General features: G+C 62.5%; 172 protein-coding genes, 2 tRNA genes and 1 pseudogene. 67 read left to right on the top strand and 108 right to left on the bottom strand.

The genetic code is table 11. The annotated features are described in order from the left end of the window. Positions 1-66 precede the first annotated feature (66 nt). Positions 67-2,004 (bottom strand): excinuclease ABC subunit UvrC, encoded by a 1,938-nt coding sequence (uvrC, locus tag KMAL_RS00260; RefSeq protein ID WP_275399300.1) that lies wholly within the window; start codon positions 2,002-2,004, stop codon positions 67-69. Positions 2,005-2,426: 422 nt separating this feature from the next. Between uvrC and KMAL_RS00265 the strand changes: the two genes are divergently transcribed. Next, a complete protein-coding gene (locus KMAL_RS00265; RefSeq protein WP_110093766.1) occupies positions 2,427-3,221 on the top strand; it encodes an exodeoxyribonuclease III in 795 nt (264 codons plus the stop codon). 122 nt (positions 3,222-3,343) lie between these two features. Here KMAL_RS00265 and KMAL_RS00270 read toward each other — a convergent pair whose 3' ends face one another. Then, the gene (locus KMAL_RS00270; protein ID WP_003620373.1) at positions 3,344-4,060 is read right to left on the bottom strand and encodes a response regulator transcription factor; all 717 of its coding nucleotides are present in this window, start codon (positions 4,058-4,060) and stop codon (positions 3,344-3,346) included. A gap of 232 nt (positions 4,061-4,292) precedes the next feature. Here KMAL_RS00270 and KMAL_RS00275 point away from each other — a divergent pair, with 232 nt between their 5' ends. Continuing rightward, positions 4,293-4,748 carry a L,D-transpeptidase family protein gene (locus KMAL_RS00275; protein WP_408887870.1) on the top strand — a complete coding sequence of 152 codons (456 nt, stop codon included), beginning with the start codon at positions 4,293-4,295 and terminating at the stop codon, positions 4,746-4,748. A 15-nt stretch (positions 4,749-4,763) separates the two neighbouring features. Here the strand turns inward: KMAL_RS00275 and KMAL_RS00280 are convergent, their stop codons facing one another. The 13 genes from KMAL_RS00280 to KMAL_RS00340 all read right to left on the bottom strand — a co-directional run bounded on the left by KMAL_RS00280 (position 4,764) and on the right by KMAL_RS00340 (position 21,944). Beyond that, positions 4,764-6,599 carry a cation:proton antiporter gene (locus KMAL_RS00280; RefSeq protein ID WP_110093768.1) on the bottom strand — a complete coding sequence of 612 codons (1,836 nt, stop codon included), beginning with the start codon at positions 6,597-6,599 and terminating at the stop codon, positions 4,764-4,766. A 143-nt stretch (positions 6,600-6,742) separates the two neighbouring features. Next, positions 6,743-8,038: an RsmB/NOP family class I SAM-dependent RNA methyltransferase gene (locus KMAL_RS00285; RefSeq protein WP_110093769.1), complete on the bottom strand. Its 1,296-nt coding sequence runs from the start codon at positions 8,036-8,038 to the stop codon at positions 6,743-6,745. A gap of 30 nt (positions 8,039-8,068) precedes the next feature. Continuing rightward, positions 8,069-9,571: an IMP dehydrogenase gene (gene guaB, locus KMAL_RS00290; protein WP_110093770.1), complete on the bottom strand. Its 1,503-nt coding sequence runs from the start codon at positions 9,569-9,571 to the stop codon at positions 8,069-8,071. Between the two features lie 153 nt (positions 9,572-9,724). After that, the gene (locus tag KMAL_RS00295; RefSeq protein WP_110093771.1) at positions 9,725-11,296 is read right to left on the bottom strand and encodes a SpoVR family protein; all 1,572 of its coding nucleotides are present in this window, start codon (positions 11,294-11,296) and stop codon (positions 9,725-9,727) included. Then, positions 11,293-12,603 (bottom strand): YeaH/YhbH family protein, encoded by a 1,311-nt coding sequence (locus KMAL_RS00300; RefSeq protein ID WP_110093772.1) that lies wholly within the window; start codon positions 12,601-12,603, stop codon positions 11,293-11,295. The genes KMAL_RS00295 and KMAL_RS00300 overlap by 4 nt, the downstream gene beginning before the upstream one ends. Before the next feature lie 26 nt (positions 12,604-12,629). Beyond that, on the bottom strand, positions 12,630-14,576 hold the full coding sequence (locus KMAL_RS00305; protein ID WP_110093773.1) for a PrkA family serine protein kinase: 1,947 nt from the start codon (positions 14,574-14,576) through the stop codon (positions 12,630-12,632). 333 nt (positions 14,577-14,909) lie between these two features. After that, positions 14,910-15,695, bottom strand: a complete 786-nt coding sequence (locus KMAL_RS00310) for an MBL fold metallo-hydrolase (RefSeq protein ID WP_110093774.1) — start codon at positions 15,693-15,695, stop codon at positions 14,910-14,912. Between the two features lie 3 nt (positions 15,696-15,698). Beyond that, positions 15,699-16,496, bottom strand: coding sequence for a TatD family hydrolase (locus tag KMAL_RS00315; protein ID WP_110093775.1), 798 nt, complete (start codon positions 16,494-16,496; stop codon positions 15,699-15,701). Next, on the bottom strand, positions 16,496-18,034 hold the full coding sequence (metG, locus tag KMAL_RS00320; protein ID WP_110093776.1) for a methionine--tRNA ligase: 1,539 nt from the start codon (positions 18,032-18,034) through the stop codon (positions 16,496-16,498). Before metG ends, KMAL_RS00315 begins: the two co-directional genes overlap by 1 nt. Continuing rightward, complete coding sequence (locus KMAL_RS00325; RefSeq protein ID WP_110093777.1) at positions 18,031-18,999, bottom strand: DNA polymerase III subunit delta'; 969 nt, start codon at positions 18,997-18,999, stop codon at positions 18,031-18,033. The genes metG and KMAL_RS00325 overlap by 4 nt, the downstream gene beginning before the upstream one ends. Next, a complete protein-coding gene (gene tmk / locus KMAL_RS00330) occupies positions 18,996-19,646 on the bottom strand; it encodes a dTMP kinase (RefSeq protein WP_110093778.1) in 651 nt (216 codons plus the stop codon). Before tmk ends, KMAL_RS00325 begins: the two co-directional genes overlap by 4 nt. A gap of 4 nt (positions 19,647-19,650) precedes the next feature. Beyond that, positions 19,651-20,931, bottom strand: a complete 1,281-nt coding sequence (locus KMAL_RS00335; protein WP_110093779.1) for a D-alanyl-D-alanine carboxypeptidase family protein — start codon at positions 20,929-20,931, stop codon at positions 19,651-19,653. Between the two features lie 23 nt (positions 20,932-20,954). Next, the gene (locus KMAL_RS00340) at positions 20,955-21,944 is read right to left on the bottom strand and encodes a lytic murein transglycosylase (RefSeq protein ID WP_110093780.1); all 990 of its coding nucleotides are present in this window, start codon (positions 21,942-21,944) and stop codon (positions 20,955-20,957) included. Between the two features lie 356 nt (positions 21,945-22,300). On the opposite strand from KMAL_RS00340, the gene KMAL_RS00345 reads away from it, so the two are divergent. Both KMAL_RS00345 and KMAL_RS00350 read left to right on the top strand, forming a co-directional pair. Next, a complete protein-coding gene (locus KMAL_RS00345; protein WP_110093781.1) occupies positions 22,301-22,876 on the top strand; it encodes a DedA family protein in 576 nt (191 codons plus the stop codon). Continuing rightward, a complete protein-coding gene (locus KMAL_RS00350) occupies positions 22,873-23,964 on the top strand; it encodes an ATP-grasp domain-containing protein (protein ID WP_110093782.1) in 1,092 nt (363 codons plus the stop codon). Before KMAL_RS00345 ends, KMAL_RS00350 begins: the two co-directional genes overlap by 4 nt. 42 nt (positions 23,965-24,006) lie before the next feature. On the opposite strand, the gene KMAL_RS00355 is transcribed toward KMAL_RS00350, so the two are convergent. Next, positions 24,007-24,471, bottom strand: coding sequence for an MlaD family protein (locus KMAL_RS00355; protein WP_110093783.1), 465 nt, complete (start codon positions 24,469-24,471; stop codon positions 24,007-24,009). Between the two features lie 93 nt (positions 24,472-24,564). On the opposite strand from KMAL_RS00355, the gene KMAL_RS00360 reads away from it, so the two are divergent. Continuing rightward, entirely contained in the window at positions 24,565-25,407 is an 843-nt protein-coding gene (locus KMAL_RS00360; RefSeq protein WP_110093784.1) for an undecaprenyl-diphosphate phosphatase, read from the top strand. Positions 25,408-25,416: 9 nt separating this feature from the next. Next, a complete protein-coding gene (locus KMAL_RS00365; protein WP_239019863.1) occupies positions 25,417-26,181 on the top strand; it encodes a GDSL-type esterase/lipase family protein in 765 nt (254 codons plus the stop codon). Here the strand turns inward: KMAL_RS00365 and KMAL_RS00370 are convergent. Next, entirely contained in the window at positions 26,172-27,398 is a 1,227-nt protein-coding gene (locus KMAL_RS00370) for a mechanosensitive ion channel family protein (RefSeq protein ID WP_110093785.1), read from the bottom strand. The two genes, KMAL_RS00365 and KMAL_RS00370, sit on opposite strands and share 10 nt — an antisense overlap. A gap of 166 nt (positions 27,399-27,564) precedes the next feature. Here KMAL_RS00370 and KMAL_RS00375 point away from each other — a divergent pair. Beyond that, positions 27,565-27,639 (top strand) — tRNA-Met (locus KMAL_RS00375). A 6-nt stretch (positions 27,640-27,645) separates the two neighbouring features. Here KMAL_RS00375 and KMAL_RS16830 read toward each other — a convergent pair. Further along, on the bottom strand, positions 27,646-27,861 hold the full coding sequence (locus tag KMAL_RS16830; protein WP_146044125.1) for a hypothetical protein: 216 nt from the start codon (positions 27,859-27,861) through the stop codon (positions 27,646-27,648). A gap of 82 nt (positions 27,862-27,943) precedes the next feature. After that, a complete protein-coding gene (locus KMAL_RS00380; RefSeq protein ID WP_239019864.1) occupies positions 27,944-28,177 on the bottom strand; it encodes a hypothetical protein in 234 nt (77 codons plus the stop codon). 304 nt (positions 28,178-28,481) lie between these two features. Between KMAL_RS00380 and KMAL_RS00385 the strand changes: the two genes are divergently transcribed. Continuing rightward, the gene (locus KMAL_RS00385; RefSeq protein ID WP_110093787.1) at positions 28,482-29,039 is read left to right on the top strand and encodes a hypothetical protein; all 558 of its coding nucleotides are present in this window, start codon (positions 28,482-28,484) and stop codon (positions 29,037-29,039) included. Positions 29,040-29,068: 29 nt separating this feature from the next. Here the strand turns inward: KMAL_RS00385 and KMAL_RS00390 are convergent, their stop codons facing one another. After that, positions 29,069-30,169, bottom strand: a complete 1,101-nt coding sequence (locus KMAL_RS00390; RefSeq protein ID WP_146044126.1) for a hypothetical protein — start codon at positions 30,167-30,169, stop codon at positions 29,069-29,071. Positions 30,170-30,302: 133 nt separating this feature from the next. On the opposite strand from KMAL_RS00390, the gene KMAL_RS00395 reads away from it, so the two are divergent. Then, positions 30,303-30,557, top strand: a complete 255-nt coding sequence (locus KMAL_RS00395; RefSeq protein WP_110093789.1) for a hypothetical protein — start codon at positions 30,303-30,305, stop codon at positions 30,555-30,557. A 273-nt stretch (positions 30,558-30,830) separates the two neighbouring features. Then, positions 30,831-31,277 (top strand): hypothetical protein, encoded by a 447-nt coding sequence (locus KMAL_RS00400; protein WP_146044127.1) that lies wholly within the window; start codon positions 30,831-30,833, stop codon positions 31,275-31,277. 69 nt (positions 31,278-31,346) lie between these two features. Here the strand turns inward: KMAL_RS00400 and KMAL_RS00405 are convergent, their stop codons facing one another. From KMAL_RS00405 to KMAL_RS00415, 3 genes are all read right to left on the bottom strand, one after another. After that, on the bottom strand, positions 31,347-31,616 hold the full coding sequence (locus KMAL_RS00405) for a hypothetical protein (RefSeq protein WP_110093791.1): 270 nt from the start codon (positions 31,614-31,616) through the stop codon (positions 31,347-31,349). Between the two features lie 296 nt (positions 31,617-31,912). Beyond that, a complete protein-coding gene (locus tag KMAL_RS00410) occupies positions 31,913-32,083 on the bottom strand; it encodes a CsbD family protein (RefSeq protein WP_110093792.1) in 171 nt (56 codons plus the stop codon). 135 nt (positions 32,084-32,218) lie between these two features. Beyond that, positions 32,219-33,616 carry a sugar porter family MFS transporter gene (locus KMAL_RS00415; RefSeq protein ID WP_110093793.1) on the bottom strand — a complete coding sequence of 466 codons (1,398 nt, stop codon included), beginning with the start codon at positions 33,614-33,616 and terminating at the stop codon, positions 32,219-32,221. Between the two features lie 217 nt (positions 33,617-33,833). Between KMAL_RS00415 and KMAL_RS00420 the strand changes: the two genes are divergently transcribed. After that, complete coding sequence (locus KMAL_RS00420) at positions 33,834-35,162, top strand: DUF6056 family protein (RefSeq protein WP_239019865.1); 1,329 nt, start codon at positions 33,834-33,836, stop codon at positions 35,160-35,162. 137 nt (positions 35,163-35,299) lie between these two features. On the opposite strand, the gene KMAL_RS00425 is transcribed toward KMAL_RS00420, so the two are convergent. After that, entirely contained in the window at positions 35,300-35,599 is a 300-nt protein-coding gene (locus tag KMAL_RS00425) for a hypothetical protein (RefSeq protein ID WP_110093794.1), read from the bottom strand. 161 nt (positions 35,600-35,760) lie between these two features. Here KMAL_RS00425 and KMAL_RS00430 point away from each other — a divergent pair, with 161 nt between their 5' ends. Continuing rightward, positions 35,761-35,946, top strand: a complete 186-nt coding sequence (locus KMAL_RS00430) for a hypothetical protein (protein ID WP_110093795.1) — start codon at positions 35,761-35,763, stop codon at positions 35,944-35,946. 108 nt (positions 35,947-36,054) lie between these two features. On the opposite strand, the gene KMAL_RS00435 is transcribed toward KMAL_RS00430, so the two are convergent. From KMAL_RS00435 to KMAL_RS00450, 4 genes are all read right to left on the bottom strand, one after another. Next, the gene (locus tag KMAL_RS00435) at positions 36,055-36,357 is read right to left on the bottom strand and encodes a hypothetical protein (RefSeq protein WP_110093796.1); all 303 of its coding nucleotides are present in this window, start codon (positions 36,355-36,357) and stop codon (positions 36,055-36,057) included. Between the two features lie 183 nt (positions 36,358-36,540). After that, entirely contained in the window at positions 36,541-37,569 is a 1,029-nt protein-coding gene (gene adhP, locus KMAL_RS00440) for an alcohol dehydrogenase AdhP (RefSeq protein ID WP_110093797.1), read from the bottom strand. Positions 37,570-37,683: 114 nt separating this feature from the next. Further along, a complete protein-coding gene (gene metC, locus KMAL_RS00445; protein ID WP_110093916.1) occupies positions 37,684-38,910 on the bottom strand; it encodes a cystathionine beta-lyase in 1,227 nt (408 codons plus the stop codon). A 32-nt stretch (positions 38,911-38,942) separates the two neighbouring features. Next, positions 38,943-39,797, bottom strand: a complete 855-nt coding sequence (locus KMAL_RS00450; protein ID WP_110093798.1) for a sulfurtransferase — start codon at positions 39,795-39,797, stop codon at positions 38,943-38,945. Positions 39,798-39,914: 117 nt separating this feature from the next. Here KMAL_RS00450 and KMAL_RS00455 point away from each other — a divergent pair, with 117 nt between their 5' ends. Beyond that, entirely contained in the window at positions 39,915-40,988 is a 1,074-nt protein-coding gene (locus tag KMAL_RS00455) for an AI-2E family transporter (protein WP_110093799.1), read from the top strand. Then, positions 40,985-41,689, top strand: a complete 705-nt coding sequence (locus KMAL_RS00460; RefSeq protein ID WP_110093800.1) for an endonuclease/exonuclease/phosphatase family protein — start codon at positions 40,985-40,987, stop codon at positions 41,687-41,689. Before KMAL_RS00455 ends, KMAL_RS00460 begins: the two co-directional genes overlap by 4 nt. On the opposite strand, the gene cls is transcribed toward KMAL_RS00460, so the two are convergent. Further along, positions 41,680-43,098 carry a cardiolipin synthase gene (cls, locus tag KMAL_RS00465; RefSeq protein WP_110093801.1) on the bottom strand — a complete coding sequence of 473 codons (1,419 nt, stop codon included), beginning with the start codon at positions 43,096-43,098 and terminating at the stop codon, positions 41,680-41,682. The genes KMAL_RS00460 and cls overlap by 10 nt on opposite strands. Positions 43,099-43,288: 190 nt before the next feature. Between cls and KMAL_RS00470 the strand changes: the two genes are divergently transcribed. Continuing rightward, on the top strand, positions 43,289-43,642 hold the full coding sequence (locus KMAL_RS00470; RefSeq protein ID WP_110093802.1) for a YraN family protein: 354 nt from the start codon (positions 43,289-43,291) through the stop codon (positions 43,640-43,642). Positions 43,643-43,657: 15 nt separating this feature from the next. Here the strand turns inward: KMAL_RS00470 and KMAL_RS00475 are convergent, their stop codons facing one another. The 10 genes from KMAL_RS00475 to purB form a co-directional block, all read right to left on the bottom strand. Continuing rightward, positions 43,658-43,990 (bottom strand): hypothetical protein, encoded by a 333-nt coding sequence (locus KMAL_RS00475; RefSeq protein ID WP_180999700.1) that lies wholly within the window; start codon positions 43,988-43,990, stop codon positions 43,658-43,660. A gap of 157 nt (positions 43,991-44,147) precedes the next feature. After that, a complete protein-coding gene (gene grxD / locus KMAL_RS00480; RefSeq protein WP_110093803.1) occupies positions 44,148-44,483 on the bottom strand; it encodes a Grx4 family monothiol glutaredoxin in 336 nt (111 codons plus the stop codon). A gap of 51 nt (positions 44,484-44,534) precedes the next feature. Continuing rightward, the gene (locus KMAL_RS00485) at positions 44,535-44,768 is read right to left on the bottom strand and encodes a BolA family protein (protein ID WP_003620177.1); all 234 of its coding nucleotides are present in this window, start codon (positions 44,766-44,768) and stop codon (positions 44,535-44,537) included. A gap of 28 nt (positions 44,769-44,796) precedes the next feature. Continuing rightward, positions 44,797-47,007: a phosphoribosylformylglycinamidine synthase subunit PurL gene (purL, locus tag KMAL_RS00490; protein ID WP_110093804.1), complete on the bottom strand. Its 2,211-nt coding sequence runs from the start codon at positions 47,005-47,007 to the stop codon at positions 44,797-44,799. Continuing rightward, the gene (purQ, locus tag KMAL_RS00495) at positions 47,004-47,705 is read right to left on the bottom strand and encodes a phosphoribosylformylglycinamidine synthase subunit PurQ (RefSeq protein WP_110093805.1); all 702 of its coding nucleotides are present in this window, start codon (positions 47,703-47,705) and stop codon (positions 47,004-47,006) included. The genes purL and purQ overlap by 4 nt, the downstream gene beginning before the upstream one ends. Beyond that, positions 47,702-48,091, bottom strand: a complete 390-nt coding sequence (locus KMAL_RS00500; protein ID WP_110093806.1) for a Rap1a/Tai family immunity protein — start codon at positions 48,089-48,091, stop codon at positions 47,702-47,704. Before KMAL_RS00500 ends, purQ begins: the two co-directional genes overlap by 4 nt. After that, entirely contained in the window at positions 48,088-48,333 is a 246-nt protein-coding gene (gene purS / locus KMAL_RS00505; RefSeq protein ID WP_110093807.1) for a phosphoribosylformylglycinamidine synthase subunit PurS, read from the bottom strand. Before purS ends, KMAL_RS00500 begins: the two co-directional genes overlap by 4 nt. Further along, positions 48,330-49,094: a phosphoribosylaminoimidazolesuccinocarboxamide synthase gene (purC, locus tag KMAL_RS00510; RefSeq protein WP_110093808.1), complete on the bottom strand. Its 765-nt coding sequence runs from the start codon at positions 49,092-49,094 to the stop codon at positions 48,330-48,332. The genes purS and purC overlap by 4 nt, the downstream gene beginning before the upstream one ends. A 125-nt stretch (positions 49,095-49,219) precedes the next feature. Next, entirely contained in the window at positions 49,220-49,981 is a 762-nt protein-coding gene (locus KMAL_RS00515) for an NRDE family protein (RefSeq protein WP_110093809.1), read from the bottom strand. Between the two features lie 89 nt (positions 49,982-50,070). Continuing rightward, positions 50,071-51,423, bottom strand: a complete 1,353-nt coding sequence (purB, locus tag KMAL_RS00520) for an adenylosuccinate lyase (protein WP_110093810.1) — start codon at positions 51,421-51,423, stop codon at positions 50,071-50,073. A gap of 650 nt (positions 51,424-52,073) precedes the next feature. Here purB and KMAL_RS00525 point away from each other — a divergent pair. Genes KMAL_RS00525 through KMAL_RS00540 form a run of 4 tightly spaced genes read left to right on the top strand, consistent with a single transcriptional unit; the run spans position 52,074 to position 55,722 of the window. Next, positions 52,074-52,673 (top strand): YjbE family putative metal transport protein, encoded by a 600-nt coding sequence (locus KMAL_RS00525; protein WP_110093811.1) that lies wholly within the window; start codon positions 52,074-52,076, stop codon positions 52,671-52,673. Positions 52,674-52,708: 35 nt separating this feature from the next. Next, positions 52,709-54,712: a lytic transglycosylase domain-containing protein gene (locus tag KMAL_RS00530; RefSeq protein WP_239019866.1), complete on the top strand. Its 2,004-nt coding sequence runs from the start codon at positions 52,709-52,711 to the stop codon at positions 54,710-54,712. Then, positions 54,712-55,173 (top strand): phosphatidylglycerophosphatase A family protein, encoded by a 462-nt coding sequence (locus tag KMAL_RS00535; protein ID WP_180999701.1) that lies wholly within the window; start codon positions 54,712-54,714, stop codon positions 55,171-55,173. Before KMAL_RS00530 ends, KMAL_RS00535 begins: the two co-directional genes overlap by 1 nt. 42 nt (positions 55,174-55,215) lie before the next feature. Next, positions 55,216-55,722, top strand: coding sequence for a CinA family protein (locus tag KMAL_RS00540; protein WP_110093813.1), 507 nt, complete (start codon positions 55,216-55,218; stop codon positions 55,720-55,722). A gap of 86 nt (positions 55,723-55,808) precedes the next feature. Here KMAL_RS00540 and KMAL_RS00545 read toward each other — a convergent pair whose 3' ends face one another. The 13 genes from KMAL_RS00545 to KMAL_RS00605 all read right to left on the bottom strand — a co-directional run bounded on the left by KMAL_RS00545 (position 55,809) and on the right by KMAL_RS00605 (position 69,720). Next, positions 55,809-56,141 carry a hypothetical protein gene (locus KMAL_RS00545; protein WP_110093814.1) on the bottom strand — a complete coding sequence of 111 codons (333 nt, stop codon included), beginning with the start codon at positions 56,139-56,141 and terminating at the stop codon, positions 55,809-55,811. A 34-nt stretch (positions 56,142-56,175) separates the two neighbouring features. Further along, positions 56,176-56,664, bottom strand: coding sequence for a type II toxin-antitoxin system RatA family toxin (locus KMAL_RS00550; RefSeq protein WP_110093815.1), 489 nt, complete (start codon positions 56,662-56,664; stop codon positions 56,176-56,178). Then, positions 56,664-57,656: a lipoyl synthase gene (gene lipA, locus KMAL_RS00555; protein WP_110093919.1), complete on the bottom strand. Its 993-nt coding sequence runs from the start codon at positions 57,654-57,656 to the stop codon at positions 56,664-56,666. Before lipA ends, KMAL_RS00550 begins: the two co-directional genes overlap by 1 nt. 170 nt (positions 57,657-57,826) lie before the next feature. After that, a complete protein-coding gene (gene lpdA / locus KMAL_RS00560; RefSeq protein WP_110093816.1) occupies positions 57,827-59,239 on the bottom strand; it encodes a dihydrolipoyl dehydrogenase in 1,413 nt (470 codons plus the stop codon). Positions 59,240-59,249: 10 nt separating this feature from the next. Continuing rightward, entirely contained in the window at positions 59,250-60,530 is a 1,281-nt protein-coding gene (locus tag KMAL_RS00565) for a pyruvate dehydrogenase complex dihydrolipoamide acetyltransferase (protein WP_110093817.1), read from the bottom strand. 12 nt (positions 60,531-60,542) lie between these two features. Continuing rightward, a complete protein-coding gene (locus tag KMAL_RS00570) occupies positions 60,543-61,904 on the bottom strand; it encodes a pyruvate dehydrogenase complex E1 component subunit beta (protein WP_110093818.1) in 1,362 nt (453 codons plus the stop codon). A gap of 6 nt (positions 61,905-61,910) precedes the next feature. Then, positions 61,911-62,870, bottom strand: coding sequence for a pyruvate dehydrogenase (acetyl-transferring) E1 component subunit alpha (pdhA, locus tag KMAL_RS00575; protein ID WP_408887872.1), 960 nt, complete (start codon positions 62,868-62,870; stop codon positions 61,911-61,913). Positions 62,871-63,005: 135 nt separating this feature from the next. After that, positions 63,006-63,506: a cyclic pyranopterin monophosphate synthase MoaC gene (gene moaC, locus KMAL_RS00580; RefSeq protein WP_110093820.1), complete on the bottom strand. Its 501-nt coding sequence runs from the start codon at positions 63,504-63,506 to the stop codon at positions 63,006-63,008. Beyond that, on the bottom strand, positions 63,503-64,354 hold the full coding sequence (gene trpC / locus KMAL_RS00585; protein WP_110093821.1) for an indole-3-glycerol phosphate synthase TrpC: 852 nt from the start codon (positions 64,352-64,354) through the stop codon (positions 63,503-63,505). The genes moaC and trpC overlap by 4 nt, the downstream gene beginning before the upstream one ends. Before the next feature lie 31 nt (positions 64,355-64,385). Next, positions 64,386-65,519, bottom strand: coding sequence for an anthranilate phosphoribosyltransferase (trpD, locus tag KMAL_RS00590; RefSeq protein ID WP_110093822.1), 1,134 nt, complete (start codon positions 65,517-65,519; stop codon positions 64,386-64,388). 6 nt (positions 65,520-65,525) lie between these two features. Further along, positions 65,526-66,128, bottom strand: a complete 603-nt coding sequence (locus KMAL_RS00595) for an anthranilate synthase component II (protein ID WP_110093823.1) — start codon at positions 66,126-66,128, stop codon at positions 65,526-65,528. An 86-nt stretch (positions 66,129-66,214) separates the two neighbouring features. Beyond that, the gene (gene trpE / locus KMAL_RS00600) at positions 66,215-67,729 is read right to left on the bottom strand and encodes an anthranilate synthase component I (RefSeq protein ID WP_239019881.1); all 1,515 of its coding nucleotides are present in this window, start codon (positions 67,727-67,729) and stop codon (positions 66,215-66,217) included. A gap of 71 nt (positions 67,730-67,800) precedes the next feature. Continuing rightward, positions 67,801-69,720, bottom strand: coding sequence for a peptidyl-prolyl cis-trans isomerase (locus KMAL_RS00605; protein WP_338043473.1), 1,920 nt, complete (start codon positions 69,718-69,720; stop codon positions 67,801-67,803). A gap of 324 nt (positions 69,721-70,044) precedes the next feature. Between KMAL_RS00605 and tpiA the strand changes: the two genes are divergently transcribed. The 4 genes from tpiA to kdsA all read left to right on the top strand — a co-directional run bounded on the left by tpiA (position 70,045) and on the right by kdsA (position 73,738). Beyond that, a complete protein-coding gene (tpiA, locus tag KMAL_RS00610; protein WP_110093825.1) occupies positions 70,045-70,788 on the top strand; it encodes a triose-phosphate isomerase in 744 nt (247 codons plus the stop codon). Positions 70,789-70,828: 40 nt separating this feature from the next. Next, positions 70,829-71,152 (top strand): preprotein translocase subunit SecG, encoded by a 324-nt coding sequence (secG, locus tag KMAL_RS00615; RefSeq protein ID WP_110093826.1) that lies wholly within the window; start codon positions 70,829-70,831, stop codon positions 71,150-71,152. Positions 71,153-71,276: 124 nt separating this feature from the next. Beyond that, positions 71,277-72,908, top strand: a complete 1,632-nt coding sequence (locus tag KMAL_RS00620) for a CTP synthase (RefSeq protein WP_110093827.1) — start codon at positions 71,277-71,279, stop codon at positions 72,906-72,908. Positions 72,909-72,916: 8 nt separating this feature from the next. Beyond that, positions 72,917-73,738, top strand: coding sequence for a 3-deoxy-8-phosphooctulonate synthase (kdsA, locus tag KMAL_RS00625; RefSeq protein WP_110093921.1), 822 nt, complete (start codon positions 72,917-72,919; stop codon positions 73,736-73,738). A 28-nt stretch (positions 73,739-73,766) separates the two neighbouring features. Here kdsA and KMAL_RS00630 read toward each other — a convergent pair whose 3' ends face one another. Then, positions 73,767-74,255: a DUF3429 domain-containing protein gene (locus tag KMAL_RS00630; protein WP_110093828.1), complete on the bottom strand. Its 489-nt coding sequence runs from the start codon at positions 74,253-74,255 to the stop codon at positions 73,767-73,769. 151 nt (positions 74,256-74,406) lie between these two features. Between KMAL_RS00630 and eno the strand changes: the two genes are divergently transcribed. Next, entirely contained in the window at positions 74,407-75,687 is a 1,281-nt protein-coding gene (gene eno, locus KMAL_RS00635; protein WP_110093829.1) for a phosphopyruvate hydratase, read from the top strand. 80 nt (positions 75,688-75,767) lie between these two features. After that, on the top strand, positions 75,768-76,097 hold the full coding sequence (locus KMAL_RS00640) for an FtsB family cell division protein (RefSeq protein WP_110093830.1): 330 nt from the start codon (positions 75,768-75,770) through the stop codon (positions 76,095-76,097). A gap of 95 nt (positions 76,098-76,192) precedes the next feature. Here the strand turns inward: KMAL_RS00640 and rpmG are convergent, their stop codons facing one another. Next, the gene (gene rpmG, locus KMAL_RS00645) at positions 76,193-76,360 is read right to left on the bottom strand and encodes a 50S ribosomal protein L33 (protein ID WP_025813389.1); all 168 of its coding nucleotides are present in this window, start codon (positions 76,358-76,360) and stop codon (positions 76,193-76,195) included. A 160-nt stretch (positions 76,361-76,520) separates the two neighbouring features. Between rpmG and KMAL_RS00650 the strand changes: the two genes are divergently transcribed. Beyond that, positions 76,521-77,723 carry a molybdopterin molybdotransferase MoeA gene (locus tag KMAL_RS00650; protein WP_110093831.1) on the top strand — a complete coding sequence of 401 codons (1,203 nt, stop codon included), beginning with the start codon at positions 76,521-76,523 and terminating at the stop codon, positions 77,721-77,723. An 88-nt stretch (positions 77,724-77,811) separates the two neighbouring features. After that, positions 77,812-78,516, top strand: a complete 705-nt coding sequence (gene lexA, locus KMAL_RS00655; RefSeq protein WP_110093832.1) for a transcriptional repressor LexA — start codon at positions 77,812-77,814, stop codon at positions 78,514-78,516. On the opposite strand, the gene bioD is transcribed toward lexA, so the two are convergent. Genes bioD through KMAL_RS00670 form a run of 3 tightly spaced genes read right to left on the bottom strand, consistent with a single transcriptional unit; the run spans position 78,510 to position 81,778 of the window. Next, positions 78,510-79,931 (bottom strand): dethiobiotin synthase, encoded by a 1,422-nt coding sequence (gene bioD / locus KMAL_RS00660; protein WP_110093833.1) that lies wholly within the window; start codon positions 79,929-79,931, stop codon positions 78,510-78,512. The genes lexA and bioD overlap by 7 nt on opposite strands. After that, a complete protein-coding gene (locus tag KMAL_RS00665) occupies positions 79,915-80,574 on the bottom strand; it encodes an alpha/beta hydrolase family protein (protein WP_180999702.1) in 660 nt (219 codons plus the stop codon). The genes bioD and KMAL_RS00665 overlap by 17 nt, the downstream gene beginning before the upstream one ends. Beyond that, entirely contained in the window at positions 80,567-81,778 is a 1,212-nt protein-coding gene (locus KMAL_RS00670) for an aminotransferase class I/II-fold pyridoxal phosphate-dependent enzyme (protein ID WP_110093834.1), read from the bottom strand. The genes KMAL_RS00665 and KMAL_RS00670 overlap by 8 nt, the downstream gene beginning before the upstream one ends. Before the next feature lie 71 nt (positions 81,779-81,849). Between KMAL_RS00670 and KMAL_RS00675 the strand changes: the two genes are divergently transcribed. Continuing rightward, positions 81,850-83,121, top strand: coding sequence for an adenosylmethionine--8-amino-7-oxononanoate transaminase (locus tag KMAL_RS00675; RefSeq protein ID WP_110093835.1), 1,272 nt, complete (start codon positions 81,850-81,852; stop codon positions 83,119-83,121). Positions 83,122-83,261: 140 nt separating this feature from the next. Continuing rightward, positions 83,262-83,534, top strand: a complete 273-nt coding sequence (locus tag KMAL_RS00680) for a hypothetical protein (RefSeq protein ID WP_110093836.1) — start codon at positions 83,262-83,264, stop codon at positions 83,532-83,534. Positions 83,535-83,592: 58 nt separating this feature from the next. Here the strand turns inward: KMAL_RS00680 and KMAL_RS00685 are convergent, their stop codons facing one another. Together KMAL_RS00685 and prmC are read right to left on the bottom strand one after the other, a co-directional pair. Next, entirely contained in the window at positions 83,593-84,129 is a 537-nt protein-coding gene (locus tag KMAL_RS00685) for a DUF4167 domain-containing protein (protein ID WP_110093837.1), read from the bottom strand. Between the two features lie 281 nt (positions 84,130-84,410). Then, positions 84,411-85,286: a peptide chain release factor N(5)-glutamine methyltransferase gene (gene prmC / locus KMAL_RS00690; protein ID WP_110093838.1), complete on the bottom strand. Its 876-nt coding sequence runs from the start codon at positions 85,284-85,286 to the stop codon at positions 84,411-84,413. A gap of 30 nt (positions 85,287-85,316) precedes the next feature. Between prmC and KMAL_RS00695 the strand changes: the two genes are divergently transcribed. Next, positions 85,317-85,778 (top strand): hypothetical protein, encoded by a 462-nt coding sequence (locus KMAL_RS00695; RefSeq protein ID WP_110093839.1) that lies wholly within the window; start codon positions 85,317-85,319, stop codon positions 85,776-85,778. A 14-nt stretch (positions 85,779-85,792) separates the two neighbouring features. Here KMAL_RS00695 and prfA read toward each other — a convergent pair whose 3' ends face one another. From prfA to KMAL_RS00725, 6 genes are all read right to left on the bottom strand, one after another. Continuing rightward, a complete protein-coding gene (prfA, locus tag KMAL_RS00700) occupies positions 85,793-86,854 on the bottom strand; it encodes a peptide chain release factor 1 (protein WP_110093840.1) in 1,062 nt (353 codons plus the stop codon). 2 nt (positions 86,855-86,856) lie between these two features. Then, complete coding sequence (gene hisS / locus KMAL_RS00705; protein WP_110093841.1) at positions 86,857-88,110, bottom strand: histidine--tRNA ligase; 1,254 nt, start codon at positions 88,108-88,110, stop codon at positions 86,857-86,859. Between the two features lie 120 nt (positions 88,111-88,230). Then, positions 88,231-89,391, bottom strand: coding sequence for a flavodoxin-dependent (E)-4-hydroxy-3-methylbut-2-enyl-diphosphate synthase (gene ispG, locus KMAL_RS00710; RefSeq protein ID WP_110093842.1), 1,161 nt, complete (start codon positions 89,389-89,391; stop codon positions 88,231-88,233). 176 nt (positions 89,392-89,567) lie between these two features. Then, positions 89,568-90,689: a helix-turn-helix domain-containing protein gene (locus KMAL_RS00715; RefSeq protein WP_110093843.1), complete on the bottom strand. Its 1,122-nt coding sequence runs from the start codon at positions 90,687-90,689 to the stop codon at positions 89,568-89,570. After that, positions 90,686-91,756 (bottom strand): NAD(P)H-dependent flavin oxidoreductase, encoded by a 1,071-nt coding sequence (locus KMAL_RS00720; RefSeq protein ID WP_408887871.1) that lies wholly within the window; start codon positions 91,754-91,756, stop codon positions 90,686-90,688. The genes KMAL_RS00715 and KMAL_RS00720 overlap by 4 nt, the downstream gene beginning before the upstream one ends. Before the next feature lies 1 nt (position 91,757). Next, complete coding sequence (locus KMAL_RS00725) at positions 91,758-93,011, bottom strand: aspartate kinase (protein WP_110093844.1); 1,254 nt, start codon at positions 93,009-93,011, stop codon at positions 91,758-91,760. A gap of 158 nt (positions 93,012-93,169) precedes the next feature. On the opposite strand from KMAL_RS00725, the gene ubiG reads away from it, so the two are divergent. Beyond that, positions 93,170-93,919 (top strand): bifunctional 2-polyprenyl-6-hydroxyphenol methylase/3-demethylubiquinol 3-O-methyltransferase UbiG, encoded by a 750-nt coding sequence (gene ubiG / locus KMAL_RS00730; RefSeq protein WP_110093845.1) that lies wholly within the window; start codon positions 93,170-93,172, stop codon positions 93,917-93,919. A gap of 56 nt (positions 93,920-93,975) precedes the next feature. Here the strand turns inward: ubiG and KMAL_RS00735 are convergent, their stop codons facing one another. From KMAL_RS00735 to KMAL_RS00755, 5 genes are all read right to left on the bottom strand, one after another. Beyond that, entirely contained in the window at positions 93,976-95,208 is a 1,233-nt protein-coding gene (locus KMAL_RS00735) for a lactonase family protein (protein ID WP_110093846.1), read from the bottom strand. A 46-nt stretch (positions 95,209-95,254) separates the two neighbouring features. After that, positions 95,255-95,782, bottom strand: coding sequence for a DUF2147 domain-containing protein (locus KMAL_RS00740; RefSeq protein WP_110093847.1), 528 nt, complete (start codon positions 95,780-95,782; stop codon positions 95,255-95,257). Positions 95,783-95,867: 85 nt separating this feature from the next. Beyond that, the gene (locus tag KMAL_RS00745) at positions 95,868-96,368 is read right to left on the bottom strand and encodes a DUF1178 family protein (RefSeq protein WP_110093848.1); all 501 of its coding nucleotides are present in this window, start codon (positions 96,366-96,368) and stop codon (positions 95,868-95,870) included. A gap of 44 nt (positions 96,369-96,412) precedes the next feature. Continuing rightward, a complete protein-coding gene (gene grxC, locus KMAL_RS00750; protein ID WP_110093849.1) occupies positions 96,413-96,673 on the bottom strand; it encodes a glutaredoxin 3 in 261 nt (86 codons plus the stop codon). 70 nt (positions 96,674-96,743) lie between these two features. Then, positions 96,744-97,562, bottom strand: a complete 819-nt coding sequence (locus tag KMAL_RS00755; RefSeq protein WP_110093850.1) for a ComF family protein — start codon at positions 97,560-97,562, stop codon at positions 96,744-96,746. A 64-nt stretch (positions 97,563-97,626) separates the two neighbouring features. Between KMAL_RS00755 and KMAL_RS00760 the strand changes: the two genes are divergently transcribed. Continuing rightward, positions 97,627-98,484: a methyltransferase domain-containing protein gene (locus tag KMAL_RS00760; protein WP_239019868.1), complete on the top strand. Its 858-nt coding sequence runs from the start codon at positions 97,627-97,629 to the stop codon at positions 98,482-98,484. 14 nt (positions 98,485-98,498) lie between these two features. Here the strand turns inward: KMAL_RS00760 and moaA are convergent, their stop codons facing one another. The 5 genes from moaA to KMAL_RS00785 form a co-directional block, all read right to left on the bottom strand. After that, positions 98,499-99,515 carry a GTP 3',8-cyclase MoaA gene (gene moaA / locus KMAL_RS00765; RefSeq protein WP_110093923.1) on the bottom strand — a complete coding sequence of 339 codons (1,017 nt, stop codon included), beginning with the start codon at positions 99,513-99,515 and terminating at the stop codon, positions 98,499-98,501. 12 nt (positions 99,516-99,527) lie between these two features. Continuing rightward, positions 99,528-99,713 (bottom strand): DUF3553 domain-containing protein, encoded by a 186-nt coding sequence (locus tag KMAL_RS00770; protein ID WP_110093852.1) that lies wholly within the window; start codon positions 99,711-99,713, stop codon positions 99,528-99,530. A 132-nt stretch (positions 99,714-99,845) separates the two neighbouring features. Continuing rightward, positions 99,846-101,258, bottom strand: a complete 1,413-nt coding sequence (pgmG, locus tag KMAL_RS00775) for a phosphoglucomutase/phosphomannomutase PgmG (RefSeq protein ID WP_110093853.1) — start codon at positions 101,256-101,258, stop codon at positions 99,846-99,848. 5 nt (positions 101,259-101,263) lie between these two features. Beyond that, positions 101,264-102,139, bottom strand: coding sequence for a UTP--glucose-1-phosphate uridylyltransferase GalU (gene galU / locus KMAL_RS00780; RefSeq protein WP_110093924.1), 876 nt, complete (start codon positions 102,137-102,139; stop codon positions 101,264-101,266). A 416-nt stretch (positions 102,140-102,555) separates the two neighbouring features. After that, a tRNA-Leu gene (locus tag KMAL_RS00785) sits at positions 102,556-102,641 on the bottom strand. Positions 102,642-102,698: 57 nt separating this feature from the next. Here KMAL_RS00785 and lipB point away from each other — a divergent pair. Then, a complete protein-coding gene (lipB, locus tag KMAL_RS00790; protein WP_110093854.1) occupies positions 102,699-103,403 on the top strand; it encodes a lipoyl(octanoyl) transferase LipB in 705 nt (234 codons plus the stop codon). Positions 103,404-103,515: 112 nt separating this feature from the next. On the opposite strand, the gene KMAL_RS00795 is transcribed toward lipB, so the two are convergent. Further along, complete coding sequence (locus KMAL_RS00795) at positions 103,516-104,139, bottom strand: LolA family protein (RefSeq protein ID WP_110093925.1); 624 nt, start codon at positions 104,137-104,139, stop codon at positions 103,516-103,518. An 8-nt stretch (positions 104,140-104,147) separates the two neighbouring features. After that, complete coding sequence (locus KMAL_RS00800) at positions 104,148-104,462, bottom strand: BolA family protein (protein WP_110093855.1); 315 nt, start codon at positions 104,460-104,462, stop codon at positions 104,148-104,150. Between the two features lie 79 nt (positions 104,463-104,541). Here KMAL_RS00800 and KMAL_RS00805 point away from each other — a divergent pair, with 79 nt between their 5' ends. The 3 genes from KMAL_RS00805 to cobT all read left to right on the top strand — a co-directional run bounded on the left by KMAL_RS00805 (position 104,542) and on the right by cobT (position 108,233). Continuing rightward, positions 104,542-105,156: a J domain-containing protein gene (locus KMAL_RS00805; protein WP_110093856.1), complete on the top strand. Its 615-nt coding sequence runs from the start codon at positions 104,542-104,544 to the stop codon at positions 105,154-105,156. Between the two features lie 120 nt (positions 105,157-105,276). Continuing rightward, entirely contained in the window at positions 105,277-106,305 is a 1,029-nt protein-coding gene (gene cobS / locus KMAL_RS00810) for a cobaltochelatase subunit CobS (protein WP_110093926.1), read from the top strand. Between the two features lie 35 nt (positions 106,306-106,340). Further along, entirely contained in the window at positions 106,341-108,233 is a 1,893-nt protein-coding gene (gene cobT / locus KMAL_RS00815) for a cobaltochelatase subunit CobT (RefSeq protein ID WP_110093857.1), read from the top strand. Positions 108,234-108,349: 116 nt separating this feature from the next. On the opposite strand, the gene KMAL_RS00820 is transcribed toward cobT, so the two are convergent. Together KMAL_RS00820 and KMAL_RS00825 are read right to left on the bottom strand one after the other, a co-directional pair. Then, a complete protein-coding gene (locus KMAL_RS00820) occupies positions 108,350-109,792 on the bottom strand; it encodes a pyridoxal phosphate-dependent decarboxylase family protein (protein ID WP_110093927.1) in 1,443 nt (480 codons plus the stop codon). Positions 109,793-109,917: 125 nt separating this feature from the next. Next, entirely contained in the window at positions 109,918-110,895 is a 978-nt protein-coding gene (locus tag KMAL_RS00825) for a bile acid:sodium symporter family protein (RefSeq protein ID WP_110093858.1), read from the bottom strand. Positions 110,896-110,993: 98 nt separating this feature from the next. Between KMAL_RS00825 and KMAL_RS00830 the strand changes: the two genes are divergently transcribed. Beyond that, complete coding sequence (locus KMAL_RS00830) at positions 110,994-111,944, top strand: hypothetical protein (protein WP_110093859.1); 951 nt, start codon at positions 110,994-110,996, stop codon at positions 111,942-111,944. A 201-nt stretch (positions 111,945-112,145) separates the two neighbouring features. Here KMAL_RS00830 and mfd read toward each other — a convergent pair whose 3' ends face one another. Both mfd and KMAL_RS00840 read right to left on the bottom strand, forming a co-directional pair. Beyond that, the gene (gene mfd, locus KMAL_RS00835; protein ID WP_110093860.1) at positions 112,146-115,619 is read right to left on the bottom strand and encodes a transcription-repair coupling factor; all 3,474 of its coding nucleotides are present in this window, start codon (positions 115,617-115,619) and stop codon (positions 112,146-112,148) included. Next, a complete protein-coding gene (locus KMAL_RS00840; protein WP_110093861.1) occupies positions 115,616-115,927 on the bottom strand; it encodes an FAD assembly factor SdhE in 312 nt (103 codons plus the stop codon). The genes mfd and KMAL_RS00840 overlap by 4 nt, the downstream gene beginning before the upstream one ends. Positions 115,928-116,032: 105 nt before the next feature. Here KMAL_RS00840 and recG point away from each other — a divergent pair, with 105 nt between their 5' ends. Next, positions 116,033-118,171, top strand: a complete 2,139-nt coding sequence (recG, locus tag KMAL_RS00845) for an ATP-dependent DNA helicase RecG (RefSeq protein ID WP_110093862.1) — start codon at positions 116,033-116,035, stop codon at positions 118,169-118,171. On the opposite strand, the gene acuR is transcribed toward recG, so the two are convergent. Continuing rightward, positions 118,155-118,847, bottom strand: a complete 693-nt coding sequence (acuR, locus tag KMAL_RS00850; RefSeq protein ID WP_110093863.1) for an acrylate utilization transcriptional regulator AcuR — start codon at positions 118,845-118,847, stop codon at positions 118,155-118,157. The genes recG and acuR overlap by 17 nt on opposite strands. A 119-nt stretch (positions 118,848-118,966) precedes the next feature. Between acuR and KMAL_RS16835 the strand changes: the two genes are divergently transcribed. Next, complete coding sequence (locus KMAL_RS16835; protein WP_146044128.1) at positions 118,967-119,305, top strand: hypothetical protein; 339 nt, start codon at positions 118,967-118,969, stop codon at positions 119,303-119,305. Then, positions 119,295-119,960 (top strand): cold-shock protein, encoded by a 666-nt coding sequence (locus tag KMAL_RS17760; protein ID WP_110093864.1) that lies wholly within the window; start codon positions 119,295-119,297, stop codon positions 119,958-119,960. The genes KMAL_RS16835 and KMAL_RS17760 overlap by 11 nt, the downstream gene beginning before the upstream one ends. 119 nt (positions 119,961-120,079) lie before the next feature. On the opposite strand, the gene smpB is transcribed toward KMAL_RS17760, so the two are convergent. From smpB to KMAL_RS00875, 4 genes are all read right to left on the bottom strand, one after another. Continuing rightward, entirely contained in the window at positions 120,080-120,577 is a 498-nt protein-coding gene (smpB, locus tag KMAL_RS00860) for an SsrA-binding protein SmpB (RefSeq protein WP_110093865.1), read from the bottom strand. 3 nt (positions 120,578-120,580) lie between these two features. Next, entirely contained in the window at positions 120,581-121,471 is an 891-nt protein-coding gene (dapA, locus tag KMAL_RS00865) for a 4-hydroxy-tetrahydrodipicolinate synthase (protein WP_180999703.1), read from the bottom strand. Positions 121,472-121,634: 163 nt separating this feature from the next. Continuing rightward, on the bottom strand, positions 121,635-122,531 hold the full coding sequence (locus tag KMAL_RS00870) for a prephenate dehydratase (RefSeq protein WP_110093867.1): 897 nt from the start codon (positions 122,529-122,531) through the stop codon (positions 121,635-121,637). Further along, complete coding sequence (locus KMAL_RS00875; RefSeq protein ID WP_110093868.1) at positions 122,528-123,274, bottom strand: 3-deoxy-manno-octulosonate cytidylyltransferase; 747 nt, start codon at positions 123,272-123,274, stop codon at positions 122,528-122,530. Before KMAL_RS00875 ends, KMAL_RS00870 begins: the two co-directional genes overlap by 4 nt. A gap of 135 nt (positions 123,275-123,409) precedes the next feature. Between KMAL_RS00875 and KMAL_RS00880 the strand changes: the two genes are divergently transcribed. The 3 genes from KMAL_RS00880 to serA all read left to right on the top strand — a co-directional run bounded on the left by KMAL_RS00880 (position 123,410) and on the right by serA (position 126,094). Next, positions 123,410-123,919, top strand: a complete 510-nt coding sequence (locus tag KMAL_RS00880) for a c-type cytochrome (RefSeq protein ID WP_110093869.1) — start codon at positions 123,410-123,412, stop codon at positions 123,917-123,919. Beyond that, positions 123,919-124,713: an inositol monophosphatase family protein gene (locus KMAL_RS00885; protein WP_110093870.1), complete on the top strand. Its 795-nt coding sequence runs from the start codon at positions 123,919-123,921 to the stop codon at positions 124,711-124,713. Before KMAL_RS00880 ends, KMAL_RS00885 begins: the two co-directional genes overlap by 1 nt. 115 nt (positions 124,714-124,828) lie before the next feature. Continuing rightward, complete coding sequence (gene serA, locus KMAL_RS00890; protein WP_110093871.1) at positions 124,829-126,094, top strand: phosphoglycerate dehydrogenase; 1,266 nt, start codon at positions 124,829-124,831, stop codon at positions 126,092-126,094. A 522-nt stretch (positions 126,095-126,616) separates the two neighbouring features. Here the strand turns inward: serA and KMAL_RS00895 are convergent. Further along, entirely contained in the window at positions 126,617-128,617 is a 2,001-nt protein-coding gene (locus tag KMAL_RS00895) for a M1 family metallopeptidase (protein WP_110093872.1), read from the bottom strand. 646 nt (positions 128,618-129,263) lie between these two features. Here KMAL_RS00895 and trhA point away from each other — a divergent pair. Beyond that, positions 129,264-129,920, top strand: coding sequence for a PAQR family membrane homeostasis protein TrhA (gene trhA / locus KMAL_RS00900; protein ID WP_110093873.1), 657 nt, complete (start codon positions 129,264-129,266; stop codon positions 129,918-129,920). Positions 129,921-129,930: 10 nt separating this feature from the next. Here the strand turns inward: trhA and KMAL_RS00905 are convergent, their stop codons facing one another. From KMAL_RS00905 to KMAL_RS00915, 3 genes are all read right to left on the bottom strand, one after another. Further along, positions 129,931-130,773, bottom strand: a complete 843-nt coding sequence (locus KMAL_RS00905) for an SDR family NAD(P)-dependent oxidoreductase (RefSeq protein ID WP_110093874.1) — start codon at positions 130,771-130,773, stop codon at positions 129,931-129,933. A gap of 117 nt (positions 130,774-130,890) precedes the next feature. Next, a complete protein-coding gene (locus KMAL_RS00910) occupies positions 130,891-131,544 on the bottom strand; it encodes a DedA family protein (RefSeq protein ID WP_110093875.1) in 654 nt (217 codons plus the stop codon). A 262-nt stretch (positions 131,545-131,806) separates the two neighbouring features. Beyond that, complete coding sequence (locus KMAL_RS00915) at positions 131,807-133,504, bottom strand: thiamine pyrophosphate-binding protein (protein WP_110093876.1); 1,698 nt, start codon at positions 133,502-133,504, stop codon at positions 131,807-131,809. A gap of 227 nt (positions 133,505-133,731) precedes the next feature. On the opposite strand from KMAL_RS00915, the gene KMAL_RS00920 reads away from it, so the two are divergent. Then, positions 133,732-134,559: a nucleotidyltransferase domain-containing protein gene (locus tag KMAL_RS00920; RefSeq protein WP_110093877.1), complete on the top strand. Its 828-nt coding sequence runs from the start codon at positions 133,732-133,734 to the stop codon at positions 134,557-134,559. 121 nt (positions 134,560-134,680) lie between these two features. On the opposite strand, the gene KMAL_RS00925 is transcribed toward KMAL_RS00920, so the two are convergent. The 11 genes and pseudogenes from KMAL_RS00925 to KMAL_RS00975 form a co-directional block, all read right to left on the bottom strand. Further along, the gene (locus KMAL_RS00925) at positions 134,681-135,991 is read right to left on the bottom strand and encodes a serpin family protein (protein WP_146044129.1); all 1,311 of its coding nucleotides are present in this window, start codon (positions 135,989-135,991) and stop codon (positions 134,681-134,683) included. A 23-nt stretch (positions 135,992-136,014) separates the two neighbouring features. Continuing rightward, the gene (locus tag KMAL_RS00930; RefSeq protein WP_110093879.1) at positions 136,015-136,338 is read right to left on the bottom strand and encodes a DUF4282 domain-containing protein; all 324 of its coding nucleotides are present in this window, start codon (positions 136,336-136,338) and stop codon (positions 136,015-136,017) included. A gap of 63 nt (positions 136,339-136,401) precedes the next feature. Then, positions 136,402-138,111: a DUF4852 domain-containing protein gene (locus KMAL_RS00935; RefSeq protein WP_110571022.1), complete on the bottom strand. Its 1,710-nt coding sequence runs from the start codon at positions 138,109-138,111 to the stop codon at positions 136,402-136,404. Between the two features lie 16 nt (positions 138,112-138,127). Continuing rightward, positions 138,128-138,934, bottom strand: coding sequence for a hypothetical protein (locus tag KMAL_RS00940; protein WP_110093881.1), 807 nt, complete (start codon positions 138,932-138,934; stop codon positions 138,128-138,130). A 392-nt stretch (positions 138,935-139,326) separates the two neighbouring features. Then, a complete protein-coding gene (locus KMAL_RS00950) occupies positions 139,327-140,367 on the bottom strand; it encodes a L,D-transpeptidase (protein ID WP_239019869.1) in 1,041 nt (346 codons plus the stop codon). Positions 140,368-140,552: 185 nt separating this feature from the next. Continuing rightward, positions 140,553-141,887, bottom strand: a pseudogene (locus KMAL_RS00955) (dihydroorotase); the annotation flags it as partial. 138 nt (positions 141,888-142,025) lie between these two features. Beyond that, positions 142,026-142,166, bottom strand: a complete 141-nt coding sequence (locus tag KMAL_RS17090) for a hypothetical protein (protein ID WP_167400036.1) — start codon at positions 142,164-142,166, stop codon at positions 142,026-142,028. 39 nt (positions 142,167-142,205) lie between these two features. Next, complete coding sequence (locus KMAL_RS00960) at positions 142,206-143,570, bottom strand: Nramp family divalent metal transporter (protein WP_110093882.1); 1,365 nt, start codon at positions 143,568-143,570, stop codon at positions 142,206-142,208. Positions 143,571-143,783: 213 nt separating this feature from the next. Continuing rightward, positions 143,784-144,554 (bottom strand): class II aldolase/adducin family protein, encoded by a 771-nt coding sequence (locus KMAL_RS00965; protein ID WP_110093928.1) that lies wholly within the window; start codon positions 144,552-144,554, stop codon positions 143,784-143,786. A gap of 19 nt (positions 144,555-144,573) precedes the next feature. Next, a complete protein-coding gene (locus tag KMAL_RS00970) occupies positions 144,574-145,752 on the bottom strand; it encodes a pyridoxal phosphate-dependent aminotransferase (RefSeq protein WP_110093883.1) in 1,179 nt (392 codons plus the stop codon). Between the two features lie 195 nt (positions 145,753-145,947). Further along, complete coding sequence (locus KMAL_RS00975) at positions 145,948-146,817, bottom strand: dimethylarginine dimethylaminohydrolase family protein (protein WP_110093884.1); 870 nt, start codon at positions 146,815-146,817, stop codon at positions 145,948-145,950. Positions 146,818-147,116: 299 nt separating this feature from the next. On the opposite strand from KMAL_RS00975, the gene KMAL_RS00980 reads away from it, so the two are divergent. The 3 genes from KMAL_RS00980 to KMAL_RS00990 are packed head-to-tail and all read left to right on the top strand — an operon-like array spanning position 147,117 to position 150,401. Beyond that, positions 147,117-148,088, top strand: coding sequence for a LysR family transcriptional regulator (locus KMAL_RS00980; protein WP_110093885.1), 972 nt, complete (start codon positions 147,117-147,119; stop codon positions 148,086-148,088). Beyond that, the gene (locus KMAL_RS00985; protein WP_338043474.1) at positions 148,085-149,647 is read left to right on the top strand and encodes an ABC transporter substrate-binding protein/permease; all 1,563 of its coding nucleotides are present in this window, start codon (positions 148,085-148,087) and stop codon (positions 149,645-149,647) included. The genes KMAL_RS00980 and KMAL_RS00985 overlap by 4 nt, the downstream gene beginning before the upstream one ends. Continuing rightward, positions 149,637-150,401, top strand: coding sequence for an amino acid ABC transporter ATP-binding protein (locus KMAL_RS00990; RefSeq protein ID WP_239019871.1), 765 nt, complete (start codon positions 149,637-149,639; stop codon positions 150,399-150,401). Before KMAL_RS00985 ends, KMAL_RS00990 begins: the two co-directional genes overlap by 11 nt. On the opposite strand, the gene KMAL_RS00995 is transcribed toward KMAL_RS00990, so the two are convergent. Together KMAL_RS00995 and KMAL_RS01000 are read right to left on the bottom strand one after the other, a co-directional pair. Beyond that, complete coding sequence (locus tag KMAL_RS00995; protein ID WP_110093929.1) at positions 150,398-151,882, bottom strand: peptide MFS transporter; 1,485 nt, start codon at positions 151,880-151,882, stop codon at positions 150,398-150,400. The two genes, KMAL_RS00990 and KMAL_RS00995, sit on opposite strands and share 4 nt — an antisense overlap. A 46-nt stretch (positions 151,883-151,928) precedes the next feature. Next, positions 151,929-153,920 (bottom strand): CocE/NonD family hydrolase, encoded by a 1,992-nt coding sequence (locus KMAL_RS01000; RefSeq protein ID WP_110093888.1) that lies wholly within the window; start codon positions 153,918-153,920, stop codon positions 151,929-151,931. 343 nt (positions 153,921-154,263) lie between these two features. On the opposite strand from KMAL_RS01000, the gene KMAL_RS01005 reads away from it, so the two are divergent. The 6 genes from KMAL_RS01005 (at position 154,264) to KMAL_RS01030 (ending at position 170,030) form a co-directional block, all read left to right on the top strand. Next, positions 154,264-156,903, top strand: coding sequence for a M1 family metallopeptidase (locus KMAL_RS01005; RefSeq protein ID WP_110093889.1), 2,640 nt, complete (start codon positions 154,264-154,266; stop codon positions 156,901-156,903). A 273-nt stretch (positions 156,904-157,176) separates the two neighbouring features. Then, a complete protein-coding gene (locus KMAL_RS01010) occupies positions 157,177-159,930 on the top strand; it encodes a TonB-dependent receptor (protein ID WP_239019873.1) in 2,754 nt (917 codons plus the stop codon). A gap of 1,009 nt (positions 159,931-160,939) precedes the next feature. Continuing rightward, positions 160,940-163,390: a TonB-dependent receptor family protein gene (locus KMAL_RS01015; RefSeq protein WP_180999704.1), complete on the top strand. Its 2,451-nt coding sequence runs from the start codon at positions 160,940-160,942 to the stop codon at positions 163,388-163,390. A gap of 261 nt (positions 163,391-163,651) precedes the next feature. Continuing rightward, positions 163,652-165,742 carry a M13 family metallopeptidase gene (locus KMAL_RS01020; protein WP_239019874.1) on the top strand — a complete coding sequence of 697 codons (2,091 nt, stop codon included), beginning with the start codon at positions 163,652-163,654 and terminating at the stop codon, positions 165,740-165,742. 167 nt (positions 165,743-165,909) lie between these two features. Continuing rightward, entirely contained in the window at positions 165,910-167,832 is a 1,923-nt protein-coding gene (locus KMAL_RS01025) for a M61 family metallopeptidase (protein ID WP_180999708.1), read from the top strand. Continuing rightward, the gene (locus tag KMAL_RS01030) at positions 167,829-170,030 is read left to right on the top strand and encodes a S9 family peptidase (protein WP_110093891.1); all 2,202 of its coding nucleotides are present in this window, start codon (positions 167,829-167,831) and stop codon (positions 170,028-170,030) included. The genes KMAL_RS01025 and KMAL_RS01030 overlap by 4 nt, the downstream gene beginning before the upstream one ends. Positions 170,031-170,199: 169 nt before the next feature. Here KMAL_RS01030 and KMAL_RS01035 read toward each other — a convergent pair whose 3' ends face one another. Genes KMAL_RS01035 through KMAL_RS01045 form a run of 3 tightly spaced genes read right to left on the bottom strand, consistent with a single transcriptional unit; the run spans position 170,200 to position 175,938 of the window. After that, positions 170,200-171,684 (bottom strand): efflux transporter outer membrane subunit, encoded by a 1,485-nt coding sequence (locus KMAL_RS01035; RefSeq protein ID WP_110093892.1) that lies wholly within the window; start codon positions 171,682-171,684, stop codon positions 170,200-170,202. Further along, on the bottom strand, positions 171,684-174,839 hold the full coding sequence (locus KMAL_RS01040) for an efflux RND transporter permease subunit (RefSeq protein ID WP_110093893.1): 3,156 nt from the start codon (positions 174,837-174,839) through the stop codon (positions 171,684-171,686). The genes KMAL_RS01035 and KMAL_RS01040 overlap by 1 nt, the downstream gene beginning before the upstream one ends. A 4-nt stretch (positions 174,840-174,843) precedes the next feature. Next, a complete protein-coding gene (locus tag KMAL_RS01045; RefSeq protein ID WP_239019875.1) occupies positions 174,844-175,938 on the bottom strand; it encodes an efflux RND transporter periplasmic adaptor subunit in 1,095 nt (364 codons plus the stop codon). Positions 175,939-176,185: 247 nt separating this feature from the next. On the opposite strand from KMAL_RS01045, the gene KMAL_RS01050 reads away from it, so the two are divergent. Then, complete coding sequence (locus KMAL_RS01050) at positions 176,186-176,872, top strand: TetR/AcrR family transcriptional regulator (RefSeq protein WP_110093895.1); 687 nt, start codon at positions 176,186-176,188, stop codon at positions 176,870-176,872. 64 nt (positions 176,873-176,936) lie between these two features. Here KMAL_RS01050 and pgm read toward each other — a convergent pair whose 3' ends face one another. After that, positions 176,937-178,598, bottom strand: coding sequence for a phosphoglucomutase (alpha-D-glucose-1,6-bisphosphate-dependent) (gene pgm / locus KMAL_RS01055; protein ID WP_110093896.1), 1,662 nt, complete (start codon positions 178,596-178,598; stop codon positions 176,937-176,939). A gap of 631 nt (positions 178,599-179,229) precedes the next feature. Here pgm and glgA point away from each other — a divergent pair. The 12 genes from glgA to KMAL_RS17095 all read left to right on the top strand — a co-directional run bounded on the left by glgA (position 179,230) and on the right by KMAL_RS17095 (position 198,156). Next, the gene (gene glgA, locus KMAL_RS01060; protein WP_110093897.1) at positions 179,230-180,840 is read left to right on the top strand and encodes a glycogen synthase GlgA; all 1,611 of its coding nucleotides are present in this window, start codon (positions 179,230-179,232) and stop codon (positions 180,838-180,840) included. Positions 180,841-180,885: 45 nt separating this feature from the next. Next, positions 180,886-183,057: a 1,4-alpha-glucan branching enzyme gene (gene glgB / locus KMAL_RS01065; RefSeq protein WP_110093898.1), complete on the top strand. Its 2,172-nt coding sequence runs from the start codon at positions 180,886-180,888 to the stop codon at positions 183,055-183,057. Next, entirely contained in the window at positions 183,054-185,183 is a 2,130-nt protein-coding gene (glgX, locus tag KMAL_RS01070; protein ID WP_180999705.1) for a glycogen debranching protein GlgX, read from the top strand. The genes glgB and glgX overlap by 4 nt, the downstream gene beginning before the upstream one ends. Then, positions 185,180-186,958: a malto-oligosyltrehalose trehalohydrolase gene (gene treZ, locus KMAL_RS01075; RefSeq protein ID WP_110093899.1), complete on the top strand. Its 1,779-nt coding sequence runs from the start codon at positions 185,180-185,182 to the stop codon at positions 186,956-186,958. Before glgX ends, treZ begins: the two co-directional genes overlap by 4 nt. Beyond that, positions 186,951-189,002: a 4-alpha-glucanotransferase gene (gene malQ, locus KMAL_RS01080; RefSeq protein ID WP_110093900.1), complete on the top strand. Its 2,052-nt coding sequence runs from the start codon at positions 186,951-186,953 to the stop codon at positions 189,000-189,002. Before treZ ends, malQ begins: the two co-directional genes overlap by 8 nt. Beyond that, on the top strand, positions 188,999-191,761 hold the full coding sequence (gene treY, locus KMAL_RS01085; protein WP_110093901.1) for a malto-oligosyltrehalose synthase: 2,763 nt from the start codon (positions 188,999-189,001) through the stop codon (positions 191,759-191,761). Before malQ ends, treY begins: the two co-directional genes overlap by 4 nt. Positions 191,762-192,128: 367 nt before the next feature. After that, positions 192,129-193,304 (top strand): acyltransferase family protein, encoded by a 1,176-nt coding sequence (locus tag KMAL_RS01090; RefSeq protein ID WP_167400035.1) that lies wholly within the window; start codon positions 192,129-192,131, stop codon positions 193,302-193,304. A gap of 101 nt (positions 193,305-193,405) precedes the next feature. Then, on the top strand, positions 193,406-193,933 hold the full coding sequence (locus tag KMAL_RS01095; RefSeq protein ID WP_110093903.1) for a DUF4142 domain-containing protein: 528 nt from the start codon (positions 193,406-193,408) through the stop codon (positions 193,931-193,933). Between the two features lie 36 nt (positions 193,934-193,969). After that, positions 193,970-194,326 (top strand): hypothetical protein, encoded by a 357-nt coding sequence (locus KMAL_RS01100; RefSeq protein ID WP_110093904.1) that lies wholly within the window; start codon positions 193,970-193,972, stop codon positions 194,324-194,326. Between the two features lie 35 nt (positions 194,327-194,361). Beyond that, on the top strand, positions 194,362-196,056 hold the full coding sequence (ybaL, locus tag KMAL_RS01105) for a YbaL family putative K(+) efflux transporter (protein WP_110093905.1): 1,695 nt from the start codon (positions 194,362-194,364) through the stop codon (positions 196,054-196,056). A gap of 10 nt (positions 196,057-196,066) precedes the next feature. Further along, a complete protein-coding gene (locus KMAL_RS01110; RefSeq protein WP_110093933.1) occupies positions 196,067-197,890 on the top strand; it encodes a glycoside hydrolase family 15 protein in 1,824 nt (607 codons plus the stop codon). 113 nt (positions 197,891-198,003) lie between these two features. Then, the gene (locus KMAL_RS17095; protein WP_167400034.1) at positions 198,004-198,156 is read left to right on the top strand and encodes a hypothetical protein; all 153 of its coding nucleotides are present in this window, start codon (positions 198,004-198,006) and stop codon (positions 198,154-198,156) included. A 26-nt stretch (positions 198,157-198,182) separates the two neighbouring features. Here KMAL_RS17095 and KMAL_RS01115 read toward each other — a convergent pair whose 3' ends face one another. After that, positions 198,183-199,034 carry a creatininase family protein gene (locus KMAL_RS01115; protein ID WP_110093906.1) on the bottom strand — a complete coding sequence of 284 codons (852 nt, stop codon included), beginning with the start codon at positions 199,032-199,034 and terminating at the stop codon, positions 198,183-198,185. Positions 199,035-199,118: the final 84 nt, after the last annotated feature.

Below are 199,118 nucleotides of genomic sequence, written 5' to 3' on the forward strand. Positions count from 1 at the left end.
GCGAAACAAAAACATCTATAACGCTGGTCTGCCCGCTCATTTGCTCACATCTGCATGACATGAGGGTCATTCCCCGGTCCACTCGGGATGGAAAAAACCGTATATTGTCCGTGCCGTATCCCGGCTGATGCCCGGTGCGGATTCCAGTTCCCCCAACCCCGCCTGACGCACGCCCCGCGCTGAACCGAAGCGGTTCAGCAAGGCACGCTTGCGGGCCGGACCGACACCGGGAATATCATCGAGTTCGGATTTGACCAATGTTTTTGACCGCCCCGCCCGGTGGGTCGTGATCGCAAAGCGGTGGGCTTCGTCACGCAGGCGCTGCAGATAGTACAGCACCGGGTCGCGCGGGGGCAGCTGGAACGGGGGGCGGTCTGCGGTATGGAACCACTCGCGCCCGGCATCACGGTCGATGCCCTTGGCAATCCCGACCAGCGTCACATCCGTCACCCCGAGTTCGTCAAGCACCGCGCGCACGGCCGAATACTGCCCCGCGCCACCGTCGATCAGCAGGATGTCGGGCCAGTCGTCAGGTCGCGTCCCCTCCTCGCGGTCGCGCATGGCGCGGCTGAAACGTCGCTCCAGCACCTCGCGCATCATGCCGAAATCGTCGCCCGGCGTGACCGGCCCCTTGATGCCGAATTTGCGATAGGCCCGTTTTTCAAAACCTTCCGGTCCCGCCACCACCATCACGCCATAGGCATTCGTTCCCATGATGTGGCTGTTGTCATAGGTTTCGATCCGGCGCGGCGGCGCGGGAAGATCAAACAGGTCAGCCACGCCCTGCAGCAGGCGGGCCTGTCCCGCTCTTTCCGCCAGCCTGCGTTCCAGCGCTTCGCGCGCGTTCAGTTCGGCATGTTCGAGCACCGCGCGTTTTTCCCCGCGTTGCGGATGGATGATCTCAACACGCCGCCCCCGGCGGAGTTCCAGCGCACGGGTCAGCAGTTCATTATCGGAAATGGCGTGGTTGACCAGGATCTGGCCCGGCGGGGGCTTGTCGTCATAAAACTGGGCAAGGAACGCGGCCAGCACGTCCGCTGCATCCTCGTCACGGGCATGGCTGGGGAAAAAGGCGCGGTTGCCGTTGTTGCGGCCGCCGCGGATGAAGAAGACCTCGATGCACGACTGCCCCGCGATCTGCCAGATGGCGACGATATCGGCATCCGACATCGTGGTCGGATTGATGACGCTGGCGTCCTGCTGCATGGCCGACAGGCCGCGGATACGGTCGCGGATGGCGGCCGCGCGCTCGAACTGCAGCGCCTCTGCGGCTTCTTCCATCTGCTGGACCAGTTCTTCGTGCATGCGCGGGTTCTTGCCGGACAGGAAGTCGCGTGCCTGCTGGACCAGGTCGCCATAATCCTCCTGGCTGATCATGTCGACGCACGGGGCGGAACACCGGTGGATCTGGTGCAAAAGGCAGGGCCGTGTGCGTGATTTCAGCACGGAATCCGTGCACGAACGCAGCAGGAACGCCTTTTGCAGCAGGTTCAGGGTCTGGTTGACCGACCAGGCGGAGGCGAACGGCCCCCAGTAGGATGCCCCCTTGACCGGCTTTCCCCGGTGTTTCGCGATCTGGGGGAATTCATGACGGTCGGTCAGGATGATCCATGGATAGCTTTTGTCGTCACGCAGCAGGATGTTGTAACGCGGCTGCATGCGCTTGATGTAATTGGCCTCCAGCAGCAGGGCTTCGGCCTCGGTATGGGTGGTCACGATCTCCATGTATGCCGTTTCCGACACCATCCGACGCAGCCGCTCCGGCAGGCGGTTGATCTGCGTATAGGACGTGACCCGTTTCCTGAGCGCCAGCGCCTTGCCGACGTACAGCACCTCCCCCTTCCGGCCGAGCATGCGATAGACCCCCGGTGACAGGGGCATGGTCTGCAGCGCCTTCTGGATTGCGGCAACGCCTGTCAGTGGCGGATCCGCAGGTGCATGGGCGTCCGAGGGAGGGGCAGCGGGGGCGGATGTCGTGGCGATGGTCTTCTCGTCCGGGGTCATTGAAAATCGTTCATCCACCGATCTTGTGGATAAGTCTGTGGAGCAGAGGCAGAAAAAATCATGCGCATGGCGGTTTTCCTCCCCTGCCCTTGGATTGCCCAAAAAAACATCACAACGCATAACCTATTGATATAAAACAACTATGGGTGGATGCTAGGCGCCGGGCATTCAACAGGGATCGCAACTTGCTGGAAAACAATGATGTCAAGCCCTCGGGTGAATAAAATTCACCCGAGCAGGCCCGTTCCGCGTATTTCGAGGTTTTTGCATGTGATTTCAAGGCTTCTTCGGGATCCGTTCTGCTTTCGTACGGTGCAGGATAGCCTGCGTGGTCGCGACCCATACGTTTTTTTCGGGACATGTTCGTCCCGCATATCGCGAATTGCCCTTGTCAGGGTCGGGGCAATGGGTAATGCACCCATATGCGTATCGTGACATGGAATATCAATTCGCTTCGCCTGCGGATGCCCCTGCTGGAACGGCTGTGCGGGGAAAACCGGCCCGACATTGTCTGCCTGCAGGAAACCAAGGTGACCGATGACCTGTTCCCGCTGGAAGCGGTGCGGGCGCTGGGGTTTGACCATGTGTGCTTTCGCGGGATGAAAAGCTACAATGGCGTCGCGATCCTCAGTCGCCAGCCGATACGGATGCTGACGGACATGCCGGACTGGTGTGGCAAGGGCGATTGCCGCCATCTGGCCGTGCAATACGGCGAAGGCCCGGATGCCATCATCGTGCATGATTTTTATGTGCCGGCGGGTGGCGATATTCCTGACCCGGTGGAAAACCCGAAATTTGCCCACAAGCTTGCATTCGTTGAGGAAGCCCGGGCCTGGTTCGCGCAACGCGATGTCCGACGGACGGTGGTGGTCGGTGATCTGAACATCGCACCGCTGGAGCATGATGTCTGGAGCCACCGGCAGCTTCTGAAGATCGTCAGCCATACGCCCGAGGAAACGTCACGCCTGCTGGCATGGCAGGATAGCGGGTTTGTCGACGCCATGCGGCATTTCGTTCCGCCCGGGGAGAAGCTGTATACATGGTGGTCGTACCGCAACCGGAACTGGAGTGTCTCCAACCGTGGGCGGCGACTGGATCATGTCTGGGTAACGCCCGACCTGGTGCCCGCGCTGCGTGACATGTCCGTGCTGCGCCCTGCCCGCGATTGGGAAAAGCCATCGGATCATGTGCCGGTGATGGTCGATCTGGCGATATAGGGGCGTAAAACGCGTATCCAGGGCTGACACGGTCATCCCGCGCGCCGTGTTGTGTGCCCATGACTGCGCCCCGTGCGGTGAAACGTCCGGGACATTTCACCGCATGGCATCAGGCGTAAGGCTCAGGCCGCGCTCTTGCCGCCTTCGGGATCAAGGCGATATCCGCCACCTTCGGTGACGAGCAGCGTGGCGTTGGTCGGATCGGGTTCGATCTTCTGGCGCAGGCGATAGATATGCGTCTCGAGTGTATGGGTCGTCACGGCCGCGTTGTAGCCCCAGACCTCGTTGAGCAGTACCTGGCGCGGCACGGGACGCGTTCCGGCGCGGTACAGGAATTTCAGGATCGCCGCTTCCTTTTCCGTCAGGCGGATGCGGCGGTTCTTTTCCGTCTCCTGCAGCAGCTTGGCCGAAGGGCGGAAAATATACGGACCAATGGCGAAAACGGCGTCCTCGCTGTTTTCGAAGATGCGCATCTGCGCCCGCAGCCGCGCCAGCAGCTCCGCGATACGGAACGGCTTTGCCACATAGTCGTTGGCGCCGGCATCAAGCCCGCGCACCACATCCGTTTCATCATCCGAGCCGGTCAGGATGATGATCGGGATGCGCTTGCCCTTGCGCCGCAGGTCGGCACAGAAATCCCGCCCATCACCGTCAGGCAGTGAAACATCAAGGATGATCGCATCGAAACGGGCCCCCGGCGCATTCAGCTTTTCCCATGCTTCAGCGACGGACCCTGCCTCGATTGCTTCAAATTCACTTTCAACCTGCAGCTGTTCAACGAGCATTTGACGTAACGTCTGATCGTCGTCCGCTATCAGAATGGGACGTGCACCCGCCATCGAACCCTCTTTTATAACTTTGTCCGTTCCGAGATTCGGAATCGGTTATTCGACTTTCATGATACGATAACATGTCGCATCAGGCTGTCGCCCAATGATCGCGAAACCATATCCAGCCATACGCAGGCCGGACATAACACACATGCGACCTTACACAGAGAAATTCATGATACGCGCTATTTTGCAATCGAATACCGGTCTGGACGCACAACTGCATTGCATGAACGGGCGGATGCCCGCCACCATCGGCGCGGCCGGCGTCGTCGCCCATAAAGTCGAGGGAGATCATGGCACTCCGGTCGGAACCCTTCCGCTGCGGCGGGTTTTCTACCGTGCCGACCGGGTCGCGGCACCTGCCTGCCACCTGCCGGTGGAGCCGATATCGCCGCATGACGGATGGTGTGATGATCCGGCCGATGCCGATTATAACCAGTATGTGATGCTGCCCCATGCCGGGCGGCATGAACGCCTGTGGCGTGAGGATCACGTTTACGACATCGTGGTCGTGCTGGGATACAATGATTCGCCGCCCGTGCGGGGACGCGGCTCCGCGATTTTCCTGCACCTTCCCCCCGCAGGCGGTCGCCCGACCGAGGGCTGCATCGCGGTGCCGGAAGCGGAACTGCGTCGCCTGCTGGCAATGGGCCTGTCGGAAATCGAGGTCCTGCCCCCTGGCGTGGCACCCTGACCCCGTATTCCCCTCCTATGCCGTCGTCGGGGGTAATGCAGGCGCTGCCGCGGGCTGAGGCTGGAGCATGATGACCATGTCGCCTTCCGCGGCTTCGGCCTCGATCTCATCCTCGGCGGAGACGATCCATATCGCCACTCCCTTGCGGATGACCATGAAAACCAATGACTGCCCGCCGGTGATGTCATTTTCCTGCAACGGGTCTGTTATAACATGGCAGTGAAAGCGCCATCCCCTGTCAAAAAGGGAATCGATCATGGAGAAATTCCATGACGGTTCCCCCAGCACCTTGCCCCGCGATTCCCGGCTGACGCCGCGGTACAGGTCCAGGCGCGCGATCCCCGGACTGACCTGGAATACGCGCTGGCGCCCGAAATCCGGTGCCAGTCGCGCGCAGACCAGTCCGTTATAGATTGCGTCGGGCGTCGCCGCGATCAGGTAGTCCGCCGGCCGTTCCTCCAGCCTTTCGAGCCCCTCTTCCGACAGGAGTTCCGCCTTCAGGGTCGGTACCCCCTGGCGATCGGCCTTCTCCAGCGCCCCGGAATAGGTATCGACCAGTACGACCGGTATGCCCTGCTGATGCAGGGTGGTGGCAAGGTTCGTGGACCAGGCATTGGCCCCCATGATCGCCAGCGCGGGCTCATTTGAAAGCGTCAGGCCCAGATAGCGCGCCAGCGGCCGCAGTGAAAAGCCATGCAGGATCATGGTCGTGGCGATGACGGCGAACACGGCGGGTGTGATCAGCGCGGCGCTGGGATCGCCCGCGTCACGCAGTTGCAGGCCCGCCGCCCCCGCGACGGCGGCGGCGACGATCCCGCGCGGCGCGATCCAGCCGACAAACAGGCGTTCCTGCCATGACATGTCGGAACGGATGGTGGAGAGGAAAATGCCAAGCGGCCGGACCACGAACAGCACCGTCAGCGTCAGCGCGATGATGGGCAGCGAGAGTTTCTGCAGCACGTCACGGTGAAGGTCGGCGGTCAGGATCACGAACAGGCATGACACCACGATGACACCAAGGGATTCCTTGATGCGGCGGAGTTCGGACATGCCCACGACATTCAGGTTCGCAAGCGCCATGCCAAAGACGGTTGCCGCCATCAGGCCCGTGCTGGCCATGACCAGGTTGCAGATGGCGGCCATGCTCATGGCGAACGTCAGGATGATCGGGATGCGCAGGATTTCAGGCAGGAGGTCGCGGCTGGAGAGGAATTTGACCAGCAGTGCGGGAAAGATGCCGCAGCCGATGGCGAACATGGTGCTGAACAGCAGATGCGGCCAGATCTCCATTGCCGCAAGGGAGACATCGCCCGTCGGTGATGGCTGCAGCAGCAGGAATTCCATGACCAGGGTGGCAAGGATCGCCCCGATCGGATCATTGACGATGGCTTCCCATCGCAGGAAGGCCGCGACCCGTGGCCGCAGCTTGGTATGGCGCAGCAGGGGCAGGACGACCGTTGGGCCGGTCACGACGATGATGGCGCCAAACAGCCACGACGTGCCCCAGTGCAGGTGACCGACGAAATGCGCGGCAAGCGTGCCCAGCACCCAGTTGATCGGCAGCGCCACCGCCGTCAGGCGCAGCACCCCTTCGCCCGAGGTGCGCCATTGCCGGACATTGAGCGCCAGCCCCCCCTCGAAGACGATGAAGGCGACCGCGAGCGAGATCACCGGATGGAAATACCCGCCGATCGTGGCGGACGGGTGCAGCAGGCCAAGGCCCGGGCCATAGATCAGCCCCAGCGCGAACAGCAGGACAATCGCTGGCAGGCGGAACCTCCATGCGACCCATTGCGCGGCAATGCCGCCGCCCAGAACGCATAGAAGTCCGATTGCCAGGTTATGCTGCATATCCGTGTCCCGTATCGTTATGTCCTGTCGGGAAGCCCAGTGGCGCAGCCGGAAACAAGACAGGGTTACGCCGTATCGGCGCGTATGAAGTCAGGCCGGCCGCATGGGGCGGGTGTGATATTATCAGGAATGAAAAAATCCCGTCAGGCGGTGCGTTCCATCACGGCGGTAAAAAAGCCGTCCGTTCCGTTGCGCAATGGTGAAAGGCTCATCTGCCCTTCCACCAGCAGGCCTTCGGGCATCCCCCCCTCGCCTGCCGGCGGCGTCGTCAGCCGGAACGCGGGATTGCGCTGCACGAAGGCTGCGATCTGGTCACGGTTTTCTTCATTCAGGATGGAACAGGTGGCATAGACCAGCCGCCCGCCCGGACGCAGCAATGTCGCGGCGCGGTCAAGGATGTCTGCCTGCTTTTCCATCAGTTCCAGCAGATCCGTCTCCCGCAGGCGCAATCGCGCATCCGGGTTGCGGCGCCATGTGCCCGTGCCCGTGCACGGTGCGTCCACCAGCACGCGGTCAAAGCTGCCCGCCCGCCTGCGCGCCCATTTGTCGCCCGTAATCAGCAGGTGACGCTCCGCATTATGGACGCCAGCGCGTCGCAGGCGTCGCACCGCGCCCTCCAGGCGCGGTTCGGACACATCGCAGGCGACGATATGGCCACGATTGTTCATTGTCATGGCCATCGCCAGCGTCTTGCCCGCCGCCCCGGCGCAGTAATCCAGCACCCGCATCCCCGGCTCGGCCCCCACGGCGGCGGCGACGAGTTGGCTGCCTTCATCCTGTATTTCGACAAGCCCTGCACGAAAGGCCGCCGTGGAAGTGACGGGCTGGCGTCCCGCGACCCGCAGCCCCCATGGCGACAGCCGGGTGTCTTCGGTGATGATCCCTTCTTCCGCCAGTGCGATGCGCGCGGCCTCCCGCGTGGTCTTGAGCAGGTTGGCGCGCAGGTCCAGCGTTGCCTCCCCCGCCATCGCCGCCAGTTCCGCATCGGTCTGCGCGCCGAAGGTCGCATCCAGTCGTGGCAGCAGCCAGTCGGGAACCTCCAGCCGTACGGCCCGCGACATTTCGGGATGTTCCATCGACTTGCCCCGCAGGAAGGCGCACAGGGCGCGTTCACGCTGGTCAAGGCGGGCGGGGGCATAACGCTCCCCGCTGAACAGTTCCTCTGGCGTCATCCTGTCCTGTCGCGCCAGCACGACAAGCGCCAGCACCAGGGCGCGTGGCGTGACCGGGACCTCCGCCCGTTCAAGCCACCAGCACAGGTGCCGCCAGTGGCGCAGGATATCCCAGACCCGGCCCGAAATGGCCCGGCGGTCCCCCCCGCCGATATAGCGGCGTTCGCGGAAAAACGAATTGGCGACAGCATCGGCGGGCCGGTACGGCGTGGCCTCCATCGCGGAAATAAGGTCGATGGCGGCCGACAGCCGTGCACTGGGGGTCATGGAACTGTAATCGCTTTTTTAATGATACTGTCAGTCCTGCCGGTAATTCGGCGCTTCGCGGGTGATGGACACGTCATGGACATGGCTTTCACGCAGGCCCGCCCCGGTGATGCGGCGGAAGCGCGCGCGCTGCTGCAGGTCGGTGACGGTGGCGGAACCGGTATAGCCCATGCCCGCGCGCAGGCCGCCAACCAGCTGGTGGATGACCGCGCCCATCGCGCCCTTGTAGGCGACGCGGCCCTCGATCCCTTCGGGCACCATCTTGTGGGTGTCCTTGATTTCCTGCTGGAAGTAGCGATCGGCCGAACCGCGCGCCATCGCGCCAAGGCTGCCCATGCCGCGATAAGACTTGTAGGTGCGTCCCTGATACAGGAACACCTCGCCGGGGGCTTCTTCCGTCCCGGCCAGCAGGGAGCCGATCATCACCACGTCGGCACCCGCGCCGATGGCCTTCACGATATCGCCGGAGGTCCGGATGCCACCGTCGGCAATGGCGGGGATGTCGAGTTCATGGCACGCGGCCGATGTTTCCATGACGGCGGAAAACTGCGGCACGCCCACGCCGGCGACGATGCGGGTGGTGCAGATCGATCCCGGCCCGATGCCGATCTTCACGCAGTCCGCACCCGCCTTGATCAGCGCGCGCGCGGCTTCCGGCGTTGCGACATTGCCCGCGATGATCTGGATATCCTCCCGGATGGCCTTGATCTTCTCGATGGAGGTCAGCACCCCGCGCGAATGGCCATGGGCGGTATCGACCACGATCACGTCCACACCGGCGTCAATCAGTTCGCGCGCGCGGGTCAGTCCGTCTTCGCCCACGCCGGTGGCGGCCGCGCACAGCAGGCGGCCAAGTTCGTCCTTGTTGGCGTTGGGGTGCATCACCGCCTTGTCCATGTCCTTGACGGTGATCAGGCCGACGCAGCGGTCCTCGTCATCAATGACCAGCAGCTTTTCGATGCGGTGGCGGTGCAGCAGTTGACGCGCCTGATCGCGCGCGACGTCCTGTCGCACGGTGATCAGGTTTTCACGCGTCATCAGTTCATACACGCGCTGCCCCGGGTCGGTGGCGAAGCGCACGTCGCGGTTGGTCAGGATACCCACAAGGCGGTTGGTGTCACGTTCGACCACCGGCAGGCCGCTGATGCCGTGGCGCGACATGATGGCGTTCACCTCCGCCAGGGTCTGGTCGGGAAAGACCGTGACGGGATTGACGACCATGCCGGATTCAAAACGCTTGACGCGACGGACCTGCTCGGCCTGCTGCTCGATCGTCAGGTTCTTGTGAATGACGCCCAGGCCGCCGTTCTGCGCCATGGCGATCGCCATGTTGTCTTCCGTCACGGTGTCCATGGCGGAGGACACAAGCGGGATGTTCAGTTCGATCCGGCGTGTCAGACGGGTTTTGGTCGATGTTTCCGACGGCAGGACGTTGGATTCGTCCGGCACCACCAGCACGTCATCAAATGCCAGGGCTTCGCGGATGCGATCCTCGATACGGGGAATGGAAACCGGTTTTGTCGTGGAAGACATGCTGCAGGAACCTCATCAGACAGTGGAGGGTCCCCAGTGCCGCGGGTACCCGACCGTTGGCGCACCCTCATAAGCCGTGAATCGGGGCCTTGCAAGCGTTGTGCGCTTCCTTCGGCCCGGATTCGGTCCAAAAAGAAAGATCACCCGGTGCAATCAGCGCCGGACGCCCCCGCGACCCGTCGCGTCATGGGTGGCGAGTACCGTACCGTCCTCCGTGTCGCGCTCGATCAACTGCACGCCATATCCCCACAGGTCCGCCATGTGCTGCAGGGTCCTGCGCGCATCTTCGGGATGGAACTGGTGCCCGCGCGTCGTGCGGTGTTCCATCGTCAGCAGTCGGTCGGTGTGCATGTTGGCGCTGACGATCTCGATTTCCGCATTCATGCTGGCGGGGTCATGGTTCTGCGCCACCGTGCGGCGGATGTCGCGATATCCCGCATCGTCATGGATCGCATCCACCAGCAGGTAGGGCGCGGACGTGTCGTCATGGATGCGGAACATGCGGAACCTGCGCATCACGGTGGGGGACAGGTACTGCAGGATGAAGCTTTCGTCGCGGAATTCGGCCCAGGCGTGCTTCAGCGTCTCGACGGGGCGGTTGTTGCCGGCGATATCGGGGAACCACGCGCGGTCTTCGTCGGTCGGGGACGTGCAGATGCGCGCGATGTCGCTCATCATCGCGAAGCCCAGCGCATAGGGGTTGAAGGACGGACCACCGCCCGCGTCAAAGTCGGGCTGGGTGATGACATTGCTGGTGGAATGGATGGCCTCCAGATACGATGCGTCGTCAATGCGGCCGTTTTCATGCAGGCGGCGCATGATGTAGTCATGCACCCATGTTGCACAGCCCTCGTTCATCATCTTGAGTTGCGGCTGGGGATAGAAATACTGCGCGATCATGCGCACGATGCGGATGACCTCACGCTCCCACGGGGCGAGCAGCGGGGCATGTTTTTCAAGGAAGTAGAGCAGGTTTTCCTCTGGCAGGCCAAGGCGGCGGCGCAGCGGGTCGTTCAGTGCCGTATCGGGCTGCTGCTCCTCGTCCACGGGCACGGTGCGCCACAGGTCGTTGAAGGTCGCCTCCTCATGCAGGCGGCGTGCCTCGGCCCGGCGCTGCTCGCCGCGCAGGTCTAGCCGCCTTGAGCCTGAATGGCGATGTACCCCCTGCCCCTGCAATGCGTGGGCGGCGTCAAGGATGCGCTCCACTGCCGCGATGCCGTGGCGTTCCTCGCACTGGTGGATGTAGCCACGCGCGAATTCGAGGTAGTCGAGGATCTCCGACGCGTTGGTCCATTCGCGAAACAGGCGGTTGTTGTGGAAGAAGTGGTTGTGGCCGAACGCGGCATGCGCGATCACCAGCGTCTGCATCGTGGCGGAGTTTTCCTCCATCAGGTAGCTGATGCACGGGTCGGAATTGATGACGACCTCGTACGCCAGCCCCATCATGCCCCGGCGATAGGCATTTTCATGGGCGATGAAGCGCTTGCCCAGCGACCAGTGGCGATAGCCAAGCGGCATGCCATGGGCGGTATAGACATCGAGCATCTGTTCGGACGTGATGATCTCCAGCCGGTTGGGATAGGTCGTAAGGCCAAGCTCCCCTTCCGCGATCTCCGCCACCGCATCGTAGCAGTCGCGCAGGATTTCGAAATTCCAGTCGTTTCCCTGATACAGCAGGCCAGGGCGTGTCCCCGCGGGCGGGGATATGGGGCGAAGGTCCATCATGCGTGTTCTCTTTCAGGCTGCTGCGAGAAGAGGTCGCGAAAGACAGGGAAGATGTCCTTGCGTTCGGCAACGCGCCGGACCGCAAGGTGGGGCACATGGGTAGAAATGTCGTGGTAGGCACGCCACAGGTCCGTCTGTCCCCGGATGACCGCGCCGGAGGCCGAGACCTCGATATAGGCGAAATACTGCACGTTCGGCAGGATCTCATCGCTCAGCAGCGTGCAGGCGCGCGCCATGTCCGAAGGCAGGTTGTCGCCATCGGACACCTGCGCGGCATAGATGTTCCAGCTATGGACCGGGTAGCGGCGTTTCTGGATTTCCGCCATCAGTTCCAGCGCGGAGGAGACCAGCGTGCCCCCCGTGCTCGGGTCATGGAAGAACGTGTTTTCATCCACCTCCTCCGCCCGTTCGGCATGGCGGATGAACACGATGTCAAGCGTGCGGTAGCGCCGTTCGAGGAAGACATGCAGCAGCGCGAAGAACTGCTTGGCAAGGTCCTTCATCCGTTCGGTCATGGAGCCGGACACATCCATCAGGCAGAACATCACCGCGCGCGTCACCGGCTGCGGCACGACGGCATGGCGGCGGTATCGCAGGTCCACCGGGTCCACCCACGGAATACGCGCAAGCCGGCGCTGCATGGTGGCGCGCTGCTCACGCAGCAGTTGCAGCTCCTCGAGTTCACCCACGCCCAGGGGGCGCTGTTCCTCCAGCGCCGCGATGCGCTGCTCGAGCCGCACCATGTCATCGGGGCGCGGGCGGCGCAGGCCGATGCGCCGGGCGATGGAACGGCGCATCGTGCGCGACAGGTCCAGTTGCGAGGGAGAGCCCTCGTTGCTCAGCCCTGCGCGCATCGGGGCCGTCGTCTCGGTTGTCGAGAGTTCACGCTTGATCAGGTCGGGAAGTTCGAGGTCATCAAGGAAAAGGTCGAGGAATTCCTCCCGGCTCAGGACAAAGCGGAAGCTGTCCTCGCCCTCCCCGCTTTCCGACGGGCTGCCTTCGCCGCCGCCATTCCCGCCCTGCCCCCCGGCCGGGGGGCGCTGCAGCTTGTCGCCGCGGCAGAATTCCTTGTTGCCCGTCAGGATGAAGTGACGGCTGCCCCCGCTGAAGACCCGGTGGAACGAGGGTTCGTGCAGGGCGTCCGCCGGGACGGTGACGCTTCTGTCATGTCCGGTCTCCTGTATGCTGCCGTGCGCGATGGCCTCGCGCACGGATTTCTGGACGGCGTCGCGGGCGCGTTCGATCACGCGGCGCCGGTTCTCGATATTTTTCCCATGGGGATTGGAACGTCTGTCAATGATGTCCACTGCGCATTACCACCATGTTCCATGTGTCAGGCGGACTGCTTGACCCGCATGTACCATTCAACCAATCGACGGACCTGGCGTTCCGTGTAACCACGCGCAATCATGCGCCCCACGAATTCATCGTGCTTGTGCCCGGTCTCCCTGTCCTTCTTCGACCCGAAGCTGATGACCGGCAGCAGGTCCTCCACCTGGCTGAACATCCGCTTTTCAATGACGTCGCGGATTTTCTCGTATGACGTCCATGACGGGTTGCGCCCGGCATTGTTCGCGCGTGCACGCAGGGCGAATTTCACGACCTCGTTGCGGAAATCCTTGGGGTTGGCGATGCCCGCGGGCTTTTCCGTCTTCGTCAGTTCGGAATTGAGCAGGTCGCGGTTGAGCATCTGCCCCGTGTCGGGATCCTTGAAGTCCTGGTCCTCGATCCACGCATCGGCATGTTCGAGGTAACGGTCGAACAGGTTCTGGCCATAGTCGTTGTAGCTTTCCAGATAGGCCTTCTGGATCTCGTGCCCCAGATATTCGGCATAGCGCCCGGCAAGTTCGGACTTGAGGGTGGCGAGGTACTGGGCCTCCACCTCCGCCGGGAACTGCTCGCGCCTGATGGCCTGTTCCAGCACATACATCAGGTGGACCGGGTCGGCCGCGATTTCCGTCGGGTCATGGTTGAACGTCGCCGACAGCACCTTGTAGGCAAAGCGGGTGGAAATGCCGTTCATCCCCTCGTTCACGCCGGCGGCGTCACGATATTCCTGCATCGTGCGGGCCTTGGGGTCGGTCTCGCGGATATTTTCCCCGTCATAGACCCGCATCTTGGCGAACTGGGTGGAGTTGGGATGCGGCTTCAGCCGCGACATGACGGCAAAGCGCGCCAGCATCTCCAGCGTGTTGGGCGCGCACGGGGCGGAGGAAAGGCTGGATGTGTCGATCAGCTTTTCATAGATCATCGCCTCCTCGCTGACGCGCAGGCAGTAAGGCACCTTGATGACGCAGACACGGTCGAGGAAGGCTTCGTTGGAGCGGTTGTTGCGGAAGGTCTGCCACTCGGCCTCGTTCGAATGGGCAAGGATCACGCCGGTAAAGGGAATGGCGCCGATATTTTCCGTGCCGACGTAATTGCCCTCCTGCGTTGCCGTCAGCAGCGGATGGAGCATCTTGATGGGGGCCTTGAACATCTCCACGAATTCAAGGATGCCCTGGTTGGCGCGGTTCAGCCCGCCGGAGAAGCTGTAGGCATCGGGGTCGTTCTGGCTGTAATTTTCCAGCTGCCGGATGTCGACCTTCCCCACCAGTGCGGAAACGTCCTGGTTGTTGTCGTCACCCGGTTCCGTCTTGGCGATCGCGATCTGGCGCAGGCGGGAGGGATGGAGCTTCACCACGCTGAAGCGTGACAGGTCGCCATCGAATTCCTCCAGCCGCTTGATGGCCCACGGGCTTGCAATGCCCGTCAGGAGGCGGCGCGGGATGCCATACTGTTTTTCCAGTGCCGGCCCCATGCGTTCGGGATCGAACAGGCCAAGCGGGCTTTCAAAGACCGGGCTGATGTCGCGCCCGGCCTTGAGCGCATAGATCGGCTCCTTTTCCATCAGCGCCTTGAGCCGTTCGCCAAGCGACGACTTGCCGCCCCCTACCGGCCCGAGGAGGTAAAGGATCTGCTTGCGTTCCTCCAGTCCCTGTGCCGCGTGGCGGAAGAAGCCGACGATCTGCTCGATCGTTTCCTCCATGCCGTAGAAATCTGAAAAAGCAGGATAGATCCGCACCGTGCGGTTCATGAAGATGCGCGACAGGCGTGGGTCGCGCGATGTGTCGATCGTCTCGGCCTCTCCGATCGCGCGCAGCATGCGTTCCGCCGCCGTGGCATAGCAGGAGGGATCGGCCCTGCAGTGTTCGAGGTAGTCGGACAGCCCCATTTCGACTTCGCGGTGTTCGTCGCGCATTGCCGTCGCAAGGGAGAAGACATTGAACTCATTGGCCATCAGCAGATTTCTCCGAAATCAGCAGGGTTCGGGGTGAACCGGAGGATGAGTATGCGTCGTATCTTTTGCGTGTACCCCTCTCATGCAGGGGGAAGTGTCAGCAACCTGTCATTGTGGTCTGGTGATGATGAACACGACCGATCGCCTGCATGGGCGTGGTATCGTGAGGCCGGGCGGTATTGCCCTGATATAACCTAGTGATTTCGTCACCCCGTAAACAGCGGGTCCCGATTTTCAGGATCGGCCCGTCTGTTTACGCTATCGCCGTGGATGTGCCGGATTCAACCTAAATCTTTGCAATGAACCGTCAGCGGTCCCTGCATCACGCGCGTATCAGGCCCGAAGGACCAGCCCGTCATGCGCGGCCTCGATCCCGTGTGGCAGGTGCTGCTGCATCCATGCCCAGTCCATGTCCGGCCCCATGTGGGTCAGCACGGTGCGGCGCGGGCGGATGCGTTCGCGCCATTCGATCACGCGTTCCAGCCATCCGTGGGAAACGTGGGTCGTGCGCTGGAAACAGCCAACCACCCAAGTATCGACACCGTGGAGGATGTCGAGGGCAGCGTCATCGAGTTCCGCGACATCCGTGCAGTAGGCCATCGTCCCCACGCGCAGGCCAAGGGTCAGGGTACGGCCATGCACCTGCCGGAAAACATGGACATCCATGCCCGCGATCGTAACCATGCTTCCGGCTTCGATGACATTGGGCGTCAGGACCGGGCGATAGAAAGACGGCGGCGTCCATGGGCGGAAGACGTAATCGAAGCGCGTCACCAGTTCGTCAATGACATCGCGCGTGCCATAGGCGGGAATCGGGCATCCCATGATGCGGTTGATCGCCCGCAGTTCATCAAGTCCCGCGATATGGTCCGCATGGGCGTGGGTATAAAGGACCGCATCGACGCGTGATATCCGCTGCGCCAGCAGCTGGGCGCGCAGGTCCGGCCCCGTATCGACCAGCAGCGCGTTGCCTGCGTCATCACGCAGCAGCACAGATGAACGCAGCCGCGTGTTGCGCGGCTCACACGGGTCGCATTCCCCCCACTCCCCCGCCCCGTCCGGCCCGCCGACCATCGGCACGCCAGCGGAGCCACCGCATCCCAGAATGGTCATTTCCATCGTTCAGGCCGCCTTGCTGAACAGGCGATGGAAATTGGCGGTCGTCAGCGCCGCGAACGCATCATCCTCCATCCCCCGCAATTCGGCCACGGCATGTGCCGTGTGGGCGACATAGCCCGGTTCGTTGCGCTTGCCCCGCTTTGGCACGGGGGCAAGGAACGGTGCATCCGTCTCCACCAGCAACCGTTCGGCCGGGACCTCCGTCGCGACGGCGCGCACCGACTCCGCACGCCCGAAGGTCGCGATGCCGGAGAAGCTGATATACCCGCCCAGTTCGACCGCCGCGCGCGCCAGTTCCGGGCCGGAGGAGAAGCAGTGCACCAGGAACGGGAACGCGCCCCTTTCCTCATGCTCGTGGCGCAGGATCGACATCATGTCCTGATCCGCATCACGGGTGTGGATCACCAGCGGCAGGCCCGTCTGCCGCGCCGCGTCGATATGGGCGCGGAAACTTTCCTGCTGGCGGGGGCGGATTTCAGGCTTGCCGTGGAAATAGTCCAGGCCGCTTTCACCAATCCCGATCACGCATGCCTCGTGCGTCTGGGCGATGATGTCGCGGGCCGTCGGCACGGGCGTTTCATCGACATGGTCGGGATGGGTGCCCACCGTGCACCAGACGCGCACGTTATCGGAATCAAGGCCCGCAAGGCGTTTCTGCTCGGCTGCGCGTGACAGGCGCGTGCCGATCGTGACAAGCCCGCTGACCCCTGCCGCGCGGGCGCGCGACAGAAGGTCCGGCAACTCCTCGTCCGAAAAATGGTCGAGGTGACAGTGGGAGTCCGTAAGTCCGGTGCGTGCCATCACTGCGCTTCCGGTTCGACAAAGCGGGGGAAGACACCCTTGGGCGCGGGCAGCGCACGGCCTGCCGGCAGGGGCGTATCAAGGGCGGCGAAGGTGCGCTCCGCCTCTTCCACGCCCAACTGGGTCAGCATGGCGTCCATGCTGCCGGGCATGTAGGGCTGCAGGACGGTGGCGATGGTCCGCAGGACATCGGCCAGCACGCGCAGGACATCGGCCATCCGCTGCGGGTCGGTCTTTTTCAGCGCCCATGGGGCCTGATGGTCGATATAGGCGTTGCTGGCGCGGATCACCTTCCACACTTCCTCCAGCGCATCCGTCAGCGCCTGCCGGTCGATCTGCCCGTGCATGATGTCCGGCAGCAGGCTGGCCTGCGCCAGCAGCGCCGTATCCTCTGCCGTGGGGGTGCCGCGTTCGGGCAGCACGCCGCCACAGTTGCGCGCGATCTGCGACAGGGTGCGCTGCGCAAGGTTGCCGAGGTCGTTGGCAAGCTCGACATTCATGCGCGTGATGATGGCCCTGCGGTTGATGTCGCTGTCTCCGCCAAAGGGCATTTCGCGCATCAGGAAGAAGCGGACCGGGTCAAGGCCGAATTCCGCAACCAGGTCACGCGGGTCCAGCACGTTGCCCAGCGACTTGCTCATCTTCTGCCCCGCGATGGTCCACCACCCGTGGGAGAACACGCGCTCAGGCAGGGGCAGTCCCGCCCCCATCAGCAGCGCAGGCCAGTAGATGGCATGGAAGCGCAGGATGTCCTTGCCCACCAGATGCAGGTTCGGCGGCCAGAAATCCCATCGTGGCGCGTCCCCGTCGGGATATCCAACGGCGGACAGGTAATTGGCCAGCGCATCGACCCAGACATACATCACATGCTTCGGGTCGCCCGGCACGGGAATGCCCCAGTTGAAGCTGGTCCGGCTGATGGACAGGTCACGCAGGCCGCCACGCACGAAGCTGATGACCTCGTTACGGCGGCTGGAGGGTTCCACGAAGCCCGGATGGGTTTCATACAGTTCCAGCAGCCTGTCCTGGAACTTCGACAGGCTGAAGAAGTAGGACGGCTCCTTCACCCATTCCACCGGCGCGCCGGTCGGTGCCGTGCGCGTGCCGTCAGGGCCGGTGACAAGCTCTTCTTCCTGATAGAAACATTCGTCGCGCAGCGCGTACCATCCTTCGTACGCGCCAAGGTAGATATGGCCGTTTTCCTTCAGCTTCTTCCACAGTGCGGAGGCACCCGCCGCATGGCGGGGTTCCGTCGTGCGGATGAAGTCATCATAGGAGATGGCCATCCTGTCATACATGTCGCGGAAGTCCGCTGCGACACGGTTGGCCAGTTCGATCGGGGCCACGCCTGCCGCCTGCGCCGCCTGCTCCACCTTCTGCCCATGTTCGTCGGTGCCGGTCAGGAAGAAGACGTCAAACCCCGCCAGCCGCTTGAAGCGCGCGATCACGTCCGCCGCGACGGAGGTGTAGGCGTGTCCGATATGGGGCGCCCCATTCACATAATAGATCGGTGTCGTGACGTAATAGCGCCGTGTCATATTGCATTCACCCGCGCAAGCGCCGAAAGGAGCGCCTGCTGCTTATCCAGATTGAAATTTTCGGTCTCCGCACGCAGCCGGACCAGATCCTGCCACGCGCCCGCCATGCGTTCGGGGCGCGTATCGCGTGGCTGCCCTTCGTGCGACGGCGCGCCAAGGAGTTCGCGTGTCCCTGTCGATATGGCATCGCATAACAGATCGAAAAAGACCGAAAAGCCATTTTCCGATTCCAGGATGCTGCCCGCGATACGGTAGGCCTCCGTGCCACGGGCCGCGCCGCGCATCACCTGCTCCACCAGCGCGGAGAGTTTTGTCGCATCCTTCTGCAGCAGCGACAACGCACGCCCTGCCGAACCGTGCGCCAGGGCGATGACATTGTCGATATCTTCCGCGCCGTACCCGTCCGCCACGATGTCCATCAGGACCGCGCGGACCTCGCGCGGCGACAGGGGGGCAAGGTCCAGCGTGCGGCAGCGGCTGCGGATGGTCGGCAGCAGGCGGCCCGGCGCCGCGCAGGTCAGGATCAGGATCGCGCCGGTGGGCGGTTCCTCGAGTATTTTCAGGATGGCGTTCGCGGCCGTGCGGTTCATGTATTCCGCGCCATCGACAATCACGACCCGCCATCCGCCCTCGGCGGCGGTGCGGCGCAGGAAGGCGCCGATCGGGCGGACGTCATCACCGACGATTTCGCGCCGGGGCCGCCGCGTCTTCTCATCCACGCCGCGCCCGACCACCAGCAGGTCGGCATGCGTCCCGGCGGTGATGCGGCGGCCGACGGGGCTGTCATGATCCTGCGCGTTGAGCAGGGCGCGCGCCATCATGAAGGCCATCGTCGTCTTGCCGATCCCCTCCACCCCGGTCAGCAGCCAGGCGTGATGCAGGCGGCCCGAACGCATCACCGATATGAACTGCTGCCATGCCGCCTCATGCCCGTGCAGGCGTGTCCGTTCGCGTGGGGTGGTCATGCGCCCCCCTGCGGCATCGGCAGGCGTGCGGCAACATGCCCCGCGATGGCCCGTGCAACGGTATCGGGCGGCAGGGTCGCGTCGATCGTGATGCACCGGCCCGGTTCGCGCCGGGCGATGGTGGCGAAACCTTCGGCCACGCGCGCATGGAACGCCTCGGTCGCGGCTTCATAGCGGTCGGGACGGTTGCCGCGCGCGTGCAGGCGTTCGCGTGCAACGGCGCGGGGCACGTCAAGGATGAAAGTCAGGTCGGGTATCACGCCCGTCTGCTGGCGAAGCGAGGCGATGAGGGAGAGGATCGCCTCATTGCCCTCCCCCCTGCCATATCCCTGATAGGCTTCGGTGGAATCGGTGAAGCGGTCGGAAATGACGATCTTCCCGCCCTCCAGCGCCGGGCGGATCAGGTGATCGACATGGTCGTAGCGCGCGCTGAAATGCATCAGCGTCTCGGCGCGCAGCGACAGGTCCTGCTTCCCGAACAGCAGGAAATCCCGCACGGCCTCGGCCCCCGGCGTGCCGCCGGGTTCACGTGTCATGACAGTCCGCCCCGGCGGCACGACTGTGGCCAGATGCTGTTGCAGCAGGCGGACCTGTGTCGATTTCCCGGCGCCTTCGCCCCCTTCGAACGTAATGAACATGCCCGCCATGGGTTCAGTGATGCCCCAGTTTCTGTCCCAGCACGGCGGATGCCCGGCCAAACAGGCCCAGGCGCGCCACATCGGCGCCGGCAACCAGCGGTACGGTGATGTCAGCCAGTCCGGTGTTGGAAATCACAAGCTGCCCCAGTTGCTGTCCCGCCACGACCGGCGCGGGCACCGGGCTTTTGTAATCCAGCACGATATGCACGCGGTTCTGCCATCCGTGCGGCAGCGTCAGCAGCACGTCGCGGGTGACCACCAGCGGCACGGTCGGGGCATGGCCCAGCCAGACCGGCGCGTTGTCGATGACCGCGCCGTTATGCGTCAGCGTGGCATTCTCGAAATTGACGAATCCCCATTCCAGAAGCCTTTCCCCCTCGAACGCGCGGGCGTTGCTGGATGGAAGGCCATTGATGGCCATGACGATCCGGTTCCCGTTGCGCTCCGAACTGGCGCACAGGCCATAGCCGCCCGCGTCGGTGTGTCCGGTCTTCAGCCCGTCGGCAATACCCTTGACCACCAGTGCATTGCGGTTTTCCTGAGAAATCTTGTTGTAGCGGAATCCCTTTTCCGCAAAGAAATGGTAATATTCGGGGAAATCGTGGATCAGGTGCATGGCGATGGTGGTCACGTCGCGCGCGGACATGTAATGCCCGTCGGCGGGCCATCCCGTCGCGTTCATGAAGTGCGAGTTGGCCATCCCCAACTGCGCCGCCTGCGCGTTCATCAGGGAGACGAACTGGGATTCCGAACCGGCGACGCCTTCGGCAAGGACAATGCACGCGTCGTTGCCCGACTGGATCACCATCCCCTGGATCAGGTCGGAAACCAGCACCTCGCCCTGCAGGGGGACAAACATCTTCGACCCCTGCATCCGCCACGCCTTTTCACTGACCGGCAGGGCCTGGTCGAGTTTGAGCCGTCCCGCGCGCAGCATCCCGAAGACGACATAGGCCGTCATCATCTTTGTCAGTGAGGAAGGCGGCATGCGTTCATCGGCCGCCTTTTCCAGCAGTACCGCGCCGGTGGTGTAATCCACGATGCAGGCCCAGCGCGCCGGCGTATCGACCGGCCCGATCAGGCTGTTGGCGGGGGATGCGGATATGGCGGCCGTATCCGCGCCCGCATTTTCGGCGGGGGCCGCGGCCGGTGCGGGGCGATGCCTGCGTGCCGCAAGTGCCGGCGCGGCAGGCAGCAGTGCAAGCGCGCTGGCCGCGCCCGACAGGATCGTGCGACGTGTGGGATGGCGGCCCGGCAATGTGCTGCCCGGTACCGCAGTCCGAAGCCTGTCCATGCGAAGCGGTGCGTGTCCTGATGTCATGTAATCTCGTTACCCAGAAGCCCTACGGCCAGTGCATAGAAATCCGACGGGTTGTAGCGGCGGATTGCGTTAAAATTACGATAGACCATGAAGGATTCCCCCCCCACCCCATCGGGGCGCAGGACCGCGCCACGCATGTCCGTGCGGGGGAACATGCTGCCGTCGGCCTGGCGCACCCCGGCGTCCATCCATTCCTGCAGCGTTCTGGTCTGCGTACGGCCAAGCATGGCCTGCGGCAACGTATCGGGCACCGTGACCTGCTGTCCCCACGGTTCGTCGCTGACCCATCCCGACTGCGAAAGGTAGCTGGCGATGGAGCCGAAGACATCGGCCGTGGAATGCCAGATGTCGCGTCGCCCGTCGCCATCCATGTCCACGGCATAGCGCAGGTACGCGCTGGGCATGAACTGCGGCTGCCCCATTGCGCCCGCGTAACTGCCGATCATCTGTTCGGGCGCGATATCCCCCATCCCGAGGATGTGCAGCGCCTTCATGAGTTCGTCGTGAAAGAATTTGGCCCGCCGCCCGTCATAGGCCAGCGTGCACAGCGCATCGATGACGCCAAACGTGCCCATATGCGCGCCATACCCGGATTCCAGCCCCCATATGCCCGCAATGGCCGCCTGTGCCACGTTGTAGCGTGTCAGCGCCTGGTCCAGCAGCGCGCGCTGCGCCATGACGGCCGCACGGCCATCGGCGATCTTGCGCGCGGTGATGACGCGCTGGCGGTACTGCGTCCATGTCAGGTGGAACTCCGGCTGGGCGCGATCCAGCCTGATCACCTGCGGGTTGGGGACGGACAGGTTCAGCGCCCTTTGCACAATCCCGGCGTCGATCCCCTGCCGAATCGCATCGGCGCGTATGCCCGCGACGAACGTGGCGTAATCCTGCGTCCGTCCGTGGGCGCTGCGTGGACGCAGCGCGGATGTGATGGCCCCGGTGGACAGGGCGGCGGCGGACAGCAGGAATGCGCGACGTACAAGCATTGTGATGCTCTGCCACGGAGGCGGGGTGGTTTCAATCCTCGACGCCCCATTCGGGGCCGTTTGTGCCGTGCGCTGTGGCCGGATGACACAATCGGACAACAACTTCGGGTTTGTCCGTATCGTCGAAGCATGCAACAAGGTCGCCACGGCGCGGTTATGCGCAGGGGCCGCTGTCGTAGGGGCCGCGCAATCGCCGCACGGGTGCCATTGCCGTCCCCTCCGGTTGTGGACCGCGGCAGGCCATGGCGTTTTCGTGGCGTGCACGGCCCGCATCGATCATGAGTTGAAAGAGGCTTGTCAGTTATTGGTCACACTCCCCCCCCTTTTCCTGTCATGTGTGCGTTAGCGGGCCGGAGATGTCCTTATCCCTGACTTCCATCCTTGCCGCGGCAGGGGCCTCCCCCCTGCTGCAGGGACTGGCCATCATCGTGGGCACGTTCATCCTTGAGGACGCCGCGACGATCGTGACCGCCATGCAGGTGCAGACGGGGCATGTGGACCTGCCGGTGGCGCTGGTGGCGCTGTATATCGGCATCGTGGTGGGGGATATCGGGCTTTACGGGCTTGGCTACCTTGCCGCGTGCTGGCCGCCTGCGCGCCGGTGGGTCACGCTGCCGAACGTGGAGCATGAAGGCCACTGGTTCGACCGCAATGTCTTTCGCATCGTCTTCATCAGCAGGTTCATCCCCGGCGCGCGCCTGCCGCTTTATACCGCCTGCGGTTTTTTCCGTGCGCGTCTTGGCCTGTTCAGTGTCGCCGCCGTGCTGGCGACACTGATCTGGACGACGCTGCTGTTTGCCGTTTCCCTGCGTGTGGGACAGTTCCTGATTTCCCACCTGGGGACCTGGAAATGGCTGGGGCTGGCGGGATTCATCGTGACCATCTTCCTCATCAGCCGTACCATTGCCCGATTGCAAGGCCAATCCCGATGACCGACATGTCCACCCTCTCCGCTCCCGCCCGCCCTGCGAAGGCGCCTTCCCCCCTCTCCATGTTCGAATTCTGGCCGGGATGGATCTTCTATACCCCGGTGGTGATGTACTGGATCCTCATGGGGCTTCGCTATCGCGACGTCAGCCTGCCCACGGCCGCCAACCCGCGTATCGAGACGGGCGGCCTGTGCGGGGAGAGCAAGAGTTCGATCCTCGACATGGCCGGGGAGACCGCGCGCCGCTGGATCGCGCCCTATACGATGGTGGAGACGGGACGCAACGACACGGCCCGCGCCCTGCAGGCGATGGAGCATGCGGGCCTGTCCTTTCCCGTGGTGCTGAAGCCCGACATCGGCTGCAACGGCACCGGGGTCAAGCTGGTGGCGGATGCCGCGGGACTGACGCAGGCGCTGGCCGCGTTCCCGCGCCGCGTGTCCCTGATGCTCCAGCGCCTCATTCCCTATTCATACGAGGCCGGGATTTTCTACATCCGCCATCCTGATGAGGCGCACGGGCGCATCACTTCCATGACCTACAAGGAAGTGCCGGTGCTGGTCGGTGACGGGCGTTCCACGGTGGAGGAACTGCTGCATGCGGACCCGCGCACGCGACTGGTGCCGCAGATCTATGTCCCGCGCCTGCGTGCGCGCCTGGCGGAAGTGCCTGCCGCCGGAGAGGCGCTGCCCCTCGTCTTCACCGGCAATCATTGCAAGGGTGCGATCTTCCATAACTGCACGGCCGATGTGACGCCCGAACTCGAGGCGCGGATCGACGCGATCATGCACGATATTCCCGATTTCCATTTCGGGCGCATCGACGTGAAGGCCGAATCCGCCGCCTCGCTGCTGCGCGGCGAGAGGTTCGAGATCATCGAGATCAATGGCGTAGGATCCGAAGCGACCCATATCTGGGATTCGCGCACGACCCTGCGTGAAGCCTATGCCGCGCAGTTCATGCATTACCGGGAGACATTCCGCATCGGTGCGAAAAAGCGCAGTGCGGGATGGAAGCCCAGTGGCGCGATGACCATGCTCCGCTCGTGGCTGCGCCAGCGCAGGCTGCTGTCTTCCTATCCCATGAACGACTGAATGGTGCCCCTGCCGAACTGAGCGGGCGGGTTCCTGCGTGGGTTACGAAGGGTCGGTCGGCAACCCGCCATTGCCGAAGATGTAATTGCTGACCTGCTGTTCCAGGCTGACCGGTTCATGGGTATCGGTGATGACGGCATTGGGCGCCAGCGTCGTCACGCTGTTGCCTGCGCGCACCATCAGCGCCATGTCAGCCGTCAGTGACGGGCTGCCGATGGAAAGGCTTGTATCCGCCGGAAGGCTGACGGCACGATCCACCGTAAATCCCACATTCGCCATATAGGTGGTGGGATCCAGCGTGATGGAGGTGACGCGCCCGACCGAGACGCCCCCCATCTCGACATCAGCGCCCACCTTGAGCCCGTTTGCGGAAATGAAGCGCGCCATGAGCGGGCGACCCGCCCTGTCCGGCCCCATCTGCGATGCGCGGGCATAGGCGCAGAACCCCGCAGCCACCAGCAGCACCAGGCCGCTGGAAATGATCGCGCCGCTTCTTTCCCTTGCCATGACGGTCCTTTGCCCATTTATGTATCGCGGCGATGGCACCGACCATCGCACCCAGACGTTGTACCAGTCTAATTCGCCACGGATATCCCGACAATGACACTCCTGCAGGCAATCATCATTGCAATCATCCAGGGGGCGACCGAACTGTTCCCTGTCAGCAGCCTTGGGCACGCGGCCATCGTGCCTGCACTCCTGCACTGGTCGCTGGACCTGCATGGGGACATGTTCCTGCCGTTCCTGGTCATGCTGCACCTGGGAACCGCCACGGCGCTACTGCTGTTTTTCTGGGGGGACTGGCGCGCCCTGCTGTCGGGGGCGTCAGGGCGCGATGGCGTGCAGCGGCAGATCGAAAGCGTGCGCATCTTCATCCTGCTCGGTGTCGCGACCGTCCCGGCGGTGATCGTCGGGGGCCTGTTCGAACACATGATCCGTCACCTGTTCGGCACCGCGCGCTATGCCGCGATCTTCCTGACGCTGAATGGCGCGATGCTGCTGCTGACGGAACGCATCAAGGGACGCGGGACGGAAAATGTCCTGAACCGTCCCATCGCGTCGCTGGGCATGGGGGAAGCCGTCGTGATCGGCCTGTGCCAGTGCCTTGCATTCTTTCCCGGCATCTCGCGTTCCGGGGCCTGTATCGTTGGCGGCCTGCTCAGCCGGCTGTCGCATGAGAATGCAGCACGGTTTTCGTTCCTCATGGCGCAGCCGGTCATCCTGATGGCCACGGTCAAGGAAGCGTTCGAGATGCGGCATGTCACGCTGGAACCCGGACAACTGGAGACAGCCAGCATCGCGGCGGTCGTGGCCGCCATTGTCGCGCTGTTCAGCACGGCCATCCTGATGCGGTATTTCCATGACCATGAAAAATGGGCGTTGCAGCCTTTCGGCTATTACTGCATCGCCATGGGGGTATTTTCCTTCATTTACCTGGGCTGAGGACGTTTCGTGCCGGGACTGCAGGACCATGACGTCAATCCGGCCATCCATGCCATACCGCGCATGGATGTCCCGTGGTGGCGGGAGCGTTTCTTGTGCAAGCAGCGTCAGGTGCGGCGCGACATCATCGACCTGGTCTGGTTCGGGGATTCCATCACCCATAACTGGGAACGTCACGGGCCACCGGCATGGCAGGATTTCGCCCCGGTATGGCAGGCATATTACGGCGACCGCCGGGCGCTCAACCTCGGTTTCCGGGGGGATGACACACGGAACCTCCTGTGGCGCCTGACGCATGGCGAACTGGAATTCCGTCATGCTCCACGCGTTTTCATCGTGATGATCGGGGTCAACAACCTCGGGCACCTTCGGCAGTGCGCCGGTCAGGCTGCGGGTGGCATCCGCCGTATTGTCGAACGCATACACCGCGCGTTTCCCGGCAGCACCGTTCTTCTGCCGGGTGTCCTGCCATCGCTGCGCTCCGCATGGGTGACATCGCAGACATCTGTGCTGAACCGGATGTTGCGTGCCTTTGCGGCCACGCGGGGACAATGGCTGCATTACGTCGACCTTGCCGGCTGCCTGCAAACGGATGGCAGGGTTGACGCAAACCTGTTCATGGATCCGCTGCTGTCACCGCCGGGCCTGCCGTTGCATCCGCTCGCCATGGCGCAGGCATGTATGGCGCAGCGTCTGGAGCCGCTCATATGCAGGGCGCTGGGCGATCATCCGCACCATTATTTCCCGTCCCGTCCGGCCGCTGCCTACTGGTAGGCGCCCTGACCCTGTCCCCGTGTGCCGGGCGCGGAACCGCCCTGCCCCGGACCGTGATAGGCACCCGGTGGCGGCCGGTCGATCGGAGGCGAGAGCATCATGCCTTCGTGCATGCCGCCCTGCCCGGTGGCCGAGGCGACATAGGCCAGACGTTCGCGCGGCAGGGCCTCGGGGCATTCATCGCGCAGGAAAGCAATGATCTGCTCGCGTATTTCGCAGCGCAGATCCCAGCTCTGCATCGCTGAGCGCGCACTTGCGATGACGCGCACGGTCATGACCTGCGCGGTGCAGTCTGCGACCTGTACGTCAAAGACCTTGCCGTCCCACAAGGGGGCCGCATGCACGATTTCACGCAGGCGTTCGCGGATACGGTCCATGGGCGCATGGAAATCCACATACAGGAACACCACCCCGATCAGGGCGGCGGAATTATGGGTCCAGTTCTGGAACGTGTTTTCAAGGAAGTATGAAATCGGCACGATATGCCGCCGCCAGTCCCATACCCGCAGCACGACATAGGTGGAGGTGATTTCCTCCACCCAGGCCCAGTCGCCGTTGATGATGATCAGGTCCTCCATGCGGATGGGCTGTGTCATGGCGATCTGCATGCCCGCGAACAGGTTGGTCAGCAAAGGGCGTGCGGCCAGACCCACCACAAGCGAGGCCGCCCCTGCCGAGGCGAACAGGCTCAGCCCGTACTGGCGCACGGGTTCGAACGTCATGAGCGAGGCGCCAACCGTAAGGAACCCGATCAGCAGGTCGGCCGTCCGGCGCAGCATCCGCACCTGCGTCATGTGCGTGCGCAGCAGGATGTCGTCCTTGTCATTCTTGTCATTGATCCGCGCGAGATAGGCTTCGGACAGGATGCGCGTCGCGACGACCGCCGCGTATCCCAGCATCAGCACGAACAGCACCAGCAGCGTGTGTGTCGTGGCCTGGATCATTTCATAGGGCAGGCCGGATGCCGGCAGCGCCGTGCCGACAAACAGCACGACCAGCATGATGCGCACCGGGCGCTGCATGGCCATTGTGAAGGTACGGATGAACGCGCCGCGTTTCTGTCCCGGGATTCGCAGGACAAGCTTTGTGAAGAAACGGCTGAACAGTTCCGCCATCAGTCCGGCGGCGCAGAGCATAAGGATGGAGGAGACGGGTCCAGGCAGCCACCCGAAAAGATTTTTTAGGTCAGTAAGTACGGTAATGAATTCGTTTTTCACGAATGAATCTCAGCTTCTCTCTTATATATTCGGGGGTATGCCACGCATATCGCGCACGCAGCGGCAATGCGACCCTGAGGCCTGAATTCTTTTGCAGGAGAATCATGGCGATAACGGGTTGACTTCTCCCTTCGGTGGGGATATTCCGCACACATCCTAACGCGATGGCGGCGTAGCTCAGCGGTAGAGCAGGGGAATCATAATCCCTTGGTCGGCGGTTCAAATCCGTCCGCCGCTACCATCTGCGTTAGGATTGATTCCAAGTATTCGGCGACACTACGCGGCCTTCCATGGTCGGTTTATGCTGGGCATTGGTATCTTCCCTTTCCTTGTCATTTTCCATCAGGTGCGTGACCCTCCCGCTTTGCAACGGCATTGATGGCCTGTGCCCCCTGCCCTGCCGCTTGTGGCTGACGGAAGCTGTTTCCCGATATTGGACCAAATCAGCAATTTTTTCCATCATGGCACAAAAGCGCACCTGAAGTTGCTTCAGGCGCGCTGAAAAAACGGGTGCGGGTCCGATGCTCTTTTCGCTCGTCGGGCGTTCAGGAAAGGCTGCTCCGGTCCGTCGTCGCCATCGCATGCGACGCCAGGAAGCGGAACTGCGCCTGTTCTTCGGGGTAGGCGGGAATACCCTGCAGGGCGTGGGCCATCTTTCTGTGGTTCCGGAAACGGCCCCGCCGTTCCCATGGACGATCGGGATGCTGCTGGTTCCATATGCTGATCGCCAGCAGTTCAATCTCCGGGTTGGTCGTTCCCTGATCAGACTTCGTCGTCATATCCACCTCCCTGTGCATGCGCGGTGTTGGGGCGTTGGAACTTTCACAAGGTATCTGTGATATTGCATCGCAGCCTGCCTTCAACGCATCATGCTTGTGTGGGTTCGACCTTCATGTTTTCGTGTCTGCCGGTGTCTGCCGGTGTCTGCCGGTGTCTGCCGGTGTGTGGCGGGGCTGTGGAAGGAAGAGGCCGGGCGCATGGATATTGACTGGTTGCGAAACGGCAGCAAAATCAGCGCGGTTGTCATCAACCACCATCATGCAGCAACCTTTTTGACGAGATGGGGCGAAGGAGCCCTCTGCCATGTCCTCTTTCTCTTTGTGCAAGATGTTTCTGGCGACCGCATGCAGCCTGCTGGTGACATGGGAGATGGCCAGCGTATCCCCTGCCGCAGCGCAGGAGGCGGCACGTCATGGCCCCACGGCGGAACAGAAGGCCGAACTGGAACGTGCGGTGCATGACGCGGTGAAGCATGACATGCAGACCGTGGCGCAGTATCCCCTGCCCAAGGATTTTTTCGCCCGCATACTGCCGCTGATGCAGCAGATCGAGCAGGCGCATCTTTCTCCCCCCACCAGTACCCCCAACACGACGCTGGCGATGACCATCCGGCGCACCGAAGGCATGCAGCAGCTTCAGCCGATCCTCCAGCGTTACGGCATGACGGCGCGTGATTTTGTCATGGGGATCACATGTTTCGGCATGACCGAAGCGGTCATGCAGGATCATTCCAAGGCGCACGGGGATCTGCCGCGCCTCAATCCGGCCAATATCAGCCTGATCAAGGAACATGATGGGCAGGCCCAGGAACTGATCCAGATGATGAGTGCCGAGGATGAGGAGGAAGAAAGCGCCCTCTGATCGCGGTGCAGGGCCATTGCCCTGCCCTGTCATGTGATGCTGCGGGCCTGATCCCCGGTCGGGACCTCCTCCGGCAGCAGTACGGTTCCGGCAGTGGATGGCGCGTCTTTTTTACGCCATTGCAGGTATTTCTCCCTCAGGCGGTCCTTGATGCGCCTGGCCCTGATGCAGAAGACAGGCGGCAGGCAGGACAGGGCATATTCAATCACGCCCATGTTTTTCACGAAACAGGATTGCCTGTGGAGCCATGGCATGAGGCCTGATGCCGTGACGGGTGTCAGCAGGTCGGCAGGAAGCCGGATTGCGACATCGCGGCCAAGCAGTAGTCTGCGAAGGAAGATGAAATAGGTATCATTGCTTGCCCCCTTCTCCTCCCATGGCTTGGATGTCAGTGCCGCATGGAGGATGAGTGGGGTATGTTCCTGGAAACGACAATCCAGCGTATGTGCATCCCGCGTTTCCAGAAAACGGAAATCCCAGCGATAGACCTGTTTTTCAACAGGGGCGAGCGAGACGGCATCTGTGGCGTATTCGCTCATCAGGATGGCATTGAGGGCATCCTGATCCGATTGGGCCGTTGGTGAGTCCCATTCGCTGCCTTCCTGGTAGGTTGGATGGGAATGTATGGCTTCACATGCCTGCCACCAGCGGGCCAGCAGGTCGGGCCAGTAGTCGGTGGAAAAGGCCACAAATCCGGAACAGACATATGTCTGGCGGCGTGGAGGGGATTGCAATGCAAAGATCTCTTCCCACTGGGCATGCCACCGGTCGTCGATCGGGTTGGGAAAGGCGCAGATCCCCCCCTGGCGTGCCTGTGCAATCAGCGGGGCGAGCGATCCGGTCACGATCATGTCGGAATCAATGATCACGGCAATGCCGGATGCGTTGGCGATATGGGCAAAGGCCTTGTACTGGCCCGGGTTCCTGATCTTCGCCGGATCGAGTTCCACAAGCTCCACCTGCCTGCATCCCGCCAGCACTTTCCTTTGCGCCGGGGTCAGTCCGCAGTCCCCGACCCGGATGGTCTGGGTATGGCCTGTAAGGATCAGCGAATTGATCAGCGCAACAAGTCCGGGGAAATACGGGGCATTGCTTATTGTATAAAAGCAGACATCACCATCCGTCGCCATGTCCATTCTCTTCTTGTATATTGACCTGAAATAAAAGAATCAGATTTCATAATTGTTTTGAGGTATCTATATTTTTGGCAGGGGTATATGTGGGGAAAACAGGCATCCCAGAATGATTCCTGTCAGGAAAAGGATGACCATCATTGTGGTCAGCATGGCGTTTCTTCGCTCCAGCGGCGTGCCGAACGGCGGCTTGAGGCTTTTATCGGCCAGGGGCGGTGGTTCGCCACTTTTCTTGAAATTATTGCTCATCGGACAGCCCTTTATTGGAAGTTTTGCCCGTCAACGTCACCTGTATCCTGAAAGTTTCCAGATATTCAGGAATATGATTGGGAAAATGACATTTAAATTAATTGAATACATTAAAAATTATTTGCATATATTATGACTCCCTTCCCTCCCGCCATGGGAAAAGACCGGGCGTCCGGTCACTGGAAAATGTTCCGGAAATCCGCATGCAGCCTTCCCTGCCGGTCATATGAGATGTCAGGAAACCGGTCCGTAACTGCAAGGGCCAACCCGCCTGCGATGCAGTCCGCACGCCCGATCCGTCCGGCAGGTGTTTTGTCGCGGATTCTAGGGGAGTGGTCTGGTTATTTTTCACAGAGACGGCTATGCCTCCTCTGTCGTTCCTTGCTTTATTTTTTCCATGGGCCTGTCAATGAAACACCGGTTACGCAACACCATTGTCACACCTTGTCGCACATGGATGACGGCCATCGGCATCATGGTGGCTCTTGCCGGTTGTTCGCATAAACCCTTCAATCGTGGGCCGTATCTGGCTTATGGACTGGGGCCGAATACGGCCTATGTCCCGGTCGAACCTTACGAGGCTGCTGAGAATATCAGGCGCGCACTGGCGTGCAACAACCTCAGCACCAAGCCTTTCATGCGTCACGACCTGCAGGAGGAGCGGTTCATCATTTCAAATGCGGTCCTGCCGGGCACGACCAAGAGTTACGAAATCCTTGCGGCCTGGTCGTTTACCGGAACGCTGGTGCATATCAACTCGTCCGAGGCTGTGCCCACGGTCGTCAGCACCATCAGTGACTATGCAAAGCAGGGCGCGACCTGCCCTGCCGCAGACCTGCCAAAGACCAGCAACTGACCGGAAATGAATGAAGGGGCGTGCGACATGGCACGCCCCTTCCTGTATGAGGTGAGGTTTTTCGCCGCCTCAGGCAGAAGGGCTTCTTGCCGCCGGATAGGCCGCGTGCTGGATGCAGGTCGCCGCCATCAGGTGACCATTGCTAAAGGGCTGTATGCAGGGTTCATCCGCAGGACAGGTTCCCAGTGTGTCGCACTGGCTGTCCTCTGCTGCTGCCTTCTGCACGACACCAAGCAGTCTGGCCTGCTGCAGCGGGGTCAACATCTCCACCGCTGCGGCAAGGGCATGTTCAAGGCCGGAAATATGGGCCTCGTAAACCAGGATCTGTCTGGCAGACATGGGAGCGGTTTTTCTTTCAGTCATGATATTTATTGCCCCTGAGATATGGGTCGTCATTCACGACCCATAATTTTCGTTACCTACCATACCTGTAATGGACACACCCTGCATGGAAAAATCATCATTTCATCATGTATGATTTTCTGGAGAGGGGCGCTTAATACAGTATTTTTGATATAGCAAAAAAATTATTAATACAGGTTAACATGTAGCGCCCCGTATGGGGAGCACATTATTGTCATCCTGACGGGCAATATTGTTGCATGACAGGAGCAGGATATCCCTGCCCCCACTGGTCAGTAGTTCGATGGGCGACTGGAGGCGACTTTCTGCGCATGGCCCTTCATTTCCTGCGCGATGCCACTGCGTGCAATTTTCCGGCTTCCCATGACATAGCCGATTTCCTGCTTCAGCTGCCCGGCAATGATATTCGCCGTGCTGGAAATGATGTTCTTGAAATTTGTCATATAGTTATCCTCATCCGAGCATGACAATACGGCAGGCCGCCTGCAGTTTCAGGAGCCGGATGGCACAGAAACATATCGCATATCAGGCATGCAAGGGATAAATGACGAACGCTTCAGGAACGAAATAATTACAAACTATTTCCCGATATCACGCAATTTTTTTCCGGACAGGAGGTTGGTTTCGATCGTTTCCAATGGCACGTCCCTTGTTTCGGGAACAAACAGCAGCGTAAACGCGATGAATATGACGTTCATGAGGGCAAAGCCACCAAATGTCCGGCCAAAGCCAATGACGGAGACAATGCTCAGGAACGTATTGCTGACGATCCAGTCCGCCCACCAGTTGGCCAGGGTGGAACAGCCGACGCCAAAGTCCCTGCCCTCCAGCGGCTGGATTTCGGAACATAGCGTCCAGACCAGCGGGCCTGCCCCCAGCCCAAATCCGCCGACAAAGGTCAGCAATGCCGCCAGCAGGCATAGTGTCGCAGGGACGCTTGAAAGGTGAAGGCCGGTAATCACGGCAGCGATGGCCAGGGAAAAAGCCATGATTGCGGCACTCGCGCACAATAACGGTCGCCGCCCCCACCTGTTGACCAGAAAAATCGCGGCGATGCCGACAATCGTGTTGATGACGCCGATCAGGACGGTGGCCCATGCCGCGCCAGATGTGCCGAAATGCGCATTCTGCAGGATTTTCGGGGTGTAATACATGACGACGTTGATGCCCGTCAGCTGCTGCATGACCTGAAGGCAGATGCCCAGCATGACGGAGCGGCGGAAGTTCGGCTGCCGGCGCAGCAGATTCAGCCCGCTTGGCCGTCCCCTTTCTGTTTCGGCCTTGATGCTGGCGAACTCTGCATCAGCTTCCGCCGGGGTGTTGCGCAGGGCACGCAGGACGGTCCGGGCCTTTGCGTCCTGCCCGCGTGCGATCAGCCATGACGGGCTGGGTGGCAGGAAGAAGCAGCCGATAAACAGGAGTGCCGCCGGCAGCATGGGCATGCTGACCATCCATCGCCAGTGCCCCCCGGCGGACAGGATGCCGCCTGCCAGATACCCTGCGAGGATACCTGCGGATTGCAGCATGGAAAATGTGGAGACCATGCTGCCCCGGAGATGGCCGGACATGGTTTCGGAAATATACAGCGGGGCGGTGAAGGTGCAGATGCCGATGGCAACACCGATCAGCAGGCGTCCGGTCAGGATCTGTGGAATGCCCACGGCATTGGTGCACAGGCATGCCCCCGCGAACATCAGCACCATGGCGGCGGTCAGTACTGCCCGGCGCCCGAAACGTGCGGAAAATGTCCCTGCCCCCAGCGATCCGACCGACGCGCCCAGCATCAGGACCGATACAATCCATTCCTGGTCGCGCGTGGAGGCCCGGAAATCGGTCCCGATAAATCCCAGGGCCTGGGAAATCAGGCCCGTATCAAGCCCGACCAGAAGTCCGGCGCAGGCCGTGATCAGGCCTGCGTGAAAAGCTTTCCGCCCTGGCGGTGAAACTGGTGCTTGGGGGGGCGTGGTGGGACTCACGTTCTGTTTTCCTCCCGGCCGGGATGTTTCTGACGTCTATGTTGACGTCATAATGACCGATACGGCATCCATCCATGATGCAACACCGGGGCATGTCTTTTTCTGTCCGGCTTTTGGGGACCAGTCGCCGCATCCATGCCGTTGCGGATCATGATCGCGCATGACGCCAGCGCACGGAACGTCGGGAAGATGGGTCCATACAGGCAGGAAGGATTTCATGAACAATACGGCCATCATGCGCTTCATGACTTCAGGCAGGGTAAAGCCTTATGCCTTGGTCATGGTTTTCCTGTTTTCCCTGTGGGCCAATATGGTAACCCCGCTATGGGCGGATGATTATTGCCGGACCATTCCGGTCGACCTGAAAAATACGTTCCATATTGTATATGGGAATTATTTTTATTGGACCGGAAGGTATTTTACGACACTTATCACATTTCTTGTGCTTGAATTTCATTCCTATGGATCGATTTTTATATTCAATGTTCTGAACGCAGCTGTTTGTTGCGTTCTGGTGCAGAATGTCTGCCTGATATGCAAGGATACAAACGATCCGGACAGGAACACGTCAATCGGATTTGTGGATATCCTCTTTGTATTTCTGGCCATCTGGTGGATACCCCGCGACATTTCCGAAGTCGCGCTATGGAAGACTGGGGCGATCGGCTATCTGTGGCCCGTGACGGGGGAGTTGTGGATCCTGCGGCGGCTCCTTGCCCAGCGCCTGCCGTCGGGTGTTCTCGCCTGTGGCTTCGCGTTTCTCATTGCAACATTTCTCGAACCCCTTTCCCTGCTGACCAGCATGGTACTGATCGGTTTCGGAGTTCGCTGTTATCGCGATGGACAGCCGGTTGCTTATCGCTTCATCGGCCTGCACCTGCTGGGCACCCTGTTCCTGTGGCTTGCACCGGGAAATTATGTACGCGCACGCACGATGGAACATGACACGGTCATGAACCGCCTTGATGGTGTGCTGGGCAATGTCGGGAGCCTGTTTGATCTGTACTGGGTCCCGTTTGTCCTCATCCTGCTTCTTTGCCACGTTGCCGTGGCGCGGAACGGGGGGGAATGGTCCGGGGCATGGAAAAAAATCAGGATATTTACAGCCCTCTCCGTAATTTACATGATGCTGCTTCTGCTGTTCCCGCGATCGTCACTTGCGGCAAGGGTTTCCTTTCCCGCCAGTATCTATCTGGTCTGCATATTGGCAACAGTATTCATCAACCGCCCGACATATGCAGGCATGCGCAACTGGGTTCTGGATATGGGGATTGCCGGTCTGTCCGTCTGGCATATGTGGGTATGTGTGCCTGACCTTCTGGCGCTTGCGCGTGTCAGCGCCATGTGGAACCGGCAGGCTGCCGTGCATGTTGCAGGGTTCGAAGATGTCACCCTGCCCCGTGTAACCATGGGGCCACGGCATAAACTTCTTTATGTCCACAAGGACATTCTGTTTGTGGGGATTTCACCGGACCCGCATAACATGATGAATGTGTGCTTTGCGCGCGCGGTGGGTATCAGAAGTGTTCGTTCCGCGCCGGAATGAATGGTTGCGGAACCCTGAAAATCATACGGAAAATTCCGGTTGGCAGTCTGCCCGGAAAACTGCAGGGGACACCGCCTTTTAAGCAAAGGCGGTGTCCGGACCCCATGTTTCATAGGCAGTCTATTGAGACGCCATGCCTATCGTGATTCAGGGGCCGGGGCATCGGGGGCGCCTGCATCGGGCGCAGCGGGTTGCGGCTGTGTTTCTTGCTGGTTCTTACGTGCGGCCTCGGCCTTGCGGGCGTTATGGCGGCGCACCATGCCTGCGGCACAGCCCGCTGCCGCCCCACTCCCGGCATGGCCGCTTCCGACGAAATGCCCGGCCACGCCACCGGCCATGCCGCCCTTGATACACCCGCCCGGTTCGGCATGGCTGACCGCAGGGAGGAACAGGAACATGCAGCCGAGGAGCGCGAAGGCAGAACGGTGATGGTTCATTGAGGTATTTCCCAATCTGTTTGAAGGACGAAATGGAAGGACCGGGTGCGCTTCATGCAGGATGTGACGGATCCGTTTTCCCGGTATGCGGGGATAACAGTTGTCAGCGGCAGGGTTCCCTTCCATCGTGAAATTATCCAACAAAGGAAAGGAACCTGTTGATGAGTAAGGAACCGTCGGAAACCATCCATGCCGCGCTGATTCATGCGGCGGCTGTTCTGACCGCGGCAAAGAAGGAAGTGATGGAAAAAGCCTCACCCACCGAAGTGAAGGCACATTTCAAGTCGTTCCTGCACACGCTTGAAACCGGTTGGCGGGAGCATGAATCCGGCGACCATCACAAATAAGTTCTGAAGTATTGCGGCATCCGGGGATCATGTCTTTCCCCGGATGTCGCCCTGTCCCGGCTTGCAGTCCGGCCATGGGCCGTCTGGCGGGCCTGTCCGGGCGGGGGATTATTTGCCCGTAAAGAACCTGTTCATGTCCGAACCGGTCTTGTGGCTCCAGCGGTCCATCTTGCGCCCGGTATCGTGGCTCCAGTTATCCAGCGTCTTGCCGGTCCTGTTGCCCCAGTTCTTGACGTGCTGCGTATCCTGCGCGGCCTCGTCATGCGCCGTGTGGCCCGCATGGTCTATTTTCCGGCCTGCCACGCAGGCATCGTAATCTGAAGAACTCGCGCAGTCATCAGCCAGCGCCGGTAAAGAGGAAATGCCCGTCAGGCCAATAATTCCCAGTCCGATCAGTAATGCTTTTCTCATATTTCCCAATATCCATCCTGTCGTATGGATATCCGCCGAAAACAGTCAGGCACGACAGGCAGATATCCTGCCCGCGCACGAAACGCGGGGTCGCGATAACCTCTCCCATGACGTCACGGAACCGATTTTCCGTGACGCAGGATCTGTGTTTTCAACGTCGGGTGCGTCTCAGGGTTGCGTCTGTCAGTTACGAAAATCCAGAACAATCCGTCCCGCGACCTTTCCGTGCTGCAACCGGTCGAAAATGTCGTTGATGTTTTCCAGTTTGTCGGTCGCAACGACGGTCGAGACCTTCCCTTCGGTAAAGAAGGACAGTGCCTCGATCATGTCCAGGCGCGTGCCGACGATGGAGCCACGCACCGTCGTGCCATTCATGACCATGTCGAAGATCGAGAGGGGAAATTCCCCCGGCGGCAGGCCGTTGAGGACAATGGTCCCCCCCCGGCGGGCATAACCGATGGCCTGCGTGAAGGCGGTGTTGGAGACCGCCGTCACCAGCACGCCATGCGTGCCGCCGGTTTTCTGCTGGATGTAACTGACGGGGTCGGTGGTGCGCGCATTGACGGTCACGCTGGCACCCAGCCTGCGGGCTTCGGCCAGTTTCGCGTCATCAATGTCAACCGCCGCGACATTCAGGCCCATGGCGACCGCATACTGGATGGCCATCTGCCCCAGTCCGCCCGCACCGGAAACGGCAACCCATTCGCCCGCGCGCGTATCGGTCATCTTCAGGCCCTTATAGACCGTCAGGCCGGCGCACAGGACGGGTGCCGTGCGGATCGGGTCGATATCCTTGGGCAGGTGCGCGACATAGTTCGGATCGGCCACAACATATTCGGCAAAGCACCCGTTGACCGAATATCCCGTGTCCTCCTGCTTTTCACACAGGGTCTCCCATCCCCCCAGGCAGTGCTCGCAATGCCCGCAGGCGGAATACAGCCACGGGACGCCAACCACGTCGCCGGTCTTGATCCAGTCCACGCTGGCGCCGACTTCCACGACATGGCCGATCCCCTCGTGCCCGGGAATGAAGGGCGGTTTCGGCTTGGTGGGCCAGTCGCCGCGTGCGGCATGCAGGTCCGTATGGCACACGCCGCAGGCATCGACCTTCACCAGGATCTGGTTGGGACGGATCGAGGGGATGTCAAGTTCCTCGATGCTCAGGGGTTTTCCGAATTCGCGGACAACCGCTGCTTTCATCTTGCCGGCCATTTCACTACCTCTCTGCTGTGCGTGTGCCGCCCTGGCGGGCGCGGACCACTGCTTGTCTCACAAGTGGCATGACGGCCTCCGGGGTGCATTGACATGTATCAGTATGGAGGCGCCTCACCCTTCCCCATGCGCCAGTCCGTCGAGCGCCTGCGCCAGATCGGCGATAAGGTCCTGCGTATCCTCCAGCCCGATATGGATGCGAAATGTCGGTCCCGTCTGCGTCACGCTGTCGCATGAACGGGTGATGCCCCGGGTCGTTGGCAGCACCAGGCTTTCATATCCGCCCCATGATGCGCCAATGCCGAACATACGCAGCGAATCAATCATGCGTTCCATCTGCGGCAGGGTGAAATCCGGGCGCAGGATAACCCCGAACAGCGACGATGCACCCGAAAAGTCCCGTTTCCAGAACGCATGGCCGGGACATGACGGCAATGCAGGATGCAGCACGCGGCTGACCTCCGGCCGGGATTGCAGCCATACGGCGACATCAATGGCCGACTGCGACTGCCGCTCCTGACGCACGGGCAGCGTACGGATCCCCCGCAACGTCAGCGCGCAGTCATCCGGGCTCGCGACCTGCCCGCTCTGGATGGCGGTGTCACGCAGCAGGCGCCAGTCCGCCTCGTTCCCGACGGAGACGGCCCCGATGACCGTATCGGCATGGCCCGCGGGATATTTGGTCAGCGCCTGGATCGAAACGTCCGCCCCGTGGCGGAAGGGCTGGAAGATGCCGATCCCCCATGTGTTGTCCACGATCAGGCGTGCGCCATGCCCGTGGGCCACGCGTGCCAGCATGGGTATGTCCTGCACCTCGAACGAATGGCTGCCAGGGCTTTCGGTAAGGATGGCGGCCGTCTCCGCCCGGCACAGGCGGCGCAGTTCCTCTTCGCTGGCGCAGGGCGGGAAGTAGGAGATGTCCACGCCGAAGCGGCGCAGCACCTTTTCCGCGAACCGCCGTGTGGGGCCATAGACGGAATCGGACATCAGGCAGTGGCTGCCCGCGTCGAGGAACGCCAGCAGGGGCAGCATGCACGCCGCAAGGCCGGAGGGGGCGATCTGGGTATGGGTGGCGCCTTCGATCGTGGCGATCGCCTGTTCCAGCCGGTACTGCAGCGGTGTTCCCATCGCGCCATAGATCAGTTCATCGCCGTAGCGCTTGTGCCCCGCCGCCTCCATCGCCTCCAGCGAGGAGAACAGCACGGTCGAGCCACGCGCGACCGCCGGGTTGACGAACACGCCCTGCCCGTCATGTGGGACATCGCGCGCCACGCGCACCGCAAGTGACGCCATTTCCCGCCATCCGCGGGAGACGGCGTGGCGCAGGTTTTCATGATCCATCTGTGTCTCTTCCTTCGCCAGTTTCCTGTGCGTCATGCGTCGCGTGTCACGATGGGGGTGCCGGGGGTCGATGCCCATTCCGCCCATGACCCGTCATAGACGGCGTGCTGCCCCAGTCCGGCCGCCACCAGCCCGAGCGCAAGCACGCATGCGGTCATGCCGCTGCCGCATGTGCAGACCGCCTCCATGCCGGGACGCATGCCCGCCGCGGCGAAGATCTGGCGCAGTTCATGCGGCGGGCGCATGCGTCCGTCGTCCGTCAGCAGCGTCGTATAAGGCATGCTGGATGCGCCGGGCATGTGGCCCGAGGGCATGCCCGCGCGCGGTTCGGGCTGTTCGCCGGTAAAGCGCCCATGGGCGCGGGCATCAAGGATCAGCGATGAGCCGGGCGCATGGACGATGTCGAGCATGTCCCCCAGCCCCTTGAGCCGCCGGATGCGTGGGCGCGCGACGAAGGGCGGCGTGTCCTGCGCGGGCACCGGCGTCGGTCCCGTCTCCAGCCGCAACCCTGCTTCCTGCCAGGCAGGCAGCCCGCCATCGAGCACCTGCGTGCGGTCATGGCCGAACAGCCCCATCAGCCACCAGCCACGCGCGGCGCAGGCCACGCCCTTCTGGTCGTAAAAGATGATGTGCGCCCCGTCATGCACGCCCAGCGCGCGGGCCAGGCGGGTAAAGCGCGCCTGCCCCGGCACCGTATGGGGCAATGGGGAGTCGGGGTCCGAAAATGCGTCGATGTCAAACCGGCGCGCGCCGGGAATATGCCCCGACAGGAAACAGGTCTGCGGATCAAACTTCTGCCCCGGCAGGGCCTGCGTCGCGTCCAGGATGACAACATCGTCATGGGACAGGCATCGGTCCAGGTCTTCGGCGGAAATCAGTGGGTGCATATCTGTGGCCAATCTTTGGTGTTTCAGCGCTTTGCGATAAGGTGCAGCATATTGTGCCATGACGAAAGCGGGGTCACGCCTTCGCACGGATTGCCACGGAACGGATCGCGACGGATTATGGTCGAACGCATCATGATGGGGCTTATGCTGGGGGGGATCGCCTTTGGCTGCGTCCTCATTCTCTACCCATTCATGTCGGCCCTGCTGTGGGCGGCGATCCTGACATTCTCCACATGGCCGATCTATGTGCGGCTGCGGCGGCAGGCCAATCCCCTGATCGCGGCGCTGGGCATGACGGTCATGTCAGCCGTGGTGCTGGTGGTGCCGCTTACGCTTGTGGTTTCCAGCAGCATTGTCGAACTGCCCCAGACCCTGCCCGATGCCATCGACAGCATCACCACATCCATCCACCTGCCCCCCCTGCCCGCATGGCTGGGACATATCCCGCACCTGGGCGCGCAACTGAACGAAACGTGGGAGAAATGGCGGGTGGACGTGGGCAACATCGACCAGATGATACGCCCCTACAGCGGCCGTCTGGTGCAGTGGGCGCTTGCCGGCGTCATGCAACTGGCCAGTGGGCTTGCGCATCTGGGCATGGCGCTGTTCATGGCATTTTTCTTCTGGCTGGGGGGCGAGGCGCTGGGGGATACGTTTGTCGCCGTCGTGCGACGTATTGCCGGGATCTATGCGGACCGTATCCTCGGCATCATCGGGCGCACCATCCGGGGCACCGTCTATGGCATCATCGGCACCGCCCTGCTGCAGGGCGTGCTGACGGGGATCGGTTTCGCCATCGCTGGCATCTCCAACCCCGTCCTGTGGGGCGGGATCACCGCCTTCATCTCCGTCCTGCCCATCGGCGCGCCGCTGATCTGGATACCGGCGGCGTTCTTCCTGTTCGTCGCCCACCATCCCGGATGGGGGGTATTCCTGCTGCTGTACGGGACCATCATCGTCTCCGGGGCGGATCACATCATGCGGCCCATGTTCATTGCGCGTGGGGCGCAGCTTCCCTATCTCCTGACGGTCCTGGGTGTACTTGGGGGGATCTGGACGTTTGGCGGCCTTGGCATTTTCCTTGGGCCGGTGCTTATTGGTGTGGGATATACCCTGACGGCGGAATTCGCCGCAGGAGATCCGGGCGCGCGCCTGCCGCCCGAGATCAGGGAGCCATTTGTCGAACCATGAACCTTGCGCGTCCGTATCTGCGGCTGCCTGCCATCGTGGCCCAGCCGGGGACATCCCCCCTGCCGGGATACCAGCCTGCGTTCCATTCCGAAAACAGCATCAGGATCATCAGCTGGAACCTGTTGCGCAAGATCGGCGCCACGGTGCGCGATGTCGTGCACCTGATCCACCAGGAAAAGCCCGACCTGCTGCTGATGCAGGAGGCGACAGTTGATATCGATGCCTTGCCCACGCTGATCGGCGGGCACTATGCGCGCTCCCCCCTGCCGGGGCGGATCCATGGCGTCGCGTGCTGGAGCCCGTGGCCCTACCGCAGGCCGCCCATGACATGCACCCTCCCCTCGGGCACGCTGATACGGCGCGTGGCGCAGATCATCGAATGTGGCCCGTTTGCCATCGCCAACGTGCACCTGTCGCATGGGCAGTTGCTCAATCGCCGGCAGTTGCGGCGCATGTCACAGCTCCTGCCCTACCGTGCCGCAATTCTTGGGGATTTCAATCTTGTCGGGCCAACGCTGGTCCGGCATTTCCGTGATGTCGGCCCGCGCGCGCCCACGCATCGCATGGCCGACGTGCTGCCTATCCGGCTCGACCGGTGCCTGATCCGTGGCCTGTCCTGCGTGGAGCAGCGCGTGATTGACAATTACGCCTCCGACCACCGTCCCATCGCCGTCCGGCTCGAACTCCTGCCTCACAGGTAAGGCAGGAGCAGCCGTGCCGAGGCATCGCGCAGCCTGATCGGCAGGGAACGCCGGTCGAGGTCATGATGGGTCAGGCGTTCATGGCGATGGCGGATGATGAAACCATCGATCGTGGCCGCCAGTGTATCGTCATAGATTTCGAGGTTGATTTCAAAATTCAGCCGCAGGCTGCGCACGTCGATATTCGAACTGCCCACGAATGACCAGTGCCGGTCCACCACCATGAGTTTCGAGTGGTTGAAGGGAGGCCGTGCCTGCCACACCCTGCAGCCGGAATCGAGGAAGCGCGGCAGGTTTGCCGCCCGTGCCCAGTCGATGACGACATGGTTGCTGTGGCGTGGGACAACGATGTCCACCTCGATCCCGCGCAATGCCGCAAGGGCCAGTTCCGTCAGGAACCGGTCATCGGGCAGGAAATACGGCGTCATCAGGCGCACGGAATGCCGGGCCATCGAAATGGCCTGCAGCATGGTGTATTCGATCTTCTCCAGATCGGAATCCGGCCCGGCCGTGACGATGCGCGTCAGGCTGTCGCCATGTGCCTTCTGTTCGGGAAAAAACAGGTCCGCCAGCAGTTCTTCGCCGGTGGTGAAGGTCCAGTCGCGGGCAAAGGCCTCGCTCAACTGGTGGATGACAGGCCCGGCAATGCGGAAATGCGTATCGGAGACGGGATGCAGCGGATGCAGCGCCGTCAGGTTTTCCCTGCCGATATTCAGCCCGCCCATGAACCCGATCCGGCCATCGACCACCAGGATCTTCTTGTGATCGCGCATGTTGATGAACGGCATGCGCCACGGCAGCATTGAATGCATGAAACGCCCGACCGGCACCCCTGCCCGTGTCAGCCTGCTGGCGATCGCGCAATGGAAATAGCCGCTGCCCACGCCATCGACCAGCACCCGCACCTGTGCGCCGCGCTGGTGGGCCGCAATCAGGGCATCGCAGAATTTGTAACCGATCTCATCAGGACGGAAGATGTAGGAACACAGCAGGACCGTGCTTTGCGCCCCTTCGATCGCCGCAAGCATCTGCGGATAGGCGCTGTCCCCATCATGCAGGGGGGTGACGAGGTTGCCGGCCAGCAACGGACGCTGCGTGAGTTTCGTGACCATTTCCGCCAGCGGGGCGAAGCGTCCCTCCTCCCCCCTGCGCCAGCGCGAGGTCATGGTGCGGCTGTGCCACGGATGCAGCCCGACCAGTCGCTTCGCACGCCGCCGTACGCGGTTGATGCCAAACATCGAATACAGGATGCCACCGGTCAGCGGCATCAGGACCGTCACGCCGATCCAGCCGATGGAGGCGCCTACGTCACGTTTCGTCAGCAGCACATGGACGATGACAACCGCCACGATGCACAGGCGCAACGCCAGCACGATGGGGGCAAGGAAAGTGACGTAAGTATAGATCATGATGCGGTCATTATTCCGTACGCGCCATGAAGGCATGCAAATTCGACACCGGCGGCCATATCACCTGCCTGGCGGAAGCTGATCGCGGTATTGCTGGTATCCCCGCAGGACCGGTCCCGACAAAGGAAGCGTAATGAAAAGCACGACACCGCCAGAATCCCTCCCCTCGCCTTCATGGCGGAAACGGTCCATGGGACGGCAGTCCCATCACAGGGGGCTGGAGGCGGAGCACAGGGTCAGGGACCGGATGTGCGCGGAAGGATGGACCATCCTGGCGCAGCGTGCCCGCACGGCATGGGGGGAAATCGATATCGTCGCCATCCGTGACGGCATGCTGGTCTTTACGGAGGTGAAGGCACGCCCGTCGATCATGCAGGCAGGCGACGCCATATCCCGTCGCACAATGCAGCGCCTGATGAACGCGGCGCAGGCCCTGTGCATGTTCAATACGGCATGGACCTATGACGAAATGCGCTTTGACGTGGTTGTGGTGCTACCCGATGGCGATCTTCATCGCATCGAGGACGCATTCAGGCTGGAGTGAGCCGGGAACTGGAAATCAGGTCCGGTGATGAACATTCCCATGTGCCACATGCCGGATGCTGGTCATGCCATGCGGACGATAGGAGACTTCATGCACCAGGGAACGGCGCACATGCGTTGACGTCACATGGCGGGCCGGTGTGGCGATGACATGGTGCCCCGCGACCGGACGGCGATAGACCACATGGCGGACAGGCGGAGGCGGCGCGGTCAGGGCGCTGAGTGTCAGGCGATCTGCTTCCATCTCTGTCATGGCATGGCTACGTGCCTGCGCCTGTGGCGTGACGCTGTAGAAGAAACCCGCGCAAACCACCGACAGGGTCGTGATTCGCAAGCACGTATGGCGCATCTAACACTCCAATTCAGTCATCGCAGCGAAGCTACGCAAAATCAGGTAGGCAAGGCAAGGCTCAGCACGGGTGGAAGCAAAAAAAAGCGGAAGGGCGCGTGCGCATCCCTCCCGCTTCCTGTTCCGGCTGTTACGCCGTGGGCCTGTCGGCTGCCGTTCAGGCAGATGCCGCCACGATGCCCTTTTCAGCCAGCAGCTTCTGCAGTTCGCCCGACTGGTACATCTCTGTCACGATGTCACAGCCACCGATGAACTCGCCCTTGACGTAAAGCTGCGGCACCGTGGGCCAGTTCGAGAAATCCTTGATTCCCTGGCGCAGGGCCGGGTCTTCGAGGACATTGGCGGTCTTGAACGGCACGCCCAGATGCTTGAGGATCTGCACGACACGTGCGGAAAAACCGCACTGCGGGAAGGTGGCATCGCCCTTCATGTACAGCATGACCGGATTGGCGTCGATCTGCGCCTGGATCTGCTGGGTAATGGTTTCGGCCATAATAATGGACTCCTCGTTCTGATAACCGGCTGTCCGTCCCTGTTCGGGGGATCAGTCCGGTGTGCTGGTCTGAAGGGCGAGTGCGTGCAGCTTGCCCCCCATATGCCCCTGCAACGCGTTGTAGACCAACTGGTGCTGCTTCACGCGGGACAGGCCGCGAAACGCATTGCTGACCACCTTGCAGGCATAATGGTCACCATCCCCCGCAAGGTCGTCAATGTGGATCTGCGCATCCGGCAGCGCGCCACGGATATAGGTCTCGATTTCCTGGGCCGTCATGGCCATCGGCTGTTCTCCTGCCTGTCCCTGGTGTTCAGCGATCCATGAGTCGCGGGAAGAATTCCTTGTTCACCGCGACGAGACGTGCCTTCGATATTGTGGAGCCATGGGGCAATGTCAAACCGTCCCCCCCACTTTGGCCCAGCACGCGACACGGGACGGATGCCTGCGCCGCCCGGTCCATGAATGCCTTGCCGTCGCGGACCGCGACGATGTAGCGCGCCTGGTCCTCACCGAACCAGAAGGCTTCGGGACGCATTCCGGCCTGTGGGGCCAGCAGGGTGCACCCGGCCTCGCCCGCCATGACCATTTCCGTCACTGTCACCAGCAGGCCGCCATCCGCCACGTCATGGCATGCCACGATGGTGCCATCGAGGATGGCCGCGCGCACGAAATCGCCATTGCGGCGTTCAGCCTGCAGGTCGACCGCAGGCGGTTCGCCATCCTGGCTGCCGTGGATCTCACGCAGCCACAGCGACTGGCCCAGCTCGCCGCGTGTCTCGCCAATCACGATCACGTCACACCCGTCGGGCATGCCCAGCCCCACGGCCTTCGTGACGTCGTCGAGCACCCCAAGCCCGCCAATGGCCGGCGTGGGCAGGATGGAGACCGACTCCCCATCCGGGCCGCGCGTCTCGTTGTAGAGCGAGACATTGCCGCTGACGACCGGGAAGTCCAGCGCACGGCACGCATCGCCCATGCCCGCGATGGCATCGACGAACTGTCCCATCACCTCAGGCTTTTCGGGGGAGCCGAAATTGAGGTTGTCCGTCACCGCAAGCGGGCGTGCGCCTGTCGCCGTAAGGTTGCGCCACGCCTCCGCCACGGCCTGCGCGCCGCCGGTCCGGGCATTTGCACGGCAGTAGCGTGGCGTGCAGTCCGTTGTCATCGCAAGGCCGATCGTCGTGTCCTCGACCTGTATGATGGCTGCGTCGGCCGCACCGGGCCGCCGGACGGTCTGGCCACCCACGGTGCTGTCATACTGGTTCCATACCCATTCGCGTGAAGCGAGGTCGGGGCAGCGGATCAGCCGCAGTAGCGCCTGTTCGATCCCCACCGGGTCGGTAATCTGCCCCAGCGGCACGGGCGGCAGGGCCGGCGCGGTCGGGCGGTGATAGACCGGGGCCTGGTCCGCCAGCGGCGCCAGCGGGATATCCGCCTCCGTCTTCCCCTTGTGGCGCAGGACGATGTGTCCCGTGTCCGTCAGGTGGCCGATGACGGCGAAATCCAGTTCCCACTTGTCGAAAATGGCGCGGGCCTGTTCCGTGCGGTCAGGGCGGATGACGATCAGCATCCGCTCCTGGCTTTCCGACAGCATCATTTCATAGGCCGTCATGCCGCGCTCACGCTGAGGCACCTGGTCGAGGTCGAGTTCGATGCCCACCCCGCCCTTGCCCGCCATTTCCACGGCGGAGGACGTCAGGCCGGCAGCCCCCATGTCCTGAATGGCGACGATCGCGTCGGTGGCCATCAGTTCAAGGCATGCCTCGATCAGCAGCTTTTCGACGAACGGGTCGCCCACCTGCACCGTGGGACGCTTGGCCAGCGCGTCTTCGTCAAACTCGGACGAGGACATGGTGGCGCCGTGGATCCCGTCACGCCCGGTCTTCGACCCGACATAGATGACGGGATTGCCCACGCCTGCGGCCGCCGACAGGAAAATGCGGTCCTGTCGCGCGACCCCCACCGTCATCGCATTGACCAGCGGATTGCCGTCATAGGCGGGATGGAAGTTGATTTCCCCGCCCACGGTGGGAACACCGACGCAGTTGCCATAGCCACCGACACCACGCACGACGCCATCGACGATGCGCCGCGTCTGCGGGTTGTCGGGATTGCCAAAGCGCAGGGCGTTCAGGTTCGCGACCGGGCGCGCGCCCATCGTGAAGACGTCGCGCAGGATGCCGCCAACGCCCGTCGCCGCCCCCTGGTAGGGTTCGATGAAGGACGGGTGGTTGTGGCTTTCCATCTTGAAGATGGCGGCCAGCCCCTGCCCGATATCGACGACGCCCGCGTTTTCGCCCGGCCCATGGATGACCCAGGGTGCCTTCGTCGGCAGCGTCTTCAGATATGCGCGCGACGATTTGTAGGAGCAGTGCTCCGACCACATGACGGAAAAAATGCCCAGTTCGGTCAGGCTCGGCGTGCGTCCCATGATGGACAGCACATTGCCGTATTCCTCTGCCGTCAGGCCGAATTCCCTAGCCAGCGCCTCGTTGACGGGCTTCTGTCCTGCTGTGCTCATCCGACCAGCGCCTCCACCAGACCCGTAAACAGGGGCTTTCCGTCCTCTCCACCCATCAGGGGATCCACCAGATCCTCGGGATGCGGCATCATGCCGCAGATGCGCAGGTTCTCGCTGAAGACGCCAGCGATGGCTCCCATGCTTCCGTTGGGGTTGAGCGTGCTGTCATTCGCATCAAGCCTGCCGTCCGCCGCGACATAGCGGAAGGCGACGCGGTTGGTGTCTTCGAGCATGCGGATCGTCTCATGGTCGGCGATGTAGTTGCCGTCGCCATGCGCCATGGGGGTGCGGAACACGTCATGGCGCTTCCAGTGGCGGGTGAACGGCGTATCATTGCGTTCAACGCGCAGGAAACAGTCCTGCGACAGGAACCGCAGCGCGGCGTTGCGCAGTAGCGCGCCGGGCAGGAGTTGTGCTTCGGTCAGGATCTGGAAGCCGTTGCAGACGCCAAGGATATGCCCGCCCGCCTGCGCGAAGCGGCGGATGGCGGGCATGATCGGCGCATGTGCGGCCATTGCCCCGCACCGCAGGTAATCGCCATAGCTGAAGCCGCCGGGCAGCACGACAAGGTCGAGGTCCGGCAGGTCCGTTTCGCGGTGCCAGATCATGCGGGGGGCGACGCCGGTCACGCTGCGCAGCGCGATCGCCATGTCACGTTCCCGGTTGGTGCCGGGAAAAACAACGATGCCCGCCTTCATTTGTGGTCGCCGCAGGGATAGGCTTCATGAAGCGCGGTAAAGACCGCCTCCCCCGCCGGGCGGGAAAGCTGGTCGCGATGCGCCTTCATCCAGTCCACGACCTTGCCGCGCATGTCCGACAGGTTGGTCGCCGGCGCGATGCAGAACGCGGCGACATCGTGCTGGTCCTTTTCGGCATTGCGCTCGAACAGGTGCGCAAGGGCGGCCGCATCCGCCACGCCGGAAATGTAGGAATCACACAGGCCGGTGCCGGAGGCACGCGTGCACAGCGTGCCCAGTTGCGACGCGGGCATGCGCGACACCCGCTGCGCATGCGCATCCGAACGCGGCAGCAGCCCCACGCCAAGCGCGCAGGCCGCAAGGAAGATGCCCGTTGACGTCTTCATTCTTCCACGACCTCCGCCGCGAAATCCTCGATCACGAGGTTGGCAAGCAGCGCGCGGGCCATCTCGTTGGCCTGCACGATGGCGCGGGCCGGGTCGCTTTCGGAGAGTTCAAGGTCAATCACACGCCCGATGCGCACGTCGCCGACATTCTTGAAGTCGAGCACATGCAGCGCATGTTCCACCGCCTTGCCCTGGGGGTCGAGCACGCCGTCCTTGAGCATGACCGTCACGCGTACTTTCATTGCATTACCTCCGGTCCCTTCATGTCGGAATTCGTCGCCTCGGGCAGGATGCCAAGGCGCATGGCCACTTCCTGATAGGCTTCCTCGACCTTGCCCATGTCCTGGCGGAAACGGTCCTTGTCGAGCTTCTGGTTGGTCTTGGCATCCCACAGGCGGCAGTTGTCGGGCGAAATCTCGTCCGCCAGCACGATGCGCATGTTGTCGTTTTCCCACAGGCGGCCGAATTCAAGCTTGAAGTCCACCAGCGTGATCCCGATCCCCACGAACAGGCCGCACAGGAAATCGTTGATCCGCATGCTCAGCGAAACGATGTCCTCCAGGTCATGGGCGCAGGCCCAGCCAAAGGCGGTGATGTGCTCCTCGCTGACCATCGGGTCGTTGAGGCTGTCGTTCTTGTAGTAGAATTCGACGATCGGGTGCGGCAGGCGGGTGCCTTCCTTGATGCCGAGGCGCTTGCTGAGGCTGCCTGCGGCGACATTGCGGATCACGACCTCGAGCGGGATGATCTCCACCTCGCGGATCAGCTGCTCACGCATGTTCAGCCGGCGGATGAAATGGGTGGGAATCCCGATTTCATGCAGGCGCAGCATCAGGTGTTCGCTGATCCGGTTGTTCAGGACCCCCTTGCCGGTGATGACACCCTTCTTGGCGCCATTGCCCGCGCTGGCATCGTCCTTGAAATACTGAACCAGTGTTCCCGGTTCCGGACCCTCGAAAAGGATCTTTGCTTTTCCTTCATAAAGCTGACGGCGGCGGCCCATACTCGTCCTTCACATACGGCTGTGGGAAGCATGCCGCAGGCACCCTTCCCTGCGGGTCCGCAACAGGACCCAGAATGATGCGCATGCAATAGCAGCGATTGCGCGTCGAAGATACAGTAACGTTTCTATGTCGCGGCAGCATCCGTGCGGCGGGTGTTCAGGTCCACTGGTGCATATCCCACCCGGTCCGGCGCGCCGGCGGCGAAGACCCACGATCTGCCGTCGGGCGCGCCGGGATCGCGCGAGACGCCCAGGGCCGAGGAACTGCAGGTGCCAAAGCCTGAACGCGGCGGGATGTTGAGTTCGCTTCCCGCCGGGAGGGAGCGGTCGGCCAGCAGCGTGGTCCAGTTCTCCCACGCGGGCGGGACGGGACGCGGCGCGGCGCGGAAGCGTGGCAGGTGACGCGCGATCCGGGGCATCGACATGTCATCAGGGTCCGTGGTCGCGATCATGTGCGTGCCCGCCTCCAGCGCGATGACCTGTGGCGTGCCGTAACCGGGGCCGCGGATGAAGAACGCATCCGTGCCGTCGCCCACGATCATGTTGAAGGAGCGCCATTCCCCGGCATCAAGGGTTGCGATCCGTGCCACCGCGTCGCGGGCGCACAGGTGATCGCCCACCATCAGGGGCAGTTCGCCGCGTGAACGCTTGCCCGGCGCGGGGCCGAGGCTGCCGACGCGATTCATGATCGCCCCGATGACGCCCGCGTCGTTCATGGTCAGCCATGACCCGCCGGCAACACAGTCACGTCCCCCCACGACCGTGGGATGGTCGCTCCAGTGGCGCGAGGGAGGCTCCCACGGGCGGTCAAGGCGTTCGTCACGGTTGGCCGCCAGCAGCAGGGGCCATGCCTCGTCCGGTTGGTGGGAGATAACGACAGTACACACGCCATTGATCCTGTATGTCTAGGCCCTCTGGCCACGGCCTGCTGCCGGATCGCGCCGGCACCGGCCATGGCCATGTGGCAGTCCGGCCCTTACGCCGTGTGGGGCCCGGTTTCCCCGAAGACACGGTGATAGGTATGGTCCAGGTGGCGCAGGTGCGCCTTGCTGTCCATCGCCGCGTCGAGCACCTCTGCCGGGACACGTCCCGCGACTTCGGGATCGGCGTCGAGGTTTTCACGGAACGTCCGTCCGTCAGGCTGCCCCAGCTTGGTCCATGTCTCCATCGCATTGCGCTGTACGATGCGGTAGGCATCTTCACGCAGGATGCCCGCGCGTGCAAGCGCAAGCAGCACTTCGCCAGAATGGACGACGCCGCCGAGGCTTTCGATGTTCGCCTGCATGCGGTCGGGATAGACCACTAGTTTTTCCATCATGCCAGCCAGGCGCATCAGCGCGAAGTCAAGGCCGATCGTGCCGTCTGGGCAGATGTTGCGCTCCACCGAGGAATGGCTGATGTCGCGCTCATGCCACAGCGCCACGTTTTCCAGCGCCGGGATGACGTGCGAACGCACCAGTCGCGCAAGCCCGGTCAGGTTTTCCGAAAGCACGGGGTTGCGCTTGTGCGGCATCGCGGACGATCCCTTCTGCCCCGGATGGAAGAACTCCTCCGCCTCGCGCACTTCGGAACGCTGCAGGTGGCGGACTTCGACCGCAAGGCGTTCGATCCCGCTTGCAATCACCGCCAGGGCGCAGAAATAGGCGGCGTGGCGGTCACGCGGGATCACCTGCGTGGACACGCCCTCGGGCTTCAGGCCGAGCTTGTGGGCGACATATTCCTCCACGCGCGGGTCGATATGCGCATAGGTGCCGACCGCGCCGGAAATTGCACACACGGCAATTTCCTCACGCGCGCGGACAAGGCGTTCGCGGTTGCGGGCGAATTCGGCGTAATGCCCCGCAAGCTTCAGCCCGAATGAGGTCGGTTCGGCATGGATGGCGTGGCTGCGCCCGATCGTCAGCGTGTGCTTGTGCTCGAACGCGCGGGTCTTCAGCGCGGCCAGCAGCCTGTCGAGGTCTTCGAGCAGCAGGTCCGTCGCCTGTACCATCTGCACCGACAGGCAGGTATCAAGCACGTCGGACGAGGTCATGCCCAGATGGACGAAGCGGCTGTCGGGGCCGACCTTTTCCGCAAGCCATGTCAGGAACGCGATGACGTCGTGGCGGGTAACAGCCTCGATCTCATCAATCCGGTCGAGGTCCGCCTGCGTGAACGCCGCCATTGCCGCATCGCCCTTTTCGCGGATGGTGCGCGCGGACTCCTCGGGGATGGCGCCGTATTTGGCCATGGCCTCGCACGCAAGGGCCTCGATCTCGAACCAGATGCGGTACCGGTTTTCGGGGGACCAGATGGCGGCCATCACCGGCCGGGTATAACGCGGGACCATAGGGTTGGATTTCCTTAACAAAATGCGCGACAGAGGAATGTGGGACCCTTTCCTAGCCAATTCCGCGCCGCGCGTCTTCCCTTTCGTGCATATTTCAAATCCGGATGCGCATGATTGCGTACTCTTGGCATCCCACGGCATACAGTGGAAGATGGCGACGTCAGGACGGTCGAAGGAAATTGTATTCACAGCCCAGTTTTTTATGGTGCCGACATGCAGGGATATGCCGTGAATTCATGGTGCATCAGGAACCTGCAATTCATGTCGATTGATTTTGTAAAAATATAGAAAATTATGAACATGATGTTGGAGAATAAAAAACATTTCGTTGGTTCAGGGGCTTGTGCCTGTCTGGGAAATGAGAAGTGGGGCGGGTGATTGCCTTATGTATATGGAAAATAAAGAGAACCACATGATTTTTGATATGGAAGAGTATTCTGAAGATATCAGAAGTGATGATCTTCCTGGCGATGACTTTATAGGTATGTAATTGGAAAAATCATAACAGAAGTGTTAAAAATACTCATGAATAAATTTGTATATTTGAATGGCGTATCAATAAAGCGAACATGAAATCCATGATTTGTTTTTTGTGATTCGTTCAGGTTTTCATGTCCCCCTCGGACATTACAACAGGATATCCCTGCTTCATGTCATTTGCCGTTTCCGTCTCCTCGCTTTACGCGCTTGGTCAGGTTGTTCTTATTGATCTCACGCTTGCGGGGGATAATGCGATCGTTGTCGGCATGGCGGTACGTGGCCTGCCCGTACCACAGCGCAGGATCGCAATCCTGTCGGGCGTGCTGGGTGCCGCACTGATCCGCATCTGCCTGGCGCTTGTCGCGGTCAGGCTGCTGGCGATTATCGGCCTGACGCTGGCGGGGGGGATCCTGCTGCTGTGGGTGTGCTGGCGGATGTACCGCGAGATGCGCGGACCGGCCCATGCGGAGGGCGATGGCGCCCCTGCCCCCGGATCGCTGCGCAATGCCATCATCCGCATCATCGTGGCCGACCTGTCCATGAGCCTCGATAACGTACTTGCGGTTGCAGGGGCCGCAGGGGAACACGTCGGCGTGCTGGTGACCGGACTGGTGGTTTCGGTGCTGATGATGGCCATTGCGGCCTCGCTGATCGCACGCCTGCTGGAGCGGTTCCGCTGGATTTCGTGGATCGGGCTGCTGGTGGTGCTGGCGGTGGCGATCGAACTGATCGTCAAGGGCGGAGGTGAAGTGTGGACCCATCTTTCGTGACATGCGGTCATTCATTGGCGCGGGACAGGCGTGCCGTGCGGGGGTGTGGTGCCATTGTGGCGTCGGTCGTGGCCGGGTTGTGGATGTCATGCCCGCTTTCGCCCCTTCATGCGGAAGTGCCCGCCATTCCTGCGTCTTCGGCATGGCCTACGGAGCATCAGGCCGATACCGGCAATGCCGATGACAGTCCTGTCGCGGCCCGCCTGACGGTTTATCTGCGCCTGCTGTCGCCCGCAGGGGGAAGCGCCGATGAATATGCCAATTTCCTGACCGAAAGCGCTTCATGGCCAAAACGCGCAGTCATGATGGCCCGGTTCGAGCGTGCCCTTGCACAGGAAAACGACCCAGCCACGCTGACGCGACTGTGCGCGCGCTGGCAGTTGGGCAGTGCGCAGGCGCTGGCCCATTGTGCCACGGCAGCGGCCCCTCCCCCTTCACAGATTACGCAATGGGCGCGCGTGGCATGGATTTCCGGCGCGGACCAGCCCAATGATGCGCACCTGATGCAGCAGCAGTTCGGCGCGGCCTTCACCGCGCAGGACAACTGGCAGCGTTTCGACCGGCAGGAACGTAATGGCCGCCTTGCCGCCGCCGATGCGCAGATTCCATTCCTCGACCCGCAGCAGCAGCCCCTGGCGCGTGCGCGTCTGGCCCTGCATCGCAATGATGCGAACGCACAGAACCTGCTGGCGGCAGTGGCGGACGACCATCGCGATGATGCCATGCTGGTGCTTGATCAGTTGCGGTGGCTGGACCATGCGCAGCGGCTTGATGACGCCATTGCGTTGTGGAAACACAGGGGTTTCGCAATCGAACGGCAGCAGGACAAGGCGACGGCCGCCATGTTCTGGCATGCGCGTGATGCCCTGGCGCGCGACCTGCTGATGCAGGGGCGTAACCGCGATGCCCTGCTGATTGCCGATGACCAGTCTGCCCTGCCCGAGGTCGCGTCCTATGATGCGCAGTTCCTCAGTGGCTGGATTTTGCTGCAGCGCCTCAGGCAGCCGGCAAAGGCGCTTGCCCGGTTCGAGCCGCTGGGACGGGCGACCGCGCTGATTACCCGCAGTCGTGGTCTGTACTGGAGCGGGCGTGCACAGGCGGCGCGCGGCAACCGGGCGGCGGCACGCACGGCATGGGAAGAGGCCGCGCAGCTTGCCAACACCTTTTATGGGCAGATGGCGATCGCCTGCCTGCGTAATGATGGGGTCAACGGGTTGCTGACCCCCGGACAGGCCGGCGGCCCCGTGCGTGAATACCTGATGCGGCTGCGCACGCCCGAACCGACGGTGGAGGAATCCGTGCGTTTCGATACGTCGGACCTTGCGCGCGCGGCCCAGATCCTGGTGTCATGGAACGATTTCCACCACGCCCGCGATTTTGTCATCAAGCTTGATGAGGAAGCGACCCGGCCGGTGGAACATGTGCTTGCCGCCCGGCTTGCCACCCGTCTGGCGATGCCCGATGTCGCGGTGCTGATTGCCCGTCGGGCAGGGCGTGACGGGGTCGCGCTGGTCGATGACGGATGGCCCCGCCCCTTTGTGCCCGCGGAACATGACCTGCCACAGGGGCTGGAACTGGCGGTCATGCGGCAGGAAAGCAATTTTGACCCCACCATCGTCAGCGGCGCGCATGCTGTCGGCCTGATGCAGTTGCTGCCTGCCACTGGACAGGAACTCGCCCGCCGCACGCATCAGCCCTATGCCACCGTGACCGCGGCCACGTTGACCAACCCGCAGGTGAACATGACGCTGGGTGCGGCCTATCTCCAGCAGCTTATGGAGCGCTTCGGCGGTAGTGTCCCCTACCTGCTTGCCGCCTATAACAGCGGGCCGCATCGGGTTGATACATGGCTGGCCTCGCTTGGGGACCCGGCGCGGGAGCATGCATCGGGCGAAGTCGTGCTCGACTGGGTGGAAAGCATCCCGTTCGAGGAAACGCGCAATTATGTGGAGCGTGTGCTGGAAAACATGGTGATCTATCAGGCGCGTGCGGCGGGAACGGCAACAGGAACTGCAGTAGCGACGGAGGCCGCGCGGTGATGCGTTCCATCGCACGGATGATCGCAAGTTTTGGCGGCAGTGGCTTTGCCCCGCGTGCGCCGGGCACCGTCGGGTCGCTGGCCGCGCTGGTGGTCGGGGTTCCGCTGCTGCAGCATGTGACGTGGATGGGAATGGCCATCGCGGTGTGTTGCGTCATCGGATACTGGGCAACGGCCATGGTTTCGGGCGGGGAAGATTACGGATGGATCGTCATAGACGAGGTCGCGGGCATGTGGCTGTCGATGTGGCCCCTCGCCCCGCTGCATGTCCATTCCCTGCGCGGGGCCGACCTGTTGTGGCTGGGGCTGGCATTTGCGCTGTTCCGGCTGTTCGATATCACGAAACCCGGGCCGGTTGGCTGGTTTGACAGGCGGCATGATGCCGTGGGTATCATGGGGGATGATATCGTGGCAGGCATGGGGGCCGGGATGATTGTCATGGCCCTTCACGCCATTGCCTGATCCCCGCGCGACTGGCGCGGCCGTGGGAACAGGATGGAACATATGGAACCGTCATTATCTGCCCGGATGAAGCAGGGTGCCCTGCTGCTGCTTGAGGCGCTGGCCCGGCAGGGGCGCCGTATCGTCGTGGCCGAAAGCTGCACTGGCGGGTTGCTGGCCGGATCCCTGACGCAGCCGCCCGGTGCTTCCGAATTCGTGGCGGGCGGGTTCGTGACCTATTCCAATGCGATGAAGATACGACTGCTGGATGTGCCGCCCGTCCTGCTCGACCTGCGTGGCGCGGTCAGTAGCGAGGTCGCCGCCGCGATGGCTGAAGGCGCCGTTACCGTTGCCCCCGATGCCGATATCGCGGTGTCGATTACGGGAATTGCAGGTCCGGGCGGCGGAAGTGCGGAAAAGCCGGTGGGCCTGGTGTGGTTTGCCGTGGCGATGAAACGGCAGCAGACACGCACGGTGTCGGTTGTGTTTTCCGGGGATCGGGATGCGATCCGGATGCAGTCCGTGATCCATGCCCAGGCACTGGCGACCGAAGCGTTGCAGGCTGGCTGACATTGAACGCGGCCAGGCGGGATGGCCTGAGCGCGTTCAAGACAGGATGGAATGAATGTTATTGGTCAATCCGATAGCATCATGCCTTAATAGAAAGCGACCGTATCGGTGGTTTCCGGCACGCGGATGGGCGGGGATGTCGTTCCGGTCCCTGCCGCCTGAACAGGCTGTGCCTTGCCGTTTGTGGCCGTTCCTTTTGCGACGGTGGTGGGGGCGGCCGGTGTCGGGGTCTTCAGGCTGGCACGGGCCTTTTGCAGGCTGAGGGCGTTGAGATCCGCCGTTTCGGCGTCGCTGCCCGGTGCGGGCGACTGGCTGGTCGTTGCGTGGTGACGTGCATGCGTCGCAGCCGGAGACGCATGCGCGGTTCCTGCCCCCGCCAGTCCAGCCAGCAGGAAGATCAGGAGAGAGGAATATTTCATCAGACCATTTTCCGGGAAGTAGGCATGCCCGCTATTATGCGTTTCCCATCTTGGCGGGCATGGTCGAGGGATTGGCGGGCGGCACGATCGTGGGTGGACCATAGATTTCACGGGCCCGCCGGATAAAGGCCGACACCATCAGGCGAACGGCCTCGTTGAAGACAACGCCGATTGCCGCCTGCAGCAGGCGGGAGCGGAATTCGAAATCGACGAAGAAATCGATCAGGCATCCCCGGTCATCAGGGGTGAAGGTCCAGACATTGTTCAGGTAACGGAACGGACCTTTTTCATAGGTGACACGGATGGTCCGTGGCTGATCGAGGGTGACGCGGCTGGTGAAGGTTTCACGAAACGGACCGAAACCGATCGACAGGTCCGCCACCAGCAGCGTGTCAGTGCGGCTTCTGACCTTGGCGGCAACGCACCAAGGCAGGAACTGCGGATACTTTCCGACATCGGCGACCAGATCAAAAAGCTGATCCGGAGAATAGGCGATCAACCGACGTTCGGCATGGGTGGGCATCACTTCGTCTCCATCGCGCCGTTCTGGGTGTCCAGACGCTTTTGTCGTGCGGCACGCAATTCCGCAAAATCAGAGTCCGCATGATACGACGACCGCGTCAGTGGCGACGAACTGACCTGAAGGAATCCCTTGACCCGGGCCATGGCGGCATAGTCAGCGAATTCCTCCGGCGTGACAAAACGTGCCACCGCAGCATGCTTGACCGTAGGTTGGAGATATTGCCCCAGGGTGATGAAATCAACGTCCGCTATACGCAGGTCATCCATGACCTGAAGTATTTCGGGCTTCTCCTCCCCCAGCCCCAGCATCAGGCCGGACTTGGTGAAGATCGACGGGTCAAGGCGCTTTACGTCGTCAAGCAGGCGCATAGACTGGTAATAGCGCGCGCCGGGCCGGATGGAGGGATACAGGCGCGGCACGGTTTCAAGGTTATGGTTGAAGACATCGGGCCGTGCCCTGACCACGATTTCCAGCGATCCGGGCTTGCGCAGGAAATCAGGGGTCAGGATCTCGATGGTCGTGGTCGGTGCTGCCGCGCGTATCGCGGTGATGACGCGGGCGAAATGGTGCGCCCCCCCATCGGGCAGGTCGTCACGGTCGACGGATGTGATGACAACATGCCGCAGGCCCAGTTTCGCCACCGCTTCGGCGACGCGCTGCGGTTCATCGGCATCCAGCGCATGCGGCAGTCCGGTGGTGACATTGCAGAATGCACAGGCGCGGGTGCAGATTTCGCCCATGATCATCATGGTGGCATGGCGCTGCGACCAGCATTCGCCGATATTGGGACAGGCCGCTTCCTCGCACACCGTCACCAGTTTCTGGTCACGCATCAGCTTGCGCGTCTCGTGATAGACGGGATTGTTGGGCGCACGGACGCGGATCCAGTCCGGTTTCCGGGCGATGGGGTTGTCAGGCCGGTGCGCTTTTTCCGGGTGCCGCGCCGCAGGCGACCCCTCCTTGCGATGATCGATCAGGACACGTACGGACATAAGCGGTAAAACCCCGAAAAACAGGCAGATATCCACAAGTGGAACGCGCCGTTCCATGCGTCAAGCATTCTTGCGTGCCGGAACCTGATGGGCAATCACAAGGTCGGGAAAAGCATGCAACGCAGCATACCTCCCCCGTTCATGACGCATGAAAGCAGCGTCAGGGGCACTTAGAAATGCAGCGCCCCGTCATAGGCGGCCAGCACGGCCTCGTGCATGGTTTCGGAAATGGTGGGATGCGGGAAGACCGTTTCCTTCAGTTCCTCATCCGTCAGTTCCGATGTCCGGGCAATGACATAACCCTGGATCATCTCCGTCACCTCGGCCCCGATCATGTGCGCGCCGAGAAGCTCGCCCGTCTGCGCATCGAAGATCGTCTTGACCAGCCCTTCCGGTTCTCCCATCGCGATGGCCTTGCCGTTTCCGATGAAGGGGAAGCGCCCGACGCGGATCTTGTAGCCCGCATCCTTGGCCCGTGCCTCCGTCATGCCGACCGAGGCCACCTGCGGGCGGCAGTACGTGCATCCGGGGATGTTCAGCGGGTCCATCGGATGGACCTTTCGTCCCGCGATCATCTCCGCGCACATCACGCCTTCATGGCTTGCCTTGTGGGCCAGCCACGGCGGCCCGGCGATGTCACCTATGGCATAGACCCCCTTCTCCGCCGTGCGGCAGTAGGGATCGACCTTGATATGGGTGCGGTCGACCTCGATCGCGGTGCCTTCCAGCCCGATATTCTCGACATTGCCGACAATGCCGACGGCCGAAATCACGCGATCGACGGTAATCTCCTGCGTTTTGCCGCCCGCCTCGACCTTCAGGGTCACCGTGTCGGCCCCCTTGGAGACGGACACGATCTTCGCCCCGGTCAGGATCTTCATGCCCTGCTTTTCAAAGGCCTTGCGTGCAAGGTCGCTGATTTCCGCGTCTTCCACCGGCAGGATGCGCTCGGCCACTTCCACGATGGTCACTTCGGAGCCCATGTTGCGATAGAACGAGGCGAACTCGACCCCGATCGCCCCTGAGCCGATCACCACCAGGCGTTTGGGCAGTTCGGTCGGCACCATGGCCTCGCGATACGACCAGATCAGCTTCTGGTCCGGCTCCAGCCCCGGCAGCACGCGCGCGCGCGCACCCGTAGCGATGATGACATGCGGGGCCAGAAGCCTCAAGGCCTCGCCCCCCTTGGTCGGGGTCACCGACACGCGACGATTGTCGCCCTCGCTCCCGTCAAGGCGGCCAAAGCCGTTGATGACCGTTACCCTGTTCTTCTTCAGCAGGTGCCCGACACCCGCCGAAAGCTGTGCCGACACCGCGCGGGAGCGTTTGACCACCTTCGCAAGGTCAAAGCGCATATTGTCCGCCGCAAACCCGAATTCCCCAAGGTTGTGCAGCAGGTGGTTGATTTCCGACGCCCGCAGCAGCGCCTTGGTCGGAATACAGCCCCAGTTGAGGCAGATGCCGCCAAGGTGGGCCGCTTCCACCACCGCGACCTTGAGGCCAAGCTGCCCCGCGCGGATCGCGCTGACATACCCGCCGGGGCCGCCGCCGATGATGATGACGTCAAATTGGGAAGAGTTCATGCCAGCGCCCTCAGACCACGAGACTTAGCGGGTTTTCCACCACGGAACGGAAGACCGAGACCCATTGCGCGGCCAGCGCGCCATCAACCACGCGGTGGTCCACCGACAGTGTCACGGTCATGACGGTCGCCACGCGGATCTCCCCCTCCCTGACCACCGGGCGGGCTTCCCCCGCCGCGATGGCGAGGATGGCCGCCTGCGGCGGGTTGATGATGGCGGAGAATGCTTTCACTCCCATCATGCCCATGTTGGAGATGGAGAATGTGCCGCCCTGGAATTCCTGCGGCTTGAGCTTGCCCCCGCGCGCGCGCTTGATCAGGCCACGGGTTTCCGTGCTGATCTGGCCGAGGCTTTTCAGGTCGGCCTGCCGGACGATGGGCGTGATCAGCCCGTCAGGGATGGAAACCGCCATCGAGATGTCGATATTGTCGTAATGGACGGTCATGTCCCCCGCGAAGGAGACATTCACGTCAGGCACCCGGCGCAGCGTGATGGCTGCGGCCTTGATGAGCATGTCGTTGACCGAGATCTTGTAAGCCCCTGCCCCTTCCGCCGGGGACGCCGCGTTCAGTTGCGAACGCAGGGCCAGCAGGGCGTCGAGTTCGACATCCATTTCCACATAAAAATGCGGGATGGTCGATTTCGCTTCGGTCAGGCGACGGGCGATCACCTTGCGCATCGTCGAATTGGCGACGGTGTGATGCGGGGTGTCCGCCGCGATGGCCACGCCCTGCGCCGCAGGGGGCTGTGCTGCCGCCGTGGCCTGTGGTGCGGCAGGCCGTGCCGCGGCCTGTTCGACATCGCGGCGCACGATGCGCCCGTTCGGGCCACTGCCCCTGAGCGTGGACAGGTCGATCCCCTTCTGCCCTGCGATGCGACGCGCCAGCGGGGAGGCGAAGATACGCTTTCCTTTCGCCGGGGCAGCGGGTGTCGGGGTGGCGGGCGGTGCCGATGCGGGTGCTCCGGGCGCAGGTGCCCCGGCCGTCGTGGGGGCCTTGGCCGGCGTCGGGTCTGCCGCGGGCGTGGCCGGTGCTTCGGGCACGGCCTCGCCTTCGGCAACGAGGATGGCGATCGGCGTGTTGACCTTGATGGCCTCGGCCCCCTCATCCACCAGGATGCGGCCAAGCACGCCCTCGTCCACGGCCTCGACTTCCATCGTGGCCTTGTCCGTCTCGATCTCGGCGACGACGTCGCCCGCGCTGACCGCCTCGCCTTCCTTTTTCAGCCAGCGCAGCAGCTTGCCTTCCGTCATGGTGGGAGACAGGGCCGGCATCAGGATATTCGTGGACATCGCGTTGCTCCCTCAGACAATCTGCCGGACGGCGTTGAGGATCCACTCGACATTGGGCAATGCCAGCTTTTCAAGGTTCGCGGCAAACGGCATCGGCACGTCGGCACCGGCGACGCGCACCGGCGGGGCGTCAAGGTAGTCGAACGCATGTTCGATCACCTGCATGGCAATTTCCGCACCGATCCCGGCGAAGGGCCAGCCTTCCTCCACACAGACAAGGCGACTGGTCTTCTTGACGCTGTTGACGACCGTTTCGGTATCGAGGGGACGGATCGTGCGCAGGTTGATCACCTCGGCGCTGATGCCCTGCTCCGCCAGTTTCGCCGCCGCCTCGAGTGCGACGCCGACCATGATGGAGAATGTCACGATGGTGACGTCGCTGCCTTCGCGCTCGACCTTGGCCCTGCCGATGGGCAGGATGAAATCCTCATCCACGGGACAGGGGAATTTCTGTCCGTAAAGGATCTCGTTTTCAAGGAAGATGACCGGGTTGGGATCGCGGATGGCCGCGCGCAGCAGGCCCTTCGCGTCGGCGGCGGACCATGGGGCGACGACCTTCAGGCCGGGCACGTGGCCGTACCAACTGGCATAGCACTGCGAATGCTGTGCGCCCACCCGTGCCGCCGCCCCGTTGGGGCCACGGAAGACGATGGGGCACGACATCTGCCCGCCCGACATGTAGCGCGTCTTGGCGGCGGAATTGATGATCTGGTCAATGGCCTGCATGGCGAAATTCATGGTCATGAATTCCACGATCGGCTTCAGCCCCGTAAGTGCCGCGCCAATCGCCATGCCGGTGAAGCCCTGTTCGGTGATCGGGGTATCAATGACCCGCTTTTCGCCGAACTCGTCCAGCAGCCCCTGCGAGACCTTGTAGGCCCCCTGGTACTGCGCGACTTCCTCGCCGATCAGGAAAACATCTTCGTCACGACGCAGTTCGGCCGCCATGGCATCGCGCAGGGCCTCACGCACCGTGATTTCGCTGGTCTCGCCCCAGTCCTTCTCGATGCCGGCCTGCGTCACCGGGGCGGGCGGTACGGGCGGGGCTGCCGCAGGCGTAACCGCCACGGGGGCAGGACCCGTGCTTGGCGCGGGTTCGGCCGGGGCGGCGTCTGCGGCGGAACTGTCCTCCCCGGGGGCAAGGAGGATGGCGATGGGCGTGTTGACGGCGATGTTCTCCGTCCCTTCGGGTACCAGCACCCGGCCTATCGTCCCTTCTTCCACCGCCTCGACTTCCATCGTGGCCTTGTCGGTCTCGATCTCGGCAATCACGTCGCCGGGGGCTACGTCTTCACCGGTATTCTTCAGCCAGCGGGCCAGTTTCCCTTCCGTCATCGTGGGGGACAGGGCGGGCATCAATATCTGTATGGGCATCTGTGTTCAGCTTTCGACAAGCACATCGGTCCACAGTTCGGACGGATCTGGTTCGGGGCTGGTCTGGGCGAAGTCGCTGGCATCGGTCACGATGGCCTTGACCTTGGTATCGATGGCTTTCAGTTCGTCTTCCGTCGTGCCCATGGCCAGAAGTTCCTTGCGCACACGGTCGATCGGATCGTGGTTCTTGCGCATTTCCTCCACTTCGGAACGCTGGCGGTACTTGGCCGGATCGGACATCGAATGGCCGCGATAGCGGTAGGTGTCGACCTCCAGCAGCACCGGCCCCTTCCCCGCGCGGCAGTGGGCGACGGCATCGCGCGCCGCGTTGCGCACGGCTTCGACATCCATGCCATCGACATGGAAGCCGGGAATGCCCCACGGTTCGCCATTGCGCCACAGTTCGCGTGACGCGGATGCGCGCTCCACGCTGGTTCCCATTCCGTAGCGGTTGTTTTCAAGCACGAAGATGCACGGCAGTTTATGCAGGGCGGCGAGGTTGAAGCTTTCGTAAACCTGCCCCTGGTTTGACGCGCCTTCCCCGTAATAGGTGACCGAGACCTCGTCCGTGCCGCGATATTTGTTGGCGAAGGCAAGGCCGATGCCCAGCGAGACCTGCGCGCCGACGATCCCGTGGCCACCATAGAAATTCTTCTCGCGGGAGAACATGTGCATCGATCCCCCCTTGCCGTGGGAATAGCCGCCTTCGCGCCCGGTCAGTTCCGCCATGACCCCACGCGGCGTCATGCCGGCCGCCAGCATCTGCCCATGGTCGCGATAGGAGGTGATGATCTTGTCACCGTCCCTGAGTTCCATGTGGATGCCGACCACCACGGCTTCCTGCCCGATATACAGGTGGCAGAAACCGCCGATCAGGCCCATGCCGTACAACTGCCCCGCGCGTTCCTCGAAACGGCGGATCAGGACCATCTGGTAATAGGCTTCCTGCAACTCGGCCTGGGTCATGGCCCTGCTGTTGCGGCCGCCTGCCACATCGGAAACTTGTTTCTCACTCATTGAGTGTCCTTGCCTTCTTACGTGACGTACAGACCGGGCCAGACCAGAGGATCGCACGGCAGCACCGGCTGTGATGCAGTCTGGTTATCTGGAGGGCGGTGTCGTCCTTTCATAAAGCCCTGATGCGCCGCCGGATTTGTGGTGCAGGCAAATTTCACCGATCTCCATGTCGCGATCGACGGCCTTGCACATGTCATACAATGTCAGTCCAGCCACGCAGACAGCCGTCAGGGCCTCCATCTCCACGCCGGTCGGCCCGGTGGTGCGGACGCGGGCGGTAATCTCGATCCCGGACGCATCGCCGGCCATGGGGTCAAGGTCGACCTTGACCGATGACAGCGCGAGCGGATGGCATAGCGGGATGAGGTCCGATGTCTTCTTCGCCGCCATGATGCCCGCGATGCGCGCGGTGGCCAGCACGTCGCCCTTGGGCGCCGCGCCGGAGAGGATCATGTCAAGGGTCGTGCGACGCATGGTGATGCGTCCCTTCGCCACGGCTTCGCGCAGGCTCGGCGCCTTGGCCGAGACGTCCACCATCGTGGCGTGGCCCGCCGCGTCGAGATGTGAAAGGGTCGCCCCCGTCATGCCGGGGTGGTTCCCAGCAGCGTACGCACGGCATTTTCAAGGTCATCCGCGCGCAGAAGGCTTTCGCCCACCAGGAAGCCGCTGGCCCCCACGGCGTTCAGCTTCACGATGTCCTCGTGCGTGCGGATGCCGCTTTCGGAGACGATGATCCTGTCGGGCGGCACCATCGGCGCGAGTTCGATTGTCGTGTTGAGGTCTGTCTTGAGCGTCTTGAGATTACGGTTGTTGATGCCGATCAGGGACGTATCGAGCGCGAGCGCACGGTTCAGTTCCTGCTCGTCATGCACCTCCACCAGCACGTCCATGTCCAGTCCGCGCGCGATGTCGAGGAGTTCCGCGGCCTCCGCATCCGTCAGGATCGCCATGATCAGCAGGATGCAGTCCGCACCGATCAGGCGGCTTTCATGCACCTGCCACGGGTCAAGGATGAAGTCCTTGCGCAGGATCGGCAGCTTGCACGCCTCGCGCACGCGGGTCAGGTCCTCGGCGCTGCCATGGAAGCAGGACCCTTCGGTCAGCACGGAAATACACGCCGCTCCCGCCTGCTCGTACTGCTGCGCGATGAGGGTGGGCTGGTAATCGGCGCGCAGGATGCCGGCGGAGGGCGAGGCCTTCTTTATTTCCGCGATCAGCCCGATCTGGTGATCGGCCGTGCGCTGCTTGAGCGCCTGCCCGAAGCCACGCGGCGGGGTCGCCACCTCACGTGCGCGCGCGGTGATTTCCTTGAGCGGCATGACGGTCGCACGCTGTGCTACATCCACCCGGGTCCGGGCGCAGATACGGTCGAGCACATCGGGCAAATCATCGGCATCCAGGTCCGGGACAGAATCGGTCTGTTGCGGCATCATTGGCGTGTCGTTCATTTTTTACCCTGTTACTCTATTCTGGCCTGTCCGCCCGGCATTCACGAACGGCTTGCAGCACGGCATGCGCCGCGCCATTGTCAAGAACGCTGGCGGCCAAGGCAACGTTCGTACGCAGGGCGGCAATATCCAGCCTGTCGCCCTGAATGATATGTCCCCGTCCCGCGACATGCAGCGCGACGGCCGCGTTCAGCAGGACCGTATCGCGATAGGCGCCACGCGCGCCATGCAGCAGGTCGTTCAGTGCATGGGCATTGTGCCGGGGCGTGCCCCCGGCTATCGCCTCGATCGGTGCAGGGGACAGTCCCGCGTCCGCGGCCGTGACGATCCGTTCGCGGATCACCCCGCCATCAAGCGCGCAGACCCGGTTTTCCCCCGCAAGGGTCAGTTCATCGACCCAGCGGTTGTTGCCGCAGTCGCCGCTGACGCTCCAGACGCACTGCGATCCCTCGTCACGCAGGGTCTCGACCATCGGGCGCTGCCAGCGTGGGTCGAACACGCCCACCAGTTGCCGTCGCACATGCCCCGGATTGCACAGCGGGCCGACAAGGTTGAAGATGGTGCGGAACCCGAGTTCACGCCTGACCTGCCCCACATGGCGCAGGGCGGGATGATGGTTGGGGGCGGCAAGGAACGCAACCCGGCAGGCGCGGACCTGCGCACGGATGTCATCATGGCCGTCCGGCAGTCCGACGCCGAGTTCAAGCAGCACGTCCGTCGCGCCCGAGTGGGAAGACAGCGCCCGGTTGCCATGCTTGACGACGGGAACATCTAGGGCCGCGAGGACGAAGGCCACGGCAGTGGACACATTGAAGGTGCCAAGCCCGTCCCCACCCGTGCCGCAGACGTCGATCGCACCGTCCGGCAGGCCCGTAACACCGATCATGCGCGCACGTATCGCGCTGACGGCGGCGCGCAGTTCATCTGCCGTCTCGCCCTTCATGTGAAGGGCGGTCAGGAACGCGGCCAGACGGATATCTGGGACCTGCCCGTCCATGACCTGTCCGAAAATCCCTTCGGCAACCCGTAGCGGAAGGTCATGGCCAAGCAGCAGGTCCTTCATCATGCTGCGGAAGTCGGTGATCGCAGACGCATCAACCGCGGGAACATCAACCACAGGGGCGCGGGACGGGCCGGATGACTGTGCCATGGCCGCTCAGGCAGCCCTGGATTTGGGCGGGGCGGCACCCGTGCGCGCGATGGACAGGAAATTGGCCAGGATGTCGTGGCCATGTTCGGACGCGATGCTTTCGGGATGGAACTGCACCCCGAAGATCGGCAGGTCGCGGTGCCGCAGTCCCATGATGACGCCATCGGCCGTCCATGCCGTGGGCACCAGCGTGTCGGGCAGCGTGTCGGGATCGACGGTCAGGCTGTGGTAGCGGGTGGCGCGGAACGGGTCCGGCAGGCCCGTGAAGATGTCCGTGCCATTGTGCATGACGGGCGAGACCTTGCCATGCATCGGGATGGGCGCGCGCACGACCCTGCCGCCGAATACCTGCCCGATCGACTGATGGCCGAGGCAGACGCCGAACATCGGGATTTCCCCTGCCGCGCGCGCGATCAGGTCACAGCAGATCCCGGCCTCGTTCGGGGAACGGGGGCCGGGTGAGAAGACGATCGCTTCGGGTTTCAGGCGCATCGCGTCCTCGACGCTCAGCGCGTCGTTGCGACGGACGTCACAGCGCTCCCCCAGATCCCCCAGATAGTGGACGAGGTTGAAGGTGAAGCTGTCATAATTGTCGATCAGCAGGATCATGACGATATCATGACCGTCCGGCGTGGCAGGGTCAAATCCCTGTTGGGGAGAACGGTAAAATAAATGTGTGTATTCCTGTACAACATTTATTCACCACTCCGCTGTGGCTGTTCACGGCTGGCGAAACGCACGGCTTCCTCGGCTGCGCGGAACAGGGCGCGGGCTTTCTGGCGGGTTTCTTCGTATTCCGCCTCGGGGATGCTGTCGGCCACGACGCCGCATCCGGCCTGCACATACATCCTGCCGTCCTTGACCACCGCCATGCGCAGCCCGATGCAGGTGTCCATCTGCCCTTCCGGACCGAAATAGCCGATGCACCCGGCATAGGTCGCCCGGCGCGTCGGTTCGACCTCGTCAATGATTTCCATGGCCCGGATCTTGGGCGCGCCGGTCAGCGTGCCCGCCGGGAAGCCCGCCATCAGGGCGTCAAGCGCCTCAAGCTCCGGCCGGATGGTACCTTCCACGTTGGATGAAATGTGCATCACATGGCTGAACCGTTCGATGACGAACTGTTCCGTCACCCTGACGGAGCCGAGTTCGCATGCCTTGCCCACGTCATTCCGGCCAAGGTCGATCAGCATGAGATGTTCGGCCCGCTCCTTGGGGTCGGCAAGCAGGTCCTGCTCCAGCGCCACGTCCTCGGCCGCGGTGCGCCCGCGTGGTCGTGTCCCGGCCAGTGGGCGCACGGTCATCGTGCCGTCGCGCAACCGCACCAGGATCTCTGGCGAGGACCCGACAAGGCTGAACCCGTCAAGGTCGAGGTAGAACAGGAACGGCGCCGGATTGATACGGCGCAGCGCACGGTACAGCGCGAAGGGCGGCAGGGTGAAATCCGCCTCGAACCGCTGGCTGGGCACGACCTGGAACGCATCGCCCGCAGCGATATAATCCTGGATGCGGCGCACCACGGCGCAGAATTCCTCCCGCGTGAACGGGGATGTGGGCACGGGCGGGGCGATGGCCCCCGTTTCCTGCTGTGGCGTGGGCAGTGGCGTGGCCAGTGCCGCGCTGGCCTGCCGCAGGAGTTCCTGCCCCCTGTCCCATGTCTCCTCGGCCGGGGTGTCCGCGTCGGGGCGCAATGGCACCGCAAGCAGCAGTTCATCACGCACGGTATCGAAAATGGCGAACAGCCCGGGGCGGATCATGATCCCCTCCGGCAGGTCAAGGTCGTCGGGCGGAATATCCGGCAGGTATTCCATCTGCCGGATCATGTCATAGCCGAGGTACCCGAACACCCCGCCCGTCATCGGGGGCAGGTAGTCGGGAAGTTCGATGCGGCTGGCGTGGAGCACGTCGCGCAGGGAGGCCAGCGGCGGGCGGGTATCGGCGTGGAATTCGTGCCGGGCGGCGGACGGGTCCGTACACAGGCTGGCGTGGCCGTCATGGCAGCGCCAGATCAGGTCAGGCAGCAACCCGATCACCGAATAGCGCCCGCGGGAGACGCCGCCTTCCACGCTTTCGAACAGGAAGGCGTTGCGTCCGCCCGTGCCGCCGCCATGCCGCCGGGCCAGTGGCGAGAGGTGCAGGAAGGCCGCGACCGGCGTCAGCAGGTCCGCAGGTTCCACCCGCCATGCGACTGTCGCCTTCCCGGCGCGCAGCATGTCCAGCGCCTCTTTTCGGTCAGGGGCGGGTGTTGCCCGGAACGAAGGGATGAACTGCGAAGGGTCTGTGCTCACTGTCCTGCCTCTGCATTGCCCTTGCCGGAAACGGCGGACATGACGGCGTTGATGGCGCTCGGGTTGGGTTTGGGTTTCACGATCGCCTGCAGGGCCTGAGCATAGCTCATCTCCACATCGTCGGCCACGGCCTGCGACAGGGTGGTGCGGATGCGATCGAACAGCATGCGCTGTGCCGCCGGATCCGGGGTGGAGATGTCCGTCAGCGTCGCGACATAGAAGGCCCCGTCTGCCTCCACCATCAGGCTCTGTCCCGTGTGGTCGAGGCGGAAGGCGATTTCCGCGACGTCATGCGGGACTTCGTTCACGTCATGCGTGCGGGAGAACGGCGCGCTGTGGACCATGTCGGCCACGGCGGGCTGGATATGGGCAAGGCCGCCCCCATCCTGTGCCTGGGTGTAAAGCATGGTTGCGGCCTGGTCGGCGGCGTGGCGGCGGGCATCGTCCATCCAGGCATCGCGGACCTTCTGCGCGGCGTCTTCATACGACTGCGCGCGTGCGGGTGTCTCCCCATCGATGGAGACGGCGTACCATGTCCCTTCCGGCGCCTGCAGCAGTTCAGGGGCGCTGCCCTTGGGCTGGGAGAAGACGCGCGCGACGATGGCCTGGCGCACGGCCGTGCTGCCGGGAATGGGTGCGGGCGTGCCTTCCTGCGTCATGCCATGGGCATCGACATTGCCCGCGACCGCCACCGCGCCGAGGTCGGAGGGAATGGAATCGAGGCCGCCGCCGGCGATGGCATCCTGCAGTTTCTGCACCCTGTCGCCGATCTGTGCCTGCACCCGTTCGGCCAGGGCCTGCGCCTGTAGGGCGGGGCGTGCGGAGTCAAAATCGGAAATGTGGGCCGGAGTGACATGGATGACGCGGAAGATGGCCCACCCGCCATCCGTATGGATGGGGGGCGATACGGTGTCGGACGGAGCCGTGAAAATCTGCCGCCCGAGTTCCTGCGACGGGACGGAGGAAATGCGGATGTCATCCATCTCCACGCTCGCGCTGTCCTTGCCCGCGCTTTTCTGCATCGCGTCCCAGTTCGCGCCGCCCTGCCAGGTGGCCAGCAGTTCGCGGGCCCGGGCTTCGGTCGGTGCGGTAATGACCTGTACGGAGCGTGTCTCCGGCGTGTTGAAGCGCTGGGCCTGCTGTTCATACATGTGGTGCAGGTCGGCGTCGGGAATGGTGATGGAGCGCGCGACGGTCTGGGGCGAAAGGACCACGATTCGCGCGTGCCGGTAGGCCGGGGCCTCGAACTGCCAGGGGTGGTTGGCGTAGAAGCGGCGGGCCTGCGCGTCGGTCGGGGCGGCGGGCGTCTGCGCGGCGAAGGGCACGCGCACGATGTCTACCCTGCGGGTCTGGGCCTCGAGGTCGAAGATGCGGCGCACCAGGCTGGCGGGCGCGGTCGCGCCATTGCGAATCGGTTCCATCAGCGCCTTCGACGCCTGCTCTGCCCGGACGAGTTCAATCAGGCGCGCCTCGGTCATGCCGCTGCTGCGCAGGCGCGTGTTGAACAGGGCGCGGTCGAACTTCCCGCTCTTGTCCTGGAAGGCCGGGATGGCGAAGATTTCGGCACGCACGGCACTGTCGGGGACAAGCAGTCCATGGTTGCGCGCGGCAAGCGCGACCTCGTCCTGCAGGATCATGCGCTGGAGGACCTGCTGCGCGATCTGTTCGCGCGTGGCCGCGGGGATCTGCGACGGGTCATCAAGGTGCATCTGCTGCGCGATCTGGGGCATTTCCATGCGCAGCGCCTGTTCATAGGCCGGGACAAGGATCGGGTCCGGCCCGACGCGCGCCACCACATCGGCGCGTTCGGTGCCGATGTTCATCAGGACATCCCCCACGCCCCACCCGACGAACGTCAGGAAAAACAGCCCCACGACAACCCTGCCGACCCAGGAATCGACAAAAACACGGCACAAGAATGATAACATGCAGACACCAGACCCAGACGAAAATCGGCAAGTGGACGCGGCATGACCCATGCGCGCATGGCATGGATGGGCCACTTTTTCAGCAGCGGCACCATACGGCCCCCCCGCGCGTTTGACCAGTCGGGCGTTTGGGCCGCGATGCGTTTGGCCGTGGCGTGCCCGCTCACGCCCCTGCCCCGCCATGTGAACGGGTTGCCACCCCCGCCACGGCATGGTGTAGGTTGGAGTTGAGCATCCGCGCCGCCCGCCGCGAGGCATGGGCCGGGCAGCGGTATGATACAGTCAGTGTGTGCAGTAACCGGAACAATAAAAATGAAGCAGATCATCGTCGGCAACTGGAAGATGAACGGCCTGACCGCGGACGCCGCCAAGGCTGCCGATGACATCGGCGCGGCCATGGGGCAGGACGTTTCTGGCGCGCAGGTGGTCATCTGCCCGCCATTTACGCAACTGGCGCTTGTGGGGCCGAAGCTGCGGGAACATGGCATCGCGCTTGGCGCGCAGGACTGCCATCAGGATCCCTGCGGCGCGCATACCGGTGACATCGCGGCCAGCATGCTGCGTGACCTAGGGGTCGAATACGTGATTCTTGGCCATTCCGAACGTCGTCGCGACCATAACGAGCTTGATGAAACCGTGCGGGAAAAGGCGGTCGCGGCCGCGGCGGCCGGCCTGACCCCCATTGTGTGCGTGGGCGAAAGCGAAGACCAGCGTTCCGCAGGGGATTCGCAGGAAGCCGTCGGCTGGCAGATCCAGGGGTCGCTGCCGCAGGGCTTCACCGGCATCGTCGCGTATGAACCCGTCTGGGCGATCGGGTCGGGCACGGCGGCGTCGCAGCAGGACATCGCCGACATGACGCAGTTCATCCGCGAAGAACTGGTCCGGCAGTTCGGGGATGCTGGTAAAACCATAAAAATCCTTTATGGTGGATCGGTCAACGGACGTAACGCCGCCGATATCCTGCCGCTTGCCAATGTTGGCGGCGCGCTGGTCGGTAATGCCAGCCTGGCGGCGGAGACGTTCATGCCGATCGTCCGCGCGGCGGTCGATATCTGATTTCATCGGCCCCGTCCGCAGGGGATAGCTGGGAACAAGTATGATCACGGTCCTTCTTTTGTTGCATCTGTTTGTCACGGTGGCACTGATCGGGACGATCCTGATCCAGCGCAGCGAGGGCGGTGGCCTCGGGATCGGAAGTTCGCAGGGGATGGGGTCCTTCATGTCGGGCCGTGGCACGGCAACGCTGCTGACGCGTTCCACAGCCATCCTCGGCACGATCTTCATGGTGCTGTCGCTGACGCTTGCGATCATGAACCGTGGCGCCTCCTCGGGTGTCGGGCACGACATTCTGGCGCAGCCCCCTGCCCCCTCATCCCCGGCCGCACCGGTCGCGCCGGCGGGCACGCCCGCGACGAAGTGATGCGTATGGCTGGCCCGGCAGCCTGCATGAAGGCTGCCGGGCCGGATACTTTCTGCCCGCTGCGTGAGTGTCCCCGTCAATTGGGTCTTTCATGCCGGGCGTAAGCAGTGTAGGAAGGCCCTCCATGACGCGGTTTGTATTCATCACCGGCGGCGTGGTGTCCTCCCTTGGCAAAGGTATCGCTTCGGCTGCCCTTGCCGCCCTCCTCCAGGCCCGTGGCTATCGGGTCCGGTTGCGCAAGCTCGACCCCTACCTGAATGTCGATCCCGGGACGATGAGTCCCTACCAGCACGGCGAGGTCTTCGTGACCGACGACGGCGCGGAGACGGATCTCGACCTCGGGCATTACGAGCGTTTTACAGGCGTGCCCGCGACCAAGGCAGACAATGCCACGACGGGCCAGATCTATTCCGACGTGATTGCACGTGAACGGCGTGGCGAATATCTCGGCGCGACGGTGCAGGTCATTCCCCACATCACCAACGCGATCAAGGAAATGATCGTGGCGGGGACAGAGGACGTCGATTTCGTCCTTGTGGAGATTGGCGGCACGGTTGGCGATATCGAGAGCCTGCCCTTCCTTGAATCCATCCGTCAGCTGCGCAACGACCTTGCGCCAGAGCAGACGATGTTCATCCACCTGACGCTGCTGCCATGGATTGCGGCGGCAGGCGAACTCAAGACCAAGCCCACCCAGCATTCGGTCAAGGAACTGCAGAATGTCGGCATCCAGCCGCAGATGCTGGTCTGCCGTTCCGACCGTGAGATCCCGACCAACGAGCGGCGCAAGATCGCCAGTTTCTGCAACGTCCGGCCCGAGGCGGTGATTGCCGCGCGTGATGTCGATACGATCTACGCCTGCCCCATTTCCTATCACGCGGAAGGCATGGATACCGAGGTGCTGCGGCATTTCGGCCTGCCTGCCGACCAGGAGCCCGACCTGTCGCGGTGGGAGCGTATCGTCGATGCGATCCGCCATCCCGAACGCGAGGTGACGATCACGGTGGTAGGCAAGTACACCGCCCTGCTCGACAGCTACAAGTCCCTGATCGAGGCCCTGCACCATGGCGGCATCGCCCATCGCGCCAAGGTGCGCCTGAACTGGGTCGAGGCCGAGGCGTTTGAAAAGTCCGACGCCAGCCTGCAGGCGCTTGCCCGCTCCGACGCCATCCTCGTTCCCGGCGGTTTCGGGGAGCGTGGTTCGGAAGGGAAGATCCGTGCGGTGCAGTTCGCGCGTGAAAACAACATTCCCTTCCTGGGAATCTGTTTCGGCATGCAGATGGCGGTGATCGAATGCGCGCGCAACCTTGCGGGCCTGCCCAAGGCATCGTCGACCGAGTTCGGCCCGACGGAAGAACCCCTTGTCGGCCTGATGACGGAATGGGCGCGTGGCAACGAACTGCTGCGTCGGCGTGAAGGTGGTGAACTGGGCGGCACGATGCGGCTTGGCTCCTACCCGGCCCGCCTTGCGGAAGGATCGCGCGCGGCGGCCATTTATGGCCGGACCGACATCCGCGAACGCCATCGCCACCGGTACGAGGTGAACGTCCATTACCGCGATCAGCTGGAGAAGACGGGCCTGCGTTTTTCCGGCATGTCGCCCGATGGCATCCTGCCGGAGATCGTGGAATATCCCGACCATCCGTGGTTCGTGGCGGTGCAGTATCACCCCGAACTGCTTTCCAAGCCGTTTGACCCGCATCCGCTGTTTTCCGGACTGGTCGGTGCGGCGCTTGAGCGGAGTTCGCGCCAGTGAACGCATCGGTGGAGATACGGGTGGGCGATCTGGTGATCGGCAATGACCGGCCGTTCACCCTGATTGCCGGTCCCTGCCAGATCGAATCGGAATCCCATGCCATGGAGACCGCCGATTCCCTGCAGGCCATAGCGCGTCGCCTGGGAATCGGGCTGATCTACAAAAGCTCGTTCGACAAGGCGAATCGCACCAGCCTGAACAGCGCACGCGGAATCGGGGCGCAACGCGGGCTGGAGATCCTTGCCCGCGTGCGCGAGCGTTTCGACATTCCCGTGCTGACGGATGTGCATCTGCCGGAGCAGTGCGCGCCGGCGGCCGAAGCCGTCGATGTGTTGCAGATCCCTGCCTTTCTGTGCCGCCAGACCGACCTGCTGCTTGCGGCGGGTCGTACGGGGGCGGCGATCAATGTGAAGAAGGGGCAGTTCCTTGCCCCATGGGATATGGCCAATGTGGCGGCGAAGATCGCCTCCACCGGCAATGAGCGCATCATGCTGTGCGAGCGTGGGACGTCGTTCGGCTACAACACGCTGGTCAACGACATGCGTGCTCTGCCGATCATGGCGCAGACCGGCTTCCCGGTCGTCTATGACGCGACGCATTCCGTGCAGCAACCCGGCGGGCTGGGAAGCTCATCGGGGGGGCAGCGGCAGTTCGCCCCGGTGCTGAGCCGCGCGGCCCTTGCGATTGGGGTGGCCGCCGTATTCATCGAAACCCACGAAGATCCCGACAATGCGCCCAGCGACGGTCCCAACATGATCGCGCTATCGCAGATGGAAAGCCTGCTGTCCAACCTGCAGCATTATGACCGGCTGACCAAGGGGATGGCCTGAAACTTTCACAATATGTGGGCGGTCGTGCTCATGCGCTGTATTTCCATGACAGGGCCATGACCGTGACCGCCAGCAGGCAGACCTCCACCACCGTTACGACAACCCATTGCAGCGCCATGTAGCCGCGCGGCATCGCTCCCCTGCGCCATGCCATGCGCTCCACGACCAGGACGCCCGCGAAGCCGGCCATCAGCATCAGCACTGCCGCAAGTTCGTGGAACATGGCCGCGCAGAGCGACAGCCAGCCGATACCCGCAGGCAGACTGCCCAGCGTCAGGCGCCAGGCGTTGATTTTCGCGTTTGCCTGCCCCGGCGTGATGATGGCCGGGGTCTCCAGCGCCAGTCCCCAGTGAACAGCCCCCATGAAGGACAGCATCACCGCCCCGTACCCTACCGTCACCTCCAGCATGCGCGGTGTCACGTCCGGCGAGAGGAAGATGATCGCACAGGTGCAGCCCACGATCGGGATCAGGCTGGCGATACCCATGACAATGGCCAGAAGGGGAAGGCGTTTCACGGCGTCGGGTGCTCCTTGCTAAGTTTCCATCTTATCGCACTGAGACATGTGACACGTCATATGTTTCTGGTATCGTCGCGTGCATCGGGTATCGGAAGCAGGTCCGGTTTTCGATACCTCAATAACTCTGGAAAAAGAGGAAACGGATATCATGAGCGCCATTATCGACATCATCGCCCGCGAAATTCTCGACAGCCGTGGCAACCCGACCGTGGAAGTGGATGTGGAACTCGCATCCGGGGCCAAGGGGCGCGCGGCGGTTCCTTCGGGCGCGTCCACCGGCGCGCATGAAGCCGTGGAACTGCGTGACGGCGACAAGTCGCGTTATGGCGGCAAGGGCGTGCTGAAGGCCGTCGGCAATGTCGAAAACGAAATCCTTGGCGCCCTGCAGGGTGTCGAATCCGCCGATCAGGTCGCCATTGACGAGGCGATGATCGACCTTGACGGAACGCCGAACAAATCCCGCCTTGGCGCGAATGCCATCCTTGGCGTCTCCCTTGCGGTGGCGAAGGCCACGGCGGAAGAACTGCAGGTCCCCTTCTACCGCTATGTCGGTGGCGTTTATGCGCGCACGCTGCCGGTCCCGATGATGAACATCATCAATGGCGGCCAGCATGCGGACAATCCGATTGACATCCAGGAATTCATGATCCAGCCGGTGGGCGCGCCCACCGTGACCGATGCGATCCGCATGGGGTCGGAAATCTTCGCCCAGCTCAAGAAGAGCCTGTCCGGCGCGGGCTACAATACCAACGTCGGTGACGAGGGCGGGTTCGCCCCTGCCCTGAAATCCGCCGACGAGGCGCTTGGCTTCATCAGCCGCGCGGTGGAGGCCGCGGGCTATCGTCCCGGTGATGACGTGACGTTCGCGCTCGATTGCGCCGCGACCGAATTCTACCACGATGGTCGTTATGAACTGAAAGGGGAAGGCAAGTCGCTCGATGCGGGGGGGATGATCGCCTACCTTGCCGATCTTGCCGCGCGCTATCCCATCGTCTCGATCGAGGATGGACTGGCCGAGGATGACTGGGAAGGCTGGGCCGAACTGACCGCGAACCTCGGGGGGAAGCTGCAACTGGTGGGAGATGACCTGTTCGTCACCAACCCGGATCGCCTGCGCCGTGGCATCAAGGCCGGCGTTGCCAATTCCCTGCTGGTCAAGGTCAACCAGATCGGCACGCTGAGCGAGACGCTCGAGGCGGTCCAGATGGCGCAGCATGCCGGTTATACCGCCGTCATGAGCCACCGTTCCGGCGAGACGGAGGATTCGACCATCGCCGATCTGGCTGTCGCCACGAATTGCGGGCAGATCAAGACGGGCTCCCTCTCGCGTTCCGACCGGACGGCGAAATATAACCAGCTGATCCGAATCGAAAACGAACTGGCAACCGCGGCCCGCTATGCTGGGCGCACGATTCTCAAGGCTGGCTGAAGCGGCACGGCCCCCGGTGGCGTCCGCGCGGGACGGATGCCACCATTGATGCAGGCACAAGGACTGGTACCGGATAACAGATGCGGATTGGCAAGATCATCAGGCGGATTGTCGGCAGTGCCCTGCCCCCTGCCCTTTTCATCGGGCTGACGGCCTATTTCGGCTGGAACGTAATGCGCGGCGAACATGGACTGCACAGCTATGCCGCGCAGTTACGCCTGCTGGATGAAGCCAACAGCGCGCAGAAGGATGCCTATGCCGAGCAGCAGGTCTGGCTTCGCCGGGTGCGGGGCCTGAAGGAAAACACGCTGGATCGTGACCTGATGGATGAACGTGCCCGTTCGATGGAGAACCTTGCGCGCCAGGACGAGATTGTCGTCCCCTACGGCCCGCATGACCGGCTGTACTGACAGTCCCCAGGCCCACGGCCACAGGGATGGATACGAAAAAACCCCGGCCCAACTGAATGGACCGGGGTTTTTTCATACCGAACGGGTCGGCAGGGTTACTTGATTTTCGCTTCACGGAACGTCACGTGCTTGCGCGCGACGGGGTCATACTTGCGCATTTCCATCTTGCCGGTCTGGGCGCGGGCGTTCTTTTTCGTGACGTAGAAATAGCCGGTATCCGCCGTGGAAACGAGCTTGATCTGAATGGTGTTGGTCTTTGCCATGATATCCTCAGCACTGCTCCGCCGCTGCTGGAACACTTGGGTGCAGCAGTGGTTCAAGTTTGGCGGAAAATGCGCATACAAGAGGCTGAGGTCAAGCTTTTAGTCTTGATATTCGCCTTCAAAATCCTCTTAACCGGCAAAAAAAGGAGTCCCGCCTGCCATGTTGAGCGTTTCAGAAGCCCGCGAACGTATCCTCCAGGGGCTTCGCGCCACCGCGCCGGAGATCGTCTCCCTCTCCTGCGCGGGGGGGCGTGTCAGCGCATCACCGGTGCTGGCGCGCCTTGATAACCCGCCGGCCGACATCTCCGCCATGGATGGGTATGCCGTGCGTGCGGCGGACCTGTCGGGCGACGGGGCGCGGCTGCGCCTGATTGGCGAAAGTCCGGCCGGGCATCCCTTTGGCGGCACTGTGGGGGCCGGGGAATGTGTGCGGATCTATACCGGCAGCATCGTCCCCGCCGGGGCGGATGCGATCGTGCTGCAGGAAAATGCGTCGCAGCAGGATGATATCGTGACCACGGCGCAGGTTGCGCAAGCGGGCCTGTATGTGCGCAGGCGCGGGCAGGATTTCGCACATGGGCAGGAAATCATCCCGGCGGGGCGGCGGCTTGACGCCCGTGGCATCGGCCTTGCCGCCGCGGCCAATCATCCGTGGGTCAGTGTATATCGGCGCCCGCGTGTCGCCATCGTCGCGACGGGGGACGAACTTGTCCTGCCGGGTGAGCCGATGGGGCCGGGCATGATCGCCAATTCCAATACCCTGATGCTTGAGGCCGTGGTCCGCGCCGCAGGAGCTGAACCCGTCATGATGCCGATTGCGCGTGACCGCATGGAGGACCTCATGACGCTGTCGCGCATGGTGGAAGGCATGGACATGCTGGTCACGATCGGCGGTGCCAGCGTGGGGCGTTACGATCTGGTGCAGGAAGCCCTGAAGCGGATCGGCGTGGAGATGGATTTCTGGAAGATCGCCATGCGTCCGGGCAAGCCGCTGATGCACGGACGCCTGGGGGGCATGCCGGTCATCGGGCTGCCCGGCAATCCGGTTGCCGCCTTCGTGTGTGGAACGCTGTTTGTGGCCCCTGCGTTGCGGCGTCTGATGGGGCAGGACGCGGTCGGTCCCGAAATCGGGATGGCAATCCTTGGCACGGATGTGGAGGCCAACGACCGGCGCGAAAGTTACCTGCGCGCCCGACTGCATCACGATGCGGCGGGACAGTTGGTCGCCCTGCCCTTCCCGCAGCAGGATTCCGCGATGTTGCAGGTCCTGTGCGACAGTCAGGCGCTGGTCATACGCGACGCCAACGCCCCGCCCGCCCGCAAGGGAGAGGCGTGCCGTATCATCCGCCTTGATATTCCCTGAGAGAGGGAGTTGACCTCGGAGCCGGAACTAACATAGAACGAAGGATAGGTTTTCTGGTTTTGTTCCTTGGTGGTGGGAGATACCCTTCATGCTGACGCGTAAACAACATGAACTCCTGCTTTATATCGACCGGCACCTGAAGCAGACCGGGTTTTCCCCTTCCTTTGACGAGATGAAGGATGCGCTGGGGCTGCGTTCGAAATCGGGCATCCATCGCCTGATTTCCGCGCTGGAGGAACGCGGGTTCGTGCGGCGCAAGCATCATCGCGCCCGTGCGCTGGAGGTGGTGCAGATCCCGCAGATCGAGGCGGCGGACCCCGGCCTGCGCGGCGGCGATGCGTTTTCTCCCACCGTCATCAAGGGGGACTTCACCCCCATCCTGCCCGCCGTGCAGGTCGCAGCCACGGTTGGTGCGGTCCGGGTGCCGTTTCTGGGCCGGATCGCCGCCGGCCACCCGATCGAGGCGATTAGTGACGCGACGAACCTCATTGATGTCCCGGCGGGCCTGATCGGGGCCGGGACCTATTACGCGCTGGAAGTCTGTGGCGATTCGATGATCGAGGCCGGGATCCTCGATGGGGATACCGTGGTCGTGCGGCAGGATCAGCACCCCGAAAACGGGGAGATCGTCGTCGCCCTGATCGAAGGGCATGAAGTGACCCTCAAGCGCCTGCGCCGCAAGGGCAGCACCATTGCGCTGGAACCGGCGAATGCGCGGTATGAAACGCGCATCATGCCCGCCGACAAGGTCGCTATCCAGGGGCGCCTTGCCGGCCTGATACGGCGTTACTGAGGGCCGGCCCCGTCGGCGGGATACAACGTCTCCCATCGCGGCACGTGCCGGGCAAGGCCTGCGACCGTATCGGTATTGACCTCTTCCAGCGTTGGAAACTGGGCAAGGATCCGCACCCTGCCATGCCGTTCGATGGCGCTGCGGGCGCAGGCGTTTTCCGGCCCGTTCAGGATCACGCCAAGGATCGGGATATTGCGCTGGCGCAGCATCGCGAGGCTGAGCAGGGTGTGGTTGATCGTTCCCAGCATGCTGCGTGCCACCAGCACGACCGGCAGCCCAAGGCGTTCCATCAGGTCAAGCATCAGGAAATCCGCGCAGATCGGCACCATGATGCCCCCTGCCCCTTCCACGATGACCGGCCGGTTGGCGGGGGCGGGTGGCATGACGATCCGGTCGGGATCGATCACCTCCCCTTCGCAGGCGGCGGCGTCCTCGGGCGACAGCGACGCGGCATACACCCCGGCAGGCGGCAGCAGGCGCGCGGGCGGAAGTTCCGCCAGCCTGGCGACACTGCTGGTATCGGCGGGCTCATCCGCGATGCCGCTTTGCAGGGGTTTCCAGTATGACGCATCCCATGCCCGCGCCAGCACGGCGCAGGCCAGTGTCTTGCCCACCCCTGTATCGGTTCCGGTGACGAAGACGCCGGAGTGCGGGGTGCGTCGGAATATCCCGAATGCGACCTCGTAATTCACGCTGAACGTGGGATCACTGTCGGCGCGTTTCAGGATACGGCGCAGGTCGCCCCTGCGGGCATGCGTGGGGATGGGCACGGCGGCGCCAATGGCGCGCAGTTCACGTACGAAGGTCAGTGCCGAGTGTGGAACGTCAATGAGGGTTTCGCCCGTCCATGCGCCCGTCCCCGTCAACGGCCACTCCTGCCCCAGCGTGGCGAGGTCCGGATAGGTCGGCATCGGGCATGGCAGGCCCAGCGCGGTGTAATGGTCCAGCCACCGGGCAAAGCTGTTCTTGCACAGTGTGGAAAGCGCCAGCACGCCCCCCGGTGAAAGCAGGGCTGCAAGCCGCCCGATGGTTTCGCGTCGCATGACGAACCATTGTGCCGCCATGCTGGAGCAGATCAGGTCGAACGGTCCCGTCAGGTCAGGCTGTTCGGCATCCATGACGTGGCAGGTGATGTCAGGATCGTTGCGGAATCTGGCCTGTGCCTGCTCCAGCATGCCCGGCGCGATATCAGTGGCCACGATCCGTGCCGCTGGATACAGCCGGCGTAGATGCCCGGTCAGGAAGCCGGTGCCGCATCCGACCTCAAGAATGCGTTTCGGTCCCGGCGGGGGGCAGGCCCGTTCGATCCGCTGCGCCAGTTGGCCTGCCACGATGCGCTGGATGCGTGCTGCGGCATCATAGCCGGAGGCTGCGTCAAAGCTGCGGGCGATACGGTACTTATGCGAGGAGGTCACGGCTTATACGTTCCATCATGCGGTCAATCATGGCCAGGCAGGCGTCGGGATGGGTCAGCGGCAGGAGGTGGCCGCCCTCCTGCCAGTCAATGGGGGTTGCAGGCGCGAAGGAAGCCTGGGTGAGCGCGGGCGGGGCAATGGTGTCGTGTGTTCCCGCGCTGCAATATATGGGACAGGGCATGGAGCGTGCGGCCTGTCGTGCATCCAGTCTCCGCAGCATCCGCAATCCGTCCAGCAGGCGCGCGTGCTGCGGGGGGCCGGGCACTGGCATGTCCGTGCCTGCCTTGTGCCGGAAATCCCGTACCGTGGCGTCAGGTGCGCCTTCAAGCCTGTGTATCATCCGGGTCAGGATACGCGGGGATACACCCTGCGGGAAATCATCGGAGGCGGCGAAACGTGCAAAACCGTTGAGCAGCATCATTCCCCTGCACCGCTCCGGCATTTCGGAAAGCAGCCACAGCGTCCCAAGCGAGTGACCAACCGCCATGAAGGGCCTGTCGGGCAGTTCGACATGGGGGATGGCTGAAAAATAGCCAAAATCGAGGGGGCGCCAGTCCCTGTCTGGTGATGCCCTGCGGATCGGGTCCCATATTTCCGGGCCGAAGCCCCAGCCATGCACAAGGACGATGGGCAGGTCAGTCATGGCCATGTCGTCTTCCTTCGCATGTCTCCTGTGCCGCGACCCTGATGGCCGCAAGCAGTGAGGCAATCATGGCTTCGTCATGCGCGGCGCTCAGGGCGAGGCGGATTCGGCTGCCATTGGGCGGGACCGAGGGAGGGCGGATGGGAATGCCAAGAATCCCCTCGCGGGCGAGTATGGCGGCAAAATCCATGGTCCGCTGTGTCTCCCCGATCTCGATCGGGATGATCTGGGTCGTGGAGGCTCCCGTGGACAGGCCGAGCGCATGGATTTCGTGGCGGATGGTGTCGCCCATCCGCTGAAGGTGCGCACGCTGTGCCTCCATTGACGGGACAAGGTCCAGCGCGGCGTCGATCGCCCCGAGGCTGGCTGGCGGCAGGGCCGTGGTATAGACAAAGCCGGAGCAGCAGTTCGACAGCCATTCGCACATCGCGCGGGACCCCGCCACATAGGCCCCGAAACTGCCCATGGCCTTGCTGAATGTGCCCATCACCAGGTCGATGCCCTGCGTCATGGCCGAAAGGCCGCGTCCCTGCGGCCCCAGCACGCCGGTTGCATGGGCTTCGTCCAGATAGATGAAGGCGTTATACGCATCGCCCAGCGCACGCAGCGCCTGGATGTCGACACGGTCCCCATCCATGCTGAAGACGCTTTCGGTGACGATGAATCGCAGGCCCGGCCTGTCGCGGTGCCTTTCAAGAAGCGACGCCAGATGCGCAAGGTCATTATGGCGGAACCGGATCTGCCGTATGCCCGCCGCCTGGCAGCCATGATGCAGGCTGGCGTGGTTCAGGCGATCGGCAAATACCAGCGGCGCGCTGCCGGTCCGGGCCACGCTCATGCGGCACAATGCCGGCAGGACGGATGCATTCGCCTGCCATCCCGATGCGAACAGCAATGCTGCCTCGGTGTGCTTGAACCGCGCCAGCTTCGCCTCGACCGCGCGATGGGCCGGGGTGGTGCCGGTGACCAGGCGTGATGCGCCGCTGCCACTGCCCCATTGCCGTGCCCATTCGCAGGCGCGTTCGACAAGTTGCGGATGGTGCGCAAGGCCCAGATAGTCGTTGGAGGAAAAATCCAGCAGCACCTGCCCGTCGCGCACAACCGTCGCGGCATCGCGGTGGGTGAATGTCGCCGGCCTGCGGCGCATCCCCTCATGTTCCAGCGTATTGAGCGCCGTCTGGAAAAAATCGTCAAAACGCGCCATGAAGCGTCCTCTCCCGCCGATGGCTATTGCATCGGCCAAACATGCCTGTCCCAATATCACGGAGAACCCGCATGCGTGGACCCCAATGGCTGGATGACGGCATGCCGCACATCTGGCTGCCCTATACACAGATGCAGACGGTCCTGCCCCCCCTGCCTGCGGTCCGCACGTCGGGCTGTGACATCCATCTGGCCGATGGGCGCGTGCTAACCGATGGCATCGCATCGTGGTGGACGGCCTGCCATGGCTACAACCATCCCCATATCCGCGAGGCCGTCAGTGCGCAGTTGGCCCGTATGCCACATGTCATGTTCGGCGGGCTTGTCCATGAACCGGCACTGACGCTTGCCACGCGACTGGCGGCGATCCTGCCGGGGGATCTGGAGCGGGTGTTCTTCACCGATTCCGGGTCCGTCGCGGTGGAGGTCGCCATCAAGATCGCCATCCAGTACTGGATCAACCGTGGCGTGTCGGGGCGCAACCGCCTTGTGGCGTTCAGGGGGGGATATCACGGTGACACGCTGGCCACGATGGCGGTATGCGACCCGGAAGAAGGGATGCATGCGCTGTTCAGCGGTGTCCTGCCCCAGCATTATATCGTCGATCTGCCCCGTGATGAGGCCAGCCTTGCTGCCCTGGAGACGCTCCTGTCCGAATCGGGAGATGAAATCGCGGCGATTCTGGTCGAACCCCTGATCCAGGGAGCAGGCGGGATGCTGTTTCATGGGCCGGACGTGCTGCAACGACTGCGGACATTGGCGGACAGGTATGGGGTCCTGCTGATCCTTGACGAAATCTTCACCGGATTTGGCCGTACCGGCACCATGTTCGCGTGCGAGCAGGCGGGGATCGTGCCGGACATCATGACCCTGTCGAAGGCGTTGACGGCCGGGACCATGCCCCTCGCCGCGACGGTGACGCGATCCCATGTGTTCGCGGCCTTCCTGTCGGACAATCCGCTGCATGCGCTGATGCACGGCCCGACCTTCATGGCCAATCCCCTTGCCTGCGCCTGCGCCAATGCGTCGCTGGACCTGTTCGCGGCCGAGCCCCGCCTGCAGCAGGTGGCGCAGATCAGCGCGCAGATGACCGATGAGCTTGCGGCATGCCGGAACCTGCCGCACGTCCGTGACGTGCGCGTGATGGGTGCTGTCGGCGTTGTGGAACTTGATGCAATCGCGGACATGAACCGCCTGAAGGCGGCGCTGGTCGCGCTGGGTGTATGGGTGCGCCCGTTCCGCACCATCATCTACCTGACGCCAGCCTTTACCATCCACCCCGATGAACTGTCGCGCCTCACCTCGGCGATTACGCAGGTGATACGTGACGGGGCGGCCGGTTGAGGAGGCATCCGCCGCCGGATGCCCGTGATCCGTCACGCATGGATGCGCGCCCCTGACGAAGCCCGGCCCTGCGGACATGGGCCACATACGTTGCCCGATCTGCACTAGGTCATGCCTGCCGGATCTGGTATGAAGAGGGCATGACGTTTTTTCAACATCGTTCCTGGCGTGTGACAAACCATGACAGCAAGCGACAGATTGTGCTGAAAATCCTGTCTGATGGAAAAGCCCGCTCGGTCAAGGAAATTGGCGACATGTTCCCTGAAATGGGCACATATCACGCACGGCTGGCGCTGCAGGCGCTCAGGAACCAGGGGCTGGTCAGTGTCGATGACGACCCGTCATCAGGGCGTCGGCGCAAGGTGTGGAAACTGGTCACGCCGGACAGTGCCGGGGACGATACGCCGCAATAATAACAGGCGGACGTTCCCCATGTGACCATGCTGGCGCCACATGGGGACATTTCGTGGCTTATGAACCGGTGGAGGCCAGTTCTTCCGTATTTGTGGCGGGCGCGGCATTACTGCCACTGTTATTGCTGCTGCTGCGGGAGCGCGAACGGCTCTTTTCGGCAGGCTTGGGTTCGGGCTTGGCGGTTTCGGCGACGGGTTCGCTGCTGTCTTCTTCGTCGCTGTCGGTATCGGAATCCGCCGTATTCTGCGCCGGGGTGTTCGGCTGGCGCTGCTGGCGGGACGCCTGACGTTCCTGGCGTTCCTGCTGGCTCTGCTGGGCGGCCTGTGTCATGGCGTTGAGGATGCGGAAATAATGTTCCGCATGCTGGAAATAGGCTTCCGCCATCACGCGGTCGCCCGACCCGCTGGCATCGCGGCCAAGCTGGAGATATTTCTCAAAAAGCTGCTGGGCGGTCCCCCGCACGCGAAGGTCGGGACCGTTACTGTCAAAGACATGATTACGGTTCAGGGGGATCTGCCCGTTATTATGGCGTGAGCCACCGCCGTTGCTGCCGCCCGAACGATGGTGACGGCCTCGCATGCGTTTTATGTTCATAAGCTGCGCAGCACTTTCATGTTAACGGTCACCCGCAGGGCACCTGACCGTAGGGACGCCTTCATGCCCCTGCCTGTTATAAATAATGAATGCCCGACATCATTGTCGAACCTCGATCCCGTGGTCCACGTCTGGGACAACAGGACAGATCGCGATCTGCCACCGGATTTTATACAATCGGGATCGTTCGCTTTCCGGGCTCCTGTAAAACGTCGTACGTTTCCAGTCCCGTTATGCGCCTTCAATATAGCCTGCAAATCATTGGCCGCCAAATTATTTTTTCACGGCTCCCCTGCCCGCCGCACGACCAGCGCACGCCCGATTCCGCCAAGGTCGCGCCGGATGTCCACGACCTCCATCCCCGCAGCACGGGCAAGTGCGGCCACGCCGTGGTCCTGCCCGATGCCGAGTTCCACGATGCCAAGGCCATGTGGCAGCAGAAGGCGCGGCAGCGCGCCCATCACGATGCGGTAGCAGTCCAGTCCGTCGTCTCCACCGTCAAGGGCGCGGTGCGGTTCATGGTCACGGACATCGGGCATCAGGTCCTGCAGGTCCGCATGCGGGATATAGGGGGGATTGCTGAATACGACGTCGAAGCGTCCCGCGATGGCCTGCGCCCAGTCACCGCACATGATGGCGCACCGTTCCGGCAGGCCCACATGCCGTGCATTGCGCGACGCCAGCAGCGCGGCATCGGGGGACAGGTCGATCCCCACCCCCCATGCCTGCGGATATTCCTGCAGGGCCGCCAGCAGCAGGCAGCCCGTCCCGGTCCCGAGATCAAGGATCGCGCGGACATCGTTGCGGTCGGGGCGCAGGTCCAGCAGGGCCTCGACCAGTGTTTCGGTATCGGCGCGCGGGATCAGTGTGGCGGGGGAGACCTCCAGCATCATGGACCAGAACCCGGCCCGGCCGGTCAGGTAGGAGAGCGGTTCATGCATCGCCCGCCGTTCAAGCAGCGCCTCGAAGCGTTCCAGCAGGCTGGTGCCGATCCGTTCGCGCAGCAGCAGGCCACCAAGGTCGGTCCCCAGCACATGCGCCAGCAGGAGGCGCGCTTCGCGGCGGGGCGTCTCGATCCCGGCATGGGACAGGCGACTGCCGGCCTGCTGCAGGACCATGCGCAAATCATGGGTGTCGGGCGTATCATCCTCTTTCATTGGACCGTGTTTCCATCATACCCTGTCGCCATGAAATCCGTTGCTTATCTTCTCTGTCGTGGTCTTGTCCCGGGGGTGTTCTGCCTTGCGGCCATGACATCCACGGCCCTTGCCGGCACGTTCGATGTGACAGATGGCTGCGCCTCGGACGAGATTTCCGAGGTCTCGCGCCTGTATGTCGACGAACGGCTCGTCGCGACATTCCGGCTTGATCCCCGTCATGCCGAACGCACCGTCAACATCGAAACGCCTGTGGGCCGGCTCAACCACAGCTATGCCCTGTGTGGCGAGATCACGATCCGCCTCCCCTCGGGCAAGGCCGAAACACATGAAGTCAGCGGTGAAGGCGTCCTGCATGCCCCTGATGGCCATCACCTCGTCGCACTGGGCGCGAAGAATTTTACCGAATTCTACCTTGATGACCCCGATGACCCGGAAGTGGTGGAACATCACCCCGGCCGCAGTTCGCTGTGTGCTGCGCCGACCTCGTAATTCCTGCCTGCGCCTCAGCCCTCGTCCATTGCCAGAAGGGCGGCCTGTTCCTCCTGCGTCAGGGCGTCCACGAACTCGTCGAACTCCCCGCCCATGACCTTGTCGATCTTGTACAGGGTCAGGCCGATGCGATGGTCGGTCACGCGCCCCTGTGGAAAATTGTAGGTACGGATGCGTTCCGACCTGTCACCCGTGCCAACCTGTGACCGGCGGTCGGCCGCGCGGGTTTCATGGGCGGCGGCGCGGTTGCGTTCGTACAGGCGCGCGCGCAGGATCTTCATCGCCTTTGCACGGTTCTTGTGCTGGCTCTTTTCCTCCTGCATCGCCACGACAATGCCGCTGGGCATATGCGTGATGCGCACGGCGCTTTCCGTCTTGTTGACATGCTGCCCGCCCGCGCCGGACGCCCGATAGACATCGATGCGCAGGTCCGTATCGTTGATCTCCACATCCACGTCTTCCGCTTCCGGAAGGACGGCCACCGTGACGGTGGAGGTATGGATGCGTCCCTGGCTTTCGGTTGCGGGGACGCGCTGGACGCGATGCACGCCGGATTCGTATTTCAGGCGCGCGAACACGCCACGGCCCGTAATGTTGGCGATCCCTTCGCGCAGGCCACCAAGTTCGGATTCGTCATATTCCAGGATATCGAACCGCCAGCCCCGCAGGTCCGCATATCGCTGGTAGGCCCCGAACAGTTGCCCCGCGAACAGCGCCGCCTCGTCCCCGCCTGCCGCCGGACGGATTTCCAGGATCGCGCTGCGTTCATCCGCTTCGTCGCGCGGCAGCATGGCAATGCGGATATCATGTTCCAGCGCCGGGATACGCTGGCGCAGTTCCGCGAGTTCGCTTTCCGCAAGGCCGCGCATTTCGGGATCTTCAAGCAGCGCCTGCGTTTCCTCTACCGCCTTTTCGGCGGCGCGCAGGGCATTGACCTTGGCCACGATGGGATCGAGTTCGGCGAATTCCCGCGAGGCCTGACTGAAGGCCGCCCCGGACAGCCCTTCGGCCAGTTGCGCCTGCAGTTCCTCGCTACGGGCTACGATCCGGTCAAGTCGTTCGTCAAACCGCGCCACCCTTATGCGTCCTGCGACAGGCCATGCAGGAAGCTGGTCACCTGATCCATTGCGACTTCCGTCTGCTCCCCCCTGTCAAGGTCGCGGACCTGCACGACGCCGCGTGCCACCTCGTCCTCGCCAATGACGATGGCGTGGGTTGCGTTCAGGCGGTTCGCACGTTCCATGCGCCGCTTGAGGTTTCCACGATAGGAAGTTTCCGCCCGGATATGCGCCCCACGCAGCGCCTGCAGCACGGTCAGGCCAGTTGCCGCGGCGCCCTCGCCCATTGGCACGACCATGACGGGACGCGGGGCGGCCGGGGCCTCCTCCAGCAGCATCGAAAGGCGTTCGATCCCACCGGCCCAGCCGATGGCCGGTGTCTGCGGGCCGCCCATTTCTGACACCAGTCCGTCATACCGGCCGCCCGCCAGCACCGTGCCCTGCGTGCCCAGCCGTTCGGTCACGAATTCGAACGCCGTATGGCTGTAGTAATCCAGTCCGCGCACGATGCGGGGATTTTCACGGAAACCAACCCCAAGGATATCCAGCGTCTTGCGCAGGTCATCCCAGAATGTCTGCGCCAGTGGGGTAAGGAAGCCCGAAATCAGGGGCGCATCTTCGACCACGGCCCGGTCCTGCGGCGATTTGCTGTCAAGGATGCGCAGGGGATTGCGTTCCAGCCGGTTCTGGCTTTCGCTGGACAGTTCGTCTCGCCGTTCGGAAAAATAGGTGACCAGGGCCGCGCGCCACGCCGTCCTGCTTTCTAGGTCGCCAAGCGTATTGAGTTCAAGGACGGTATCGCGCGCAATCCCCAGCGCCTGCAGGATGTCGCGTCCCATTGCGATCACCTCGGCATCGGCCAGCGGTTCCGCAGCGCCCAGAAGTTCCGCGCCAATCTGGTGGAACTGCCGGTAACGCCCCTTCTGCGGGCGTTCATAACGGAACATAGGCCCCGCATAGAACACCTTCTGCGGCAGGGATTGCGTCAGTCCGTTGGTCACCAGCGCCCGGCACACGCTTGCCGTGCCCTCTGGACGCAATGTCAGCGATTCACCGCCACGATCCTCAAAGGTGTACATTTCCTTTGAAACGACATCCGACGTATCGCCCAGCGTCCGCTTGAAAACGCGCGTATCCTCAAAGATCGGTGTCGCCCATTCATCAAAACCGTAAAGGCCGGTAATGCGGCGGGCCGTTTCAATGACATGCGCGAAACGGCGCTGCGTTTCCCCGATCAGGTCGTGGGTGCCGCGGACGGGCTGTAAACTGCTCACTGCGAAATTCCTGCTTGAACGACATCATGCCTGCCCCATCCCCTGTTGCGCGGGGGCAGGCCTGCCGGGAGGGGATGCGCAAGGAAGTGCGGAAAAAGCCTTCCCCTGCCCGGCCTGGTGTCAGCCTGCGGGCGTCAGTTCCGACGCGCGGGCCTTGTCTTCTTCCGCCTTGCGGGCGTCTTCCTCGGCCTGCATGGCCTTGGCCTTCGCTTCCACCAGTTCGACGATATGGTCCACCATGTCGCCAGCCGGCATCGTGTGGTCCTGACGCCCGGCGGAATAGACCATGTGCCGTCCGGCACCGCCACCCGTCACACCAAGGTCGGTCATCAGTGCTTCGCCCGGGCCATTGACCACGCAGCCGATGATCGACAGCGTCAGCGGCGTCTTGATATGGGCCAGCCGGTCTTCAAGCGTCTGGACCGTCTGGATCACGTTGAAGCCCTGGCGCGCGCAGGACGGGCAGGAAATGATCTTCACGCCACGATGGCGCAGGCCCAGCGACTTGAGGATGTCCCAGCCGACCAGCACTTCTTCCTCCGGCTCAGCCGAGAGCGAGACGCGCATCGTGTCGCCCACGCCCGCCCACAGCAGGTTGCCAAGGCCGATGGACGACTTGACGGTGCCCGCGCGCTTGCTGCCCGCCTCGGTAATGCCGATATGCAGCGGGTGGTCGCAGACATCGGCCAGCTGCTGGTAGGCGGCAACGGCGAGGAAGACGTCCGAGGCCTTCACGCTGATCTTGAATTCATGGAAGTCATGATCTTCGAGGATCTTGGCATGTTCCAGCGCGCTTTCGACCAGCGCGTCGGGGTTCGGTTCGCCGTATTTTTCCAGCAGGTGCTTTTCCAGCGACCCGGCGTTCACGCCGATGCGGATGGAGCAGTTGTAGTCCTTCGCCGCGTTGACCACGTCGCGCACGCGCTCGGCACTGCCGATGTTGCCCGGGTTGATGCGCAGGCACGCGGCACCGGCCTTGGCCGCCTCGATCGCGCGCTTGTAGTGGAAGTGGATGTCCGCGACGATGGGGACGTTCACTTCACGCACGATTTCGGCCAGCGCGGTCGTGCTTTCCTCATCAGGGCACGAGACGCGCACGATATCGACCCCGGCCAGTTCGGCGCGGCGGATCTGTGCGATCGTGGCCTCTGCGTCGGTGGTCAGGGTGTTGGTCATGGTCTGCACCGAAATCGGCGCATCCCCGCCCACCGGCACCTTGCCCACGTGGATCTGCCGCGACTTGCGGCGTTCGATATGCTGATAGGGACGATAGCTGCTCATTGTCTGCCCTCCATGCGAGGCGGGGAGTCCATGCCGGCCCGCCATGTGCTGGTGCGGCGGGCCGTGATGAAGTCCTGTTTTCAGATCCGGTGACGGATACGCATGCTGTCTTCACAACGTGCCGTTGCCGACCATATTACTCCGCTTTGTCGGTTTATGGGAGTGGGGGATGCGTATTATTCCCCATCCGATGGGCCGGGTGGCGGCAATGGCGGCATCGGTGCCGATGTCGTGGCGGCCGGGCGTGCCGGCGGCGGCATGGGCGCGCGCGGCGCCTGTGTGATGGTGCCGCTGCTGATGGCCTGCGCGCTCAGGATGATATTGTGCCTGACTTCCCCATTCCGCCCGAGGGGCGGCGAGGTCACGCCATTCGCGCTCAGCGTCAGGCCGCCGGCATTGCCGACCGTCATGACGAGGTCATGCTTGTCCGCCGGAACCTGCCACGTTTCCCCACTGCCGAGCGTATGGTCATAGATGACCCCGCCCCCCTGCTGGCGGACCTGCACCCATGTCGGGGCGGAGGCGTTCAGCGTGATCTGGTCGGTCGGTGTCGTGGCCGCCGCCGCATCGGGATGGTCGGTATCGGGATGGGCATTCGCCAGGGCGTTCTTGTCCTCTCCCATCTTCTCCACCGGGCCGGTGGGCGGCTTTGCCGGGGCGCTGTCATCGGGCGGGCCTGAGGGGGCGAGCGCCGTGATGCTGTTCTGCTCCTGCTGTGGCAGGGGCTGTGGCGGGTTGGGCGGCAGTTCGCCCGGTGCCGGCAGGACGGAGGCGATCTGTGGTGACGCCGTCCCCTGCGTGGAAATGCCCGGCAGGTCGGTATGGGTGGAGACGGCGGGCTGCTCCGGCGATGCGGTCATGCGGTACCACCCGACATAGGCCCCGACCAGGATGACAATGCCCCCCAGCAGGATAACGCCCAGCGGCAGGCTCTTTTCAGGCAGCGGGACCGGGAACGCCAGTTCGGGCTTGCGGTCGAACGCCCCGCGCGTCTCCGCCTTGAACCGCTGGATCAGCGGTTCGGGGGCAAGGCCCAGCGCCTTGGCATAGGTGCGCAGGAAGCCGATGGCATAGGCGCTGCCGGGCAGCGCCTGCGCGCGGCCTTCTTCCAGCGCCTCCAGGTATGGCAGGCGGATGCGCAGCCACGAGGCGACGTCAGGCAGGCTCCAGCCCAGCTGTTCGCGGCGCGCACGCAGTTCCTGGCCGACGCCGGGGGGAAGGTCACCTGACATGGGTGAGGCTGTCGCGTCACCGGTGTTCGTGTTTTTCTGGCGGAACATGCGTGTGTCCTCGCTCATTCGCGGCGCATCCTGTCTTCCTGCCGGATCAGGGCGTCGAGTGCCTGGTCTACGAGTTCGTCAATGATGTCGCGCACCGACTGTTCGCTGGTGATCATGCCCACGGACTGCCCTGCCATGACGGAACCGTTTTCGACATCCCCGTCGATCACCGCGCGGCGCAGCGACCCGGCCCAGAAATGTTCGATATCCAGTTGCGCCTGTTCCTTCGTCAGTTCGCCCGACTGGAATCGCCGCAGCGTTTCCGCCTGATGGGCAAGGAAACGTCGGCTCCCCTCGTTGAACAGGCCGCGCACCGGGATGACGGGGAAGCGTTCGTCAAGCTGTACCGATGTGACGGCATCGCGCGCGTTGGCCCGGATGAAGGCCTTCTTGAAGCGTTCATGCGCGATGCTGTCGGTCGAGGCGGCAAAGCGCGTGCCAAGCTGCGCGCCCGCCGCGCCCTGTTCCAGGTAGGACACGATCGCATCCCCCCGCCCCAGGCCACCGGCAACGAAGACAGGGATGTCACGGATGAAGGGCAGCACTTCCTGCGCCAGCACCGTCAGCGAAACCGGGCCGACATGCCCCCCCGCTTCCGACCCTTCGATGACCAGCGCATCCACGCCCATGCGTACGAGGCGCTTGGCCAGCACGTAGGCGGGGGCGAAGGCGACGACCTTTGCCCCGCCATCCTTGATGGCACGGATCACGGGACCGGACGGGATCCCCCCCGCCAGCACGACATGGCCGACGCCCGCGTCAAGGCAGACCTTCACAAGGTCATCGAGACGCGGGTGCATGGTGATCAGGTTGACGCCGAACGGGCGGGTCGTGCGGGCCTGCGTGGCGGCGATTTCCTCAGCCAGCCGATCTGGTTCCATCGCGCCACAGGCCAGCACGCCAAAGCCGCCCGCGTTGGAAATCGCGGAGACAAGGTGGCGTTCGCTGATCCATGACATGGCCCCGCCAAGCAGGGCGACCTCGCTGCCGAGGAAGCTGGTCCCCGCAGACCAGAGGCGGTCAAGGCGCGCGCGCGCCGCAACCCGGCGGGGATCAGGGGTGGACGAAGGGCTGGTCTGGTTCATGTCAGGCTGCATCGAGGCCATAGGCGGCATGGAGGGCGCGGACCGCAAGTTCCGTATATTCGGCGGCGATCAGGACCGAGACCTTGATTTCACTGGTGGAGATGACCTGCACGTTGATGTTGCGTTCGGACAGCGTGCGGAACATCGTATTGGCGACCCCGGTGTGCGAACGCATGCCCACGCCGACCACGCTGATCTTCACCACGTCGTCATCGGTGGCAAGCTCGCCGTAATGGATGACGTCGCGCGATTCCTCCAGCGCCTTGATGGCCTGGGCAAAATCCGTCTTGCCCACGGTGAAGGTGATGTTGGTCATGCCGTCGTCACCCGTGCTCTGCACGATCATGTCGACATTGACGTTCGCTTCCGCCAGGGGGCCGAACACGGCGGCAGCGATCCCGGGGCGGTCGGGAACCCGGCGCACGGAAATCTTTGCCTCGTCACGGGAATAGGCAATCCCGGCCACCAGTTCCTTTTCCACGATTTCGTCCTCATCCACGACTATTGAACCGGGCAGATGCCCCTCTGATGGCGCGGGGCCATCCGTAAAACTGGACAGAACCTGCACGCGCACCCGCTCCTTCATCGCGAGTTCGACGCTGCGGGTCTGCAGGACCTTGGCCCCGACGGACGCGAGTTCGAGCATCTCCTCGTAGGTGATTTTATCGAGCTTGCGTGCTTTGGCAACGATCCTGGGGTCGGTTGTATAGATTCCGTCCACGTCGGTATAGATGTCGCACCGGTCGGCGTGCAGCGCCGCCGCAAGCGCCACGGCGGAGGTGTCCGACCCCCCCCGGCCCAGCGTCGTGATGCGGTTGTCGCGGTCCACGCCCTGGAAACCCGCGATGACCGGCACCTGCCCTGCCTGCATCGAGGCGATCAGCGCCGTGCCGTCGATCGATTCAATGCGGGCCTTGCCATGCGCGTCATCGGTACGCAGCGGGATCTGCCATCCCAGCCACGAACGCGCATCCACGCCCAGCGCCTGCAGCGCGATCGCCAGCAGCCCGCTGGTCACCTGTTCGCCCGTGGCGACGACCGAATCATATTCGCGCGGGTCATGCAGGGCCGACAGGTCCTGGCAGTAGCCGACAAGGCGGTTGGTGACGCCGGACATCGCGGAGACGACGACCGCGACCTCGCACCCCGCGTCGACCTGTTTGCGGACCTTTTCCGCGACGGCGCGAATCCGTTCCAGATTGGCCACGGATGTGCCACCGAATTTCATAACGATCCGCGGTACGGTAGTGGACATTGGAACAAGCTCTCCGCTGTGGGTCAGGATTCGTGCTGTCCGGGCCATTCTCGCAGCAGGGTGGTCCGGGGCATTGCGGTTATGTACAAGGCGCGTCACATACATCCCCCCCGCCTCTGCGTCCAGCGCGAGACAGCCAAATGAAAGGCGTTGCACCCATGCAGCTTCACGATTCGACCGCCCGGGGGCCGGGTTCGGTCTCCCCTTCCGAAATCGCCCGTTTCAGTGAACTGGCCGAAAGGTGGTGGGACCCGGCGGGGCCGATGCGTCCGCTGCATGCGATGAACGAGTTGCGGATATCATGGTCGCTGGCCCATCTCCCCGCCCCTGTCGATGGGCATGGAAGGCGGCGCACGCTGCTGGATATCGGCTGTGGCGCGGGCCTGGCGAGCGAGGCTTTCGCCCGTGCAGGCTTTGATGTCACGGGGCTTGATGCCTCCAGCGCCGCGATCACGGCAGGGCGGCATCACCTGCGTCACCATCCCCTGCCCGAAGGCAGCGGGCCGCTGGCCTATCGCTGTGGCAGCGCGGAGGAACTGTGCGCCGAAGGGGCGCGCTTCGATGCGATTTCCGCGCTGGAGGTCATCGAGCATGTCACAGATCCGGCCGCGTTCCTTGCCATGCTGTCGACGATGCTGCGGCCGGGCGGCGCGCTGGTCGTCTCCACCATGAACCGGACCCTGCGTTCGCTGGCGATGGCGAAGATCGGTGCGGAATACGTGCTGCGCCTGCTGCCGGTGGGCACGCATGAATGGCGCAAGTTCATAACCCCTGCGGAACTGGGGCAGCAGGCGGTGCGGGCCGGGTTGCGAATCGCGGATATCGCGGGAATGGTGCCCGGCCTTGGCGGCTGGCGTGAAAGTCGCGACCTCGGGGTCAATTACATCGCCCAGCTTGTGCGCGACTGAATGTGCCCCCCTGTGGTGTCCCTGCCTGCATGGGGCGCCACAGGGGATGCAGGCGTTCAGATCGTGTTCATGAACGCGAAAGTGGTCGGGCTTCCGACCGGGGTGAAGTTCCATGTGAACTGCAGTTCACCCGTTGCGGAATCCACGCGGAACGACGTGACGGAATCGCTGCGCTGGTTGGCGCAGAACAGGAACGACCCGCTGGGGTCGAACATCATCGAACGCCCGTAATCCGCGTGCATCCAGATTTCATCGACGAGGTTGAGCGTGCCATCGTCATTGACATGGAAGCTTGCCAGTGAATCGCCCAGCCGGTTGGAGACATACAGGTAACGCCCGTTGGGAGAGAGCAGGATGCCCGCAGCAAGTGTGCTGCCACGGAAATGCGGGGTGACGGTGCTGACGGTCTGCTGTGGCGTGATCTCGCCCGTCTGGGCGTTGAATGCGGCCGCGACCACTTTCGAATCCTGCTCGCCCAGGATGTAGATCATGTTCCCCTTCTCGTTGAAGGCGAAGTGGCGCGGGGCCGAACCGGGTGTCATGTTGATGAACGGCATCTTGGCATTGGGGACCAGGCGTCCGGTATGCAGGTCCAGCGTCCAGACATAGACCCGGTCCAGTCCCGCGTCACAGGCCAGCACGAAGCGACCGCTGGGGTCGGAGGCAACCATGTGCACATGCGACCCGGAATGGTCGCTGATGGCGAAATTGCCCGGCGGGTTGTCGCTGGCGCGGTCAGGCATGCGCGGGCCTGTATTCTTGACCACGTCGGTGGGATCGCCAAGGCTGCCATCGGGCTTGACGGGAATGATGCCGACGCTGCCGCCCATGTAGTTGGCGACCATCACGTACTTGCCCGAATGATGGATGCTCAGGTGTGCGGGGACGGCCCCGCCCGAGCGCATGACGTTGATCTTGGTCAACTCGCCGCTCTTGCGGTTGATGGAAAATGCCGTCACGCAGCCTTCGTGGTTGGCATTGAAATCATCAATCTCGCTCAGGGCGTAGAGGAAGCGCGAATCTGCGGAAATGACGAAGAAGGACGGGCTGGCGATATCGACATACGTCATCAGCGCCGACAGGCTGCCATTGTCGGGGTTCATCTCGAAAACCGAAATCCCCTGCCCGTTCCCGGCGCCCCCCGGCGGCCCGTGCTGCGTGTAGCCGCCAATGTAGCAGATGGTCCGTGAGCGCTGCGGCAGTTCCGCAAGCGCCCTGCGGGAGACGGCGGGCACGCCTGCCACTGCCAGTCCTGCGATAACGGCACGCCGGGTAAGATTGGACTTCATCGAATTTCAGCTATTCCCAGGTATGGATGTTCAAGATGCCCGCACGTCACGGCAGGCGGCATTCCGGCCCGATCTTGCCGGTAAATGGGGTCCATGTCTCCGTTTCCCCGAAAAGGGGGACGCCCACGAACCCCCGCAGTTTCAGCGCCCCGGTGGGCGCGATCCAGATCTTGGCGTGATAGACGCGCCCACTGTCGGGATCAAGGATATGGCCGTTCCAGTGGCCCGCCTCCTCCGGGTCGGGGGTGAAGCCTGTCAGCATCCGCAGCCCGCATTCCGAATGTCCGGTATGGTCCTTTGGCACATCCTTGGTATAGCTCAGCCCCACAAGGTCGCCGCAGACTTCCGTTCCGCACTGCATGATGCGGAAAACGCCGTCATGGTCCTTGGTTTCCCATTCCCCGATGATGGACGATGCCTGTGGCGCGGGTGCGGGCGCGGCGCGCACGGGGGAAAGGATGCCGCACAGGCCCATCCCGATCGCCAGCGCCAGCACAATGCGTGCCGGCGCCGCTGACATGGCGCGCTGCCAGATGCGGCCTGCTGTCGGGTTCTGACCGATCCGTCCGGTCATTCCTGTCGTTCCGCGCATGGATCCCTCCCCTTGGTCGTGCGCTGCGTAACATGCAATGGATACGAAGCGGGCGTAGTGTTCACTCTCAGCTATCGGCGGGCCTGACCCAGGGGATGGTCAGCACCTCTACCCCTTCGTCGTCCAGCATCTCGCGCTCATCTTCGGTCATGCTGCCATAAATGCCCGTGGCTTCCTTTTCGCCACGATGCATCTGCAGCGCTTCGGTCGCGAACTGCGTACCAGCATTCACGTAATGCTGTTCAATGACACCGCGCATTTTTTGCAATAGTGCCATCGCTGCATCAGGTACGGGCAGAGCCTCGGACGCGGGCGTGGCTCCGGGCGCTGCGGCCCCGGCCGGGACGCCGCTGCCGTCCGCCGGCGCGGCTTCCGCCGCATCTAGGATGCCAGCGTCCCCACTGCCCCGGCGGATGGCGGGCGCCATCAGGGCGCGGGTCACGTTGTGGTTCCCACATTGCGGGCATGACAGCAGCCCCTTTTCCGCCTGACGCTCGAAGCTGGCGCTGCTTGGGAACCATCCGTCAAATTCATGCTCCCCCTCGCATCGCAGGCGGTAGAGAATCATGCCGTTTTCCCCTGTCCGAAGTTGTCGCGGCCCGACGCGCGCGCTCAGCCCACGCCAAGTAGCGCGTCAAGCCTGCCCTCACGCTCAAGCGCCATCATGTCGTCACATCCCCCGATGAATTTTCCATCCACGAACAGTTGGGGCATCGTCATGTGGCCGCCTGAACGGCTTATGGCCGTCGTGCGGGCCTCCGTGCCGTGCAGGGCGGTAATTTCCTCGAACGCGACACCCTTGGACTGCAGCAGCCTGACGGCCCGGACGCAATAGGGGCAGCCCGGCTGGGTGTATATCTCGACTTTAGGCATGCGGAACTTTCATCTGCTGGATCAATGTCGTCTGTGCGGTAACGTTACCCCATAATGCCATGTCCGGGCATCAGTTGGGTAATGAAACCGTATCCGTTACGGATCGAACGCCTGTGGGCGGGCAGACGCGCGCGGCGGACAGGACATCGATACGGGCAACCCCATGCGCATGCAGCGCCGTGGCGCAGACCCCCAGAGTGCTGCCGGTGGTCATGACATCATCGACGAGGATGACATGCCGCCCCCGCAGGCCCGCGATCCGATGGGGACGGACCGCAATCGCACCGTGCAGCGTGGCCCGGCGCTGCGGCCCTGCCATGTGCCCAAGTGGGCGCGTATGGCGTATCCGCATCAATGTGTCTGGCCAGTGAGCAATGCCGCCAAGGCGGGAGAGTTCCCCCGCCAGCAGCGCGGACTGGTTATAGCGGCGTGTAAACAACCGGCGCCGGTGCAGCGGTACCGGGACCAGTATGGCATCGGGGCGCAGCAGGTCGCGGCCGGACAGGTGCATGTAGCGTGCCAGAAGGGCCGCGTTTTCCGTCCGGTCACCGTATTTGAGGCCAAGGATCAGCCGACGTGACCCGTCATCGTAAACCAGCGCCGCGCGCCCGGCCTCCCACGGTGGGGGGGCGTGCAGGCAGTCATGGCAGGTCGGGTCTTCCCCTGCCGCGGCCTCCGACGTGAAGGGAATGCCGCATTTGCGGCATGCGGGGGCGGCGATCAGGTGCAGGTGCGTGAAACATTCCGCGCAGACATGCCCCGCCTGCGCGACCTCTCCCCCGCATGACAGGCAGTGTGGAGGCAGCAGCAGGTCAAGCGCCCGATGCGCTGTCCTGCGCAGGTGGGGCAGGAAAAGGCGGGATGGGAAAATGCTGGAAAATCCGGGCATCGGGGCGGTGCATTCACGTGATGGTGTCCTTGGCAGATGCTAGCGGATGGCGCACATCACTGTCATGGAGACGCCGATAATTTTTGACCGCCATGCCGTGCGGCTGCATCGGGATCGCGCGCATGCCACGCTGGGACGGATACAGCCGGTCCTTCAGGCAGCCGCGGATCGGCTGCTGGACCGGCTTGATGATACGACCCACCGTTTTTCCCGTGCGCTTGATATCGGCGGGCGTGGCGTGACGTCCCCCATGCTGCGGGCGCGGGGAATCGATGTGGTGGCGACGGACCTGTCCCCTGCCCTGTGCGCGCGCGAAACCGTCCCATGTGTCTGCATGGACGAGGAATGGCTGCCATTCGGGCCTGCCACATTCGATCTGGTCATCGCCAACCTGTCGCTGCACTGGGTCAACGACCTGCCCGGCACCCTGGTGCAGATCCGCAATATCCTGCGGCCGGATGGGCTTTTCCTGGCGTGCATGCCGATCCTGCCGACGCTGGCGGAACTGCGGCAGGCCCTTGCGGGAGCCGAACATGACCTGCTGGGCGGGGCATCGGCGCGTGTTTCGCCTTTCCCCGGCCTGCGTGACTGCGCCGCCCTGCTGCAGCGGGCCGGATTCGCCCTGCCCGTGGCCGATTCGGATGTCATCCCGCTTGCCTATCGTTCGCCACTGGCGCTGCTGCGGGACCTGCGTGACGCGGGCGAAACCAATGCGCTGGAACAGCGGCATCGCGCCTGCCCTCCCGCATCCCTGTTTCCAGCGGCACTGGCAAGGCTTCCGCGTGATGCGCAGGGAAATGTCGCCATGCCGCTGCATGTTGCGATGATGACCGGCTGGGCCCCGGCAGCCACGCAGCCACAGCCCCTGAAACCCGGACAGTTCACGACATCGCTGAAAGATGCGCTGGACGACGGGGAATGAAGCCCGCCGGAGGGTCAGCCGCCGGTGACACTCATGTGGCGGGAAATGCGGGCCGGGTCGTCATCGGCACGGCCCAGCATGAAATCATGCCCCTTGGGCTTGCGTCCGATGGCCGAGTGCACAAGCCGCAGGAGCCCCGCATCATCCATTCCCGCGCGCAATGGTCCACGCAGGTCGCTTGCCCCCTCATGGCCCAGGCAGGAATAAAGCTGCCCGGTGCAGGACAGGCGCACACGGTTGCAGCTTTCGCAGAAATTATGGCTCATCGGGGTGATGAAGCCGATTTTCTGCCCGGTTTCGGCCACGCGCACATACCGCGCCGGGCCGCCCGTGCGATAGGTTAGCGGCTCCAGCGTCCAGCGACGCGCGAGGTCGGCGCGCACGCGGTCCAGCGGGATATAGCGGTTGACCCGGTCATCGCCGGTCTCTCCCATGGGCATCGTCTCGATCAGGCACAGGTCGGCCCCCATCTGCCCGCACCATGCCACCATGTCGTCGAATTCATCGTCGTTCAGGCCCGCCATAGCCACGGCATTGATGCGGAGTTTCAGCCCCGCCTCCCGCGCCGCACGGACACCATCGAGCGTCTTGCGCAGGTTGCCCCGCCGCGTGATGGCGGCAAAGCGGGCGGGGTCAAGGGAATCCATGCTGACATTCACCCGCCGGACCCCTGCCGCATGGAGCGGGGCCGCAAATTCCCCCAGCCGGGAGCCATTGGTCGTCAGCGTCAGTTCATCAAGGCGCGGTTCATCCCCGGGACGCCGCAGCCATTCCCCCATGGCGGTAAAGAATGACATGACATCGCGTCGCACCAGCGGTTCGCCACCGGTGACGCGAAGGCGCCGGACGCCGCTGTGGATGAACGCGCCACAGATACGCTCCAGTTCCTCGTAGGACAGGATTTCAGGCTTGGGGAGGAAGGTCATTTCCTCGGCCATGCAGTACAGGCAACGCATGTCACAACGGTCGGTGACCGATACGCGCAGATACGTTACCGCCCGGCCAAACGAATCAAGGAAAGGGCGCGTCATCAGGCGTTCCAATCAGTCCACCACCGTCAACTGTATGACCATTGCGTCAATGGCGACCTTGCCCGCATGGGGAAACATCACCACCACCCGCCGTCCCGTGGCGGACTGCACCTGCCCCATGCCCCATTCCGGGTGGTCTGGATGCATCACATGCTGACCGGGGGTCAAAAAAGAGTGAAAAGGCAGCGATGCCGTCATGAAGCATAAACCCGGGACAGAGGCACGATATCATATGGGACCGATCTGGGCCTTTTAAACCTGTTGACGGCAGGTTCAATGAAAAACGGCCTGTCGGTGTCCCATCCCCCTCATGCCGGGATGGCCGGAGCGTCAGCCGGCAGCAGGCTTCCCGCCGGAAAAATCAGGGGCCTTGATGCCTGATTCGTGCAGTTGTGCCGACAGTTCGGCCTTCAGTCGCGCAAGGCCGGTTTCAGTCGTGCTTTCCGCGCGCGCCACCAGCATGGCCTGTGTATTGGACGCACGCAGCAGCCACCATCCGTCATCGGTACTGACGCGGACACCATCGATCAGGGAGACTTTTGCCCCCTTGGCACGCAGGCGGCCCGCAACCTCGTCGATAACGGCGAATTTGCGTGTGTCGGGACAATCAAAACGCAGTTCAGGTGTATTGACCATGACCGGAAGGGCCTGACGCACATCCGACAGAGGCCCCGGCAGGCGCGCCACGATGCCCAGCAGTCGCACGGCGGCATAGAGCGCATCATCAAACCCGTACCACCTGTCGGCAAAGAAAATGTGCCCCGACATTTCCCCGGCCAGGAGGGCGCCGGTTTCCGCCATCTTGGATTTTATCAGGGAATGTCCGGCCCCCCACATGACGGGCGTGCCCCCGGCCTCGTCCACCGCATCGAACAGGGCCTGGCTCGCCTTGACGTCCGCGATGACCGTAGCACCCGCATGATCGCGCAACACATCGCGCGCGAGCACCAGCAGGAGTTGGTCCGCCCACAGGATCTGTCCGGTATTGTCCACGACACCGATACGATCGGCATCGCCATCAAAGGCAAGCCCGATATCGGCATGCAGGCGGCGCACCGTATCAATCAGTTGCCCAAGGTTTTCCGGGATCGTCGGGTCCGGGTGATGGGCGGGGAAATGCCCGTCGATTTCGCCGTTCAGGACAGTGTGCCGCCCCGGCAGACCCTTGACGAGGCGCGCCAGCACCCTGCCCGCCGCGCTGTGCCCATTATCCCAGACCACATGCAGCGACCGCGTCCCGCCATCCCAGTCGCGAAGCAGGCGCCTGACATACTGGTCCGTCATGTCGAGGTCGCGGACACTTCCCGTGGTTTCGGGCACCACGTCGCCCGTGGCGCAGAGATGGCCAAGTTCGCGGATCTGCGCGCCAAAGAATGGCCTGCTCCGCAGCATCATCTTGAAGCCATTATGATCGGGTGGATTATGGCTGCCGGTCACCATGACCGCACCGTCGGCCTCAAGTTCAACCGATGCGTAATACAGAAGTGGCGTGGGGCCGCAACCCAGCCGGGTCACGGCCATTCCCGACGCCATGGCCCCCCTCACCAGTTCGGATTCGAGACCGGGTGAGGAAAGGCGGCCGTCATGCCCGACGACGACAGTCGTCCCGCCCCTGCGGGCGATCACACTGCCAAGGGCACGGCCAATGGCATAGGCGTCCCCCGCCGTCAGGGTCTTCCCGACAATCCCGCGGATGTCATATTCACGCAGGCTTGTCGGGTCGAAGCGATGACGGAAGGACACGGTCCTTATTTTGCCTGATAGGACTTCAGGAACGCGCGCACGTCATCGGCAAGCTCTTCGCGCTCCAGCGAGAAGGCGATCTGCGCCTCGAGGAAGCCGATCTTGTTGCCGCAGTCAAAGCGACGCCCTTCGTAGCGGAAGCCATGGAACGGCACATGGCCGATCATCTTCGCCATCGCATCGGTCAGCTGCACTTCACCGCCCGCGCCCTTTTCAAGCTTGGCAAGGTGCGGCAGCACGTCGGCGGTCAGGATGTAGCGGCCGATGACCGACAGGTTGGACGGTGCTTCGGCGGGCTTGGGCTTTTCAACCAGGCCCTTGACTTCCACCAGCTTGCCGTCGTCATGGCCGACATCGAGCACACCGTACTGGTCGGTCTTTTCGCGCGGGACCTCGGTCACCGCCAGCACGTTGCCGCCCGTGCGGTTGTAGACGTCAACCAGCTGCTTCAGGCAGGAGGTCTTGCTCTGCACGACGTCATCCGGCAGCAGGATGGCGAACGGGTCGTTGCCGATGAAGCTGCGGGCGCACCAGATGGCGTGGCCCAGGCCAAGCGGTTCCTGCTGGCGGACGGAAATCATCGAACCCGGCGTGACACGGGTCGGTTCCAGCGCCTTGAGCGCGGAGGTCTTCTTGCGCTCCTTCAGCGTGGCTTCGAGTTCAAATGCAATATCGAAATAATCAATCAGCGAATCCTTGCCACGGCTGGACACCAGGCAGAATTCCTCGATCCCGGCTTCACGGGCTTCGTCGATCGCGTACTGGATCAGCGGCCTGTCGACAACCGGCAGCATCTCCTTGGGGACCGACTTCGTTGCGGGCAAGAAACGTGTGCCCATTCCGGCAACAGGAAGGACGGCTTTTTTCAAGGGCTTGATCACAAAATCCACCTTATTTTACAAATAACCTCGGACTTCCCTTTTCCTGCCCTCCTGAATTCCAGGACAATCGGCAATATCTGGACCCTGGGAAAGTCGCGTTGACTGCATCCTTAAGGCGCAGTTTCACGCAACAACATGACCTAAATCAACTATTTTGGTCTGGAATGCATTCCCAAGGGGGCATGATACGCTTTGTAATGCATTCAGCCCGGTTTTACGTGGTTGCCATGCGGTTTCCGCTATACTGGCATGACATGCCGACATGTTGAATCGGCTACCGGAGGACTTTCGACATAAAGATGTATAATTGTGCCGATTTTATGGCAAGCCATTTCAGGGCGCACGAATCAACAGGCGGTGAATGGATCATCACCGCCCGGCCGGGCATCTGTTTCATGGGATTTTCTGGAAATGTATGGTGCGGCCAAGAAGACTCGAACTTCCACGGGGTTTCCCCCACAAGCACCTCAAGCTTGCGCGTCTACCATTCCGCCATGGCCGCATACATTTTCTTCGGTATCGGGTAAGCGATAGCGAAGCAATGCAGGCCGTATAACCGATGGAAGGCAAACGGGCAATGACTGAAAGCAAGATTTTATGGGAAATAACGTCAGGACGTGTTCCCTACCCCGATGCTCTGGCCTGCATGGAGCGTGATGCCCGCGCGATCCGGGCCGGGGATGCGGGCGAACGGGTCTGGCTGCTGGAACATCCCCCCACCTATACGGCCGGCACGTCCGCCCGGCCGGAAGACCTGTTCAACCCGGCGGGATACCCCACCTGGCCCGCGGGACGCGGCGGGCAGTGGACCTATCACGGGCCGGGGCAGCGCGTGTGCTATGTCATGCTGGACCTGACGCAGCCGCACGGCCCGGTGCCCGCGCGCGATGTCCGTGCCTATGTCCATGCGCTGGAGGAATGGCTGATCCGGACCCTGAGCCGTTTCGGCGTCACCGGGGAACGGCGCGAGGGACGCGTGGGCGTCTGGGTGGTGGATCCGCAGAGCGGGCGGGAAGAAAAGATCGCGGCCATCGGGGTGCGGGTCTCCCGCTGGGTCAGTTGGCATGGAGTCGCGATCAATGTTGACCCCGCCCTGTCGGATTTCGAGGGAATCGTCCCGTGCGGAATCCGTGAATATGGCGTGACCAGCCTGCGCAGGCTGGGCCTCGACGTCAGCATGGCCGAAGTGGACCGTGCCTTGCGCGACTGCTGGACGGAGTGTTTCGGCAGCGTGCCGGTGGAAGAAAAATGTCCTGAGGCGTAACGGGCCTGAAAAAAGGTGAATGAAAGTTTCCGGAGACCGCCTTCGGTCTGGACGGGGCCGCATCTTTCGGATCAGGGGCGTGCCCGGAAACTTCCATCCATCGTGCTGCGGCCTATTTCGTGGTGTTCAGCGAGAACAGGTCGTCCGGCCATGCCGGGCCGGCATGGACGTCATCAAGGTCGAGGCGGATATGCTGGCGTTCCACGTCCGTCATCTCGATGGCAATCAGGCTCAGCGTGCCTGAGATATCGGAAAAGCCGAGCGTCAGGAGACCCTGTGACGGGCTGTCGGATCGCGCCATGGAAACCTGAAGGCTGTTGGTCCCGTGCTGGACGGAGGTGACGACGATCTCCCCATCGAGATGCACGGGTTGTTGCAGCAGCAGGCCAAGCGGCTGGTGCCCGAGCGACATGCGCGTCACGGAATCGCGGCGCGGGTCGATGAACACGAGGTGCCCATTCGCCGCCGTCAGCTTCATCGCGGCGGGCGTCGTGTAATCGAGACGCAGCCTGCCCGGGTCATAATACAGCTTCCCGTCGCCCTTCCCCCCGTCGGGCCAGGTCTGCACGAAATGCGCCCCAAGCCCGTGCGTGTCGTTGAGGTAGTGCTCGACGCGCGTGATCTCGTCCTTCTGGCTCAGGGTCGCCCTGTCCGGCACCGCCTGGCACGCGCCCAGCAGCATCAGCAGGCCGCCCGCCATCAGGCGACGGACATGGAAGGGAAATGCCGGTTTCATGGCATCTTTCATGGCGTCGTCATCCGTTCCTGTTCTGCAGGCGTGCGCAGTATCAGCGACAGCGCGTGCATGCCGCCCGCGAATTCATCGGCCAGCAGTTCGTGGACAAGCCGGGAGCGCTGCACCCGGTTCATGTCGGCAAAGGCATCGCTGATGACCAGCACGTTATAATGACTCTCCCCCGCCTGCACGCCATTGTCGCGTATCCCGACATGGTGGGCGTGGCGGGCGCTGTCGTCATGGACACGCAGTTCCACGGGGGCAAGACGCTCACGAAGGCATGTCTCGATTCGGGCGGCGCGTCCCGTGATCCGGTCTGTCATTGGCTGCTTCCTCTGCTCCATGGTCACACTCGCACATCTTCGCTCTTGCACGAAGCATGAACGGACGCACATAACGGGAATGATGAAGAGAAGGAATACACGTCCCAAGGCCTTTGACCCCGATCCGGATGCACCGGCGCGTTGCTGCGACATGGCCGGATGCACCGAGGCCGCAGGTTATCGCGCGCCACGTTCGCGCGATGCGCTGAACCAGTATTTCTGGTTCTGCCTGGAACATGTGCGTGAGTACAATGCACGCTGGGATTACTACAAGGGCATGTCGCCCGGTCAGATCGAGGCGCATATCCGCGCCGATGTATCGTGGAACAGGCCGTCATGGCGGCTGGGCCAGGCCAATGGCGCGCGTGCCTTTGACGAGGAGGAAATCCTTGATCCCCTCGACCTGCTCAGGAACAGCGCGCGCTCGCGCGTGCGCCGCGCGCAGGAACGTGATGCGCGCCACGCCGCGCCTGACGAACTCAAATACCCGCTCAGCGTGCTTGACCTTGGCTGGCCCATTTCGCTCGAGGAACTCAAGACACGCTACAAGGCGCTTGCCCGCCAGCACCATCCCGATGCCAATGGCGGGGATCGCGCGGCGGAAGAGCGGCTGAAGGGAATCAATGTTGCCTATACGGCAATACGTGCCCATCTTGTGGCAATGCCGGATGATGGGCTTGCCCGTTCGGCCTGAGATTTTAAGTGATGGCTGATCGGCCGCCCCCTTCCTATACTCCCGTGCATGACGTTACCTGTCGTGCCGGATCGCGGCGTATGATGGCAGGGGCACCAGAATATGACGGACACGATATCAATGAATGCACTCGAAGAGCTCACGCCCGGAAATGTCGATGCGGCAGGGGAGCCGCTTCCCCCCATTTCCGCCATTTCCCAGCCAGACCGCAAGGTTTCGGCGCGGGACGTGTTCGGTATCGACAGCGATATGGAAGTGCCCGCATTCTCGGTGCGCACCGACCATGTGCCCCAGATCGACCCGACCTACCAGTTCGACCATGACACGACGCTGGCCATCCTTGCGGGCTTTGCCTTCAACCGTCGCGTGATGGTGCAGGGGTATCACGGCACGGGCAAGTCCTCGCATATCGAACAGGTGGCCGCGCGGCTGAACTGGCCGAGCGTGCGGATCAACCTCGACAGCCACATCTCGCGCATCGACCTGATCGGCAAGGACGCGATCGTCCTGAAGGACGGCAAGCAGATCACCGAATTCCGCGAGGGGCTGCTGCCGTGGGGCCTGCAGCATCCCTGCGCGCTGGTGTTTGACGAATATGACGCAGGCCGGCCGGATGTCATGTTCGTCATCCAGCGCGTGCTTGAGGTGGAGGGCCACCTGACGCTGCTGGACCAGAACCGTGTGATCCGCCCCAACCCCGCCTTCCGCCTGTTCGCAACCGCCAATACTGTCGGCCTTGGCGATACCACGGGCCTGTATCATGGCACGCAGCAGATCAACCAGGGGCAGATGGACCGCTGGAACATCGTCACGACGCTGAACTACCTGCCCCATGCGCAGGAAAGCGCCATCGTCATGGCGAAGATGGGGATCGACCCGAAAAAGGATCCTCAGGATGCCAAGCGGATCGAGATGATGGTCGCCCTCGCGGACCTGACGCGTTCGGGATTCATTGCGGGTGATATCTCCACAGTGATGTCGCCGCGCACGGTCATCAGCTGGGCCGAGAACTATCGTATCTTCAAGGATCTGGCCTTTGCGTTCCGTGTGACATTCCTTAACAAGTGCGACGAGGCGGAACGGCCGACCGTGGCTGAATATTACCAGCGCTGTTTCAACGCCGACCTGATGCCGCCACAGGCACGCTAAGGCAGCGCGAAACGATTACAGGGCAGGCATACGGCATGCGTGAAAAGACCCCATCCTCGCGTTCGGGCGAAGGTTCCGCCCAGCGGACCGCGCGCGCCGAGCGTTTCAAGCGCGCGACGGTCGGGGCCGTCCGCGCCGTGGGCGGCAATGCCGCGACGGAAGTGACATTCCTGAACGGTCCCGTTGCCCCCGGCGTGTCGGTGGTCGGGACGCAGGTCCGCCTGCCCGCCCCGGCGGCGGGCATGTCGGATGCCGATATGAAGCGCCTGCGTGGTGTCGCGGACGCGGCGGCATTGCGGGTGCGCCATCATGATGCGGCGATCCATGCCGCGGTCCAGCCCGATGCGGGCGAGGCGCGTGACATCTATGACGCGCTGGAACAGGCGCGTGTCGAAAGTGTCGGCGCGCGGCACATGGCCGGCATGGCCGCCAACCTTCAGGCCCGGCTGGCGGAAGAATGCGCGGAAATGGGGCTTGGTGACGCAGATGGTGGCCGGCAGATGCCCACTGCGATCGCATTCGGCCTGCTGGCGCGTGCGCGCATGACGGGCCAGCCCGTGCCGGACTTCATGAAGGCCACCATGCAGCGCTGGCAGGATGAACTGCCCGCCAATGTGCTCCATGCGCTTGATGCGATGGTCGCACGGCAGGACAGTCAGGTGGAATTTGCCCGTGCCGCGCGGCAGTTGCTGATGGCGTGCGACCTGATCGAGCAGGAAACCGACCCCGAGGCGGAGGACGAGGATGGCACCGCCTCTGCCCAGTCGGATGAAAGCGATGCGTCCGACGCGCCGGAGGAGCCGAACCCGCAGGAACAGGACAGCCCGGCGGAGGAAGAGGACCCCGGCCTCCAGATGCAGATGTCTCAGGGCACCGGCATGGGAGAGGACGAGCAGGATAATGGTGAGCAGGATGGCGCGGCCTCCGGCTCCGAGGAAGCGGGTGGGCCGTCCGAAGATACGGAAGACGCGGATCAGGACAGGCTCCCTGGCTATCACGCCTATACCACGGCCTATGACGAGGAAATCGGCGCGGAGGACCTGTGCGATGCGGAGGAACTGTTCCGCCTGCGCCAGACCCTTGACCAGCAGTTGGTGAGCATGCAGGGCGTGGTGTCGAAACTGGCGAACCGCCTGCAGCGCCGCCTGATGGCGCAGCAGACCCGGGCGTGGGAGTTCGATCTGGAGGAAGGCATCCTCGATGCGGGCCGCCTGTCGCGCGTTGTGGTCAATCCGATGCTCTCGCTGTCCTACAAGCGGGAACGTGACACCGATTTCCGCGATACCGTGGTCACGTTGCTGATTGACAATTCCGGGTCGATGCGCGGCCGCCCCATTTCGGTGGCGGCGATGTGTGGCGATATCCTGGCCCGGACGCTGGAACGCTGTGCGGTCAAGGTGGAAGTGCTGGGCTTTACCACCCGCGCGTGGAAAGGAGGGCGCAGTCGGGAGCAGTGGGTGACCGATGGCAAGCCCACCAATCCGGGGCGCCTCAATGACCTGCGCCATATCGTGTACAAGGCGGCGGACATGCCGTGGCGCCGCGCGCGCAAGAACCTTGGCCTGATGCTGCGCGAAGGGCTGCTGAAGGAAAATATCGACGGCGAGGCCCTGCTGTGGGCGCAGCGCCGCCTGCGCGCGCGTCCCGAAAGCCGCAAGATCCTGATGGTGATTTCCGATGGCGCGCCAGTCGATGACAGCACCCTGTCGGTCAATCCCGGCTCCTACCTGGAGACACACCTGCGCGAAGTCATTGCACAGATCGAGACACGCAGCGCCATCGAACTGCTTGCCATCGGGATCGGGCATGATGTGACCCGGTATTACCGCCGTGCCGTCACCATCAACGATGCGGAGGAACTTGGCGGCACGATGATGCAGAAACTCTCCGAACTGTTCTCCGAGGAGAGGTCGCGGGGGCGGCGCTAACCTCCCTCCCCTATGCTGGTGACAGGTTCTGAAAGTTTCTGGTGAAGCTTTTCTCAAAAAGCCTCAAGGGAGCGCCGCCTTTCTGAAAAACAGACGGCGCCCGGAAGCTTTTGCTGTCAGCCCTGCTTTTCCCGGGCAAGCCGTGCGTCGGCAAGTTCAAGGAGCTTTTCAAGCATCCGGTCCACATCCGCCTCCACCGTGCGGTGGTTGACGATGGCCGCGCGCACGGCTTTCTGTCCGTGGATCATGGTGGTGGACGGGGCCGCGACACCGCTTTCATGCAGGTCCTTGACGATTTCCCCGTTGAAGTGGTCCAGATCGTCCACGGGGGCAAGGACACGGAAGCACACGATATTCAGCGTCACCGGCGCCAGCAGTTCCGTGCGTGGGTTTTCCTCCACCAGGCGTGCAAGGTGGCGGGCGATGGCGCAGCATCCCGCCACCATTTCGCCCATCCGCTGTGCGCCATAGGTGCCCAGCGTCATCCACACCTTCAGCGCACGGAAACCACGTGACAGGTCGGGGCCAAGGTCACAGAACCATGGGCCGTTCGTCGCAAGGCCCCTGTCCTCACGGGCGAGGTAGCTGCGGGACTGCGCGAAGGCCGCCGCCTGCAGCGTGGGATCGCGCACAAGGATGCAGCCCGCATCATACTGCACCTGCGCCCATTTGTGGAAATCGAATGCGATGCTGTCGGCGCGCTCCATCCCCCGGAGCATGGGGCGCAGGTCCGCAGACAGCGCCGCAAGCGCGCCGAAGGCCCCATCGACATGGAACCACAGCTTTTCCCGCGCGGCGATGCTGGCCAACTGGTCCAGATCGTCAATGGAGCCGGTATCGACGGTTCCCGCCGTGCCGACAATCATGAAGGGTTCGTACCCGGCCGCGCGGTCGCGGGCGATGGCTTTTTCCAGTTCCGGCAGGATCATGCGGTTGTTGCGGTCCACCGGTATGATCCGCAGGGCGTCGGAGCCCAGTCCCGTCAGGTCGAACGCACGTGAAATGCAGCCATGGGCACTGGCGGCCGCATATCCCGTCAGCCTGCGCGTCCCCACCCCGGCATGCCGCATCGCAAGGCCGTCCGGCACCGCACGGCTGGCGGTGATGACCGCGATCATGTTGGCCATGGACGAACCTGTCACCAGCAGGCCGGAACAGTCGGTGGGAAAGCCGCAGATCTGCGCGGCCCAGCGGATGACCTCGCGCTCCACCTCGATCGGGGCATGGTCACGGCCGCCACAGTTCGCGTTCAGCCCGCCTGCCAGCAGTTCCGAGAGCATCCCGACCGCCGTGCCGCCGCCATGGACCCATCCCATGAAGCCCGGATGCACGTTGCCCGTGGCATAGGGCACGACCAGTTGCTGGAAACGGGCATAGAGGTCTTCGGGCGCGGACGGACCGTCCGGCAGGCCCGTGCGCAGTTCCTGGCGCAGGCCATCGGGCATGGGCTGCCAGACCGGCTGTTCACGCAGGTGGCTGAGGCGATCGATCATGTCGTCCAGCATCCGGTGTCCCAGCTGACGCAGCGCGTCCCAGTTGTCAGGATCCAGTCCACTCATGTTCCGTTCGTCCACCATCTTGCGTCATAATAAATCGGATCAGGCACGCGCCATGAAGCCGCACGTGTCATAGCCTTCCCGCGCTCCAACGGCGAGGGGCAAAAACACCCGCCATGTCTTCGGGATCATGTCTGCCGTGCGATCGCGTCCGGCCGGATGGCGGCATTGCGGGCATAGCGTCGCGCAAGGGTCGCGCACACGAACAGCTGGATCTGGTGATAGATCATCAGCGGCAGGACGATAATCCCCACCATCGGTCCCGCGAACAGGACATTGGCCATGGGAACGCCCGATGCCAGTGTCTTCTTGGAGCCACAGAACACGATCGCCACCTCGTCACGTCGGCTGAAGCCGAGCAGGCGGCTGCCATACGTGGTCAGGACCAGCACCGTAAACAGGAGGAGGCTGTCCGCCGCCATGATGCGCGCGATCTGCGCGGCGGGAACCCGGTGCCACAGCCCCTGGACCACGGCTTCGCTGAAGGCGGTATAGACGACGATCAGGATGGAGGTCCGGTCAGTCATGGAAATCAGCGGCTTGTAACGGTGCACCCATGCCCCGATCCAGGGCTGCGCCATCTGTCCCAGCATGAAGGGCAGCAGCAGTTGCAGCATGATCGACGTGATCCCGCCCTGGGAGGAGGCCGACTGGTGCACGACCAGTCCCGTCAGGAGCGGCGTTACGAAAATGCCCATGATGTTGGACATGGTGGCCGAACAGATGGCCGCCGCCACGTTCCCCTGCCCGATGGAGGTGAAAGCGATCGAGGACTGCACCGTCGAAGGCAGGCAGCACAGGAACAGCAGCCCCGTCCAGGTATCGGCGTCGAGGAAGGCGGGAAACAGGGCATGAAAGCCCGTCCCCAGCAGCGGGAAGCCTACGAAGGTGCAGCCGAGGATCGCCAGGTGGAGGCGCCAGTTCGTCATGCCGTCGATGATGGCGCGTCGCGACAGGCGCGCGCCCTGGAAGAAGAACATGACCCCGATCACGATAATGGCCAGAGTCTGGAAAAATTTGATCCCGTTACCTGTGCAGGGAAAAAAGGTTGCGATAAGGATCGTGGCAACCAGGCAAAGCAGGAACGTGTCGATCTTGCGGAACATGGGGTTTGAAACTTCTGATTGCAGGGGGACATCTGGCGTTTTCGGGACACGGCCACAGATTGCATAATGGACGTATCCAAGCCAGTTTACGCATCACAATGAAGAAACTTCTCTTACCGCTTCTCCTCGGGGCCAGTGCGCCCGTGTTTGCCCTTCCCGCCGCCAGCGGTGCGTGGGCGACTGCCCTGCCAGAAGACTGCGCGGTTGCCACCGCGACCAGCAGCCAGCCCCATGGAACGGACAGCATCGTCTCCCGCGGGTATGACCTGCGCCTTGCGGGTGAGCATGCGCATCAGGAACTGCATGCTGGCGACATTACCGCCACCGGCAGCGGGATGAATGCCGCCGAACTGCACGATCTGGAGGATGCGGCCTCGCTGGTGATGGTCGCGACCCTGACGGGCCATCATTCCGATCACTGCCCCAATTCATATTTCCTGCAGGTCGTCGCCCCCGTCCTTGACGGGGTGCAGTCGGGCAAGAGCTATGACCTGGTGTGGGATAACGCCGACATGTCCACGGGGACGGTCCACCTGTTCTTCCGCCGTGCCCACCTGCGCCTGACGGGCGGGCGCACGCCCGATGCCCCTGCCGTCATGACGCTGGAGACGCAGGGCGTGAACATCAACGGCAGCAAGAACCACCTGCTGGAGGCCACAATGCCGCAGCAGGCTTCGGCCTCCGCTTCCATGCCGGCATCGGACATCGTGCCGCTTGCCGCCGCCATCGTCGGCCACCCGAGCGAGAGTGTCGCGGTGCCGGTGGAATTGACCTCCGTCAGGGCGGTGCGTGACACGATGCAGATTTCGGGCAATGGCAAGGCGACCCTGACGGGCAATGCCGATGCGTCCGCCGGTGAAGGCCATATCGCGGTCCAGCACCTTGACGACATCATCGCGACACTGCGTGACAGCGGCCAGACCAAGGCCAGCGCGGCACTGGTGCTGGCCAAGCTGTTCGGGCACCGCTCCAGCACCGGTACGTCATGGGATGTGAACTGGGATGCCGGCGTCCTGACGGTCAACCACATCCCACTGCCCATCCACTAAAAACTGTTTGGAAATTCAAAAGTTTTTGGTGAAGCTTTTTCCAAAAAGCTTCGAGGAACGTCGCCTTTTCAGAGAATTAGGCGACACCCCAAAAGCCCTTGTTTCCAAACAGTTTCCTAAAAAATCGCAAGAACGCGACCTTTTAAGAAGGCCGCGTCCTGACACATCCTCTGGAGTTGCGCGATATCGCGGCGGCCGTCCTCAGGCCGGCACGGCATCCGCCAGCGTATTCAGCGCGGTCAGCACCTTGCGGGCCTGCGTGATGCGCTGCGCGTTGGTCATCTCGCGGATGATGGCCAGCTTGTGATCTGGGCGCAGCCGGACCTTTCCGTCCTTCTGCTGCGCGATCCATGTGACCAGTCCCGCCGGATTGACGAAGCTGTTGTTGCGGAACTGGATCACCATGCCTTTCGGCCCGGCCTCCAGCCGCTCCACGCCCGCGGCACGGCACATCCGCTTGAGCGCCACGACATCCAGCAGGTTGCGCACCTCATCCGGCAGGGTGCCGAAGCGGTCGATCAGTTCCGCCTGCATCGCCTCGATCTCAGCATCGTTGGCAAGGGCGGAGATCCGGCGATACAGCCCCAGCCGTACCGGCAGGTCGGGCACATAGGTGTCGGGGATCAGCACCGGCAGGCCGAGGATGATGTTGGGGGTCCAGTCGCGGTCCTCCGCCTTGCGGCGCCCCTTCTCATGGCGCAGGTCCGCCACCGCGTCTTCGAGCATCTGCTGGTAAAGCTCGATCCCGACCTCGCGGATATGTCCAGACTGCTCATCGCCGAGCAGGTTGCCCGCCCCGCGCAGGTCAAGGTCGTGGGAGGCCAGCGTGAAGCCCGCCCCCAGTGTGTCGAGCGTCTGCATGACCTCCAGCCGCTTCTGCGCGGCAGCCGACAGGACGTGCGTCTGCGGCCATGTCAGGTAGGCATATCCCCGCTGCTTGCCGCGCCCGACACGCCCGCGCAACTGGTAAAGCTGCCCCAGCCCGAACATGTCGGCGCGATGGATGATCAGCGTGTTGACCGCCGGCATGTCCAGTCCGCTTTCAACGATATTGGTGGACAGCAGGATGTCATACTTGCCATCGCTGAATTCGGTCATGACCCGTTCCAGCTCGGTCGGGGTCAGGCGGCCATGCGCCTGCACCATGCGGGCATCGGGAACGATTTCATGCAGGCGCGTCGCCATGCGGTCCAGATCCTCGATGCGCGGCACGACGCAGAAGACCTGCCCCCCACGGAAGCGTTCGCGCTGTATGGCCTCTCGGATGACAACGCTGTCGAACGGCATGATGAACGTCCGCACCGCCAGGCGGTCGGTCGGCGGGGTGGCGATGAGGCTCATTTCCCGCACGCCGGTCAGCGCAAGCTGCAGCGTGCGCGGCAGCGGCGTGGCCGACAGCGTCAGGACATGGACGTCCTCGCGCAGGGCCTTGAGCTTTTCCTTGTGGGCGACGCCGAAATGCTGCTCCTCGTCGACGATCAGCAGGCCGAGGTCTGCGAACTTGACCGTCTTGGCCAGCAGCGCATGCGTGCCGATCACGATATTGACCGTGCCATCCGCCAGCCCCTTGCGCACGGCGGTGGCTTCCTTGCCGGTGACCATGCGCGACAGTTGCGCCACCTTGATCGGCAGGTCGGCAAAACGCGCGGCGAAGGTGCGGTAATGCTGCCGCGCCAGCAGGGTGGTCGGCACGACGACGGCCACCTGCCCGCCCGACATGGCGGCGACGAAGGCCGCACGCAGGGCCACCTCCGTCTTGCCGAACCCGACATCGCCACAGACCAGCCGGTCCATGGGGCGGCCCGACGCCATGTCGTCCAGAACGTCGGCAATGGCGCGGGACTGGTCCTCGGTTTCCACAAAGGGGAAGCGGGCGCAGAATTCATCCCACAGCCCCTCCGCCGGCGTCAGTGCCGGGGCTTCACGCAGGGCGCGCGCCGCCGCCGTGCGGATCAGTTCACCCGCCATGTCGCGGATGCGCTGCTTCATCTTCGCCTTGCGCGACTGCCACGACACGCCGCCGAGTTTGTCGAGCGCCACGCCCGTCTGTTCGGAGCCGAAGCGGCTGAGCAGTTCGATATTTTCCACCGGCAGGAACAGCTTTTCGTTCCCGTCGTAAATCAGGCGCAGGCAGTCATGCGGCGCGCTGCCGACGCCAATCGTCTCCAGCCCGTTATAACGGCCGATGCCGTAATCCTGATGCACGACCAGGTCGCCTTCCGCGATTTCCGACGCCTCGGCAATGAACTGGTCGGCTTTCTTGCGGCGGCGCGGCGGGCGCGAAATCCGCTCGCCCAGCAGGTCCTGTTCGGAGACGAAGGCCATGTCGTCGGCCACGAAACCGCGTTCCAGCCCCAGCGTCAGCAGCCCGATCGTGCCGGCCTTCATGCGCGCGGCCTCGTGCCAGGTCGCGTATGACTGCACCGGCAGGCGGTATTCGCGCAGCAGCACGCCCAGCCGTTCGGCCGAGCCACGGCTCCATGCCGTGACATAGGTACGCCGTCCCGTCTGCGCCCATTCATTCATGCGCGCGGACAGCATCGGGAAGACGTTTTCACGCATGCCGTCGGTTGCGGTGCGCGCGAACATCTGCCCCGGCCTGCCGCCCGCATCAATGCCCGATGCGCCATCGGGCTGCGCAAAGGGCATGAACACCACCGCAGGGTGTCCCCCCAGCATGGCGTCCCACCCCTTGCGGTCGAGATACATCAGGTGGGACGGAAGCGCGCGGTAGGGCACCTCCCCTTCGCGGGTGGGCTGGCGCCGGGCCTCGAAATGGTCCGCGATCATCTCAAGGCGCGCGGTGAACGCCTCCTCCGCCTGCTGTGCGAGTGAAATCGACACGCCGGGCAGGTAGTCGATCAGTGTTTCCATATGGTCATGGAACAGCGGCAGCCAGTGTTCCATGCCCGCATGCCGCCGCCCGTCGGAGACATGCTGGTACATCGGGTCCTCGGCCGCGGCGGGGCCGAACAGGTCGCGCCAGCCGGTGCGAAAGCGTGAAATGCTGTCGGCATCGAGGCTGAAATCCGCCACCGGGCGCATGACCAGCGCATCCCTGCGGCCTGTCGAACGCTGGGTCGCGGGGTCAAAGCCGCGGATGTTCTCCACCTCGTCACCGAACAGGTCGAGGCGCACGGGCTCGGCCTCCCCGGCGGGGAAGATGTCGAAAATCCCGCCGCGCGTGGCAAATTCGCCCGGTTCCATCACCGTGTCGGTGCGGTTGTAGCCATTCGCCACCAGCAGTTCGATCAGGAACTCCTGATCGAGGGCCTCGCCCGTGGCGATGTTGAGCGACTGCCCCTCGAACGCGCGGCGCGGGGCCACGCGCTGGATCAGGCCATTGACCGTGGTCAGCACGATGCGCGGGCGCGTCTGCTTTTCCAGCAGGCATGTCAGGGTTGCGACCCGTTCGGCCACGATGGCCGGGTTGGGCGAAACCCGGTCGTACGGCAGGCAGTCCCACGCCGGGAAGCGCAGGATTTCCGCCTTTGGGACAATGAAGGCGAGCTGTTCGCCAATCCGCGCCATTTCCGCATCGTCGCGTGCCACATGCAGCACGGGGCCATCATGTTCGGACAGGCGACGGGCAAGGAGAAACGCGTCATATCCCTCCGGCACGCCCCAGATCTGGGTCAGGCCGGATGTCTGTCGCGCGGCGCGGATTTCGTTCATTTGGCGCCTCGGATCGCGGCCAGACGCTCCGGGTCGTTGGCGTCGGCAAGGATGGCGCGCATCATGGGGGTGTTCACTTCCGCCGGGATGGGGCGACGTCCGCTCAGCCAGTCGGCAAGGTCGGCATCGGGCAGGTCCATCACTTCCTCCAGCGCGTCGAGTTCCGCCTCGCTCATGCCTTCGAGGCGGGGGGCGACAAATCCACCGATCAGCACATCGGTTTCGTGCGTGCCACGGTGCATCGCGCGGTAATAGATACGACGCCGGCGTGCATCAAGGCGCGACAGGTCAGGATTATTGGCTTGCATTGCGTTCCACCCCGTTATGGTTGCGTTTTGTTCTGTAACGCATTTGTCCTATAGCCGTCCCCGGGCTGTCTGTCAGCCCGGACGACCTGCATGCCAACCTGCCGGATGAAAAGCCGCGTGTCACCCTGCCCCCCTTCCCCGCCGCCCGACCCTGACACCCTTCTCCTCGCTCCCCTGCTGGCCAGCGTGGGAAGCCTGCCGGGTGTCGGCCCGTCGGTTGAACGCCTGATCGCGCGCGCCGCACGGGGCGATCGTGTGATCGACCTGCTGTTTCACCTGCCCGACGGCCTGGTTGACCGGCGTTACCGCCCGCAGCTTGCCGTGGCGGAGGCGGGACGCGTCTGCACGTTCCAGGCGCATGTGGTGCGGATCATCGCGCCCGAAAGCAGCCGGGTGCGCAAGCCGTGGCGTATTGTCGTCAGTGACGGGACGGGCCAGGCGGAACTGGTCTTCTTCTCCCCCTATCAGGCGCAGCGGCTGCGGGTGGACATGCAGATATGCGTCTCGGGCATGCTGGAGCGTTTTGGCGACCGGCTGAGCATGCCGCACCCGGATTATCTGGTTCCCGCCGAGCAGGGGATTATGATTCCCCTGCTCGACCCGGTCTGGCCCCTGACGGGGGGGCTGTTTCCCCGCCACCTGCGCACCGCGCTGCAGGGGGCGTTCGCCCGTTTCCCTGCGCTGCCGGAATGGCTGGATCCCGAAATGGTGCGCAAGCGCAAATGGCCGGGGTTCGAGCAGGCCCTGCGCATCCTGCACCGTCCCTCGGACTTTCCCGACCTGATGGAAGGCGACCGCTATACCGCCGCGAGCGAGCGCGCACGCGCGCGCCTGTCCTATGACGAACTGCTGGCGATGCAGATCGCCATGGCCCGTGCGCGCATCGACAACCGGGACCGGCCCGGCCGTTCCATCGTCGGCACCGGTGCCCTGCGCGCGGTGGCCCTGTCGCGCTTTGGCCATGAACCGACCACGGCACAGACGCGCGTGCTGGAGGAAATCGGGCAGGACCTGCGTGCGCCCCATCGCATGACGCGGCTGCTGCAGGGCGATGTCGGGGCGGGCAAGACGCTGGTGGCGCTGCTGTCGATGCTCAGCGCCGTGGAGGCCGGGCACCAGGCGGCGCTGATGGCGCCGACCGAGATCCTCGCGCGCCAGCATCTGGCGACTTTCGAGAAACTCTCCCCGGTTCCTGTCGCGTTCCTCAGCGGTTCCGTCAAGGGGCGTGCGCGCAGGCAGGCGCTGGAGGCCATCCGCACCGGGGCGGCGCCGCTTGTCGTCGGGACCCACGCGCTGTTTCAGGACAAGGTGGAATTTGCCGACCTCGCGCTGGTCGTCATTGACGAGCAGCATCGCTTCGGCGTGGCGCAGCGCATGATGCTGGGCGAAAAGGGCGACCGGACCGACGTGCTTGTCATGACGGCAACGCCCATCCCGCGCACGCTGCTGCTGACGCAATGGGGGGACATGCAGGTCAGCCGCCTTGACGTGAAACCGGCGGGACGCAAGCCGATCCGCACCTCGCTGCATGCCCTGTCGGCCATGCCCGAACTGGTCGCCGCCCTGCGCCGGGCGCTGGCGCGCGGTGCGCAGGTCTTCTGGGTCTGCCCGCTGGTGTCGGAGAGCGAGGCGCTCGACATCGCGGCGGCGGAGGCACGCCATGCAATGCTGCGGGAATATTTTGGCGACCTTGTCGGCCTTGCCCACGGGCAGCAGGACATTGCCGTGCGCGAGGAGGCGATTTCAGCCTTCGCCGGAGGAAAGACGCGCATCCTTGTCGCCACCACGGTGATCGAGGTCGGGGTCGACATCCCCTCGGCCACGGTCATGATGATTGAACATGCCGAGCGTTTCGGACTTGCGCAGTTGCACCAGCTACGTGGCCGGGTGGGACGCGGGCAGGCGGAATCCTTCTGCCTCCTGCTGCATGACAGCCAGCTGGGCCAGACGGCACGACGGCGCCTGGCGCTGCTGCGTGATACAGAGGACGGGTTCGTCATCGCGGATGAGGATTTCCGAATCCGTGGCGGCGGCGACCTTGCGGGTCACAGGCAGTCGGGAATGCCGGATTTCCGCATGGCGGCGGGCGTGCATATCGAACAGTTGCTGCGCGCGGCGGCGCAGGACGCGCAGCGTGTGGTCGAGGACACGGCGGCGGGCGTGCGCAGGCGTACTGCGGCAATCGCCATCCTGCTTGAACTGTTTTCGCGCACCGATGCGCAGCGGATCATGAAAGCGGGCTGAAGGTGGGGGTATAGTCCTTCAGACCGCATTCGGCTTCGACCATCTCAAGGAAGATTTCCGAAAACAGGCTCATCGGCCTGACGGAGCGTTCAAGGCGCGCGCGCAGCACGGCCCCTTCCCACCCGATCCAGAAAAACTCGGCCCAGCGCTGGCAGATATGGCCATAGGCGGGCGATGGCGTGTCGAATGCAGCCATCAGGCATGTGGCGACCCGGCGTTCCCACCCCGCGAGCACCTCGCGCAGTTCCTGATGGAACGAAACCGGCAGGATGGCGAGTTCCTGCCCCAGATTCCCGATCAGGCACCCGCGCGTGTAATCGAAGCGTATGATGCCCGTCTTCGCGTCCTCCACGAAATGGCGCAGGCGCTGCAGCGGGGGATAGGAGTCATCCGTCAGCCAGCGATCAAGCTTTGCATTGAAATAATGCGCATAGCTCTTGATGACCGCGCTGCCGAAATCTTCCTTGTTTTCAAAGTAGTGGTAGAAGGATCCCTTGGCGACGCCCGCCGCGCGCAGGATGTCGTCGAGGCCACTTGCGCCAAACCCCTTCTCGGTCAGCGCGATGATCCCCGCCTGGATCAGTTGATGGCGGATGTTCTGCTGCTCGGACACGTCCTTGGGCGGACGCCCGCGTCCGCGCGCCTTGAGGGGTTTTGGTGATACGGTCGGCTTCATGTCAGATATATCCCCCACTTTTACGCAATCGGCAATGTTGCGCGGCGGTTGTGGCCAGCGGGCATGCGCCAGGGGCATATCCCGTGGGCCGCAGTCCCTGGCTGCTGGTAACGTGGGACATGCCCGCATGGTGGCAGCGGGCGCGGACATGGGCCTGGAAACGTCCCCGCGCCCGCTGGCGGCATCTGGCCTGCGTCACGCTGGTCACAAAAATGTTTGAACGTGAAAAATGCTGTGGAATCCCGTCGCAGGAATATGCTTTAGATATTGGTGATACCGATGCGATTCATGCTAGGGTCAAAGACAGGACGGAGAAATGTTTCCCGGCGGCCCGCCTGACCCGCGGTAATGCCAGACAGGCAAAACTCTATTCTGCGAACAAAGCGTTTCCATATCGGCGGCTTCCCGTGACCGGGACCCGCCACCTAGACCTCGGGATTACGACCGTTGAGAAGTAACAGGACCGACCGCAGCTCCCGCTCCCCGCGCCGCGGCGGATTTGACGATGATTTCATGTCGGCACCGTCATTCAATGACCGCGCCAGCGCTCCCCGTCGCCCCTTTCCCGGCAGCGGAGGTCCGCAGATCGTCGCATCCGGGCCGGAGATTGGTGCCACTGTCAAGTGGTTCAATAGCGAAAAGGGATTCGGCTTTGTCGAACTGTCGGATGGATCGGGTGACGTGTTCCTGCATGCCAATGCACTGAACCCCACCGGTTTCGAGACGGTGTCCCCCGGCAGCACGCTTGTCGTGCGCATCGGTCAGGGCCCGAAGGGCCGTCAGGTCGCCGCCGTGGTGTCCGTTGACGAAAGCACCGCGCAGCCGGAACGCCCCCGTGGGTTCGGTGGACCGCGCGCCGGCGGGTTCTCCCGCTCTGGCCGCCCCGCCCCCGACCTGTCGCAGGCGCAGGACATGCGTGGCGTCGTGAAGTGGTACAACGCCACGAAGGGCTTTGGCTTCATCACGCCCGAAAGCGGTGGCAAGGACATCTTCGTGCATGCTTCCGCACTGGAGCGTTCGGGCCTGACCAGCCTGTCGGAAGGCCAGACGGCCAACGTGCAGGTGGTCGAAGGCCAGAAGGGCCCCGAGGCTGCTGCGATCAGCGTTGACTGATTGCCGGATGGCATGATGGCGACATCATGCCGCCTGACCTTCAAGGAAGCGGGGCGTCCCATGTCGGGACGCCCCGTTTTTTATGGGGTTTCCAATGATGGCGGCGGTGGGGGAGGTGATCAGTCCTCGCGCCCCTTGTTGCGCATCAGGCGCGCCTTGTCGCGCTGCCAGTCACGTTCGGCGATGGCATGCCGCTTGTCGGCTTTCTTGCGGCCCTCCCCTATACCAAGGGTCAGCTTGGCCAGGCCACGGCTGTTGAAATGGATATCAAGCGGCACAAGGGTCACGCCATTGCGCGCGCTTTCGCCCAGCAGACGGTCGATCTGCTTGCCATGCAACAGCAGCTTGCGCGGCGCACGCGGCTCGAACCGGGACAGGACCCCGCCCTGATATTCGGGGATGTAGCTGTTGAACAGCCACAGTTCCCCATCGCGTTCGGCGGCATAGGCTTCGGTAATGGTGGCACGCCCCATCCGCAGGCTCTTGACCTCCGGCCCCTTCAGGACCAGCCCGGCCTCGAGCGTTTCGAGAATGGTGTAGTTGAAGCGGCCCTTGCGGTTCTGCGCGGCGATGCCGGTGGAGATCATCCCGCTGCCGTTTTTCTGTTTTGCTGCCATGGGTCAGTCCAGCAGTCCCGCCGCCGACATGGCATCCTTCACGCGCGCGCGGGAGGCATCACTCAGCGGGGCGAGCGGCAGGCGGCAGGTTTCCCCCATCAGTCCGAGCACGCTGGCTGCGAATTTGACCGGGACCGGGTTGCTTTCGCAGAACAGGGCGTCATGCAGCGGGAAAAGCCGGTCATGCCGTTCCATCGCGTCCATCACGCGCCCGTCGTTCCAGGCCGCCTGGATTTCAGCGCACTGGGCCGGCGCGACGTTCGAGGTCACGCTGATGCAGCCATCGCCACCGGAGGCAAGGAACGCAACCGCCGTGCCGTCCTCGCCCGAAAGCTGGTTGAACGGCTTGCCCACCGTGCGTCGCGTCTGCAGCGGACGCAGCAGGTTGGCCGTCGCGTCCTTTACGCCGATGATGTTGGGATGCTTCGCCAGTCGCGCCATGGTTTCGACGGAGATGTCGATCACGGAACGGGCCGGGATGTTGTACAGGATGACCGGGATCGAGATGGCGTCGGCAACCGCCATGAAATGACGGTACACCCCTTCCTGCGTGGGCTTGTTGTAATAGGGTGTCACCACCAGCACGGCGGCAGCGCCTGCGGATTGCGCATGCTGGGCCATCTTTATGGCTTCCGCCGTGCTGTTGGACCCTGCGCCCGCCAGAACCGGCACGCGGCCATTGGCCGTCTTGATGGTGAATTCGACCACCTGGGCATGTTCATCATGTGACAGGGTCGGGCTTTCCCCGGTGGTGCCCACGGGCACCAGCGCGGACGTTCCCTGCTGGATCTGCCAGTCGATGAAGCGCCCCATGGAGGGCAGGTCAAGCGACCCGTCCTGGTTCATTGGCGTAATCAGGGCGGTAATGGAACCCTTGAACATGGTTGTTTCCACTTGGTTGGGCAGGTCCTGTCTGCTGGCGCCGGGGCCGGGTTGAAGGGGCAGCAGGCCTGTTTTGTCTCGGTTCAGGGACGGGGGACGCGCCCGCCCGCTATGGTCCCCTGATATGGGTATGATGTGCGCGGATGGCAAAGCATGCGCATGCGGAACGGTTCTGTCATTTCATGACGGGCGTTCCAGAAGCGGTGGCAGGCGCCGTATCCGCAGGGGCGGCATCCCTGTGTCGGAACGGGGATGCGGGATAGACACCCAGCACGCTCACCTGTTCCGCGAAGAAGGACAGTTCACGCAATGCGGCCGCCAGCGCGGGGTCGTGGGGATGGCCTTCCACGTCGAGCAGGAACTGTGTCGCAGCAAAGGAACCGTCGAGCATGTAGCTCTCCAGCCGCGTCATGTTGATTCCATTGGTCGCAAACCCGCCAAGCACCTTGTAAAGCGCGCCGGGCTGGTTGCTGACACGGAACAGCACGGTGGTCATGCAGTCATCCATGCGTGCCGGCAGGTCGGGCGGCGTGCGCGCGGCGATATAGAAGCGCGTCGTGTTATGGGCCGCGTCCTCCACATTGCGGCGCAGGATCACCAGACCATTCAGGTCGGCGGCCAGCGCCGACGCCACGGCAAGGTCTTCGCGGCGTCCCCATTCACGCACCAGTTCGGCAGCGCCTGCCGTATCGAACTCCACCACCGGCTTGAGACCCGTTTCCCTGATCAGGCCACGTATCTGCGCCATGGCGACGGGATGGGTATGCACCCGCTGCGCGTCATGCAGGGTCGCGCCGGGGACGCCCATCAGGCAGTGTTCGATGCGCAGGAAATGCTCGCCCACGATGAACAGGTCGGACTGCGGCAGCAGGGCATGGATGTCTGGCACCCGCCCTGCCAGGCTGTTTTCACAGGCCAGCATCGCGGCATCCGCCCGGCCCTCATGCACGGCGGCGATGGCACCCGCAAAGGTTTCGCATGGCAGGGTTGTCCATCCGGGGCGTGCCTGCCGGCAGGCCAGGTCGGAATAGGCCCCGAACGTCCCCTGGAAGGCGATGATACCCTTTGTCATGCCCGTGCCCCATCCATCGTGGCGGCCATGCGCGCACGTTCAAGGTCGGCGGGCGTGTCCACCCCGAACGGAGCCTGCGCGATCCGTGCGCAGCCGATATGCATCCCTGCCTCCAGCGCACGCAGTTGTTCCAGCCGTTCACGGCGCTCCAGTGGGGATTCCGGGTTGCTGACGAACTGCCGCAAGGCCGCGCGACGATAGGCATAGATGCCGACATGGTGCCACAACGGTCCCTGCCCCCACGGGATGGCCACGCGGGAAAAATACAGCGCGCGTGCGGTGTCGGCACCTTCGTGAAAGGCGCAGGCCACCTTTACCACGGATTCTGCCGCGGCTTCGGGGGCGTCCTGCACCGGGGCGACCAGCGTTGCGATGTCGGTCCGCGCGTCGTGCAGCGGCAGCAGGACCGTGCGCAGGATGTCTGGCATGACGCCCGGCAGGTCGCCCTGCAGGTTGACGACCGTGTCATGTTTTCCGGCCGGATCGACCCGTTCCAGCGCCTGCCACACGCGGTCGGACCCTGATGGCAGGTCGGGATCGGTCATGACGGGATGGCCGCCGGCCTGCTCCACGGCCTGCGCCACGGCAGCGTCACAGACGGCGACGGCCACCGGGCCGATATCGGCCCGCATGGCGCGTTCAAGGACGTGCGCGATCATCGGGCGTCCGGCGATTTCCGCCAGTGGTTTTCCGGGCAGGCGTGACGACGCCATGCGGGCCGGTATTATGACAATCGGGTTCATGAAATCTGGTTTTGGCCCATCGGTTCATCAAGGCGACACGAAACGTGCGGGCTTGTGACTGCTTCACACACGCTGCGCGGCAGTCTAGGTAATGAAGCAAACTCATGCAACCGCGCACGAAAGGCGTCCTTATCCATGAACAGCATGCGGCTTAACCAGATGGGAGCAGCGTTCCTGATTGCAGCGGTGGCGCTTGGTGGAAGCTGGGCGGCGGGCAGCCTGCTCGTGCCGCACCGTGCCGCGGCGCAGAGTGCCGTTCCCATGCCGCAATCCACGCCCGACGATGGGCAGGACCCGCCGATCGAGACACTGCTGGCGCATGCGGATGCGGCCAAGGGGCATGAAATCGCCGACCACCAGTGCGGGATGTGTCACAGCTTTGCCCCGCATGGCCCGTCCGTCATCGGGCCCGACCTGTTTGGCGTCATGGGCACGCATATCGGTGACATCCCCGATTATGAATTCTCCGACGCCCTGAGCGCGCACAAGAAGGATGTGTGGACCCCTGCCCTGCTGTCGGAATGGATCAAGAAGCCCGACGCCTTTGCACCCGGCACGAAGATGGCCTTCCCCGGCATTGCCTCGGCCACGGACCGGGCCAACGTGGTTGCCTTCATCCAGACCCTTGTCGAAGAGAAGAACTGATGGCCGATCCGCTGGCGCACAAGGCGCAGTTCATTGCAGCGGCACAGGCGGCGGCCGATGTCGCCGCCTGTATCGTGCGCCCGTTTTTCCGGGCCGGGGTCCCCGCCGATGACAAGGCGGACCAGAGCCCGGTGACGATTGCCGATCGCACCGCCGAACGTGCGATCCGCGCCGTCATTGGCGAACGCCTGCCCCATCACGGGATCATGGGGGAGGAATTCGGCATCGAACGGCCCGATGCCGCCTATCGCTGGGTCATCGACCCGGTGGACGGGACGCGGGCCTTCCTGACGGGGCGCCCGACCTTTGGCACGCTGATCGCGCTGCTGCATGAAGGCGTGCCGGTGCTGGGCATCATTGACCAGCCGGTTACCGGGGAACGCTGGATCGGCGTGCGCGGGGAGCCCACGCGCTATCTCTCGCGCCTTGCGGGACAGGCGGGGACGCGCCCGTGCCCGGCGCTGGATCGTGCCGAACTGTCATGCACATCGCCCGAAATACTGGAAGGGTCACATCGCGCGCGCTGGGATGCCCTGTCGCGCGCCGTCAAGCGCGTCAGTTGGGGGGGCGACTGCTATGCCTATGGCCTGCTCGCACTGGGACAGGTGGATGTCATCGCCGAATGTACCATGAAGCCGTGGGACTGGGCCGCCCTTGTCCCCGTGGTGGAGGGGGCTGGTGGTTCCATGACCGACTGGGCGGGACAGCCTCTCCGGCTTGATGGGGATGGAACTGTCCTTGCGCTGGGAAATCCCGCCCTCCTGCCGCAGGCCTGCCGCCTGCTGGCGAAATAGCGTATTTTCGGGGTTTTCCGCCCTGCCTCCCCTGCCCCGGCCTCATTCCGCCCTAGCCACGCGCCAAGCAATCGGATAGGGCATCCCTTTGATCGAACAAGCGTGAGTACCCGACATGACTCATCCCTCCGCCGGCCATCTTTCCCTGTCCAAGGACAAGATCCGTATCCTTCTGCTCGAAGGCGTGCATGACAGCGCCGTCGCGCTGCTCAAGGAAAACGGGTACGAGAACGTCACCCGTCTCAAGACCGCGCTGGAAGGCGAGGCCCTGCGCAAGGCGCTGGAGGGCGTGCATATCGTCGGTATCCGTTCACGCACGCAGCTGACGCGCGAAGTCATCGAGGGGGCCGATCGCCTGATCGCCATCGGCTGCTTCTGCATCGGCACCAACCAGGTGGATCTGGTCGCCGCGCGTGAAAGCGGTATCCCCGTCTTCAACGCGCCGTTCAGCAACACCCGTTCCGTCGCCGAACTGGTGATGGGCGAGATCGTCATGCTGATGCGCCGGATCTTCCCTAAGTCGGTCGAATGTCATGCGGGCGTATGGAAGAAGTCGGCCACCAATAGCTGGGAAGTGCGTGGCAAGACGCTGGGCATCGTGGGGTATGGCTCCATCGGGTCGCAGCTTTCCGTGCTGGCCGAGGCGTTCGGCATGCGGGTTTTCTACTATGACGTGATCGACAAGCTGGTGCATGGCAATGCCCATCCTGTCGCCACGCTGGAAGAACTGCTGGGCCTGAGCGATGTCGTCAGCCTGCATGTGCCCCAGACGCCGGAGACGGCAAACATGATTGGCGAGGCGCAGATCCGTGCGATGAAGCCCGGATCGTTCCTTATCAATAATGCGCGCGGCAATGTGGTGGACCTCGACGCGCTTGCGGCGGCCCTGAAGGATGGCCACCTGCTGGGTGCCGCGATCGATGTGTTCCCCAAGGAGCCGAAGGCTGCGGGCGAAAGCCTCGAGACGCCGCTGCGTGGGCTGGAAAATGTCATTCTGACCCCGCATATCGGTGGTTCCACCGCAGAGGCGCAGGAGCGTATCGGCCAGGAAGTCGCCCGCAAGCTGCTGGATTATTCGGACATTGGCTCCACGCTGGGGGCGGTCAATTTTCCTACCGTGCAGTTGCCGGAAAACCCGCACGGCACGCGGTTCATGCACGTCCACACCAACGCGCCGGGCGTGATGCTGCAGATCAACGAGATCTTCTCCCGCGAGGACTGCAACGTCACGGCCCAGTACCTGCAGACTGCGGGTGAACTTGGCTACGTGGTGGTCGAGGCCGATACCGGGGGGGATGTGGAAAAGGACAACCGCATCCTTGGCAAGCTGCGTGACCTCAAGGGGACGATCCGTGCCCGCCTGCTGTACCAGCAGCGCTGAGATCCCTGCATTGCACTCAATGGAATTGGGGGTACGCGCAGGCGTGCCCCTTTTTCTTTTGGGAGGATTGATGTTCTTTTAAAAAAAGAACCGAAACGCGCCTGTATTACGTTTTAAATATTTTCCAAATACGTAGGAAATCTCTGAAATTCCAAAAAGTTTTTGGTGAAGCTTTTTTCAAAAAGCTTCGAAGGATGCCCCCTTGTCAGCCCATCACTTCGGACAGATGGGACAGCAACCGATCGAACCCGCGTCCCCGGCCGGAGACGCGACAATGGAGCAGCATGGCGTTCCAAGGTGGAAGGGGTCGGAAGATTGCCAGATATATGGGATGACCGAGGAATTTTCCCGGTGTGGCGCATACGATCCGGTGAGCCACGGGGAACTTGATTCCCCATGTTCAGGGGCTGGCATTTCAGCGAAACAATGGCAAAAAGGGAGCCACGTTTCCGTTGCCCCCTTTTTCACCCCTGTTCAATCAACTGACGTGCGATAAAATTTACGCTGTCCCGCCCGCCCCGCTCATGGCGCGCGCAGGCTGTTGTCGTGGCGGTCGATGTCGGGAATGGCGTGGTCGGGATCCAGCGTAACCGTTCGCAACACGCCACGGGTCCTGACCGGCAGGTCGATGGCGGTGTGCTGATACCATGCTTCCGTCGGGATGACCTGTCGCGTGGTGGTGCCATCGGCATAGGTGAGCAGCATCGTCACCGGAATGGGCAGGCTGCCCTTGTTCTGCACGGTGACCTGATAACCGTCAGCGGTGGCATGGATGCCGGTGCAGGCATAATCCGGGGCACGGTTTTCGAAATACCAGCCCCGCCAGAACCACGACAGGTCCTCCCCTGTTTCGCTGCTCATGAAACGGAAGAAATCCGACGGTGTGGGATGATGGTAGGCCCAGACGTCGATATAATGCCGGAAAGCGCGATCAAAGCGTTCCGGACCGACAATCTGTTCACGCAGCAGCTTGAGGCCGTAGGCTCCCTTGAAATAGGTCACCGGATGGCGATAGCGCTCCTGCACCAGGTCGGAGGGCACCATCAGCGGCGGCGCATCCTTGTCACGCAGGAGGGGGACAATATCATCCGCCGGCACGCCCGTCTGCGGGGCGAACTCATTGTCTTTCTTGGGGGCGAATTCCCCATGGTTGAAATGATCGGACGCATAGGCGTCGATAAAGGTGTTGAAGCCTTCATCCATGAAGGCGTTGCGCCGCTCATTAGAGCCGACGATCATGGGGAACCAGCCGTGCCCGAGTTCGTGCGTGGTGATCCAGAACAGTTGCGGCCCGTGGTCCTTCATGCCGTCAAAGACGATGCCGGGATATTCCATCCCTGCCCCATGCCCCCCAAGGTTGATCGCGTTCTGCCACGGATAGGGGTACCACTGTTCGGAAAAATATTCGATTGCGTGCTTCACGTATTCGGTGGAGCGGTCCCACCCGTCCGGCCCCACGCCTTCGACCGGATAGACGGACATGGCGAGGTGCGGCCCCTTCGTCACGCCGCGGGTGGCGGGCAGGTTCATCCGGGCAGCATCCCAGATGAACGCGGGGGATGCGGCAAACGCCACGTCACGCGTGTTTTCCATGCGGAAATGCCATGTCATGTCCCCATGGTCATGACGGTGGCTGGCCGGGTCCGTCACATCCTGCGCGGTGCGGATCAGGACGCGCGTGTCGCTGTGGGCTGCCTGTGACAGGCGCTTGCGTTCTGTTGCGGTCAGGACGGTATCGGGATTGAGCAGCGTGCCGGAACCCGCAACGGTGTAATTCCATGGCACGGTCACACGATAATCGATATTTCCGTATTCAAGATAGAATTCCTGCGCCAGATAGGGCGCCGTGTCCCATCCCCGGATGTCATCATAGACCGCCATGCGCGGATACCATTGAGCGATTTCATAAATGTCCCCATTTTTGCTGGGGGTTACCGAAGTACGTCCACCCCATGGACCGGGGATGACATACTGCCACGTCACATGGATGCGCATCTTCCCGCCCTTCCCCCGAAGGGTAGTGGGCAGGCGCAGTTGCATGCGCGTGTCACTGATGATCGGGGTGAGTTCCCTTTTGCTTCCCCCATATTCCACAACGACCTTCTGGATCTGTACGCCATTGGTGCGTGGGGCGGAAAACCGGTCTGAAGCAAACTGGGCCCGTGAATCGGGTTTATATTCGTTCTGTTCCAGATTCAGCCAGATGACATCAAGTCCGTCGGGGCTGTTGTTGGTATAGGTAATGGTTTCCTGGCCCGAAAGGCTTTTCGTATCCGGGTGTATTGTCGCGTCGATGGAATAATCGGCACGATTCTGCCAGAACGCCTGCCCCGGAACCCCGGCGGCCGAACGGAAAGCCGTGGGCCGGTCCGGCATCGGTTGTGGCATGAAAACGTCAGGTGCCCGTGCAGCCTGTCCCGGGGGAAGGGTCGTGGCGGCCCATCCGGACGTGACGCAGGCAAGGGAGGCCACACCCCCCAGGATCAGGGCTCGGTATCCTTTGGTATCGGGACGGAAACTCATGAATGTGGAAACCTTTTCCTCTGCGCGGTCATTTCTGGTGGATCATGCCAACATGAACGTAACCCGTCATCATGAAGACGGTCAATTCGGTTCACATGCGTCATGATCCTCCTGACGGGAAAGGGTTTTCACCATCATGCAGCAAAGAGACATGTCATGACGATGCCTGCGTGACCTTCTGGAAAACATCAAGCCCGTCATCGTCGTATTCCACCATGACGATGTTCGGGGTATTCTGAATGGCATCAAGAAAGTCTTTCCTTTTATTTTTACGTCGGCATACTTTTCCGGGTTCTGATTAATAATTATGGAATTATCGCGAATGGAAACGCTGACCTCATCCTGAAGATTGATGCCATCACCCTCGAAGATGGCGATCAGTGCATCGTCATCATTTGAAATCGTAATAATTTCTTAGATAAGAATTTCTTGTGACATGACCTTCTGTCCTGTTCGCTGTAATGTCTATATTTTTACGATATACTTGTATTCAGGACATTTATAATATTCCGTAATTGGAATGTTTGTGGCACGATACATATGAAATATACGCGGTGGTAGGATCATGCCCCTGCGTCCTTTTCATTCATGCACTGCATGGCTGACGCGTTCCCGAACGGGACGTCTTTGCGATATAACCGCACGCATGACAGCCAAAGCCCGCTTCCCCTCCTATACCCTGCTGGAACGTATTGCCGACCTAGCGGTCCATGTCGTGGGGGTCGTCATCATGGTTGCGGGGGCGGCGTGGCTTGGGGCGTCGGTACCGCATGATGCTTCTTGGGCGGCACGGCAGTCCGTCTTTCTTTACGGAACCTGCCTGATCCTCGTATGCATCTGTTCGGCTGCGTATAATTTCTGTCCGGCCTGCCGCCTCAAAGGAGGATTGCAGCGCGTTGACCAGGCCATGATTTTTGTCGCCATTGCCAGTACCTATACGCCCTTCATCATCATTGGCGGACGCGGGGGGCTCAGCCTTGGATTTTGCGGACTGTTATGGGGCGCCGCCCTTGCCGGGATGTGCATGAAGCTGTTCTGGTTTGAAAAAAGCCAGAAATATCCCGTTTTCCCCTATCTGGCGGTAGCATGGATGTTCTTTCTGTGCCCGGACCCGGTTTTCTGGCACCTGCCTTTTCAGGTGGTCGCGCTGATTATTCTGGGGCTTGTCTTCTATTGTATCGGCACGGTCTTCTATAATCATGAAGACCTGCCTTTTTCCAATGCGCTGTGGCATGTCATGGTGGTCTGCGGGGCATCCACCCACATCTATGCCGCGCGGCGCATGATCGATACGATTGCCTGACCGGACTGTATCAGGGCGGCGTTGTCCCTGTTCCATTACGATGTTCGCGCAGGTATTTCCGTCGGCCCTTTTCCCCCATCCACAGCATGATCGGCAGGAGTTTCTGCCACAATGCAGGGAAGATCAGCAGCAGTTGTCCGAAAATCCCGTCGGATGACGGGACGAACACATCCTTCCCCCGCTGGCGCAGGGCACGCAGAATCAGCGTCGCGATCTGCTGCGGCGGTACCGGCAGGGTCACGAAATTGATGGCGGACCCACCGTTCTGCATTTCCTTCTGCAGCATGGGGGTATCCACCGCGCCCGGGAAGATGGAGGAGACGTGGATGCCCCGTGAACGGACTTCCTCACGCAGGGAAAGGGCAAATCCACGCAGGCCGAATTTCGTGGCGGCATAGACACTGCTGCCGCCAAGCGGAACAATCGCGGCCATCGAATTGACAAACACGACATGCCCACCCCGCGGCATGAGGTCGAGCAACCATGTCGTCAGCATGATGGGGGTCTGCAGGTTGACCGTCACCTGTTCCCGGACCGCCCTGTCATCCAGGTCGGAGGCAGCCTGTGGCACGATCACCCCTGCGCAGTGGATGAGCGCCCGCACAGGCGCGCCAAGTGCGCGGATTCGGTCTGTTGCCGAACTGATGGCCTGTGGGTCCCCAAGGTCGCAGCGGATGTTGGTCACATCGGGGGAATGTTCCAGTGTCGGCACGCTTCCCTGCCGTGTCAGCGCAATTACATGATAGCCCGCAGCCAGCAGGCCATCGATGACAAGGCGCCCGATCCCCCCTGCCCCGCCGGTAATCACCGCCAGCGGGTGTTGTGTTGAATCTGGTGGAAACGGAGCCGTCATAAGAGTCTCGCGAACGGTAAGATTGTGATTATTTTCAACCTGATATGCATCTGGCTCATGTTACCTGACGTAACATAAAGTCATCATGACGTCGAAGATAAATCGTAATCGGTATTTTCACGGGATCTTTTGCGAAGGCTTGTCCGGATCGTTGCCGTTCATGTCGTCGCGGGCTTCCTGCATGGCCTTTGCCGTCAGGCGCTTTTCATTGCGGCGCAGGAAAATGGCCGATCCCCCTACTCCGACGACAACGCCGATGACGCCGATGACACTCGCGGGGCCTGAAAGCTGCATGATCTTGTGCCCGAGATAGTAGGTCAGCATGGCATAGCCGCCAGCCCAGCAGATGCCGCCGGCCGCGTTGAATATCATGAAACGTGGCCATGTCATGTGATTCGCCCCGGCAAGCAGCGCCACGAACACACGCACAACGGCGATAAAGCGGCCAAAGAAGACGATTTCACTGCCATGGCGGCGGAACAGGAACCGCCCGAGCATAAGCCGGTCCGGCGTCAGCCCGATCCGCGTGCCATAGCGCTGCAGCAGCGGGATCCCCACCGTGCGCCCGATGACATAGCCGATATTGTCGCCAATGACCGCGCCCGCAATGGCCGCGACGGCCACCCAGCCGATAGCCATATGATGTGTCGCCGCGCAGTAAAGCGAGGCGGAAATGATCAGCGTTTCCGCCGGCAGGGGCAGGCCCATGCTTTCCAGCATGACGATCAGGGTGATGACGCCATATCCATAGTGCTGGAACAGATATTCCATGTGGTGAAGCAGCTTACAATCTCCTTGCGCACCCTGCGCGGAGCATGGCTTTCACGCGACCGGAACCGGCTGTCCCCACCGGCCACGGGGCGTCCATGTCGCCTGATATGCCATGCTGGTAACGCAATGGGGGATTTCACAATCCATGGGAAGCCTATTTTTCAAATAGCTGCCCTCCATCATATCAGGGATATGTCATATTATCCAACGCGATAAGGCACTTGGCCCCAGCCGTTGCGCCCACGTTGCAGGGTGGGAAGGTTCATTCCGCGCGGATCATGATTTCCACCACATTGGCACGCCCCGATGCGATCCCTGCCTGAATGGCGGGGGCGATGTCGGTGGCGCGCGTGATCCTGCAGGCCGACAGGCCATAGGACGTGGCCATGGCCTGGTAATCTATGGCCGGGTCATTGAGGTCCATGGCAAGGTAATGGCCGTTGCGGCTTGAAACATAGTGCGTCTGGCCCCGCATGAAGCCTTTGAGCACATTATATTCCTGGTTGTTCATGATGACGAAGGTCACCGGCAGTTTTTCATGCGCGGCCGTCCAGATCGCCTGCGGGGAGTAGAGCGAGGCCCCATCGCCCACCAGGCACACGACAGGCTCCCGCCCCAGGCCCAGCGATGCGCCAACGGCGGCGGGCATGCCCCAGCCCAGCGCGCCGCCGCGCAGGAAGGAGTACTGGGCGGGCCAGTCACTGTCGAGGAAGGAGCGCACATGTGACGAGGTTGCGATGGCCTCGTCCACGATGGCGATGTCCGGCCCGATGGCGCGCACGGCCTCGTACGCCGCGACACAGGGGGCAATGGCCGGTTCGGCCATGCGGTCCAGCGCGGTGGCGATGGCCCTGTTGCGGCGTTCGCGGTTGCGCGCGGTCACGCTTTCACGTGCGGTGGCATAGACGTCTTCGCGGCCTTCGATCGCTTTTTTCAGAAGGGGCAGGAACGCCTCCAGCGAGGTACGGATATGTCCGACCAGCGACAGCGGCGTATAGAAGGTGCGTCCCAGATCCCCGATATCCGCCGAGACCTGGTAGATCGCGCAACCCGGCGGCACGGCGGAGCCTTCGGAATACAGGATGGTGATCAGCGATTTGCCGCCCAGCGCGAAAATCGCATCATAATCCGCAAGCTTTGCCGCGATGTCCGTTGCGCGTGTGGGCAGGTTGCCTTCCCACAGGGGATGGGATGTTGCGAAAGGCACGCGTGACGGCCACGACGAACCGAAGACCGGCGCCCCCAGAAGGTCGGCGACAGCGGCCACCTGCGCTGCGGCACCTGCGGCGTGGACCTCATCCCCCGCGATGATCCAGAGGCGCCCCGGCGCGATCCGGGCCAGATGCTGTGCAAGTTCCGGCAGGCCACCTGCAATCGAGCACCGGTCGATCTGCGATGGGGGGGCGGCGGAAACCGTGCTCATTTCCTCCATCACGTCCATGGGCAGCGACAGGAAGACCGGTCCCGTGGGCGCGGCCATGGCGTCGTTGAAGGCACGGTGCACCAGCACCGGCAACTGGTCGGCATGCATGACTTCCTGCGCCCATTTCACGGCGGGGGTGGCAATGCTGACCAGATCCCCGAACAGGAGGGGGTCGGAGATGGTATGGCGGGAATCCTGCTGTCCCGCCGTCACGACCAGTGGCGTCTGCGAGACGCTGGCGTTGAGGAGGTTGCCCATGCCATGGCCCAGTCCCCCTGCCGTATGCAGGTTCAGGAAGCCGGGACGCCCTGCCGCCTGTGCATAGCCATCGGCCATCGCGACGGCGCTGGCTTCCTGCAGCGCCAGCACATAATGCAGGTCCGGGCGTTTCTGCAGTGCGTCGATCAGCGGAAGTTCCGTCGTGCCGGGATTGCCAAAGATATATTTGACCCCCTCGCTTTCAAGAATTTCGAGCAGGATGTCCGCGCCCCGGCGGCTGCGCTGTCCATCGATATCACTGACTGCCGTGATCTGCATGAATGGCCTCTTCCATACTGGTGTTATTGCAACTGTAATATGAAAATGGCGATTGTCATCCATCCAACTGTGTCCGGGCGCATATAAGACAGACGATGACATCTGGTGCGGGGATATCGGTCATTTCTATTCAAAAACACGTTGCCGGATATAATGTTACGATACCTGCCGCAGCGTGCCCCCGCCACGCAAAGCTATATTTAAGATACAGGACTGGTCCCATCGAGATGACGCATGCACAAGAATGGCTCCGTGCCATTCCCGACAGTTTCTGTCCCACCGCGCTTGCGGACATTGACCGGACATTGCACGCCATCAGGGCGGAGCAGGATGTCACGATCCCGCTTGCGATCGAAAGTGGCAGTCGCGCATGGGGCTTCCCCTCCCTCGACAGTGATTATGACTGCCGGTTCATCTTCATCAGGCCCATGGCGCGATACCTGTCCCTCTGGCCGGTGCGCGATGTCATCGAGGTTCCGCTGACACAGGAACTCGATATCAATGGCTGGGATCTGGCCAAGGCGCTCCGCCTGCTGCTGAAGGGAAACGTGGCGGTGATGGAGTGGCTGTCCTCCCCCATCATATATGGGGCCGATGCGACATTCCGCGCGCAGTTCCTGGCCCTGGCGCATCGTGTATGCAATCGTACGCTCGTCGCGCGGCATTACCTGCACCTTGGTGAAAAGCAGTATGACCGGCATTGCGGCATGCAGGTGCATGACATGCGGATCAAGAAGCTGTTTTACGCCCTGCGTCCCGCCATTGCCCTGCGCTGGCTGCGGCTGCATCCGGCATGCAATGTTGTGCCGATGCACTTTCCGTCCCTGCTGGGTGAATGCGAACTTGAACCGGCCACGGTCGGGATGATTGACGACCTTATCCGTGCGAAGGCGCAGACGCGTGAAACCCGCCTGATTGAGATGCCGGCCGCGCTGGACCGGTTGATGGCGCGTGAATTCGCCCTCGCCCATGAAACATTCGACCGCCTGTCGCCAGAGGTTCCAGCCGATGCCATGATGGAAGCCGATGGATTTTTCCGCGCCTGGGTTCGGTGAAAATGCAAAAGGCCCATGCGGAATGGAGGCATGGGCCTTTTTGACGGCGGCGTTTTCTGAAGCTTTTATTACTTAACGATCAAGTTTTTGGTGCGGTCCATTCCATGAATGGACCGTGATTTCATGGCGTGCTCAGGGTCATGTCAAGGCGCTGCATCATCTGCGGCAGCGGGATCTGCAATTCGGTAAGGGGCAGGCTTTTCGTGCCCGACGATTTCATCGTGAAGGCAGGCAGCTTGTCAGCCATCAGCAGCGCGACCAGATGCGCCTGGTCATCCGGCAGCCCTGCACGACGGGCTTCGTTTTCCTTCATGGCGATGACCTGCTGGTTCGCCGCGTCCGGGTTCTGCTGCGGCATCGACGTGTCGGGAATTTCCTGATCCCGTTTATCGTTGTCCCGCAGGTCAAGGGTCACGTCGACGGCCTGCAACGTCAGGCGTGCGACGTTCTGGGCAATATTGAACACCGTCATCCCGTTCAGGCCACGGACATTGTGGTCCAGCACCGACAGGGTGGCGGTATCAAGCAGCACGGGCGAGAAGTTGCCCAGCTCGACCTTGCCATGCCAGTTGCCGAAATCCGTGAAATTCCCGCTACTTGTCATGGTCATCACGGACCTGGCTTTCTGCAGGTCATACCCGATGTCCAGGGTGCCATGCAGCGCGTTGTAACCATCCTGTCCCGCCTGTCGGGCAAAGGACGCCAGGATGCCCGGGATCGGCGCGCCGGGGCCGGCGGCGACGATTTTCTGGACCGGGACCGTGAGGCCGGAGAACGAAAGGTCAATGTAATACGGTATCGCGTGCGCCGTATCGATGCGGGAAATGTCCACGCTGCTGGCCGTGACATCCACCGCAGGCGCGATGTGCCATTTCACATCCGACAGCGACACAGTCCCGAAAAGCGAGGTACTGACGCTGCCATATTCCACGGCACCCAGCAGGTTCATGCTTTCCAGCGCGTCATGCACGCCCTTCGCGGCCTTCTGAGAGGCCTGATGGTGCACGACACCCCATCCGACGAGCACGAGGCAGCCGATCCCCCCTGCCCCCGCCTGCAGCCAGCGGCGATATTTCTGCATGAAGGAACGACGGTTTTCCGCATCGCCGAGTTCATGGGCGGCCTTGGTCATGTATTCGGCGGCCGAACGCTGTGCCGCCTTGACCTTGGGGGCCTGTGCCGCCACGAAATTGGACGTACGATGGGAAAATGCCTTCAGGCCCTCCCCCAGCTGTTCCAGCGTTTCGTCCGCCCTGGCCGAACTGCCCAGGCCCGTTCCCGTGGCGATCCCTCCCCGCGCCAGCAACGTGCCCGGTGGGATCAGCGGCGTGATGTGGGGCAGCAGTCTGCTCATGGGGGGCAGCAGCATGGAGGCGTTCGCTGCTGCGGCGCCTGCCGGGATGGGTGTGCCTGCGGTCTGCATTACCGTCATCGTCCCTTTGTCTGCGTCGAGGATCAGGCGTGCTTTTGCGTATTTTCACGCTGCCATGCCAGTTCATCGCGGATCATGAACACCACCAGCACGGTTTCACACCCGATGCGCGTCAGGATGATGCTGATGACGGTCGTGATGAGGGCGACGATACTGCCAAGGACCAGTCCGACGATTGTCGGCAGCGTGGTGGACTCCCCCGCCATCTGCGCGGCATTGATGCACAGCACGAGGATGCTGATGAATGTCGCCAGCCCGGACAGCACGCAGAAGACCACGCCGATATAGTAGAATATCTTCATGAACTGCGGGGTGATGAGCGTATCGAAGGACAGGAGGGTCTTCATGATGTTCGGTCCTTGGTAAGGGAGATATGGTGTGGGCGTGCCGGGGGCACGATGTGACGGGTATCAGGGGGCCGGATTGCGTGCGGCCGCCTGCGTGGCATTGGCGATCTTGCGGTTTTCGATTTCCGTGGGATCGGTTGCATCGGCGCATTGCGCCTGTTTGCAGGCATAGGAGCGCGTGACGCTGAGTTGTGCGTCAGGGAAGTCCCCCTGCGTTGGCGTGGTGAGCAGGCCGCTGACGAGGTACCATCCGGCGTCACCGAAATCGGCCTTGTCATCCGCCATTGTCAGGCTCAGATGGCCCGGCCATGTCGTGGCGACATCCTTGTGCCCCGAACCGCCGGTCTGGACCAGCAGGCTGACGGGAACGGGCTTTCCGTTGCCCTGCATGGAGGCGAAGCGGGAGGCGCGGATGTTGTCGAGTGAATGGAACAGTTCAACCGGCCTGTCATCATTGACCCAGTTCGCCATCCGCACGGGAACCGGGGCCGTGCCAAGTTCACGTATTTCGCTGTCTCGTCGCGCCACGAGCTGCTGCTGCCGTTTGGCCGCCGCGATCCGCTGTGCCTGCGCGCGCTGGGCCGCGATCTGTTCCGGCCCGGCCTGATACAGCAGCGTTCCAAGGTGCTGGTCGCCATAGACGCTGTAGCCATGCACCGTGGCGGAATAGGTCGGTTCAGACGCATTGTCGTTGACACTCTTGGGATCGACACTGAATTCCAGCACGATCCAGATCCGGCGGTTCATCCAGCCGTAGCTTTCGCGCCTGTGCTCGAAGTTGCGCGCCTCTTCGGGGGACATGGCAAATCCGGTGATGGATTCCATGTCCTGCGCATGCAGTTCCACGGCCGCCGGGATGCCATCGGCCGCGCATGGACGGCCAAGCCGCAGGAGATTCCCGTTGATGTGGATCGGGAACATGTTTTCCTGAAAGTCGTAATGGCCGAATTCTGTTTCCAGTTCGGCATAGATGACATTCGGCGCGACATCGCCGCTGTGGGCCTGCATGTCCTGCCCGGCTTTTTCAAGCACTTCATGGAGCCGGAAATCATCGTTCCTTGAACGGAACCATTCCGACTGCATATGCCCCTGCGCCCAGCATTTCTGCGCTTCGGGATTGGCCGGGAATGTCGGGTCGTTTTTCCCGGCAAACAGCATGTAGCCCCAATATCCCTGCTCCCCCTGTGGCGGGACGGAGGCTGGGGGTGCCGGCGCCACGGCGGCCTGCACCTGATCCGGGACTGCTGGCGTGGCCGGCGGCGCAGGCTGGGCCGCGGCGGCATCCGCCGCTGGCGCAGGGCTGGTCTGTGGCATAGGTCCGGTGAACGGGTTGGGCGGCGTGTCGTCGTGCGGGGGCGCTGCGGGAGGGGTGGTCAGTTCTGGCGGATTTGCTGCGGCAAAGACCCATCCCCCGCTGCGTTCGGCGTGGTAATGCCCGGTGATGCGGCCCTCTTCCGAGACGCTGGCATCAGCGCGTTCCGCCGTGGGGCATGTCTGCTCGAACTCGCGCCGCATCTTGTCGAGAAGTGCCACCTGTGCGGTCGGGTTGCCCTTGTCCTCGCTTTCGCTGGACAGGACCATCTTCAGGCGCAGGTTCGACTGGCACCACTGCGCGCCGCCTGCGGCATAGACCTCGATATGCCTGGCGCTGGATCGTGCGATCAGCGCTTCTTCGTCCGCCCATGCCGCGACAGGCGCCAGCATCATGGCCAGCGCAACGCCCCCGATCAGGCGTTGACGCATCGTGCCTTCGTGCAGAACCGACCGGATCATGCGCTTGTTCCTCACGTCAGTTGAGTTCCCATACACCCTGCGCCGAACGGCATGCCGTTTCGGTCGAAGTGCTGGATTTTCCCTTGTCGGTTGCGACGGTCTTCAGGTCGCGGCAGGTGACGGTTGCGTTGACTTCCGACGAAACCGTCTTGCCTTCGGGGGCGGATGGGGCCGCATCAAGGTCAAATGTCCCGGTGGTTGCGGCATGGTGGCTGCCGGCCGCCAGCGGCTGCAGCGAAGACGCCATGACGTAGCCGACCGAGCGGCCATGCTGTGAAACCAGCATCCAGTTCTGCCCCGTCAACTGCCCCACCACCATGATCACGGAATGGGTCGGCAGCGTCATCGCGACGGCGGCGGATGTGGATGGCGAAAGGTAGACAGGGGTGGATGACGTCGCCTGGTAACGCGCGCCAATCGCATGGATCGATCCCGGCGCCGCCACGTTGGCGTTGCGGGTAATGCGGATCGACTTGTCTTCCTGTCGGGTATTGGACGTGGTGATGGTGGCACGCATGGTGGAGTGGTCGGACTGCCACGTTACCGTGCGGTTGTCGCCCTGCGCCATCAGGAGCTGCTGCTGACGGCGGGCCAGCGCCTTGCGATCCATGTTGTCGAGCATGTTGCCGATGCTCGAACCAAAGGATTCCCCGCCGATCAGGCTGGCAAGGCCGGCCACGACATGGTTGCGTGTCGTATGGATGCCGGGTTCGGCCCCGGTCTGCGCGGTATTACCAGACTGATCGGTCGCACATCCCGAAATGGCAGCCGAGATGCAGAGAACGGAAAACGTTTTTACGCCAATCCGGTAAAAATCACGCATTACCAATATTTTCCCGATATATTCTATAAGTGAAATTTTGCAATCACATAAAGGTGCTTCATTTGAGCGTCAACGGAAAAATAGACCAATCAGGATTAAAAATATGGACCGCCTGAGTCTGTATTAAAATGTTCATTATATATTCATGAAAATGTAAAAATATCTGAAATTGAAACCTGAATTTCAGGAAGAAAAAATAATCGACCGATAATATCGCATAATTCCGGTCAGCAGGTTTTTTCCTGTGGACACCCGATGCGGATGGCTGGGAAGCAAGTCCCGCCCCATGCTACGGAAGATATTTTCCCCGGAATGAAATGAACAGGAAATATCATGGGGTTTTCATGATTATGCTGTGAAAGATAACCATGAAAATTTCAGGTTTTATGGATTTAAAGGGTTGTCGTGTCTTCGGCCGCGGGCTCACTTGGAGCAGGAGCAGGAGCAGGAGCAGGAGCAGGAGCAGGAGCAGGAGCAGGAGCAGGAGCAGGAGCAGGAGCAGGAGCAGGAGCAGGAGCAGGAGCAGGAGCAGGAGCAGAGTTGGGATTGGGATTGGGATTTTGCGCCTGGGCCAGGAACCTTGCAAAATCGTCCTGCATCTTGCGTGCCAGTTCCGGGTCGGAAAGTTGTGCATCCTTGTGCGAGGAATCAATCACGACGACCCTGTCCCCCGCGAGTGGGTCGGGAACATGGTTTGCGCCCAGAAGGGCCTGCAGGGCGCGCGCGTTCTGGCCGTCATGGATCTGGCTGTCGAGGTCGCGATCAATCAGGCCATGATGGTCAAGAAACGTATTGAAGCGTGAAGGGATGCGAATGCAGCCTTCGGAATCCGAACGGCCCAGACGCCCTTCCAGCAGGTCGGGATCGGTTGCGTGCATTTCCAGGCGCACGACGGCCACGGCACCTTTCCTGCGCCAGTCCTCGGTTGTCTGCCATCCGAAGTCCCAGACACGCATGCCCTTGTTGCCGTTACCGCGTACGCCGAACTCGTTTTTCGTCCCCTGCGCACGGTAGCCATAGATCTGCCCGTCATTGAGGAAAATTCCCACCGGCGTACGGAAATGCTCCGTCCGGCCCGGGCGTCCCGTGCTGACACGCACCGAACCCAGCGCAATCAGGTTTTCAAGCGCGCCCCCGCCCACGGCAACCCACAGGCGCTGTACGCGTTCGGCGCGGTCCACGACCAGTACGACCTGCGTCGTATCGGGCCACAGATGCGTCCTGTCCAGAAGTTCCTTTGCCTGCGCAAGGGCCGTGACCGTAAGGCTGTCGCTCGCCCGTGCGACCTGTGGCCCCACCTCGGCCTTCAGTGCGGTGCGCAGGGTGTCCATTTCCCGTGTGACGTCAGGTGGGGCGGACTGCGCATGTCCCTGTGTCGCAAGCCCCCAGATAATCAGGAATGTTCCGGCAGCCGTACGTAAACTTATCTGCATCTGGCTTCCGGCATGACGGTCTGGCGATCCCGTGGATTTATATTCTGTTTTGCAAAACCGACTGAATGCATCTTTTACGGTATTCTTTATTTCCCTGCCGCGCTGGTCCATTTCCTCCATGCTGAGGCGTTCGGTACTGTCACACCGTCATCCATGGATGGGCGGGTGACGGGGTCCTGCGCCATGCCTTGCGGTCGGTCCGTGGCATCGAAACGGAAAGGCTGGCCGATGGCCTTGCCGGGCAGTTCGCCTTCCCACATGACGGTATTGCCCCGGATGATGGTCCCGACGGGACGGCCGGTCAGGGTGCGGCCGACAAAAGGCGACCATCCACAGCGCGACGCCAGCCAGTCCTGTCGGATCTCCCAACGGGCGTCAAGGTCGACAATCGAGAAATCAGCGTCATAGCCTACGGCAATCCGTCCCTTGCGCACCAGTCCGAACAGGCGCTGGGGTCCGGCGGACGTCATGTCCACCACCTTGCGCAGCGTCAGCCGTCCTGCCGCGACATGGTCGAGCATCAGCGGCAGCAGCGTCTGCACACCCGGCATGCCGGAGGGAGAGTCGGGATAGGCGCGCTCCTTCGCCGTCATGGTATGCGGGGCGTGGTCGGATCCGATGATGTCGGGTACCCCCTGCCCCATCCAGTACCACAGCCCGTCACGCGCCGCGCGGTTGCGGATCGGCGGGTTCATCTGCGCCAGGGTGCCCAGTTCGGGGTAGGCCTCCTCCGCCGCCAGGGTCAGGTGCTGGGGCGTGACCTCGCAGCTGGCGATGTCCTTGTTGGCCGAAAGGAATTCCAGTTCCGCCGGGGTGGTGACATGCAGGACATGGATACGGCGGCCCGTCCTGCGCGCAAGGGCCACGATACGCTGCGTCGCGCGCATCGCCGTTTCCTCGTCACGCCAGACCGGGTGGGACGACGGGTCACCCGCGATCCGGTGCCCAACGCGCTCCAGCAGCCTGTCCTCGTCCTCGGCGTGGATTGCGACGCGGCGGGAGCCGGAGCGCAGGACACGTTCGAGGATGCGGTCATCGGACACCAGCAGGCTGCCGGTGGAGGATCCCATGAAAATCTTGATCCCCGCCGTGCCCGGCAGCTTTTCAAGCTCCCCACACTGTTCCGCATTATCTGTCGTCGCCCCGACATAGAATGCGTGTTCGCACCACATGCGTCCGTGCGCACGCGCCAGCTTGTCCGCCACGGCTTCGGGAGTGTCCGTGGGGGGGCGGGTATTGGGCATCTCGAACACGCCTGTCACGCCACCAAGCACTGCGGCGCGGCTGCCGGATTCCAGGTCTTCCGCATCGCCGGGGCCGGGTTCGCGGAAATGGACCTGCGTGTCTATCACGCCCGGCAGGATGGTCAGGCCCGTGCATTCCAGCGTACGATGCGCGCTGCCCGTGCCGCCGATACGCGCGATGCGCCCGTCGCGCACGAAAATGTCCGTCGTCACGGTCTGGTCGGGAAGGACGACAGTCCCATTCTTCAAAACAAGGTCGTACGATGTGCCCGGCATCTGCTTTCCCGTCTCGTTCATGTTTCAGGAGCAGATGAATGCACAACCGGCTCCGGCGGTGGACGGAAAATAATCGACATGAACCCACACGTCCAGAAGAAGACATGTGCTTTCACGCATGGCATCCCGTCATGCGACCTACTGGAGAATGAAAAACAGGGTTATGCACGCAATCGCCATCGTGATGATGACAAGGCGGCCGAGGTGATAGTCCGGGGCGGCATGCCGGTTGCCCAGATGCACTGGCGCGGGCGTGACATCATGCGTCGGGTCGGTCATTTGCTCCTCCGTAAACGAATGGATGCTGCGTGCCACTGTTCAGCCCAGCGACATCAGGCTGTCCCACAGCAGCCTGGCATTGAGGATGAGGATGACGGCAGCGATGCTCCATGCGATGGCTTTCATCGCCGGGGGGATCGCAAATTCCCCCATCTTGCTACGGTCCGAGACGAACATCACCAGCGGGATGACCGCGAAAGGCAACTGCATGGACAGGATCACCTGACTGAACATCAGTAACTCCCCTACCCCGTGCGCGCCATAAAGTGATGTGACGAACAGGACGGGAATGACCGCAAGGCCGCGCGTCAGCAGACGGCGCGCCCATGATGGCATGGACAGGTGCAGGAACCCTTCCATGACGATCTGCCCGGCCAGTGTGCCGGTAACGGTTGAATTCATGCCTGCCGCCAGAAGGGCCGTTGCGAACAGGGTCGAGGCGATCCCCACCCCCAGCACGGGCGACAGCAGGCGATAGGCATCTGAAATCTCGGCCACGTCGCGATGTCCGCTGGCATGGAATGCCGCCGCCGCGACAATCAGGATCGCGGCATTGATGAACAGCGCCAGCACGAGGGCGATCGTGCTGTCGAGTGTCGACCACCGGATGGCGTCGCGCCGCCCCGCCGGGGTGCGGCCGAAGGCGCGGGTCTGCACGATGGAGGAATGCAGGTACAAATTGTGTGGCATGACCGTCGCCCCGATGATGCCGATGGCGATATACAGCATCGAAGGATCGGCCAGGATCTGCGTCGATGGCACAAAGCCGCGCAGGATCGCGGAAATGGAGGGAACGGCCGCGATGATCTGGACCACGAAACAGCCTGCGATAATGACCAGCAGTCCGATGATGAAGGATTCGAGGTAGCGGAAGCCGCGTTGCATCAGCAGCAGCACGACGAAGGCATCCGCAATGGACACGATGCATCCCCCGATCAGGGGCAGGCCGAACAGCAGTTGCAGGGCGACGGCCGTGCCGATGACTTCCGCCAGATCGCACGCGATGATGGCCAGTTCGCATGACAGCCACAGGACGGAATTCACCAGCGGGGGGAAATGGTCCCGGCATGCCTGCGCCAGATCATGGTCGGTCACGATGCCCAGTCGTGCGGCGAGTGCCTGAAGCACGATGGCCATCAGGTTGGACAGCATGACGACCCACAGCAGGTGATAGCCGAACTGCGCGCCGCCCTGCAGGTCGGTGGCCCAGTTGCCCGGGTCCATGTATCCGACCGAAATCATGTATCCCGGCCCGACGAACGCCAGGAAACGACGCCACCACCGGGCGCTGCTGTCCGGGACATGGATGCTGGCATGGACTTCGGGCAGGCTCCGGACTTCCGTGCCCTGCCGGGTGAAGCGCCATGTCCGCGAAGGCGGCGACGCGGGAGGAGGAGCGGACATGAAGACCTGCCTGAAAACCTTGGTGCCAGGTCATTGAACGCCACTGCCATAAAATATGCAACAGGCTATATCTTGTAGTGATAACAATTTTTCATAGCATGCAGATTACAGGGCCGCGGGCAACGCGAACCCGCAGGGGCATCCTGTTGTCAGGGGTGTGCGAAGGGGCGGAAACCGGTGCCGGCAACGGTCATGGCTGCCGGCACCCGCAGGTCAGTTGCGATAGTCCGGCTGCTCACGATCGAGCTTGCGGATCAGTGCCTGCCAGATCAGCCGTCCCTGGTCGGGGTCTTCCTCGAACTGCCTGCGCGCGCGCAGGATGCTGGGAAGTGACGGGAAATGCAGCTTCATCCCGGTGGACTGGGCCGCGACCTGAATGCGGCAGGCCTGCTCCAGATAGTACATGCGGTAAAAACATTCCGCCACAGTACGCCCGACCGTCAGCAGGCCATGATTCTGCAGGATCAGGCCATGGTTGTCGCCAAGGTCACGGACAAGGCGCTCGCGTTCGCTCAGGTTGTCGTCGGCGGCCAGTCCCTCATAGGCATGGAAGCCGATGCGCTCATGGAATTCCATGCTGATCTGGTTGATGGGCAGGATCCTGCATTCCTGCGCCGCCACGGCCATACCCGCCACCGTGTGGGTGTGCATGACGCAGGCCGCGTCGGGCCGGGCACGGTGGATGGCGGAATGGATGACAAATCCCGCCGGGTTGATGGGCCATGCCGTCTGCTGGCGCGGGTGGCCGTCTGCATCGACGCAGACAAGGGAACTTGCTGTGATTTCCTCGAACAGGAAACCGTAAGGGTTGACCAGATAGGCATGGTGCGCCCCCGGCAGGCGTGCCGACAGGTGCGTGTAGACAAGGTCGGTCATCCCGAAATGCGCCACCAGGCGATACGCCGCGGCCAGTTCGCAACGCAGCGCCTGTTCCGGCGCCGATGGCGGCGCGGGGGCCGGGACATCGGCACTCCCAGCATGCACGTCCGCGTTTCGTGTGGCGTCAGGCAATGACGGTATCCAGTGCCTTGCAGAAACTGCGCATGTCACTTTCGGATCCGACGGTGATGCGCGAACAGTTCGGCCAGATGGGCCAGTTGCGGCCGATGATGACGCCCTGTTTCGCAAAAGCCTCCCGCACCGGTTTCGCCGGGCGTTTCCAGTCAACGATGAACATGTTCGCCACGCTGGGAATATAGGAGATCCCGCGCTGGCGCAGGTGCGCGAATGTCATTTCCCGGTTGGCTGTCATCTCGTTGCGGCGCTGCACGATTTCCTGCGCGCGCGTGACACTGGCCAGGCCGGTGGCAAGGGCAACGGTGGACAGCATGAAGGATTGCGAGAACCCGTCATAGCGCATCATCTTTTCAAGCAGGTCCGGACGTCCCATGCTGAGCCCGAGGCGCAGGCCCGCCATGCCGAACAGCTTGGAGAACGTGCGCAGCACGATCACGTCCTTGCCCGCGGCGACAAGGGAGGCGGCGCTGGGCGTGCCGGCAAAATGGATATAGGCCTCATCCACCAGGACGATCGAACCTGCGGGCTTGTTGGCGACCAGCCATTCGATATCGGCAATGGGTGTCAGCGTGCCGGTGGGGTTGTTGGGGGAGCAGATGTAGTAGACCCCCGCATTCGGATTGGCCGCCAGCATCGCGCGGACATCCGTTTTCCAGTTGTTTTCCGGACGCAGTGCGACCTTCGCCAGCGGGACCTTCAGCCATTCGGCCGTCTCCCATGACGGTTCATAGGTCGGGTCCAGCGTGACAAGTCCCCGCTGCGGGGAACAGAATGTCACGATGGCGCGGCACAGCGGGTCGCCAGAACCGGGCCATGGCATGATATGGTCGGTGGGCACCCCCTCGATTTCCGAAACTGCCTTGAGCAGGTCCTGCCGGTTGCGGTTGGGCCAGTACCGGTTGCCCTGCGCCACCATGGCGGCGCCGGCGCGCACGCCTGCCTCCATGGGGCCGGTCCACCATTCGTTGCTGTCGATCAGCACCTTGCCCGCGTTATCGCCTGCGGACGCCACGACCCCGCGCGCCTGCGAAACCCTGCCCGGCAGTGACGCAAGCGCCAGTCCGGTGCCCAGCAACGCCCCGATACGGCCGAACTGCCGACGCGAATATCCCCGTTGCAGCAGGTCGCGTCGGGCGTCAGCCGACAAAGTCGCATCCGTATCCATAATACGCGTTCCTTAGTTATGTCAGGGCGATGGTAACCACGGCCCCGCAACCATCCTGAGGACACATATCATGCAGGCTTATTCATTACGATCAAGTTCCATTATGAAACGTGAACCGCAATGATCATCAGGGTGTGACAATATGGCACACCACCATCCGGGCAGAATGTCGTTACATGAATGTATTGTCAGCACTCAGCGTGACAGGGATGCCCGCCGCAGGGGCATGGTCATGCAGTGCACGCTTCCCCCGCCGTGTGAAAACTGATCCAGGCGCGGCGTCAGGACCTCCATCCCCTCGGCGCGCATCATCTGGTTTATGCGCCTGCTGTGGTGCGGGCTGATGACCCGCCCCTTCCCCAATGCAAGGACATTGCATCCCATGTCGTTCATCGCTTCCTTGTAGCTGACAGGCAGCAGGCGGATGCCCTGCGCGCGCAGCCACGCAAGGTCGGCATCGGGCAGGACATCGGTGACCGCAATGGCCGTGTCGTCGTTGATCAGCGTGAAGATGACATCAAGATGCAGGAAATGGGCCGGGAAACGAATCAGGCGGCAGGTCCAGCCCTCCTGCGTGAACCAGTCGGCGAACTGCCTTGCCCCGGCTTCGTCCGTGCGGCCGCCACTGACCCCGATCACCAGCAGGCCGGGACGGATGAAATGTATGTCCCCCCCTTCGACATGGCCCTGCGTGCAGGTTTTCCAGATTTCGCCGGGGGCATAGAACTGCCGTACCGCCTCCTCCTCCGCACGGCGTTCTGGGCGCGCCATGCGGGTGACGACGGTGCCGAATGGCGTGGTCTGCGAACTGTCGCGGGTATAGACCTCATATGGCAGGCCGGTCCGTGGCGTCATGAAATGGCAGTTGACATCCGCCATGCGCAGCGCATCCACCAGTTCATCAAACTGTGAAAGCATGTCTGCATGATTGGTGCGGCGCCCGCTGGCCAGGGTCTGGATCGCGATATCGTTGCTCGGTATCCATGAATAATGGTCTGGCCGGCACAGCAGCACATCGGCAAGGGCGCCGCTTTCGCTGTCTATGAACCAGTGATTTGCGTTCATTATGTGAAATCCCGAAGAAATGGCGCGTCTGCCTGGCAGGAAGGCTTCGCAGCGTAGCAATGCAACGCATCTGGCGGGATAGGAATGATACATAGTTCACTTTGAAATCTCATTAACCGCGCGAAACCAAAAAACCTGTTTGTGCGGTGACATATAATGTTGCACTCTCTGGACAATCCGAAGCGTTCAAGTAACGATCATCAGACTTTATCAGGTCGTAACCATCCGGCCTCAGGTCATCGTGACCCTCATCCCACCGGCACCATGGACGGACCCCGACGCACATGACAGCCTCATCAATGACCCTTTCCTCCCCTTCCCCGTCTTCCACGAAGCGGATGGCGGCAGGCCGACGCAGGGGTGGTGGTTTCCGTGGCCAGGTGGCCGAGGTGGACCTGCGTCTGCTGCGTGTCTTTCGCACCGTGGCCGAACGCGGGGGATTCGCGGCGGCAGAGATCGCCCTTGGCAAAAGCAAGTCTTCCATCAGCATCGACATCTCGGCCCTTGAAAACCGTCTTAACATCAAGCTGTGCCAGCGTGGGCGCAGCGGGTTTGCCCTGACCGGCGAAGGGCGCATGGTGCTGGAGGCGACGGAGGAGCTGCTTGCGGATATCGAGCGTTTCCAGCAACGCATCAATACGGCAAGCGGCATCCTGTCGGGACGTTTTTCGCTGTACATGCCGGACAACATCCTGATCCATGGGGAAACGGCGGTCATACGCGCCATCAAGACCTTTACCGCGCGGCACCCTTCCGTTTTCATGAACATGCATTCCGCTTCCCCGCGGGAAGTGGAACTTGCGGTGCTCGATGGGCGCGCCACGGCGGGCATCGTGCTGCATGGCCACCATCGTCCGGAGTTGCAGAGCACGGCGCTGTTTACGGAATCCCTTGGCCTGTACTGCGCCGTGTCGCACCCGCTGGCACAGATGGACAAGGACGACATCACGTTCGATGTCCTGACGCAGCAGCGCATGATCGAAGTGTCCAGCGCGGTTTCCTCCCCCGCGTGGGACCGGATCAAGGGGCACATGACATTCTGCGCGGGGGCCGAGAATGTCGATGCCCGCGCCCTGCTCATCCTTTCGGGCAATTATATAGGCTTCCTGCCCGAAGCCTATGCACGCCCGCTTGTTGCTGACGGACTGTTGCGCCATATCGCGCCCGACAGCCTGCGCCTGATGACCAGTTTCCATTTCCTGGTGCGTCCATCCCCCGATACCGGCATGATGATCGAGACCTTCCGCACGATACTGGAAGACTCGTATTGAGATATTCCATCTGCCGCGCGGTTATGGACCTGTTATCCCTGTGCCTTTTTCTTCTTGTCGTACTGATGCCTGCCGGGCCGGTCCATGCGCAGGCATCTGCCGTACCCGGGTTCATCCATGATGGTGTCCTGAGCGTCTGCACCAACCCCACCCTGCCCCCGATGACATTCATGAAGCATGAGGGCGATGACCGGGGCATGCCCTCCGGCGTGGATATCGACCTTGCGCGCGCGCTTGCCGATTACTGGCATGTCCGGCTTGAGGTTTCCTCCATGGATTTCGTGGGGCTGTTTCCCTCCCTCATGGCGGGGCGATGCGCGCTGGTGGCAAGTGGCGTCACGCGCCTTCCCAGTCGGGAGAGGAGTTTTGACGCCGTTCCCTACCTGGATACGGCGATGGTGGTCGTGGCATCCGCCGCAACAGGCGCCATCGCCACGATGGACGACCTGTCCGGGCGGCGTATCGCTGTGCAGGCAGGCACCAGTTACGCCGCCATGATCGAACGCCTGAACGGGCAGTTGCTGGCGCGGCACCTGGCCCCCATCGAGATCCAGCAGTATCCGACCGAGGAAACGGTCGTGCAGCAGGTCCTGCTGGGCCGCGATTTTGCCTTCATCAGCCAGGATGTGGAAATATATTTCCGCCAGAAGCAGTTGCACGGCAAGGTGCATGTCATCCTGCGGACCGATGATCCGCAGTACCGGCAGTTTGCCCTGTATATACGCAAGGACACGCAGGATCACGAGGCCCTGCGCCATGCCATTGCCGTCCTGTCCGCCAATGGCCGGATCAATGCCATTGCGCGCCGCTGGTCGATCGCGCCCAGCAGCGCCACGGCCCTGTCGGCGGCCCCTGCCCCGGTCTTTGCCTGGCATGATTTCTTCCACGCCCTGATGTCGGCATCATTCCTGCGGGGGGCTGCGGTCACGCTCGGGCTGGCACTGGCGTCGCATATGACGGCCATCGTGATTTCGGTTCCCATTGCCCTGCGGCTTGGCGGCCGGCCAGGGATGGTGCGCACGCTGCTGGGCCTTTACATCTATGTTTTCCGCGCCGTGCCGACCCTGCTGCAACTGCTGTTCGTCTGGAACGCGTTGCCGCAGTTCTGTCCCATCTTCAGGGAGGCATGGTTCACGCCTTTCCTGGCGGCGTGGATCTCGCTGTCGCTCAATGAAAGCGCCTATCAGGCTGAAATCAACCGCGCCGCCCTTGCCGCCGTCGATGCCGGGCAGGTCGCGGCCGGACGGGCGCTGGGCATGCGGAGCGCGCAGATCTATCGCCATGTCGTCTTTCCGCAGGCCCTGCGCATTGCCCTGCCGCCCACGATCAATGATTTCATCACGTTGCTCAAGACCACATCTCTGGCGTCTGTCATTTCGCTGCACGAACTTCTGTCCGTGGCGCAGGTGGAAGTCGCCCGCAGCTTCGAGTTCAGCGAATATTACGCGGCGGCCCTTGTCTATTACCTGCTGATGGTGCTGTTTTTCATCATGCTGCAGAAGATCATGGAACATCGCCTTGGATGGGCCACCCCTGCGGGAGGCATCCATGAACGCTGAGCATGCCATGGCAGGCGATGCCCCCGTTGTCGTGGCAGCGCGCGCGCTGTGCAGGAACCGGGGGGAAAACCTTCTTCTGGATGCCGTTGACCTTGATATCCGCAAGGGGGAAAAGGTCGCGGTGCTTGGCCCGTCAGGGGCCGGGAAGTCCACCCTCATCCGCTGTTTCAACAGGACGGAGGCCCATGATAGCGGCACCCTGTCGATCAACGGGGAGGAAATCGACAGCACGACCGACCTTGTGAAACTTCGTGGCATGGTGGGGCTGGTTTTCCAGAACTACCATCTCTTCCCGCACCTGAGTGTCCTTGACAACTGCACCCTTGCCCCGCGCCTCGTGCGCAACATGTCGCCGGGGCAGGCCCGCGCCCTTGCGCTGGGGTTTCTGGAACAGGTGGGGATCCGGGAGCAGGCGCAGCGCTATCCCGCCCAACTCTCCGGCGGCCAGCAGCAGCGCGCCGCCATCGCGCGTGCGCTGTGCATGCAGCCACAGATCATGATGTTTGACGAACCGACGGCCGCCCTCGACCCGGAAGCCATCCATGGGGTGATGGCCATCATCGACGACCTGTGTGACGCCGGGATCACGACCATTTTCGTCACCCATGAAATGGGGTTCGCCCGTCGCCTTGCCGACCGGATCGTCTTCATGGATCGTGGCAGGGTGCTGGAGAATGCCCCTGCCACGTCCTTTTTCGGGGGGCCGCGCAGCGCGCGTGCGCGGATGTTCCTCGAACGGCAGCTCTGCCCCTAACCCTGTCCCGCGCGGGCGGCGGCATTGGCGCGTTCCCATCCCCGCACCAGTGGCAGCAGCAGGGCAAAGACAAGGGTTGCCGCCCCCGCCACCAGGGCAAGGTTGCGAAACAGGGTGCCATAGATCACCAGCGTCTGTGCCGCGTCGGTTCCCCCTTCGCCGGTATTGTCGATGGCCGCCATGTTGGCGACCATGCTGCCGACATACATGGCAAAGCCGATCAGCACGTAAAAACAGCCCGCCATGAAGGCGCTGATACGTGGCGGGACATACCGCGCGATCGCCGCAAGCCCCAGGCTGTTGAGCATGAGTTCACCGATCGACAGCGGCCCATACCCGATCAGCATCCACCATGGCGAGACATGGTCGCCCGCACACAGATGCGTGCAGACCCACCATATGACAAAGGACAGGGTGACACAGGCAAAGCCGATGACGAATTTCCCCGCGATGCTGATATCCGCATTGCGGCGCCCCAGCCAGTTGTAGATCGCGATCAGCAGCGGCGTGCCCAGCATGATCCACATGGGATTGAACGCCTGGAACTGCCCTGCCGACATGGAGAACAGGGGCATGCCCAGCAGGGTAAAGTCCTTGCTGACATTGCGCAGGGTGAACAGCGTCAGCGACGTCACCATCTGCTGGTAGAAGACGAAATAGAGCGCCACTTCGAACGTCAGCAGGTATATGATCTTCAGGCCGGGACGTTCATGGGCGGCCGCACGGACATACAGGACCATCCATGCCGCCATGATCATCAGGCCGGACGCCATGACCAGCATCCCCTGGATCGAACTGGATTCAAGGATGCGGGCAATGACCGCAATGGCCACAAGCGTTGCCACCGAGATCAGGAGGGTATGGCGGAGGGGGACCGGGTTGAAATCCGGCGCCGTGCCGATACCATCCAGCCTGCGGCGGCGTATGAAATAGGCCACGATCCCCAGCACAAGTCCCACGCCACAGGACGTGAACGCCATGGCCCAGCCATAGGTCTGCTGCAGCCATGGCGTCAGGACAAGGGAGAAGGTGGAGCCGATATTGACCGACATGTAATATATCGTGAAGGCCACATCGAGCTTCTTTTCCTCATCCCGGTAGATGAGGTTGACCGTATTGCAGGAGTTGGGCTTGAACAGCCCGTTCCCCACCGCAATCACCGCCATCCCGAGGAAAAGGGAATGGGCATTGCCCGTCATTCCCCCCAGCAGGAGATAGCCGCTCGCCAGGACCATGGCGCCCACCACCATTGTCCGTCGCGATCCCAGCACCTGATCGCCCAGCCAGCCACCAATGACGGGGGCGGCATAGGTCACGGCGGCGAAACTGCCCCACAGCATGTTGGCCTGCGTGTCATGCATGCCCAGTTTCTGGACCATGTACAGCAGCAGGATGGCCTGCATGCCGTAAAATCCGAACCGTTCCCATATCTCTATGGCAAGGACGACCCGGAATGCGGCGGACCGGTCTGGTGCCGACATGGGTTTCATGCCGGCGTCATTCCCTGAACTCTGCATCAACATGCACTCAGGGCACGACCGGAAGCCAGACGGCGGTGGGATGCGCACGGTCGTGATAGACCTGCTGCGTGGCCACGGTGTAGTCCTCCTTGGCCGCCTGCAGGATATTGGGCACGAACTTCTGCGGATTGCGGTCATACAGCGGGAAAAGGCTCGACTGGATCTGGATCATGATCCGGTGACCGGGTTCGAAGACATGGTTGACCGCAGGCAGCGTAAAGCGGTAGCGCGCGACCTGCCCCGGCACGATGGCCGCCGGCTTGGCAAAGCTCTGCCGGTAGCGGCCACGGAAGATGTCCATCGATACCGCCAGTTCATACCCGCCCATTTCAGGGCGATCGGCGGTTGTCGGCGGGTTCACGTCGATCACCTTGACGACCCAGTCCGCATCCGTTCCGCTGGTGGCGGCATAGACGTCGGCCACGGGTACGCCGCTGACCTTGACCGGGGCGGTCAGGACCGGGGTTTCATAGGTCAGGACATCGGGGCGGCTTTCGGCGTGGCGCTGGTCCTGCACCAGCCATGTCTTCCAGCGATCCGAATCCGAAACGAAGGAGAACGGGCGGGCAATGAAGGGAACCGGGTGCTGCGGGTCGGAGACGTAATGGTCCGATGCCTGTTCGTCATGTTCGGGCTGGCGGGTGGACAGGCCATGTTCGGCATGCACGAAGAAGGGCTGCAGCGGATGGGGGCAGTGCTCGTCACACGCCAGCGGCCAGCGATCGAGATAGTCCCAGTGGTTCTTGCCGGTGTTGTAGATGATCGCTTCCGGCAGGTGGACCGGGGCGGAACCGGGGCGCAGGTACTGGTCGAAGAAGGGACGCAGGACCTCATGGCGGAACTGCGATGCGGTGTCGCCATTCCACTGTAGCGGGCCAAGGGCGGAGCCGTTGTAATTGACCTGGCTGTGGCGCCATGGCCCCATGACCAGCACGTTGGGAACCGACGGGGTCGTCGCCTGCAGGGCCTGCCATGAATGGATGGCGCCCCACATGTCTTCCTGGTCCCACAGCCCCTGTTCCCACAGGGTCGGGACACTCGCCTTGCGCTGCGCCAGCAGGTGGTCGAGCGCCTGCTGCTGCCAGAAGGCGTCATAGGCGGGATGGGCCAGCATACGCTGCCACCACGGGAACTGGTCCAGCCCCGCATTGTGCGCGAACTGCCCGGCGGAGCCTGCGGTCAGGAAATTGGTGTAATCGTCATGATCGACACGCGGGATGGCATGGCCTTCCGCGCGCTCTGACATCTGCATGGTGAAATAATCAAGCCCGCCCTGGCGGAACGCGCCATAATGGTACCAGTCGTCCCCCATCCAGCCATCGACCATCGGGCTTTCGGGCGCCGTGACCTTCAGCGCCGGATGCGGGTCAAGCAGCGCCATGACCACGGTATAGCCTTCGTAGGAGGAGCCGAGCATGCCGACGCGGCCATTGCTTTCGGGCAGGTTGTGAACCAGCCAGTCTATTGTATCCCACGCGTCCGTGGTCTCATCCGTTTTCGTGGGGTTCAGCGGGCCGCGTGGCGGCCGGGTCATCACATAATCCCCTTCCGAGCCATATTTGCCACGGATGTCCTGGAATACCCGGATGTAACCGCCTTCCACGAACGTGTCGTCGCCTTCGGGCAGGATGGAGCGGATGTCAGGGGCGTCCGGAATGCGGTTTGCCCGTGCGGAAGCATGATAGGGCGTGCGCGTCAGCAGGATCGGTGCGCCGGACGCGTCCTTTGGAATGACGATGACGGTATGCAGCTTCACGCCGTCACGCATCGGGATCATTACGTCACGCTTGATATAGTTGCGTGCGTTCGTGGGAAAAACCACATGGGCGGGAATATCGCTGCCGGTCTGTACCATCAACGCGGATGTATCGGGCGTGCCTGCCGTCTTGGTCGCTGCCTGCGTGTCCGCGGCAAGGCCACGTTCGGCCAGCGTACCGGACGATACACATGCAATCATGATTGCCAGTGACGGCAACTGCCGCCAGGAAAGCCGTTTCACGTCATTCCACTCCAGTATTGCCCAGCGGGCGTTGTCGTTGCATTGCCCTTATCATAGCAGCCTGCCGTTCCGAACGCCCAAAACGCCTTCCGCATGGGATCGGGAACAAAAATAACGCGATCACGGCGGCGGCCGCACCCTGCTCCCCTGCCCCGCCATGGCCGTGCACGGGCGATCCACCGACGGCGCGGGGCCTGCGTTTCCGATTTCATGAACTTTACATAATAACAAAGGAAACCCTAACCGTTTGAGGTTATGACAGGAACGGTAATAACATTCCGCAAGGAGGACGATTGTGCGTTTCGCAGAGAATGGGGGACCGGGCAGGTTTCCAATACGCCACATGCTGCCCGTGCTGGCGCTGCTGGCCGGTGGTGCGGCCAGCAGCGTGCCGGCCCATGCCGCAGGTCACGCGGCGGTCCCTGCCCTGACGCCGGGGGGGCTGCCCACGACCGTCGTGCCCTCGGCCTACCGTATCAGTGTCGATACGGACATGAAGGCCCTCGTACTGAGCGGTCATGAGGAAATCGACCTGACCGTAAGCCGCCCGGTGGGGCAGATCGTGCTGAACCAGGCCGGCCTGAAGCTTGAATCCGCCAGTGTCGATGGCACCGCCCTGCAGATTTCCCAGGACGAGACCGCGCAGACCGCCACGCTGAGTGTTCCCGTGCCCGGCCAGGTCCCGGCGGGCCGGCATGTCCTGTCGATCCGTTATAGCGGGCCGATCCCGCAGACCCCCAACGGCATCTATTATGATGATTACCGTGACCAGAAGGGGCGCAGGAAGCGGATGCTGGTAACCCAGTTCGAGGTCGCCGATGCCCGCCGCATGTTCCCCAGCTGGGATGAACCCGGCCTGAAGGCGACCTATCAGCTGAGCGTGCGCGTGCCGCGTGCCTATACCGCCGTCAGCAACATGCCCGTCGCCTCGGTCACGAAGGCGGCTGGCAGGACGAAATACGTCAATTTCGCCGCGACGCCGCGCATGTCCAGCTACCTCCTTGCCGTGGTGGCGGGTGATCTTGGCGCGGTGCATGGCAAGGGTGGCGGCACCCCCATCAATGTCTACGCCCCCTCTGGCGAGGAGCGGAACGGCGAATACGCGCTTGGCGCCGCAACCGACATCCTGCCCTATTACAACCAGTATTTCGGCGTCCCCTATCCGCTGCCCAAGCTCGACCTGCTGGCCATTCCCGGCAATTATGAAGCCGGGGCGATGGAAAACTGGGGCGCGATGACGTTCATCGACAATGCCGTCCTGTTTGACCCCAAACGCAGTTCGCCCGAAACCCGCGAATGGGTCTATCTGGTGGTTGCCCATGAAATGGCGCACCAGTGGTCGGGTGACCTTGTCACCATGGGATGGTGGAATGACATCTGGCTCAATGAAGGTTTCGCCTCGTGGATGGAAACCAAGGCCACCAACCATTTCAATCCCGGATGGGAAATCTGGCCGCGCCAGCATGCCGACCGTGAGGCCGCGATGGCGCTGGATGCACAGTCCACCACCCATCCCATCCAGCAGACCATCCATGATGTGAGCGAGGCCAGCAGCGCGTTCGACCGGATCAGCTACCAGAAGGGTGAGCAGGTGATCCGCATGATCGAGGACTGGCTGGGTGAGGACCGCTTCCGCGACGGCATGCGCGACTACATGAAGGCCCATGCCTATGGCAATGCCACCAGTGACGACCTGTGGGCCGCGCTGTCGCATGCCTCGGAGCAGGATATCGGTTCGGTCGCGCGCAGCTTCGTCGAACAGCCCGGCATCCCGCAGGTCAATGTCGCACGCCGGTGCGTGGGCGATACGACCGTGCTGACCCTGACGCAGGGCCGCTTTACCATCCATGACCCCCATGCCGCTGCACTGAAATGGAAGGTTCCGGTCATTGCCGGCACGGCGGCAGGCGATGTCCACAAGATCCTGCTGGGCAAGGCCCCGTCCACGCTGCGCTTTGCGGGATGTGACCATGCGGTCAAGATCAACCTTGGCGAAAACGGGTACTACCGCACACGCTACGATGCGGCGTCGCTTGCGCTGCTGCAGAAGGAATTCGCGTCCTTCGGGCCTGCGGACCGCGCCAACCTCCTGGGGGACGAGTTCGCCATGTTCCAGTCCGGGCAGGCATCCCTGAAGGATTACCTGTCGCTGGTGGCCAACCTGCCCGCCACCCATGAAAATGACATCGCCGTCTGGCAGGAGACGATTTCGCACCTGCAGGCGCTTGACACCATGATGACGGGAACGCCCGGACAGGCGCGGTTCCATGATTTCGCCCGTTCCGTGCTGCAGGGGCAGATGCAGCGCCTTGGCTGGAACGTGCGTGCGGATGAACCCTTTACCGATACCCTGCTCCGCCCGAAGGTCATTGGCGTGCTGGGACAGTTCGGGGATCGCGCGGTCATTGCCGGGGCGCAGGCCCGGTTTGAAAAATACCTGAAGACCCCGTCTTCCCTGCCAGCCAGTCTGGTGGCGCCCGTCGCCACGATTGCAGGACGTGAAGCGGACGGGAAAACATACGACCGGATCGAAAAACTCATTCACAAGGCACCCGATACGGAACGCAAGCTGCGTTTCTTCGATGCGCTGGCGGCGTCCCATGACATGGCGCTGACCCGCCGCACGGTCGCCCTTGCCTACAGCGGCGCCATCCCCAATGGCCGTATTGTCCGCGAACTTGCGGTGACGGCGCGCGAAAGCGGCCATCCGGAGGAAGTGTGGGATATCGTCCTGAAAAACCAGGATGAGATCCGCAAGCATCTTTCCCCGTGGTCTCAGGAAACGCTATTGCCTGCCGTGGCGGGCGAGACGGTCAATCCCGACATCGCCAGGGCGCTGCTGAGCAATCCTTCGAGCACATCTTCACGCGGGAGCCTGGTTTCGGCGCGCCAGGCCGCTGACAAGATCACATCCAATGCGGAAATCTACGCGCGTGCACGCACGCAGGTGACCGAATGGATGCAGGAGAATAATGTTAAATAATCCCTTATGTGAACTTCATTGATACCGGTGTGAATGTTGCTTTTAGGCAACTGTGGTGTAATTAATACTACACTTTAACATATTCATATCGAAGGTGGATGTTTCCATCTGTGTAATGAACCTACCGATCAATACATCAGTCGGTTCATTGCAAGGGGGATGCCCATGAGAAAAAGAAGTACTTCCCTGTCGCATTATCTGGTAATGCGACAGGGAACATCTGCCTTTTTGAAAAGCAGTTGTGCCAGTTCCTGCCGTGCGCTCAATCCGTCTGTGACATTTGTTGTGGCCCTGATGGCGACGACCGGGATCGGTTTTTCCAGCCGTGACGCAGGTGCCCAGGACGTGACTCATTCGGTCGCCACCCCTGCCGACACCACGGTCAAGGCGCACAAGGCCAAGAAAACATCTGCGCAGACGAAGTCGGATTCAGATTCTGCTTCGTCCTCGACCGTAAATGTCAGCCCCAAGGCTGAATCCATTACCGTCCGTGCCCAGAGACGTCTGCTGCGCGAAAAGAATTCCCCCAGTGCGGTGACCGAACTTGGGGCCGACCATATCCGTCAGGCCGGCCTGATGGGCAGTGTTGCGTCCATCCTGCGCGATGCCCCCTCCGTCAACGTCTACCAGTCAGGTGTCGGCAATAACGAGCCGGTCATCAGCGTGCGTGGCGCGCGTGGCCTGGAAGTTGCGCAGACCCTTGATGGTGTGCCGATGCAGGATCTGCTCAATGGTGGCTCGGGCGGCTACATGAGCAGCATCATCGGCGGCAAGTTCAACATGGACCAGATAAGTGGGGTCTCCATTTATCCTGGCGTTGCCTACCCCAGTGAAACGACATTCGGGACGATCGGCGGCACCATTGCCTATCATTCCCTGCGGCCAAGTGATGACCGCCACCTGGACATTACCGGGTCCGTCGGGTCCTTCGGGACATGGAACGAAGGGTTCGAGGCTGACTCCGGGCGACTGGATGGATGGATGGGTCATGGCGTCGATGCGCCCAAGATCATGTTGAAATATTCCAACATGCAGACCAAGAACTATATCAAATATACTCCTGCGCGTTACAATAATATGGAGTTTGCATTTGATAAGCCTTACAATGACGGGCAGTCGCTGTTCTCCGCGACCGTGCTTTACAATACCGGTGACGGCCGGTTTGAGGCGCAACCCGTGCCCACGGCATGGATGAACAAGTACGGGAAATACAGCAACTATAACCCGAATACGACGTTTGGTCAGGAAAACAACGACTACTTCACGATGATCCTGAAGAATGACACCTACGTCAACGACTACCTGAATGTTGGTGTCACCGGCTTCTACGAGTTTTCGGATTCAACGATGCTCGACTACCAGAACCCGGACTCGTTCTCGCTCAATGGTGCCGCAACGCCGTATTCGATCGGTGGTTCCAATATCTTCACCCAGACCGCAGCAGGGTTTGGTGAACAGGGATATTACGGGTATGGAAACATCTTCTATATGCCCGGTGCGTATACCTATAACGGCAGCAGCAACTGTGCCGCCGGCGTGCAGGCCGCGTGGGCTGCCGCAGGGCAGACCAGTCCCTGCGGTTACAATGCGCAGGAAAGCTACACACGTACGGACACATATGGCATCCGTCCGCGCCTGACGATTACGCCGCCGAGTTTCTGGGGCATCCAGAACACGATCAAGGTCGGCGCCCTGATTGCCAAGGAAACAAGCAACCTGACCCCGACCTGGGCGGGAAGCACTGCTGATGTCAAGCAGACGGCGGCAAACCTGATCAGCGGTGGTGGTGAAGGTGGCGGCCAGCGCGTCATGTATCAGGGGTATTTCCAGGACAAGATCGACCTGTTCAAGAATACCCTGCACGTCACGCCCGGCTTCGTGATCGAGGGGACACAGTCCGGCCTGACCAGTACCGAAATGTATGGTGGCACGGTTTCGGCTGCCGCCGCCGCGACGACCTACTGCCAGACATATACCTGTAATACGGGTTATTATTCGTCCAAGAAGTGGGATCGTGAATGGCTGCCGTTCATCAACGTCAGCTATGACCTTGATAAGGTCATCCCCAAGCTGAAGGGACTGTCGTTTTACGGAAGCTGGGGTAACTCTGCCCTGTATGCGCCTGTGTCCGATTTCTCGCCCAACGTGCTGGGTGAAGTGCCGAATGCTTCCATCGTGCACATGGAAGAAGGCGGCATCAAGTTCAACCGCCGCAACATCACGATTTCCGTCGATTACTTCCATCAGAAGGTCGATCGTGACTTCGGCATGTTTGAATATCAGTCGGGCTCACTGGCGGGATATAGCTCCTACACCAATGCGGGCCAGCGCTCCATGAAGGGTGAAGAGGCCTCGGTCATCTGGCAGGTGACGCCCAAGATCCAGCTGTTTGGCAACTTCTCGCACCTCAGCGAACATTACGATGCCACCGCGCTGGAAAGCATGACCGTGCAGGAAGACCAGTTCGGTATCGCGACCAAAGGATCGCCCGTTACCGGCGTGCCGTCGTGGCTTTCGACGATCGGTATCGATTATCGCACGCGCAACCTGATCCGGCATGGCGATAATTTCAATGTCCGTTTCCAGGGGCAGTATACCGGTCACCAGAGCACGACCTATGACCTGTCCGGGTTCCAGAATGTCGGGAACATTCCCGGTGTGGGCGGATATGCCAACGGGACGAACTATAACTACTATACCATTACATCAGGTGCGACGACGTATGATCCGCATGGTGGCATTGCCCCGTACATGATCTTCTCGCTGGACCTGAACTACGACATGCCCTTCAAGAATGCTGGGCCGCTGAAGTCCCTGAACTTCGATATCAATGTGTATAACCTGTTCAATACATTCTATTGGCAGTACAAGTACAAGCAGATTGCGCCGGGCACCTGCTCGACCATCAGTTCCGGCCCGCTGGCTGGACAGGCTGCCAGTAACTATGGGTGTGGTACTTCCTATAGTGATGGTATCGCGGGTCAGCCCGCATCCGTGACGTTCACAATGCGTGCACGGCTTGGCTGACGGTTCAGGCTGCTTCTCCTTCGGATGACGACAATCCGGACAGTGACCCACTCCTCCGGGAGTGGGTCACTGCGAGTTATGACACCGCCAGAAAGGATGGCCTGATGCCGATGCCCTTTTGTCCTGAGGCTGGCGTGATGGTGCTGTCGGAAAGGGATGGAACCGAAAGCCTATATGCGCATCAGCTGTGCGGAATTGGGCGGAAATGTCCGTCTGATCCTTTATTGGCGGTGCATCTGCGGATCATGGATGCCAAAAAGCCCCGGAAAACATGGCTACGGGTAATTCACAAACCAACATAATAACAAAATATAATCCACAATGTGAATAAGACATGGAAGCGTAGCCGGCGATCACGGGATGGAGTTTGAAATATTATTAGAACCTAAACATATATATTATATTTATGTTTCGTGCGTTAGCGTATTGATTTCTGGTAATTATTTTATCTGACCTGTCTAGGACAAACGGGTCACACCTGCCTGGAAAAGGCATCATTTCCGTGAATTTTTTGTTGCACAGTGTCGTTCGGCATGTGGAAATCTGTTGTTATTTCAGAACGATACGACTTCGTCCTAAAAAATTTCCGCCTTCAGAATGAATTTATCTTTCTTTTATGGCGGATATGGTAATATAATATGAAAGAAAAATTAGATGGATATGGAATGTTAGAAAAAAAACGACTGAATGCGTCGGGGTTCATTCACATTCTAAAACAATCTACACCGTTACAAGTGTGTGTTGCTCTTTCGTCACAGGGGCTGGCACTGCTTTGTGCTGCCTTTTTTTCGGCGTTGAATCTTTCCTCTTCTGACACTGTAATGATTTTCATCAGGAAATCAGTGCTGTGGCGGTCGGCATGTCCGATTTGGAGGGGAGGAAACGATGCGAGAAATGTTCCGTACTTTTTCCTTCATGCCGCGGCGTGAACATCAACAATATGACGGTGCAGGATACGGAGTGATCCGGTATGGCACTGCGTCATGGCTGTGATTGGAAAAAGTCCTCTATGCCTAATATAGCGAGGCGGGAAAAAATTCGTCTGGCCCGGCAGCCCCTGCTGGCGGGATCGGCATTTGTGTGGCTGCTGTCGGTCGGCTCTGTCGCCATGGCTGCAACGCAGACAGGTACTACCGCATCCACGACCACTGCATCCACCCATCGTGTTCATCGGGCAAATGGCGCGCAGGCGGCTGCCGTGCACCATAGTACTGCGACACCACATTCCGCGCCTGAAACCCTGAAGGTCAGTGTCTCACGCGTACGCTCGCACGGCGCGGTGCAGGCCGTGACACGTCAGCAGATGGATCATTTCGTTGAGGGCACAAGCCCCAACCAGATCCTTGCCCTGACCACGCCGGGCGTCAATTTCGCATCGGATGACGCGTTTGGCCTCGATACGGTGGCGAATACGCTGTATGTGCGTGGCTTCAACCAGATGCAGCTTGGTGAGACGCTTGACGGCATCCCGATGGGTGGCCAGGGGTTCCACAACTGGAACGGCCTGGGCGTCGACCAGATGGAAATCCAGGAAGACGTCGCCGGCATGACCGTCTCGCAGGGGGCTGGCGCGCTGGACACCCCTTCGGCACAGACCCTTGGTGGTGCGCTGACCTATACGACGTCGGATCCTTCCATGAAGGCCGGTGGACGTGTCGGGCAGACCTTCGGCAGCTATAATGCCTTCCGCACGTTCGGCCGCGTTGACAGTGGCGTCCTGAACTCGACGGGCACCCGGTTTTATGCCGCCTATGCCCGTACGGACCAGGATCTGTGGAAGGGCTTTGGCGACCAGCAGGAACAGCAGGCGAACTTCAAGCTGGTCCAGCCGGTGGGTGATCGCGGCAAGATCACGGCGATTTTCGATTATTCGAACTTCGCGCAGTACAACTACATGGGCCTGACGAAAAACATGTGGGAGAGGATGGGGCGTAATGCGACCTATCTGAAGCCCAACTATGGCCTTTCGAAGGAATATGCCAACTACGCGCAGAATGGCGGCGTGCCGTCCAGCCTGCAGGGCATCCTGTCGAATGACGAAATTGGCGACTACGCCTATGACGGCACGCAGACGCAGCGTAACTACCTGTCCGCCGTGACGGGTGAGTTCCAGCTGTTCCCGAACGTGACGTCCAAGACCATCGCCTATGCGCATGTGTCCAGCGGCGATTACAGTGGCTCCAACCCGTTCCTCGTCTCGCCCAATTCCGGCGTGCCCATGGCACTGGAAACGGGGCATCCTGATGTCCAGCGCATCGGCTTTACCCAGAATTTCACCATCCACACCCATGGCAACGACATCCAGACCGGGATCTGGTATGAAAACGATGCCTTCAACTATCCCATGCGCATGTATGAGGATGGTGTGGATGCCGCCCACAATTCCAAGAGCGATTTCAAGGCATCGCAGGCGGCAACGTGGTATTCGGATTCCTTCAATACCAATACGTTCCAGTTCTACCTGCAGGATACCTATCACATCATTCCGGGCATGACGGTCAGTGCGGGCTTCAAGTCGCTGCTGCAGGACACGCATGGCGGCACGAAGATGGATAATTCCGCCAAGTATTCCAACTGGAACACCTATTACAGCCATCCTGCCGATGGCAGCATGACGGCGGCCAACGCCTTCCTGCCGCACTTCAACTTCGACTATCACTTCGAACGTCATCATGAAGTGTATTTCGATATCGCCGAGAACATGCGTGCCTATGACTACGGGCAGCAGAGCAGCTCCGGCACCGTCTGGGGTGGCCTCGGCAGTGCGACCAATTCGGCGCAGGCCGTGTTCAACGCGAACAAGAACACGCTGCGTCCCGAGCGCACCTGGAACTATGTCGTGGGGTATCGCTACAACTCCAAGATGCTGACGGCGAGTGCCGATTTCTATCACACCGATTACTACAACCGTCTGGCAACCGTGACGTCCGGGTCGACCGGCAACACGTATGGCGCCGTGGCGAACGTGGGCCGTGAAACGATGAACGGCGCCGATGTGATGGCGGCGATCCGCCCGGTCCATGGGCTGGAGATTTCCAACAGCTTCAGCTGGAACAATGCTGTTTACGAAGGCAGCATCCCCGACGGTGGCAGCAGCATCAGCCTGCGCGGCAAGCATCAGGTCTATTATCCGAAGTTCATGTATAAGGCCAACCTGACCTATACGTGGCATCGGGCGATGTTCAACTTCAACGCGACCTATACCAGCCGTCGCGCCATGACCTATACGAACGACCAGTACATCCCGTCTTACTGGACGTCGAACCTGAATGGCAGCTACAACTTCGGCAAGGTCGGGTTCGCACAGAACATCAAGACGACCTTTGGCATCACCAACCTGTTCAACAAGAACTATATCGGTGGTGTCTATGGCGCCGCGAGCGTGAGTGGCGATGACAACGCCAACCTGTACGTGGCCGCACCGCGCATGTTCTTCGGTTCGGTTTCCGCACAGTTCTGATTGGCTGTGCCGATTTCAGGGCGCGATCCGGCAACGGGTCGCGCCTTTTGTGTTTCGGAACGCTGAAATAACGAAAGCGTGTCCCCTCCCCCCTGGCGCAGTCGCGCGCGAAACTGGGGATGACCTGTCATATGCTGTTTTCACATCCGTGTTTTCAGATGTGAACTTCATGTTTCTTATACGTGTGAACGTATTGTCGTTATTCCATTTTGACGTCAAAATGGAAACGCTTACTCATGCTCTCGGAACAGGGAATACATAATGGCAGGTATGACAGGACGTGCGATGCGCGCCGGACTTATGGGGGCCACGTTGCTGGCGACCTGCGGTGCGGGCGCATCGCTTGCCGCCCCGGTCACGCAGGGGGCGGGCAATGCCGGGGACGATGGTTTCGGACGCTGGGGCTTTGATCTTGCCGGGCGTGATACTTCGGTTGCGCCGGGGAACGACTTTTTCGAATATGCCGATGGCACGGCAGTGCGCAATATCGTCATCCCGCCCGACATGACATCGTATGGCCCGTTCAACGCACTGGCCGAACTGTCGCGGACGCGCGTGCGCAGCATCCTGGAAGAACTGTCCACCCATCCGGTGGAAGATCCCCAGACAATCGAACAGAAACTCGGTACATTCTATGCAACATTCCTCGATGAAAAAGCCATCGAGGCACGTGGCATCCGTCCCCTGTCCGATGATCTGGCAAGCATCCGTGCAGTCCGCACGGCCACCGATTTTGCCAGCCTGTCAGGGACCGCGCAGGACGGTTTCCAGTTCACGCCCTTTGCCCTGAGCATCCAGCCGGACGCCCGCACGCCGACGAAATACACCCTGACGCTGGATCAGGCGGGTCTGGGCATGCCGGACCGTGACTATTACCTGAAGCCGGAAATGCAGGCGAAGAAAAACGCCTATCAGGCCTATGTCGCGCAGATGCTGGGCCTGATCCACTGGCCCGATGCGCGGAACGGGGCCAGCGCGATCGTGGCGCTGGAAACTTCCCTTGCGCAGGCACACTGGGCGCGACAGGACATGCGTGACCCGGACCGGATCTACAACCCGATGTCACTGGCCACGCTGCAGGAAAAGGCGCCGGGATTTGACTGGCTGTCCTATCTGAAGGCCGCGGGAATTCCCGATGATGTCATCCATTCGGGGAACATCATCGTGGGCGAACCTTCCGCCATCACGACCGAGGCGCAGATCCTTGCCAGGACGGACATGGCGACGCTCAGGGCATGGCTGGCCTTCCACCTGGCGGACAATGCGGCGCAGGTCCTGCCGCGCGCCTTCGTCAATGCCTCGTTCAATTTCCACGGGAAGGTCCTGTCGGGGCAGCCGCAACTGACCGCGCGATGGAAACGCGCGGGACATGCGACCAGCGAGGCCATGGGCATGGCGCTGGGCAAGGTCTATGTCAGCCGGTATTTCCCTGCCCCCTACCACGACAAGATGGTCGGCCTGACGCAGGAACTCAAGGCGGCGTTCCGCATCCGCCTCAAGCATAATGAATGGATGGGCAAGGCCACGCGCAAGGCCGCGATCCGCAAGCTTGACAGTTCCGCGATCCAGATCGGCTATCCCAACAAATGGCGTGACTATACCGGGCTGGTCGTCCGCAAAGGCGATGCTTACGGCAATTCCGCGCGTGGCGTCGGGTTTGAATGGTCCTACTGGCTGGCGCACCTCGGCAGGCCGGTTGACCGTGACGAATGGGACATGACGCCGCAGACGGTCAATGCGTACAACAATCCCGTCTTCAACGAGGTCGTCTTCCCCGCCGCCATCCTCCAGCCGCCCTTCTTCAATCCCTCGGCTGACATGGCCATCAATTACGGGGCGATCGGCGGGGTGATCGGTCATGAAATGACCCATTCCTTCGATGATGAAGGCCGCAAGTTCGATGAAAAGGGCCAGTTGCGTGACTGGTGGACGAAAAAGGACGAGGAACGCTTCAACCAGCTTTCGGCACGGTTCGGCGCGCAGTATGACGCGTTCGAGGTCCTGCCCGGCGTGCACCTGAACGGCAAGCTGACGATGGGCGAAAACATCGCGGACCTTGGCGGCCTGACGCTGGCGCTCGATGCCTATCATGCCTCGCTCAGGGGGAAGGAAGCCCCGGTGATTGACGGCATGACCGGGGACCAGCGTGTCTTCCTGGGGTGGGCGCAGGTCTGGCGGGAAAAACTGCGTGACGACACGATCCGCCAGCGCGTGATTACCGACCCCCATTCCCCGCCGCGCGCGCGCGTGAACATGCCGATGCACAATATCGACGCATGGTACAGGGCATGGAACGTGCAGCCGGGGCAGTCGCTGTACATCAAGCCCGAATCCCGTGTGAAAATCTGGTAATTTCAGAAGTCCGGAACCCCCTGTCCCGCTGGCCGGGCATGGTTGCGCCTGTCGTGCCGTGGGATGGGGATTCATGTCGGGACATGACCGGATACAATATCTGTGGAGTATGCGTTTTGCGTTCTATCCTGTTTGCGGGTCTGTCAGGGCTTGCCGTTCTTGTTGCGATGGATGCGGATGCCCGCGCTGGCGAGGTCGCACCACCGCAGCAGCTTCCACTGCCAGCACCGATCCCCTCCGCACGCGATGTGCGCATGCCAGGCACCATCGCGCTGAAGGTCGATGGTACGGACCTGGCGCGTCACATCTACACGGTGCATGAAACGCTTCCCGTAGCACCCGAGCTTTCGGCCCATGGCGGGGATTTCATTGTCAGGTACCCGATGTGGGTTCCCGGCGACCATGCCCCAACCGGCTCGATCACGCAGTTTGGGGGCCTGTCGGTGCATGCCGGCGCGCAGGCCGTAACGTGGGTCCGCGATACCGTTGACATCAGCGCCTTTCACATCCCCCTGCCGGCTGGTGCGACATCGGTAACGCTGGATTTCCAGATCCTGACGCCCGTGTCCCCCGATGTCGGGCGCGTGGTGATGACACCCGACATGCTCAACGTGCAATGGAATGCCGTTGCCCTGTATCCGGCAGGCTATTTCACCCGCGGCATTACCGTTTCGCCAACGCTGGTGCTGCCGCACGGGTGGCAGTACGGAACCGCGCTTCGCCCCCGCGCGGGCACGGCGCCGGGCGACAGTGTCACGTTCCAGGATACGTCGTTTGACCGGCTTGTGGACTCCCCTGTCTTTGCCGGGCGTTATTTCCGCCGCTTCGACCTGACACCACCGCATGGCGCGCCGGTCTCCCTTGATGTCGTGGCCGACCGGCCGGAGGAACTTGCCGCGACGGACGCACAGGTGCAGGCGCATCGCAACCTTGTGGTGCAGGCCAATGCGGTCTTTGGTTCCCATCATTACGAACATTATGATTTCCTGTTGGCCCTGACGGAAGAACTCGGCCGTATCGGTCTGGAACACCACCAGTCCAGCGAAAACAGCGGGCCGCGCGGATACTTCACGAAATGGGACAAGACCTTCCCCTTCCGCGACCTGCTGCCGCATGAGTTCACCCATTCATGGAATGGCAAATTCCGCCGGCCGGAAGACCTGTGGGCCGCGGATTTCAATACCCCCCATCGCGGGTCGCTGCTGTGGATCTATGAAGGGCAGACGCAGTACTGGGGCTATGTCCTTGCGGCGCGCAGCGGCCTGATGACACCGCCGCAGGTGCTTGATGCGATCGCGATGGTGGCTGCGACCTATGACGGGCGTGCGGGCCGTTTGTGGCGGCCGCTGGTCGATACGACCAACGATCCCGTCATCGCGCGGCGCACGCCCCTGTCGTGGCGGAGTTGGCAGCGCAGCGAGGATTATTATTCCGAAGGCCAGTTGCTGTGGCTGGAGGTCGATACGCTGCTGCGTGACCTGTCGCATGGGCAGCATTCGCTCGACGAGGTGGCAAAGCGGTTCTTTGGCGTTGATGACGGCAGTGTCGTGACCCATACCTACCGCCGTGAGGACATGATTGCCGCCCTGAACGCGGTCCAGCCCTATGACTGGGCCAAATTCCTGCATGACCGCGTCGATGTCGTGACCCGTCACGCCCCGCTGGAGGGGCTGGCGCGTGGTGGCTACCGCCTGACCTTCGCGACGGAACCGACGCCCTACCTCTCCGCGCGGGAGGCACTGCTGAAGATGCATGATTACAGCTTCTCCCTTGGTTTCGTGCTGAACCAGAAGGGCAGGCTGGTGAATGTCGAATGGAACAGCCCGGCATGGCAGGCGGGCCTGACGATGGATGAGGAGATCGTGGCGGTCAACGATTATGCCTTCGACGCCGATACCCTGTCCGATGCGATCACCGCCGCCAGCGCGAATGGCGCCGCCCCGATCCGCCTGCTGGTGCGTGCGGGGGACCGATACAAAACGGTTTCCATTCCCTATCATGGCGGATTGCGCTATCCGCGGCTGGAGCGTATCGCCAATACGCCTGACATGCTGGCCGACATCCTCAAGCCCCGTGAGGTCACGCCATGAAGGTGACGACCAGACGGCTGCTGATGGGCGGTGTGCTGCTGCTTGGGTCATGGCAGGGCGTGGCGCGTGCCGACACGCTGCAATGCTTTGCCGACAGTGCGGCGACACAGACCTATTCGCTGGGGATCGCACGCAACGCGGCACTGACCCCCGATGGCCGTGGGGTCATGTTCCTGCGCAGTGGCGCGCAGGATACGGCCCTGCAGTTGTGGTATCATGACATCGCAACGGGCCAGGATACGGCCCTGACGCATGTCGCCAGCGCGGATGAGCACCTGTCGGTGGAGGAAAAGGCCCGGCGGGAGCGGGCGCGCCTGACGATGACCGGCGTTACGTCCTTTGAAATGGCCGATGCCGGCGCGACCGCCATCGCCAGCCAGGCCGGGCATCTGCTGAAGATCGGCCTGACCGACCATTCGGCCACGGCATTGCCGGGGGATGACTGGGGCGCGCCGAGCCTGTCCCCCGATGGGCGCCATGTCGCGGCGGTCAGGGATAATGACATCCACATCATCACGCTGGCGACGGGAAAGGCGCATCGCATTACCCATGGCGGCACGGTGGACCTGACCCATGGCGTGGCCGAATTCGCGGCGGCGGAGGAACTGGACCGGCACGAGGGCATGTGGTGGTCGCCCGACAGCCGCTTCCTTGTCTATGAGGAAGCGGACCTGTCCGGGGTGGAAAAACACTACATCGCCGATCCTGAAAACCCGGCAACGCCCCCTGTCGCCTTCCGTTATCCCAAGGCGGGCACGCCCAATGCCAGGGTCCGGCTGGGCATCATAAGGCGCGGTGGCGGCCATACGCGTTGGATACGCTGGGACAGCGACCGTTATCCGTATGTCGTGCGCGTGGCCTGGTCAAAGGAGACCGGGCGGCTGTCGCTGGTGGTGATGAACCGCGCGCAGGACGAGGAACATGTCCTTGATGTCGATCCCCATACCGGGCGCACGAAGGACCTGCTGTCCGAACATGATGCCGCATGGGTCAATATCGGGCCGACGGCACGGACGACGGGCCTTCCCCTTCCCTACTGGATGAAGGACGGGCAGCATTTCCTGTGGGCGTCGGAGCGTAGTGGCCGGTGGCAACTGGAGATGCGGCATGCCGACGGGACGCTGGATCATGTGGTGACGCCGCCGGACCTGCCTTTTGCCGCGCTGGATGATATCGATTTTGCCGGTAACACGATCACCTTTACCGCGACGCCGGACCGCATGGGAACGGCGGTATATCGTGCCGACCTGCGGACCGGTAAGGTCACCCCGCTGGCCACGGCCGCAGGATTGCATCAGGTGAACTTCACCGCCGGGCAGCATGACCGGTTCATCGACCGTTTCAATGCTGCGGATGGCAGCCTGCGTGTCCTGCTGCGCGGGCGTGATGGGCAGGTCACGGACACGCTCCCCGATGTGGCGCGCGCGCTGCCGCCGTTCAACATGCAGTTCCTGACGGTCGGGGCGCAGGGTTATGACGCAATGGTCGTCAGGCCCGTCAATTTCCATCGTGGGCAGCATCTGCCGGTCATCCTGTCGGTCTATGCCGGTCCGGGATACAAGGAGGTTCTGCGCGCGCCGCGCCTGCATGCGGAAAACCAGTGTCTGGCCAATCAGGGCTTCATCGTCGTCAGCCTTGACGGGCGCGGCACGCCCGGTCGTGACCGGGACTGGGAACGGGCCATACATAACGACCTGATTGATGCACCGCTTGAGGATCAGGTGGCAGGTGTGACCGCGCTGGGCAGGAAATTCCCGGAAATGGACATGAAGCGCGTCGGCGTCTATGGGTGGTCGTTCGGTGGCTATTTCACGGCCATGGCGGTCATGCGGCATCCCGAACTGTTCCATGCGGGTGTTGCCGGTGCCCCCCCGGTTGATTTTTCCGATTATGATACCGCCTATACCGAACGCTACCTTGGGCTTCCCTCCCAGGACGTCTCGGGCTACCGGACCAGTAATGTGCTGACCTATGCCTCTGGCCTGTCACGCCCGCTTCTGCTGATCCATGGGGTGACGGATGACAATGTCTATTTCATCAATACCCTGAAGCTGACACGCGCCCTGGTCACGGCTGGGCGGCCGTATGACCTCATGCTGCTGCCGGGAACGCATATGCTGTCCGACCCGACGCTGCGTTCGCATGTGGCCATTGCCCGCATGCAGTACCTGAAAGACCACCTGTCCACAGGCAGGTAGCCGCATGGTCCCGGCATGCACGATCGGATACATGCCGGGATTTGTGGGCTTTTCACAAAAAACAAACGATTCCTGATGCTGCCTTTTTAAAAAGGCAGCATTTCCCGGAACTTTTTGGGAAACATTCACCAGAAACCTTTGTCTGCCACAGACGCCGAAAAGGCGTGGTTTATCCATGCCTGCTGGTGGAAGGGGGTGTGTTCTGGACCGTTTTTTCAGTCCACCCGCCACCAAGCGCACGATAAAGCGTGACAAGGTTCTGGTATTTCGAGACCAGCACGAAAATCTGCCACTGTTGCGCCTGATAGAGGGAGCGCTGGGATTCCAGTGACGTCAGGTAGGAATCCGTACCGGCTTCATAGCGCATTTTGGCCAGGCGATAGGCATCGGCCGAGGACGTGACCAGTCTGTCCACCTGCTCCCCTTCATCGTGATACGCCGCGCGTCCCGCCAGCGCATCGGCAACTTCGCGGAAAGCGGTCTGGATCGTTTTTTCATAGGCCGCGACCTTGACGTTACGCATGGCGCGCGACGCCTTCAGGTTGCCGCTATTCTGTCCCCAACTCAGCAGGGGGACCTGCAACTGCGGCGAAACCCCCCATGTCGTCGCGGCCGACGTGAACAGTCGGTGCGGCTGCAGGCTGCTGATCCCGTCGGATGCGGTCAGGGTGATGCGCGGATAGAATGCCGCCTTGGCCGCGCCGATATCGGCATTGGCGGCCTTCAGGTCATGTTCCGCCGCAATGATGTCGGGACGATGTTCGAGTACGTCCGACGGCAGGCCGGGTGGCAGGTCGCGCACGATGGTCTGCTGCCCGAAGGGGCTTGCGGGTGGCAGGTTGTCGGGGATCGGCGCGCCAATCAGCAGCGTGATGAGGTTCTTGTCCTGCGCCACGCGACGTCGTGAATCCGCGGCGAAGGCGGCGCTCTGCTCCACCTGCGTTTCCGCCTGCCGCAGGGCAAGCTGGTCCGCCTCCCCATGCTCGAACTTGGCGCGGATCATGTCGAGTGTCGCCTGCTGCGAGGCCTGCGTGGCCTCGGACAGGTGCAGTGCCTGTTCATCGCCAAGCCACGAGATATAGGCGTTGGCAACCTGCGAAATCACGCTGATCAGCATGGCGCGGGCATTCTCGCGCTGCATTAGCGCATGTTCCGCAGCCTCCCGCGACAGGCTGCGGATACGGCCAAACAGGTCGATTTCGTATGACGAAAAGCCAATGCCCATGTTGAAATACTTGAACAGGGGCGGATTGGCCTGCGCATCGAGGCCCGGGGCAAAGCTCAGGCCCGCAGCACTGGACGGGCCCTGGAACATGGCCCCGCCATTGCCGCCGATCTGGGGAAACAGGCCGGCATGCTGGATGTCGAACTGCCCCTGCGCGCGGCGGATGTTGGCGGCGGCTTCGCGCAGGTCGCGGTTGTCACGGATGGCGATGGCAATCAGCGCCTTCAGTCGCGCATCCGTAAAGAACTCCGACCAGCCGAGGTTGGCCGCCAGCGTATTTTCGCCCGCAGGCTGGCTGTCCCCGCCATAGGATGGCCAGTTCTGCGAAACCGGTGCGGCGGGGCGCTTGTAATGGGGAATCATGGTGCAGCCCGCCAGCAGTGCCGCAGCAGCGCCAAGGGCCAGACCATGGAGGGAAGAACGTTTCATCAGTGGTCTCCCCCCGGGATTTCAGGGGTTGTGGTGGGTTGCGTGCGTTCACTCATGCGGCGCACCCTGAACAGGCGCAGGACCACGACAAAGAACAGCGGCACGAAATAGACCGCCAGTAATGTCGCCGTCAGCATGCCGCCAACAACGGCGGTGCCGATGGCCACGCGCGCGGCGGAACCAGCGCCGGTTGCAATCGCCAGCGGAAAGACGCCGACCACGAACGCGATCGAGGTCATCAGGATGGGACGCAGACGTTCGCGTCCCGCTTCGAGCACCGATTCTTCGAGTGTCTTTCCCTGCTCGAAAAAGGCCTTGGCGAATTCCACGATCAGGATCGCATTCTTGACCGCCAGCCCCACGGTGGTCAGCAGCCCGACCTGGAAATAGACGTCATTGGCCAGACCGCGCGACAGGGTTGCCGCAATCGCCCCAAGCACGCCCAGCGGGATCACCAGCAGCACGGCGAACGGGATCGCCCAGCTTTCGTAAAGTGCCGCAAGGCACAGCAGGATGACGATCACGGCCAGCGCGTAAAGCGGCCCGGTGGACGAACCCGACGCCATCTGTTCAAAGGACAGGCCGGTCCATTCGTAACCGATGCCCGATGGCAGCTTGGCCAGGATGTCCTTCATCGCCGCGATTGAATCGCCCGAACTGTAACCGGCCGCAGGCTGCCCCAGGATTTCGAAGGAGTTGAGGCCGTTATAATCCTCCACTTTCTGCGGGCCGACGATCCATGTGCCGGACGCAAAGGAATTGAACGGCACGAGGGCGCCGCTCATGTTGCGGATATACCATTTGTTCAGGTCATCGGGGATCATGCGGGCATCCGGTTCGCCCTGGATATAGACCTGCTTCACACGGTCATCGCGCAGGAACTGGTTGACATAGATCGAACCCAGCGCCCCTTCGACCGTGGTGTTGATGTCGGCAATGGTCAGGCCCAGCGCGTTGGCCTTCTCACGGTCGATATCCAGATGGTACTGCGGGGCGTCCTCCATCCCGTTCGGGCGCACCGCGACAAGGCGGGGATCCTTGCTGGCCAGTCCCAGCACCATGTTGCGCGCGGCCAGAAGTTTGTCATGCCCCAGATGGCCCCTGTCCTCCAGTTCGAGGTCAAAGCCGCTGGCATTGCCCAGTTCCAGAACCGCAGGCGGGTTGATGGCAAAGATCTGCGCCACCGGGTCGGTCCAGAAATGCATCATGATGCGCATCGCGATCGCGGCAGACGCCTGCGACGCCGCCGGGCGTTCATCCCAGTCCTTGAGGCGGATGAAGAACGCGCCTGCCGTCTGCCCCTGACCGGCAAAGTTGAACCCGTTCATGGAATAGACGGATTCGACATTCTTCCCTTCGGTCTTGAGGATATAATCCGCGACCTTGCGGTTGACGATGGCGGTCTGTTCCATTGGTGTGCCGGGGGGCATCGTGATCTGGCCAAAGATCAGGCCCTGGTCCTCGTCCGGCAGGAAGCCCGCCGGAAGCCGCATGAACAGGAAGGCAACCCCCGCCGTCACCAGCGCAAAGGCCAGCATCCCGGCCCCGGAATGGCCGATGATACGGGTCACGCCCTTCATGTAGCCATTGGTCATGCGCGTGAAATGCCGGTTGAACCAGCCCGCAAGCCCGCGCGTCTTTTCATGCGTGCCGGGTTTGAGCATCGTTGCGCACAATGCCGGCGTAATCACCATGGCCACCAGCACCGACAGCCACATCGCCGCGACGATGGTGATGGAAAACTGGCGATAGATCACCCCGGTCGAACCGCTGAACGCCGCCATGGGCAGGAACACCGCCGTCAGCACCAGCACGATGCCCACCAGCGCGCCGGAGATTTCGTCCATCGACTGGCGCGCCGCCTCCACCGGGGAGAGGTTCTTTTCCGTCATGACGCGTTCGACGTTTTCAACCACGACGATCGCATCATCCACCAGAAGCCCCACCGCCAGCACCATGGCCAGCATGGTCAGCGTATTGATCGAGAACCCCAGCGCCGCAAGGATGCCGAACGTGCCCAGCAGCACGATGGGAACCGCGATGGTCGGGATCAGCGTGGCGCGGAAATTCTGCAGGAAGATCAGCATCACCACAAACACAAGGGCGATCGCCTCCATCAGAGTGATGATGACTTCCTTGATCGACAGGACGATGAACGGTTCCGTATCAAGCGGGTAGACCGTCTTCAGGCCGGGGGGAAAAAACTTCTCCAGCTCCGCGATCTGCGCGCGCACCGCCGTCTCGGTCTTCAGCTGGTTGGCGCCGGGGGCCAGCTTCAGCGCCATGCCCGATGCCGGCATGTTGTTGTAGAAGGAATTGGTGTTGTAGGTCTGCGGTCCCAGTTCGACGCGTGCGACATCGCGGATGCGCACCTGTGAGCCATCCTGCTGGACCTTGAGCAGGATCTTCTCGAACTCCTCGGTCGAGGTCAGGCGCGTGGGACCGATGATGGTCGCATCCAGCCGTGCCCCCGCCTTTGCCGGAAGGCCGCCAAGCTCACCGGAGGAGACCTGTATGTTCTGCGCCTGGATCGCGGCCTGCACGTCGCCTACCGTCAGGGCGTACTTGTACAGCTTGGACGGGTCGAGCCATATGCGCATCGCGTATTCGGAACCGAACAGCGTATGGTCGCCCACGCCGGTGACGCGACTGAGGGGATCGGAAATGTTCGACGCGACGTAATCGGCAATGTCCGCGCCGCTCATGCTGTTGTCGGTGGAGATGAACGCGATGACCATCATGAAGTTCTTGACGGCCTTGGTGATGCTCAGCCCCTGCGCGGTCACTTCCGTTGGCAGTCGCGGCTGCGCCAGTTGCAGCTTGTTCTGCACCTGCACCTGCGCGATGTCGGGGTTCGTCCCCTGCGCGAAGGTCAGGTCGATTTCCATCTGCCCCGACGCATAGGACTGCGCGGAGATGTATTCCAGATGGTCCAGCCCGAACATCTGCTGCAGGATGGGGCGCACCACCGTATTGTTGACCGTATCGGCGGACGCGCCGGGATAGGTCACGCTGATGGCGATCTGTGGCGGGGCGATGGAGGGATACTGTGCGATCGGCAGCGAAAAGATCGACAGCCCACCCACCAGCATGATGATGATGCCGATCACCCAGGCGAAGACCGGGCGATCGATGAAGAAACGCGAAAGGGACATGTTCTTACCCTGCCTTGCCCGCAGGCTGGGCCTCGACGGGGGTGACGGTCGCACCCGGATGGATTTTCTGCACGCCGACGGTAACGACCCGCTCCCCGCTCCTGAGGCCGCCTGTCACCAGCCAGTCGGTGCCGATGGCCTGCGAGGTCTGGATCTGGCGCAGGTTGACCTTGTTGTCCTGGTCCACGACCCAGACCTGCGGGTCGCCATGGGAATTGCGGCTGACGGCCTCCTGCGGCACAAGCAGCGCCTGCGGGTCCGTCCCTTCGGTCAACTGCGCATGCACGTACATGCCCGGCAGCAGCATCTTGTCCGGGTTGGGCATGATGGCCCGCACCACGACGGTGGCGGTCGATTCATCGACGTTCACTTCGGAAAATTCCATGCGGCCGGCATGTTCGTATGTCGTACCGTCTTCCAGTTGCAGGGAAATGCTGGCCGCATTGTCCCCCTCGCGCTGCAGGCGTCCCTGCGCCAGTTCACGGCGGAAACGCAGCAGTTCGGTGGCGGGCAGGTTCACGTCGACATAGATCGGGTCCAGCCGTGTGACGATCGCGACATTGTTGCTCTGGTTCGCGGTCGCCAGCGCGCCGACCGTCAGGATCGAACGCCCGATCCGCCCGCTGATGGGGGCGTTCATCTTGGTGTAGCCAAGGTCGACCGCGGCGCGTTCCACCTGTCCCTGCGCGGTCAGGATTTCGCCCTGCGCCTCTTTCTCCGCCGCCAGGGCGTCATCATAATCCTGCTGGCTGACGGCATGCGCGCGCACCAACTGCCCATAGCGGGCCAGTTTCGCACGGGCCGTCATTTCGGCCGCCTGCGCGCGGACAAGCTGCCCCTTTGCCGAATCATAGGCCGCCTGGTACGGCGCCGCATAGATCTGGTACAGCTGCTGCCCTGCCTTGACATCGGTGCCTTCGGTAAACAGGCGCTGTTCGATCACGCCGCTGACCTGCGGGCGGACCTGCGCGATTTCAAAGGCTTCCGTACGGCCGGGCAGGCTGGTGTGGATTTCGACAGGCTGCGCCCGGAGCGTCACCACGCTGACCTGCTGTGGCGGCATTGCCGGGGGCGCGGCCTTGCGATTGCAGCCTGTCATAACAAGAAGGACAGCAACCGGGGCGATGGCCTGAAAATAATGCTGGCTTTTCACAATCTTGACCTTGCCTTTACAGTCTGTCTCCCGCAGCATCCCGAAAATTCTGTTTCAAGACGTAACATGCATGACGTGCCCGACGGAGATGGGGTAAAGAAACCACTTGGTTTCCTGAGGAACGAAAACTATATCGTCTCCATAGGGTGGTCAAGCCATCATGGCGGGCCAACGCATGTAACTGGGCGAGGTGATGGAAAACAGCAACAGCCACAAATTGCACGACAAGCCCCCCTCCTGCGCGGAGGACAGGCCACGCTGTGGACGTCCCCCCGAAATGGAGGAATGCGTCAGGCGGGAGCGTATTCTGGAGGCCGCGTGCAAGGTCCTGCAAAAACACGGATATCACAGCGCGTCGATGGACAAGGTGGCCGAATGTTCGGGCATGTCCAAGCGGACGCTTTACAAGATGTTTCCGTCAAAGCTGGAGCTGTTTCGGATCCTGATCAGGGAGCGCCTGTTCGATGTGAAGCCGCAGGTCGCGCCAGAAGCCGCGACCCCTGAGGAGGAACTGTCAAGCCTGCTGGTGGACCTGGCGCGCACGATCCTGCGCCCCGACCGCATCTCCCTCATCCGCGCGATCATTACGGAAAGCTCGGAATCGGAAGACGTGCGCGAGATCATCGCGGCCCTTGAGGCCGGGGGCGAGGATAACGCGCTTGAGGCCTGGCTGCAGGCCTATTGCAGGCAGCAGGGCTATCCCTGCTCCAATGTGCATTTCTGGGGAAAGATGCTGTTCGGGATGACGGTCGGGGACTTCCTGTTCCAGACCCTGGGCTGTGCCACGAAGTCCCTGACATGTGCCGCGATCCAGCACCAGACCGGCATGGCGGTGCGGATCTTCCTGACGGGGCTGCGGAGCCTGCATCACACGGACTGAAAACCCGCTGCCATCATATTCATGATGCCTGCCGGGCCACCGCGAAGGCGGCCCGGCAAGGGGGTCAGGCCTTGGCCTTTTCAAACAGGGTCGAGACGACCTGCTGAGCTTCCTGCTGGATCTGCCTGAGGTGATTCGCACTGATGAAGCTTTCGGCATAGATCTTGTAGACATTTTCCGTGCCGGACGGTCGCACCGCGAACCAGCCATCCTGCGCGGTGATCTTGATCCCGCCAAAGGCGACATCATTGCCCGGCGCCTTCGTCAGCTTCGCGCGCACCGGCTGGCCACCAAGTTCCTTCAGGTAGTCAAGCTGTTCGGCCGAGACCTTCTTGAGCAGGGCTTTCTGTTCCGGATCGGCCGCGACATCGATGCGGGCATAGAAGGGCGTGCCCAGCTTCTCGGTCAGCTGCGCATAGATCTGGCTGGGGTTCAGCTTGGTCTTGGCGGTGATTTCCGCAGCCAGCAGCCCAAGGATGATCCCGTCCTTGTCCGTGGACCATGCGCCCGCATCCATGCGCAGGAACGACGCGCCCGCGCTTTCCTCCCCGCAGAAGCCCAGCGTGCCATTGCTCAGCCCGTCAACGAACCATTTGAAGCCAACCGGCATTTCGACGAATTTGCGCCCCAGCATGTTGGCAACGCGCTCGATCATCGCGCTGCTGACCAGGGTGATGCCGACACCGGCCTCCCTGCTCCACCCGGCGCGATGGTTGAACAGGTAGGCAATCGCCGCGGAAAGGTAGTGGTTCGGATTCATCAGCCCGGCCGTGCTGGTGACGATCCCGTGGCGGTCTGCATCGGTGTCATTTGCAAAGGCGACATCGAATTTGTCACGCAGGCCGATCAGTCGCGCCATCGCGTAAGGGGAGGAGCAGTCCATGCGGATCTTGCCGTCCCAGTCCGCCGTCATGAAGCGGAAGGTGGGATCGACCTCCTCGCTGACGACCGTTGCATTGATGCCATAGCGTTCGATGATCGGCTTCCAGTAATGCACCGCCGCCACGCCAAGCGGGTCGATGCCGATCTTCACGCCGGACTCCCGGATTGCCGCCATGTCGACGACATTCCCCAGATCCGCGACATAGGGCGTGATGTAGTCGTATTTATGGACGTGCGGGGACTTCAGCGCCTGTTCATACGCAATCCGGTGCACGCCTTCCATCTTCGCCTCGAGGAAGTCGTTGGCCCTGTTCTGGATCCATGTCGTGACATCGGTGTCGGCCGGGCCGCCATTGGGGGGATTGTACTTGAACCCCCCGTCTTCGGGCGGGTTGTGTGACGGCGTGATGACCACGCCATCCGCAAGGTCCGTCTTGCGACCGTGGTTGTAGGTCAGGATGGCATGGGAGATCACGGGCGTGGGCGTATAGCCACCGTCCTGATCGATCATCACCTCCACCCTGTTGGCGGCAAAGACCTCCAGCGCGCTGGCGAGCGCGGCTTCGGACAGGGCATGCGTGTCGATGCCGATGAACAGCGGGCCGGTAATCCCCGCCTTCGCACGGTACAGGCAGATCGCCTGGCTGATGGCCAGGATGTGGTGTTCGTTGAAACTGTTGCTCAGCGAGGAGCCACGGTGGCCCGACGTGCCAAAGGAAACGCGCTGTGTCGGGATTTTCGGGTCCGGCTTGCCCGTGAAATAGGCGGTCATCAGGCGGGGGATGTTGACCAGGATGGAATCCGGGGCCGGCTTGCCCGCAAGGGGGCTGATCTGACTGGACATGGCTGTCTCCGTGAAAGGATGTGTGGGATATCAGGGGTACCCGCTTGGACGATCACGGGAACATCTCTTGGCCTCGGCACCAATCTGTAGAGGATGAAATGTCCCCCCGTCGAGACGGGAAATGGCGAAAATCTCGTTTTTTGCCACGCCTGGGGCGGGGCCTCCGGGCGCGGGAAACATGACGTAAAAAAGCGATGTCGAAATACAACGCTGTGTCTGTCCTGCAACGAACGGCAGGCAGTCCGGATTAAATATGCATGCTCATATCCACATTTCCGTAAAGGTGTTCAGGCATCTTTTTCATACGTTGTCGATGCCGGACGGTAATTGACGCAGATCATGCGGCACCGGTGTTCGTTTGTTCGTTGCATAAGTCATGGCGGCACGCGGGGTTGCGCCATCTTGCACAGGGGGCGAACGCTCCCTCCCCCGGATTTTCCGATATTTCGCAAGTATAGTGGAATTAAATTATTGATCATGTAATTCCACAATTGAAATAGAACGTAATATATCCCCGCCCTTCTGCAATCCACGAACATCACTTAACCGTGATCGCAGCACTGTCGCGCTCAGGCTGCGTTGCACAAAAACAGATTATTCCACGATTTTTTCGAATGGGGGCATCCTGGGGATGAGTCTTGTCAATGTGCATCCAGCCTGCCCGGTGGAACTGCTTTCCGTTGCATCGGAAATGTTTCCCTTTGTAAAGACGGGCGGCCTTGGGGATATCGTGGGCACCCTGCCCCCTGCGCTGTCGGCTTATGGAATCAGGACGCGCACATTGCTGCCGGGATATCCGGCCCTGCGGATGGTCCAGAGCGGCGGACGGTGTGTCGCACGGTTCGCGGACCTGCTGGGACATGAGGCGACGGTATGGGAAAACCGGTTGCATGGCAAAGATGTTTTCGTACTCGACATTCCAGAACTCTATGACCGTGCCGGCGATCCGTATGTAGGGCCGGATGGCAATGACTGGCCTGACAATGACATCCGCTTTGCCGCACTGGCCCGCGCGGCCGCCAACATCGCGCAGGGTGCGGCAGGAGGATACCGCCCCGACCTTGTGCAGGCCCATGACTGGCAGGCCGGGCTGACGGCGGCATACCTGCATTACGACCAGCGCCCCGCCCCGCCTGTCGTGCAGACGATCCACAACCTGTCGTTCCAGGGTTGTTTCGCGGCTTCTGCCCTGCCCCGCCTGGGCCTGCCCGCGCATGCGCTGTGCATCGACGGGGTGGAATATTACGGGCAGGTCGGGTTCCTGAAGGCCGGATTGTATTTTGCCGCGTGGATCACGACCGTCTCCCCCACCTATGCGCGCGAAATCCAGACGCCAGAAGGCGGGATGGGGCTGGATGGGTTGCTGCGGACACGGGCGCAGAGCCTTACGGGCATACTGAACGGCATCGATACCGAGATATGGAATCCCGAGCATGACCCCGACGTGCATTTTCCCTATCGCCTGCGCGACATTGCGGGGCGTGCGGCCAACAAGCGGGCGTTCCAGGCGGAATTCGGCCTGCCGCAGGACCCTGATGCGTTCCTGCTGGGGATTGTCAGCCGCCTGACGATGCAAAAAGGCATCGACCTGCTGCCGGACGTGGCGGCGGACATCTTTGGCGACAATATCCAACTGGTCGTGGTGGGAAGCGGAAGCCTGTCGATCCAGCGGGAACTTTCCATCCTGCAGCGCCGCTTCCCGCGCCGCTTCGCCTGCCATATCGGCTATAGCGAGGCGTTGGGCCATCGCATGCCCGCGTCGGTGGATGCGCTCCTGATGCCTTCGCGCTTCGAGCCGTGCGGCCTGACGCAGATGAGCGCGTGCCATTATGGCGGGGTGCCGATTGCCGCACGTGTCGGCGGGCTGGCGGATACCATCGTCGATGCCAATGCGGCGGCCCTGGCGGGGAAAGCCGCGACGGGGTTCCTGTTCTCTCCGGTGGAGGCTGCGACGCTGCTTGCGGCGGTCAGGCGCGCGCACGCGACTTTCCGCGACCGGCAGGCATGGGCCACCCTGCAGCGCAACGCCGTGGCATATGACGTGTCATGGTCGGGCAAGGCCGCGCAGTATGCCGACCTGTTCCGCATGGTTGTGGCACGCGCCCGGCCAAGGGAGGAAGCGGGTGGAAATGTCATCTCCCTTCACCATGCGGGCCATGCGTCCGCAACCGCCGCCCGGCGCCGGATTGCGCGCCAGCCCCGCCTGCGCGCCCCCCAGCCCCGTCCGGGGCGGCAGGGATGAAGCCGGGGCGCCCGAAGGTCCGGACATGCGCAAGGCGGTTGAGCAATGCCCAGGTTGGATGACAAGACACTCTATGCCCTGCCGCCGGGCACGGCGGACCTGCTGGATGGTACGTGTGGGGAGCCTTTCTCCATCCTGGGCCGTCACAATGCGGGGGCTGTCGATATCGTGCGCGTCTTCCATCGTGACGCGCGGCGGGTGCGACTGGTGATCCGTCGCCCGCATGGGGGATGGGCCGAACGTGCCATGCGCCGGATTGACGATACCGGCCTGTATATCGGCCATATCCCGGCGGGGGCGTCCTACCGCCTGCGGATCACGTGGGCGGATGGGGTGCAGGAGACGGAAGACCCGTATTCCTTTCCCGCTCTGCTGTGCGAACGTGAACTCGAACTGTTTTCCAGTGGCCGGGCCACCGGGCTTGACCAGATCATGGGGGCGCATCCCATGCAGGTCGATACGGTGGCGGGCGTGCGCTTTGCGGTATGGGCACCGCATGCGCAACGTGTATCGGTCATCGGGGATTTCAATATCTGGGACGGGCGGCGCCACCCGATGCGCCTGCATCCGTCGGTGGGGGTGTGGGAGATTTTCATTCCCGGCCTTGGCGCCGGTGAGCGCTATAAATACGAAATCCTTGATCGGCAGGGACATATTGTCCCGCACAAGGCGGATCCTTTTGCACGGCAGGCGGAAATACCGCCTGCCACGGCCTCTGTCATCGCCCCGCCGGCGCTCCCTGCATGGACGGATGGGGAATGGATGCGCGATCGCGCCCGATGGCAGGCGGATGACGCGCCCATCACGATATATGCGCTCCATGCCCCGTCATGGCGGCGGCCCAAGGGGGACCCGGCGCTGACCATGTCGTGGGATGCGCTTGCGGGCGCGCTCATTGCGCATGTCCAGGCGGGCGGGTTCACGCATGTCGGCTTCCTGCCGGTCATGGAACATCCTTCGGGCTGGTCATGGGGGTGCGTGCCGCTGGGCCTGTTCTGCCCTTCGGCGCGGCATGGGCCACCGGACGGGTTCGCGCGCCTTGTCGATGCCTGCCACGGCGTGGGGATCGGGGTCATCGTGGACTGGATCCCCGACCGCCTGTCGCCGGACCTGCATGGCATTGCCTGTTTTGACGGAACGGCGCTGTACGAACATCCGCACCCGCGCCCCCATGACCGCTCGGCGGCGGAAGGGACGCCGCTGTGCTACGACCTTGGCCGCCCGGAGGTCCGTGGCTTCCTGATCGCAAGTGCCCTGATGTGGCTGGAACATTACCATGTCGATGGCCTGCGCGTGGACCTGCGCGGGCATGTGGCGTGGCATGAGGATGAAATCACGGCGTTCCTGCGTGAACTCAACATGGCCATTGCGCAGCGGGTGCCCGATGCACTCGTGATCGCATCCGGCGGCCTGTCCGGTCCCGGTGTCACGATGCCGGCCGAACATGGCGGATACGGGTTTTCCTTCGAATGGAACCGCGCCATGCCCTGCCACCTGCGCACCTATCTCGGGCACGACCCCCAATGGCGTGGCCAGCATCACATGGACATGGTTGCGCTGTCGGGACAGGCATTTTCGGAAAAATATATCCTGTGCCATTCCCATGCGGATACGGCCCATGCAGCCCCTGCCCTGCTTTTGCGGTTTCCGGGCGATGCGTGGCGCAGGCATGCCACCTTGCGTATCTACCTGGCCTTCCTGTGGGCATGGCCGGGCAAGAAACTCATGTTCATGGGGCAGGAATTCGCACCGGATGTACCGTGGAACCCGGAAGGGGAACTGCCGTGGGACAGGGCCGACCTGCCGTTTGCCATGGGCACGCGTCGCATGGCGGGCGACCTCAACCGCCTTTACCGCGCCTGTCCCGCCCTGCATCGTGGGGACTGCGTGCCGGGCGGTTTTGCGTGGGTCATCGCCGATGATACGGCCAACAGCGTCTTTGCATGGATGCGCCAGGACCGCGACAACGCGCCGGTCCTGATCGTGTGCAACATGACGCCAGAAGTACACCACGACTATCATGTCGGGGTGCCCCATGACGGATACTGGCATGAGGTCTTCAACAGCGACGCCATCGAATATGGCGGTTCGGGCGTGGGCAATGCCGGTGGCGTGCACAGTCGCCCATACTGGATACACGGGCAGGCACATGCCTGCGTGCTGACCCTGCCGCCGCTTGGGGTCGTGTATCTCAGCATGGCGCGGGTGTCGCCATGACGCCGCCGTGGCCCGCCACCCTGCATGCGGGCAGGCCTTATCCGCTGGGGGCGACATGGGATGGGCTGGGGGTCAATTTCGCCGTGTTTTCCGCCCATGCGCAGCGGATCGACCTGTGCATATTCGACAAGGCGGGACGGCGGGAAGTCGCGCGGATGTGCCTGCCGGAATATACGGACGAGGTCTGGCATGGCTACCTGCCCGATGCCCGTCCCGGCCTGCTGTATGGCTTTCGCGCCTTTGGCCCGTATGACCCGCTGCGTGGACACCGCTTCAACCCGCACAAGCTGCTGCTCGATCCCTACGCGCGGGGCCTGCATGGTGCGCTGGTATGGTCCGATGCGCTGTTCGGATACCGGATCGGCGCGCAGCGCGGCGACCTGTCGTTTGACCGGCGCGACAGCGGTCAGGCGATGCCCAAATGTGTCGTCGGGGGTGGCGAGGCCTGCGAATGGGGCGATGACCGCCCGCCGGGTGTGCCATGGGGGCAGAGTGTCATCATGGAGGCGCATGTGCGCGGCATGTCCATCCTGCGCGAAGACATGCCGGTGGCCGAGCGCGGCACGTTCCGCGCCCTGTCGCATCCGCGCACCCTCGACTACCTGGTGAAACTGGGCGTGACCTCGCTTGAACTGATGCCGGTGCAGGCGTTCGCGCGGGACCGCTTCCTGCTGGAGCGGGGACTGACGAATTACTGGGGATACAGCACGCTGGGATTTTTCGCCCCGCATGCGGCATACCTGTCCGACGGGTCGCTGCATGAAATGCGCGTCGCCATCCGGCACCTGCATGCGGCGGGGATCGAGGTGATCCTCGACGTGGTGTACAACCACACCTGCGAAGGCAACGAACTTGGCCCCACCCTGTCGTGGCGCGGGCTGGACAATGCCAGTTACTACCGGCTTGTCCCGTCCGATGAGCGGCATTTCATCAATGATACCGGCTGTGGGAACACGCTGAACCTGTCGCATCCGCGCGTCCTGCAGATGGTCATGGATTCCCTGCGCTACTGGGCGACGGAGTTCCATGTCGACGGGTTCCGCTTTGACCTTGGCACCACGCTGGCGCGGGAATCCTATGGTTTTGACCCGTGTTCGGGGTTCTTCGATGCCCTGAGGCAGGATCCGGTGCTGTGCCGGTGCAAGCTGGTCATGGAACCGTGGGACCCGGGACCGGGTGGCTACCAGCTTGGCAATTTCCCGCCCGGACTTGCGGAATGGAACAACCGTTTCCGTGATACGACACGCCGGTTCTGGCGTGGCGACGCATTGCAGCGCGGGGACATGGCCGTGCGCCTGTCCGGTTCCGGGGACCTGTTCGACCGCCGGGGGCGGCGTCCGACGGCTTCGATCAATTTCGTGACGGCACATGATGGCTTCACCCTGATGGACCAGGTCAGCTATGCCGAACGCCATAACACGGAAAACGGCGAAAACGGGCAGGACGGGCACGCCGACAACCTGAGCGCCAACTGGGGCGTGGAAGGGCCGACATCCGACCCCGCGATCACCCATGCCCGCGCCCTGGTGCGTCGCGGCATGCTGGCGACGCTGCTGCTGGCGCAGGGTACGCCGATGCTGCTGGCGGGGGACGAGTTCGGGCAGACGCAGCATGGCAACAACAATGCCTACTGCCAGGATAATGCGACAAGCTGGCTGGACTGGTCCCTGCTGGAACATCCGCAGGGGCGCGCGATGCGTGATTATGTCGCGCGCCTGACCGCCCTGCGCCGTGCGCATCCATCGGTGCGCGGGGACACGTTCTGGCATGCCCGGCACTGCCCTTCGCCCGATATCACCGATATTTCGTGGCACGCCGCGGACGGCACGGCGATGACGCCGGAACGGTGGAACGACCCCAATGACCGCGTCCTCGGCCTGCGCCGCGCCTGCCGCTGTCCCGGCGGGGGGACGGATATCACGTTCCTGCTGCTCAACCCCGGCTTTCAGGAAGCCACCTGCACCCTGCCCGAAGCCGAAGGCGCGTGGGTACTGCTGCTCGACAGCGCGGACCCGTTCGGCCCCCTGATGGGGATGGAGGTTCCCCGGACCTTCAGGGTTGCCGCGTCCTCGGTGCAGTTCATGTCCTTTACCCCGCACAGTGTAGCGAAAGAGATCCCGTCATGAGCGCACGCCATGCCTATCGCACCACGATGGGGGCCACGCTGCTGGACCCGTCACGTACGCTGTTCCGCCTGTGGGCGCCTTCGTGCACGCAGGTCTCCCTCCTCCTTGACGGGTATCCCGACATGCCGATGCAGGCGGCGGCGGACGGGTATTTTGAATGTATCGCCCCGGTGGGGGCCGGGACGCGCTACCGCTATCGCGTCGGCCCGGACCTGATCGTGCCGGACCCTGCATCGCGCGCGCAGCCTGATGACGTGCATGGGCCAAGCATGGTGGTCGATCCCCGCGCCTTTGAATGGCGCAGCACCCAATGGAACGGGCGTGCGTGGGAGCAGGCCGTCATATACGAGGTGCATGTCGGCATTGCCGGCGGGTTCCGCGCCCTGTGCGATGACCTGCCACGGATTGCCGCCCTTGGTGTCACGGCCATCGAACTGATGCCCCTGTCGGAATTCCCGGGCGGCCGCAACTGGGGATATGACGGCGTGCTGCCCTATGCTCCGGAATCCTCTTACGGGACGGTAGATGACCTGAAGACGCTGGTCGATACCGCGCACCGTATCGGGCTGATGGTCTTTGTCGATGTCGTCTACAATCACTTTGGCCCGGATGGGAATTACCTGGCTGAATACGCAGCCCCCATGTTCCGCGCCGGGTCGCATACGGCATGGGGGGCGGCCCTGGATTTCACCGTGCCGCAGGTGCAGACCTATTTCCTGGACAATGCGCTGTACTGGCTGATGGAATTCCGTTTCGACGGACTGCGGCTGGATGCGGTGGATGCGATCACGCCGCGTGACTGGCTGCTGGACCTGCTGGCGCGCGTGCGCGACTGTGTCGAGCCGGGACGGCGTGTCCACCTGATGCTGGAAAACCGCAACAACGATGCCGACCTGCTGCGTCGCGGGTTCGATGCACAGTGGAATGACGATGGCCATAACGTCCTGCATGTCCTGCTGACCGGCGAGCATGAAGGATATTATGGCAATTTCGAAACCGGCACGACCCGCGAACTGGCCACGGTCCTGCGTGACGGGTTCCTGTTCCACGGACAGGTCGAACCTGTAACCGGGCTTCCGCGCGGCAGTCCGGGCGGTGACCTGCCTGCCACCAGTTTCATCCTGTTCCTGCAAAATCACGACCAGATCGGCAACCGCGCCTTTGGCGAGCGTCTGGACGCCCTGGCCGACCCGCGCGCCTTGCGGGTGGCCTATGCACTGCTCCTGCTGTCGCCGCAGATCCCGATGCTGTTCATGGGCGAGGAATGGGGCAGCACGCGCCCCTTCCTGTTTTTCACCAGCCACCATGCGGCACTGGGCCATGTGGTACGTGACGGGCGGCGAAAGGAACTGGCGGCGTTTTCGCATTTTTCCGACCCGGCGGTGCGCGAAACCATTCCCGATCCCAACGATCCCGCGACGTTCGAGGCCAGCCTCCTGCCGAAATCCGATCGTCAGTCGGCACGGGCGCAGGACCGGATCAACCTGACCACGCACCTGCTGGCGCTGCGGGCGAAATGGGTCATCCCGCGCCTGCGGGGCGCGCATGCGCTGGACGCGCGCGCAATGGGCGACAGTGCGGTCCTGGCGCGCTGGCGCATGAACGATGGCGCGGTCCTGACGATCATGCTCAATCTGGGGGCCGGGGTAGTGGCGGATGTTCCCCCCTGCGCCGACAGGCTGATCTATGCCTGCCCGGACGAGGCAACGCACGGGGGCGCGGGACTGCCGGGATATGCGATCCGGGTCTTCATGACGGAGGGAGGCCATGGATGAGCGCACCCTGTCCGCGCGCGCCCGCGCGCTGGGGCTGAGCCGCCGCTGGCGCGATGCCACGGGGCAGATGCGCCATGTCGGCAATGACAGCCTGCGTCACCTCCTGCGTGTGCTGAACAAGGAGGAAGCCGTGCTGCACGAGGCCCCGCTCCTGCCGCCGCTGGTGGTGGGAGAGGTTGACCGTCCCACGCCCCTGCCCGCGGGCGTGTTCCACGGGAAGGGGGCTTTCCGGCTGGAACTGGAGGATGGCGGCAGTGTGGAGGGCTTCTTGCATCCGCATGGTGATGGCACCTGCCTGCTGCCCGCCATGACCGTGCCCGGATACCATCGGCTGCACCTGCATGACGCCATGACGACGCTTGCCATCGCACCTGCGCGCTGTTGCAGCGTGGCGAAGCGTGCGGGGCGGCGTGATCCACGCCTGTGGGGGGTGGCGGCGCAGATCTATGGCCTGCGCATGCCGCATGATGGCGGCATCGGCAATTTCAGCGCGGTGGAATCGCTGGCGCGGCAGGCGGCGGCGCAGGGCGCGGATGCGCTGGCGCTAAGTCCCGTCCATGCGATGTTCGCCGCGGCCCCGGAACGGTACAGCCCCTATTCCCCGTCCAGCCGCCTGTTCCTCAATGTATTGCTGGCTGATCCGCACTGCGTTTTCAGCGCCCATGACATCACCATGGCGATGCACGCGCAGCACGAGGCGCCCGGCCTGCTGTCGCGTTTGCAGGATGCCGACCTGATCGACTGGCCGCGCGCGGCGCAGGTGCGGATGCGGCTGCTGCGCCGGTTGTATGACCATGTCATCGCCCCTGCCCCGCCTGCCGCCATGACTGAATTCGTAACCGCAGGGGGCGAGGACCTGCGTCGGCACGCCATATTCGAGGCATTGCACGCGCAGGAAATCCGCAAGGGCCCGCAGGGCGGGAACTGGCGCATGTGGCCGCCCTGCCTGCGGCGTCCCGATAGCGAGGAAGTGCGTGATTTCGCCCGCCTGCATGCCGCCGACGTGGAATTCCACGGCTTCGTGCAATGGATGGCGGCCACCAGCCTGCGCCGTGCGTGCGAGGGCGCGCGCAATGCCGGCATGAAGATTGGCCTGATCATGGACCTTGCCGTAGGCGTCGATCCCGGCGGAAGCCAGTGCTGGGCGCAGCACGCGCAGTTCCTCACGGGCCTTTCGATCGGTGCGCCCCCCGATGTGCTCAGCCCGATGGGGCAGAACTGGGGCCTGACCGGTTTTTCACCTGTCGGCCTGCGTCACCATGGCTATGCGGCCTTCATCCAGACCCTGCGCGCGGGGTTTGCCCATGGTGGGGGCCTGCGGATCGATCATGTCATGGGCCTGCAGCGGCTGTGGATCATACCCGAAGGCGGCAGCCCCATGGACGGGGCCTACCTTGCCTTCCCCGGCGCGGACCTGATGCGCCTGATCGCGCTGGAATCCCTGCGGCATGAGGCCATCGTGGTGGGCGAGGACCTGGGGACGGTCGCCCCTTCCTTCCGTCGCGATGCGCGCCGGCACGCCATCATGGGGATGAGTGTCCTGTGGTTCCAGCGCCATGCCGATGGCACGTTCATGGCGCCGCCGGAATGGGCGGCCGGGTCTATTGGCATGACCTCCACCCATGACCTGCCCACCGTGGCGGGATGGTGGCTGGGAAGCGACCTCGACTGGCGCGAACGCCTCAGGCAGGCCGGCCCGCGGCAGCACCTGCGCACGATGCGTGCACGCCGGCAGGAAGACCGCAGGGCGCTGTGGCAGGTTCTGGCCGGGGATGGACATGCTCCCCTGCCGCCGCTGACGCCCGAAGGCGCGCAGGCCGTGGTGGACGCGGCCGCGCGCTTTATCGGCATGTCCGCCGCCGAACTGGCGATCCTGCCGCTGGAAGATGCGCTGGGCCTTGTGGAGCAGCCCAACCTGCCCGGCACGGTCGATGGCCATCCCAACTGGCGCCGCCGCTACCCGGCCGGTGTGCATCCTCCCCTGTCATCGCCCGATGCCATGCACCGACTGGCGCTGCTGCGCAAGGGACGCGAAATGCCATGAACGAACTGCGCGCAACCGTCCGGCTGCAACTGCATGCGGGCTTTACGCTCGATGACGCCGCAGCACAGGTGCCCTATTTCGCCCGACTGGGGCTAAGCCATGTCTATGCCTCCCCCATCCTGATGGCGCGGGTGGGGTCGACCCATGGCTATGACACGCTGGATTACGGTCGCGTCAATCCCGAACTTGGCGGGCATGCGGCGCTGTGCCGCCTTGTCGCGCGCCTGCGGGAGCATGCGATGGGACTGATTGTCGATATCGTGCCCAACCACATGGCGGTCGGCGGATCAGGCAACCGCTGGTGGGAGGATGTGCTGGCCTGGGGATGTGCCAGCACGCGGGCGCATTATTTCGATATCGACTGGGACGCATTCGCCCCATGGCTGCAGGGACGTATCTTGGCGCCTTTCCTTGACCGTCCGTATGGTGCGGCGCTGCGCGACGGGATGCTGCGCCTTGCCCATGAGGCGCAAAGCGGCATGTTTTTCATCCATCATCATGAACACCGCTTTCCTGTCTGCCCGCGTCATCATGCCGCCCTGCTGTCCGATGTCGGCGCGCCTGCCGACCTGTGTGCCGAACTTGCCGCACTTGCCCCCGCGCCGGTTGCGGACTGGGGCGGCTACCCTGCCCTGTCGCGGCTGGCGGCATGGGCGGCGACGGCGGATGGGCAGGCCGCGATCTCACGGATTGTCGGGCGGCATGATGCGCGCACGGCCTGCGGGCGCGCGGCCCTGGATGACCTGCTGGGGCGGCAGTCCTATCGGCTGGCATGGTGGCGCACGACGCCGGACCTCATCAACTGGCGACGCTTTTTCGACATTACCGGCCTTGCCGCCTTATGCGTTGAGCATGAGGACGTGTTCGACGCCGTGCATGGCCACATCATCGACCTGTATGCGGATGGACTGATCGACGGGGTACGGGTGGATCATGTCGATGGCCTGAGCGAACCTGCGGCCTATTGCCTGCGCCTGCGCCAGCGCCTGATGGCCGTGCGGCACCTGCGCCCTGGCACCGCGCCGCAGCATCTTTCGATTCATGTAGAAAAGATCCTGCATGATCGCGAACATCTGCCCCCTTCATGGCAGGTGGAGGGAACAACGGGTTATGAGTTCATGGACCAGGTTTCCGCCGTGCTGCATGATCCTGACGGGACGGCGCTGCTTGATGGCCTGTGGCGTGACCATGCCATCGCGGACCCGACTTTCGCCGACACGGAACGCAATGCGCGGTCCCTGATCCTCAATGATGTATTTGCGGCCGAACTGTCGGGGCTGCAAACGCAACTGGCCATGATCGCGCAATGCAGCGCCGACACGCGTGATTACACCATGGGCCGCATTGGCAGGGTCCTTTACGCCCTTCTGGTGGAATTCCATGTCTATCGCACGTATTTTTCCGATGATGCGCAGGGTGGGCATCAGGCCGGTCATGCCGTGCTGAAGGCCGCGGCACAGGATGCACGGGCACATCTGTCGCCATCATGCCATGACATGCTGGACTGGATCGTGGGCATGCTGGGCCGGACGGGAATGCGCGATGTCTCCATCCGCGAGGCACAGCGGCGGTTTGAACACCTGACGGCCCCGCTTGCCGCCAAGGCGGTCGAGGACACATCCTTCTACCGTTATGGACGGCTGCTTTCGCGTAACGAGGTGGGGTCCGACCCGGGGCGGATGTCCCTGCCGGTCGCTTCCTTCCACAAGGAGAACATGTATCGCAGCAGGACATGCCCCGATACGTTGCTGGCGACTGCAACGCATGACCATAAACGTGGCGAGGATGCACGCATGCGCCTTGCGGTCCTGAGTGAGGTTGCGGCGCGATGGCATGATCTGGTCAACCGGTGGATCGTGGGCAATGCGCACCTGCGCAGGCGCCGCATGACGCCGGACCGGGTGGATGAAATGATCCTGTATCAGGCCATGCTGGGAGCATGGCCGCTGGAGCCATGGCCAGATGCCGATGCGCGGCAGGGATTTCAGGACCGTATAGTGGCATGGCAGGTCAAGGCATTGCGGGAGGCAAAGCGTCATACCAGTTGGACCGACCCGGATGCGGGATATGAAGAGGGCTGTCGCGAATTCACGCAACGCCTGCTGGACCCACGGGCATCGGGCGGTTTCATTGCCGACATGGATGCAATCGTGGCAACCATGGCGCCCGCGGCGGCGGTGAATTCCCTGGCGCAGCTTGTCCTGCGCCTTACGCTGCCCGGTGTTGCGGACCTGTATCAGGGGACCGAACTGTGGGATTTTTCGCTGGTGGACCCGGATAATCGCCGGCCGGTGGATTTCATGCTGCGTCAGGCAATCCTCCGGCAGGAAGGGTCGGTGCGCCAGCAGGCCGCGCACTGGCGGACGGGAGGCGTGAAGTTATGCCTTCTGCAGAAATTATTGGCCTTCCGGGCGCAATATCCACATGTGTTTTCCAAAGGTTCCTATGAACCGGTCGAGGTGTCAGGGCCGGCCGGGAAACATGTCATCGCATTCCTGCGACGGCATGACGGGATTGCGCTGCTTGTCGTGGTGGTACGTCACTGCTGGGGGCTCGTTCCCTCGCCCCATGACCTGCATCTTGATACTTCCCTGCTGGGACAGACATTTCTGCTGCTGACGACGCCTGCAAATACACAATGGCGCAGCATCGTGCATGAAGACCGGGTGCAGGCGCATACGAAGCGTCTTTCGCTGTCATTCCTTGAGGATGGTATTCCCGTTGAATGTCTGGTCCAGGTGGAGGGCGGGATTTCCTGATTTCGCTTATGCTGCCTTTATGTACACGGAATCCCTGTTTTTTCATGTGCATTTTGATGTTGAATCGAAATGAGATGGATGTCAGCGAAAAAGTTTCAGACAGGCATCGACTTTCCCTGAAAATAAATGTGTTCAGCCCGCCCCGCCCGGTGCCGCAAATAATCTGGATTCCGGACATTTTTCAAATTATGTTCTTTTTGTGGCGAGCGTCCGGATGCGGACGCGCCGCGTCAGATTCATGTCAGAACATCTTCACTCATCATCCTCAGGACACCTGCGCCGGAATGTCGGGCGGGCATGCCTGTGGTCGTATCTCCTGTCAGGAACAGGACTTTTCTGGTTCAACCCAATATGGATGGGGGCTGTCGTGCGTCGCGAAACAGAGCTTGATGCCGTGCGTGGCATTGCCGCGCTGGTTGTTGTCTTTTTCCATTTCTGGTTGATCATTCCCGATGAATGGAAATCACATGCGTATGTTGCGCATATGATGGGTGTATCCCTTACACCTGAAATGATTTTCCATTTCACGCCCTTACGCCTCATCATCTCGGGCTCTGGCGCGGTGGGGCTGTTTTTTGTGCTCAGCGGATATGTCCTGTCCCTTTCCATGGCACGTCAGGGCATGACGTCCTATGGACGTTTCATCGTGCGACGGATATTTCGGATATACCTGCCTTTTGCCGTGGTCATCCTGTTCAGTGCCGCCCTGCTGCCGATTGTCAAGGTGGCGCCCCTGCATGGGGTCAGCCAGTGGTTTGCGAGTGAGCCGTGGTCCATCTACCCGACCGAACAGGTCGTGACAGGCCATCTCCTGATGATCGGAACCGTACCACTCGTCAGTCTTGATAACCCGATGTGGTCCCTGATCATCGAAATGAGGGTATCGCTGATCTTTCCGATCCTGTTCATCCTTATGGAAAAATACAGGAACGAGACGCTGGCCTGTGTCACGGCCGCATATTTCTGTTCCAGCATTTTCCTCAACAGGCTGGGTGAAAACCCGCCGACCACTTTCATGCACAGCATGATATTCACCTTTGAATATCTGCCACTTTTTGTCGTGGGTATCCTTTTCTACCAGTTCAGGGAGCGGATATTCGGGTTTTATGGGGCAACCCGTCCCGTGATCCGCACTGTTGTCATGCCACTTGCGGTCCTGCTGCTGGGAACGCCGACCATAGGTCCGGAAAATGCAGTCGGGATCATGAAGAATCTCATATGGATCGTCTGCACGACCATCGGGTCGGTCTCGGTGATCTGCATTGCGATCAATAATGAAACGATCAGGTCATTTCTGCAGAAATCACATATGCAGGGCCTGGGGCATATTTCATACAGCCTGTATCTCAGCCACATGGTCGTCCTTCTTGTCATGGCCTATACGCTGCTGCAGTACATGCCGCTGTGGGGATGGGCGGCATTTGCGATGCCTGGCTGCGTCATGGTTGCGACAGCCTGTTTCTGGTGTGTGGAATCCCCCTGCATGCGGGCCGGTTACTGGCTGACGCGGCGGAGGTACCTCAAGCCCGAACTGGTCGGGTGAAACGGGCGGGGCCGTGCGGGTAAATTTGAAAATCACGAATAAATATAAAAACTTTCATCCTGGAAAAGACTTTTTACATGCACAACAGGAGTTGTCGTGTCATGAAAAAGATCTGCTTCGTTTTTGCCGCCCTGCTATGTTCATCTTCCGCGCTGGCGCAGTCCCTGCCGGAGAAGACAGGCATCAATTCCGTGCTCGGCGTGGCTCCGGCCACTGCCGACTTTGTCCGGGAAGTGGCTGTCAGCGACCAGTTCGAAATCCAGTCCAGCCAGTTGGCGCAGCAGGAGCACCTGACTTCCGTGCAGGAATTTTCATCCAGGATGATTGCCGACCACCAGGCCACCTCCGGGCAGTTGAAGGAAATGGTGCACAGTGGCGACCTGCAGGTTGACCTGCCCACGACCCTGGACAGCTCGCATCAGGACATGCTCGACCGGTTAAGGAAACTGCACGGAAGCAGTTTCGAGGAACGCTACCGCGCGCAGCAGATCAGCGCACACGAAAGCGCGGTTTCCCTGTTCCAGCGCTATGCCGACAATGGGGATAACATGAAGCTGAAGGCGTGGGCGGCAAAAACCCTGCCCACCCTGAAATCCCATCTGGAAATGGCGCGCAGGTTGCCGCAATAATGCCAGGGTGGACGGAATATATGAAAAAGCCGGAATATGAACCAGCCAGCGCCCGATGATGAACATCATGCCGGGTCCTTCATGCATGATTATGAACGTCGCATGGAACTGCTTGTCCGCAGGCTTCCGGTGCGGATCCAGTCCCTTGTACGCAGGTTGCGCCGCCCGTCCGCGCGGTGGATCAGGCTGCCGGTCGGCATCGTGCTGGTCCCGGCCGGTTCCCTGGCCATCCTGCCGGTCTTCGGCCTGTGGATGACACCGCTGGGACTTGTGCTGCTGGCCGAGGATATTCCCCTCCTGCGCCGGGGGGTGGCGCGTCTTCTGGCGTGGATCGAGCGCCGCCATCCGGGCTGGATGGGACTTCCTGAGGCAGGGAGGCAATCCTCGGCATAACCATGTCATAACCGCCTTGATGGGATCAGCAGGCCATGCCGCACGGAAGTCCCCTTGTCACCATTCTGGTCATAGGTCTCGGCCTTGCCTTCGTGCTGGGGACGGTGGCCAGCAGGCTTGGGTGCTCCGTTCTGGTCGGCTACCTTCTGGCGGGGATCATCATCGGCCCCTTTACCCCCGGTTTCGTGGCGGACCAGGACCTGGTCCCCCAACTGGCGGAAATTGGCGTCATCCTGCTGATGTTTGGCGTGGGGCTGCATTTTTCCGTCAATGACCTTGTCTCCGTCCGGGCCATCGCCATTCCCGGCGCAATGGTGCAGGTCGTCCTGTCGACGGTCTGCGGCATGCTTCTGGCCCACCTGCTGGGCTGGTCATGGGGCAGCGGCGTCGTCTTTGGCATGACGCTTGCCATCGCCAGTACGGTTGTCCTGCTGCGGACGTTGCAGGAACACCGCCTGATGGATACGCAGCGCGGGCATGTCGCGATTGGCTGGCTGGTCATACAGGACCTGCTGACGGTGATGGTCCTGGTGCTTCTGCCGGTCATGGCGCCACTGCTGAAACATGACCCGCATGCCGCCGCACCGGGGGCATGGCAACTCGTGCTGGCGGTGGCCCTGACCATCGGCAAGGTCGCCGCCTTCATCGCCCTGATGCTGATTGTCGGGCGGCGGTTGATCCCGGCGATGCTCCATTATGTCGCCCATACCGGTTCACGCGAACTGTTCCGCCTGTGCGTGCTGGCCATTGCGCTGGGGGTTGCGCTGACGGCAACGGAAATCTTTGGGGTTTCCTTTGCTCTGGGGGCATTCGTTGCTGGCATGGTGCTCAGTGAATCGCCACTGTCGCAGCATGCTGGCGCGGAAACGCTGCCCTTGCGTGATGCCTTTGCGGTGCTGTTCTTCATTTCCGTCGGCATGTTGTTCAATCCGGGGATCCTGCTGCACCATCCCCTGCCCCTTCTGGGGACGCTTGCGGTCATCATGGGGGCGACGCCGGTGCTGACGGTCGTGACCCTGCGCCTGTTGCGACAGCCATGGCAGACGGCGCTGTCGGTCGGGGCGGGCCTGGCGCAGATCGGGGAGTTCTCCTTCATCCTTGCCGCCCTTGGCGTGCAGTCGGGATTGTTGGTGGAGCGCGCGCGCGACCTTGTGCTGGGGGCATCGATCCTGTCCATCCTGCTCAACCCCGTCATGGTGGCGCTGGTGAACCGGGTGAACACCGCGCTGGACCGCCGTGCGCGCCTGCGTTCCGGCCCTGCGGCGCCTGAGGACCCGGTTGCGGCACTGCGCGGCCATGCCGTCCTGATCGGGTGCGGCCGGGTGGGGTCCCTTGTCGCCGAAGGATTGCGGGCGGATCATGTCCCGCTGCTGGTGGTGGAGGAAGCGGACATGCAGGTCCGTGCCCTGCGCGAACGCGGGATCGACGTCATGCTGGGCAATGCGGCCGATCCCGGACTACTGCCGCTGCTGGGGCTGGATCGTGCGCGTATCCTGATCGTGGCCATCCCCGATGCGTTCGAGGCGGGGGAAATCATACAGCAGGCACGTGGTCTCAGCCCCGAACTCGATATCGTCGCACGTGCGCATTTCGACAGCGCGGCGGACTACCTTTCCGAATATGGCGCCAGCCTGGTCATCATGGGGGAGCGTGAAATCGCGCGCGCGATGCTGGATTACGCAACCCGTGGGACGCCATCTGGCGGCCGCGCCGATCCTTCCCGCATATGAGGGCCCGTTGATGTCCCCTGCCGCCACCGTCGCCCACCGGATCGAAGATTACGCCATGATCGGCTCCACCCACAGTGCCGCGCTGATCCACCGCGATGGCACGATCCAGTGGCTGTGCATGCCGCGCTTTGATTCCGAGGCGATCTTCGCCTCCCTCCTTGGCACGCCCGATAACGGGGAATGGGCCGTGCGTGCCGTCGATCCCGCGGCGCGTATCTCGCGGCGCTACATCACCGATACGATGGTCCTTGAAACCACGATCGAAACCCCGACAGGCCGTGCCGTCGTGCTGGATTTCATGCCGACACCTGTCGACGGCGACCTGCATGAACTGGTCCGCATCATCCGGGGCGTCGAGGGGCATGTCGATTTTTCCGCCGAACTGCGCCTGCGCTTCAATTACGGGGAATGGATACCATGGGTGGAACGGCGCGAAGGGGCGATCTTCGCCTTTGCCGGCCCGGACGCCATCCGCCTGAGCAGCAGCGTAGACCTCAGCAACGCCAATTTTTCCACCACTTCGGATTTCACAATCGTCGCGGGGCAGAGTGTCGCCACGACGCTGGAGTGGTTTCCATCGCACAAGATCCCGCCCCTGCCCCGCGACCCCTATGCCCTGCTGCGCCATACCGAGGCGCAGGGACGGCTGTGGGCGGCGCAATGCACGTACGAAGGCCCCTATGCCGGGGTAGTGCGGCGTTCGCTCATGACGCTCAAGGCGCTGACGTACCACCCGACGGGGGGAATCGTCGCGGCCCCCACGACTTCCCTCCCCGAGGATCCGGGGGGAAGCCGCAACTGGGACTATCGCTACTGCTGGCTGCGCGACGCGGTGTGGACGCTGCATGCGCTGACGGTCTCGGGCTATATGGAGGAAGCCAGCGCATGGCGGTGGTGGCTGATGCGCGCGACGGCGGGCGCGCCGGACGGGTTGCAGGTCATGTATGGCCTGCATGGCGAACGCCGGTTGACCGAAACCACGCTCGATCACCTGGCGGGATATGAAGGCAGCCGCCCGGTGCGCATCGGCAATGCCGCGCATGAGCAGTTGCAGCTTGATGTCTATGGTTCCCTATTGGGGGCGTTCGATGCGGCGCGGCGTGATGGCCTGGCGGACATGGACGCGGTGTGGCCGCTTCAGTGCGCCATTGCCGAACGGTTGCTGGTCCTGTGGCGGCAACCTGATTCCAGCCTGTGGGAGGTGCGTGGCCCCAAGCGGCATTTCGTCTATTCCAAGATGATGTGCTGGTTCGCGTTCGACCGGATGATCGCCAGCGCAGTGGATTTCGGGCTTGACGGCCCGGTCGGGACATGGCGGGCCGCGCGTGAGGAAATCCATGCCGAGGTCTGTGAAAAAGGCTTTGATACGGCCAGCAACAGCTTCATGCAGTATTATGGCGCGGACCGTGTCGATGCCTCCCTTTTGCAGATTCCGCTGCTGGGCTTCCTGCCTGCCGATGATCCGCGCGTGCAGGGTACGATCGCACGGATCGAGAAAGAACTGCTGCATGACAACGTGGTCTACCGCTACCTGCCCGAAGGGGTGGCGGCCGATGGGCTGGAAGGGCGCGAAGGCGCGTTCCTCGCCTGCAGTTTCTGGCTGTGTGATGCCTATATCATGTCGCACAGGGTGGAGGAGGCCCGCGTCCTGTTCGAACGCCTGCTGTCCTATGGAAACGACCTTGGCCTGTTTGCCGAGGAATATGACCCGGTCGTCGGGCGGCAGCTGGGGAATTTCCCGCAGGCCTTCAGCCATTTCGCCCTTGTCCATACCGCCCACATGCTGGCGGGGGGCGTGATCGACGCCAGCGGGCAGCGACGCAGGAAGAAATAGCCGGTCCCTGTCATGTGCCGCAGTCGCAGCCCTGCCGCGCGACCCGCATGAAACCTTTTGTCGGATCACGCGCTGTAGTGGGCAATGAATCAAGGGAGGGAACAATGGATGTCATGAAATTTTCCTTCCATATGCAGGCGGAAAACCTGTCCCTGTTCCACTGGGTGCGGCGTGAACTGCATGCGTGTTTCGATTTCATCATGCATGAACCTCCCCCTGCGGAAATGCTCGACCTGCTTGACAGTTCGGACAGGGGGACGCCGTAGGGCGTATGGAAGGTCTCTGGCCGGCCCTACCAGTTTTCCTTCATGAGATGCACCACAAGGTCGGCACCCAGCGTGGTCAGGCGATCCACCAGGGCCTGCCCGGTCGTGGCGTCGCACAGGCGCGGGTCGGCCTGTGCGACGCCCCTGGTGGCGATTTCATCAATTTCGAGCGGGAAGTTGATGCTGGCCCCCTCGAACTGTGCCGTGGCGAACCCGTTGACCGGCAGGCCCATGAATTCATGGGCGCAGGCGGGTGCGGGACGCAGGTCGGGACGCACCAGTTCCGGAAACAGGGCCATTGCGACGCTGGAAAGCGGATTGCCACCATGCCCGGCAGACCGCCTTGCCGCATCCGCGTCCCCCATCACGTCGGCGAGCATGGCCGAGGCAATGCTCCACAGGTAGACGCACGGGATCACCACACCATGCCTGTGCCGCAGGGACAGCGTGACGTCATGGACCGCCTGCGCATTGCCGCCATGCCCGTTGAAGACGATGATGCGGGTCAGGTCATGCCGCAACAGGCATGACATCATGTCCGTCAGGACCGCGCGCAATGTCGCCTGTTCCAGCGCGATGCCCCCGACCACGCTGCCGAAATAGTCCGCGCCCCCATAAGGCAGGACCGGGGCGACATACGTCCCGATCCCGCGCGCGCGCGCGGCCTGCGCCACGCGGCGCGCGATTGCATCGGCGCACAGGTAGTCCCCCATGGGGGCATGGGGGCCCTGATCCTCATGGCTGCCAAGCGGCAGGATGATGACCGGATTGTCCGCAAGCGCGGTGCGTGCCTCCTCCGCCGTCAGTTCCGCCAGGCATATTTTGTCTGAGACCTGGAGGGATCGAAGAACCCTTGATTGATGTGCTTGGCCGGTAATTTCTGGGTTTTGGCGATTTGATTGACGGTTTTTGCGATGGCGTCCAGTCTGCGTTTTGAGCAGATTGGGAGTTGTCTCTCGCTG

This window comes from Novacetimonas maltaceti (assembly GCF_002906255.1).
Lineage (GTDB): Bacteria > Pseudomonadota > Alphaproteobacteria > Acetobacterales > Acetobacteraceae > Novacetimonas > Novacetimonas maltaceti.

What these genes read in the sequence shown, in the direction of transcription:
- guaB (WP_110093770.1), bottom strand. Translation starts at nt 9,571, where the DNA reads ATGTCTTCCACGACAAAACCGGTTTCCATTCCCCGTATCGAGGATCGC.
- acuR (WP_110093863.1), bottom strand. Translation starts at nt 118,847, where the DNA reads ATGAAGCCGACCGTATCACCAAAACCCCTCAAGGCGCGCGGACGCGGG.
- KMAL_RS00485 (WP_003620177.1), bottom strand. Translation starts at nt 44,768, where the DNA reads ATGGCCATGACGGCCCAGGAAATCGAGACCTATATCCGTGGCGCGCTG.
- trhA (WP_110093873.1), top strand. Translation starts at nt 129,264, where the DNA reads ATGACAGCCAAAGCCCGCTTCCCCTCCTATACCCTGCTGGAACGTATT.
- KMAL_RS00430 (WP_110093795.1), top strand. Translation starts at nt 35,761, where the DNA reads ATGAGTAAGGAACCGTCGGAAACCATCCATGCCGCGCTGATTCATGCG.
- KMAL_RS00285 (WP_110093769.1), bottom strand. Translation starts at nt 8,038, where the DNA reads ATGACCCCCAGTGCACGGCTGTCGGCCGCCATCGACCTTATTTCCGCG.
- KMAL_RS00325 (WP_110093777.1), bottom strand. Translation starts at nt 18,999, where the DNA reads ATGACCACCCCACGCGAACGGACACGCCTGCACGGGCATGAGGCGGCA.
- KMAL_RS00875 (WP_110093868.1), bottom strand. Translation starts at nt 123,274, where the DNA reads ATGAACCCGATTGTCATAATACCGGCCCGCATGGCGTCGTCACGCCTG.
- KMAL_RS00355 (WP_110093783.1), bottom strand. Translation starts at nt 24,471, where the DNA reads ATGGCAAGGGAAAGAAGCGGCGCGATCATTTCCAGCGGCCTGGTGCTG.
- KMAL_RS00905 (WP_110093874.1), bottom strand. Translation starts at nt 130,773, where the DNA reads ATGACGGCTCCGTTTCCACCAGATTCAACACAACACCCGCTGGCGGTG.
- KMAL_RS00930 (WP_110093879.1), bottom strand. Translation starts at nt 136,338, where the DNA reads ATGAAGACCCTCCTGTCCTTCGATACGCTCATCACCCCGCAGTTCATG.
- KMAL_RS00315 (WP_110093775.1), bottom strand. Translation starts at nt 16,496, where the DNA reads ATGGCACGCACCGGACTTACGGACTCCCACTGTCACCTCGACCATTTT.
- KMAL_RS00830 (WP_110093859.1), top strand. Translation starts at nt 110,994, where the DNA reads ATGAAGAAACTTCTCTTACCGCTTCTCCTCGGGGCCAGTGCGCCCGTG.
- KMAL_RS00570 (WP_110093818.1), bottom strand. Translation starts at nt 61,904, where the DNA reads ATGCCCATACAGATATTGATGCCCGCCCTGTCCCCCACGATGACGGAA.
- KMAL_RS00470 (WP_110093802.1), top strand. Translation starts at nt 43,289, where the DNA reads ATGGGACGGCAGTCCCATCACAGGGGGCTGGAGGCGGAGCACAGGGTC.
- KMAL_RS00990 (WP_239019871.1), top strand. Translation starts at nt 149,637, where the DNA reads ATGAACGCTGAGCATGCCATGGCAGGCGATGCCCCCGTTGTCGTGGCA.
- KMAL_RS00695 (WP_110093839.1), top strand. Translation starts at nt 85,317, where the DNA reads ATGAAATCCGTTGCTTATCTTCTCTGTCGTGGTCTTGTCCCGGGGGTG.
- KMAL_RS00335 (WP_110093779.1), bottom strand. Translation starts at nt 20,931, where the DNA reads ATGGACAGGCTTCGGACTGCGGTACCGGGCAGCACATTGCCGGGCCGC.
- KMAL_RS00395 (WP_110093789.1), top strand. Translation starts at nt 30,303, where the DNA reads ATGACCATCATTGTGGTCAGCATGGCGTTTCTTCGCTCCAGCGGCGTG.
- KMAL_RS01015 (WP_180999704.1), top strand. Translation starts at nt 160,940, where the DNA reads ATGCCTAATATAGCGAGGCGGGAAAAAATTCGTCTGGCCCGGCAGCCC.
- KMAL_RS00760 (WP_239019868.1), top strand. Translation starts at nt 97,627, where the DNA reads ATGGAGACGCCGATAATTTTTGACCGCCATGCCGTGCGGCTGCATCGG.
- KMAL_RS01025 (WP_180999708.1), top strand. Translation starts at nt 165,910, where the DNA reads ATGGATGCGGATGCCCGCGCTGGCGAGGTCGCACCACCGCAGCAGCTT.
- KMAL_RS01035 (WP_110093892.1), bottom strand. Translation starts at nt 171,684, where the DNA reads ATGAAACGTTCTTCCCTCCATGGTCTGGCCCTTGGCGCTGCTGCGGCA.
- KMAL_RS00725 (WP_110093844.1), bottom strand. Translation starts at nt 93,011, where the DNA reads ATGTCCACTACCGTACCGCGGATCGTTATGAAATTCGGTGGCACATCC.
- KMAL_RS00825 (WP_110093858.1), bottom strand. Translation starts at nt 110,895, where the DNA reads ATGTTCCGCAAGATCGACACGTTCCTGCTTTGCCTGGTTGCCACGATC.
- prmC (WP_110093838.1), bottom strand. Translation starts at nt 85,286, where the DNA reads ATGAAAGAGGATGATACGCCCGACACCCATGATTTGCGCATGGTCCTG.
- KMAL_RS00995 (WP_110093929.1), bottom strand. Translation starts at nt 151,882, where the DNA reads ATGTCGGCACCAGACCGGTCCGCCGCATTCCGGGTCGTCCTTGCCATA.
- malQ (WP_110093900.1), top strand. Translation starts at nt 186,951, where the DNA reads ATGGATGAGCGCACCCTGTCCGCGCGCGCCCGCGCGCTGGGGCTGAGC.
- KMAL_RS00770 (WP_110093852.1), bottom strand. Translation starts at nt 99,713, where the DNA reads ATGACGGCATCGCTGCCTTTTCACTCTTTTTTGACCCCCGGTCAGCAT.
- KMAL_RS00310 (WP_110093774.1), bottom strand. Translation starts at nt 15,695, where the DNA reads ATGGAAATGACCATTCTGGGATGCGGTGGCTCCGCTGGCGTGCCGATG.
- pdhA (WP_408887872.1), bottom strand. Translation starts at nt 62,870, where the DNA reads ATGACCCAGGCCGAGTTGCAGGAAGCCTATTACCAGATGGTCCTGATC.
- KMAL_RS00410 (WP_110093792.1), bottom strand. Translation starts at nt 32,083, where the DNA reads ATGACAAATTTCAAGAACATCATTTCCAGCACGGCGAATATCATTGCC.
- ybaL (WP_110093905.1), top strand. Translation starts at nt 194,362, where the DNA reads ATGCCGCACGGAAGTCCCCTTGTCACCATTCTGGTCATAGGTCTCGGC.
- KMAL_RS00960 (WP_110093882.1), bottom strand. Translation starts at nt 143,570, where the DNA reads ATGTCCGCTCCTCCTCCCGCGTCGCCGCCTTCGCGGACATGGCGCTTC.
- KMAL_RS00265 (WP_110093766.1), top strand. Translation starts at nt 2,427, where the DNA reads ATGCGTATCGTGACATGGAATATCAATTCGCTTCGCCTGCGGATGCCC.
- glgX (WP_180999705.1), top strand. Translation starts at nt 183,054, where the DNA reads ATGACGCCGCCGTGGCCCGCCACCCTGCATGCGGGCAGGCCTTATCCG.
- KMAL_RS17095 (WP_167400034.1), top strand. Translation starts at nt 198,004, where the DNA reads ATGAAATTTTCCTTCCATATGCAGGCGGAAAACCTGTCCCTGTTCCAC.
- KMAL_RS00275 (WP_408887870.1), top strand. Translation starts at nt 4,293, where the DNA reads ATGCCCGCCACCATCGGCGCGGCCGGCGTCGTCGCCCATAAAGTCGAG.
- recG (WP_110093862.1), top strand. Translation starts at nt 116,033, where the DNA reads ATGAAAAGCCGCGTGTCACCCTGCCCCCCTTCCCCGCCGCCCGACCCT.
- KMAL_RS00680 (WP_110093836.1), top strand. Translation starts at nt 83,262, where the DNA reads ATGACGTTTTTTCAACATCGTTCCTGGCGTGTGACAAACCATGACAGC.
- KMAL_RS00910 (WP_110093875.1), bottom strand. Translation starts at nt 131,544, where the DNA reads ATGGAATATCTGTTCCAGCACTATGGATATGGCGTCATCACCCTGATC.
- KMAL_RS00455 (WP_110093799.1), top strand. Translation starts at nt 39,915, where the DNA reads ATGGTCGAACGCATCATGATGGGGCTTATGCTGGGGGGGATCGCCTTT.
- KMAL_RS00665 (WP_180999702.1), bottom strand. Translation starts at nt 80,574, where the DNA reads ATGACTGACCTGCCCATCGTCCTTGTGCATGGCTGGGGCTTCGGCCCG.
- lpdA (WP_110093816.1), bottom strand. Translation starts at nt 59,239, where the DNA reads ATGAACTCTTCCCAATTTGACGTCATCATCATCGGCGGCGGCCCCGGC.
- KMAL_RS01040 (WP_110093893.1), bottom strand. Translation starts at nt 174,839, where the DNA reads ATGTCCCTTTCGCGTTTCTTCATCGATCGCCCGGTCTTCGCCTGGGTG.
- KMAL_RS01095 (WP_110093903.1), top strand. Translation starts at nt 193,406, where the DNA reads ATGAAAAAGATCTGCTTCGTTTTTGCCGCCCTGCTATGTTCATCTTCC.
- KMAL_RS00345 (WP_110093781.1), top strand. Translation starts at nt 22,301, where the DNA reads ATGTCCTTATCCCTGACTTCCATCCTTGCCGCGGCAGGGGCCTCCCCC.
- KMAL_RS00390 (WP_146044126.1), bottom strand. Translation starts at nt 30,169, where the DNA reads ATGGCGACGGATGGTGATGTCTGCTTTTATACAATAAGCAATGCCCCG.
- trpE (WP_239019881.1), bottom strand. Translation starts at nt 67,729, where the DNA reads ATGCTGCGCGCCGGGAAGGCGACAGTCGCATGGCGGGTGGAACCTGCG.
- KMAL_RS00870 (WP_110093867.1), bottom strand. Translation starts at nt 122,531, where the DNA reads ATGACAAAGGGTATCATCGCCTTCCAGGGGACGTTCGGGGCCTATTCC.
- KMAL_RS01005 (WP_110093889.1), top strand. Translation starts at nt 154,264, where the DNA reads ATGCTGCCCGTGCTGGCGCTGCTGGCCGGTGGTGCGGCCAGCAGCGTG.
- KMAL_RS00280 (WP_110093768.1), bottom strand. Translation starts at nt 6,599, where the DNA reads ATGCAGCATAACCTGGCAATCGGACTTCTATGCGTTCTGGGCGGCGGC.
- KMAL_RS00400 (WP_146044127.1), top strand. Translation starts at nt 30,831, where the DNA reads ATGAAACACCGGTTACGCAACACCATTGTCACACCTTGTCGCACATGG.
- KMAL_RS00405 (WP_110093791.1), bottom strand. Translation starts at nt 31,616, where the DNA reads ATGTCTGCCAGACAGATCCTGGTTTACGAGGCCCATATTTCCGGCCTT.
- KMAL_RS00500 (WP_110093806.1), bottom strand. Translation starts at nt 48,091, where the DNA reads ATGAAGACGTCAACGGGCATCTTCCTTGCGGCCTGCGCGCTTGGCGTG.
- KMAL_RS00595 (WP_110093823.1), bottom strand. Translation starts at nt 66,128, where the DNA reads ATGATCCTGCTGATCGACAATTATGACAGCTTCACCTTCAACCTCGTC.
- metG (WP_110093776.1), bottom strand. Translation starts at nt 18,034, where the DNA reads ATGACACGGCGCTATTACGTCACGACACCGATCTATTATGTGAATGGG.
- KMAL_RS00895 (WP_110093872.1), bottom strand. Translation starts at nt 128,617, where the DNA reads ATGAGTTTCCGTCCCGATACCAAAGGATACCGAGCCCTGATCCTGGGG.
- moaA (WP_110093923.1), bottom strand. Translation starts at nt 99,515, where the DNA reads ATGACGCGCCCTTTCCTTGATTCGTTTGGCCGGGCGGTAACGTATCTG.
- KMAL_RS00550 (WP_110093815.1), bottom strand. Translation starts at nt 56,664, where the DNA reads ATGCCCACCCATGCCGAACGTCGGTTGATCGCCTATTCTCCGGATCAG.
- KMAL_RS00935 (WP_110571022.1), bottom strand. Translation starts at nt 138,111, where the DNA reads ATGATCCGGTCGGTTCTGCACGAAGGCACGATGCGTCAACGCCTGATC.
- purC (WP_110093808.1), bottom strand. Translation starts at nt 49,094, where the DNA reads ATGGGCCGCCGCCGTCAGCTTTATGAAGGAAAAGCAAAGATCCTTTTC.
- lexA (WP_110093832.1), top strand. Translation starts at nt 77,812, where the DNA reads ATGCTGACGCGTAAACAACATGAACTCCTGCTTTATATCGACCGGCAC.
- KMAL_RS00820 (WP_110093927.1), bottom strand. Translation starts at nt 109,792, where the DNA reads ATGAGTGGACTGGATCCTGACAACTGGGACGCGCTGCGTCAGCTGGGA.
- KMAL_RS00420 (WP_239019865.1), top strand. Translation starts at nt 33,834, where the DNA reads ATGAACAATACGGCCATCATGCGCTTCATGACTTCAGGCAGGGTAAAG.
- glgB (WP_110093898.1), top strand. Translation starts at nt 180,886, where the DNA reads ATGCCCAGGTTGGATGACAAGACACTCTATGCCCTGCCGCCGGGCACG.
- purQ (WP_110093805.1), bottom strand. Translation starts at nt 47,705, where the DNA reads ATGAAGGCGGGCATCGTTGTTTTTCCCGGCACCAACCGGGAACGTGAC.
- lipA (WP_110093919.1), bottom strand. Translation starts at nt 57,656, where the DNA reads ATGTCCGTACGTGTCCTGATCGATCATCGCAAGGAGGGGTCGCCTGCG.
- KMAL_RS00920 (WP_110093877.1), top strand. Translation starts at nt 133,732, where the DNA reads ATGACGCATGCACAAGAATGGCTCCGTGCCATTCCCGACAGTTTCTGT.
- KMAL_RS00755 (WP_110093850.1), bottom strand. Translation starts at nt 97,562, where the DNA reads ATGCCCGGATTTTCCAGCATTTTCCCATCCCGCCTTTTCCTGCCCCAC.
- trpC (WP_110093821.1), bottom strand. Translation starts at nt 64,354, where the DNA reads ATGATGCCGCAACAGACCGATTCTGTCCCGGACCTGGATGCCGATGAT.
- cobT (WP_110093857.1), top strand. Translation starts at nt 106,341, where the DNA reads ATGCGTGAAAAGACCCCATCCTCGCGTTCGGGCGAAGGTTCCGCCCAG.
- KMAL_RS00925 (WP_146044129.1), bottom strand. Translation starts at nt 135,991, where the DNA reads ATGACGGTAATGCAGACCGCAGGCACACCCATCCCGGCAGGCGCCGCA.
- grxC (WP_110093849.1), bottom strand. Translation starts at nt 96,673, where the DNA reads ATGCCTAAAGTCGAGATATACACCCAGCCGGGCTGCCCCTATTGCGTC.
- KMAL_RS00675 (WP_110093835.1), top strand. Translation starts at nt 81,850, where the DNA reads ATGCGTGGACCCCAATGGCTGGATGACGGCATGCCGCACATCTGGCTG.
- KMAL_RS16830 (WP_146044125.1), bottom strand. Translation starts at nt 27,861, where the DNA reads ATGATGGAAAAAATTGCTGATTTGGTCCAATATCGGGAAACAGCTTCC.
- KMAL_RS01045 (WP_239019875.1), bottom strand. Translation starts at nt 175,938, where the DNA reads ATGACAGGCTGCAATCGCAAGGCCGCGCCCCCGGCAATGCCGCCACAG.
- KMAL_RS00685 (WP_110093837.1), bottom strand. Translation starts at nt 84,129, where the DNA reads ATGAACATAAAACGCATGCGAGGCCGTCACCATCGTTCGGGCGGCAGC.
- secG (WP_110093826.1), top strand. Translation starts at nt 70,829, where the DNA reads ATGATCACGGTCCTTCTTTTGTTGCATCTGTTTGTCACGGTGGCACTG.
- KMAL_RS00795 (WP_110093925.1), bottom strand. Translation starts at nt 104,139, where the DNA reads ATGAAACCGGCATTTCCCTTCCATGTCCGTCGCCTGATGGCGGGCGGC.
- KMAL_RS00805 (WP_110093856.1), top strand. Translation starts at nt 104,542, where the DNA reads ATGATGAAGAGAAGGAATACACGTCCCAAGGCCTTTGACCCCGATCCG.
- KMAL_RS00885 (WP_110093870.1), top strand. Translation starts at nt 123,919, where the DNA reads ATGGCCGATCCGCTGGCGCACAAGGCGCAGTTCATTGCAGCGGCACAG.
- KMAL_RS00380 (WP_239019864.1), bottom strand. Translation starts at nt 28,177, where the DNA reads ATGACGACGAAGTCTGATCAGGGAACGACCAACCCGGAGATTGAACTG.
- KMAL_RS00450 (WP_110093798.1), bottom strand. Translation starts at nt 39,797, where the DNA reads ATGCACCCACTGATTTCCGCCGAAGACCTGGACCGATGCCTGTCCCAT.
- KMAL_RS00535 (WP_180999701.1), top strand. Translation starts at nt 54,712, where the DNA reads ATGCGTTCCATCGCACGGATGATCGCAAGTTTTGGCGGCAGTGGCTTT.
- KMAL_RS16835 (WP_146044128.1), top strand. Translation starts at nt 118,967, where the DNA reads ATGCCCGCATGGTGGCAGCGGGCGCGGACATGGGCCTGGAAACGTCCC.
- pgm (WP_110093896.1), bottom strand. Translation starts at nt 178,598, where the DNA reads ATGTCCAGTCAGATCAGCCCCCTTGCGGGCAAGCCGGCCCCGGATTCC.
- metC (WP_110093916.1), bottom strand. Translation starts at nt 38,910, where the DNA reads ATGGATCATGAAAACCTGCGCCACGCCGTCTCCCGCGGATGGCGGGAA.
- smpB (WP_110093865.1), bottom strand. Translation starts at nt 120,577, where the DNA reads ATGGCAGCAAAACAGAAAAACGGCAGCGGGATGATCTCCACCGGCATC.
- KMAL_RS00620 (WP_110093827.1), top strand. Translation starts at nt 71,277, where the DNA reads ATGACGCGGTTTGTATTCATCACCGGCGGCGTGGTGTCCTCCCTTGGC.
- KMAL_RS00385 (WP_110093787.1), top strand. Translation starts at nt 28,482, where the DNA reads ATGTCCTCTTTCTCTTTGTGCAAGATGTTTCTGGCGACCGCATGCAGC.
- KMAL_RS00525 (WP_110093811.1), top strand. Translation starts at nt 52,074, where the DNA reads ATGTCATTTGCCGTTTCCGTCTCCTCGCTTTACGCGCTTGGTCAGGTT.
- purS (WP_110093807.1), bottom strand. Translation starts at nt 48,333, where the DNA reads ATGAAAGTACGCGTGACGGTCATGCTCAAGGACGGCGTGCTCGACCCC.
- KMAL_RS00715 (WP_110093843.1), bottom strand. Translation starts at nt 90,689, where the DNA reads ATGAGCGAGGACACACGCATGTTCCGCCAGAAAAACACGAACACCGGT.
- KMAL_RS01020 (WP_239019874.1), top strand. Translation starts at nt 163,652, where the DNA reads ATGGCAGGTATGACAGGACGTGCGATGCGCGCCGGACTTATGGGGGCC.
- KMAL_RS00740 (WP_110093847.1), bottom strand. Translation starts at nt 95,782, where the DNA reads ATGACCGGACGGATCGGTCAGAACCCGACAGCAGGCCGCATCTGGCAG.
- tpiA (WP_110093825.1), top strand. Translation starts at nt 70,045, where the DNA reads ATGAAGCAGATCATCGTCGGCAACTGGAAGATGAACGGCCTGACCGCG.
- rpmG (WP_025813389.1), bottom strand. Translation starts at nt 76,360, where the DNA reads ATGGCAAAGACCAACACCATTCAGATCAAGCTCGTTTCCACGGCGGAT.
- KMAL_RS00305 (WP_110093773.1), bottom strand. Translation starts at nt 14,576, where the DNA reads ATGGCCAATGAGTTCAATGTCTTCTCCCTTGCGACGGCAATGCGCGAC.
- KMAL_RS01100 (WP_110093904.1), top strand. Translation starts at nt 193,970, where the DNA reads ATGAACCAGCCAGCGCCCGATGATGAACATCATGCCGGGTCCTTCATG.
- treY (WP_110093901.1), top strand. Translation starts at nt 188,999, where the DNA reads ATGAACGAACTGCGCGCAACCGTCCGGCTGCAACTGCATGCGGGCTTT.
- trpD (WP_110093822.1), bottom strand. Translation starts at nt 65,519, where the DNA reads ATGGCACAGTCATCCGGCCCGTCCCGCGCCCCTGTGGTTGATGTTCCC.
- KMAL_RS00970 (WP_110093883.1), bottom strand. Translation starts at nt 145,752, where the DNA reads ATGGATACGGATGCGACTTTGTCGGCTGACGCCCGACGCGACCTGCTG.
- KMAL_RS00980 (WP_110093885.1), top strand. Translation starts at nt 147,117, where the DNA reads ATGACCCTTTCCTCCCCTTCCCCGTCTTCCACGAAGCGGATGGCGGCA.
- uvrC (WP_275399300.1), bottom strand. Translation starts at nt 2,004, where the DNA reads ATGACCCCGGACGAGAAGACCATCGCCACGACATCCGCCCCCGCTGCC.
- KMAL_RS00460 (WP_110093800.1), top strand. Translation starts at nt 40,985, where the DNA reads ATGAACCTTGCGCGTCCGTATCTGCGGCTGCCTGCCATCGTGGCCCAG.
- KMAL_RS00735 (WP_110093846.1), bottom strand. Translation starts at nt 95,208, where the DNA reads ATGAAGTCCAATCTTACCCGGCGTGCCGTTATCGCAGGACTGGCAGTG.
- KMAL_RS00565 (WP_110093817.1), bottom strand. Translation starts at nt 60,530, where the DNA reads ATGTCCACGAATATCCTGATGCCGGCCCTGTCTCCCACCATGACGGAA.
- KMAL_RS01110 (WP_110093933.1), top strand. Translation starts at nt 196,067, where the DNA reads ATGTCCCCTGCCGCCACCGTCGCCCACCGGATCGAAGATTACGCCATG.
- eno (WP_110093829.1), top strand. Translation starts at nt 74,407, where the DNA reads ATGAGCGCCATTATCGACATCATCGCCCGCGAAATTCTCGACAGCCGT.
- KMAL_RS00545 (WP_110093814.1), bottom strand. Translation starts at nt 56,141, where the DNA reads ATGAAATATTCCTCTCTCCTGATCTTCCTGCTGGCTGGACTGGCGGGG.
- ispG (WP_110093842.1), bottom strand. Translation starts at nt 89,391, where the DNA reads ATGAGCAGCTATCGTCCCTATCAGCATATCGAACGCCGCAAGTCGCGG.
- moaC (WP_110093820.1), bottom strand. Translation starts at nt 63,506, where the DNA reads ATGACGGGGGCGACCCTTTCACATCTCGACGCGGCGGGCCACGCCACG.
- KMAL_RS00670 (WP_110093834.1), bottom strand. Translation starts at nt 81,778, where the DNA reads ATGGCGCGTTTTGACGATTTTTTCCAGACGGCGCTCAATACGCTGGAA.
- treZ (WP_110093899.1), top strand. Translation starts at nt 185,180, where the DNA reads ATGAGCGCACGCCATGCCTATCGCACCACGATGGGGGCCACGCTGCTG.
- KMAL_RS00640 (WP_110093830.1), top strand. Translation starts at nt 75,768, where the DNA reads ATGCGGATTGGCAAGATCATCAGGCGGATTGTCGGCAGTGCCCTGCCC.
- KMAL_RS00745 (WP_110093848.1), bottom strand. Translation starts at nt 96,368, where the DNA reads ATGATTCTCTACCGCCTGCGATGCGAGGGGGAGCATGAATTTGACGGA.
- KMAL_RS00360 (WP_110093784.1), top strand. Translation starts at nt 24,565, where the DNA reads ATGACACTCCTGCAGGCAATCATCATTGCAATCATCCAGGGGGCGACC.
- KMAL_RS00915 (WP_110093876.1), bottom strand. Translation starts at nt 133,504, where the DNA reads ATGCAGATCACGGCAGTCAGTGATATCGATGGACAGCGCAGCCGCCGG.
- KMAL_RS00650 (WP_110093831.1), top strand. Translation starts at nt 76,521, where the DNA reads ATGTTGAGCGTTTCAGAAGCCCGCGAACGTATCCTCCAGGGGCTTCGC.
- KMAL_RS00540 (WP_110093813.1), top strand. Translation starts at nt 55,216, where the DNA reads ATGGAACCGTCATTATCTGCCCGGATGAAGCAGGGTGCCCTGCTGCTG.
- grxD (WP_110093803.1), bottom strand. Translation starts at nt 44,483, where the DNA reads ATGGCCGAAACCATTACCCAGCAGATCCAGGCGCAGATCGACGCCAAT.
- KMAL_RS00270 (WP_003620373.1), bottom strand. Translation starts at nt 4,060, where the DNA reads ATGGCGGGTGCACGTCCCATTCTGATAGCGGACGACGATCAGACGTTA.
- KMAL_RS00350 (WP_110093782.1), top strand. Translation starts at nt 22,873, where the DNA reads ATGACCGACATGTCCACCCTCTCCGCTCCCGCCCGCCCTGCGAAGGCG.
- KMAL_RS00340 (WP_110093780.1), bottom strand. Translation starts at nt 21,944, where the DNA reads ATGCTTGTACGTCGCGCATTCCTGCTGTCCGCCGCCGCCCTGTCCACC.
- cobS (WP_110093926.1), top strand. Translation starts at nt 105,277, where the DNA reads ATGAATGCACTCGAAGAGCTCACGCCCGGAAATGTCGATGCGGCAGGG.
- glgA (WP_110093897.1), top strand. Translation starts at nt 179,230, where the DNA reads ATGAGTCTTGTCAATGTGCATCCAGCCTGCCCGGTGGAACTGCTTTCC.
- ubiG (WP_110093845.1), top strand. Translation starts at nt 93,170, where the DNA reads ATGCAGCTTCACGATTCGACCGCCCGGGGGCCGGGTTCGGTCTCCCCT.
- cls (WP_110093801.1), bottom strand. Translation starts at nt 43,098, where the DNA reads ATGATCTATACTTACGTCACTTTCCTTGCCCCCATCGTGCTGGCGTTG.
- KMAL_RS00940 (WP_110093881.1), bottom strand. Translation starts at nt 138,934, where the DNA reads ATGCGTGATTTTTACCGGATTGGCGTAAAAACGTTTTCCGTTCTCTGC.
- KMAL_RS17090 (WP_167400036.1), bottom strand. Translation starts at nt 142,166, where the DNA reads ATGACCGACCCGACGCATGATGTCACGCCCGCGCCAGTGCATCTGGGC.
- serA (WP_110093871.1), top strand. Translation starts at nt 124,829, where the DNA reads ATGACTCATCCCTCCGCCGGCCATCTTTCCCTGTCCAAGGACAAGATC.
- KMAL_RS00840 (WP_110093861.1), bottom strand. Translation starts at nt 115,927, where the DNA reads ATGCAAGCCAATAATCCTGACCTGTCGCGCCTTGATGCACGCCGGCGT.
- KMAL_RS01030 (WP_110093891.1), top strand. Translation starts at nt 167,829, where the DNA reads ATGAAGGTGACGACCAGACGGCTGCTGATGGGCGGTGTGCTGCTGCTT.
- KMAL_RS01050 (WP_110093895.1), top strand. Translation starts at nt 176,186, where the DNA reads ATGGAAAACAGCAACAGCCACAAATTGCACGACAAGCCCCCCTCCTGC.
- KMAL_RS00880 (WP_110093869.1), top strand. Translation starts at nt 123,410, where the DNA reads ATGAACAGCATGCGGCTTAACCAGATGGGAGCAGCGTTCCTGATTGCA.
- purB (WP_110093810.1), bottom strand. Translation starts at nt 51,423, where the DNA reads ATGGTCCCGCGTTATACCCGGCCGGTGATGGCCGCCATCTGGTCCCCC.
- mfd (WP_110093860.1), bottom strand. Translation starts at nt 115,619, where the DNA reads ATGAACGAAATCCGCGCCGCGCGACAGACATCCGGCCTGACCCAGATC.
- KMAL_RS00975 (WP_110093884.1), bottom strand. Translation starts at nt 146,817, where the DNA reads ATGAACGCAAATCACTGGTTCATAGACAGCGAAAGCGGCGCCCTTGCC.
- purL (WP_110093804.1), bottom strand. Translation starts at nt 47,007, where the DNA reads ATGAGCACAGCAGGACAGAAGCCCGTCAACGAGGCGCTGGCTAGGGAA.
- tmk (WP_110093778.1), bottom strand. Translation starts at nt 19,646, where the DNA reads ATGGCGGGCATGTTCATTACGTTCGAAGGGGGCGAAGGCGCCGGGAAA.
- KMAL_RS00425 (WP_110093794.1), bottom strand. Translation starts at nt 35,599, where the DNA reads ATGAACCATCACCGTTCTGCCTTCGCGCTCCTCGGCTGCATGTTCCTG.
- KMAL_RS00950 (WP_239019869.1), bottom strand. Translation starts at nt 140,367, where the DNA reads ATGCAGATAAGTTTACGTACGGCTGCCGGAACATTCCTGATTATCTGG.
- KMAL_RS00720 (WP_408887871.1), bottom strand. Translation starts at nt 91,756, where the DNA reads ATGAACCAGACCAGCCCTTCGTCCACCCCTGATCCCCGCCGGGTTGCG.
- lipB (WP_110093854.1), top strand. Translation starts at nt 102,699, where the DNA reads ATGGAAGGCAAACGGGCAATGACTGAAAGCAAGATTTTATGGGAAATA.
- KMAL_RS00295 (WP_110093771.1), bottom strand. Translation starts at nt 11,296, where the DNA reads ATGATGGACCTTCGCCCCATATCCCCGCCCGCGGGGACACGCCCTGGC.
- adhP (WP_110093797.1), bottom strand. Translation starts at nt 37,569, where the DNA reads ATGGCCGGCAAGATGAAAGCAGCGGTTGTCCGCGAATTCGGAAAACCC.
- KMAL_RS00800 (WP_110093855.1), bottom strand. Translation starts at nt 104,462, where the DNA reads ATGACAGACCGGATCACGGGACGCGCCGCCCGAATCGAGACATGCCTT.
- KMAL_RS00435 (WP_110093796.1), bottom strand. Translation starts at nt 36,357, where the DNA reads ATGAGAAAAGCATTACTGATCGGACTGGGAATTATTGGCCTGACGGGC.
- KMAL_RS00475 (WP_180999700.1), bottom strand. Translation starts at nt 43,990, where the DNA reads ATGCGCCATACGTGCTTGCGAATCACGACCCTGTCGGTGGTTTGCGCG.